The organism is Algoriphagus hitonicola (assembly GCF_900113375.1).
Taxonomy (GTDB): Bacteria; Bacteroidota; Bacteroidia; order Cytophagales; family Cyclobacteriaceae; genus Algoriphagus; species Algoriphagus hitonicola.
On record NZ_FOPC01000004.1, the window covers coordinates 115,343 to 341,846 of the forward strand.

Annotated in this window: 208 protein-coding genes, 2 tRNA genes and 2 pseudogenes (1 of these 212 only partly in view); 94 read left to right on the forward strand and 118 right to left on the reverse strand. The window is 42.5% G+C overall.

Features of this window, described 5'->3' with window-relative positions; all coding sequences use genetic code 11:
- Both wecB and BM043_RS06830 read left to right on the forward strand, forming a co-directional pair.
- Positions 1–359: the 3' end of a non-hydrolyzing UDP-N-acetylglucosamine 2-epimerase gene (gene wecB, locus BM043_RS06825; protein ID WP_092790113.1), read on the forward strand. 739 nt of this gene lie to the left of the window's left edge; only the last 359 of its 1,098 coding nucleotides appear in the window; its start codon lies beyond the left edge, outside the window; it ends in the stop codon at positions 357–359.
- Complete coding sequence (locus BM043_RS06830) at positions 356–844, forward strand: cupin domain-containing protein (protein WP_092790115.1); 489 nt, start codon at positions 356–358, stop codon at positions 842–844. The genes wecB and BM043_RS06830 overlap by 4 nt, the downstream gene beginning before the upstream one ends.
- A gap of 626 nt (positions 845–1,470) precedes the next feature.
- Here the strand turns inward: BM043_RS06830 and BM043_RS06835 are convergent.
- The 6 genes from BM043_RS06835 to BM043_RS06855 all read right to left on the reverse strand — a co-directional run bounded on the left by BM043_RS06835 (position 1,471) and on the right by BM043_RS06855 (position 9,816).
- Positions 1,471–4,350: a TonB-dependent receptor gene (locus tag BM043_RS06835; RefSeq protein WP_092790489.1), complete on the reverse strand. Its 2,880-nt coding sequence runs from the start codon at positions 4,348–4,350 to the stop codon at positions 1,471–1,473.
- 112 nt (positions 4,351–4,462) lie between these two features.
- Entirely contained in the window at positions 4,463–5,962 is a 1,500-nt protein-coding gene (locus tag BM043_RS06840) for a hypothetical protein (RefSeq protein WP_092790117.1), read from the reverse strand.
- A gap of 185 nt (positions 5,963–6,147) precedes the next feature.
- On the reverse strand, positions 6,148–7,119 hold the full coding sequence (locus BM043_RS06845) for an AAA family ATPase (RefSeq protein WP_092790119.1): 972 nt from the start codon (positions 7,117–7,119) through the stop codon (positions 6,148–6,150).
- A gap of 389 nt (positions 7,120–7,508) precedes the next feature.
- Positions 7,509–8,105 (reverse strand): pseudouridine synthase, encoded by a 597-nt coding sequence (locus tag BM043_RS06850; RefSeq protein ID WP_092790121.1) that lies wholly within the window; start codon positions 8,103–8,105, stop codon positions 7,509–7,511.
- An 8-nt stretch (positions 8,106–8,113) separates the two neighbouring features.
- Complete coding sequence (locus BM043_RS19480) at positions 8,114–8,290, reverse strand: hypothetical protein (protein WP_177188432.1); 177 nt, start codon at positions 8,288–8,290, stop codon at positions 8,114–8,116.
- Between the two features lie 620 nt (positions 8,291–8,910).
- On the reverse strand, positions 8,911–9,816 hold the full coding sequence (locus BM043_RS06855) for a nucleotidyltransferase family protein (RefSeq protein ID WP_092790123.1): 906 nt from the start codon (positions 9,814–9,816) through the stop codon (positions 8,911–8,913).
- A gap of 280 nt (positions 9,817–10,096) precedes the next feature.
- On the opposite strand from BM043_RS06855, the gene BM043_RS06860 reads away from it, so the two are divergent.
- The 4 genes from BM043_RS06860 to BM043_RS06875 all read left to right on the forward strand — a co-directional run bounded on the left by BM043_RS06860 (position 10,097) and on the right by BM043_RS06875 (position 14,000).
- The gene (locus BM043_RS06860; RefSeq protein ID WP_092790491.1) at positions 10,097–10,435 is read left to right on the forward strand and encodes a P-II family nitrogen regulator; all 339 of its coding nucleotides are present in this window, start codon (positions 10,097–10,099) and stop codon (positions 10,433–10,435) included.
- A gap of 30 nt (positions 10,436–10,465) precedes the next feature.
- Complete coding sequence (locus BM043_RS06865; RefSeq protein WP_092790124.1) at positions 10,466–11,695, forward strand: ammonium transporter; 1,230 nt, start codon at positions 10,466–10,468, stop codon at positions 11,693–11,695.
- A gap of 323 nt (positions 11,696–12,018) precedes the next feature.
- Positions 12,019–12,939 carry a mechanosensitive ion channel family protein gene (locus BM043_RS06870; RefSeq protein WP_092790126.1) on the forward strand — a complete coding sequence of 307 codons (921 nt, stop codon included), beginning with the start codon at positions 12,019–12,021 and terminating at the stop codon, positions 12,937–12,939.
- On the forward strand, positions 12,936–14,000 hold the full coding sequence (locus BM043_RS06875; RefSeq protein WP_092790127.1) for a porin: 1,065 nt from the start codon (positions 12,936–12,938) through the stop codon (positions 13,998–14,000). Before BM043_RS06870 ends, BM043_RS06875 begins: the two co-directional genes overlap by 4 nt.
- On the opposite strand, the gene BM043_RS06880 is transcribed toward BM043_RS06875, so the two are convergent.
- The 5 genes from BM043_RS06880 to lysA form a co-directional block, all read right to left on the reverse strand.
- Positions 13,997–15,526 (reverse strand): cryptochrome/photolyase family protein, encoded by a 1,530-nt coding sequence (locus BM043_RS06880; protein ID WP_092790493.1) that lies wholly within the window; start codon positions 15,524–15,526, stop codon positions 13,997–13,999. The genes BM043_RS06875 and BM043_RS06880 overlap by 4 nt on opposite strands.
- 55 nt (positions 15,527–15,581) lie before the next feature.
- A complete protein-coding gene (locus BM043_RS06885; RefSeq protein ID WP_092790129.1) occupies positions 15,582–16,607 on the reverse strand; it encodes a PorP/SprF family type IX secretion system membrane protein in 1,026 nt (341 codons plus the stop codon).
- Positions 16,608–17,259: 652 nt separating this feature from the next.
- A complete protein-coding gene (locus BM043_RS06890; protein WP_092790131.1) occupies positions 17,260–19,548 on the reverse strand; it encodes a T9SS type B sorting domain-containing protein in 2,289 nt (762 codons plus the stop codon).
- A gap of 323 nt (positions 19,549–19,871) precedes the next feature.
- Complete coding sequence (locus tag BM043_RS06895; RefSeq protein ID WP_092790133.1) at positions 19,872–20,906, reverse strand: PorP/SprF family type IX secretion system membrane protein; 1,035 nt, start codon at positions 20,904–20,906, stop codon at positions 19,872–19,874.
- Positions 20,907–21,127: 221 nt separating this feature from the next.
- Positions 21,128–22,360 carry a diaminopimelate decarboxylase gene (gene lysA, locus BM043_RS06900; RefSeq protein ID WP_092790135.1) on the reverse strand — a complete coding sequence of 411 codons (1,233 nt, stop codon included), beginning with the start codon at positions 22,358–22,360 and terminating at the stop codon, positions 21,128–21,130.
- 196 nt (positions 22,361–22,556) lie between these two features.
- Between lysA and BM043_RS06905 the strand changes: the two genes are divergently transcribed.
- Complete coding sequence (locus BM043_RS06905) at positions 22,557–24,272, forward strand: sensor histidine kinase (RefSeq protein ID WP_092790137.1); 1,716 nt, start codon at positions 22,557–22,559, stop codon at positions 24,270–24,272.
- Positions 24,269–24,964 carry a response regulator transcription factor gene (locus BM043_RS06910; RefSeq protein ID WP_092790139.1) on the forward strand — a complete coding sequence of 232 codons (696 nt, stop codon included), beginning with the start codon at positions 24,269–24,271 and terminating at the stop codon, positions 24,962–24,964. Before BM043_RS06905 ends, BM043_RS06910 begins: the two co-directional genes overlap by 4 nt.
- Before the next feature lie 270 nt (positions 24,965–25,234).
- On the opposite strand, the gene BM043_RS06915 is transcribed toward BM043_RS06910, so the two are convergent.
- Positions 25,235–26,251 carry a dipeptide epimerase gene (locus tag BM043_RS06915; protein ID WP_092790141.1) on the reverse strand — a complete coding sequence of 339 codons (1,017 nt, stop codon included), beginning with the start codon at positions 26,249–26,251 and terminating at the stop codon, positions 25,235–25,237.
- A 91-nt stretch (positions 26,252–26,342) separates the two neighbouring features.
- Here BM043_RS06915 and BM043_RS06920 point away from each other — a divergent pair, with 91 nt between their 5' ends.
- Positions 26,343–27,824 carry a M14 family zinc carboxypeptidase gene (locus tag BM043_RS06920; RefSeq protein WP_092790142.1) on the forward strand — a complete coding sequence of 494 codons (1,482 nt, stop codon included), beginning with the start codon at positions 26,343–26,345 and terminating at the stop codon, positions 27,822–27,824.
- A 92-nt stretch (positions 27,825–27,916) separates the two neighbouring features.
- Positions 27,917–28,642 carry an SIMPL domain-containing protein gene (locus BM043_RS06925; RefSeq protein WP_092790144.1) on the forward strand — a complete coding sequence of 242 codons (726 nt, stop codon included), beginning with the start codon at positions 27,917–27,919 and terminating at the stop codon, positions 28,640–28,642.
- A 6-nt stretch (positions 28,643–28,648) separates the two neighbouring features.
- On the opposite strand, the gene BM043_RS06930 is transcribed toward BM043_RS06925, so the two are convergent.
- The 7 genes from BM043_RS06930 to pdhA all read right to left on the reverse strand — a co-directional run bounded on the left by BM043_RS06930 (position 28,649) and on the right by pdhA (position 33,709).
- Positions 28,649–28,954 carry a hypothetical protein gene (locus BM043_RS06930; RefSeq protein WP_092790146.1) on the reverse strand — a complete coding sequence of 102 codons (306 nt, stop codon included), beginning with the start codon at positions 28,952–28,954 and terminating at the stop codon, positions 28,649–28,651.
- A 115-nt stretch (positions 28,955–29,069) separates the two neighbouring features.
- Positions 29,070–29,480 (reverse strand): OsmC family protein, encoded by a 411-nt coding sequence (locus BM043_RS06935; protein WP_092790148.1) that lies wholly within the window; start codon positions 29,478–29,480, stop codon positions 29,070–29,072.
- A gap of 72 nt (positions 29,481–29,552) precedes the next feature.
- Positions 29,553–29,876, reverse strand: a complete 324-nt coding sequence (locus BM043_RS06940; RefSeq protein WP_092790150.1) for a DUF6787 family protein — start codon at positions 29,874–29,876, stop codon at positions 29,553–29,555.
- 42 nt (positions 29,877–29,918) lie between these two features.
- Entirely contained in the window at positions 29,919–31,238 is a 1,320-nt protein-coding gene (locus BM043_RS06945) for an aspartate kinase (protein ID WP_092790152.1), read from the reverse strand.
- Between the two features lie 62 nt (positions 31,239–31,300).
- Entirely contained in the window at positions 31,301–31,777 is a 477-nt protein-coding gene (ribH, locus tag BM043_RS06950) for a 6,7-dimethyl-8-ribityllumazine synthase (protein ID WP_092790154.1), read from the reverse strand.
- Positions 31,778–31,863: 86 nt separating this feature from the next.
- Complete coding sequence (locus tag BM043_RS06955; RefSeq protein WP_092790156.1) at positions 31,864–32,574, reverse strand: tetratricopeptide repeat protein; 711 nt, start codon at positions 32,572–32,574, stop codon at positions 31,864–31,866.
- Positions 32,575–32,689: 115 nt separating this feature from the next.
- Positions 32,690–33,709, reverse strand: coding sequence for a pyruvate dehydrogenase (acetyl-transferring) E1 component subunit alpha (gene pdhA, locus BM043_RS06960; RefSeq protein ID WP_092790157.1), 1,020 nt, complete (start codon positions 33,707–33,709; stop codon positions 32,690–32,692).
- Positions 33,710–33,800: 91 nt separating this feature from the next.
- Here pdhA and recF point away from each other — a divergent pair, with 91 nt between their 5' ends.
- Both recF and BM043_RS06970 read left to right on the forward strand, forming a co-directional pair.
- Entirely contained in the window at positions 33,801–34,907 is a 1,107-nt protein-coding gene (recF, locus tag BM043_RS06965; protein ID WP_092790159.1) for a DNA replication/repair protein RecF, read from the forward strand.
- A gap of 40 nt (positions 34,908–34,947) precedes the next feature.
- Positions 34,948–36,066: an amidohydrolase gene (locus tag BM043_RS06970; RefSeq protein ID WP_092790161.1), complete on the forward strand. Its 1,119-nt coding sequence runs from the start codon at positions 34,948–34,950 to the stop codon at positions 36,064–36,066.
- On the opposite strand, the gene BM043_RS06975 is transcribed toward BM043_RS06970, so the two are convergent.
- The 16 genes from BM043_RS06975 to BM043_RS07045 form a co-directional block, all read right to left on the reverse strand.
- Entirely contained in the window at positions 36,052–36,900 is an 849-nt protein-coding gene (locus BM043_RS06975) for a protein kinase domain-containing protein (protein WP_177188433.1), read from the reverse strand. The genes BM043_RS06970 and BM043_RS06975 overlap by 15 nt on opposite strands.
- 4 nt (positions 36,901–36,904) lie before the next feature.
- Positions 36,905–37,195, reverse strand: coding sequence for an energy transducer TonB (locus BM043_RS06980; RefSeq protein ID WP_218144131.1), 291 nt, complete (start codon positions 37,193–37,195; stop codon positions 36,905–36,907).
- Positions 37,196–37,310: 115 nt separating this feature from the next.
- Positions 37,311–37,703, reverse strand: a complete 393-nt coding sequence (locus tag BM043_RS06985) for a hypothetical protein (protein ID WP_143189489.1) — start codon at positions 37,701–37,703, stop codon at positions 37,311–37,313.
- 52 nt (positions 37,704–37,755) lie between these two features.
- Positions 37,756–38,928, reverse strand: coding sequence for a DUF4221 family protein (locus BM043_RS06990; protein ID WP_092790167.1), 1,173 nt, complete (start codon positions 38,926–38,928; stop codon positions 37,756–37,758).
- 78 nt (positions 38,929–39,006) lie between these two features.
- Complete coding sequence (locus tag BM043_RS19610) at positions 39,007–39,168, reverse strand: hypothetical protein (protein WP_218144132.1); 162 nt, start codon at positions 39,166–39,168, stop codon at positions 39,007–39,009.
- Between the two features lie 417 nt (positions 39,169–39,585).
- Positions 39,586–40,128, reverse strand: a complete 543-nt coding sequence (locus BM043_RS06995; protein ID WP_092790168.1) for a hypothetical protein — start codon at positions 40,126–40,128, stop codon at positions 39,586–39,588.
- 130 nt (positions 40,129–40,258) lie between these two features.
- Complete coding sequence (locus BM043_RS07000; protein ID WP_092790170.1) at positions 40,259–40,735, reverse strand: hypothetical protein; 477 nt, start codon at positions 40,733–40,735, stop codon at positions 40,259–40,261.
- 478 nt (positions 40,736–41,213) lie between these two features.
- The gene (locus BM043_RS07005) at positions 41,214–41,702 is read right to left on the reverse strand and encodes a hypothetical protein (RefSeq protein ID WP_092790172.1); all 489 of its coding nucleotides are present in this window, start codon (positions 41,700–41,702) and stop codon (positions 41,214–41,216) included.
- A gap of 57 nt (positions 41,703–41,759) precedes the next feature.
- Complete coding sequence (locus tag BM043_RS07010) at positions 41,760–42,479, reverse strand: hypothetical protein (protein ID WP_092790174.1); 720 nt, start codon at positions 42,477–42,479, stop codon at positions 41,760–41,762.
- Positions 42,480–42,814: 335 nt separating this feature from the next.
- Positions 42,815–43,486, reverse strand: coding sequence for a hypothetical protein (locus BM043_RS07015; protein WP_092790176.1), 672 nt, complete (start codon positions 43,484–43,486; stop codon positions 42,815–42,817).
- Between the two features lie 261 nt (positions 43,487–43,747).
- Positions 43,748–44,236 (reverse strand): hypothetical protein, encoded by a 489-nt coding sequence (locus BM043_RS07020; protein WP_092790178.1) that lies wholly within the window; start codon positions 44,234–44,236, stop codon positions 43,748–43,750.
- A gap of 59 nt (positions 44,237–44,295) precedes the next feature.
- A complete protein-coding gene (locus BM043_RS07025) occupies positions 44,296–45,015 on the reverse strand; it encodes a hypothetical protein (protein ID WP_092790181.1) in 720 nt (239 codons plus the stop codon).
- Entirely contained in the window at positions 45,012–46,634 is a 1,623-nt protein-coding gene (locus BM043_RS07030; RefSeq protein WP_143189492.1) for an AHH domain-containing protein, read from the reverse strand. The genes BM043_RS07025 and BM043_RS07030 overlap by 4 nt, the downstream gene beginning before the upstream one ends.
- A 431-nt stretch (positions 46,635–47,065) precedes the next feature.
- On the reverse strand, positions 47,066–48,172 hold the full coding sequence (locus BM043_RS07035; RefSeq protein ID WP_092790184.1) for a Fic family protein: 1,107 nt from the start codon (positions 48,170–48,172) through the stop codon (positions 47,066–47,068).
- 590 nt (positions 48,173–48,762) lie between these two features.
- On the reverse strand, positions 48,763–51,099 hold the full coding sequence (locus tag BM043_RS07040; RefSeq protein ID WP_092790186.1) for a M1 family metallopeptidase: 2,337 nt from the start codon (positions 51,097–51,099) through the stop codon (positions 48,763–48,765).
- 13 nt (positions 51,100–51,112) lie between these two features.
- A complete protein-coding gene (locus BM043_RS07045) occupies positions 51,113–51,694 on the reverse strand; it encodes a HupE/UreJ family protein (RefSeq protein WP_092790188.1) in 582 nt (193 codons plus the stop codon).
- 85 nt (positions 51,695–51,779) lie between these two features.
- On the opposite strand from BM043_RS07045, the gene BM043_RS07050 reads away from it, so the two are divergent.
- Positions 51,780–52,274: a DUF6702 family protein gene (locus tag BM043_RS07050; RefSeq protein ID WP_092790190.1), complete on the forward strand. Its 495-nt coding sequence runs from the start codon at positions 51,780–51,782 to the stop codon at positions 52,272–52,274.
- Positions 52,275–52,276: 2 nt separating this feature from the next.
- Here the strand turns inward: BM043_RS07050 and BM043_RS07055 are convergent, their stop codons facing one another.
- Positions 52,277–52,936 (reverse strand): hypothetical protein, encoded by a 660-nt coding sequence (locus BM043_RS07055; RefSeq protein WP_092790192.1) that lies wholly within the window; start codon positions 52,934–52,936, stop codon positions 52,277–52,279.
- A gap of 75 nt (positions 52,937–53,011) precedes the next feature.
- The gene (locus BM043_RS07060) at positions 53,012–53,590 is read right to left on the reverse strand and encodes a Crp/Fnr family transcriptional regulator (protein WP_092790194.1); all 579 of its coding nucleotides are present in this window, start codon (positions 53,588–53,590) and stop codon (positions 53,012–53,014) included.
- A 107-nt stretch (positions 53,591–53,697) separates the two neighbouring features.
- On the opposite strand from BM043_RS07060, the gene BM043_RS07065 reads away from it, so the two are divergent.
- A complete protein-coding gene (locus tag BM043_RS07065; RefSeq protein ID WP_092790196.1) occupies positions 53,698–54,120 on the forward strand; it encodes a MarR family winged helix-turn-helix transcriptional regulator in 423 nt (140 codons plus the stop codon).
- 6 nt (positions 54,121–54,126) lie between these two features.
- A complete protein-coding gene (locus BM043_RS07070) occupies positions 54,127–54,549 on the forward strand; it encodes an organic hydroperoxide resistance protein (protein WP_092790198.1) in 423 nt (140 codons plus the stop codon).
- Between the two features lie 50 nt (positions 54,550–54,599).
- Here BM043_RS07070 and BM043_RS07075 read toward each other — a convergent pair whose 3' ends face one another.
- Positions 54,600–55,577: an NADPH:quinone oxidoreductase family protein gene (locus BM043_RS07075; protein WP_092790201.1), complete on the reverse strand. Its 978-nt coding sequence runs from the start codon at positions 55,575–55,577 to the stop codon at positions 54,600–54,602.
- Between the two features lie 99 nt (positions 55,578–55,676).
- Between BM043_RS07075 and BM043_RS07080 the strand changes: the two genes are divergently transcribed.
- Together BM043_RS07080 and BM043_RS07085 are read left to right on the forward strand one after the other, a co-directional pair.
- Positions 55,677–57,065, forward strand: coding sequence for a dipeptidase (locus BM043_RS07080; RefSeq protein ID WP_092790203.1), 1,389 nt, complete (start codon positions 55,677–55,679; stop codon positions 57,063–57,065).
- 54 nt (positions 57,066–57,119) lie between these two features.
- Positions 57,120–59,219 (forward strand): protein-disulfide reductase DsbD family protein, encoded by a 2,100-nt coding sequence (locus BM043_RS07085; RefSeq protein ID WP_092790205.1) that lies wholly within the window; start codon positions 57,120–57,122, stop codon positions 59,217–59,219.
- Between the two features lie 39 nt (positions 59,220–59,258).
- On the opposite strand, the gene BM043_RS07090 is transcribed toward BM043_RS07085, so the two are convergent.
- Positions 59,259–59,447 carry a hypothetical protein gene (locus BM043_RS07090; RefSeq protein ID WP_092790207.1) on the reverse strand — a complete coding sequence of 63 codons (189 nt, stop codon included), beginning with the start codon at positions 59,445–59,447 and terminating at the stop codon, positions 59,259–59,261.
- Between the two features lie 114 nt (positions 59,448–59,561).
- On the opposite strand from BM043_RS07090, the gene BM043_RS07095 reads away from it, so the two are divergent.
- The 13 genes from BM043_RS07095 to BM043_RS07155 all read left to right on the forward strand — a co-directional run bounded on the left by BM043_RS07095 (position 59,562) and on the right by BM043_RS07155 (position 71,760).
- Positions 59,562–61,007, forward strand: a complete 1,446-nt coding sequence (locus tag BM043_RS07095) for a BatD family protein (RefSeq protein ID WP_092790209.1) — start codon at positions 59,562–59,564, stop codon at positions 61,005–61,007.
- Positions 61,007–62,092, forward strand: coding sequence for a chorismate synthase (aroC, locus tag BM043_RS07100; RefSeq protein ID WP_092790211.1), 1,086 nt, complete (start codon positions 61,007–61,009; stop codon positions 62,090–62,092). The genes BM043_RS07095 and aroC overlap by 1 nt, the downstream gene beginning before the upstream one ends.
- An 11-nt stretch (positions 62,093–62,103) precedes the next feature.
- On the forward strand, positions 62,104–63,432 hold the full coding sequence (locus tag BM043_RS07105) for a dicarboxylate/amino acid:cation symporter (protein WP_092790213.1): 1,329 nt from the start codon (positions 62,104–62,106) through the stop codon (positions 63,430–63,432).
- A 98-nt stretch (positions 63,433–63,530) separates the two neighbouring features.
- Positions 63,531–64,232 carry a cytochrome c biogenesis protein gene (locus tag BM043_RS07110; RefSeq protein ID WP_262481161.1) on the forward strand — a complete coding sequence of 234 codons (702 nt, stop codon included), beginning with the start codon at positions 63,531–63,533 and terminating at the stop codon, positions 64,230–64,232.
- 2 nt (positions 64,233–64,234) lie between these two features.
- Complete coding sequence (locus BM043_RS07115; protein WP_092790217.1) at positions 64,235–64,480, forward strand: CcmD family protein; 246 nt, start codon at positions 64,235–64,237, stop codon at positions 64,478–64,480.
- Between the two features lie 101 nt (positions 64,481–64,581).
- The gene (locus BM043_RS07120) at positions 64,582–64,998 is read left to right on the forward strand and encodes a cytochrome c maturation protein CcmE domain-containing protein (RefSeq protein WP_092790219.1); all 417 of its coding nucleotides are present in this window, start codon (positions 64,582–64,584) and stop codon (positions 64,996–64,998) included.
- Positions 64,999–65,021: 23 nt separating this feature from the next.
- Entirely contained in the window at positions 65,022–67,541 is a 2,520-nt protein-coding gene (ccsA, locus tag BM043_RS07125) for a cytochrome c biogenesis protein CcsA (RefSeq protein WP_092790221.1), read from the forward strand.
- 142 nt (positions 67,542–67,683) lie between these two features.
- Positions 67,684–68,052 carry a molecular chaperone DnaK gene (locus tag BM043_RS07130; protein WP_092790223.1) on the forward strand — a complete coding sequence of 123 codons (369 nt, stop codon included), beginning with the start codon at positions 67,684–67,686 and terminating at the stop codon, positions 68,050–68,052.
- Positions 68,053–68,065: 13 nt separating this feature from the next.
- The gene (locus BM043_RS07135) at positions 68,066–68,827 is read left to right on the forward strand and encodes a hypothetical protein (protein ID WP_092790225.1); all 762 of its coding nucleotides are present in this window, start codon (positions 68,066–68,068) and stop codon (positions 68,825–68,827) included.
- Positions 68,820–69,575 carry a sensor histidine kinase gene (locus tag BM043_RS07140; protein WP_092790227.1) on the forward strand — a complete coding sequence of 252 codons (756 nt, stop codon included), beginning with the start codon at positions 68,820–68,822 and terminating at the stop codon, positions 69,573–69,575. The genes BM043_RS07135 and BM043_RS07140 overlap by 8 nt, the downstream gene beginning before the upstream one ends.
- 36 nt (positions 69,576–69,611) lie before the next feature.
- On the forward strand, positions 69,612–70,238 hold the full coding sequence (locus BM043_RS07145) for a response regulator (RefSeq protein ID WP_092790229.1): 627 nt from the start codon (positions 69,612–69,614) through the stop codon (positions 70,236–70,238).
- Positions 70,238–71,290 (forward strand): Gfo/Idh/MocA family oxidoreductase, encoded by a 1,053-nt coding sequence (locus tag BM043_RS07150; RefSeq protein ID WP_092790231.1) that lies wholly within the window; start codon positions 70,238–70,240, stop codon positions 71,288–71,290. The genes BM043_RS07145 and BM043_RS07150 overlap by 1 nt, the downstream gene beginning before the upstream one ends.
- 47 nt (positions 71,291–71,337) lie before the next feature.
- Positions 71,338–71,760, forward strand: coding sequence for an outer membrane insertion C- signal (locus BM043_RS07155; RefSeq protein ID WP_092790233.1), 423 nt, complete (start codon positions 71,338–71,340; stop codon positions 71,758–71,760).
- Position 71,761: 1 nt separating this feature from the next.
- Here BM043_RS07155 and BM043_RS07160 read toward each other — a convergent pair whose 3' ends face one another.
- On the reverse strand, positions 71,762–72,715 hold the full coding sequence (locus BM043_RS07160; protein ID WP_092790235.1) for a pyridoxal-phosphate dependent enzyme: 954 nt from the start codon (positions 72,713–72,715) through the stop codon (positions 71,762–71,764).
- A 95-nt stretch (positions 72,716–72,810) separates the two neighbouring features.
- Between BM043_RS07160 and BM043_RS07165 the strand changes: the two genes are divergently transcribed.
- Entirely contained in the window at positions 72,811–73,476 is a 666-nt protein-coding gene (locus BM043_RS07165) for a peptidoglycan DD-metalloendopeptidase family protein (RefSeq protein ID WP_092790237.1), read from the forward strand.
- On the opposite strand, the gene BM043_RS07170 is transcribed toward BM043_RS07165, so the two are convergent.
- Positions 73,473–74,249 carry a type III pantothenate kinase gene (locus BM043_RS07170; RefSeq protein WP_092790239.1) on the reverse strand — a complete coding sequence of 259 codons (777 nt, stop codon included), beginning with the start codon at positions 74,247–74,249 and terminating at the stop codon, positions 73,473–73,475. The genes BM043_RS07165 and BM043_RS07170 overlap by 4 nt on opposite strands.
- Positions 74,250–74,317: 68 nt before the next feature.
- Between BM043_RS07170 and BM043_RS07175 the strand changes: the two genes are divergently transcribed.
- The 3 genes from BM043_RS07175 (at position 74,318) to BM043_RS07185 (ending at position 75,785) form a co-directional block, all read left to right on the forward strand.
- Complete coding sequence (locus tag BM043_RS07175; protein WP_092790240.1) at positions 74,318–74,797, forward strand: GNAT family N-acetyltransferase; 480 nt, start codon at positions 74,318–74,320, stop codon at positions 74,795–74,797.
- 55 nt (positions 74,798–74,852) lie between these two features.
- On the forward strand, positions 74,853–75,320 hold the full coding sequence (locus BM043_RS07180) for an antitoxin Xre/MbcA/ParS toxin-binding domain-containing protein (protein ID WP_092790242.1): 468 nt from the start codon (positions 74,853–74,855) through the stop codon (positions 75,318–75,320).
- Between the two features lie 102 nt (positions 75,321–75,422).
- Positions 75,423–75,785, forward strand: coding sequence for an RES family NAD+ phosphorylase (locus tag BM043_RS07185; RefSeq protein WP_394332994.1), 363 nt, complete (start codon positions 75,423–75,425; stop codon positions 75,783–75,785).
- Between the two features lie 51 nt (positions 75,786–75,836).
- Here BM043_RS07185 and BM043_RS07190 read toward each other — a convergent pair whose 3' ends face one another.
- Positions 75,837–76,367 (reverse strand): DinB family protein, encoded by a 531-nt coding sequence (locus tag BM043_RS07190; protein ID WP_092790495.1) that lies wholly within the window; start codon positions 76,365–76,367, stop codon positions 75,837–75,839.
- 76 nt (positions 76,368–76,443) lie between these two features.
- On the opposite strand from BM043_RS07190, the gene gldD reads away from it, so the two are divergent.
- Positions 76,444–77,022 (forward strand): gliding motility lipoprotein GldD, encoded by a 579-nt coding sequence (gldD, locus tag BM043_RS07195; RefSeq protein WP_092790244.1) that lies wholly within the window; start codon positions 76,444–76,446, stop codon positions 77,020–77,022.
- Here gldD and BM043_RS07200 read toward each other — a convergent pair.
- Positions 77,019–78,794 carry a sodium:solute symporter family protein gene (locus tag BM043_RS07200; RefSeq protein ID WP_092790246.1) on the reverse strand — a complete coding sequence of 592 codons (1,776 nt, stop codon included), beginning with the start codon at positions 78,792–78,794 and terminating at the stop codon, positions 77,019–77,021. The two genes, gldD and BM043_RS07200, sit on opposite strands and share 4 nt — an antisense overlap.
- A 166-nt stretch (positions 78,795–78,960) precedes the next feature.
- Between BM043_RS07200 and BM043_RS07205 the strand changes: the two genes are divergently transcribed.
- Positions 78,961–80,022 (forward strand): phosphotransferase enzyme family protein, encoded by a 1,062-nt coding sequence (locus BM043_RS07205; protein WP_177188434.1) that lies wholly within the window; start codon positions 78,961–78,963, stop codon positions 80,020–80,022.
- 64 nt (positions 80,023–80,086) lie between these two features.
- Positions 80,087–82,180 (forward strand): ATP-dependent DNA helicase RecG, encoded by a 2,094-nt coding sequence (recG, locus tag BM043_RS07210; RefSeq protein WP_092790249.1) that lies wholly within the window; start codon positions 80,087–80,089, stop codon positions 82,178–82,180.
- A 169-nt stretch (positions 82,181–82,349) separates the two neighbouring features.
- Here the strand turns inward: recG and BM043_RS07215 are convergent, their stop codons facing one another.
- The 3 genes from BM043_RS07215 to BM043_RS07225 are packed head-to-tail and all read right to left on the reverse strand — an operon-like array spanning position 82,350 to position 85,728.
- Positions 82,350–83,474 (reverse strand): DUF1972 domain-containing protein, encoded by a 1,125-nt coding sequence (locus BM043_RS07215; RefSeq protein WP_092790251.1) that lies wholly within the window; start codon positions 83,472–83,474, stop codon positions 82,350–82,352.
- Positions 83,450–84,598 carry a glycosyltransferase family 4 protein gene (locus BM043_RS07220; RefSeq protein WP_092790253.1) on the reverse strand — a complete coding sequence of 383 codons (1,149 nt, stop codon included), beginning with the start codon at positions 84,596–84,598 and terminating at the stop codon, positions 83,450–83,452. The genes BM043_RS07215 and BM043_RS07220 overlap by 25 nt, the downstream gene beginning before the upstream one ends.
- Positions 84,595–85,728: a glycosyltransferase family 4 protein gene (locus tag BM043_RS07225; RefSeq protein ID WP_092790255.1), complete on the reverse strand. Its 1,134-nt coding sequence runs from the start codon at positions 85,726–85,728 to the stop codon at positions 84,595–84,597. Before BM043_RS07225 ends, BM043_RS07220 begins: the two co-directional genes overlap by 4 nt.
- Before the next feature lie 275 nt (positions 85,729–86,003).
- Here BM043_RS07225 and BM043_RS07230 point away from each other — a divergent pair, with 275 nt between their 5' ends.
- Entirely contained in the window at positions 86,004–86,231 is a 228-nt protein-coding gene (locus tag BM043_RS07230) for a hypothetical protein (RefSeq protein WP_092790257.1), read from the forward strand.
- Between the two features lie 70 nt (positions 86,232–86,301).
- Positions 86,302–86,517 (forward strand): annotated as a pseudogene (locus tag BM043_RS19855) (type II toxin-antitoxin system RelE/ParE family toxin); the annotation flags it as partial.
- A gap of 8 nt (positions 86,518–86,525) precedes the next feature.
- On the opposite strand, the gene BM043_RS07240 reads toward BM043_RS19855, so the two are convergent.
- Positions 86,526–86,720 carry a hypothetical protein gene (locus tag BM043_RS07240; RefSeq protein WP_092790262.1) on the reverse strand — a complete coding sequence of 65 codons (195 nt, stop codon included), beginning with the start codon at positions 86,718–86,720 and terminating at the stop codon, positions 86,526–86,528.
- 34 nt (positions 86,721–86,754) lie between these two features.
- Positions 86,755–87,303 carry a class I SAM-dependent methyltransferase gene (locus BM043_RS07245; RefSeq protein WP_092790264.1) on the reverse strand — a complete coding sequence of 183 codons (549 nt, stop codon included), beginning with the start codon at positions 87,301–87,303 and terminating at the stop codon, positions 86,755–86,757.
- 53 nt (positions 87,304–87,356) lie between these two features.
- Between BM043_RS07245 and BM043_RS07250 the strand changes: the two genes are divergently transcribed.
- The gene (locus BM043_RS07250) at positions 87,357–87,599 is read left to right on the forward strand and encodes a hypothetical protein (protein WP_092790266.1); all 243 of its coding nucleotides are present in this window, start codon (positions 87,357–87,359) and stop codon (positions 87,597–87,599) included.
- Between the two features lie 23 nt (positions 87,600–87,622).
- Positions 87,623–87,907: a type II toxin-antitoxin system RelE/ParE family toxin gene (locus tag BM043_RS07255; protein ID WP_262481163.1), complete on the forward strand. Its 285-nt coding sequence runs from the start codon at positions 87,623–87,625 to the stop codon at positions 87,905–87,907.
- Positions 87,908–87,916: 9 nt separating this feature from the next.
- On the opposite strand, the gene BM043_RS07260 is transcribed toward BM043_RS07255, so the two are convergent.
- From BM043_RS07260 to BM043_RS07290, 7 genes are all read right to left on the reverse strand, one after another.
- Complete coding sequence (locus BM043_RS07260) at positions 87,917–88,819, reverse strand: class I SAM-dependent methyltransferase (protein ID WP_092790268.1); 903 nt, start codon at positions 88,817–88,819, stop codon at positions 87,917–87,919.
- Between the two features lie 77 nt (positions 88,820–88,896).
- Entirely contained in the window at positions 88,897–90,288 is a 1,392-nt protein-coding gene (locus tag BM043_RS07265; RefSeq protein WP_092790271.1) for an O-antigen ligase family protein, read from the reverse strand.
- Positions 90,279–91,208 (reverse strand): glycosyltransferase family 2 protein, encoded by a 930-nt coding sequence (locus BM043_RS07270; RefSeq protein WP_092790273.1) that lies wholly within the window; start codon positions 91,206–91,208, stop codon positions 90,279–90,281. The genes BM043_RS07265 and BM043_RS07270 overlap by 10 nt, the downstream gene beginning before the upstream one ends.
- Positions 91,192–92,484 carry an oligosaccharide flippase family protein gene (locus tag BM043_RS07275; RefSeq protein WP_092790275.1) on the reverse strand — a complete coding sequence of 431 codons (1,293 nt, stop codon included), beginning with the start codon at positions 92,482–92,484 and terminating at the stop codon, positions 91,192–91,194. The genes BM043_RS07270 and BM043_RS07275 overlap by 17 nt, the downstream gene beginning before the upstream one ends.
- 13 nt (positions 92,485–92,497) lie before the next feature.
- Positions 92,498–93,565: a GumC domain-containing protein gene (locus BM043_RS07280; protein WP_092790277.1), complete on the reverse strand. Its 1,068-nt coding sequence runs from the start codon at positions 93,563–93,565 to the stop codon at positions 92,498–92,500.
- The gene (locus tag BM043_RS07285; RefSeq protein ID WP_092790279.1) at positions 93,562–96,153 is read right to left on the reverse strand and encodes an SLBB domain-containing protein; all 2,592 of its coding nucleotides are present in this window, start codon (positions 96,151–96,153) and stop codon (positions 93,562–93,564) included. The genes BM043_RS07280 and BM043_RS07285 overlap by 4 nt, the downstream gene beginning before the upstream one ends.
- A gap of 161 nt (positions 96,154–96,314) precedes the next feature.
- A complete protein-coding gene (locus BM043_RS07290) occupies positions 96,315–97,280 on the reverse strand; it encodes a radical SAM/SPASM domain-containing protein (protein WP_092790497.1) in 966 nt (321 codons plus the stop codon).
- A gap of 159 nt (positions 97,281–97,439) precedes the next feature.
- On the opposite strand from BM043_RS07290, the gene gldB reads away from it, so the two are divergent.
- The gene (gene gldB, locus BM043_RS07295; RefSeq protein WP_092790281.1) at positions 97,440–98,444 is read left to right on the forward strand and encodes a gliding motility lipoprotein GldB; all 1,005 of its coding nucleotides are present in this window, start codon (positions 97,440–97,442) and stop codon (positions 98,442–98,444) included.
- On the opposite strand, the gene BM043_RS07300 is transcribed toward gldB, so the two are convergent.
- The 3 genes from BM043_RS07300 to nth are packed head-to-tail and all read right to left on the reverse strand — an operon-like array spanning position 98,407 to position 102,072.
- A complete protein-coding gene (locus BM043_RS07300; protein ID WP_092790499.1) occupies positions 98,407–99,630 on the reverse strand; it encodes a glycosyltransferase family 4 protein in 1,224 nt (407 codons plus the stop codon). The genes gldB and BM043_RS07300 overlap by 38 nt on opposite strands.
- Complete coding sequence (asnB, locus tag BM043_RS07305) at positions 99,627–101,402, reverse strand: asparagine synthase (glutamine-hydrolyzing) (protein WP_092790283.1); 1,776 nt, start codon at positions 101,400–101,402, stop codon at positions 99,627–99,629. Before asnB ends, BM043_RS07300 begins: the two co-directional genes overlap by 4 nt.
- A gap of 1 nt (position 101,403) precedes the next feature.
- The gene (gene nth / locus BM043_RS07310) at positions 101,404–102,072 is read right to left on the reverse strand and encodes an endonuclease III (protein ID WP_092790285.1); all 669 of its coding nucleotides are present in this window, start codon (positions 102,070–102,072) and stop codon (positions 101,404–101,406) included.
- 99 nt (positions 102,073–102,171) lie between these two features.
- On the opposite strand from nth, the gene BM043_RS07315 reads away from it, so the two are divergent.
- From BM043_RS07315 to BM043_RS07335, 5 genes are all read left to right on the forward strand, one after another.
- On the forward strand, positions 102,172–103,302 hold the full coding sequence (locus tag BM043_RS07315) for a DmpA family aminopeptidase (RefSeq protein WP_092790501.1): 1,131 nt from the start codon (positions 102,172–102,174) through the stop codon (positions 103,300–103,302).
- Positions 103,303–103,454: 152 nt separating this feature from the next.
- Positions 103,455–105,242: a patatin-like phospholipase family protein gene (locus tag BM043_RS07320; RefSeq protein WP_092790287.1), complete on the forward strand. Its 1,788-nt coding sequence runs from the start codon at positions 103,455–103,457 to the stop codon at positions 105,240–105,242.
- Between the two features lie 61 nt (positions 105,243–105,303).
- Complete coding sequence (locus tag BM043_RS07325) at positions 105,304–106,815, forward strand: amidase family protein (protein WP_092790289.1); 1,512 nt, start codon at positions 105,304–105,306, stop codon at positions 106,813–106,815.
- A gap of 23 nt (positions 106,816–106,838) precedes the next feature.
- A complete protein-coding gene (locus BM043_RS07330) occupies positions 106,839–107,504 on the forward strand; it encodes a heme exporter protein CcmB (protein WP_092790291.1) in 666 nt (221 codons plus the stop codon).
- 123 nt (positions 107,505–107,627) lie between these two features.
- On the forward strand, positions 107,628–108,992 hold the full coding sequence (locus BM043_RS07335) for a M28 family peptidase (protein WP_092790293.1): 1,365 nt from the start codon (positions 107,628–107,630) through the stop codon (positions 108,990–108,992).
- A 60-nt stretch (positions 108,993–109,052) separates the two neighbouring features.
- Here BM043_RS07335 and BM043_RS07340 read toward each other — a convergent pair whose 3' ends face one another.
- The 10 genes from BM043_RS07340 to BM043_RS07390 form a co-directional block, all read right to left on the reverse strand.
- Positions 109,053–109,196, reverse strand: coding sequence for a hypothetical protein (locus tag BM043_RS07340; protein WP_218144133.1), 144 nt, complete (start codon positions 109,194–109,196; stop codon positions 109,053–109,055).
- A 63-nt stretch (positions 109,197–109,259) separates the two neighbouring features.
- On the reverse strand, positions 109,260–109,412 hold the full coding sequence (locus tag BM043_RS19485) for a hypothetical protein (protein ID WP_177188435.1): 153 nt from the start codon (positions 109,410–109,412) through the stop codon (positions 109,260–109,262).
- Between the two features lie 125 nt (positions 109,413–109,537).
- On the reverse strand, positions 109,538–112,747 hold the full coding sequence (locus tag BM043_RS07350) for a type I restriction endonuclease subunit R (protein WP_092790297.1): 3,210 nt from the start codon (positions 112,745–112,747) through the stop codon (positions 109,538–109,540).
- 11 nt (positions 112,748–112,758) lie between these two features.
- The gene (locus tag BM043_RS07355) at positions 112,759–114,015 is read right to left on the reverse strand and encodes an McrC family protein (RefSeq protein WP_092790299.1); all 1,257 of its coding nucleotides are present in this window, start codon (positions 114,013–114,015) and stop codon (positions 112,759–112,761) included.
- Position 114,016: 1 nt separating this feature from the next.
- On the reverse strand, positions 114,017–116,611 hold the full coding sequence (locus BM043_RS19695) for an McrB family protein (protein ID WP_245752982.1): 2,595 nt from the start codon (positions 116,609–116,611) through the stop codon (positions 114,017–114,019).
- On the reverse strand, positions 116,608–117,885 hold the full coding sequence (locus BM043_RS07365) for a restriction endonuclease subunit S (RefSeq protein ID WP_092790301.1): 1,278 nt from the start codon (positions 117,883–117,885) through the stop codon (positions 116,608–116,610). The genes BM043_RS19695 and BM043_RS07365 overlap by 4 nt, the downstream gene beginning before the upstream one ends.
- Positions 117,882–119,852 (reverse strand): type I restriction-modification system subunit M, encoded by a 1,971-nt coding sequence (locus BM043_RS07370; protein ID WP_092790303.1) that lies wholly within the window; start codon positions 119,850–119,852, stop codon positions 117,882–117,884. Before BM043_RS07370 ends, BM043_RS07365 begins: the two co-directional genes overlap by 4 nt.
- A gap of 10 nt (positions 119,853–119,862) precedes the next feature.
- The gene (locus BM043_RS07375; protein ID WP_092790305.1) at positions 119,863–122,271 is read right to left on the reverse strand and encodes an AAA family ATPase; all 2,409 of its coding nucleotides are present in this window, start codon (positions 122,269–122,271) and stop codon (positions 119,863–119,865) included.
- 616 nt (positions 122,272–122,887) lie between these two features.
- Positions 122,888–124,288, reverse strand: coding sequence for a class II fumarate hydratase (gene fumC, locus BM043_RS07385; RefSeq protein ID WP_092790309.1), 1,401 nt, complete (start codon positions 124,286–124,288; stop codon positions 122,888–122,890).
- Positions 124,289–124,365: 77 nt separating this feature from the next.
- The gene (locus tag BM043_RS07390; RefSeq protein WP_092790312.1) at positions 124,366–124,851 is read right to left on the reverse strand and encodes a hypothetical protein; all 486 of its coding nucleotides are present in this window, start codon (positions 124,849–124,851) and stop codon (positions 124,366–124,368) included.
- Between the two features lie 90 nt (positions 124,852–124,941).
- On the opposite strand from BM043_RS07390, the gene BM043_RS07395 reads away from it, so the two are divergent.
- A complete protein-coding gene (locus tag BM043_RS07395) occupies positions 124,942–125,361 on the forward strand; it encodes a DUF2867 domain-containing protein (protein WP_092790314.1) in 420 nt (139 codons plus the stop codon).
- A 13-nt stretch (positions 125,362–125,374) separates the two neighbouring features.
- Here the strand turns inward: BM043_RS07395 and BM043_RS07400 are convergent, their stop codons facing one another.
- A complete protein-coding gene (locus BM043_RS07400; RefSeq protein ID WP_092790316.1) occupies positions 125,375–125,755 on the reverse strand; it encodes a RidA family protein in 381 nt (126 codons plus the stop codon).
- Between the two features lie 150 nt (positions 125,756–125,905).
- Complete coding sequence (gene mazG / locus BM043_RS07405) at positions 125,906–126,706, reverse strand: nucleoside triphosphate pyrophosphohydrolase (RefSeq protein ID WP_092790318.1); 801 nt, start codon at positions 126,704–126,706, stop codon at positions 125,906–125,908.
- Between the two features lie 71 nt (positions 126,707–126,777).
- Here mazG and BM043_RS07410 point away from each other — a divergent pair, with 71 nt between their 5' ends.
- The 3 genes from BM043_RS07410 to BM043_RS07420 are packed head-to-tail and all read left to right on the forward strand — an operon-like array spanning position 126,778 to position 129,630.
- A complete protein-coding gene (locus BM043_RS07410) occupies positions 126,778–127,008 on the forward strand; it encodes a hypothetical protein (RefSeq protein WP_092790320.1) in 231 nt (76 codons plus the stop codon).
- Between the two features lie 60 nt (positions 127,009–127,068).
- On the forward strand, positions 127,069–128,463 hold the full coding sequence (gene glmM / locus BM043_RS07415) for a phosphoglucosamine mutase (RefSeq protein ID WP_092790504.1): 1,395 nt from the start codon (positions 127,069–127,071) through the stop codon (positions 128,461–128,463).
- Positions 128,464–128,487: 24 nt separating this feature from the next.
- The gene (locus BM043_RS07420) at positions 128,488–129,630 is read left to right on the forward strand and encodes a cysteine desulfurase family protein (protein WP_092790322.1); all 1,143 of its coding nucleotides are present in this window, start codon (positions 128,488–128,490) and stop codon (positions 129,628–129,630) included.
- A gap of 334 nt (positions 129,631–129,964) precedes the next feature.
- On the opposite strand, the gene BM043_RS07425 is transcribed toward BM043_RS07420, so the two are convergent.
- Complete coding sequence (locus tag BM043_RS07425; RefSeq protein ID WP_092790324.1) at positions 129,965–130,714, reverse strand: hypothetical protein; 750 nt, start codon at positions 130,712–130,714, stop codon at positions 129,965–129,967.
- A 102-nt stretch (positions 130,715–130,816) separates the two neighbouring features.
- On the opposite strand from BM043_RS07425, the gene BM043_RS07430 reads away from it, so the two are divergent.
- A complete protein-coding gene (locus BM043_RS07430) occupies positions 130,817–131,140 on the forward strand; it encodes a Rieske (2Fe-2S) protein (protein ID WP_092790326.1) in 324 nt (107 codons plus the stop codon).
- Here the strand turns inward: BM043_RS07430 and BM043_RS07435 are convergent.
- The gene (locus BM043_RS07435) at positions 131,134–133,371 is read right to left on the reverse strand and encodes a TonB-dependent receptor family protein (RefSeq protein WP_092790328.1); all 2,238 of its coding nucleotides are present in this window, start codon (positions 133,369–133,371) and stop codon (positions 131,134–131,136) included. The genes BM043_RS07430 and BM043_RS07435 overlap by 7 nt on opposite strands.
- Before the next feature lie 134 nt (positions 133,372–133,505).
- Here BM043_RS07435 and BM043_RS07440 point away from each other — a divergent pair, with 134 nt between their 5' ends.
- The 3 genes from BM043_RS07440 to BM043_RS07450 all read left to right on the forward strand — a co-directional run bounded on the left by BM043_RS07440 (position 133,506) and on the right by BM043_RS07450 (position 137,929).
- The gene (locus BM043_RS07440) at positions 133,506–135,536 is read left to right on the forward strand and encodes an alpha-L-fucosidase (RefSeq protein ID WP_092790506.1); all 2,031 of its coding nucleotides are present in this window, start codon (positions 133,506–133,508) and stop codon (positions 135,534–135,536) included.
- A gap of 130 nt (positions 135,537–135,666) precedes the next feature.
- Positions 135,667–136,227: a gluconate 2-dehydrogenase subunit 3 family protein gene (locus tag BM043_RS07445; RefSeq protein ID WP_092790330.1), complete on the forward strand. Its 561-nt coding sequence runs from the start codon at positions 135,667–135,669 to the stop codon at positions 136,225–136,227.
- Positions 136,220–137,929, forward strand: coding sequence for a GMC oxidoreductase (locus BM043_RS07450; protein WP_092790332.1), 1,710 nt, complete (start codon positions 136,220–136,222; stop codon positions 137,927–137,929). Before BM043_RS07445 ends, BM043_RS07450 begins: the two co-directional genes overlap by 8 nt.
- A 190-nt stretch (positions 137,930–138,119) precedes the next feature.
- Here BM043_RS07450 and BM043_RS07455 read toward each other — a convergent pair whose 3' ends face one another.
- Positions 138,120–138,563, reverse strand: a complete 444-nt coding sequence (locus BM043_RS07455; RefSeq protein WP_092790334.1) for a DoxX family protein — start codon at positions 138,561–138,563, stop codon at positions 138,120–138,122.
- A 219-nt stretch (positions 138,564–138,782) separates the two neighbouring features.
- Between BM043_RS07455 and BM043_RS07460 the strand changes: the two genes are divergently transcribed.
- Positions 138,783–140,249: a glycine--tRNA ligase gene (locus BM043_RS07460; protein ID WP_092790336.1), complete on the forward strand. Its 1,467-nt coding sequence runs from the start codon at positions 138,783–138,785 to the stop codon at positions 140,247–140,249.
- Between the two features lie 306 nt (positions 140,250–140,555).
- Here BM043_RS07460 and BM043_RS07470 read toward each other — a convergent pair.
- Together BM043_RS07470 and BM043_RS07475 are read right to left on the reverse strand one after the other, a co-directional pair.
- Positions 140,556–141,575, reverse strand: a pseudogene (locus BM043_RS07470) (glycoside hydrolase family 43 protein).
- A 187-nt stretch (positions 141,576–141,762) separates the two neighbouring features.
- Positions 141,763–142,695: a hypothetical protein gene (locus tag BM043_RS07475; RefSeq protein WP_092790340.1), complete on the reverse strand. Its 933-nt coding sequence runs from the start codon at positions 142,693–142,695 to the stop codon at positions 141,763–141,765.
- Positions 142,696–142,826: 131 nt separating this feature from the next.
- On the opposite strand from BM043_RS07475, the gene crtD reads away from it, so the two are divergent.
- The 3 genes from crtD to BM043_RS07490 are packed head-to-tail and all read left to right on the forward strand — an operon-like array spanning position 142,827 to position 144,913.
- Positions 142,827–144,296 carry a 1-hydroxycarotenoid 3,4-desaturase CrtD gene (gene crtD / locus BM043_RS07480; protein WP_092790342.1) on the forward strand — a complete coding sequence of 490 codons (1,470 nt, stop codon included), beginning with the start codon at positions 142,827–142,829 and terminating at the stop codon, positions 144,294–144,296.
- A gap of 57 nt (positions 144,297–144,353) precedes the next feature.
- The gene (locus BM043_RS07485) at positions 144,354–144,575 is read left to right on the forward strand and encodes a DUF433 domain-containing protein (RefSeq protein WP_092790344.1); all 222 of its coding nucleotides are present in this window, start codon (positions 144,354–144,356) and stop codon (positions 144,573–144,575) included.
- Positions 144,572–144,913: a DUF5615 family PIN-like protein gene (locus BM043_RS07490; protein WP_092790346.1), complete on the forward strand. Its 342-nt coding sequence runs from the start codon at positions 144,572–144,574 to the stop codon at positions 144,911–144,913. Before BM043_RS07485 ends, BM043_RS07490 begins: the two co-directional genes overlap by 4 nt.
- A 22-nt stretch (positions 144,914–144,935) precedes the next feature.
- Here BM043_RS07490 and BM043_RS07495 read toward each other — a convergent pair whose 3' ends face one another.
- On the reverse strand, positions 144,936–145,439 hold the full coding sequence (locus tag BM043_RS07495) for a regulatory protein RecX (RefSeq protein ID WP_092790348.1): 504 nt from the start codon (positions 145,437–145,439) through the stop codon (positions 144,936–144,938).
- Positions 145,440–145,505: 66 nt separating this feature from the next.
- Here BM043_RS07495 and tpiA point away from each other — a divergent pair, with 66 nt between their 5' ends.
- From tpiA to BM043_RS07525, 6 genes are all read left to right on the forward strand, one after another.
- Positions 145,506–146,267: a triose-phosphate isomerase gene (gene tpiA, locus BM043_RS07500; protein WP_092790350.1), complete on the forward strand. Its 762-nt coding sequence runs from the start codon at positions 145,506–145,508 to the stop codon at positions 146,265–146,267.
- A 9-nt stretch (positions 146,268–146,276) separates the two neighbouring features.
- Positions 146,277–147,104 carry a 50S ribosomal protein L11 methyltransferase gene (gene prmA / locus BM043_RS07505; protein WP_092790353.1) on the forward strand — a complete coding sequence of 276 codons (828 nt, stop codon included), beginning with the start codon at positions 146,277–146,279 and terminating at the stop codon, positions 147,102–147,104.
- Between the two features lie 2 nt (positions 147,105–147,106).
- On the forward strand, positions 147,107–147,295 hold the full coding sequence (locus BM043_RS07510) for a hypothetical protein (protein ID WP_092790355.1): 189 nt from the start codon (positions 147,107–147,109) through the stop codon (positions 147,293–147,295).
- A 103-nt stretch (positions 147,296–147,398) separates the two neighbouring features.
- The gene (gene recJ / locus BM043_RS07515; RefSeq protein ID WP_092790357.1) at positions 147,399–149,123 is read left to right on the forward strand and encodes a single-stranded-DNA-specific exonuclease RecJ; all 1,725 of its coding nucleotides are present in this window, start codon (positions 147,399–147,401) and stop codon (positions 149,121–149,123) included.
- A 106-nt stretch (positions 149,124–149,229) separates the two neighbouring features.
- Positions 149,230–149,967 carry an LPS export ABC transporter ATP-binding protein gene (lptB, locus tag BM043_RS07520; protein WP_092790359.1) on the forward strand — a complete coding sequence of 246 codons (738 nt, stop codon included), beginning with the start codon at positions 149,230–149,232 and terminating at the stop codon, positions 149,965–149,967.
- The gene (locus tag BM043_RS07525; RefSeq protein WP_092790361.1) at positions 149,967–151,496 is read left to right on the forward strand and encodes a GH3 auxin-responsive promoter family protein; all 1,530 of its coding nucleotides are present in this window, start codon (positions 149,967–149,969) and stop codon (positions 151,494–151,496) included. Before lptB ends, BM043_RS07525 begins: the two co-directional genes overlap by 1 nt.
- A 21-nt stretch (positions 151,497–151,517) precedes the next feature.
- On the opposite strand, the gene BM043_RS07530 is transcribed toward BM043_RS07525, so the two are convergent.
- The gene (locus tag BM043_RS07530; protein ID WP_092790363.1) at positions 151,518–151,856 is read right to left on the reverse strand and encodes a tRNA-binding protein; all 339 of its coding nucleotides are present in this window, start codon (positions 151,854–151,856) and stop codon (positions 151,518–151,520) included.
- Positions 151,857–151,930: 74 nt separating this feature from the next.
- Here BM043_RS07530 and BM043_RS07535 point away from each other — a divergent pair, with 74 nt between their 5' ends.
- Positions 151,931–152,284, forward strand: coding sequence for a hypothetical protein (locus BM043_RS07535; protein ID WP_092790365.1), 354 nt, complete (start codon positions 151,931–151,933; stop codon positions 152,282–152,284).
- A gap of 49 nt (positions 152,285–152,333) precedes the next feature.
- On the opposite strand, the gene BM043_RS07540 is transcribed toward BM043_RS07535, so the two are convergent.
- From BM043_RS07540 to BM043_RS07580, 9 genes are all read right to left on the reverse strand, one after another.
- A complete protein-coding gene (locus BM043_RS07540; protein ID WP_092790367.1) occupies positions 152,334–153,068 on the reverse strand; it encodes a 1-(5-phosphoribosyl)-5-[(5-phosphoribosylamino)methylideneamino]imidazole-4-carboxamide isomerase in 735 nt (244 codons plus the stop codon).
- A gap of 163 nt (positions 153,069–153,231) precedes the next feature.
- The gene (locus tag BM043_RS07545; RefSeq protein ID WP_092790369.1) at positions 153,232–154,269 is read right to left on the reverse strand and encodes a WD40/YVTN/BNR-like repeat-containing protein; all 1,038 of its coding nucleotides are present in this window, start codon (positions 154,267–154,269) and stop codon (positions 153,232–153,234) included.
- 9 nt (positions 154,270–154,278) lie between these two features.
- Positions 154,279–155,190: a hydroxypyruvate isomerase family protein gene (locus BM043_RS07550; protein WP_092790371.1), complete on the reverse strand. Its 912-nt coding sequence runs from the start codon at positions 155,188–155,190 to the stop codon at positions 154,279–154,281.
- 3 nt (positions 155,191–155,193) lie between these two features.
- Complete coding sequence (locus tag BM043_RS07555; RefSeq protein ID WP_092790373.1) at positions 155,194–156,507, reverse strand: Gfo/Idh/MocA family oxidoreductase; 1,314 nt, start codon at positions 156,505–156,507, stop codon at positions 155,194–155,196.
- Positions 156,508–156,525: 18 nt separating this feature from the next.
- Entirely contained in the window at positions 156,526–157,482 is a 957-nt protein-coding gene (locus BM043_RS07560) for a formylglycine-generating enzyme family protein (protein WP_092790375.1), read from the reverse strand.
- 9 nt (positions 157,483–157,491) lie between these two features.
- A complete protein-coding gene (locus BM043_RS07565; protein ID WP_092790377.1) occupies positions 157,492–160,830 on the reverse strand; it encodes a VCBS repeat-containing protein in 3,339 nt (1,112 codons plus the stop codon).
- Between the two features lie 69 nt (positions 160,831–160,899).
- Complete coding sequence (locus BM043_RS07570; RefSeq protein WP_092790379.1) at positions 160,900–162,753, reverse strand: RagB/SusD family nutrient uptake outer membrane protein; 1,854 nt, start codon at positions 162,751–162,753, stop codon at positions 160,900–160,902.
- Between the two features lie 12 nt (positions 162,754–162,765).
- A complete protein-coding gene (locus BM043_RS07575) occupies positions 162,766–165,918 on the reverse strand; it encodes a SusC/RagA family TonB-linked outer membrane protein (protein ID WP_245752983.1) in 3,153 nt (1,050 codons plus the stop codon).
- A 256-nt stretch (positions 165,919–166,174) separates the two neighbouring features.
- Entirely contained in the window at positions 166,175–166,828 is a 654-nt protein-coding gene (locus BM043_RS07580) for a Tll0287-like domain-containing protein (protein WP_092790381.1), read from the reverse strand.
- Between the two features lie 150 nt (positions 166,829–166,978).
- Between BM043_RS07580 and BM043_RS07585 the strand changes: the two genes are divergently transcribed.
- Complete coding sequence (locus BM043_RS07585) at positions 166,979–169,795, forward strand: YCF48-related protein (RefSeq protein WP_092790383.1); 2,817 nt, start codon at positions 166,979–166,981, stop codon at positions 169,793–169,795.
- A 7-nt stretch (positions 169,796–169,802) separates the two neighbouring features.
- On the opposite strand, the gene BM043_RS07590 is transcribed toward BM043_RS07585, so the two are convergent.
- A complete protein-coding gene (locus tag BM043_RS07590) occupies positions 169,803–170,327 on the reverse strand; it encodes a GNAT family N-acetyltransferase (protein WP_092790385.1) in 525 nt (174 codons plus the stop codon).
- Between the two features lie 84 nt (positions 170,328–170,411).
- Complete coding sequence (gene prfA, locus BM043_RS07595; RefSeq protein ID WP_092790387.1) at positions 170,412–171,488, reverse strand: peptide chain release factor 1; 1,077 nt, start codon at positions 171,486–171,488, stop codon at positions 170,412–170,414.
- A 150-nt stretch (positions 171,489–171,638) separates the two neighbouring features.
- Here prfA and BM043_RS07600 point away from each other — a divergent pair, with 150 nt between their 5' ends.
- Positions 171,639–171,875 (forward strand): Kazal-type serine protease inhibitor family protein, encoded by a 237-nt coding sequence (locus BM043_RS07600; protein WP_092790389.1) that lies wholly within the window; start codon positions 171,639–171,641, stop codon positions 171,873–171,875.
- A gap of 28 nt (positions 171,876–171,903) precedes the next feature.
- Here BM043_RS07600 and glmS read toward each other — a convergent pair whose 3' ends face one another.
- From glmS to BM043_RS07615, 3 genes are all read right to left on the reverse strand, one after another.
- Positions 171,904–173,745, reverse strand: a complete 1,842-nt coding sequence (gene glmS, locus BM043_RS07605; RefSeq protein ID WP_092790391.1) for a glutamine--fructose-6-phosphate transaminase (isomerizing) — start codon at positions 173,743–173,745, stop codon at positions 171,904–171,906.
- A gap of 120 nt (positions 173,746–173,865) precedes the next feature.
- A complete protein-coding gene (locus BM043_RS07610) occupies positions 173,866–175,227 on the reverse strand; it encodes a DUF4270 family protein (RefSeq protein WP_092790393.1) in 1,362 nt (453 codons plus the stop codon).
- Positions 175,187–175,999, reverse strand: coding sequence for a glycogen/starch synthase (locus BM043_RS07615; protein ID WP_092790395.1), 813 nt, complete (start codon positions 175,997–175,999; stop codon positions 175,187–175,189). Before BM043_RS07615 ends, BM043_RS07610 begins: the two co-directional genes overlap by 41 nt.
- A 126-nt stretch (positions 176,000–176,125) precedes the next feature.
- On the opposite strand from BM043_RS07615, the gene panC reads away from it, so the two are divergent.
- The 6 genes from panC to BM043_RS07645 all read left to right on the forward strand — a co-directional run bounded on the left by panC (position 176,126) and on the right by BM043_RS07645 (position 181,368).
- Complete coding sequence (panC, locus tag BM043_RS07620) at positions 176,126–176,974, forward strand: pantoate--beta-alanine ligase (RefSeq protein WP_092790397.1); 849 nt, start codon at positions 176,126–176,128, stop codon at positions 176,972–176,974.
- A gap of 25 nt (positions 176,975–176,999) precedes the next feature.
- Positions 177,000–177,347, forward strand: coding sequence for an aspartate 1-decarboxylase (panD, locus tag BM043_RS07625; RefSeq protein ID WP_092790399.1), 348 nt, complete (start codon positions 177,000–177,002; stop codon positions 177,345–177,347).
- A gap of 2 nt (positions 177,348–177,349) precedes the next feature.
- Positions 177,350–178,351, forward strand: coding sequence for a lysylphosphatidylglycerol synthase transmembrane domain-containing protein (locus BM043_RS07630; protein ID WP_092790401.1), 1,002 nt, complete (start codon positions 177,350–177,352; stop codon positions 178,349–178,351).
- Between the two features lie 31 nt (positions 178,352–178,382).
- Positions 178,383–179,069, forward strand: coding sequence for a zinc metallopeptidase (locus BM043_RS07635; protein WP_092790402.1), 687 nt, complete (start codon positions 178,383–178,385; stop codon positions 179,067–179,069).
- A gap of 95 nt (positions 179,070–179,164) precedes the next feature.
- Positions 179,165–180,304, forward strand: a complete 1,140-nt coding sequence (locus BM043_RS07640) for an acyl-CoA dehydrogenase (protein ID WP_092790404.1) — start codon at positions 179,165–179,167, stop codon at positions 180,302–180,304.
- Between the two features lie 137 nt (positions 180,305–180,441).
- Positions 180,442–181,368: a helix-turn-helix domain-containing protein gene (locus BM043_RS07645; protein WP_092790405.1), complete on the forward strand. Its 927-nt coding sequence runs from the start codon at positions 180,442–180,444 to the stop codon at positions 181,366–181,368.
- Here the strand turns inward: BM043_RS07645 and BM043_RS07650 are convergent.
- From BM043_RS07650 to BM043_RS07665, 4 genes are all read right to left on the reverse strand, one after another.
- Positions 181,365–182,147 carry a geranylgeranylglyceryl/heptaprenylglyceryl phosphate synthase gene (locus tag BM043_RS07650; RefSeq protein WP_092790407.1) on the reverse strand — a complete coding sequence of 261 codons (783 nt, stop codon included), beginning with the start codon at positions 182,145–182,147 and terminating at the stop codon, positions 181,365–181,367. The two genes, BM043_RS07645 and BM043_RS07650, sit on opposite strands and share 4 nt — an antisense overlap.
- Entirely contained in the window at positions 182,119–182,502 is a 384-nt protein-coding gene (locus BM043_RS07655) for a hypothetical protein (RefSeq protein ID WP_092790409.1), read from the reverse strand. The genes BM043_RS07650 and BM043_RS07655 overlap by 29 nt, the downstream gene beginning before the upstream one ends.
- Positions 182,492–182,854, reverse strand: a complete 363-nt coding sequence (locus BM043_RS07660; RefSeq protein ID WP_092790411.1) for a phage holin family protein — start codon at positions 182,852–182,854, stop codon at positions 182,492–182,494. The genes BM043_RS07655 and BM043_RS07660 overlap by 11 nt, the downstream gene beginning before the upstream one ends.
- 66 nt (positions 182,855–182,920) lie before the next feature.
- A complete protein-coding gene (locus tag BM043_RS07665; protein WP_092790413.1) occupies positions 182,921–183,520 on the reverse strand; it encodes a YkgJ family cysteine cluster protein in 600 nt (199 codons plus the stop codon).
- Positions 183,521–183,692: 172 nt separating this feature from the next.
- Between BM043_RS07665 and BM043_RS07670 the strand changes: the two genes are divergently transcribed.
- The 3 genes from BM043_RS07670 (at position 183,693) to guaB (ending at position 187,022) form a co-directional block, all read left to right on the forward strand.
- Positions 183,693–184,415 (forward strand): LOG family protein, encoded by a 723-nt coding sequence (locus BM043_RS07670; RefSeq protein ID WP_092790415.1) that lies wholly within the window; start codon positions 183,693–183,695, stop codon positions 184,413–184,415.
- Positions 184,415–185,350 (forward strand): lytic transglycosylase domain-containing protein, encoded by a 936-nt coding sequence (locus BM043_RS07675; protein ID WP_092790417.1) that lies wholly within the window; start codon positions 184,415–184,417, stop codon positions 185,348–185,350. Before BM043_RS07670 ends, BM043_RS07675 begins: the two co-directional genes overlap by 1 nt.
- 193 nt (positions 185,351–185,543) lie before the next feature.
- Positions 185,544–187,022: an IMP dehydrogenase gene (gene guaB, locus BM043_RS07680; protein ID WP_092790419.1), complete on the forward strand. Its 1,479-nt coding sequence runs from the start codon at positions 185,544–185,546 to the stop codon at positions 187,020–187,022.
- Between the two features lie 36 nt (positions 187,023–187,058).
- Here guaB and BM043_RS07685 read toward each other — a convergent pair whose 3' ends face one another.
- Genes BM043_RS07685 through BM043_RS07700 form a run of 4 tightly spaced genes read right to left on the reverse strand, consistent with a single transcriptional unit; the run spans position 187,059 to position 190,887 of the window.
- Positions 187,059–187,667 carry a nitroreductase family protein gene (locus tag BM043_RS07685; protein ID WP_092790420.1) on the reverse strand — a complete coding sequence of 203 codons (609 nt, stop codon included), beginning with the start codon at positions 187,665–187,667 and terminating at the stop codon, positions 187,059–187,061.
- Between the two features lie 14 nt (positions 187,668–187,681).
- Positions 187,682–189,034 carry an FAD-dependent oxidoreductase gene (locus BM043_RS07690; RefSeq protein ID WP_092790509.1) on the reverse strand — a complete coding sequence of 451 codons (1,353 nt, stop codon included), beginning with the start codon at positions 189,032–189,034 and terminating at the stop codon, positions 187,682–187,684.
- Positions 189,035–189,059: 25 nt separating this feature from the next.
- Positions 189,060–190,346: a kynureninase gene (gene kynU / locus BM043_RS07695; protein ID WP_092790422.1), complete on the reverse strand. Its 1,287-nt coding sequence runs from the start codon at positions 190,344–190,346 to the stop codon at positions 189,060–189,062.
- A 28-nt stretch (positions 190,347–190,374) separates the two neighbouring features.
- Positions 190,375–190,887, reverse strand: a complete 513-nt coding sequence (locus tag BM043_RS07700; RefSeq protein WP_092790423.1) for a 3-hydroxyanthranilate 3,4-dioxygenase — start codon at positions 190,885–190,887, stop codon at positions 190,375–190,377.
- A 109-nt stretch (positions 190,888–190,996) separates the two neighbouring features.
- Here BM043_RS07700 and BM043_RS07705 point away from each other — a divergent pair, with 109 nt between their 5' ends.
- Complete coding sequence (locus tag BM043_RS07705; RefSeq protein WP_092790425.1) at positions 190,997–191,977, forward strand: dipeptidase; 981 nt, start codon at positions 190,997–190,999, stop codon at positions 191,975–191,977.
- The gene (locus BM043_RS07710) at positions 191,977–192,585 is read left to right on the forward strand and encodes a thiamine pyrophosphokinase (RefSeq protein WP_092790427.1); all 609 of its coding nucleotides are present in this window, start codon (positions 191,977–191,979) and stop codon (positions 192,583–192,585) included. Before BM043_RS07705 ends, BM043_RS07710 begins: the two co-directional genes overlap by 1 nt.
- Here BM043_RS07710 and BM043_RS07715 read toward each other — a convergent pair.
- The 4 genes from BM043_RS07715 to BM043_RS07730 form a co-directional block, all read right to left on the reverse strand.
- Complete coding sequence (locus BM043_RS07715; protein ID WP_092790429.1) at positions 192,582–193,064, reverse strand: GAF domain-containing protein; 483 nt, start codon at positions 193,062–193,064, stop codon at positions 192,582–192,584. The genes BM043_RS07710 and BM043_RS07715 overlap by 4 nt on opposite strands.
- Positions 193,057–194,082: a bifunctional diaminohydroxyphosphoribosylaminopyrimidine deaminase/5-amino-6-(5-phosphoribosylamino)uracil reductase RibD gene (ribD, locus tag BM043_RS07720; protein WP_092790511.1), complete on the reverse strand. Its 1,026-nt coding sequence runs from the start codon at positions 194,080–194,082 to the stop codon at positions 193,057–193,059. The genes BM043_RS07715 and ribD overlap by 8 nt, the downstream gene beginning before the upstream one ends.
- Complete coding sequence (locus BM043_RS07725) at positions 194,075–194,887, reverse strand: DUF4382 domain-containing protein (RefSeq protein WP_177188436.1); 813 nt, start codon at positions 194,885–194,887, stop codon at positions 194,075–194,077. The genes ribD and BM043_RS07725 overlap by 8 nt, the downstream gene beginning before the upstream one ends.
- 81 nt (positions 194,888–194,968) lie before the next feature.
- Positions 194,969–195,796, reverse strand: a complete 828-nt coding sequence (locus BM043_RS07730; protein WP_092790432.1) for a DUF4382 domain-containing protein — start codon at positions 195,794–195,796, stop codon at positions 194,969–194,971.
- A 103-nt stretch (positions 195,797–195,899) separates the two neighbouring features.
- Between BM043_RS07730 and dgt the strand changes: the two genes are divergently transcribed.
- Together dgt and BM043_RS07740 are read left to right on the forward strand one after the other, a co-directional pair.
- Positions 195,900–197,243: a dGTP triphosphohydrolase gene (gene dgt / locus BM043_RS07735; RefSeq protein ID WP_092790513.1), complete on the forward strand. Its 1,344-nt coding sequence runs from the start codon at positions 195,900–195,902 to the stop codon at positions 197,241–197,243.
- Between the two features lie 81 nt (positions 197,244–197,324).
- Positions 197,325–200,318, forward strand: coding sequence for an AsmA-like C-terminal region-containing protein (locus BM043_RS07740; protein WP_092790434.1), 2,994 nt, complete (start codon positions 197,325–197,327; stop codon positions 200,316–200,318).
- 232 nt (positions 200,319–200,550) lie between these two features.
- Here BM043_RS07740 and BM043_RS07745 read toward each other — a convergent pair whose 3' ends face one another.
- The 14 genes from BM043_RS07745 to BM043_RS07815 all read right to left on the reverse strand — a co-directional run bounded on the left by BM043_RS07745 (position 200,551) and on the right by BM043_RS07815 (position 216,284).
- On the reverse strand, positions 200,551–202,344 hold the full coding sequence (locus tag BM043_RS07745; RefSeq protein ID WP_092790436.1) for an acyl-CoA dehydrogenase family protein: 1,794 nt from the start codon (positions 202,342–202,344) through the stop codon (positions 200,551–200,553).
- Between the two features lie 35 nt (positions 202,345–202,379).
- Positions 202,380–203,555 carry a thiolase family protein gene (locus BM043_RS07750; protein ID WP_092790438.1) on the reverse strand — a complete coding sequence of 392 codons (1,176 nt, stop codon included), beginning with the start codon at positions 203,553–203,555 and terminating at the stop codon, positions 202,380–202,382.
- A 70-nt stretch (positions 203,556–203,625) separates the two neighbouring features.
- Positions 203,626–203,997, reverse strand: a complete 372-nt coding sequence (locus BM043_RS07755) for a four helix bundle protein (RefSeq protein ID WP_092790440.1) — start codon at positions 203,995–203,997, stop codon at positions 203,626–203,628.
- A gap of 50 nt (positions 203,998–204,047) precedes the next feature.
- Entirely contained in the window at positions 204,048–206,453 is a 2,406-nt protein-coding gene (locus BM043_RS07760; protein ID WP_092790442.1) for a 3-hydroxyacyl-CoA dehydrogenase NAD-binding domain-containing protein, read from the reverse strand.
- 44 nt (positions 206,454–206,497) lie between these two features.
- Positions 206,498–206,959: a MarR family winged helix-turn-helix transcriptional regulator gene (locus tag BM043_RS07765; protein ID WP_092790444.1), complete on the reverse strand. Its 462-nt coding sequence runs from the start codon at positions 206,957–206,959 to the stop codon at positions 206,498–206,500.
- Between the two features lie 260 nt (positions 206,960–207,219).
- Entirely contained in the window at positions 207,220–208,971 is a 1,752-nt protein-coding gene (locus BM043_RS07770; protein WP_092790446.1) for an AMP-dependent synthetase/ligase, read from the reverse strand.
- A gap of 426 nt (positions 208,972–209,397) precedes the next feature.
- Positions 209,398–211,107: an Ig-like domain-containing domain gene (locus tag BM043_RS07780; RefSeq protein ID WP_262481162.1), complete on the reverse strand. Its 1,710-nt coding sequence runs from the start codon at positions 211,105–211,107 to the stop codon at positions 209,398–209,400.
- Entirely contained in the window at positions 211,104–211,997 is an 894-nt protein-coding gene (locus BM043_RS07785; protein WP_092790449.1) for a class I SAM-dependent methyltransferase, read from the reverse strand. The genes BM043_RS07780 and BM043_RS07785 overlap by 4 nt, the downstream gene beginning before the upstream one ends.
- Before the next feature lies 1 nt (position 211,998).
- The gene (gene mnmG / locus BM043_RS07790; RefSeq protein WP_092790451.1) at positions 211,999–213,864 is read right to left on the reverse strand and encodes a tRNA uridine-5-carboxymethylaminomethyl(34) synthesis enzyme MnmG; all 1,866 of its coding nucleotides are present in this window, start codon (positions 213,862–213,864) and stop codon (positions 211,999–212,001) included.
- A 77-nt stretch (positions 213,865–213,941) separates the two neighbouring features.
- Positions 213,942–214,367 carry an rRNA maturation RNase YbeY gene (gene ybeY, locus BM043_RS07795; protein ID WP_092790452.1) on the reverse strand — a complete coding sequence of 142 codons (426 nt, stop codon included), beginning with the start codon at positions 214,365–214,367 and terminating at the stop codon, positions 213,942–213,944.
- 2 nt (positions 214,368–214,369) lie between these two features.
- Positions 214,370–214,771, reverse strand: coding sequence for an ATP-binding protein (locus BM043_RS07800; RefSeq protein WP_092790455.1), 402 nt, complete (start codon positions 214,769–214,771; stop codon positions 214,370–214,372).
- A gap of 35 nt (positions 214,772–214,806) precedes the next feature.
- Positions 214,807–215,574, reverse strand: coding sequence for an exodeoxyribonuclease III (locus BM043_RS07805; protein WP_092790456.1), 768 nt, complete (start codon positions 215,572–215,574; stop codon positions 214,807–214,809).
- Positions 215,574–215,936, reverse strand: coding sequence for a hypothetical protein (locus tag BM043_RS07810; protein ID WP_092790458.1), 363 nt, complete (start codon positions 215,934–215,936; stop codon positions 215,574–215,576). Before BM043_RS07810 ends, BM043_RS07805 begins: the two co-directional genes overlap by 1 nt.
- A gap of 6 nt (positions 215,937–215,942) precedes the next feature.
- Complete coding sequence (locus BM043_RS07815; protein WP_092790460.1) at positions 215,943–216,284, reverse strand: carboxymuconolactone decarboxylase family protein; 342 nt, start codon at positions 216,282–216,284, stop codon at positions 215,943–215,945.
- A gap of 78 nt (positions 216,285–216,362) precedes the next feature.
- Here BM043_RS07815 and BM043_RS07820 point away from each other — a divergent pair, with 78 nt between their 5' ends.
- Genes BM043_RS07820 through BM043_RS07850 form a run of 7 tightly spaced genes read left to right on the forward strand, consistent with a single transcriptional unit; the run spans position 216,363 to position 221,295 of the window.
- Positions 216,363–217,061, forward strand: a complete 699-nt coding sequence (locus BM043_RS07820; RefSeq protein ID WP_092790462.1) for a ComF family protein — start codon at positions 216,363–216,365, stop codon at positions 217,059–217,061.
- Positions 217,062–217,068: 7 nt separating this feature from the next.
- Positions 217,069–217,611: a YfiT family bacillithiol transferase gene (locus BM043_RS07825; protein ID WP_092790517.1), complete on the forward strand. Its 543-nt coding sequence runs from the start codon at positions 217,069–217,071 to the stop codon at positions 217,609–217,611.
- 12 nt (positions 217,612–217,623) lie between these two features.
- On the forward strand, positions 217,624–218,382 hold the full coding sequence (locus BM043_RS07830; protein ID WP_092790464.1) for an SDR family NAD(P)-dependent oxidoreductase: 759 nt from the start codon (positions 217,624–217,626) through the stop codon (positions 218,380–218,382).
- A 1-nt stretch (position 218,383) separates the two neighbouring features.
- Positions 218,384–219,814 carry a pyridoxal phosphate-dependent decarboxylase family protein gene (locus tag BM043_RS07835; protein ID WP_092790466.1) on the forward strand — a complete coding sequence of 477 codons (1,431 nt, stop codon included), beginning with the start codon at positions 218,384–218,386 and terminating at the stop codon, positions 219,812–219,814.
- Positions 219,815–219,816: 2 nt separating this feature from the next.
- On the forward strand, positions 219,817–220,392 hold the full coding sequence (locus tag BM043_RS07840; RefSeq protein WP_092790468.1) for a hypothetical protein: 576 nt from the start codon (positions 219,817–219,819) through the stop codon (positions 220,390–220,392).
- An 11-nt stretch (positions 220,393–220,403) separates the two neighbouring features.
- Complete coding sequence (locus BM043_RS07845; protein ID WP_092790469.1) at positions 220,404–220,853, forward strand: PaaI family thioesterase; 450 nt, start codon at positions 220,404–220,406, stop codon at positions 220,851–220,853.
- Between the two features lie 28 nt (positions 220,854–220,881).
- Positions 220,882–221,295, forward strand: coding sequence for a hypothetical protein (locus BM043_RS07850; protein ID WP_092790471.1), 414 nt, complete (start codon positions 220,882–220,884; stop codon positions 221,293–221,295).
- Between the two features lie 6 nt (positions 221,296–221,301).
- Here BM043_RS07850 and BM043_RS07855 read toward each other — a convergent pair whose 3' ends face one another.
- A complete protein-coding gene (locus tag BM043_RS07855) occupies positions 221,302–221,835 on the reverse strand; it encodes an RNA methyltransferase (protein ID WP_092790473.1) in 534 nt (177 codons plus the stop codon).
- Between the two features lie 80 nt (positions 221,836–221,915).
- Here BM043_RS07855 and mutS point away from each other — a divergent pair, with 80 nt between their 5' ends.
- From mutS to BM043_RS07885, 6 genes are all read left to right on the forward strand, one after another.
- A complete protein-coding gene (gene mutS, locus BM043_RS07860; RefSeq protein WP_092790474.1) occupies positions 221,916–224,519 on the forward strand; it encodes a DNA mismatch repair protein MutS in 2,604 nt (867 codons plus the stop codon).
- Between the two features lie 150 nt (positions 224,520–224,669).
- Complete coding sequence (locus BM043_RS07865; protein ID WP_092790476.1) at positions 224,670–225,467, forward strand: helix-turn-helix domain-containing protein; 798 nt, start codon at positions 224,670–224,672, stop codon at positions 225,465–225,467.
- A gap of 139 nt (positions 225,468–225,606) precedes the next feature.
- Positions 225,607–225,682: transfer RNA gene (locus tag BM043_RS07870), tRNA-Gly, on the forward strand.
- Positions 225,683–225,741: 59 nt separating this feature from the next.
- Positions 225,742–225,825: transfer RNA gene (locus BM043_RS07875), tRNA-Leu, on the forward strand.
- Between the two features lie 179 nt (positions 225,826–226,004).
- Complete coding sequence (locus BM043_RS07880) at positions 226,005–226,232, forward strand: GIY-YIG nuclease family protein (RefSeq protein WP_092790478.1); 228 nt, start codon at positions 226,005–226,007, stop codon at positions 226,230–226,232.
- 19 nt (positions 226,233–226,251) lie between these two features.
- Positions 226,252–226,504: transposase (locus tag BM043_RS07885; RefSeq protein ID WP_143189494.1), on the forward strand; the 253-nt coding region annotated here is incomplete at its 3' end.

Genomic DNA, 226,504 nt, shown 5'->3' on the forward strand with positions numbered 1-226,504 from the left:
AAAACCTGCAAGCCATCGGTATTCAAGATGACCGGCTTCACATGTGCGAACCCTTGGGCTATCTGGAATTCAACTACCTGGTCAAAAATGCCAAAGCCGTGATTACAGATTCGGGGGGAATTACCGAAGAAGCCTCCGTCTTGAACGTCCCCTGCATCACGCTTCGGGACAATACTGAGCGGGCCGAAACCATCCATCTCGGCACCAATGAATTGGTTGGGACGGATCCTGCCAAACTCAAGCCCTACTTGGAAAAAATCATGGCCGGAGAATGGAAACAATACCAGGGCATTCCGCTTTGGGATGGGAAAACCGCCGAGCGAATAGTTTCAATTTTAAAAAAGGCCTATTCTGCATGAATACCCAAGTCCGCATCGCTCAGCTCGTAGAAGAATTAAAGATGAAGCCGCATCCCGAAGGTGGATTTTATGCAGAAACCTATCGATCCGAAGAGATGATAATGATCGCAAATGGAGAGCGAAGCTTGATGACAGTGATTTACTTTTTGCTACGATCAGAGGATGTTTCCCATTTTCATCGGATCCAAAGTGATGAGCATTGGTTTTGGCATGAGGGTAGTTCGCTGACGGTGCATTTGCTGGGTGAAAAAGGGCATGAACAGCTCCAGCTCGGGCCGATCGGAATAAATAATTGCAAACCCCAACAGCTAGTTCCTGCCAAAGTGATTTTTGGCAGTACGGTAGATGAAGCAAACAGCTATGCTTTAGTCTCCTGTGTGGTGGCGCCGGGATTTGACTTTCAGGATTTTGAATTATTAGGAAGAAAAGACTTGCTCGCTCAGTTTCCGGAGAATGAGGAGATCATTTTGAGGTTGAGCAAATAAAAGGTCGTAAGCCACGAATGCACGAATCAGATAATTCGCCGTGGTCTGTGTTTCACTTGCCATTTTTTTCCTTCTGCCCTGGTGAACACGCAATAAGATTTTTCCTGTTCGTGAGGACACGAACAGAGGCGAAAGCTAAGAAATAAGAGCCGAGAGATTAGAAATGAGAAGGAAGACCGGAGACCGGAGACCGAAGGAGAAGGGAAGGCGGGAGACCGGAGACGGGAGAAAATGAAACTTGGTTTCTTGCCGATTCCACGGAAAGCCATTCGCGAATTAGTGGCTTCTTTTTTTGCCACGAATGCACGAATTGAATTTTTATGCTTGAATAGAAATGGTGCCTTAGCCCAAATTTTTTAACAACTCTCGCCGTGGTCAGTGTCTACAGACCACTTTATCACCAAACTGAGAGCTTCTCTTACTGGCAATGGCAGGCCTACACTCATTTTCATGCCGAAGTGAGTGTCATCACTCACTTCTTTCCACAAATCGATTTATTCCGATTCGTGAGGAACCAAACCGGGGCCGGACAGAACAAAAATAATTCGTGAATTAGTGGCTTTTCAAACCATAAAAAAAGCCCCCAAATTGACATTTGGAGGCTTTGAAATATGTTTTCTCTTTCTTTAGAATGAAAAGGTAAAGCCGAATTTCACTCGGGTACCCGGAGCCAATCGGGTGAAGATTTGGTCTTGAGCTTCATAGCTGCTGAAGACCACTTCCCGCTTGTCATTCAATAAGTTTTCAACACCCAGATTTGCCTGAATTCGCTCATCAGCTCCAAACGACTTGTTGATGTTCAAGTTTAAGCTGTGGAAAGGTACGGTATAGGTATCGGTTCTGTTTCCAAATCCAACAAAGTTCAAAGTTGGCCCCTGTACATTGTAGAATACACCTGCCTCAAATCCAGTGAGATAATTAAGGTAAGACAATCCGGTGTTGATAATGTAAGGTGCTTGACCAGCCATATCCCGTGTATCGGATACGGTTTCGCCTTCACGAGCCGTCAAAGATCTGGATCTAAATTCTGATTCAGACATTTTGATTTGAGATTCGGTTACGGTCAAATTGGTATTCCACATGAAGTTCTCCAATGCTGGAGCGAGGAAAGCCAAGGATTTTCTCAACTCAAGCTCTAGGCCCATCACGGTACCACGACCTACGTTACGAGGCTGGAAAGATCCAGGATCGGAAAGGAATTGAACGATTTCGATAGGTTTATCAAAGGATTTGTAGAATGCACTGACAGAAACCATCTGTGCTCTCTCTTGGAAAGATTCCCATCTCAAGTCAAAGTTGTTGATTCGAGTGGCAGTCAGATTACCATCCCAAAGGACTTCAGTTCCGCCATTAGTGGTTTCAGGGAATAATCCTCCGATGAAAGTTCTGCCCGTAATCGGGTCCAAAATCTCAGCATAGGATAGCTCCTTAAATGAAGGTCTGGCTATCGTACGGGTGGCGGAAAGTCGAAGGTTTTGATTTTCTTTCAATCCATAAACCAAATTCAGGGTAGGGAAGAAGTCCAAATCATCCAATACCTTCTCGTTGTCAAAAACGATCGTCGCTCCTTGGTTGGTACCGGTGTAGAACTGCGTATACTTTTCTACCCGAACTCCGGCGATAGCTTTTAGTCGATCGATTGGATTCAATTCAGTCGAAACATAACCGGCTACATTGGTCAAGTCAGACTGGTATTCATTCGGGTTGATTGGGATAAAGTCCGGGTTGTAGCGCACGCCGTTTCTATTATCCTCGGAGAAAAGATTCTCAGGGTTCAAAATCGCATTGGGATCACCAGCAGAAAGATCAGTATTTCCCGTAGCAAACTGGAAGGTCTGAATATTGAAATCCCGATCTTTCATGACGTAGCTACCTCCGAATCGAAGTTTCCCTTCGGACTGGAATGCCGTGATTCGACGCGTCAAGTCTACTTTATTCACCAAATTCATTTCCTCCAATTCTCTCCAGATTCTGGTCGGCAAGCCTACCTCGGTAGAAATGGTGTTGTTTGGCAAACGGAATCGAGTAAATCGAATATCCGGATCATCCATAGTTGATAAAGTAGGAGCAATTTTCCAGTCGATTTCCCACTGATTTCCACCCAAGAAGTGTGAACCTCCCAGCAAAATGCTTCTCAGTGATCGCTCACTGTACTCGATGTTGTACTGCTTGGCTTCAAAATTGGCTCCCAAGTTGGTATTGACAAAATCAAACTCACCCGCTTTGGACTCTCCATTTTGCAAGTGGAGATAGGTTAATCTAAACTTAGATGCATCGGTTTTCATGGCGATTCCGGCCATTCCGCCTAGCATCACATTGTTTACTCCATAGTCACCCATTTGTCTTTCGAGTGGCTCTAGCTCCCGATCGGTAGATTCACGAGGCTTGGCATAGAGATTAAATTCCGCATCCTGATAAAACTCGGTGTCGTTTTTATAAGTCAGCGCAAAATTATATCCCCAGGTCACTTTCTCTCTTGCCAGCTGATCTCCGAGGGAAAAGCTCACCCCCAAATCCATCAAGCTATTGGTGCGATATCCGGCTAGGGTTTTATTGAAAGACCCAAGAATTGATTGATATTCTGCTCCAGCAGCGTTATTGGGATTTCCGACGACATCCCCATAAGAAGGGATATCTGTTCTTCCTCCTGTCGGAATAGCTCGAGATCCATCATCAAATCCTAGCCAATCATTTTTACCACCATCGTATTTGATATAATTGCTATTGAAGTGCATCGAAGGATTAATACCTCCAGAAACCCCCAATTTCATGGTTCGCTCCTCAGGAAAATCCTTGGTAGCAATATCTACTACACCCCCTGTAAAATCAGCAGGAAGATCAGCAGAGAATGACTTGGAGACGATAATATTATCGATCACATTAGTTGGAAAAATATCCATCTGAATGGTGTTTCTGTCCGGATCAAGTCCAGGTACATCCACGCCATTCAAGACAGTTTTGGTGTATCGGTCACCAAGGCCACGAACATAGACATACTTTCCGCCTTCGATGGATACTCCGGTTACTCTTTTTACTGCGCCGGCTGCATCACCGTCTCCGATTTGTCTGAATGTACTGGCCGAAATCCCGTCCATCAGATTTGGAGCATTTCGCTTAACAGACATCAGTGCATTTTCGGTCGTACGAATTGCCGCTGCTGCGATGGTCACTGTTTCCAGTTCGGAGGCTTCCTCCGCCATCAAAATATCATTTAATACCGTTACCTCACTTCCTTTGATCTCTACTGCGGTCAATTCAACCGTAGAATATGAGATGTAGGAAATTTGTAAGGTATAGGTTCCCGGATCAGCCTGGATTTCAAATTTTCCATCAAAATCAGTAACTGCTCCGATTCCAAGTTCTTTGACTAATACGGAGACACCGAATAGTGGCTCTCCGGTAGCTTCTTCATAGATAGCTCCTCGAAGGGTTCCTTTCTGGGCAAAGGAATAGCCTGCCATTAATTGGGTGATTAGAAGCAGGCTAAAGATGAATATTCGTTTCATGAACGAATGGGTTTTTTGATTTTTCATACAGCAAATGAATGATTCAATTTTATAAGAAAAGGAAGGAAGTTCCTTGCAAGACCTTCCTTCCTTTTATAAGGTTAAATCGATATTAGAAATCAGCCAATTCTCCAGCTACATCGGCCCAAGACCAACCTGCGAAAGGTGCTTTGTCAGCCCCTACAGTGTTTGATCCAGCTTCTACTGCAGTAGCTTCAGCATCTGTTCCGTTTCTAAATACATCAGTTAAAGAAGCTCCTTCAGCTAGTGCAACTTCAAGGTTTGCGAAGTTCAAAACACCACCTTGGAAGTTAGCAAGCGATGCATCTCCACTGATGGATAGATCACCACGGCCGTCGGTATCAGCAGGATTAGCAAATCCGAAGAAGTAAATATTAGAGAATGTTCCTCTCGCTCCATCTCTGAAGTCACCGAACTCAGAAACATCGTTTCCTTTTACTGATCCGTTTGTCACAGTGTGAGCAGCGTTGAAAGAACCTTCAGGTCCGTCGATTTCCATCGCGTGGTCAGTTTCATCTCCACAGATTAGGATAAAGTTATCCATAGTTCCAGCCCAAGCTTGGTCAGTGTCAAGCGCATCGTCACCAGAATTCCAAACGACTGCGTTGGTTACGTTTACTGTTCCACCAAACCACTCGATCCCATCATCTTGATTACCGATTACTTCTACGTTTTCGATGGTTGTTCCAGATCCTACTCCACCAAGGGTCAAGCCATTGATTTCGTTTCCTTCACCAATATTGGCACCACCGTGTCGGATGGAGATGTAAGTGATAGATCCAGAGTTGTCATCAGCCGCATCACCGCCGTAAAGACCGTTGGTATCAGATGCAGGAATTCCTTCGATTTGGATTTCAGAAACGTCACCTGCAAAAGAAGAAGGCGCATTACCCAAAATCAACAAACCACCCCAAAGACCGGAAAGATCTGGATCAAGGTTTGGAGAAGCGATTTCTCCTGGCTGAATTTCATCAGCGATAGAAGTAAAGATGATAGGAGCGTCAGCCGTTCCGTTTGCATTTAAAGTACCACCTCGAGCGATCAAAAGAGCCGTAGCGTTAGCGCCAGTTCCTACTTCACCTTTTACCACTACACCCTCTTCGATAGTTAAGGTAGCCCCTGCTTCTACAGCGATTCTTCCACCAAGGATGTAAGTGTTTCCAGTTTCCCAAGTCTGATCTTCGGTAATGTTAGACTCGATTCTGAATTCAGTCTGATCTACACCTACGTTCAACACGTGAGTCGCAGTAGCTTCGTCTCCATCCACATCAGACACAGTGAATTCGAACACGATGCTTTTTCCGGCATCCGCTTCTTCAGCTGTGTACTCAAATTCCTGAGAAGCGGATGTCCCTGATAAAGGAACAGTAGCGAAATTTGCTCCGTCTTTGGTAATAACCAATTCGGCCAATCCATCAGGTGCGGTAGCGGTAGCCGTTACCGGACCAAGTGTACCTCCAGCTTCAATTGAAGCAGTAGCAGGAATTCCAGAAATAGTAACCCCGTTGTCTGGCTCGGGATCGTCTTCACAGCTCGTAAAGCCAATGGTGATGGCTGCGAAAAGTAGAAAGAGATAGTTGAACTTTTTCATTGTTATTAATTAAGTTATGGTTTTGCCTTAGATGACGGTACAAAACTGACTCAATTTTTCGCGGCAAGAGAATTATTCGAATTATGCTTTTTTTAAAAATCGATTCAGAATTTAATACTGAATTAACAGAATCGACAAAAAAAAAGGCTTCCCTGTCAGAAAGCCCCATTTAAACCATTTTTGTGTTATTTCAATGTTACCGACTTGTTAATCGGAACTTTTTCCAAGAGAATTTTTACCAGATTACGCGTATTGATATTATCGGCCTCTGCTTCATAATTCAAAATAATCCGGTGATTGAGCACATCCTCGGCGATCTCTTTGATATCCTCAGGAAGCACATAATCTCTGCCGTCAAGGTAGGCTACTGCTTTGGAAGCGAGATTCAAATTGATACTGGCCCGTGGTGAAACTCCAAACTGAATGTATTTGGCTTCGTTCTTCAATCCGTATTGTTCTGGGAATCGTGTGGCAAAAACCAATTCAATGATATATTCCTCAAGTGGTTCTGCTATTTTGATCTCGTTGATTTGATTCCGAATGTCAAAAATGTCCTGCTTAGATAGAATCGCATTGACTTCCGAGCTAAAAGACATATTGGCCATCCGACGCATGACTTCCATTTCGTCAGCTTTGCTCGGATATTCAATGTGTACTTTCATCATAAATCGATCGACCTGCGCTTCAGGCAAAGGATAGGTTCCCTCTTGATCCACCGGGTTTTGTGTAGCTAAAACCAAAAATGGCCTATCGAGTGGAAATGTAGTCTCCCCGATTGTGACCTGCTTCTCCTGCATGGCTTCCAAAAGGGCCGACTGTACCTTAGCCGGAGATCGGTTGACCTCATCCGCCAAAATCAAATTGGCGAAAATCGGTCCTTTCTTCACTTCAAAATCTCCATTCTGCTGATTGTAAATCATCGTACCGATCAGATCTGATGGCAACAAATCCGGGGTAAACTGGATTCGGTTGAAATCCAAATGAAGCACTTTGGCCAGCGTATTTACCGTCAAGGTCTTTGCCAATCCTGGTACACCCTCCAATAATATATGTCCATTAGTGAAAAGTCCGATCAACAAGCGGTTGACCATTCGTTCTTGTCCTACGACTACTTTTCTGACCTCTTCTACTACGGCTGCGATTTTTTCCTGATGCATGGAGCTTTCTTTTAGCTTTTAATTCGACTAAAATAGGATATTTTATCCCGATCACAATCTTAATTCTTAACAGCGGTTTTGACCGAATGTCAGGTGGTTTTTTAGGAATTTTTAAGAAGGATCGCAATGCGGATAATCTCCCGCAAAGACGCGAGGGAGCAAAGATTCTTGAAAGTTATTGTATTTGACTTATCCTGTTTTCCGAAAGCAGGATTAAAACTGCCTCCGAATTAGTCCAGCTTCTGGAGAAGCAGGACAACGGAATTGAAAGGATAGAACCCTCCGAGGGGTTTTTTAAATATTTATCCTGCTCTTTTGGTTCAAGGTCCTCAGACCTGGCTGCCACTGGTAGCATTGGACCAGCTTGGCCCCCCAAAAAACGCTTAACTTTACTTCCTCCGAAAACCACTCAAACCCAATAATTTATAAATTTCCTCCTGGGCCATCTCTCTTACTTCTCCTACCCGAAAACCCTCAATCGTCAATCGCGCAATCGACCATCGAACTAACCGTAAGGTTGGATGTCCCACCGCCGCAGTCATTTTACGAACTTGCCGGTTTTTCCCCTCAATCAAGGTCAGACTGATCCAAGTATCAGGCACGTTTTTGCGATAGCGAATCGGAGGATCGCGATCGGGCAACCCAGGAATGGCTGCAGGAATCTTAGCAATCGCAGGTTTGGTCATGTACAATTTTCCATCCACATTGATTTCCACACCTTTTTGAAGACGGCGCAATCCTTCCTGATCGGGAACTCCCTCCACCTGTGCGAGATAGGTTCGCTCATGTCCAAACCTTGGATTCAAAAGTTGGTTGTTGAGCCATTTATCGTCAGTAATAATCAGAAGACCCTCACTATCCTTGTCGAGTCGTCCGACGGGATAGACGGTTTTGGGAAAATGAAAAAGAGAGGCAAGTGTCTGCCCCTCTCCGCTGAATTGGCTCAAGACCCCGTAGGGTTTGTAAATAATAAAGTACTGTGCCAAAACCTAAATTAACTTCCGCAGCCCACACAATCAATGCTGGAATCCATCGGCTTAACGCCCTTGAGTTTCATTTCAAGATTGTGGATTTGATCGCGTACATCCATGTCCTGAAACATGTCGCCTGTCAATTTGCCTTTGAGTTCGGCAATCTGTGATTCGAGTTCCTTCAGTTGTACTTCGCTCATAAAAAGGTGGTTTAAGGGTTAAAACCTGAAATATGCACTTGAAAATCTACTCAGTCATAAAAATGCTTCAAAATCAGTTGTTTCACTTCCCTTTTCGATTTCATCGTAGCGATGCCACGCCTCGATCTCCAAAGTGACTGATTTTATTACATTTTAATGCCTCGCTACGATTTCAAAAACATAATCCAGGTTAAAGTGATTGGTCATTCAAAATAGGAAGAAAGGAAAAGAAGTTCCTCTTTTTCTGATAAAAAATTCGACAAAAATGATTCCAATTCCAAACCCTTTGGAAACCAAGCAAATTATTTAAGCCAATAAAAAAGTGGCTGTCTCATAAATCGCTAAAATGTCAGCCTGAGTCTTAAATATTCTTCGAACATACAAAAAGGAGATGACGAAAATTATGGTTTGAATCAAATTTTTGGTCAGGCTGAGCGGAGTCGAAGCGTCCTCGACTCCGCTCGGACTGACCCCAATTTTGTGATATTAAGCATCTCTGTCTTTTGGTAGCTGAGTCGAAGGCCATTTCTATCATTCTAGCCCACATTTCGACTTCCTGCCTTTGCCGGCGAGGCAGGCGCTCAATGTGACAAACTTCAAATTTGAGACAGCCTCCTTAATCAATTCCAGAGCTTTTTGGGATATTCTCCGGATGCATGCATTTCTTTCAATGAGTCGATTACAACCGGCTTATCCTCGGTATAGGTCACTCCAAACCAGGTTTTCCCACCCGGTAAGATTTCAAAAGCTGCTTTATGCTCTTGAATGAGATTATTAGCCACTGTAGGAATATAAAATTCGGACTTGAGGTTTTCCAGATTGGCAGGGAGAAATTCCTTCCACATGGCTTCGATGTCCGAAAAGACGGCTGGATGAAAGCCCCAGAAATTCATGGAAACCGGCGTGTTTTCAGCAATCTCAATAACCTCTCCTTCACCTCGGCTGATGATTCTATCCCCTTCACGGGCGATGGAAGTACGCTCTATCATTCCAATCAGCTGTCCTTTTTCGTTGGTTGTGCAGACTCCACGGCTTACTGTTCCGTTTTCAGAAAGGACATTTTGAATCGCATACCCGACCATGGAATGCAGCTCCGGCTTTACTTCATGGGTCAGAAATTTTGCCTGTACTTCAAATGCTTCCTTACCATAAAAATCATCGGCATTAATCACCGCAAAAGGCTCTTTCACCGCGTCTTTGGCACAAAGCACTGCATGTGCGGTACCAAAGGGTTTCACTCGGTCTGACTGCTTTAAGTCTTCCGGCACAAAACTATCCAAAGACTGAATGACCCAATCTACTTCGATTTTCCCCTCGAGCTTGGGTAGAAACTTTTCCTTGGCCACTTCCAATATCTCCTCACGAACTATAAAAACCACCTTGCCAAAGCCCGCCCGGATTGCATCATAAATCGAATATTCTAAGATCGTTTCCCCATTTGGGCCAAAGCCGTCAATTTGCTTGTTTCCGCCATATCGGCTTCCCATTCCGGCAGCTAAAACGAGTAATGTTGGTTTTTGAGTCATGAAATTATTTTTTGAAAACGAAGCAAAATTAATCGAAATGATTCGGGGTACAAGGCAAGACTAATTTCAAACCGGATCTCTTCACTTTTTATTTTACCCCATTTTTTCAATTTTTAAGTAAAATAAGGCAAAACTAAGTTTAGAAAAACACCCTGTTTCCTACTTTTTGATTCCAAATATCGCTAATCAGGATATTTTTTTATCCTCATTTTGACTTTTATTCATTTTTTGAATTACTTTCATGTTAAATTTCCAACAAATCTCAAACCTGATTGAAAAAATGAAAAAAATTGAAGCGATTATCAGAACATCGCGCTTTGACCAAATCCATGCTTGCATTTCTGGATTAGGGGTCAAATTCCTCTCCTTTTATGAGATAAAGGGGATGGGTTTTGAGCATGCGCGACAGGAAATGTATCGTGGGGTATCCTATGAACCGGCTTACATTCCTCGAACCAAACTGGAAATCGTAGTGCCGGATGAACTCAAAGACGAAGTCATCCGGTGCATCCTCAAAGAAGGAAAAACAGGTGAAATCGGAGATGGGAAAATCTTTGTTTTCGATGTCCTTGACGCCTATCGGATCCGAAACAATGACACTGGGGAAAACGCCCTTTAATCGCTCAAACCACCGAACCTATTCATACCCATGCAAGAACTATTTACTGTCAATAATCTATGGATGATGATGGCCACGATTTTGGTCTTCATTATGCATTTGGGCTTCGCCAGTCTGGAAGCCGGTCTCACCCGTGCCAAAAATACGGTCAACATTCTCTTTAAAAATACTATAATCCCCGCCATCGGCATTTTGACCTATGCGCTTGTGGGATTTAATCTCATGTACCCGGGATCTGGATTTGAGGGATCTTTTGTGGGCTTTGCCGGATTTGGCTTAAGTCTTCCCGAGGGCTGGGATTCATCCAACTACAATGCGGGATATACCTACTTCACCGACTTTATTTTTCAGGCCATGTTTGCAGCTACCGCTGCGACGATCGTTTCAGGAGCTGTAGCCGAGCGAATCAAATTAGGCCCATTTATCTTTTTTTCCATTCTCTATGTGTCCATTTGCTATCCTATCGTCGGCATGTGGAAGTGGGGCGGAGGGTTTTTGAATACGCTGGATACTCCGTTTTATGATTTTGCGGGATCTACCATCGTTCACTCTGTGGGTGGATGGGGTGCCCTAGTCGGGGCATTTCTACTGGGACCTCGGATTGGGAAATATACCGAACGCGGTATGAATGCTATTCCCGGGCATAATTTACCACTAGCCACCTTTGGCGTATTCCTACTCTGGTTTGGCTGGTTTGGTTTCAATGGCGGTTCTGTACTCAGCGCTAATCCCGGTGCAGTCTCGCGGGTATTTGTGACGACCTCCATCGCAGCTTCTGCAGGAGCATTTGGGGCCTTGATCGTTTCCTATTTGAAATTCAAATCCTATGACATCACCATGGTACTCAATGGAATTCTAGCGGGATTAGTAGGAATTACGGCTGGGGCTGATCAGATGGGCGTGGGTGAATCGGCCATTATCGGATTCATCGGTGGGGGGTTAATCGTATTTGGAGTAGTCTTATTTGACAAAATCAAAATCGATGATCCGGTAGGTGCCATATCGGTTCACCTAATCGGTGGAATATGGGGAACGCTCGCAGTAGGAATTTTCGGAGAACTGGCTGGCTGGAATCAGTTTATTTCCCAATTAATCGGCGTTGGTGCCGTAGGGTTTTTCTGCTTTCTATTTGCTGGAATCATTCTTTTTACGCTCAAAAAATCCATTGGAATCCGAGTGGACCAAAAAGAAGAAATAGAGGGGCTCGATATTAACGAACACGGGATGCGTGCCTATCCAGATTTTGCCACCAAGGACTAAACCGAAGGAAAACTCCTTAATTTATTTACCACCAACCGAAAAAGAGGCTGTCTCAGAAGAGAAGTTTGTCACATTGAGCACTGGAGAGACGAGAGTCTCGAAATCGAAGGGTCAGGCTTATATTAAAGCTATTTATGAGACAGCCTCCTATTATAAATACGGATATTTTTGACCCAATCTAAAGTTCAAAAATCCGATTTTATCCAAACGAAGGCATGATTAAGGGTATACCTTTTGTAAAAAGACTAACGTCAAGATCTACCTGTTTTTTTGTTTAAATTCATTCCTTTGTTAACTTAAGCCACTACCAACCCATTTTTTCTATGAAAATTTATCGGCGATTGATCATTCCGCTCTTAGTGACCATTTGTTTGGTGATCGCCAAGCTTTATTTCAAGGAAGAATCTTCCTCTTGGGAGGGCATCTGGTCTTGGCTTCCTCATATGAATACCATCCTGATCATTTCTGGTTTTGCTTGGTGTTTGTTGGCGTTTACTGGGATACTTAAGATCATTTTTCTCAAACAATACGACATCAGCAAGGAAGATAACCTACGGGCCAGAAAAATCTACACACAACTCAATATCCTACAGAAAATCGCCAATTTTATCATTATTATCCTGGGAATTGGATTGATCTTGATCTCTTTTGAGCCTATCCGGAAAATCGGAGTTGGCGTATTTGCTTCAGCTGGGGTGGCTGGGATTATCATTGGTTTTTCCGCCCAAAAAGCAATTGGAGCACTGATTGCCGGAATTCAGATTGCCTTTGCCCAGCCCTTTAGACTGGATGATGCCGTGGTGGTAGAGGGCGAATGGGGCTGGATCGAAGAGATCAATCTGACCTATGTGGTGGTTCGGATTTGGGATCAGCGTAGACTTGTACTGCCGACAACTTATTTTCTGGAAAATCCCTTTCAAAACTGGACTCGCACTTCTGCTGATATCATTGGATCGGTTTTTTTGTATACGGATTACATCGTGCCATTTGATGAGCTTCGCAAAGAGCTAGATCGGATTTTGGAAAACACCTCACTTTGGGATAAGAAAACAAAAATACTTCAAGTCACCGATGCTAAGGAGGGAACGGTAGAAAGTCGGATTTTGGTCTCGGCCAGAAACTCCCCGACCGCATGGGACCTTCGGGTGCATGTCCGGGAAAAAATGATTGAGTTCTTACAGAAAAATTATCCTCAGTCACTTCCTCGAACGCGGATTATACTGGAAGGGGAAGTAAAATCATGAGAAAAGTACTCTGCATTTTTATCGTTTTTTGGGCAGCTCAATCTTTTGGACAAGAAAAAGAGAAAACCTTGGAATTGGATTTTTCGGGATTCTTGGATTTGTATTACGGGCATGACTTTGTGGACCCAATGGGAATCGAAAGAAGACTTCCTTTTCTTTACAATCACACCAAACAAAATCGTCTTGGAGTTAATCTGGCACTCTTCACGATGAGCGTGAAATCAGACTTTTTCCGGGCAAATCTGGGAATCCATCAGGGCACCTACGTTCGGGACAATTACGCCAATGAACCGGAGCTATTTAAGTGGATTCATCAAGCCAATGTAGGGGTGGCCATTGATCGTGAAAAAAGACTCTGGTTGGATGCTGGGGTTTTGCCTTCACATATTGGATTTGAATCTGCCGTTTCTATCGAAAACCCCAGCCTTTCCCGATCCATTATAGCCGAAAACAGTCCTTATTTTGAGACCGGCGTACGCTTGAGTTGGCAGATGGACGAGCGCTGGTATTTGGCCTTTTTTTACCTGAATGGCTGGCAACGAATCCGGGCTATTCCCGGAAGAAACCGTCCCTCCTTTGGAACTCAGGCCACTTTTTCTCCCTCTGAAAACACGCGGATCAACTGGAGTACATTCCTCGGCACTGATCAACCGCTGGAGGCAGAGACCATGATTTATTTTACCAATTTCATTGGTGATTTTAGGTTTGAAAAAGGGTGGCGATTGGTAGCAAGGCTGGATGGAGGAAGACGGACCTTACCTTTTGATTTTGACCGGAATTGGTGGGGAATGTCTGCCATTTTGCAAAAGCGCTTTTCCGAAAAATTTGCCTCTGCTTTTCGGGTAGAGCATTATAATGACCCTTTTCAGGCCATCTCTATTAGCCTGGTGGATCAAGGAATCAAAACCAGTGGACTTTCTCTCAATGCGGATTGGAAGCTCTTCGAGGCAGCGACTTTTCGACTGGAGGGACGCTGGTTGACCGGTCCGGAATTAGGTACGGGAGGCGGAAATTCAGAAAATTACTTTTTGCTCGGTTCCCTAGCTTTTGCGATTGATTAAAGCGAATCAATGTTATTAAGATACTTCTCTGCCTGATCGAGAATTTCTTGCTTGTTTTTCATTTTGTCCCAGGTACGATAAGCCATCCCGATTCGGGGGTTTTTCTCCAATTTGTCCCGATTTCGATCGTAAAAGTGCCAATAGAAACTATTGAACGGACAGGCTTTTTCCCCCACTTTTTCCTTATGGCTGTAGGCACAGTGATCACAGTAATTACCCTGCTTTTTGATATAATTTGCCGAAGAGACATAGGGTTTGGTACCGACTATTCCCCCATCAGCAAATTGAGACATGCCACGGGTATTGGTGATTTCTACCCATTCGATGGCATCGATATAGATACCCAAATACCATTGATCCAATTCATCAGGATGTATGCCTGCGAGCAAAGCAAAATTTCCCGTTACCATCAGTCGCTGAATATGGTGGGCATAAGCCAAGTCCAGCGATTGACCGATGGATTCCGATAGGCATTTCATCTTAGTTTTTCCGGTCCAAAACCACTTTGGAAGGGTTCGCTCGTGTCCGAAAAAATTCATCTCCGCATAGTCGGGCATTTTGGCCCAATAGACGCCACGCATATATTCCCGCCATCCGATGATCTGCCGGATAAAACCTTCTACCTGGGAAATAGATATTTCATCCCGATGGCCCTCCCAGTATTTTTCCACGGTTTGTACCACTTCCAGCGGAGACAGCATTTTGCTATTCATCGCAAAACTCAGACGGGAATGGAAAAGAAAGGGATCCCAGGTAGTCAAAGCATCTTGATAATCTCCAAAATGGACCAAAAGCCTTTCGCAGAAATAATCTAAAATCTCCAGGCACTCTTCCCGGCTAGTCGGCCAAGTAAACTTTTCGGGATCTACGTTTCCGATTGTTTCTATTTGCGCATCTTTGATGGTCTGGAGTAGTTTTTTGACTGATTTGGGATGAGTTTTGGGCTTTCGCAAAAGCTGCTTATCCTTCAGGGCAGATCGGTTTTCTTGATCAAAATTCCACTTGCCATCCACGGGTTCTTTTCCGTCCATAAGGATATCGAATTTCCGTCGCATTTCCCGATAAAAAGATTCCATCAGGTAGGTCTTTTTCCTTTTGAAAAAATCAGCTAAATATTCCCGCTCGGTAAGAAAATGCTCCGTGTCGTTGGCTTTTGATTTGATTTTCAACTGAGAGCAAATTTCCTTTAATTGCTGGTCCAGTCGGTATTCGTCGGGAAGTTGATACTCAAAGACCTCTATTTCAAACTCATCGATACAGCTTTGGACCAGCTTCTCCAGATTTTGCGGATTGCTTTTTTCGTCGATTTCAAAGTATTTGACCTGATGGCCTTCACGATCTAAATACTCTGCAAAATTTCTCATGGATATGAAAAAAGCGAGCACCTTTTGGATATGGTGAATAACGTAATCTGTTTCCTGACGCATTTCTGCCATCAGATAGATTACATCCTCATTTTTATCCTGAAACCAAGAATGATTTCTGTTGAGCTGATCGCCCAGAATTAAGCGTAAAATTTTGGCCATAAAAAAAAAGACTTTAAATGATAAAGCCCTTTTCGAATCCATTGTTTATGAGAAATTAATATTTGAAGCAAGGCATGGAGGATTTTCTTCCAGCACCGTCGGAATCTCCCGCTAAAAAGCTAAAACGAATACTGATTTCATGGGCTCCGCTTACATTGGCAGAGGCAAGAGAAGAAACCACATAATCGTAACTGTAGCCGACACTCAATCCTCCACCCAATGAAATCCCAACCAGGGAAACCAAAGATTCATGATTGGTGCCCATCTCATCCGAAATCGGCAATCCACGGTACCAAAGGCCTAACACCAAAGGCTGAATATTCAACTGAGCACCCAAATCCAACTGCTGGAACGGTCCTTGATTTTTATAATTGAATGCCAAAGCGAGTTCCTTAACTCCGGAGGTTTGATTGTAATAAGACTTGAACGCTCCGCCAGATAGATCAAATTTCACGCCGCCATGAGCGGAAAGCTTCATCGGCAATTTACTGAAATCTCCTTCCAAAAAGGAAATATTTGGTTGGGTAATGTGATGTGCCGAAACACCAAACCAAGCGTGTTCATTATTATAAAGCACTCCGAAACTATAATCGGCAAACTGATGACGCAGATCCTGGGCAAGGTTCTCTCCACTAAAATCCCCTATAGTTCCGCTTTGATCATCGATCTGACTGCCAAAAACCATATTACCGAAGTAAGCATCACGATCCATATAACTTACTTGACCGCCAAATCTCAAAAAAGAACGAAATCCCAACCGGGCTCGATAGGAATAAGATAATCCGACTTCGGAAACACTGAGGCTCGCCATACTCTGCTCAGAGCGGTTTACAATCAGTCCAATTCCACTGTTAGCACCAAAAATATAATGATCGGCATATGCAGAGTAGGAAGTTATGGATTGATCCAAGCCCGGCCACTGATTTCTAAAGTTTACACCGATCTGAGTCATCTCAGTAGAACCAGTCATCGCTGGATTGAGATAAATCGGAGCTGCATAAAACTGCGAATATTGGGCGTCCTGACTGTACCCTTGGGATCCCAAGAGGACTAAAATCAATATGACGACGACCTTTTTCATAATTTATTTTTTGTTGATTTTAGAATCTATTTATGACTCATAAATCTGATCTTTATATGTTTAATTTTGCTTTTTGTGTTTTGGAATATAATTTTATGCAACACGACATCAGCAAAATGATCTTCTCATTAACTCAAGTGACAATGTTAAATAGCAACTATTATTTGGATTTGCAAATGATAAAAATCAGTCAGTAACCTGCTGAAAATGAGTAATCTGATTAAAAAAATATACTTTTGGGAGATCCCACAAAAAATAAATCAGGAGTTGCATATTTGGTATTATAAAAATCAATCTATCCAAATAATTTATTTTAAAAAAAATTATAATTTTTAAAATTTTTTTTTGAGCGGTATACTAAATTAAACGTCTGCCATTTTGTAAAAAAATAGGGCTATATATAAAATATATAATAAGTTATTTAAAAAGCGTTTTTTTCGCTATGTAAAATTTCTCATTTAAGTCTATAATCATTGCCTATCCATTATCGAAAAGCCGTAATAAAGATGAGGCTGAGCCCCTTCAAGCCCAAATTCTATTAACTATGGACAGAATGGAGAAAATGCTAATGGGTTATTATCCTTAATCGAATTAGTTAAGGCCAAAAAAAGCTGCCTCTCAGCAGCTTGATTAAGGGTAATCGAACTAGTTTTTATCGGACCAAGGTCACTCCTCCTGATAGCGTAAACTCTTCTCCTTTAAGATCTGAATAATGGATTCGATAGACATAATTTCCCGGCTGTACGAGATTTCCCTGATAGGAACCATCCCAGCCCTTGCTTTCAATATCAGTAGTGATGAATAGCTTTTCACCCCAAATATTAAAGACCTCTAAACTAAAGGTATTGACACTTCTCATTTTTGGAATGAACGTATCGTTCAATCCATCACCATTAGGAGTGAATGCATTGGGCACGACCATCATAGCCTCTTCATTGGTAACAAGAACTGCATTAACTTCAGTCACCGGACAGCCCAAAGGATCGAAAGCAGTCAAAGTAACCTGAAATTCTCCCTCTTGGTCAAACACGTGAACCGGATTGCGTTCATTGGATACAATGCCATCCCCAAAATCCCAAGTCCAATCTCTCAGGTCTTCGGAAATTTCTGAAATAAACTCCAGTTCCTCTCCGACCAATACCTCCGGCTCATTGGAGAATTCTACTTTTCGGTATTCAAAATCCAAAACTCTTGCTCGGTTTGCGCTCTGTGCAGGCATATCCAAATCAATGGAAGATTCTGCTTGGCAGCCAACATTATCAGTGATAGTCACTTGCAAAATTCCTGATTGGTAAACCGGTATTTCTCTCAAATCTTTGTCTCCGGTATTCCAGTTAATTTTATAAGGCTCTTTTCCTCCTGTGATCGTCAATACCGCTTTGCCTTTTACTATTCCGAGTTCACAATCGGTTTCAAATACGGTACTGATCCGAGCCTGAATCGGTTCGGGATCTGTGATACTTAGCGATTGATTGAGGGTACAGCTATTTTCATCCAATATCTGAATGGAATAAGTCCCTGCTTTTAGGTCGGTTCGCTTGAGTGGTCCCTCAACACCATCTGACCAGATAACTTTAATTTCCCCTACTGCTCCGCTCACTTCCAGTTCTGCCTGACCATCCGCAGCCCCAAAGCAAGAGGGATTTTGCTGGCTGAGGACAGTACCATGCAAGCTGGTTTTCGCAGCTACAGTAAATGATTTGACTTGTTGACATCCGTTGGCATCCTGCACAGTCACCTCGTAGTCACCGGGTTCAAGTTCGGTCAAACTGGAATCGGAAGGACCATGCGACCAAGCGAAAGTATAAGGTGTAGCACCGCCACTTACCGATAGCGCTATTGTGCCATCAGGATTTCCTTGGCAACTCGCGTCTTTTACCTGTGCCTCTACTTCGAGATCGGAAGAATCCCAGAGTGAATATGAACTATTAATCGAGCAACCATTGGCATCCGTCACCACCACAGAATAAGTTCCTGCAGCTAGGTTTTCCAACACTGAAGAAGTCGCGCCGGTATTCCAATCATAGGTAAATGGAGCGGTTCCTCCAGAAACCGATAAGCTGATGCTTCCGTCGGCAGAATTGCAAAGCGGCGGTACGGTACTGCTGTTAATTTCCAGTGGGCTTGCAGCTGTCACGGCATAAGAACCAAAGAACGAACAGCCGTTGGAGTCAGTAATGGTTACCTCATAATTCCCAGCACTTAAGTTAGAGATATCTTTATTGGTGGCTCCTGTATTCCACTTGTACGTGTAAGGAGCTACTCCTCCGGCAACAGCCAAATTGATGCTTCCGTCATTTTCTCCCGAACAGGAAATCCCTCCAATATTTTCTGAGACGTTAATGCCACCTTCCGGTGATTTGATTTCGAAGGATACGGATACATCACAATTGTACATGTCATAAACCACTGCAGTGTAAGTGCCAGCGCTCAAGTCCGAAAGCTCCCATACGTCCTTTGGTCCATGACTCCAAACCACCTTATATGGTTCGCCTCTCCCAACTTTCACCCCAATTTTGGCGTAGCCGTCCTTAGCTGAGCCACAGGAGGCATCGTGAGTTTCTACAGGATCCAAAATCAAGGGAAAAGGGGGTTGAACTATGATCCGTTCGATATGAACCAGACCATTAGAATCTTTGATTTCTACGGTGTAGGTTCCCGCGTTTAGATTGTCGCGATTCTGCGTGGTTTCATTGGTATTCCATTTAAATGTATAAGGAGCTTTTCCCCCTGAAACATCAAGAATGATAAACCCTTTTTCAGAATGAGAACATAGCGCTAGCTTTCCGCTAACCTCCACCCGAATGCCATCATAATTTCCATCACGGTGGTTGGCACTACCGGTAGTTTCTGATTTTTGGGAAAAGGCATCAAAAGACCACATTGCTAAAAACAGCAAAGCAATCACTTGAAATTTTCTGATGTAATCCCGTTTTTTCATCTTTCCAGTCGCTAAAACATCTTCTTTTTGTCCTATTAATACTGCATTTGAAATACATCATAATGTACCGTCAAAACAGAATATTAATTGTTAAAATTAGATATTCGCATTATTTGATAGCGAAATAACAGTAATTAATTTGAATTAGCAAAATATTATACTGTGATAAAAGTCATGTCAGAAGATGACGAAACGGGCTTTTGATCAAGAAATAAACCATTTTCAAAATGCTGTTTTGAATCGGCTTTTTTATAGGGACAAAATGATTTTAAACTATTTGTTTGTGAATTGATGCTCCAAAAAAAATTTTGCCAGGCGGCAAATTAATAACGGAAACAAGGGATAACCCGGGCTTTTCGGTTACGTTTATTGGGATCTCCACCCCATAAAAATGAGTAGGTTACCGAAATTTCATGGGCCCCTCCTGAATTTCGCTGATTGAGCTTGGAAACTGTCACGTCATAGGAGTAACCGATATCCAATCCGGTAGGCAAAGAAACTCCGACAAGACCGATAACTGATTCATTATTTGGCAGTTCGTTTTTGGTCGGAAGACCCCGATACCAAAGACCAAGGACTAGTGGATCTAAGTAAATCTGTGTCCCAATATCAAGCTGATTGAAGGGGTCCTGCTGCTTGTAATTGAAAGCAAAAGAAATCGCTCTCTCCTGATAAGCATGAGTAAAATAATCCCTCCTTCCTCCGGTCAGATCAAATTTAATACCCCCTTGCATAGAAAGCTTCATGGGCAATTTTGAAATCTGACCTTCCACAAAAGACACGTTCGGCTCGGTCAAGTGATGTGCAGACGCACCTAGCCAGACATTCTTGGTATAAAACATCCCACCAAAGGCAAAGTCAACGAAATTGTATCGGCTATCAATGGGAATTCCATCCAATTCGTCCGTAATCCCACCGATACCTCCACTCACAATGTCGATCTGAGTCCCAAAAACCAAATCAGAGAAAAAAGCATCTCGCTGCATATAACTGACCTGACCGCCTAATCTAAAATACGTTTCTTCGGAAATCTGAAGCTGATAGGCATAATTTAACCCGATTTCATTGGTAGACAAATTAGCCAACCCTTCCCGGTTGCCATTAAAAATCAAGCCGATGCCGGAATTATAATCAAAAATATAGTGATCGATGTATGCAGAATAGGAATTGAAACTATAGTCCAAGCCCGGCCATTGATTTCGGTAATTTACTCCTATACGGGTGAGTTCGGAAGCTCCTGTAAGCGCGGGATTGAGGTACAAAGGAGCCGCATAGAATTGCGAGTACTGCACATCCTGTGCCTTAGACTGCAATCCAATGCCCAATATCAGTAGTATACCGAGTATTTTCCTCAACATAGCTTTTCCCCTCTTCCTCTGGCGAAGGTATAATTTTTATCCCTTTTAGAGGAAATTAAACATGAATTTAAGGTTTTGAAACTACTAGGGCTTAGGATTGGGAAGACAATCGGATCGGTTTCATACCTAGCGAAAAGCCTGCATTTTTAACGCAGGCTTTACCGCTTTGGCTAGGAAATCAATAACTATACCAAAGGCTACAAAAAAGAGTCATAATCCACTTATAAATCGATTATTACTTGATTTTTTATCAAGTCCTCGAAAATCTCCCGCTTTCGGATCAGATGGACTTCCCCATCCAAAACCAAAACCTCAGCAGGTCTCAACCTTGAGTTATAATTAGAAGCCATGCTATATCCGTAAGCGCCGGCATTCTTTATCACCAAAAGATCCCCCTGATTTACCTCTGCTAACGATCGATTGGCAGCAATCGTATCTGTTTCGCAGATATATCCTACTACAGAATAGGTGTTTTCTTTACCTTCGGGGTTACTTAGATTGTACACATCGTGGTAGGCATCGTATAGCATGGGACGAAGGAGGTGATTAAGCCCCGAATCCACACCCACAAAAGTCACCGTGGGCGCTTCTTTGACCACATTGGACTGAACGATCAAGAAGCCACTTTCACTTACGATAAACTTTCCCGGCTCCAACCAAAGCTCCAATTCCCTCCCGTAACTTTTACAGAAATCTTTAAAAGCACTGGAGACTTTCTCTCCGACTTCCTTGATATCAGTTTCCGGGTCTCCTTCCTTGTAAGCGACCTTAAATCCACCTCCACAGTCGATGAAGCGTAGATCTGGGAAATTTTTAGCGGCATCAAAAAGTACATTTGCTCCCTTCAAAAAGACCTCAGCATCCAATATATCAGATCCGGTATGGACATGAAGTCCTACAATCCGGACATTGTATTCCTTGACCGCATCCAAAATCTCCGGCAGTAATTCGATGGATATCCCAAACTTACTGGCTTTGTGGCCCACGGAAATTTTGATGTTGCCACCAGCCATGATATGAGGATTGATTCGAATACAAGCTGGTACGGTATCCCCATATTTCTCTCCAAACTGTCGAATTAGTGGAATACTATCCAAGTTAATCATAACTCCCAGATTGACCGCTTCCCTGATTTCATCAAACCCAACTCCACTTGGCGTGTACATGATTTCACTGGGTGAAAATCCAGCCATCATTCCCAATCGGACTTCTTCGATGGAAACCGCATCCACTCCCGCCCCGGCTTTTTTGATTAGTTTTAGAATGCTAATATTCGAAAGCGCTTTGGTGGCATATTTGATTTTAAGAGGAATTCCATCAAAGGCTTCTTGTAGAGACTTCACCTGATCTACGATCTTCTGCCCATCATAAACATAAAGTGGGGTACCGAATTCACGGGCGATATTTTCTAAAGGAATGCCTTGGATAGAGGCAGGTCTTGATCGATCTGACATGGTCTAAATTTTGCTCACAAAGATAGAAAAATAGCCCCGAAAGGAATAAAAAGGCTGGTTTTTCTGGCCAAACACATTTAGGATTTCTGGAGAAAAAGGCCTTATTCGCCCCCTAATCCAGCAATGCCCTTGAGATCAGCCCGTTAAATATTGTTAACCCCCCATGCCTAGCCCCCAAAGGCTGTAAATTTGTATCATGTCGAGAAATAAAATCACCTTAATCGTCGTCCTGATGTCCATCGCTAGCTTTGGCCTGATGGGATTTCAGTACTATTGGGTGAAAAATGCCATTCGAATCAATCAGGAACGATTTGATCAGGATGTATATCAAGCACTTGCCAGCACCGTGGACCAGTTGGAAAAAGGAGAAACTAGTGACGTCATCCTAAGCCAATTGATGCGGGATCCGATATTACAGGAGTCGCTATTTGAAAAAATCGACCCGATAGACTTTGAAGTGCGTCAGCGTCCCAAATACCGCTCAGGCCCATCCATCGTGGACACTTTGAATATAACTCAGGTCCCTGAAGTGAGCAATACGTTTAGGAGAATACTCGAATCCCGCGGAATAGATTTGTCCATTTTGGGCGAACTGGAAACTTTTTTTGCCCGGATGACTCCGGAGGTAGCTTCCACGATTTTCACCCCAGACGAGATGGCCGTGCTTTTGGAAGAAAAAGAGCGTCAATTGCAGTTTCTCAGTCAAGTTGAAAGTCTTCAGTTTAATAGTTCGCCTTCTTTGATTCCAGAATCAGAGTTTGAAAATGAAATCAAAATCTCTGATGATGCCCTGGAAAAAATTCGTCGGGCAAACATGAAAATTGATCTAATCAACAAATCTTGGGAGGAAATAGCCGCAGGACAAATGGCGATTTTGGATCGACTGGATACGGCTCAAGTGCGAAAACTCGTGAAAAATTACCTGCTTGAGCGGGGGATTTTGGAGGAATTTGAATTGGGAATTCTCAAGGATGATGGACTCTTGATGGCTGTTGGAGATGTCAGCGAGCCCTTCCGGTTGGTGCAATACGGTGTACAGGCCAAGCTTTTTCCCAATGATGTATTTGGAAAGGAAAACTACCTTTATATATTCTTTCCCGAAAAAGCCAACCATGTCATTCGGCAGGTTTGGCTTCCGATTTCTTCTTCCTTGATTTTTATCGGGGTGATTATTTGGTGTTTCATCTATGCCATTCGGGTGATTTTAAGACAAAAAGCCCTCTCAGACACCAAAAATGATTTCATCAACAATATGACTCACGAGTTCAAGACTCCACTGGCTACCGTGAGCTTAGCCGTTGAAGCGCTTCAGGATCCAGAGCTTTCGTCTCAGGAGCGATTCCGGGATCGTTATTTGGGCATCATCAAGGATGAAAACAAGCGGCTGGTATCCCAAGTAGAAAACGTATTGCAGGCAGCTGCGTTAGATAAGAAGGATTTTAAGCTGAAAATAGAAAAAATCAATCTATCCGATCTTTTGGAGGATACACTTAGTCATATCAGTTTGCAAATTGAAAAACGGAATGGTCGCATTTCTTTCGAAAATGATATTCAAGGCAAAATCATCGAAGGTGACAGGTTTCATTTGACTCATATTTTCAATAATCTGTTGGACAATGCCAACAAATATTCGCGTGAAAATCCGGAGATTGAGATTAAGGCCTGGGAAGAAAATGATCAGGTTTTTGTCAGTATCCAAGACCAAGGTATCGGCATGAGCAAAGAAGCTCAGCGAAAAATATTTGATAAATTTTACCGGGTTCCTACTGGAAATCTCCACGATGTCAAGGGTTTTGGCTTAGGACTTTCCTATGTTAAAACGATGCTGGAGGCACATAAAGGAAATATTAATGTACAAAGTGATTCCGGAAAAGGAAGTAAATTCACCATTCAACTACCCAAAACACAATGAGCAAAGCCAAATTACTAGTAGTGGAAGACGACCCAAACTTGGGTGATATCCTCAAAGAATACCTCGAAATGAAAGGGTACGAGCCCACGCTCTGTCGGGATGGAGAAGAAGGCTGGAACAAATTCAAAAAAGATAAATTTGACCTTTGTCTTTTGGATATTATGATGCCAAAAAAGGACGGGTTTACCCTAGCCAAAGAAATCAAAAAAGTACAGGATGACTTACCCATCCTCTTTTTGACGGCCAAGAACCAAAAAGACGATATCATCGAAGGGTTGAAAATTGGTGCCGACGACTACCTCACCAAGCCGTTCAGCATGGAAGAATTACTGCTACGCGTGAATGCCATTCTTCGTCGTACCCAAAAATCAACGGAGATCAATCAGTTGAAGACTTATGAATTTGGCGGATTCAAACTGCATTATGATGAGCAAATTCTAGAAGGTCCCAAAGGAAAAAACAAATTGACCTCCAAGGAAAATGAACTCCTCCGAATCTTGGCAGCCGAAATGAACAAACTGGTCAACCGAAGCCATGCCCTGAAGCAAATCTGGGGAGATGACAGCTACTTCAATGCTAGAAGCATGGATGTGTACCTAAGCAAAATCCGAAAACTACTCAAGGACGACCCCACGGTACAGATCATCACGGTTCATGGTGAAGGGTTTAAATTGATTGTAAGTGATAATTGAAACATAAGAAGCTGCCTCAAAAGTGAAGTTTGCCACATTGAGCATTTGAGGGACGAGTGTCTCAAATGCTCAATGTGGGCCAGAACGATAGAAATGGCCTTCGACTCCAGTCACCCTGAGTCTTAAATATTCTTCGAACATACAAAAAGGAGATGACGAAAATTATGGTTTGAATTAAATTTTCGGTCACGCTGAGCACTTGAGAGACGAGAGTCTCGAAATCGAAGGGTCAGGCTGAAATTAGAGTGATTTATGAGACAAGCCTCTTTTTTATTCTTCGACCAACTCAGCGCCGATACCGGGTCCTGCAGCAAAGGTCACTTTTTCCGGAGTAATCTGGACACCTCTTGCAGGATCTTTGGAAAGCAGCATCGCACCATCCATATCCACATAATCCAACAGCGGAGCAATGTGGGCAATTGCTGAAATCCCCACGGAAGATTCGGTCATACAGCCTACCATGGTCTTCATGCCCAAGGATTTTGCTTCATGAATCATTCGAAGCGCGGGAGTAATTCCCCCGGCTTTGACCAGCTTGACATTGATCGCATGAAAATACCCTTGACATTTTTTGACGTCGCTTTCTACGATGCAGCTTTCATCTGCCATCACCGGAAGCTTGGAGTGCTGATAAACTTCCTTCATGCCCTCCCAATCATCCTTTGCCAAAGGCTGCTCCATAAATTCCACTCCGAGCTGAACCAAAACCTCCGAATTACGAATCGCTTGCTCTGCCGTCCAAGCACAATTGGCATCAATCCGGAAAATCGCATCAGAATGCTTTCGAAGTTCGCGGACAATCTCCAAATCATTGGCCGTCCCAAGCTTGATTTTATAGATCGGCCAGTCTACTTCCTTCATTTTGGATACCATTTTGTCCAAACTATCAATCCCAATCGTGAAATTGGTCAGCGGAATATTTTTGGGATCTAAATCCAGGTATTCATAGAGTTTTTTACCCTGCTTCTTGGTAAAAATATCCCAAGCCGCCATATCCAAGGCACATTGGGCAAAAGGGTTTTGGACAAAAATTTCCCGCGTCATTTCCCAAAGCTGCTCCGGATGATTCCATCCGCCGTTTTCTATCAAAAGTCTGGCAGACTCCAAACGATCCGTCATATTCTCGATCGTCATGCCATAGAACGGATTGGTGGTAGATTCTCCCAAACCGTAAAAACCTGCATCTTCCAGCTTGACAATCAGGGTATCTTGCACATCCCGGCTTTGATGAGCGATGGTGAAGGTATGCTTCAGCGGAAGATCAACTACTTGATATGAAAGCCACATGGATAGATTTTTTTTGGAATCATGGAAATTGAAGCATTTTAGCCCAAAGATGCTTAGCTTTACTTAGTTCTTCTAGCCAAAATACCAAAGCATGAAATTAATCAACAGAAATCAATTTAGCCTGTTTTTGCTGTTTTTGTTTTTATTAGTTGGGTGTAAAACCGCAAACGAACCAGAAAGTTCCTCTCTTCCGGTGAGTATGCTGGAGAATGCACATCAGCAATTCTTAGAGCCTGCGATTACCCACAGGAGATTTAAACACGCTGATTTACAGCCTCTGATTGAAAAACACCAGCAAAATTTTGAGCTGAAAGAACTTGGCCACTCGATCGAAGGAAGAAGCATCACCGCCATGTATTGGGGAGAGGGAGAAACCAAAGTCATGCTTTGGTCACAAATGCACGGCAATGAAAGTACTGCTACGATGGCGCTTTTTGATCTTTTCAACTTTTTGGAAGGCCGTGGTGATGAGTACGATGAGATAAGAAACACATTAAAAAATCAGCTTCGGATTAAATTTATTCCGATGATTAATCCTGACGGAGCGGAGGCCTTTAAGCGCAGAAATGCACTGGACATCGATCTCAATCGGGATGCTATTTCTCAAATTTCGCCGGAGGCGGTCATCTTAAAAGATGCCCGGGATGAATTTGAACCGGACTTTGGATTTAATCTCCACGATCAGCAGATTTATTACAATGTGGTCAATACGCCAAAACAAGCGACGATTTCGGTATTGGCGCCGGGATATAATTATGAACGGGATATCAACGATGTGCGGGAGCGAGCCATGCAGACTATCGTGGGAATGAACGAAATCCTACAGCAGGTTATCCCTGGACAAGTGGGAAAATATGACGATGGATTTGAGCCGAGAGCCTTTGGTGATAATATCCAAAAATGGGGAACAAGTACGATTTTGATCGAATCAGGCGGCTATGTCGGTGATCCGGAAAAGCAATTTATCCGAAAGCTCAATTTCATGATTATTCTCGATGCTCTGAACCAAATCGCCACTAAAGGCTATGAAAAATATACCTCTCAGCAGTATTTTGAGATCCCCGACAATGGGTTTCAACTCATGGATTTGATCCTAAAAGAAGTAGAAGTCGAAGTGGAAGGAAATCAGTATCCGGTTGATATTGCCATCCGCAGACGGGAGGCCAATGCCGAAGATTCCTATTTTGTCAATGGATCAATCGAAGATTTAGGTGATATGCAGGTCTATTTTGGTTTTGATGAACTCGAAGCTACCGGTCACCGATGGGCGGAAGGGAAAGTTTTCGAGGAGGAGTTTGAAAACCTTGCTTCGATTGACCAAGGGGAAGCTATGGAGCTTTTAAAGCAAGGATATTTAGCAGTCAAGGTGAAAAATGCCGAAAAAAATGAATTGCATAATTTGCCCATTTTGGTGCTGAAGACGAGGGAGGATTTTCCCTCAGGATGGATGATTGGAAATGCTCCCAATTTCTTTTTAGAAAAAGAAGGAGAATTGACTCATGCCATCGTCAATGGCTACCTAATCGATCTAAAAAACCCAAAGGATCAGGAATTTAAACAACGGGTGTATTGATAATTCTTTTCAAAAAAATCTCCCAAACCTGCTGATTGGCAGGTTTTTTTATGGATAAAATTCGATAAATTGAAACTTCCAATACTATTCTTATGAAGACGAACGCGATCATTTTTGCCCTGGCCATTGTAGTTTCCTCCATTATTTTTGGCTATGCCGTCATTAACCGAAATAATCCTCAAGGCACCATCAATGTCACTGGACTGGGAGAACAAAATTTCACCTCAGACCTCATTGTTTGGGAGGGAAATTTTACTAGAGAAAGCTCAAATATCCAGAGCGCCTACGCCAATCTGGAAAAAGACCGATTGTCAGTCACAGAATATTTGGTTTCAAAAGGAATTCCTGAAGAACAACTCGTCTTCAATGCTGTCACCACCAATCCTCAATATCAACAAAATTACTCCAAAGATGGCCGGTTTATGGGACAGACCTTTACTGGCTATCAACTCAATCAATCCCTTGTGATCGAGTCCAACGAAGTCGAAAAAGTAGAGAAAATCAGCCGTGAAATTACCGAGCTGCTCAATCAAGGAATTGCTTTTTATTCCCAACAGCCCCGCTATTATTATACTGAATTGGAATCGCTCAAACTGGAAATGATCGCCAAAGCGACCGAAGATGCCCGAATCCGAGCGGAACGCATCGCGCAAAACTCCAATGCGAGTTTGGGAAATCTGATTTCAGCCAATATGGGGGTATTTCAGATCACTGGCCAAAACTCAGGCGAGGATTATTCTTGGGGTGGTGCATTCAATACGAGCGCAAAAAATAAGACCGCATCAATTACGATGAAACTGGTCTTTGAAGTGAACTAAAAGCTATTAAGCTAAAGAAAGGGAAAGAGGAATCAATATGGCGTAGGCAAGCAGACCAATGGTCCAGCCTAGTACTTTTTTCACACCATAAGATTGGCGAAGTCCTACCGTGTTTTTGAAAATAATACCTGATATTCCCGCGGCAACAGGTGTAAAGGTGAAATAAATGGCAAGCGCTTTCATGTTTTGGGACGTAAACATTCCCTCCAAATTAAACACCACCAATAAAATCAACGCCGCGAAAAGTGCGTTTTTTGCAAAAATCATGCGATTGGAATCAAAGGTCAATCGCCCTTCGGAAATGGTATTCATAAATCGGAAAATAGTTGGTTTTGTACTCGTAGCAGATTCCTAACGGATTTAGATTCAATTAGGTTCTAAAAAAAAGATCCCGAAGGATCTTTAATTGTGTTAAAATTTTTTCTTGTTAATTCAGCGTGTATTCTACCGAGATTTCCATGTTTAGCGCCTTGGAAATCGGGCAGTTTTTTTCGGCATCCTTGACCAGTTCTGCAAATTTTTCTTCACTTATTCCATCTACTTTTGCCTTCAGAACCAAGTGAGATTTGGTCAAAGTACCATCTTCCAAGGTCACATTTCCCGTTACCTCAAGTTCTTCGGGAACGTAATTTTCACCACTAAGATTGAAACTCAATTTCATGGCAAAACATCCCGCATGTGCTGCGGCGATCAGTTCTTCAGGATTGGTTCCAACCCCGTCTTCAAATCGGGATTTGTAAGAATATTGGACTTTGTCTAAAACGGTACTTTGCGTACTGAGATGTCCATTACCGTCTTTTCCGCTTCCTTTCCATACGGCGGTTGCTTTTCTAATCATGGTTTAAAGATTTATATGTTAAAAATTGATTTCACTACTAGAAGGAATTTGAAAGGGCTTTGGTTCTTTAAATCAGGATTTTTTCTTCGAAAAAACCCCAGCAATTCGTCTCATGATTTGCTTTTCCTTTTCCCAAAAAAAACGAAACTGCCCAAAAATAAAACCGTAAATCAGGAGAAATATCTGATAGAGCGGCAAGACCAAAAGCAAATAAAGAACCGTATTGACAAAACCGCCTTTTTCCACACCAAAGAAATCCAAGACCGGATTTTTGATAAATAAAATCGTAAATCCCGTGCAAGCGAAAACGATAAGCACCATGATCACCTGAAATAGGCTTTCGAGTTTCCATTTGACCTGAAGTCGTTTGAGGAATCCATGTTTTTTTTCCGTCATAGTTTTCTTTTGGTGTTGAAAGAATTTGCTTTCGCTAATAATTTACCACGCAAAAACCCCATCATTCAATTTCTGAAGGGCTTCGTTTTTATATTTCGAATCGATCAGCAGGGATACGTTATGCCGGCTACCCCCGTAGGAAACCATCCGGATCGGAATATCCACCAAACTATCCATGACGGATTTGACCGCCCCGCGGGTTTCTGAAACCATATTGCCTACGATGCAGACAATGCTTTGATTTTGATCCACTTCTACCAAACCCAGGGTTTCCAGTTCTTTTCGGATCGCTTCTAAATGACTGACATCGTCAATGGTCACCGAAACCGCTACCTCCGAGGTGGTGATCATATCAATTGGGGTTTTGTATTTTTCGAAAATCTCAAAAACCCGTCTTAAAAATCCATAGGCCAACAACATTCTGCTGGATTTGATCTTCACGGCTGTAATTCCATCTTTTGCCGCAATAGCCTTCACTCCTTTGGTCTCTACATTCGCTTTGATCAGCGTACCCTGAGCTTTGGGATCCATGGTGTTGAGCAATCTGACCGGAACATTGTAAAGCTGGGCCGGCCAAATGGATGCCGGGTGGAGAATCTTGGCCCCGAAGTATGCTAACTCGGCCGCCTCATCAAAGGATAATTCGGCAATTGGCCGAGTTCGATTGACGATTCGCGGATCATTATTATGCATCCCATCGATGTCTGTCCAGATTTCACAAACTGAGGCATTGATGGCCGCAGCGATCAATGAGGCAGTATAGTCAGATCCTCCTCGCTTAAGATTATCGACCTCATTTCGGTGGTTTTTACAAATGTATCCTTGCGTTACAAAGAGTTTTTGACCTGGATGCTGCGCCAAAATTGCTTTGAGCTTTTCTGAAATTTTACCCAATTCTGGTTCAGAATTCTCATCTATGCTCATAAAATCCAGCGCAACCAGAAAGACAGCCGGAATCTCCAATTCCTCCAAAAGGGCATGAAATAATTTCGTAGAAAGCAACTCCCCCTGAGCCAAAATATCCCGATTGATGGCTTCATTGAAGGAAATTTTCAAGATGATATTCAAAAACTCAAAATGCTCCTTGATGATCCCTTCGGCTTTTTCCCGAGCCTTTTGAGTTTTAAGAAGCTGTGGGTAAAAATCCTGATAATGGGTATGTAATGCATCAATCCGCTCTTTGGCCAGGATGCGGTCGGCATTTGACAAAGCCTCTCCGATACCGACGAGTGCATTGGTGGTGCCGGAAAGGGCGGAAAGTACAACAATAGTCGGTTCGTCATCGGCCGTAACCAGATCTTTGACTTGATGCATTCGCTCGGGTTTGCCGACTGAGGTCCCCCCGAATTTCATTACCTTCATAGAATACGAATAGGTTTGGTTTTTTAATTCTTGTTTCTTAGCTCTTGCTTCTAAATTCTATTTTAGAATCCCAGCATTTTCACGGCAGTGATGGCCGCTTCGTCACCTTTGTTTCCATGTTTTCCCCCCGCACGATCAAGCGCCTGCTGCTGATTATCGGGTGTCAAAACACCAAAAATCACCGGTTTGTTATACTTCAATCCTACATTGGTGATTCCCTGAGCAACGGCATCACAGATAAAATCAAAATGACGGGTTTCTCCCTGAATCACACAGCCCAAGCAAATTACCGCGTCAATATTTTCGTCTTGAGCGCACCATTGAGCGCCCAGTGAAAGCTCAAAAGATCCCGGAACATTTTTGCGGATGATGTTTTCCTTTTTGGCACCATGCTGAATCAAAGTCTGATAAGCGCCGGAATAAAGCGCCTCCGTCACGTCTTCATTCCACTCGGAGACGACGATTGCAAATTTTTTGGAACTGATATCCGCGATATTTTTGGAGCTATATTCGCTCAGGCTTTTATTTGAAGTAGCCATGGATTAATAAATTTGAAATGTGTTAAACGAAAAAAGAGTAAGATCCCATCGACCTTACTCTTCTAAAAGATGCTTATAGCAAAGCACTACTTAGCGGCAAGGCCTTCTAAGCGAGCTTTATGTTTTCGAGCGCCAGTGTATTCAAAGGACTCGTAGTATTTCTCTTCGATCTCGGTGTAGGTGTCAATCGCCTCTTCAATCTGACCATTTTCCTCGTATGCCACCGCCAACTTATACAGGTATTTTGGAGTAAAATATTCATTTGGCTTGTGGTTGGCTGCTTTTTGATAGTTGGAGATTGCATCATCCAAGTTACCTGAGTCTAGATAAGCATCACCTAGTAGAGAATAAGCTTTGGCTTGAACCAAGTAATCGTCAGAGCTGAACTTTTCCAAATAAGAAATCGCGTCACTGAAGTTTTTCTCAGAAAGATAAATGGATCCAATGTAGAAATTAGCCAAATTAGCGGCATCCGTTCTTGGATATTCGTCCACTATCTGTAGAAATCCAGGATTGATCCCATCTCCATTCAAGGCAAAGTCCACACTGTCTTGCTCGTAGAAATAGACCGCTTGGAACATCTCTTCCTGTGCTTTCTCATTCTGATTCTGGGTATTGATCTGGAAAAATAAAATTCCTCCGATCAAAAGGATAGCTGCGATCAGCACCCCTCCCAATATTTTACTATTTTTCTTCAAAAAAGCCTCACCTCGGCCCAGCGATTCTGCTAGAGCTGCCGGGTTTTCCAGCAATTCATTTTGTTCTTGTTGTGCTTTTTTGCTCAGTTTCTTTGCCATGTTACTCGATTTTCAGGCGCAAATATACGTTTTTTATGATTTCCACAAAGCCCAATAAAAAAGCCATGAATCCATCTTGTTTTCATGGCCTTTATAATTCAGGTTTTTGCTTTATTTATTCCATGACAAATGGATAGTCCTCCTGAATGTACACATCCTTGAAGGCATCCTGTCCATCAGGCCATGGGGATTCTTCGGCAAATTTCACTGCATCGGCTACTTGCTTTTTCACTTTAGCGATGATTTTTTCAATTTCTTCCTCACTAAGAATTTTATTGTCTGTGATCGTTTTCAAGACTTGCTCGATCGGGTCTTTCATCTTGTATTCTTCGACCTCTTCCTTGGTGCGGTATTTCTGAGGATCAGACATGGAGTGACCTTTGTATCGGTAAGTTCTGAATTCCAAAAGTGTCGGTCCATCGCCTTTTCTCGCACGCTCAGCTGCTTCAGCTACCGCTTCATGAATGGCTTCTACGTTCATCCCGTCGACTGGGAAAGCCGGCATATCATAGGATTCTCCGATTTGATAGAGTTCGGTTACATTGGAGGTTCGTGCCACCGAAGTACCCATGGCGTATCCGTTATTTTCAATTACGAATATCACCGGAGTTTTGTAAAGCATGGCCAAATTGAAAGCTTCGTGAACCGCACCCTGACGGACTGCTCCATCACCCATGTGGCAAATGCAAAGGTTTTTGGTGCCTTTGTATTTTTCGGCAAATCCGATTCCCAAGCCCATGGGCACCTGAGCACCCACGATCCCGTGACCGCCCATGAAGTTGCGCTCCTTGTCAAAAATGTGCATGGAGCCACCCTTACCTTTGGTCGTGCCGGTAGCTTTGCCATAAAGCTCAGCCATCACAGCTCCCGGATCGGTTCCCAATCCCAGTGGATGTGCGTGATCTCGGTAAGCGGTAATCCATTTATCGTCTTTTTCCAAGGCAGTAATCGCACCTGCAGCACAGGCCTCTTGGCCGATATACAAGTGACAAAAACCTCGTATTTTTTGCTGACCGTAAAGTTGACCGGCTTTTTCCTCGAAGCGTCTCATCAAGAGCATGCTTTCGTACCAAAAAGCGTAGGTTTCTTTCGAATAGTTTACTTTCGACTTGGTCGCTGTTGTCTTCTTTGCCATATCGTAATGATCAAAATATGCTAATTTAGGCCCCAAATATAACCAACCTCTCCTAAAAATCAGGCTGCCGCCCAAATAATTCCCGATTCAGATGTATCTAAAGTCCCTGGAACTCTTACAATTTAAAAACCACGAGAAAACCCGGATGGACTTTTCCCCCCAAATCAACTGTTTTACGGGGCTCAACGGCAGCGGAAAAACCAATATTCTCGATGGAATCCACTACCTCTCCCTGACCAAAAGTGCCGTGCAGTCCAGTGACTCGCTGAATGTGAAGCATGAGCAGGATTTTTTTGCAATCAAGGGGCAATTCGAAATCGAAGATAAGCCACTGGAGGTTCGTTGCACCTTTGAAGCAGGAAAAAAGAAGCAGATCTGGCAAAACGGAAAGTCGTTGGATAAGATTTCGGAGCATGTGGGCTTAATTCCACTCGTGCTGATCGCTCCGGATGACACCGAACTGATCAAAGGAGGAAGCGAGGGACGCAGAAAGTTTTTTGACGGCTTGCTTTCTCAATTGGACCGAAACTACCTGAATCAACTGATCCGCTACCATCATTTTCTCAAGCAACGAAATGCCCTACTCAAGCAATTTGCGGAAACGGGCCGTAGAGATTTAACCCTCTTGGACAGCTATGATCGCGAGATGGTTCAACTCAGCCAAGTCATCGCCCAAAGGCGTTTGGAGCTCATGACCGAGCTCGCCCCTAGGCTCCAGGAGCACTATGCAGAAATTTCCCAAGGGCAAGAAACTGTCACCGTAAACTATGAGACCGAATCCCTGCGCGCTGATTTCGATTCCTATTTTCATTCGCTGCGCAAAAAAGATTTTATCACCAAAAACTCCAATGCCGGAATACACAAAGACGACTTTCAATTTCTCATCGGGGAGCATCCCATCCGAAAAATTGGGAGCCAAGGCCAGCAAAAGTCTTTTATTATCTCGCTGAAACTCGCACAGTTCCAGATTTTTGAGCAGGACAAAGGTGAAAAACCGCTGCTGGTGCTGGATGATATTTTTGATAAGCTGGACGATATCCGCATCGCCCAGCTGATGCAGTTAATTTCCAACCACACCTTTGGGCAGATCTTTCTGACCGATGCCCGTCCGGAGCGATCCCATTCTATTCTTACAAAATTGAATTCGGAAGTGCTTTTCTTTGGGGTGGAAAACGGAGTAGTAACTACCCATTACTAATTCAAATTTTCTTATTTTGAGTTTTAACCTTTCAAATTTTATGAATTCCCTAATCCAACTCCGACATACCCTACACCAACACCCCGAAATAGCTTTGGAAGAAACTGAAACTGCTCGGCGAATTTTGGATTTTTTTAAACCACTACAAGCCGATCAAACCCTTGAAAAGCTCGGTGGAACAGGTTTAGCTTTTGTATTCCAAGGTAAAAAACCCGGCAAACGATTGCTGTTTCGCTGTGAGCTCGATGCGCTTCCCATAGTCGATCTAAAGGAAAGCAACCATCAAAGTCACGTTCCTGGCAAGGGTCACCTATGTGGGCATGACGGGCACATGGCGATCATCTGTGGGGTAGGAGAAAAACTATCCCAGAAGCGGCCGGAAAGTGGAGATGTGGTCCTTCTCTTTCAGCCTGCAGAGGAAACCGGAGAAGGAGCTCAGGCCATTTTAAACGACTCCCGCTTTGAGGAAATCAGGCCCGATTATGCCTTTGCCCTGCACAATTTACCTGGTTTTCCGCTTCATCAGGTGGTGCTGCGAAAAGGAACATTTGCCGCGGGGAGTACCGGAATGCGACTGCATTTCACCGGGAAAACCTCCCACTCCGCCCATCCCGATGCCGGAATCAATCCCGCTCAAGCCCTAGCTCAACTCATGCAGCAGCTTCCCCAATTGCCTAAAGAAATTCCCGGCTTTTCCTTGCTCACGCTTATCCATGCTGAACTGGGAACTTTGGCCTTTGGAACGAGTGCAGGCAAGGGCAGCTTAAGTATGACCCTGAGAGCCTTTGATCAGGAAGATTTGGATTTACTTATTGAAAAGGCACAAGCCTTGGCTCAAAAAATAGTAAACCAGGAGCGTTTGAAATTGGAGGTAGAATTTGTCGAGAAATTTGCCGTGTCGCACAATGACCCGGAATTGTACAGTTTGGTAAAAACTGCTGCTGAAAAGTTGGCGCTTTCTACCGTAGACAAACCCGAACCTTTTACCTGGTCAGAGGACTTTGGACTGTTTAGCCAGCATTGCCCTTCTTTTTTATTTGGTTTGGGAGCAGGAGAAAACTGTCCTCAGCTCCACGAAGGAACCTATGATTTCCCGGATGAATTGATTGAGACGGGGGTGGAGATATTTTGGGATATAATAGGATTAGCCGAAAACTGAATTTAGCCTAGATTTCATATAGTAAATGGGGTCCATTATGAATATCAATTGGCCTAAACTTCCGATTCTATCTTTTGGGTTCTTTTTCAAGCATAGTGAAACTGGAATTCTGAGAGGCATGGGAAGCATTGAAAACTCAAAATCACAGTTTATAACTTCCTTTTTAACCTCTTCGAGAGACAGCTCATTTTTCCTAGTTTGAAAAGGCATTTTCCCTACAAAGAGTAGATAAAGCACCAAACCGATTGCCCAAATCTCCGATTTAACATTATAATCTAAATAGGAATTCACTTCTGGAGCCAAGAACTCCGGAGTAGTCACCAGTATTCGGTTCTCCGGGCCTCCCAAAAAATCCAAGTCAATAATTTTGAAATAATACTCTTCTTTTTCTTGACAAAGAATCAAATTATCTGGCTTTATATCCCTGTGAAGAACTTTATTGGAATGTAAAAACTGAAACCCTTCGAGCAATTTAGTAATCATCCGTTTTAATTGCCCAGAAGACATTCCCGAATTAAATACATCAGAAAAATGGACAGGCTCAACTAATTCCAATACCTCAACCAAATCAAAATCAATTTCAAAGGTTTCAATCTTAAAAATTTCATGATGTTTAAGGATACTAGGATGGGACTTCAATTTCGCTATACCTTGAAAATTTTTTACATACGTATCGATTAAATCAAAATTGATTTTTGAAAACTTCAAGGTAACAGGCAGGTCTCCATGGTGAATAGACCTGCCAGCTAGAATCAGCTTAGAGTCTGATTGATAAATTGGTTTCCCATCTTCAATCTTCAACCCAAAATGACGAAATAGAAAATCTTTGTTCACCAATTTAGAATTTTATAGGTAGCGTTTGGAAGGAAGCTACAGGTTTTCCGTTCATTTGCCCCGGTGCCCAGGCAGGACATTTTTCCAAAATGGATTTTAATTCTTTAGCAGCTCCAGACGGCAAGGGATTTTTAAGTGACACATGCGACACACTACCCTCTTTATCAATTATAAAATCAATAAAAACCTTATCTTCGATCCCATCAAAAGTGCCCTCAGGGGCCTTTTTTACTTCCTCAGATATATAGAGAATGAATTGCTCATAACCGCCTTCAAATTCAGGTTGCTTATCCAACTGATTGAGTAAAAACACCTCTTCCGACCCGGATGAACCTGAATTGGAGCAAGATGTCATCAACCCTGTTAAAAACAGAAGAAGTAAAACATAAGGAAAGAAGCATGTTCTTCTTCTATTCATAGCTCGACAAATACGAAATAACGTCCTGAACCTCATCTGTTTTAAAACAGAAATAAAATACCGTATCAGCTTTGGATAGCAGGAGTGCAGGCCTCTCAAAACAATCACTTGCAACAGAGCGATGTTTGATCTCTGAATTTATTTCAACACTAGGGTTACCTATAAATTCTTCTCCATAATTAAGTCTTAAATCCCTTTCCCAGCTCACACCAATCATGCTAAACTTGGTTTGAATATTTTTTTCCAAATACTTCTCTATGAGCAGATTGATACAGCTACTACACCCTATTTGGGGTACTAAAAGTTCTAAGCTATCCCAATTTGTCAGGTCTGAACTGAAAACTTTTTCAGGACTAATTTTCAGATAGACTGGCTCATTTTTCAAGTTGCTTTTACAAGATTGGATCATACATAAAAGTGGAGCTAGAAGTAAAACGTTAATATTCAACCTCAAAGATTTCAAATATTTTTTTGTCTTCATCGTCAGTATCAATCCAAATTAATAAGCCATCCCGAACAACTTGAATATCATCTATCCAATATTTCTCTTTTTCTAAGAAAACAACACCCAACTCATTAAAATCTGAATCCATCACCTGAATTATTTTTCTAGGTTGCTCTTGTTCTTTTAAGGACCTGTGTGATGAATAAAGCATTTCATCTATTGCCTCCTGAGAATAAGCCTCTTGATAGGTCCTATAGTATAGTTGCCTATATGGATCGTAAATAATTGCCTTATTACTAGGATTAGAATAAGTGTTTGGGTAGAAAACATCTCTTTCCATGTTAAGATCTGGTAGAGAATGAAATTTATCCGAATAGTAGTTCTTGAACAAAGAAGGAGAGTTAATCAGGTTCAAATCAAAGTCAAATACAAAAACACGATCATCAATAGGAAAGGACTGTATAATAACGGAATCTCTATAATTTACAGTGTAGGATGGGGTTTCCAAGAACACCCCCCAAAATCCAGATGAAAAGTATTTGTCTGAAAAACCTAATTTATATTCAAATTCTTTAGATTTTGGATCTAATGCTATAGCAAGATTTTTTTGCTTATAGCCTTGTTTAAATGGATGAGCGTCTGGATAGCTAGGAATAAGTAACATTTCCCCTAAGTCAATAATAGGAGCAAATGTCCAAGGAAAGGGAAGAGTAGAATCCAAAGCCGGCTCATTAGAATCATCAGCCCTTAATCGATATGTATCCTTTACCTTACCAGACGAATCAACTAGATTGAGTTGATACGCGTATCGGTTTAAGACGAAAATACTATCCAAATTCCTGACATAAAAACCATCAAGGTGCCCTATTCCATTTGGACCATTAATTGCTAAAGGTATATTAAAGGATTGAGTGGTATCCCTTATATTAACAAAATGAATAAACCTAGGCTCGGTCTTAAGGAAATCATGAAAAACCAAATACTCCCCATTTTTGTCCTCATATGTTTCAATAAAAGACCAAGATTTAGAGGTTTGTTCATCAATTGGAATTTCAAAAATACCTTTTGAGATTAATTTAATTTCAGTTTGTTTTGACTTCTGATTACAGCCAATGGAAAGAAATAAAAAACATAAAAAAAGAAAGAAAAAACCAGTGGGTTTCATGCCTATTTTACTTAAATTCAAATTATTATTGAAGTCACCGAATTCGATGACTTCAATTTTTTCAAAATACCTCTTTTTTTATTCTTCTATGGTAACAGTTGGAAGACAAGTTCCTCCATCATTAACACACCATGCACTGATTACTTCTCCATTTGCTCGTATTTCAACATAAGTTCTATAAGCAAAAGAGGAGCTTACAGAAAAGACCAGTGCAAAGAACATAAGAATCAACTTTTTCATCTTTATTTGAAATTAGGTAAAAGACCCACTGATTCACAGCTTTTTCTAAGTTGGGGCCAAAAAACCTTAAAAAAAGTGAGCTCAACTTTGGCGCCGGATTTGAACTACACTTTAAATATGCTGTTGCGCCCCCCATATTTCCAAATTATTTGTTGAATTTTTTTCAATTTTTTCCTTAGACCACTTCCACTGGTCAGAGGACATTGGACTGTTTAGCCAGCATTGCCCTTCTTTTTTATTTGGCTTGGGAGCCGGAGAAAGATGCCCTCAGCTCCACGAAGGAACCTACGATTTCCCGGATGAATTGATTGAGACGGGAGTAGGGATTTTTTTGGGTATTCTTGGTAAACTTTCATAAAAAAGGCCAGAACATTCCCGAGTGGGGTATTCTGACCTTTGATCCATTAAACTCCTATTTTAAAGATTCCCTTTTAAGCGATACCCGAAGTTAATCTCAAAATTAAGTGGAAAAACATTCCCAGCTCCTGTCAAATCAAAATAGTAGATCGGGCCCAAACTTCCCAGTAAGGTCCATCGCTCATAATTTTTTTTGAATCCCCAGGTCGGACCTATGGCCATACTGTAATTTTCGTTTGTTCTTACATTTCCGGCAATTCGAGGACCATAGAACAAGTAGCGTAAAGCCAGAAATTTTTTACTTTTCCGCTTCCCGCTTTCCACTCGGTCAAGATTGTAATACCTCCTACCTTGGATATCCACAAATGGCGCAATCTGACCCTGAAATCCCAATTCTCCATACATCGTATTTAAATCTGGATAAGAGTAATTATATCCAATTCCGATATTGTATTCTATCGTTGTTATTTTTCCGATAGGGTTTTCCCAAGCAATCCCAGGATTTATGATATTTAGGCGGAGTTCTTTTTCGGTTTGGGCATTGAGAGGAACGCTGATGATTATCAAGCCCATCGCTATCAATAAATATTTTAATTTAATCATCTTTTTTTGTTGAAAAACTCCTGAATTATGCCCCACCCTTTTTTGAAAACAATCAAAAAAAGAAAGATCAAAAAGAGGAGTATCACACTTACGATCACTAAATAAATCCAAGTTTGCATAATTATTTGATTTAGGGATTTTGATAATACCAAGAGACCTGCCCTGAACAGCCGTCAATCCGAATTAATAGATTGACTCTTTCATAGGTAAGGAATTCAGTCCCGTCAATAAATAAAGAATACGAAACAGTGTATACTGCTTGAAACCCATAGGTATACCCATTACTGGCATTTGGAATGATATCTTGGTTTAAATTTCCCCCTCTGACACCCAAAAAAGGATAAAAACCATACATAGTAAAACTTGAAGCATTTAGTTCCCCATTCGAAATCCCCATTTCAATGTTTACTCCATTAAGTCCTTCATCTAGACCTGGAAATGGCATGTTTGTAATTCTTGCATTTACTAAATGTGCATTTTGAACGCATTGGATTTTAGCACTTTTTTCACCTATTATATTGATTCTAGATTTTTTCTCTTTTTTCCCAACTTTATATTCATTAAAACTATTTCTTTCGAATATTTCAGAAAGTTCGGAGTAGTTCACGCTCTTAGGATCCTTCCTAGCATTTCTAAGATATTGGAAAAATAAATCTACTTCATCTGATTTTAAATGTAGACTTCTTTCATTTGGATTGTTTTTTGAAGTCGTCTCTTTTAACTCAAATCCGTGTTTGCTAGCAATTTTTTCTAGTTGAGAGGTGTCTTTTTGATTAAACCTTTCATTTTCAAGACAGGAAAATAATATTGGAAAAATTCCAAAAATTAACAGTGCCCTTAGGTTAAAATGTTTGCTGTTTGCTGTTTGCTGTTTTCATAAAATTTAAATTTTTAACTCCTTAAACCTAGGGATAAAAAAAGTCCCAAAAAATACCCAGAACTGGGTATTTTTTGGGGGTTTTCTTTCGGTTTTGAAGAAATCCTCAGTCTTTTCTATCGATCTGAATCGTCAGATGGGGAGAAAAGTCCTTATTCCGAATCTTGGGAAACAAGGTCAACTTTTAATAAAATAAGTAGTCTCCCTTTTACTGTAATTGCTCTTTAATAAAATAGGTACAGCCTTTATCTGTCCAGCTTTCCCCAGTTTTAATGGGAATCAACTCTGCTTCAAAGATATCCTGCCCTCGATAACCCAAGCCCTGAAGATCGTCTGCGTCCAGAAAGTCCCCCAACTTTTGAGAAAGGTCTATGATTAGTTTGTGCTTGATCAAATAGGCGGATTGAAGGACCAAATAGCGGGGATCATTGTTTTTCGGTTCCACGAATTTTAATTGTGCAATCAACTCAAACATCGATACCGGCTGATACCAGGAATCCCCGGCATTTTCCCATTCCCGATCTTCTATATCGAGCGGAGTGAGGGGCAGTTGGTAGCGGTCTACCAGATAGCTTAAAGCTTCCCTTGCCTGCTCTTCTGGAGAAAGGTCGGACTCGTAGAGTTCGGTGATTTTTTGCTGGAGACTTTGCTCAGATTCTACCCATTCTTCCAGACTGGGCCACGATTTTGGTTGCATAGTGTAATTTTCTAAGTAAGAAAATCCAGCCTTGAATTTTCAAGACTGGATTTCGATTTATTTATAAAACTGCTTTCTAAGGCCATTTGGACCATACCATTCTTCATCGGGGATCTCAAGGGGTTTGAATTCAATACCTTTGTCCATTTTTTGCTTTTGGAGCTCGATTTTTACTTCTTCAGTAAATATAAGTTGAAAAATCCCAGTTGAAGGAATTGAAAGAATTGAATATGGACAACCTTCCTTGATGAAGATCCTATGAGGATTCAATTCATCCATATACCACATCTCATTCTCTGTAAATTCATTGAGATGATTTAAACTGTTAAAAGAGATAATTTGAATTGTTTTTTCATAACCTTTTTGAGGATCCTTATCCTTGGCGATTAATTTTCTGTTTATATAAACAAAATCTGATCTACTAAAATCCACCCATTGATCATCGAAGATCACTTTATCTGTAATCCAATACCCATTGATTGGTTCCTTTCCTCGCAAAACCGGGCAGGGATAATAACGAATATTATCTTTTCTAAAGGATTCTAAAAGTGATTTTGCTTTTGTGGATACAATGACTCGCATCGATAGATTTGATGAGGGTCTGTAGAAGTCCAAAAGCTTACCCCCAGCTTTAAGTATTTGACTATGGATTTTATAGGTAGACAAATCTTTGACCTCTCGCTCTTGGCTCCCCATTATTAAGTCTTCATCTTTGAAATCAGAATTATATTGGATTTTGCAAACATTGTCCAGTATTTGTACTTCAAAATAGTTCATCGGAAATTAAAAGATTAAAGCGGAGTTCTTTTTCAGTTTGGGCAATAGATAACCTAGAAATTCCCAGCAAAAGGAGGATCAAAAAGACAAGTTTTTTGTTCACAACCGTGCGTGTTTGATATTTCAACATTTAACCAAAAGACCTAGGTCTCTTAAATTTCCTCATTGGCTCGCAGCACTTAAGGAATCGGCTTAAGATTTTTTTCTTCTTCTAATCACTAGATAAATAATTAAACCAATAAACAAAACCCCAAAAATTTGCCAAGCTAGAATCCCTGAATTCGGCATCTCTATATCGTAACTTAAGAATTTGAGCATCTTCATAAATTAAAAATTTAAGGGATAATTTCAGTGTAGGAAACTTGACCAGTACATCCATCAACTCTTATCCGAACATTTCTTATTTCACTTGTCCAAATATCTCCTACTCCTTCAACAAATAGAACATATCGAATTGAGTAGGTGTAAATTCCTGAATATTGATAATTGTTTGAACTTGATGCATATTGTTCATTATTAAAGGTGTTTTTTCCTAAGGCAGTCATAAAAGTTAATCCACCGAGTGTAGCATCAAAGTTTGAAATCAGTCCATCTCCATTTCCTGTTTGAAATGAAATATCAATGTAGGTCTGTGAACTAATGCCAATTCTTCCATAAACATTCCTCCAATTCTCCAAACACCTAATCTTAAATTCTTGGGTTTTTAACCTGTCTTCTATAAAAAAAGAGGCTTCTGAAGACTTGATGATGGGAATAGATTCTAAATTATTTCTATCCAATACATTTCTTAAAACTGTTTCATCCAATATTTTTTCTTTAAGAACTTGGATAACCGACTCTAATTCTGCGAGACTAACTATTTTTATCCCGCTGCTTTCATTGGTTCTGATATCCTCTAATTGGAAATCATACTTTTTTAAAATTTCATTAACTGAACTTTCTGCTATTGATATTTCTTTTATATCATCTTCAATTGGAACACAAGAGGTCAATTTGTAAAAGATCAAAAAAACTGTACAAATTAGAAGAAAATGTTAGCTGTTTGCTGTTTGCTGTTTTCATAAAGTTTAAATTTTTAACTCCTCAAACCTAAGGCTAAAAAAAGTCCCAAAAAATACCTAGAACTGGGTATTTTTTGGAGGTTTTCTTTCAGTTTTGAAGAAATCCTTAGCCTTTCTATCGATCTGAATCGTCAGATGGGGAGAAAAGTCCTTATTCAGCATCTTGGAAAACAAGGTCAACTTTTAATAAAATAAATAGTCTGCCTTTTACTGTAATTGCTCTTTAATAAAATAGGTACAGCCTTTATCTGTCCAGCTTTCCCCAGTTTTAATGGGAATCAACTCTGCTTCAAAGATATCCTGCCCTCGATAACCCAAGCCCTGAAGATCGTCTGCGTCCAGAAAGTCCCCCAACTTTTGAGAAAGGTCTATGATTAGTTTGTGCTTGATCAAATAGGCGGATTGAAGGACCAAATAGCGGGGATCATTGTTTTTCGGTTCCACGAATTTTAATTGTGCAATCAACTCAAACATCGATACCGGCTGATACCAGGAATCCCCGGCATTTTCCCATTCCCGATCTTCTATATCGAGGGGAGTGAGGGGCAGTTGGTAGCGGTCTACCAGATAGCTTAAAGCTTCCCTTGCTTGCTCTTCTGGAGAAAGGTCGGACTCATAGAGTTGGGTGATTTTTTGCTGGAGACTTTGCTCAGATTCTACCCATTCTTCCAGACTGGGCCATGGCTTTCGTTGCAAAAGGGATCTTTTTGTTTGAAGAAAATTCAGCCCAGCATTGCGCCGGGCTGAATTCTGATTTATTTATAGAATTGCTTTCTCAGCCCATTGGGACCGTACCATTCTTCATCGGAGATTTCCAGAGGTTTGAATTCAATACCTTTGTCCATTTTTTGCTTTTGGAGTTCATTCTTCAGCTCCTCTGAAACAATTAGATATCTGGGACCTGTAATATGAATGGATAGAATATGGTATGGGCATCCCTCTTTTATAAATATTTTATAAGGAGATCGTTCATCCATATGCCACATTTCCTTTTCTCGGAAATTGATGAAATCATTCAGATTTTTAAATTGAATAATTTGTTCAGTCACTTCATATCTGGCACGAGGTTGACTTTCCTCACTAATGAGTTTTCTTTTTCTGAAAAAGAATTCAGATTTCCTAAAATCTACCCATTCATCGTCAAAGATTACCTTGTCTGTAATCCAAAATCCTTTCACTGGTTCTTTTCCTCTGATGACCGGGCAAGGATAATACCGGATATTATCTTTTCTAAATGATTCTATAAGCGATTTTGCTTTTGTGGATACAATGACCCGCATAGATAGATTTGATGAGGGTCTATAGAAGTCCAAAAACTTACCCCCAGCTTTAAGTATTTGACTATGGATTTTATAGGTAGACAAATCTTTGACCTCTCGCTCTTGGCTCCCCATTATTAAGTCTTCATCTTTGAAATCAGAATTATATTGGATTTTGCAAACATTACCTATTATATGTACTTCAAAATAGTTCATTTGAAATTAAGATCATTAATTTTTACGTTTGGATTATTTTGGATTAGTTGTGATAGTTGATCCATTTTATTTTGTAAAAATATCATGGCCTGGTCTGGAGTGGCATTTGGAAAATCTTCATTATACAAATCTAAAATTACTTCTATTCTAGAATTATAACTTGGATGGCTGGTGTTCTGCCACATATCTACTGCAATCCCATTATCAATTTCATTAATATGAAATGGGTTATTCTTTGCTTTAGCCGCCTTTTGAATAACCGGATGGTTAACATGTTCCAAAGGTAAAATGTGGTGAGCGTGCTTGCTAGGATCCGTAATACCCATTGCAGTTCTTAACCTAGTGCCACCAAATTTGATCAGCCCACCATCCTTCACCCAAATTTGTGAAATTTTCCTCGATGTCCCGGGAATAATTCCTTTTAATCTTAAAGCTCCTTTTACTGTTGTAGAAAACAAACCAATCACAGGAGTAGCGGCCACCAAACTCAGATTACCATTGACCCGATCTCCTTCCAAGTAATATAACCCCGCATTAAGCAAATCAGCTGGTGTCCCCAATCCTTCAATCAAACCTATTCCATCTAATGCAAGGTGGATAGCTTCCTTTGCCGTTTCATAAAATAATTTCTCTGAAGACCAATTGGGGTTCGCCTGTTTAAGAATTGCATATTTGACTTCAAAATAGGCTTGGAGGAGCCTTATTACTATATCGTTTGAAAAATTGGCTTCTGATTCCACCATTAGTCCATCAATCGCCAAACCAAATGTGGAATTAAACCTTCCAGAAAAAGCTCCATTCATTCCAGCCGTAACTGTAAAAAGAGCGGCATCCACATCCACATTAATTTCCGATTGAAAAACTTGAAGTAATTCATCTGAAAAACTCTGATTCTGGGACTGGCTTAGGTAAGCTAATTCAAAATCACTAAGGATCCCGCCCAGTTCTCGATCGATAGCTGTTGCTGTACGGGTAAGAGTAAATGCCGGACTGCCGAAGTCAGAAACTTCACAATCCATACAGGTCATCAATTCACTATTTTTGATAGCAAGTTTTCTTCTATTTGCCTCATCACACCTAATAGTAATTACCTGACTTTGGTTTCCACAGTTGCAAAGATGTGTATGTGAAGCACCATCACAGCCACAAGGAGTATAACTTATAGTCCAAGAACAAGAAATTGATCCACTACCACTTCCAGGTGTTCCCCCTCCACCTGGAGTAATCCACGCATCTCCTCCTCCTCCAGTAGATCCTCCGGAGCCTGAACCTGAATCAATCGTCACTTGGTCACATACCACCGGGTCTCTGTTTCCATCAAATACTCCCTGACACCTTTCCAAAAAATTAGGATTGGAATCATTGAAAAAGTTGGAAAATGAAAAGCGCTTAATGATTGCCCCTGACTGAAGAAAATCTTTATGGTCTAAAAATGACTGATACTGTATGCTGTCAAATTCGTACTTTAGTACATATTGATCCAGCAGATTATCCAGGCTATCGGTGACCACCACCAAGTTGAAGGTGCTAAACCGATCACCCTTTTCCAGAAAAGGTACCGTGTACGTTTTCCTCAGTGTTGAATCCTGCGTAAGCAGGGACGCATCCAGATCAAACAAAAAATCTGAAATCTCACGATTGCGGGCGGATTGTATAATATCTACCCCAACCCGCTTGCCCATTTTCAATCCTAGATTTTGCAGATCCGCTGGATCGGCAGACTGCACCTTGAATTGACCCTGTTCACTTTCAATAGTATCCTTTTCGAGTGCCGGATCGGTATCGATCTCCTGCTGGCAACCCCAAAAATTTAGTAAAAAGACTACGGCTAAAAGTCCTTTAAAAATCAGTTCTTTTAAAGCCAAAAGTTTGCTGTTTGCTGTTTGCTGTTTTCATAAAGTTTAAATTTTTAACTCCTCAAACCTAAGGCTAAAAAAAGTCTCAAAAAATACCTAGAACTGGGTATTTTTTGGGGGTTTTCTTTCGGTTTGAGAGAAAAAACCAGAATCCTTTCATGATTCCGCGACAAAGTTTAATCCCCTCGCTTTTATTAAGAAATATTCAATTCATACCTTACCGATCGCCCATTCCCAAACTTGGTCAATAGACCGTGCTGTTGAAGGTATTGCAAATCTCTGGTTGCAGTGGCCTTCGAAACCTTGCAGATTGCCATGTATTTCTTTGCACTCATGCCTCCCTGAAATCCTGCTGGTCCTGCATCAAACATTTTTTGAATGACTTTGGCCTGTCGGTCCTCCAGTAAATTTTTATGCCGGTCAAAGAACTTCACTTTTTTCAAAAGAAAGGCTATTGTTGCTTTTGAGTCCCGCTGGGCCATGATGATCACCTTAATGAAATATTCGATCCAATCGGTGATTTCCAACCGGCTTTGTGCGGCTTTTAAGGCCTTGTAATACGCTTGCTTATCGGACTCTATCGTAGTTGAAATACTTAACAAAATGGGTTTGTTGAGCCCTTGAGCTAAGGCTTTTTCGGCAAGTGCTCTTCCTATTCTCCCATTACCATCCTCAAAGGGATGAATGGATTCAAAGTACAAATGTGCGATGGCAGACTTCACCAAGGCAACACCAATGAAATCATCTAAAGGGAGTTTTGACTGATTATACCACTTCACCAACCGGTTCATTTCCTTGTCTACCCGCTGGGAAGGTGGAGCTTCAAAGTGGACCTCCTCCCTACCTATCGAGCCGGAGATTACCTGCATCGGTTCTTTACCTGACCTCCAATCTCCAGCCCGCATATTCTGGGCATGAGCAAATAAGATTTGATGCCAATTCTTAAGCATCGCTACACTAAGCGGATCGCCAAAACTAGTTCTCACTTCCACCATCAATTCAGAAATTCCGGAGGCATAGCGGTCTTTTATTCTAATCGGTGTTTTATTTAGCCCTAATTTATTTTTGATTGAGGACAGCACATCATCACGACTATAAAACTCCCCCTCGATGGCGGAGGATTTGATCGCTTCGGAAACCATGCTATTGAGTAGTGTTTCTTCTTCCAATTCTACCGTGAGCCCTTTTTCCATCCCATTCAACTCAGCCCATTCTAAAGCAAACTCCAAAAACAAAGGCCGTATTCCCTCCAAATCATAATGAAAGTTAGGCCAATGCTGGTGTTGCCAATTGTAAGTCATGAGTAAAAATATTTTACTAATCGACTCAAATATACATTTATTTTGAGCCGAATAAAAAAGTTATTCGGCTCATGCCTGCTATAACTGATCCGAAAATTTTGGAAAAACTGGTTATCAAAAATATCATCGATAGCAGGAAAGATAAGAAAAAACCTCCAAGGAATCCTGATATTTCGGAATCCCTTGGAGGGTGGATATTTTTCTCTGCTATTCGAGATTTGTAATCTCGAAGCACGATCGAAAGATTTGTAATTTTCCAAGTCGAGTCCCTCAGCTCATCCAGTTTCTCAATTTTTATTGCAATTAGTCATCTCAAAGCTATGTGACTATGTGGTTCCCCTTTTTTTCTCAACCACACAGACTTAGGGCACATAGTTTTTTCAATCCTTCTCCAGCTAACTGTCTTCCAGTCTTTACTGGTCAGAAAGTCGAGCGTCTTGAGACGCAGGACAGCGACTTAGCTAGGAAATAGTGAATTAAAAATAAAAACCCTCCAAGGGACTTGAAGCCCTTGGAGGGTGGTGAAAACTGTCGGTTCTTTTTCGCCATGGTGAATGTCTCTCACCACTTGGGGGAATTTGCAGGTCTAATTACTTTTTCTTCTGTGCCCGCTTCATTGGGTTATCCCCAGTAGAAGCTCCTCTTGCGCCACCTCGACCTTTGAAGAGTTCGAAGCGCGTAGGCTGATACTGTCTTGGCCAGTAGTTGCTCGACTCATCGATATCAGCTGTCTCCCGATACGGATCCAAAACAAACTGCACAACTTCTTTTTTCTTAGGGAAAACTTTGGTCACCTGCGTTTCATTCAGCTTCCAGATTTCGGCAGGAATCCGCTCGATCTCCGAGGTACCATCAGCATACTGAAACTCAATGATCAAAGGCATGACCAAGCCGCCTACATTCTCGAAAGTAAGCTCGTAGAAATTTAGATCCGAATTGAGCAACTCTCGCTCTTTATCTGTCAGACTCGCCATAAATCGCTTGTATTCTTCCTCATCCTCGGGAGTAATCGCAAATCGATCGTAGCTATTGTAGAAATCACGCGTTGCAGGATCGGCTTCCAACACGGTCTGTGGCACATCAGCTTTGTTAAACTCCTTACTGATGTAAGTTTCCTCTCGCTCGAATTCAGCCTGATCTGCTGCTTTCTTTTCGGCAGGAGTTCGATTATCCAACTTAAACCATTTTACATCCTGAATGGCAATATCCACCGGTTCGGTCTCATAAAACCATCCTCTCCAGAACCAATCCAGATCGACAGCCGAAGCATCTTCCATCGTACGGAATAAATCCTCTGGGGTCGGATGCTTAAACATCCATCTTCTTGCATATTCTTTAAAGGCAAAGTCAAACAGCTCTCTTCCCATCACCGTCTCCCGTAAAATATTCAAAGCGGTAGCCGGCTTGGCATACGCATTAGGGCCAAACTGAATGATATTTTCCGAATTGGTCATGATCGGCTCCAGGTACTGCTTTTCACTTCTCATGTAAGGCACAATTTTATGGGCCGGACCCCGACGGGAAGGATAATCCCGATCCCATTCCTGCTCAGCCATAAACTGCATAAAGGTATTCAAACCCTCATCCATCCAAGTCCACTGACGCTCATCGGAGTTGACGATCATAGGGAAAAAGTTATGCCCCACTTCATGAATGATCACAGAGATCATTCCGTATTTCACGGCTTCCGAATAGGTGCCGTCTTTGTCGGGACGACCATAGTTGAAGCAAATCATCGGGTATTCCATCCCATTGCTTCCTTCTACTGAGATTGCGGTGGGGTAAGGGTAGTCAAAGGTTTTTTCAGAATAGGATTTAATTGTATGGGCCACTACTCGTGTGGAGTATTGCTCCCAAAGCGGATTGCCTTCTTTGGCATAGTAAGACATGGCCATCACATCCTTTCCGCCCTGCTTTACGGCCATGGCATCCCAGATGAATTTTCTGGAAGAAGTCCAAGCGAAATCACGCACATTTTCAGCTTTGAAAATCCAGGTTTTCTTTTCAGTTGATTTTCCCTTCTCCAGTTTTTCGGCTTCCCCTTGAGTCCGGATAATCACCGGATTGTCATAGGTTTGCTTGGCTTTGTTCCATCGCTCCAGTTCGGTAGCGGAAAGTACTTCTTCTGGATTCTGCAAAACTCCGGTGGCCCCTACCATGTGATCGGCCGGAACGGTAATTCGGACTTCATAATCCCCAAAAGTCAACGCAAACTCTCCTCTTCCAAGGAACTGCTTGTTTTGCCAGCCTTCAAAATCGGAGTAGACTGCCATTCTTGGAAACCACTCGGCCATGGTGTAGAGGTAATTCCCATCTTCTGGAAAATACTCATAGCCTGGACGGCCTGAAATGTAGCTCATCCTGTCTGTGATATTGAAGGACCAGTCTACTTTGAAGGAAAAAGTTTCTCCCGCTTTCAAAGGCTCCGGCAGATCGATTCGCATCATGGTTTTATTTACTGCGACAGAAAGGGCATTCCCATTTTCATCCTTCACATCCAACACCTTGTAGCCAAACTCCTCATTTTCCCAAAGAATGCCTTCCAAAGTTCGCATGGTCATTCGAGAATTGATGGAACTTTCCGCAACTTTCGGTGCCTCAGACTCTGGGCCTCGTTGGTTTTCTTCCAGCTGCACCCAAAGGTAGGTGAGTTGGTCCGGGGAATTGTTGATATAAGTGACTGTCTGGGATCCTTTGATGGATTGATTGTCATCATTGAGCTCCACATCGATCACATAATTGGCCTGCTGCTGCCAATACATGTGTCCTGGAGCACCCGAAGCGGTACGGTACACATTAGGTGAGCGAAGCATCGTTCCGAGTTGCTCAAAACGCTCAGCATGATTTTGCTCCGATCGGCGAGCCTGTGACCAGCCTTCGGTCGAAACCAACGCAAACAAAGCGATAGCGAGTCCAAATTTTCTCATAGAATTATATTTATTACCAGAATTTCGTTTCTAACATTAATACCAAAGCCACTCCCAAAACCATCGAAGACACAACCAAGGCCCAGTCCCGCTTATTTACTCCTGCTATTCCCACCAAAATGGAGGTCAGCAGCAGAAATGCTCCCACAATGACCAATTGCCCCGCTTCCAATCCCAGATTAAAAGCCAATAGCGGTTGCCAAATCGACGCCTCTTTTCCCAAAAGCTCGCGGAGATAATTGGAAAAACCCAATCCATGAATCAATCCAAAAAACAGAGCGAAGAAATAATTGAGTTGGACCCCGCGTCCGGAACTAGGTCGGGGTTTCAATATCGTCATAAATGCGGTAATGGCAATGGTCACCGGAATCAAAAACTCGATCACATCCGAGCGAACATTGACGATTTTAAAGGTAGCCAAAGCCAAGGTCAAGGAGTGCCCAATCGTAAAAGCGGTGACGAGAATCAAGATCTTTTTCCAATCTCTTCCCGTAAATACCGCACAGAGCGCCAACACAAACAGGATATGATCGTAACCCTGAATATCCAATATATGCTGAAGGCCTAATTTAAAATAAAGCTCAAATGTGTTCATGGTCGGTGATTATATACTTCAATAGAAGTAAATTGCGGCAATTATACGGGATTATCCCCACAAAAGACACAGCGAGTACTTCCAAATGCAACAGTTTTACATATTCATAATTAGTCTGGGATGGATGGTCATGGCGCATCCATTTTTCATCAGTTTGACCGAAATCCGACAAAACCCAGAAAGCCAACGATTTGAAATTTCCCAGAAAATCTTTTGGGACGATTTGGAAGTCAGCCTAAGGGAATTTCATCAAGAGGAAATCGACTTTCTTGAACCTGAAGATCCGGACAAACTTCTGGCTCAAGTAGAAACATACTTGTTGGAAAAAAACAAACTGTGGATTGACGGAAAGGCACTTGAGTTACGAGTCTTGGGCTATGAAGTCGAGGAAGACGCCGCTTGGTTTTACTTGGAATCTGAACCTCAAGCCTGGAATTCTAAAATCCGGGTACAGAATAGTATTCTGATTGATGATTTTGAAACCCAGCAAAACATCGTTCACGTGTACAAAGGCACTAGCCGAAGTCCCAGCAGTTTGCTTTTGGGAAAAGGAAATGAAGTGGATGAGTTGGAGTTTTAATTTTAGCGCAATTCCCATCTGACAAATAGCCCAAATGAATCCCTATACTGTTTATCCGGGCCGAATTGATCGAGGTTTGCGCCTATCCCAAAAATCATCGGGCCTTTTTTTAGCCCCGCCCGCAGATAGAGGTAGCTTCGATTGTGATCTCCTTCGCGAATACTTTGATTGTAAATAAACTGCAAACGAGTATAAAGCGTCCATTTTTCAGAAAGAACAGGCTTGTATTCATACAGCCCAAAAAGCTTGAAGTCCTGCTCTTGATTGACATAAAAAGTAGCCACGGTCACAGCTAAAAATTCCTTTGAGGCATAGGTATGGAGCGGCCCGAAAACAGGATAAAAGCCAATCACCGAATTCATTTCACCTCCAGCCATTACTCCAAAGCCTTTTTTCCCAAATTCATATTGAATCTGTGCGGGAATGAGGACAGACGACTTTCTCATATCATTTTGATAATTCGCAGTGAAAGTGGTGACTGTGAAAAAATTGAACTGGCTCGTCGGCGCAAATTGCTTTTTGACAACCATTTGGAAATAAAGTTGATCACTCGAAGGCATTATTTCGATTGGAATCGGGGGTTCGGGTGCTTGTGCAAAAAGCATTTTGATAGGAAATCCAAGAATGAAAACTAGGGAAATCCAAGATTTGAAGTGCTTCATCGTTTTGTGAATTTGTTTATCACAAAAGTGAAGCGGATCATTTTCCAAAATCTTGCGCTAGGGCAAGACTTTATTCTAAAGCTCTGATTTTAGACGACTTAAGGTGAAGGGAGTCACACCGACGTAGCTTGCGATTACCTTGCTGGATAGACGGGCCAAAATTCCCGGCTGATACTTCATCAGCCACTTCAATCGATCGAGGGCACTCTCCCCCTGAAGGTTATAAATCCTTCGCTGGGAAGTAGTATAGGCCATTTCCAAAATACCCCGATAGACCTTATTGACAGCAGGATGACTTTCGACCAAGCTGTAAAAATCCGCCTTGGAAATAATTTTTGCCTCTGTGAACTCCAATGCCTGAATAAATTCAAACGCAGGTTCTCCACTGATCAAACTCGAAAGTGCTGTCCCAAACTTCCCTTCAATCCCAAAATATCGGGTAAACTCTTCCCCTTCCTCAGTAACATTAAACAATCTAATACACCCTGATTCGACGAAAAGCATAAAATTGCAAACTGCACCTGCATGAAGAATGAATTCACCTTTTTTGAATTGTTTACTTAGAAAATAAGGTTCAATCTCCGAAAATTCAGATTCTGAGATAGCTGTATGCTCTATAAAATAAGTTGAAATTGGAATTTTGAGTTGGGTCATGTGAATTGATTTGGATAAAAATATACTCAATATCTTATAAAATCTTGGCTTATCTTTTAATTTAACAAGAATCAAATTAAATTGAGTAAAATCTAAAACGAAGACCTATGAATTCCATATCAAGCTTTTCATTAGCACTTTATAGCAGTTCCCGACTGTTGATTCAGATTTTTCAAGAAAAATTAAAATCTCTTGATTTGACTTACACGCAGTTTTTGACGCTTTCCATACTTTGGGAGGAGGACGGGCTTTTTGTCAACCAAATCGGGGAAAGATTGGAACTCGATTCAGGTACACTGACTCCACTGCTTAAAAAACTGGAGGCACAAAACTATGTGATGCGCATCCGGAGTGAAGCTGATGAGCGAAAAGTCCGGATAGAACTCACTTATCCTGGCAAATCACTCCAAACTAAAACGAATGCCCTTTTATCAGATCTTGAGACGGAGCTGTCATTTTTAGAGCCAGATTTTGTCAAATCCCTAAACCATTCGCTTCAGAGCTTGTTAGAAAAGCTTAAATCACACTAATTACTTATGGAAAAACTGAATATCGATTACACTGCTGTAGCCATCAATACAGGAGGTAGAAAAGGTCATGTCAAAACTGATGATGGCAAATTGGATTTTGAGGTTTCTATGCCAAAGGAGATCGGTGGAGATGGTGAAAAAACCAATCCCGAGCAATTTTTTGCCGCTGCTTACGCTTCCTGCTTTGGAGGAGCTTTGGGTGCAGTGGCAGGCAAAACCAGTCTTCGGGACTCTGAGGTAAAAGCTAAAGTTCATTTGGGAAATTACGGACCTGGAAGTTTTGGACTTGCAGTGGATATTGAGGTAAAAATTCCGCATGCAGAATCTTTAGAACATGCCCAAAAATTAGCCGAAGCCGCTCATGAGGTTTGTCCCTATTCTAAAGCTACGCGCGGTAATATTGAGGTGAAGGTAAAAGCGATCGAATAGGGGGTTGAAACATAAAAAAATAAGGGAGGCGGATTTTACTCTGCCTCTTTTCATTTCACCAAAACCACCCCTTTTCCCAGCATTTTCCGATCCATCATAGTTCGAAGAGCTTCAGGTGCCTCATCGAGAGGATAGCGCTTTCCAATATGCTGTTTGATTTTTCCTTCTCGAATCATTTTCATCAGTTGGAAAATGTTTTCTGTACTTTTTTCTTGTTCCAATTTTGAAAATTGACCCCAAAAAACACCCACGATCGAGGCCCCTTTTAGCAAAGGTAAGTTCAGCGGGATTTTCGGTATTTCCCCGTTTGCAAAGCCCACCACCAAATAGCGCCCTTTCCAGGCTATACTTCGAAATGCAGGCTCCGAATAATGCCCTCCCACAGGATCAAAAATCACATCTGCGCCATTTCCATTCGTCAGTTCTTTGATGCGGGACTTGAGATCTTCGGATTCATAATTGATCGTTGCTGTAGCTCCCTTTTCACGACACAGCTCGAGTTTCTCTTGGGAGGATGCTACGGCTATGACTTTTGCACCCATCAATTTCCCCAACTCCACAGCGGCCAACCCAACTCCTCCGGCTGCTCCGAGGACGAGTAAAGTTTCTCCGGATTTCAATTTACCCCGGTCTTTCAGCGCATGAAAAGAGGTGCCATAAGTGTAAAGTGTCGTCGCGGCGATTTCAGCGGGGATGCCTTTGGGCAACGCAAAAATCCGATTTACATCCACGGCTACTTTTTCTGCAAATCCTCCCCAGCCACAAAGCGCCAAAACCGAGTCGCCGATTTGATAATTTTTTACCTTTTCTCCCAAATCAATCACTTTTCCGGCAACTTCCCCTCCTGGAGAAAAGGGCAAATCGGGTTTAAACTGATATTTTCCCTGAATAATCAGTGTATCGGGAAAATTGACTCCGCAGGCAGCCACCTCGATCAGTACTTGGTTCGAATTGATTTTCGGATCAGGCAAATCACCGAAAATCAAGCTTTCAGGCATTCCAAATTTTTCGCAAATAATCGCTTTCATGGGCTTTTGTAATCGATGTCACAGAGAAAAGATCGGCGGAAAATAGGCATTTCCTTGCGAAAGCGATAATTTTGAACGCTTTAACAAAACAACGATCGAATGTCAGTCAATCAATTTATCCAAGACCATAAAGAACGCTTTTTAAACGAGTTGCTAGACCTGCTCAGAATCCCTTCGGTCAGTGCCGACCCAAAATTCAAAGACGAGGTATTCAGGGCCGCTAATTTTGTCAAAGAAAGCCTGATCAAAGCCGGCGCCGATACCGCAGAGATCTGTGAAACAGCCGGCTATCCGATTGTTTACGGAGAAAAAATCATCGATCCCGATCTTCCTACTGTCTTGGTATATGGACATTATGATGTACAGCCAGCTGACCCTTATGAGCTTTGGGATTCTCCGCCTTTTGAGCCGGTGATCAAGAAAACCAAGACTCACCCTGAGGGTGCCATTTTTGCCCGGGGTTCGGCCGATGATAAAGGACAGTTTTACATGCATGTCAAAGCTTTTGAAGCGATGATGGGAGCAGGAGAATTGCCCTGCAATGTCAAATTTATGATCGAAGGGGAGGAAGAAGTCGGTTCAGACAACCTGGACAAATTCGTCATTGAAAACAAAGAAAAACTCAAATCCGATGTCATTTTGATTTCTGATACCCACATGATTTCCATGCAGGATCCTTCGATCACGGTGGGATTGCGGGGAATGGCCTATATGGAAGTCGAAGTCACCGGCTCCAATCGGGATCTGCACTCGGGAACTTACGGTGGAGCAGTCGCCAATCCGATCAATGTGCTCTGCTCGATGATTGCCTCGATGAAAGACGAAAACGAGCACATCACTATTCCGGGATTTTATGAAAAAGTTCAGGAACTGACTGCCGAGCAAAGAGGCCGCTTAAATGAAGCTCCCTTTGACCTAGAAGAATACAAATCCAAGTTGGACATCAATGAAGTTCACGGTGAAAAAGGCTACACCACCATCGAGCGCGTCGGCATCCGACCTACCTTGGACGTCAACGGCATTTGGGGAGGCTATACGGGCGAGGGAGCGAAGACGGTCCTTCCTTCCAAAGCCTATGCAAAAATCTCCATGCGTCTGGTACCGGATCAAGACTGGAAAGAGATCGCCAAACTTTTTGAGGATCACTTCAAATCCATCGCTCCGGCATCAGTCAAGGTAAAAGTGAAAAGTCATCATGGAGGAGCGCCTGCAGTGGTTTCCGACAGCTCGATCGGCTATCAGGCAGCGGAAGCTGCGATGGAGGAGACCTTTGGCAAAAGACCGATTCCAACGCGGGAAGGGGGATCGATTCCAATTGTGGCCTTATTTCAAAAAGAATTGGGTTCGGATCCGATTTTATTTGGTTTTGGACTGGATACGGATGCGCTACACTCGCCCAATGAGCATTATGGCGTTCAAAACTACTTCATCGGAATTGAGACGATTGCTGCATTCTTCCGTCATTTCAGAAAATTAAGTGAGGCCTAAATAGGAACTAAGCCCATTCAAAAATCCTTTGTCCTAAAAAGCCAAACGCTCGGTATGAAAATTTCTTTCTCTTGGGTCTCCAGCCTGATTCTTGCATCTATCCTACTTTTATCACCCAAGTTGGAGGCGCAAATCATTTCTCCTCCGGAGTGGAAGGTGAGTTTATCACCGGAAAAACCCCGCATCGGAGAAAAGACCACTTTGATTTTTGAGGCTAAAATTCCAGCGAGTTGGTATGTCTATGGGACGGATTTTGATCCGGATTTGGGGCCTTTGATTACGACGTTGATTTTGGAGGAATCGGATTCTTTTTCCTTAGAAGGGACGCTGAAGGAGGTTGACGCAAAGAAAAAATACGACGAAGTCTGGAAAGGAGACATCACTTATTTTACCGAGGAAGGAGTTTTTGAGCAGGAGATTTTGATCAAAAATTCAGGTACAATCACCGGGGTTTTGGAATATCAGATGTGTACCGATCTCACCGGTCAATGCATCAATTACGAAGAGGATATTTCGTTTTCTTTTACTACATCCCCGAGCGAAGAAACTTCAGCGTCGCCCAGTCAGGATGTGGACAGCATTTCGGAGGAACCGACACAGGACGCTATCCCAGATCCCAATGAAGCTACAGAAGCTGAACCTCTTTTTGATGAAACTGAAATCGAAACGGATAAGTTGGCTGCAAGGACTGATTTTGAACCGGATGGAGAAAGTGATGTAAGCCTCTGGGGATTTATGGTGTTGGCTTTTTTGGCAGGATTGGCTGCGCTGCTGACTCCCTGTGTATTTCCGATGATCCCGATGACGGTGAGTTTCTTTACCGGAAGGGCGAAAAGCAAATCATCTGGAATTCGGCAGGCTTTTATTTACGGATTTTCCATTATCGGAATCTACACGATTGCTGGTACTGCAGTGGCAGCGATTCAGGGTCCTGAGTTTGCCAATTGGCTGGCAACACACTGGCTTCCCAATCTCTTCTTCTTTGGAATTTTCATCTTTTTTGCCTTAGCCTTCTTAGGTTTATTCGAAATCACCCTGCCCTCCGGATTGGTTAATAAAGTGGACGCCAAAGCAGAGAAGGGCGGTTTGACCGGAATTTTCTTTATGGCTTTCACCCTGGTATTGGTTTCATTTTCTTGCACAGGACCGATTGTGGGTTCGATTTTGATTTCCTCCGCAGGAGGGGAATTGATCAAGCCTGTTTTGGGCATGTTTTCCTTTTCTTTGGCCTTTGCGATTCCCTTTACGCTTTTTGCCATTTTCCCGGAGTGGATGAACCGATTGCCCAAGTCCGGTGGTTGGCTCAATTCGGTCAAGGTGGTTTTGGGCTTTTTGGAATTGGCTTTGGCCTTCAAATTCCTTTCGATTGCCGATTTGGTTTATCACTGGGGAATTTTGAATCGGGACATATTCCTGATTATCTGGATTGTGATTTTCGGAGCCTTGGGCTTGTATTTATTGGGAAAAATCCGCTTGCCGCACGATTCAAAACTGGAATACATTGGGGTACCACGTCTTCTATTGGCACTGTTTACTTTTATGTTTGTGGTCTATATGATTCCGGGACTTTGGGGCGCTCCTCTCAAATACCTGAGTGGCTATCTTCCTCCGATGAGTACGCAGCAGTTTAAAATGGGAGCGATTTCCACTACAGGGGAAAGTGGCAGCTATATTCTGGATGAACCGGTGAAATACGCCGATATTTTGGAAATCCCTCATGGCATCAAAGGCTACTTTGACTACGAGCAGGCACTACGGGCGGCCAAGGAAGCTGATAAGCCATTGCTTTTGGATTTTACTGGTCACGGTTGTGTCAACTGTAGAAAAATGGAGGAAAATGTCTGGGTGGATCCGGAAGTATTGAGCCGATTGAAAGAAGATTTTGTGATGGTCGCACTTTACATAGATGAGCGACTCGAGCTGCCTGAGGAAGAATGGTACACGTCCGAATATGATGGCAAAGTCAAAAAAACCATGGGCAAGCAAAATGCAGATTTTCAGATCACTCGATTCCAAAATAACGCCCAGCCTTACTATGTGATTTTGGATCATAATGAAGAACTGGTAGCTAAGCCAAGAGCCTATGATACCGATATTCAGGCTTTTGTGGAATACTTGGATGGAGCAAAAGCTGAATTTGAAAAAAGAAATTAAAAAAGCCCTGCTTTTTAAAGGCAGGGCTGAAATTTTAGATCAAATGGCCGGCTGAAAATACCGGTTGAGAATGCTTTGGTGTACTTTACCAAACATCTGGTAACACCAATCTCTAAATTCCTCGACTTCTGTAGGTAAAATAAGTCTTAGGCCTTTTCGCAACTCCCGCTCAAATAAATACTTGGAGAAGCTTACTTTTTGCAAAATGGTCTTTACGTATTCTATCATAGTCTAAAGAGTTTAGGGTTTATTAACTGAATTTAAGTTTCCATACGGAGGCTTTTCCTCCAATGTTACGTAAAATTAGGACTCCCAAATTGGAATTATCCTTAATTTCGCATCATGTGTAAAACGCTACTATCTTCTTTATTGGTATTCGTGCTCTCCTTTTTTTTCGGAGAACTCCTCGCACAGGAGGTGGAAGTAGAATTGGGTCCCGATCAGATCGGATTAAATGAAACTTTCACCATTAAGATAAATGTGGCCAATGAAAAAATCAAGTCCTACGATCAATTTCCGGATATCCCCGGCTTCCAAAAACAAGGAATATCTCAATCCTCATCCATGAATGTAATCAATGGTCAGGTGACGAGTTCCAACAGTATCATTCAATACTACAAACCTAGCCGAAAAGGGGAATTTACCCTTCCGGCTTTTAGTATTGAGATCAATGGGCAAAATTTTGACTTTGATGGTAAAACGATCACCGTAACAGACCCGGTCAGTAGCGGTAGGTCCAGTGGAAATGCAAGAGATCCTTTTTCGGATTTTTTCAACAGAAGTCAGGAAGAACCGGAATACATTGAGTTGGATGATGAGGCATTTTTTTCGGTGACGGTGGACAAAGACACCGTGTATGCCGGAGAGGGCTTTAATATGACCTTGGCCTTTTATATGTCTGAGACCAATCAGGCTCCTTTTAATTTCCACAGGCCGGGAGAGCAGCTTGATGAAGTCCTAAAGCAAATCAAACCTACCAATGCTTGGGAGGAAAATTATAATATCTCCAATATTGACCCTGAGCAAGTCATGATTAATGGCAAGCGATGGGTTCGGTACAAAGTGTATGAGGCCACATTTTATCCTTTTTCGGAGGGCACGATTGATATCCCAAGTATCCCCTGGGAAATGATCAAATATCGGATTGCTAAAAACCCAAGCTTTTTTGGCTCCAACCGGCAGGAAGATTTCAAAACATTCTACTCAGCTCCAAAAACTGTCAGCGTTAAACCGCTGCCTTCTCATCCATTGCGAAATGAAGTCGCCGTGGGCGAATATCAGCTTAGGGAAAATATCACCGAACTCGAAGTAGAGACGGGAGAGGGTTTCAATTACAGTTTTGGAATCTCCGGAGTGGGAAACATCAATGCGATTTCCCCACCAAAACTACTCCCCGGCAGAAACCTGGACACCTTCGATCCCAATGTCAGGCAGCAAATCAATCGCGGATACGGTAGAGTATCTGGAATTAAAGAATTCAATTATTTCATGACGATCAATGAAGCAGGCGAGGTTGATCTGGGAAATACCTTGGAATGGATTTACTTTGATCCGGAAATGGAAGCTTATGATACACTGCGACCTACCGCTATCGTTCAAGCCGTGGGTGAAAGCAAAGTAAATCAGGCGATTTCTAACCGAAGATTGGGAGGAATTTACGATCGCATAGCCAGTGAAGACAACAGGTTTTTAAACGAGCAATATAAATACTATTTTACGGCCGCAATTAACCTGCTTCTCTTGGCCTCGGTGGTCTTTTTGGCAGTGGTAATCATACGAAGAAAATAATGGGGAATACATTTGGGAAGCTTTTTAAAATCACCACGTTTGGGGAATCTCATGGAGTAGCGCTAGGGGTCACGATCGAAGGCTGTCCTGCCGGTCTGGAAATCGACGAGCAGTTTATCCGATCAGAAATGCAGCGGCGCAAGCCTGGACAATCCAAAATCACCACCCAACGCAAGGAAGAGGACGAAATCGAAATTCTTTCCGGTGTTTTTGAAGGAAAAAGTACGGGTACGCCTATCGGAATTATCATCCGAAATGCAGACCAAAAAAGTAAAGACTATTCCCATATTTCGGACAAATTTCGTCCGTCCCATGCAGATTATACCTACTTTGAAAAATATGGAATTCGGGATTATCGAGGTGGTGGACGCAGTTCAGCCCGAGAAACTGCCGCCCGGGTTGCCGGAGGTGCCATAGCGAAAATGCTACTTGCGAAAAAAGGCATTAAGATCACCGCCTTTGTCTCTCAGGTAGGTGAACTTAAGCTTGGTAAAAATTATCAGGAGCTGGATTTTTCGGAGATCGAAAATAATATGGTCAGATGCCCTGACCCGAAGACGGCAGAACAAATGATCGAATTGATCGATTCGGTACGAAAAGATCGCGATACCATTGGTGGAGTGGTCAGCTGTGTAATCGAAAATACACCCGTCGGCCTCGGAGAACCCGTTTTTGACCGTCTTCACGCCGAACTCGGCAAAGCCATGCTCAGCATCAATGCCGTCAAGGGATTTGAATTTGGAAGTGGTTTCGAAGGAGTCAAAATGAGGGGATCCCAGCACAATGATGCATTTGTAAGAGAAGGAGAACAAGTCAAAACCAAAACCAATCATTCCGGCGGAATCCAAGGTGGAATTTCCAATGGAGAAGATATTTACTTTCGCGTAGCATTCAAACCTGTCGCCACCATTATGCAGGATCAGGAATCCCTCAATGAATCCGGCGATACGGTCACGGTCAGCGGAAAAGGCCGACACGATCCCTGCGTAGTACCCCGTGCAGTACCAATCGTGGAAGCAATGGCCGCTTTAGTCATTGCGGATTATCTTTTGTTGGCAAAAAGCAATAAACTTCGAGATATATAAACCCTGGCTTCATGCTGAAGAAAATCCCATTACATACTCAGATCATTGTCGGCCTGATTTTAGGCTTGATCTTCGGGCTAGTCGTCATCAAAACTGACCTGCCCAATTCCTTTACCATCGATTACATCAAACCCATCGGGACGATATTTATCAATGCCCTGAAAATGATCGCTGTGCCATTGGTTCTGGCCTCACTGATCGTGGGTGTTTCCAATCTCGGAGATATCTCCAAACTCAGCCGAATCGGAGGAAAAACCATCAGTGCTTATCTAATTACAACAGTTTTGGCTGTGACGATCGGATTGGTTTTGGTTAATGTCTTTAAGCCGGGAAAAAGTCTACCTACCGAAACTCGCGAAAACTTGATGAGCCTTTATGAAGGAGATGCTGGATCTCGAGTTGGAGAGGCCGCTAAGCTTCAGGAGCAAAGCCCATTGCAGCCCATAGTGGATATCGTGCCTGAAAATGTATTTTTGGCCGCATCCAACAATGGCGCCATGCTTCAGGTAGTCTTTTTTGCAGTTCTTATCGGAATAGCTCTCCTACAAATCCCAAAGCAAAAAGGAGCGCCTGTCATCGCTTTTTTTGACGGGCTAAACGATGTAATTATCCAGATTGTAAATTATATCATGATGATTGCTCCATATGGGGTTTTCGCATTGATGGCCTCATTGATTGTAGAGATTGCAGGTGATAATCCGGATTCGGCGATAGAATTGCTCCTAGCGCTGCTCAAATATAGTTTGGTCGTAGTCGGAGGATTGGGCATCATGGTTTTTCTTGTTTACCCACTGATTCTTAAAGCCTTTACCAAGGTTCCTTACCTGGATTTTTTCAAAGCTATTCGGCCCGCCCAACTTTTGGCCTTTTCGACCAGTTCGAGTTCGGCAACCCTACCGGTAACCATGAAGCAAGTGGAAGAAGAAATCGGAGTTTCGGAGGAGGTTTCCAGTTTTGTGCTTCCTCTGGGAGCGACAGTGAATATGGACGGTACGAGCTTATACCAAGGTGTAGCTGCGGTTTTTATCGCTCAGGCATTGGGAATGGATTTGACATGGACGCAGCAATTGATGATCGTATTGACAGCAACTCTCGCCTCTATCGGATCTGCTGGTGTACCCGGTGCAGGATTGATTATGCTGATTATTGTATTGGAATCCATCGGAGTTCCAGCAGCTGGAATCGCCCTGATTATTGCTCCAGACCGGATTTTAGATATGTTTAGGACGGTGGTGAATGTCACTGGAGACGCTACGGTCTGTACGATTGTGGCGAGTACGGAGGGAGAACTGCCTGACGGGCTGATCAGAAAAAGCAATCCTCTGACGCCAAACGAATAAGCTATTACTTTGACAAGAATCAAAGGCCAGGCTGATCATTGCCTGGCCTTCACCTTTTGTAATAAAAAGCACCATTTTCAGGAACTTATAGCTTATTTTTGCGCTTGAAAAAGCAAAAATTACCTATGCGCCAATCCTGGTGGAAAATCTTAGCTATCGCATTGCTGCTGTACACGATCTTTGCGGGACTGCTTATGGACGCTCCTCGCTTGCCGATTTTGAATGAAACCATTCGGGCTTTACATTTTCATGTGACGATGTGGTTTGGGATGATTTTAATGTTGGTTGTTTCGGTTTATTACAGTATCCGCTATTTGCGAAGCAATGATCTTCAACACGATGATATGGCGATTGAATTTACCAATGCAGCCATTCTTTTCGGTGTTTTGGGAATTGCCACGGGGATGCTTTGGGCCAAATTCACCTGGGGTGATTATTGGAGCGGAGATCCCAAGCAAAACGCATCGGCCATCGGGCTTTTGATGTATTTTGCTTATTTGATTTTAAGAAATTCCCTCACCGATTCCCAGCAGCGCGGGCGGATCGGTGCGATTTACAACATCTTTGCTTTTGCGGCATTTATTCCCCTCATATTCGTTTTGCCTCGATTGACAGATAGCCTTCATCCCGGAAATGGCGGTAATCCCGGCTTCAACGCATACGATCTCGATTCTAAACTCCGAATGGTATTTTATCCCGCCATCATCGGATGGACGCTTTTAGGAGCATGGATAGCAACTGTAAGGGTCAGAATGCGTAGAGTGGAAAGGACGATTGAGGACAAATTGATTAATTCCTAAAAATGAAAAAACTAGTATTATTATTCTTACTCGTCTTTAGTCTTCAGGCTATCGCCCAAGAGAAAATTGAGGTGACCGAATCGGATTATAACAATAATCAAATCGAGATGGCCGACAAAATGCGTGAAGATGGAAAAATCTACGTGTTGGTTGGGATCATCGGGCTTATCTTTATCGGCATCACCGGATACTTGATCTATACTGAGCGTAAAATCAGCAAAATCGAAAAAAGCCTATCGGCTAATTAATACGAAATACCATGAAATCGAGCATGACCCAAGCGACACACATTATATCGAGGAAAAATGCGAAGATTCCATCTGACCACTAAAAAACAAATTATAAACAGATGAAAAAAGGACATCTCATCGGAATAGGAATCATAGCCATCGCCATTGTGATCATCATGACCTCAATCGGTGATGCGAGTAGCTATGAATCCTTCAATACGGCAATGGAAATGAAAAAAGACGGCAATGAAAATGCCATCCATGTCGTGGGTCAATTGAAGAAAGACACAGGCGGAGAGGTCGTAGGCCTCAATGTACGAGAAGATAAAACCTCCTTTACCTTTGTCTTAGTGGATAATGAAGGCACTGAGCAGGAAGTGTTTTACAATGAACCCGTTCCCGCAGATTTTACCCGGTCCGAATCCGTAGTCGTGATCGGCCAATATAAAACAGATGAGATTTTCATCGCAGATAAAATCCTGATGAAGTGTCCCTCTAAGTATCAGGAAACGGACGTGCAGGCGGCGGGAATGTGAAGTAGAAGCTATAACAAACAACCATGATCAATACCTTTATCGGTAATCTAGGCCATGTGATGAGCATTGTGGCCTTTGTCAGTGCTTTGGTGTCGGCTTATGCCTATTACCAATACTACAAAGCAAATGAACTAGAAAAAGCAAGTTGGAGACGCTTTAGCAGAGTCAGTTTCTATATTCACGCTGTTTCCAGTGTGATGATTGCATTTTCATTATTTGAGATTATTTACAATCACCGATTCGAATATTTTTACGCCTATTCTCACTCCAGTAAGGCACTGCCTGTCCACTATATGATTTCCAGTTTCTGGGAAGGTCAAGAAGGAGCATTTATTCTTTGGATATTTTGGAATGTCATTCTAGGAGTAACTCTTATTCACACCAACAAAGCCTGGGAAGCCCCAGTTATGATCGTTTTTGCTCTCGTTCAGGCCTTTTTGGTATCCATGATTATGGGTGTGGTGATTGGTGATTTGAAAATCGGAAGTTCTCCATTTATTCTGCTCCGGGATGCCACACAGGCACCGATATTTCAGATGAACCCAGATTTCATTCCTGAGGATGGGACAGGCTTGAATCCACTCCTTCAAAATATCTGGATGGTCATTCACCCACCAACGCTCTTTTTGGGTTATGCCTCGACATTGGTTCCATTTGCATTTTTGATCGGAGGATTAGCGACAAAGCGCTATTCCGAGTGGGTCAGACCTGCTTTGCCTTGGGCTATATTCTCAGCTATGGTTCTCGGAATGGGTATTTTGATGGGAGCCTATTGGGCCTATGTTACTTTGAATTTTGGAGGGTATTGGAACTGGGATCCTGTCGAAAATGCCGTCTATGTTCCTTGGTTGATTTTGGTGGCTTCTGTGCATACCATGATTACCTATAAGAAGAGTAGCACCGCACTTAAGACTTCCATCGTGTTGGTGATTTTATCCTTCATTTTGGTGCTTTATGCTACTTTCTTGGTCCGATCAGGAGTTTTGGGAGATGCTTCGGTACACTCCTTTACAGATTTGGGGCTTTCGGGGCAGCTCTTGATTTATATGCTTTTTTTCCTTGCCGTTTCGCTGTTTTTTGCCATCCGCTCCTGGAAACACATTCCGAGTTCGGAGCGAGAAGCGTCTGTTTATTCCCGCGAATTTTGGATTTTCATTGGTGCGACTACTTTGGGGCTTATGGGATTTCAGGTGATTTTGCCTACTTCGATTCCCGCTTGGAATGCACTGGTGGAAAGCTTCGGAGGAATCTCCAATATGGCACCGCCAGCAGATCAAGTGGAGTTCTATACCAAATTCCAGCTTTGGTTCGGTGTGGCTCTATCACTATTGACAGCCGTGGGACAGTTTTTTTGGTGGGAAAAAATGGATAAAAAGGCATTGAAGGATGCCCTTTTGACTCCGTATATCATTTCAGTATTGCTCTCGGCAGCCATTATCGTTTTAGCAAAAGTCTATGACTGGCGATACATGATTATTGTGCTGGCAGGTACGTTTACCATCGTAGCCAATGCGGTGATTTTATCCAAACTCTTAAAAAAATCAACTTTCAAGCTAGCCGGTGGGTCTTTGGCGCATATCGGATTGGGAATGGTCCTCATCGGAATCATGTTCAGCTCCGGCTATTCAGATACGATCTCGATCAATATGTCCGGATTGACCTATAGCAATAGCTGGGAGGATGAATTAAATAAGGAACACGTCCTGCTTTGGATCAATAAGCCGACGCAAATGAAAGATTACACCGTGATTTATCGCGGCAGACAAAAGAAAGTGGTGGGTATAAATGAGCTAGTTCCAGCGAAAATTTTAGAATCCACAGACCAGGTCAACGAAGCGATTGCTTTGGAAGACTACAAGGATTATTTCAAAAAAGGCGATAAAGTCAATTTGGTATTGGAAGAAAATGACTACTTCCAGATTGATTATTTTCAAAATGAAGTATTGAAATTTTCGCTGAATCCCATGTCCCAATTTAATGAAGGAATGGGTGGCTTGATTTCCTCTCCGGATTCAAAAATATACCTGAATCGCGACTTGTACACCTATGTTGCGGCCATGAACGATTATGAAGATCCCGAATGGAAAGATGATGAATTCTATGAGGTCTCACCGGGAGAGCAATTCCATGTGGCAGATTTTGTGACGTATTTTGATGGTGCTGAAGTATTGACAGAGATCGATGATTATGTCCTTCAGGAAGGAGATGTGGCAGTCAAAGCCAAACTTCGGATCTTGGATTATGATGTGGAAAAAACCCTCGAACCGACATTCATTATCCGAAATAATCAAGTGGGTAAACTTCCTGTGGTCGATAATGAATTAGGCATCAAAGTGACCTTGGACAATATCATTCCCGAGGAAGACCAGTTTGTTTTCAAAGTCAATCAATACCAAAAAGATTACGTGGTCATGAAGGCTATCGTCAAACCCTACATCAATGTACTTTGGATCGGTTCGATTCTGATGTTGGTTGGATTTACGGTAGCGATCTACCGAAGATTTGATGAATTTAAGAAAATGCGGGACAAAGGGCTGGAATAATTCAGCCGTCCATTTAATCTAAGGAAAAGGAAAGTTTAACGCTTTCCTTTTTTCATTTTGATAAAACTATTCATCAAAAAATCCAATTTCTAATCAAAAGAAAGTCTTATATTTTCAATTCGTTTTACCTAACCAATAAGATATGAAAATCTCAAAAGAGGACTTTTTAGAAATGAAGGGCAAGTATGACAAAGAAGTCAAGAAAGGAAAGCCCGGCAAAAACAAAAATGGAAAAATCGATGATCAAACCAATTGGATCTTTTTTACTCGAGAAACCATGGAGCGGGTGCTCGCTCAAGCCGGGAGTGATCCCGAGAAAGGTGGCATTCAATTTTTCATCACAGAATACTCCGAAAAAACTGCAAAAAAATATCATCCCAATAATCCCGATGAATACGAGGGAAGATTGACCATTGTGATGAAGCCGATCAAAGACGCGGGACTGATTGGAGATGATGAGGAAGGTGATTTTGAAAATTCAGGAAAACAATGCCCTCCTGACTGCTTTTAAAAAATAATTGAGAATGGATTTTTTAATAGAATTTATTTTATCCTCAGAATGGTATTTGATAGCGGTAAAAGTGCTCACCGTCCTATCATTTTTTCTTTATTGGACCTTGCCTAAGGAAGAACGGAGGCTCAAATTTTTCAAATACCCTCTTGGGATAATGATATTGGTATTTTTTTATGAGCATTTGGGCAGCTTGACCAATACTAATCGAGAGTGGAATGGATTTATTTATGACTATTTCTATCCAAACTATCCTCGAAAACTCTATAATGTTTGGGTTTATACTATTTTCAGCAATCAACTTGGGAGTATTTTATTCCTGCTTTTGATTAGAAACTTAATTCAAAATCCCCTGCTAAAAAGAATTATAGCCGGATTGATAATATCCATCACTGGAGTCGCTCTCATTTTAGAGCTGTCTGGAGTTTTACCCATTATCAATAGTCAGCCCATGATCTTTTTTTTGTTTTACGGGGGTATCATTATTTCATGCGGATTATTTTTTATGGATTTATTGACCAATCCCAAGCTAATGGATATGGATTTACTTCGGGAGTTTTCATTCTGGCAAGTCACCTTTATTTTGTTTTATTATTCGATGGTATTTTTGATTCAAATCGCCTTTAACTACCTCTGGGCAACCCAACCTGAGTTATTGAGTGCCTTGTATACTATTCTTCGTTTTATGTTTACGCTGATCATGATCACTTTTACACTGACCATGGGACATTCGCTAATTTTCAAAAAACCATCATACACCATCTCCTATGACTGAGCAGGAAAGCCAAATACTACTGATCATTTTTGGAGGGATTTTTCTTGGCGCAATCATGAGTTCATTTGTCGTGGCCATGGTCGTGCTGCACCGGCAGCGCCAAGTCCAAAACAAACAAAAAATCAATCAGCTTCAGACTGAATTTGAAAAAACCCTACTTAACGTAGAAAATGAAATCCAACAGGAAACCCTCACCCATATCGGCCGAGAGCTGCATGATAATATCGGTCAATTGCTTTCTCTTTCGAAGCTCTATTTAGGCTCATCAAAACCCGAAAAACAAGCTGAGGGAAGAAATCTCATTACCAAAATCATCACCGAGGTCAGGGGTCTTTCCAAAACTCTAAATCTGGATTGGGTGGAATCCATGTCTCTTCAGGATTTTATTTCCCAGCAACTTCAAAAAATACAGGAAACCGGTTTTTGCGAGACCTCACTTCATACTAACGGAAAGGAGCCCTCCTTTCCCAAAGACAAAAAACTAGTCCTGATACGTGTAATTCAAGAGTGCCTGAATAATGCCATAAAACATGCCTCTCCCAGCAAAATCGAGGTAAATATCCCACAAAATCCAGGGGAATACCAGATCCATATTTCGGATAATGGAAAGGGCTTTGATACCTCCGTCAAATCAGAAGGCAGCGGGATGTACAATCTTAAAAAACGGATGGAAACTATCGGCGGGAAATTTCTGGTGACTTCTACCCCAGGAAAAGGCACCGAAATCAAACTCTTTTTGCCAAATTAAAAATATAAGGCTAATTTCAGGCTCACCCTTATACTTATGATCCGGATCGCGATAGCCGACGACCACACCCTCTTTGCAAAAGGAATAGAAGGTCTTTTGGAAGAACACCCTGAGTTTGAAATTCGTGGCGTCTTTGCCAATGGGCAGGAGTTGGTAGATTTTACCCAAGACCATGAAGTAGATGTAGTTTTGACTGATCTCAATATGCCAGTTTTGGATGGTTTTGGCGTCTTGGATCATATCAGAAAAGAACATCCCGAAACAAAAGTAATCGTACTATCCATGTACGATGAGGAAAAAATCTTTAAAGAATCCATAGACAAAGGGGCTGACGGATTTATCCTCAAAGATGCCGATCCAGACGAGTTGGTTTTTACGATTCATGAGGTATATGAAGGCCGCCACGTGATCAACTTTGATCGGATTATCGAGCAGGCCAGACCCAACGCTTTTTATGATTCTTTTCGCGACAAATACAAACTTTCCAGAAGGGAAGTTCAGATCATTACGCTGGTCAAAGATGGCTTTACCAATAAAGAAATCGCAAAAAAACTGGGACTAAGCCAAAATACTATAGAAACTCACCGGAAAAATATCCACCATAAACTCGGTGTAAATTCCCGGGTAGAGTTAGTCAACAAAGCCTACGAAATGAACCTGTGATGAAACTCTTTTCCCCAATACGTACAGCAATTGTTGGTTTTGGCGCTGTAGCAGAAAAAATGCACGCACCACTGATTGAGGTTTGCCCGGAATTGGAACTTACCGCTGTGGTCGAACGAAACTCCAATAACTGCGAAAAAAAATATCCGAAGGTCCAAACCTACCGAAGTTTAGAATCCCTAATAGAGCAGGATGGTGCAGATCTTATTGTGATCACCACGCCCAATGAGTTTCATTTCCCAATGGCAAAAATGGCCTTGGAGGCAGGAAAACACGTAGTGGTGGACAAGCCAATTACCATTTTTTCGAAAGAGGCTGAGGAGCTATTTGATTTGGCTGAGAAAAAGAATTTACTCTGTTCGGTATTTCAAAACCGACGGTTTGATGGGGATTTTAAGACCCTACAACAAATCATTCAACAAGATCTTCTCGGAAGAATCGTTTACCTAGAGTCACATTTTGATCGGTTTAGACCGCAAATCAGCGAAAACTGGCGGGAAAAAAATGTCCCGGGAAACGGGATTACCTACGATCTCGGAACTCACCTGATCGATCAGATGGTCCTGGCATTTGGAAGTCCAATATCTGTATCTGCGGATATTCGCATGCAGCGTAGCCAAGCTTTAGCTGACGATTATTTCGACATCATGCTGGATTATGGACATCTCAAGGTGAGAGCTACCGCTGGAGTGATGGTCAATGCCCCCACACCGAAGTTTTTGCTATTGGGAGAAAAAGGCTCATATCAGAAATTTGGGCTTGATGTGCAGGAAGCTGCTTTCAAAGCTGGCGAAAAACCCGAAGGAGAGCATTGGGGAGTCGAACCTTCGCAAAAATGGGGGATCCTTTATCTCGAAAATGAAACCATCGCTTATCCGACTTTAAATGGAGATTATAGGGTATATTATCAGAATATAGCAGATCAAATTCTCCGAGGCGAAAAACCATTGGTAAAGCTCTCCGAAGCCATCAGCATACTCAAGATCATTGAGGCAGCTTTTCAAAGTGCCCACGAAGGAAGAAAAATTTTAAGAGAAGAGGGTGCCTGGTAAGATTTTGGTTCTGTTTTTGGGAAAAAAATTCCAAAACTTAACCAACAATGAAAAAGCTAGCAGTTCTTTTATTCGCTTTTACGTTCACTTCACTTTTGGCTGAGGCTCAAATCAGTGCGGGAGTCAATATGTTCAGCTCAAATACCTTTGTTACGATCGGCTCTAATCCGGATAAACCCTTGTTTGGGGAAGGGCGAATCAGCACCGGAGGAGACATTGATTTAGAACTGATGGGTGGGTATAATTTGGTTCAAAAAGAAGATGTCAATTTTTACCTAGGAATGGCTCTGGGAATCTGGGATAATCGCCGGGATAATGATTTTTATGTCGGCATTCCTTTCGGACTCCTTGTTAAACCTTTCGGAGGAAGTAAGAACTTGGGATTGGTTTTGGAAGCTACTCCGGTCTTTCCCAGTGACTATAGCAGTTACTTCAGAGCAGGTTTTGGGTTTAAATACACCTTCCGTTAATCTAAAAGGGAAGCTTCTCCAAATCCACATTTCCTCCGGAAAGAATAATCCCCACCTTTTTCCCTGCAAACCTGTCCTTATTTGCCAATAGTGCCGCTAAAGGTACCGCACAGGAAGGTTCGATGACTATTTTCATCCGCTCATAAATCAAGCGCATAGCTTCGATAATCTGGGGATCGGTGGCCAAAAGAATATCATCAACATAGCGCTGGATGAGTTCAAAATTTAACTTGCCCAATGAAGTCAACAAGCCATCAGCTATGGTTTTTGGATTGGTCTGTGGGATGATTTTCCCAGCATGAAAAGAGCGGTAAGCATCGTCTGCCCCAGCCGGTTCACCTGCGATAATCTCGATATCCTCATCCCAATAATGACTTAACAAAGCAGTTCCTCCTAACAAGCCCCCCCCTCCAACAGGTGCCATCAATATATCCAAGTCAGGTTGATCCTCCAGAAACTCCAGCGCACAAGTAGCTTGCCCTTCGATAACGTCCAAGTGGTCATAGGGGGGAATAAAAGTGGCTCCGGTTTTTTTCACCACCTGATCTAGAGTGGTCTCCCTAGCTTCAAGCGTGGGTTCACACTCGATGATTTCCCCTCCATAGCCTTTGACGGCTTTCTTTTTGATCGCCGGGGCGTTGGAGGGCATCACGATATAAGCTGGAATTCCTGCTACTTTTGCCGCACGGGCCAAAGCAGCGGCATGATTTCCGCTGCTGTGGGTCGCTACTCCTTTTTCTTTTTGTTCATCAGTTAGTTTCATCACTGCGTTTGCGGCCCCTCGGGCCTTAAATGCCCCTACTTTTTGGAAATTCTCACACTTAAAAAGAATCTTGCAGCCTGCAATTTGATTAATCGCATCACTCTTCAAAATCGGTGTGCGATGAGTAAATGGCTTAATTCTTACTGCGGCAAAGCGAATATCATTCAGCGATGGAAATGTAACTTGATTCATAGAGGAAAAATAGGCAGGAATAGGAAAAAGTCCTCTAAAAACCCATTTATTTTTTCAAGTCTTTCTACTCCAAATAAAAACTGTTTTATTCGAATATGAATTGGAAATCATTCGATTTTTATCCTGTGATGGGAGAAAAACTCACGGCTAAAAACACCCTTAAATTGGATTTTAGCCCACAAAATGAAGCCTTGGAAAAAGTCGATCTAAGCCATACGGCGAGCTTTACAGAATTTGTCTTTTCCCAGCTTCAGTCAGCACAAAAAAAATTTGGTTTTGGTGGATACTTGGAGCAAAGAGCAATTTATCGGCGATCTGAGGTTTTTGCGACCGCGATTGCGGATTTTAGAAATATCCATTTAGGAATCGACATTTGGTGTGACGCGGGTACGCCGGTCTTTTGTCCTTGGGACGGAGTGATTCACAGTTTTCAGGACAATGCGGGTTTTGGAAACTATGGGCCTACTATTATTGTCCAACATGATTTAGGAGAAAGGACACTTTTTAGCCTCTATGGACACCTTTTTCGGAAAGATCTTGATTCAATTAAAGAGGGCCAACATATAAGAAAAGGCGAAATTCTTTGCCATGTGGGTCCATATCCAGAAAATGGCGATTGGCCTCCACATTTGCACTTTCAGCTGATGTGGGATATGATGGGTAATTGGGGGGATTTCCCGGGAGTGGCTTCGCAAAAAGATCTGGAAACCTACGCTGAACTCTGTCCTGATCCTAACCTAATTCTAGGATTTGACAGTTAGCGAATCTGATTTTTCAGGGTAATCAATCGTAGTCCTTCTAAGGTTAAATTCTTATCGACTTGATCAAAATCAGATTCCAGCGTAGTCAAAATAGCGGATAAACCACCTGTGGCCACCACCTTAAAATCAGATTTCAATTCATCCCTGATGGTTTGCAGCATGCCTTTTACCAAGCTGGTATATCCGTACAAAACTCCTGCTTGGATGGCATGAATGGTGTTTTTCCCGATAGCCGATTCGGGTAGTTTGAGTTCTACCTCAGGCAGTTTGGCGGTGTTAATAAACAAGGATTTGATCGCGGTTTTCAAGCCAGGCACGATATTCACCCCGAGAATAATTCCCTCCTCATCCACCACCGTAAAGGTAAGAGCAGTCCCAAAATCAACAATAATCACCGGGCTTTGGTAGCGATCCCAAGCCGCCATGACATTACACATCAGATCCGCTCCGATTTCTTGGGGACGAAGACTTTTGATAGGAAGATTTTGATAGCTCTTTTCCGTAATTTGAAATGGTTCCCTGCCAAAATAACTTTTACAAAAGTCAATCAAAATTGAATTGATCTCTGGAACTACAGAGCTCATTCCGATACTGACGATGTCTGCGGGAGTTAGCGAATGCTCCAAAAAATAAACCGGGACTTTCTTACTGAGCTGAGAGATTAGCTTGTTTGTTTTGGTTTCCAGACGAAACTGATTGGTCCATTTACCGGACTTTTCATCAAAAAGGGCAAAAACAACATTGGAATTTCCGGCATCGATGGCTAAAAACATGCTTTCTCTGAGTTTTGACTAATTTAGGCTTTCTAAAAAAGAATTTCCAAATAAACTTAATTTATCAAATGAAGTACACGATCAGAGAAGGAAAAATTGAGGATCTTCCACGCGTATTGGAACTCATCAAAGAACTCGCCCTCTACGAAAAAGCTCCCGAGCAGGTAACCAATACCTTAGAAATGATGGAAAAAGACGGTTTTGGAGCAAATCCGGTTTTTGGACTTTTTGTTTGTGAGAAGAATGAAAATCAGGAAATCATCGGAATTGCTATCTATTACTATCGTTACAGCACCTGGAAAGGAAAACGCATGTACTTAGAGGACATTGTTATGACCGAATCCGAAAGGGGTAATGGAGCGGGAAAATTGCTTTTTGACCGGGTGATGGCAAAATCACTGGAAGAAAACTGCACGGGGATGATGTGGCAAGTCTTGGACTGGAATGAACCCGCGATCAACTTTTACAAAAAATATGACGCCACTCTAGAGGCCGGCTGGCTCAATGCCCATTTGCAGGATTACGAAATCAAAAAGCTATTACAGTGATTGCAAATGTCCGAATTGAAAATTGAAAATAAGAAATAATTGATTATTTTTCTTTATGTCAAAGGCATGGACTATAGCGTTTTCAGACGGTAAAAAAGAAGAGATCAGCTTTCAGTCAAAGCCCTATTATTTCTTTCAGGAGTCGATTTCCAGCTTTGAGGAGCCGGCCGCTGTGTATCAATTTGCTATTAATTTTCATCAGACCAAATCAATTTTTGATTATTTGGGATTTACTCAGCAGGATATTTCTGAGATGATGGAGGTCGATCCCAGTACTTTATTTCGCTGGCGCAAAGAAGACAGAAAGCTAAGCAAAGCCACTACCAAAAGTTTATTTGATATGGATCAGATTATAGCGTTGGGGGTTCGGATTTTTGGTTCGGAGGAGTTGTTTTCAGAATGGCTCCGTTCCAAAAATTCCTCCTTGGGAGACCGGCGACCCGTAGACCTCCTCAAAAATCCTTACGGGATTGAGCAGGTGGAGAGCGTGCTGGAAGGGCTTTCCTGGGGCGCAGTCCAGTAAGATTGGATGAGGTATTTTAGACTGATCGAAAAACTCCCCGGCAGAAGCCCTTTGGGATTTGGTATCGGTGCGGGACGGTGGAATCACTAGGGCACACCGATAATTTATGCTTGCTGTGTGAGTTCGCTCAATTTTTTAGAGCTACTCAGTATCAAAGGTAGCGTAGTGACTAAAAGTGCTTGGAAATTGGTCGAATTGGAAATTGAGGGAAAAATCCCTGTTTTGGAAGTCGATCACCTTCCTGAAAATTGGAAAAGCCGACCCTACCCATCAGAAACACAGGAGTTTGGAACAATTTGGTCAAAACGACTGATCTCCCCGGTTTTAAAAATCCCTTCATGCCGGATTCAACTGAGTAGTTATCCCGAGGATCACAATCTTTTGATCAATCCACTTCATTCGGAATTCTCACAGCGAATAAAAACTTTGAACATTTTTGACGTGAGTTTTGAAGTCAATCAATAAAATAAGGCCAGTGAAAATCGCTGGCCTTATTTTATGAAAATATCCATGAAATTAAAACCCGACAAACGCTGGTGGCTCCACTCCATTGGCTCGGAGATAAGCAATCGCCGCTCCCCGATGATGGGTTGTATGGTCCATCAAAAGCGCCATTACTTGTCTTCTGCTCACTTGATTTCCAAAAACCTCGATAACTTCTCCTGCTTTATCTGCTGGAAGTGCTTTCATCGTTGCGGCTGCATAATCAAAGCATTTGCCTACATATTCCGCCAATTCTGCCTTAGTCGCAGTGGCTAGTTCGATGCTAAACTCGGGATTTTCTCCCATCAAATAGCCTTGGGAAATCCCCGCGACCGCCGAACCGATGTGATGGATTTGCTCTTTGAAGCTCATGGCTTCCGGATCAGTTTTATAATCCATGCCTGAATCCGGCATTTTGTCCAACACGTCAAGGGTGAACTGCTTGCTATTCTCCCATTTGGACATAAACTCTTCCATAGTAGTCTGTGCCGAAACCGAAGTAAAGGCAACCAACATCAAGCCCGAAAGCAGGGTTTTAAGTAGGGTATTGGATACTGTTTTCATATCAATATTTTTTGGTTTGTTGTTTAAATTTCGACCTTTCAATCGTCATATCAAATACGAATCGTAATTTTACCCAATGAAGTACTTACTAAGAATTTCTTTTGTTCTGTTGATTTTTTGCTGGGGATGCGAAAACTCCTATTTGCCTAAACCAAAGGGATATAATCGAATCGATCTTCCTGAGCATCAGTTCCAGAAGCTATCAAAAGATTTTCCATATACATTTGAATTTTCCGAACACAGCCTCATCGAGCAAGACTCCTTTAATCCAGAAGAAGAATATTGGATCAATCTCAACTATCAGGATTTTGGGGCCAAAGTTCATTTGACCTATAAGGCAATTGATGGAGATAAAGTCGATTTCAAAACGCTAGCTACTGATGCTTTTAAGCTGACTTCCCAGCATCAGGTAAAAGCCTATGGAATCGAAGAAGCCGTTATGGCTACGCCAAATGGCTACACCGGAGTGGTAGCTGAGCTCACAGGAGAGGTTCCGACTCAGTTTCAGTTTTTTGTAACTGATTCCACACATCATTTTCTACGTGGTGCGCTGTATTTTAATACGGCGATGAAAAATGACTCCCTCGCGCCAGTGATCGAATACATCAAGGTGGACATGGCCCACCTGATGAACTCGGTCAAATTTGAAAATTAACGGATATTTTTCCAGGATTTTATGATAATTACTCCACCCACAAGAGCGACAAGAGTGGAGATTATTCCGCCGAGAACTTCTCCGTAAATCCAAAATCCCGTAGCAAATAAAGCCGCATAAACCATAATCGATCCCACCAGCATCAATCCGATTTCTTTTGGGAGTCGGCCAATAGTTTGTTTTTCTTCTGGGTAGCGATCGAGGACTTTTTTCCAGCCATAGGCTGCAGGATAGACTTTTCGGTAGAAGCTCAAGAGCACTTCATCTTTTTCGGGCTGAGTCAAAAAGGTAACCAAAAGCCATCCTACAGTAGTAATGGAAACTGAATAAACCAGCTTCAAATATGCTTGATTTTCCGGGATAAGAATCCAGTTGACTTTGGGATTGATTACCTCAAAGAAAATCGCGACCACAAAGGAAATCGCCATCGCGGAGATTTCGGTATAGGCATTGATCCTCCACCAAAACCAACGAAGGATGAAAATCAACCCGGTTCCAGCACCGATTTGGAGCAAAATATTAAAGGCATCCAAAGCAGATGAAAGGGCCAAGGCCAAAATAGCCGAAAGCACCATCAGTCCCACGGTGGAGATTCTACCGACAGCGACCAATTCTTTGTCGCTTGCCTCAGGCTTGACAAAGCGCAGGTAAAAATCATTGACAATGTAAGAGGAACCCCAGTTTAAATGCGTCGAAAGCGTGGACATCACTGCGGCAATCAAAGAGGCCAAAACAATTCCAATCAATCCTGTCGGCAAGTAGGTCAGCATCGCAGAGTAAGCCAAATCATCTCCTAATTTATCTAGTGGGATCTGTGGGAAAGCCGCCTGCATATCCGAGATATTGGGGAAAACGACCAAGGAAGCCAAAGCAATCAAAATCCACGGCCAAGGTCGCAAAGCATAATGCGCAATGTTGAAAAACAAGGTAGCACCCACGGCATTTCGCTCATCCTTCGCAGAAAGCATTCGCTGTGCTATGTATCCCCCACCACCTGGCTCAGCGCCGGGATACCAAGTGGCCCACCATTGGATGGCTATGGGAAGAATAAATAAAGGCACGTAAACATTTGGGTCTTGAAAATCCGGAACAAAATCCAGTTTGTCTACCACATTAGCATGCGTGAGAAGATTGTTTAATGATCCGATTTCAGGTAGATCCAGAATAAAATAGGCGGCTCCAAAAGAACCAATCATCGCAATAAAAAACTGAAAGAAATCAGTCAATAAAACGCCTTTTAATCCACCCAAAGAGCTATAAACAACCGTGACTACCGAAGCAATCAAAAGCGTCTCAACGGGACTTAGCCCGAGCATTACCCCTCCGATTTTGATCGCGGCGAGTGATACGGTCGCCATGATGACCACGTTGAAAAACACACCTAAATAAATGGCTCTAAAACCCCGTAAAAAAGCAGCTCCCTTTCCTGAGTAGCGCAATTCATAAAACTCCAAATCCGTCGTCACTTCGGATCTTCTCCAGAGTTTGGCATAAACAAAAACCGTAAGCATCCCCGTCAACAAAAATGCCCACCAAGCCCAGTTTCCAGCTACGCCGTTTTTCCGAACAATATCAGTTACCAAGTTGGGTGTATCAGCAGAAAACGTCGTCGCAACCATAGAAACTCCCAAAAGCCACCAAGGCATATTTCTTCCTGAAAGAAAAAATTCCTTGGCCGATGAGCCGGCTTTTTTAGAGGAGAATAATCCAATCAATAAAGAGATGACAAAAAAGGCAGCAATTATCGCCCAATCAATGGCAGTGACATTCATAGGTTTTGGGTTAATTTGAAGCCGCCAATTAACAAAATTTTGGCTAAATGTCTTTTAACTTTTATAATAATTTTCAAAAACAGTTTCCGGTTTCGGTTTCTTCTTTCATTTTTGTCTGCAAATGGATTTTTCAATCCCCTTTTCGAATCGATTTCTAATTTTGCATATGGATCAGTCTCTTCAGCGCCTAGTTTCCTATTCCTACGATTTGGGTTCATTTACCTTTGAACCACTTGGAGAGGGATTGATTCATGACACGTTTCTTCTCAATTCCCCCAAAGGAAAATTTGTCCTTCAGGGCTTCAATACTTCTGTTTTTAGATTTCCTGACAGAATTGCTTCCAATCTTTCCCATTTAAAATCAGATCTCGACGGAAAAGCCTTGCCTTTTATTCTTCCCCTTCCAAAAAGCACACAGGAAGGCAATGAAATTTTAAGGTTTGAGGATAAACTTTATCGGCTTTTTGATTTTGTGGAAGGAGTGACCGTTCAAGAAACGAGTGATCCAACTTTAGCATTTATTGCCGCTGAAGCCTATGGAGCTTTTGCGCAAGCTACCGCCGAAAATGATCTAAGCCACTATCAAGAAACCATACCGGATTTTCACCGACTGGATTGTCGATTTGAGCAGCTTCAACAGGCTGCTGAATCCAAAGAAAGCTGGACTGAGGAAGAAGAAAACATCTTGCGGTTTTACCTCAGTCAGGAGCCTTTGATCGAAAAATACAAACAAGAAACGCAATCGTTTCCCCTTAGAGTCACCCATAATGACACCAAAATCAACAATTTGATTTTTTCTGAAAAGCTGCATCAGGTGGCCGCGCTCATTGATTTGGATACCGTGATGGCGGGATACCTCATGTATGATTTTGGGGATTTGGTGCGTACGGTGGCCTGTAGTCGCTCGGAAACCCAAACCGATTGGGAAAACCTCCAGTTAAATTCTGAGATTTTTGAAGCGCTATTAAAAGGCTATATCAGCGGTTTAGGTCAAGAAGTCAATGCTGAAGAACTCGAGTCTTTACTTTTCGGAGGTGAGGTGATGACGGCTCTGATGGGGCTTCGATTTTTTACGGATCATGTTTTGGGAAATATTTACTATCGAGTTCACTATCCGGAGCAAAATCTCCATCGCGCAAAAAATCAGATGATTCTGCTTCGCGATCAGCAACAAAAACGCAATCAACTTCGAGATATCTGGGAAAAAATAGTTCCTACCCGACAATAAGTGTCCAAAGTCTAGTAAGTTTTTGCCTCCTGAAGTAAATTGCCTGTTGCAAACCTGAATCACCTTGCCCGGATTTTTCGACACTAGAATAGAATTTCTTAAAGGAGTAGGACCACAAAAAGCGGATCTGCTCAACAAAGAACTGTCCATTTTTACCTACGGTGATTTGCTTCAGCATTATCCCTTTCGCTACGAAGACCGGAGCAAATTTTACAAAATCAGGCAACTTCACTCCGAGCTCGAAAATGTACAAGTCATCGCCCGAATTCAGAAAGTAGAACTGATCGGAATGGGGAATAAAAAACGATTGGTCGCCCACGTAGCCGATGAAACAGGGGAGATGGAAATGACCTGGTTCAAAGGAATTCAGTGGGTTCAGAAGAAATTACCGACAGGAGCAGTCTATATTTTTCTTGGAAAACCTGCCCTTTTTGGAAGAAAATGGAGCATTGCCCATCCGGAAATGGAGCCCTTGACGCAGTCTTCAGAAAAACGAAACAGTTTTCAGCCAGTCTATTCGACGACCGAAAAACTCCGAGCGCGCTTTTTGGATTCTAAGGGCATCTCCAAGATTATGGAGCAGCTTGTTCAGGTGAGTTATACCCAGATTCAGGAGTCGCTTCCCGAGGAAATTTTAGCAGCCTATCAGCTCATCGGAAAGCGGGAGGCAGTAAGGCAAATTCACTTTCCAACCGAACCTGCCTTGCTTCAAAATGCCCGAAAACGGCTCAAATTCGAAGAATTTTTCTTTCTACAATTACGATTGCTCATGATGAAAGTCGCCCGTATCGACAAGTATCGGGGACAAGTTTTGGACAATACGCAGCTGCTGACGGATTTTTATCAAAACCACATCCCATTCGAACTCACGGGGGCACAAAAACGGGTCATTCGAGAAGCCTATCAGGATATGAAATCCGGTAAGCAGATGAACCGATTGATCCAAGGCGATGTGGGGAGCGGAAAGACGATGGTAGCCTTTATCTGCACATTAATCGCCATCAGTTCCGGGGCACAAGCCTGTTTGATGGCTCCAACGGAAATTTTGGCGAACCAACATTATGAGGGATTAAAAGAATATGCTGATCTGATGGGGCTGAAAATAGCCTTGTTGACAGGGTCGGTAAAGAAGTCCAGCAGAAAAATTATCCATGAGGAATTGCTTTCCGGCGAACTCAAAATTTTGATCGGAACGCATGCCCTTTTGGAAGATGTGGTGCAGTTCAAGAATCTAGGATTGGCCATTGTGGACGAGCAGCATCGTTTTGGAGTGGCTCAGCGGGCAAAGCTTTGGGCAAAAAATGAAGAGTTTTATCCTCATGTATTGGTGATGACGGCTACGCCGATTCCACGGACTTTGGCAATGACGCTTTACGGAGATTTGGATGTATCGGTCATCGATGAATTGCCCGCAGGAAGAAAACCCATTCAAACAGTCCATCGCTATGACAAGGATCGGCTTAAGGTTTTTGGCTTTTTGAAAAAAGAAATAGAAAAAGGCCGGCAAGTCTATGTGGTGTATCCGCTGATCGAAGAGTCCGAAACGCTAGACTTGAAAAATGTCATGGATGGATATGAAAGTATCACACGGGCTTTTCCGGAATATCCGATCAGTATTGTTTACGGTTCGCAAAAATCCCAGGACAAGGACTTTGAAATGCAACGCTTTGTAAAGGGTGAAACCAAAATCATGGTAGCCACGACAGTCATTGAAGTAGGTGTGAATGTCCCCAATGCCTCCGTGATGGTGATCGAAAACGCAGAGCGGTTTGGGCTGTCTCAGTTACATCAGCTGCGGGGTCGAGTGGGTCGGGGAGCAGAGCAAAGCTATTGTATTCTGATGAGCAAATACGAGCTTTCGAAGGATTCCAGGGTTCGATTGGAGACCATGGTCCGAACCAATGATGGATTTGAGATTGCCGATGTGGATCTCCGGCTAAGAGGACCGGGCGATCTGATGGGAACACAGCAAAGCGGAATTACTGATTTGCTGATCGCGGATCTGAGCAAGGATGCTCCGATTTTGACCTTGGCAAGAGATGCCGCCCAGCAGGTTTTGGCTGAGGATTCTACTTTGAGCTTACCCAAAAATCAACCCATTCTTCGTCAAGTCAAAAGCCAAAAGAAAACCGCGGTGAATTGGAGTCGGATTTCGTGAGGGTTTGAGGAGGTTTAAAAAAGGAAGGTGGTATTTCTATGGTCCAAGTCTGAAGAACCAATTCTCCCGGGGGCAATGGTATTTCCATGGTCCAAGTCGGGAGACTTGAACCAAACCAATTCTCACGTTGGCGTCGAGATAGGTTTCTTATCCTCCTGTGGTGAAAAAACTATTTCTTCGCAAGATTCCGAAAAACCTCCAAATACTGCTCGGTCACATAATCCCAGTTGTACTTTTGAGTGAGCCCTGAACGCGCGGTTTTTCTGAGTTGATCTAAGGCTTCTGGCTTTGCTTCTGCTTTTTCGACGAGGAGTTTCACCGCATCGGTGTTTTTTTCGAAATACCAGCCGTGCTTTCCGCTTTGTAGCATTTCCTGGTTGAAAGGCGTGTCCAAAGCCAAAATCGCACAGCCGTAGCCCAGCGCTTTCAGCATGGCGGGATTGGTTCCCCCAAACTCATGTCCATGAAAATAGCCGTAACAGTGCGAATACAAAGCCGCCAACTCATTCGGGTCGGTCACATATCCGGTAAACAATAAACGGGGATCTTGAATTTTTTTCAGGGAATTGGCCCAGGGATCCGAAAATGGCACATCTCCAACCACAACTAGTGTCTTTTCTGAATTGGTTTTTAAAAATCCCTCGATAATCAAATCGGCATTATTATCCGGAACTAGTCGCCCCACAATCAAATAATACCCTCTGCTCTTCAGGTTCCATTTTTTCAGCAGTTCGGGTCCCACATTTTCTTTAGGATTGGCACCATAGGCGATCACTTTAGAATCTTTATTGAAAAGATCCAGATATACCCTTCGCATTTCATCCGAATCATTGATGATTTGATCATAGAATTTGGTAGCCATTTTAGAAGCCCAGAAGAAATACTTTGCTCCCAAACCTTTCCATTTAGGCCGAAGCCATTCCAATCCGTCCACATTGATGGCGGTGGGTTTTCTGAAGATTTTCGAAATCAAACCAAAAGGTCCGTTTCCGGAATTGACTACAAAAATCACGTCAACATCCGACAAACAGGCATGAATCATGGAGAAAAACGTGTGCGTCAGTTGAGTCAGACTTTTGGACTCGATCGCCGGGGTATAAATGCATTCGATACCATTGACAAAGCGGGGTTTATCTGAAAAAAGCGCCCGATGATTGTACACCCGTACCTGAACTCCATGTTGGACCAAGCGCTCCCCGAGTTCTTTGATCATGGTATCATACCCCCCGTACACGTAGGGATAGCCTTTGGCACCCATGATGGCTACTTTCAGTTTTTTCTCAGTTGCTGCCATAGGTGATTTTGTATTTTTTCTTTGAATGCTTCCAAGCTAAATTCCGCTAACACACGATTTCTGCCCTTTTCACCCATACTCTCCCGAAGCTGTTCATCAAGGATCAATTTTTCTAACCCATTCACTCCGGATTCCACATCTCCGATAGGGATCAAAAAACCGGTTTCGCCAGAAATTACCATTTCGGAAGCACCTCCGGATTGAGTGGCCACGATGGGTTTTCCCGCTGCCATTGCCTCTAAAATCACGGTAGGAAATGAGTCAGGCAAAATGGACGGAAGCACAAAAATATCCAATGAAGCCATCACTTCCGGAATATCCCTTCGGAATCCCAAATAACTTATTCTCGCCTCTAATTTATTGTTTCTTATCTCTTTCCTTATTTTTTCCAAAATCGACTCGTAACCGGGATAGGGATCTCCAACCAATACAAAATGAAGGTTTTGATGCGCCGAAAGTAATTTTTCGGCTAGTTGTAAGAAAAAGACTTGACCTTTACCAGGGTTGATTCGGCCGATCATGCCGATCAACAAGGTCTTTTCTGCCAAATTTAATTCCATTTTCAGGGGTGCTTTGGCACTTAAAAAGGTATCGTAAGCTAGCCCGTTATGGATGACCTTTACTTGGGATATTTTTAGCCGTCTTTGCCAATGATTCGCTACCGCTTGAGAAACTGCAATGGGCTGAGGCGTGCTTTGATCCAGCAAATAAACCAGAAATCGAAGGAGAATTTTAGGTCCAGGAATAATCTCGTGGATATGCCAGCTGTGGGGAATTTGATTTCTTTTGGCCCAAAAAGCCCCAACCGTCACCGCAAGTGTATTCGAATACACTACATCGAACTGATGCCTTTGATGCAGTCGGTCAAAAAAACGATATGCCTGTAAAATTCTCTTGAGTCGGTTGAAAAGCCCGAGAGAGGTAAAATATTTTCTTCGGAGAATTCCGAGATTTTTGATCTGAACTTCCACACCCAATTCCTCCAGTTTTTTTACCAAAGGCCCAGAATGAGGAAGGATTACAAGAATTTCTATCCTTTGCTGACGAAAGACACTTAGGGTCTCCAAAAAAATTCGGGAGCTTCCATAAAGGTCGGCACCGGAGTGTAAAGCCAGAATTTTCACTTCTCCGCAGTCTTTGGGTTTAGGATCAACTGATAAAAGCCATCAATAAATTTCTTGGCCGAAAAGTCCTCCGAGCGTTCCTTTCCTTTTTGGATTAGATTTTTTCTGAGCTTCTCATCCTGATCCAACAAGATCAGTTTTTGGGTCAAATCTTCCAGACTGCCTGTCTGAAAGGGAAGACCGGCCTCGCCAGCCACTTCTAGAAGCGCAGGTTGATTGGAGTGAATTACCGGCACCCCAAAACCCATCGATTCTAAAATCGGGATACCGAATCCTTCATTCTCAGAGGGGAAAACATAGGCAAAAGCCTTTTCATAAAGTGCCTTGACTTCCGCGTCCTTGAGATAGCCGGTCACCAGGACTTTCCCTTGCAGGCCGAGTTTTTCTACCAGTTTAAGTACACTGGGAAAGTCATTCATCTGCTTGCTTTGGCCCGGACCTCCGGCAAGAACCAGCTTTTTATTGGATTGGGTTCGCTGTAAATAACCCCAAAATGCCTGAACCAAAAGCGGGATATTTTTCCGTCGGTCAAAGGTCCCAATGTGGATAAAGTATTCGGAAGGCTGCAGCTCGAGTTTCTTCAAAAATTGAGGATCTGCTGCATTTTTCAATCCTTTTGGGGCTTGATAAATCGCCGTAATCGGCCATTCTGTGCTTAAATACTTCAAAAGTGAATTTTTGGAATACTCGGTGGTAGTGATGATATGGGTTTTTTCCTTCAATCCCTTTTTAATAAGATTGATGAAATATTTTCGCCACCAAGCCGGATAGTTTTGAGGGATCTGCCAGAAAAATGCATCATGAATGACTGTCAGCCTACGACAAGTCAAGGAAGCGGCAGGAGAGACAAAATCCGGGCAAATGAGCACATCCACGCCGTGTTTTTTGACCAAATCCGGAAGCTGGAATTCTTTCCATCGAAAATAATCCATATGGTAATTAAGCCGCTGCAGTTTGGATTGGGGCTGCTTGAATTTTTCATCCTTGACCTGCTCCTCAGGTTCGTGGGTAAAAATCCAATGAACCTCCGGATGGGGATATTTTCGGGCAGCTTTGGCGAGCTCGACCATGTAAGTTTTGATCCCGGTAGTGGCGACATTGAGGTATTGCAGATCGAGGAGAACTTTCAAAAGATTGTTGTTTTGGGGAAGAGTGCTAACTAACCGTGGTTAAAATTGTGCCAAAATGCCTTTTCAGAGAATTGATATCCAATTTGGCGGTTTGGAGTGGGAGTACCAAATTTAGCAGAATCAACTATTTGATAGTTTCTGATTAGTTAGTAGGCAAAAGGATTGAACTTTGTGGCATTTAGGCTGATTTGAGCAAAGTAACATCCACGAACTTTTGGATTAAGGGAAATATAGAATGGGAGAAAATTTGTAATTTTAAGCAAATCACAAAGAAAATGGGGACTTTAGAATTAAACTCTGACTTATATAAAATTCTGGATAGAATTGAAAATGAAGAGCTACTCCAGGCTGTTTATGATTTTCTTAAATTAAAAGAAAATGCTCCCAAAGGCCTGATTTGGAAAACCTTATCTGAGGAAGAAAAGAAAGAGGTTTATTTGTCTTTGGAGGAATCTGAAGATGATCAGAACTTAATCGACTGGGAATCCATAAAGAAAAAATAATGAACCGAATTTTCTTAACTCCAAGAGCAAGAAGGAATTTTGAAAATATCGTAGAGTTTATCAAAAAAAATGGGGAGACGGCGTAGCCCAAACGTTTATAGTCAAGGTAGATGACATCTTTAATCTCCTCAAAAACTTTCCTCAACTGGGGCAAGTGGAAGAAAAGGAAATTAGAGGTTTCCAAATTACGCCGCAGACACGAATTCTTTATCGGTTAAAAGGCGATAAAATTATTATCCTTTCATTTTTCGATGTGAGACAAAGTCCCAAGAAAAAGGGCATTTAATTTTATTTTTACTGATTATCCGCAATTATACCAGTAGACATATTTTCTTTGCTTAAGCGGCTGGATGCTTCGACTTTGCTCAGCACAGGAGACCGATGACCGATGACCCAGCCTCGGCTGGCAGGCGAAGTTTGCTTAAATTGAACTTCAACCCTCATTTTGGTCCGTGCACAATTCTTACTCGTAAGAAAGCGGATATACATATTATTTTTTGAGGTTTTTATAATTTCAAAATGTTCAGTACCTCTTAAAATAAAACCCCGCCTGATCGCCCTTTTTTAACTGATTCAGCTGTTCTGCCTTTTTTTCAAAATCGTCCAGTTCCAGCTTCGAAAAGTGTTTTTCTGGATTGGAATTTAAAGAAAGTCCTTTTTTATAGCCTTCAGTAGCCCAAAACTGACTCCCTGTACTGTCAAAAACCACTTTTTCCAGTTTCAATCCATGACGGGTTCCCAAGATTTTCATTCCCTTGACACTGGGAATAAACAGGTGCCTAGGTGCATCCAATTGAAACCAAAATTCCCGCTCCATTTTCCAAACAACTCCATCTGTCACCGGAAGCCGGATCAGGAGTTTCCCATCAGGATTTAAAAGCTTCACTAACTGCTCAATCGCTGCATTTGGATCAGCAAGGTGCTCAAAACTATGATGAAGCATCACTACATCAAAGGTCCCTTCAATTTGCTCCAGCGCTTTTTTGGAAATTGTTAAGCCACGCCGCTGAGTTTCCTGTTGAATGTAGGGATCAAAACCATGGAGATTTTTAAATCCTGAGTAAGCCAACATAGTAAAAAGCTTGCTGAAGGATTATTTGTATATTTGACAAAAAGTTGAAGACAATGGACTTACAAACTAGAAAACTGAAACTAATTCAAAGATTTTTAAAAATTGATAGTGAGGATATTCTTATTCAGCTGGAAGAAATTCTGAAAATAAGGAAGAAAAGTCAAGACACAAAAGCAATTGATCCAATGTCAATCGAAGAATTCAATTCGCGAATTGATCGATCGATGGAGGATTCTAAAAATGGTAGATTAGTCGAAGACAGCGAGTTAAAATCAAACATAGAAAAATGGAATTAAGTATTTTTTGAACTGATTTTGCCATTACTCAACTTGAAACAATTTTTCAATATTATAAAGAAAAAGCAAATCCCCGGATTGCTAAAAAGCTGGTAAATGGAATTATTCGTGAATGCCAAATGCTTAAAAAAAACCCAAAAATAGGTCGAATTGAAGAATTATTGAAAGAACGAAAAGAACGCTTTAGATTCTTGATCTACAAAAATTATAAATTGATCTATTGGATAAATAAGAAAGAAAATAGGATTGAAATAGTGGATGTTTTTGATACTAGACAAAACCCAATAAAAATTTCACGCGGAAAATAATCAAGGACTTTATTTCCTAAAATAAAACCCCGCCTGATCGCCCTTTTGTAACTGATTCAGCTGTTCTGCCTTTTTTTTGAAATCGCTCAGTTCTTGCTTCGAAAAGTGTTTTTCCGGGTCGGTATTTAGCGGAAGACCCAGTTTATAAAGTTCGGTAGCCCAAAACTGACTTGCAGTACTATCGAAGATTACTTTTTCCAGTTTCAGCCCATGCCGGTGACCCAAGATTTCCATTCCTTTGACACTGGGGATAAACAGGTGCCTAGGTGCATCCAATTGAAACCAAAATTCCCGCTCCATTTTCCAAACCACACCATCTGTCACCGGAAGCCGGATCAGGAGTTTCCCATCAGGATTTAAAAGCTTCACTAACTGTTCAATCGCTGCATTTGGATCAGCAAGGTGCTCAAAACTATGGTGAAGCATCACTACATCAAAGGTCCCTTCAATTTGCTCCAGGGGTTTTTTAGAAATTGTTAATCCTCGCCGCTGAGTTTCATGTTGAATGTAAGGATCAAAACCATAAAGATTTTTAAATCCTGAGTAAGCCAATTGATGTAAAACAATTCCAGCCCCACAGCCAATATCTGCAATGCGCTCGTTTTCCCAAAGACCCAAGTTTTTGATCCAGTCAAAATATTCAGGACCGCTTTGAATCAATCTTTTTTTAAACAGTCGATAACGCAGTCTTTTCAGCAATTTCTTAAAGGCGGAATCTTCGTGAATTTCCTGAAAGGCATAGTAATCCTGAGGGTAAAATCGTCCCAAATCTGCAGGTATTTCTGCAATCCAAACCGATTGGCACTTTTGACATTCATAATAGTCAAATTGCTCACCCAAACCATACATCCGCTCTGTCCCGATAAAGGATTTTTTTTGATCAGAAATGCAGGCTGGACAAGAGGAGGGCATAAAAGAGGGTGATTTTTAAAATTCAGAATTGCAAATCATAGTCCAAAGGTATTTGTTCACTATGAAAAATTTTATCATTACGATTTTTGAATTTTAATTTTAGAAAATTCATTCACACTAAAGCCTACCATCCACCAAGTCACCCAGGAAACATAGGTATAAATCTCCACATTGGCGGTAAACAGTGGAAGTAGTAGCCCAAATTTGACGGTTCCGGCCACAAAGGCCAAGCGAGCCACAGCAGTATTTTGACTCGATTTGAATACCCGGATGGATAAGAGTATACCCGAAAATAAAGTGGCTATATAGAGCATCATTCCCAACCAACCCAGCTGCACGCCATAGATCAGGAACTGATTTTCGCCACCAACCCGCAGGTCTTCACTGACACTACCAAAATTACCACTCATCGCCAGCCCGATTCCCTGTGGATTGGCAATCATCGAATCCAAAGCCAAAAACCACTCCACCACATGCCCCACGCTGGACGTATCGGCCAGGGTAATCGTGTCTATCACAAAATAATAGAAATCCTCCGATGCGAAATAAACCAGGTAAAACACAAATGCGAGGAAAGCGGCGATTCCTACTCCGATCAAGCGATAAAGCCCAAATACCAAGGCAATAAAGAATAGCATTACAAAAAAGGCCGCGAAAGAGGCTCGCGAAGAGGCAAAGATCAAACTGCCCATACAGCAAAGCATAACCAACAAATAGGACCAGGATGTTTCCTTCCGCTGAGTTAGAAACCAGATCAATCCTGCTGAGAAACCCATCAAGACCGAACTCGCCAGCTCCAGCGGATCAGAAAAAAAACTTCCTAATCGCTTCATGGCATTGGTGGACTCGAAGGTCCAAGTCAGTCCATAATTCCCCTCCGGCTCGATATCATTCACGTGGAGATTGAACAAGGCATAACCGGTAAACTGCTGTAGATGGGCATTTAGAATAAAATGCTCAATCAGATTAACCAAAAATGCTCCGATCGCCACGATAAAAATGATCTTAAATAACCGCTGGATTTCTTCCGAATCAAAACTCGTGTTTCTTCCCAGAAAATAGACCAATCCGGGCATGAGCATGCTTTTATAGTACAGCGCCTTATTGAGAAAGGAAGCTTGACCGATCGGTAAAATCAAAAAGAGAAAAGCCAGACTCAAAAAGGCCAACAAAAAGTAATCGGTGCTTTGAAGCCGAAAAGGATAGTCAAAAGGCTTTCGCTGAAAGATCAGCCATGAAATTAAAGCCAGGAGAATGATGATTTCCTTGCTGGATTGAAATATGCCGACCACTAAGCCGGATTGCGTGCCCTGATAAACCAAGCTCAAACTTGTGATATAAACAGGAAGAAAAGCCGCCAAAAAGTAAATAAAATACGCCCAGTTTCCTTTGAAAATCAGCTGCTGAACTGTCCAAAGAAATCCGGCTCCTACTGCCAACGCAACCAATATAAAAGCAATCAAGGCCATTTTGGACTGGGGTTAAGTTCAGTATTGAGCCCATCTTTGATTCCTTTTGCCACAGCTTTCAGTTTTTGAAACCGGCCTCGAATCAAAAAATAAATCATCCAAAATGAAAAACGACCCAAGTGATATCCAAATGCCGGAAATGGAAACCGATGGGTTGACCTAATCAAGAAAAGCTGATTGCGTACATGGAAATAAAAAACCCGTGGACTCAAGGTGCCTTCAGCATGTTTTTTCTTTGAAGAAGCCCCTGCTTCGTGATAGATTTTGGCCTGACTGGCCAAGTGAATTTCCCAGCTTTTTGCGCGAAAGCGAAGTGACCATTCCACATCTTCAAAATACGCAAAATACTGCTCCTGAAGCAGTCCAGCATCTAGAATCGCTTCTCGCCGGATTAGCATACAGCAGCCAGTTGCCCAGTCTATTTCTTTATCAGAAAGGGAATAGTTTTCAAGTAATTTCCGATCTCCCAGCGTAATGGCACGACTGAGGTGAGGCTCCCATTTGCCTCCGGCACTCCAGATTTTGTTTGGATTTTCCAGAAAGCAAATCACCGGTTGTACCACGCCGATTTGCTCCGATTCCTTCATTTTGAGTACCATTTTTCCCAAAAACTCAGGTTCGACTACCGTGTCATTATTGAGTAGCATGATATGAGAAAACCCCATTTCCAGCGCTTTTCGAATACCTACATTATTTCCACCAGAAAATCCCAAGTTTTCCTGGTTTTGTATGAGGATAATCTCTGGAAAATCAACTTTTAAATTTTCACCTTCGTTTTCCTCTGAGGCATTATCAACTACGATCACCCGAAAACTTGGAAAATCCACTTTCTGCAGCGATTGGAGACAAGCACGCGTAAACTTGAGCCCGTTCCAATTGACCAGAATAATGGCGACCGATATGTCAGGAGTAAAAGCCACGGAGTAAATCTCTTTTGCGTGTATATAATAAAATCAGGCAAATCAAAAATACCATCAATTCGGTCGAAAGAATACCGATACAAAGCCCAACTCCCCCCAAAGATGCGGTCAGAAAAGTAGATGCGATAATCATGTAAGCACACATCATCCAGCTGGCCCGAAACAGGAGCTGCTTGAGATCAGCTACCAATAGTAAGGTGACATTTCCCACATTGAGACAAGCTAAGAAAGGAACCACTGACAAAAGCTGTAAGAACAAGACAGATTCTTCCAATTCACTACGCGAAAGCACCCGAATGATCCAAGGTGCAAGCAAAAAGGTTGAGCCAGAAATCAGGGCACCTACCAAAAGCACCCGACGATAGACTCGTTTCAAAAAGAGGAAAAATGACACCCGGTCATCATGATAAAGTTTGGCCGAATTTGGAAAAATAGCCTGTATAATCAAGGCAGGAAAGAGACGAATGACCATGACAATCCGCTCGGCAAGACTGTACATTCCGAGGATTTCTCCCGAATAGAAAAAACTCAAAATAATCAAGCCCCCGTTGATCGAAATATGGCTAGCCAGATTACTGAAAAAGAGCAAGACATTATTTTTGATACTTAGCCAAATCGCCGAAAACTCAGGTCGATAAAATCGGATCTCCAGAAAAGAATGAATATATCCCAGTAAGAGCAGATTAATCCCCAAACCGAAAAAACCCATCATAAAATTGACCCATTTGCTTTCTTCCGGACTGTGGATAAATAACACGATTCCCATCAGGAAAAGCAGTTTGGAAAAGATATTGGCGATGGAGATCAGCTTCATTTTTTCCATTCCTTGAAAAAACCAGAGCGGCAAAGTGGCTTCCGAAAAGAGCAAAAGCACAGAAAACACCAAGATCATCTGGTATTCTTTGAATAGATCAAAGCCAAAAACTCCGACCAAAACCAATATGCTGGCAAGCAGAGCTAGCAGCATTTTTCCAGAGAAGACATTGGATACCAAATGGGAAAGTGCATCCTTGTCCTCTTGATTGACCGCCACTTCACGCGGCGCACTCAGGTTGTATCCAAATCCTACTAAAATATTGAGCAAAACAATCACCGACAGCGCCAAATTGACCAAACCAAACTGATCCACTCCGATGTTCTGAATGAGCAAAGGCATGGAGATGATCGAAATCAGCACATTGGAAGACTGAATCACAGCCAGAAATAAAAAATTCTGGATGGACTTGTTTCGGATGTAATTTCCGAAGGGTAGCAGCTGATTGAGTTTTTCAAACATGGCAGCTTATGGTTTAGCTTTCCTGCACATGTTTTCGGTACAATCGGCGGAAATAAAGATAGAAAATGACAAAAATCAGGGTAATAAATGCTCCCAAAACCATGCCTTTGACCAGTCGGATTTCGGTACGCTTGAGTGGATATCTCGGGGAATCGATGATTTGAATTAGGGGGGAATTATTGCGGTGATTCACTTTGGCAATTTCCAGGTTTTTGACGACTTCTTCATATACTGCTCCTGTCGCTTGGACATCGATTTGCCGTTTTCGGCTTTCGATCGTCGCCCGCGTTCGCAATGGGTTGGCATTGGGAACCTGATCCGTAGCCGCGGCATATTCCCCTATACTTTCATCCAGAATTTTGCGCACGGAATCAGCCTGAGATTGGAGAATAGATAGGTTTTCTCCCGTTTTTTTGGTTTTTGTTTCGTAGTAAAAGGTGTTAACTTTTCCGACCAGTGTTTCATTAAACACTTTGGCAAATTTTTCGTCTTTGGAAGAAATACTCACTTGAATAATGCTGAGTTTTCGGTCGGGTTTGCTGACGGATAATTGTTTTTCCCGAATGAGCTTGGCGACTTCTTTGACTACTGAATCTTGGGCAACGGAAAAAGTCTCCCTCGGAATGGAAAAATCCATGGCTGGAATGTCCACTTTGGAAGCCCATTTTTTATCCAACTTTTCGAAGCTCACAAAGCGATCAATCAACAGGGCATTATCATCAAATGAACTTAACAAGGTCTCCCCGAGCATTCGATCCGACTTATACAGCTCCATAATATTATCTCCCTGAAACAGGCCACTCGTACTCCCAAGTGAACCGATATTGACGCCAACCAGCGAAGCAAGTCCTGACATTTGCCCGATGCTGCTTCCGTCTCCTTCTTCCAAAACAAATGATGTTTCGGCATGAAAAACCGGTTTTTTGAAAATCGAAACCAAAGCACCGAGTACAATCCCCAAGGCAAGGGAAATCAACAAAATTTTCCATTTCAGGCGGAAATATCCTTCCCATTCTTTCACGTTGAGAATGACTTCACGCAGGGTCCATTGATTTTCCGAAAAGTGCTGCTTTCCCGTCATGGTTGGTTCCAGTTGATTTGCGATAGCACCAAGGCTAAAGTAGCCAATCCCGTACTCACACCGACCACATCACCGAGGCGAAGCGGGATTTTGGGTCCCTTGGTCGGGACAATAACCTCCGCTCCGGGCTCTACGGGAGGATAATTTCTGATTCCCAAAAATCCAGTAGTTCGCTTGACTGCCCCATTGGCGTAAACCACATAAGTTTGTTTTCGGTTGGCTCTCCGCTCAAAACCACCCGCACGATTAATGTAATGTTTGAGGGATCTGCCACTTTCGTGTCTTAAAGTCGTCGGATAGACTACATCTCCCCGCATTCGGATCGTTTGTAGAAGTTTGGGTACGGATAGGATATCACCTTCTTCGAGAAGAAGGTCATTTTCCGAACCGGGATTTTTGAGAATTTCTTCCAAATCAATGGCTACTGCCTCAGTTTCTCTGATTTTCACTGCAAAGCCGGGCGTTTCGGCAGCAATTTGATCCAAGGATTCTTTTTTGGTCTGCGAAAGCTGATAGGCAGAATCGGAGACATCTTCGGGTAAATCCTTAAATAAACGCTGTAATAGTTCCTCTTGAGCTTCAGAATTATTGGGATCAGCCAAAAGCTGAAGGCGAAGTGCTTCCAGATTTCGTTGACGTCGAATCTCCTCTGATTCGGTATTGTAAAATTCCGTTCTTCGAATCAAAGTCGCTCCTTTTGCATAGGCAAATCGATTGAGTCCTCCGGCTCGATTAACCAGATCTGAGATTCGTTCGGAAGCGGATTCGATGGAAAAAATCCCCGGCGAATTTACCTGACCTTCGACAGAAACGAGTTTTTGCATGGTAAAGCTCGCCCGCTTTCGCACGATCACCTGATCAAACGGCAGGATAATTTCTGAATTTTCAGAAGGTGCCAGATTTGAATTAACTTGAACAGGAATGATATCCGAAAGCGTACCCAGCTCCACATCTTCTACTCTTCGGGCGATTTCGATATCATTGGGATTGGCGGATTCCTGCAAACCTCCCGCAGAAATCAGTAGGTCCTCCACCGTCATGGATTCTGAGTAGGGATAAACGCCTGGCCGCTTTACCTCACCCAACACCTGAACGTAGCGCTCATTTTGGATATCATAAATGCTGGAAATCCGAATCACATCTTCGCGCTGAAGCGGAATGTCCTGGGCCGTACCGGCCAAAATTTCTTTTAGATTGACCTGAATGAATTCTGTACTCAGGTCGGTTTTTGTTCTCAAAATACTCGCTTGCTCAGTGTAAGCATCTCCTCGAAGACCCTCGGCATTTTCGATCAATTTCCCCAAAGTCAGTCCTTCGCTGAGCGCAAAAGTCCCTTCCCGGTAAACGGCCCCTTTGATTTGTACCCGGTTGCTGAAGCGATCCAAAATTTTACCCACGGTGATTTCGTCTCCCCCCTTGAGGATAAACATTCCAAACTGATTTTTGTACACATCAGAAACGGATCGCTGATTACCGGTCACTCTCGAGATAGCTACCCGATCCTGAAAAGCCAAGTCGGTAAATCCACCGGCGTAGTCCAACAGATTTTCGAAAGTATCTTCCTCATTAATCTCAAAGGTAAGCGGTCGCTTGACTTCGCCTTTCACCTTAACCCGAGAAATAAAAGGACTGACCAAAACCACATCTTGGTCCTGAAGCTGAATATCTAAGTTGGCTTGACCATTGATCAGCAGATTGTACACATCGACGGTAGCGATCTGTTTATTGTCCCGCATGATTTTGATTTCCCGCATGGTTCCATTTTCATTGGGTCCGCCTGCGGCGTAAAGTGCATTGAAAACGGTCGAAAAAGCACTCAAGGTAAATGTACCCGGCAGTCGGACTTCCCCGAGAATATGAACTTTAATGGTACGGACGTTTCCCAGAGTTACTTGAAGAAAAGTCGAAGGATTGCTACCCGATAAACCGGGGTAATATTGAGCCACACGATTTCTAATGATTCCTGTAGCTTCTTCGATGGTTTTTCCTGAAACTGAAATGGGACCGATATTATCCAAAAGAACAAAGCCATCCGGATTCACGGCAGCCTCATAATACTGCTCGGATTGGCCATAAATATCCACGTAGACGACATCGCCGGGCCCGAGGACATAATTTTTTGGTGTGGCTTGATTGAGACTGGGCTCGAAACTCAGCCGACGGTTTCTTTGATAAAAAAGATTAGAGCCAAAGATCTCACTATCGGTAGCCTCATCCATGGATTCCTGAGGCTGAATCAGGCCGCGGGTAATCTCATTGATATCCATTTGTTGTCGGGGATCTCTGCGGGAAGCATTGGTGGATCGGGTACTTGCTCCACTTCCATCGAGTTCCTGAAGGCGATCCCGTAGTTTTTCGACCTCAACAGCAGGCATGCCGCGGAGTTGGGCCATTTGGAGAAATTCTGACGTGCTGAGTCCTGCTTCATTGGCGCGGCTGACCAACTCCTCGATCTGATCATCGCTCAGTTCATCCACTTTGATGGTGGTGATATCGATATTTTGTTGTGCTTGGGAGATGACAGGAATTCCCATCAAAAGAATCAAAAGCAGGGGCAAAAAATACCAAAGTCGTTTTTGTAAAGTCATAAGCGAAAGCTATCCCGGGTGAATTTCCAACAAATATGCGATTTAACCCGCAATATGCATTAGACAAGCTAATACATATTGTGGGTTTAAAAATCCGTCAATTTCTGAATTTAACCAAAAATAGTTCCAAAAAGCTAAATTTTGAATGGGCAAAAGGCCCCTCACTCCGTACAATTCCTGCAGATTTCGATTTGATTCCGGTCTGAAAGCAACTGTTTTCTAAAAATTGAATACGGTGTCGATTTCCAGATTTGAGGTAGTTTTTGGGAATTGAAATCACCCATGACATATTTCGCGTCTTTGTCAAAGCAGCAGGGAACTACCTTGCCGTCCCAGGTGACCACCGCGCCTTGCCACATCCTCCAGCACTTATTTTCTATTTTTTTCTTGAGTTTCCACTTTCCATTTCCATCAGGAATATAGCGGGAGTAGCCCAAATCAGATGGAATCAACTCGGAGCCATTTTGGTAATCATAAATTTGGATGCTTTTCAGCTGAAGTTCATCTACTCCGATTTCCTTTGCCCATCGCTTCAAGGCTGGAATTTCGTGTTCGTTTTGGCCGGTAACCAGAAACTGAACGATAATTCGCGGAAATACTTCTCCTTTTTCTTTTCGCAAATCCAATAATTCCCGCAACCCATTTTGGACTTTTTCCAAGTGACCCCCGATCCTGTATTTTTCATAGGATTCTTGAGTGACCCCATCCATGGAGACGATGAGTTGCTTCAAACCTGAATCCAAAATTCGCGAATTCGTCTTTGCGTTTAGATAATGTGCATTGGTCGAGGTAGAGGTGAAAATATTCCGAGAATTGGCATAATGAACCAATTCCAAAAACCCGGGATTTAAAAAGGGCTCACCTTGAAAATAGAGATGCAGCCAAGTCAGGGAATTTTTACTTTGATCGATGATTTTTCGGTACAGTTCCTCCTGCAGCATACCCGTAGGTCTGGTGAAGGCACGTAAACCAGAAGGACATTCGGGACATCGCAGGTTGCAACTTGTCGTAGGTTCTATACTTAGAGTGGTGGGTTTTCCCCAGAGGATTACCTGCCCCAATTCCTGACTTAGCCAAAAAGATACGCGAAGGAGCATAAGGTTGAGGATCTTTTGGATCGTCAACATCCTGACAAAAGCCCAGCCGAGAATGAATTGGTTTTTCACTCTGGAAAGTAAGACATTCGTCCCCACTTCGACAAAATTTTATACCCAAAAACCCAGCTTTATCGTTTTTATCCCAATTACAAAGGAATCTGTACTTTTGATTATTCAATCACCAAGCTCATGAATAAATATCGTTCCGTATTTTCAGTAATTCTATTGATGGTTTTATTTGCCTGCGGCAAAAAGGAAGATTCCTGCGAACTGGATGATGAAATTTTAAGCCAGGACTTGACCGTGGAAGTGGTGCGCTTGGAAGATGAGTTTTTTAATGCCGACAACTCTGAAGAATTTTTATATCTCCTGGAAAAACATCCTGAGTTCACTTCCGAATATCTTCAAGCGGACTTATACCCTGATTTAAACAGTCTTTCAGAGGATTTGGTCCAGGTACATCAGGACTCAGCGCTGCGGGTACTGTATGACTCCGTTCAGGCGGAGTTTTCTGATTTTTCAGATGTAGAAAAAGAATTGGAGCAAGCATTCAAATACATCAAACATTATTTCCCTGAATTTCAGGTTCCTAAAGTGTACACCTTCGTTTCGGGTTTTAATTCAGACCTGATCGTGACCGAAGAGCTCATCGTGATCGGCTTGGACTATTACCTTCCGATTGATCATACTTTTCAGCCGGATCTGGCCCGATACATGGCTGAGCGCTATGACAGACCCTACATCGTGCCCATGATCGTGACGGCGATTTCCTCATTTTTCAATGAAACCAACCCTCAGGACAATACGCTCTTGGCAGAAATGATCTACTACGGAAAAGCTTACCATTTCACCAAATCCATCATGCCCTGCACTTCCGATCAATATATCATCGGGTACACTCCGGAAGTCATCGCAGAGACTTTTTCCAATGAGGAGTTTATCTGGTCTCACTTTGTAGAAAATGAATTACTCTATGAAACCAACCCTTTCGAGATTCGAAAATACATCGGCGAAGCTCCATTTACCGATGCGATAAGCACCAAGGCGCCGGGCAGATTGGGACGCTGGCTGGGATGGAATATTGTGGATGATTTTCGCTTCAATCAAGAAGTGAGCCTAGACGAATTGATGGCCAATCCAGATGCAGAGCAGATTTTTAGGCAGTCAGGATATAGGCCTCGTCCCCCGCAATAGGGGGATTGTGACTGGGATCCAACAGTTGGGCGAGTCTTCTTTGAGCCTGTTCTTTGGAAAAATTTTGTTCGGCAAGCCTTCTTGCGTTTTTCTGCATTTGCTGAATTTGCTCAGGATGCATTTCCAGCTCTTCCAGCATTTCAAAACATTGCTGCATTTTGCCGGGAAGACAGGATATCCCCAAGTCAAATTCTTGGACCAGCTGATAAACCCAGCCTTTGTGATTGACAATGATGGCTTTTCCAGAACTAATGGCATCAAAAAATTTATTGGGGCTGTTGGTTTTCAAAACAGGAAGATGCGCAAAGGAAACCCAGGCAAAATCCGCCAAACAAAGCACCTCATGGACTCTGCCCCGGGATCCAAAAGGAATAAAGGAGACATTCTGAAGTTTGAGATTTTTTACCGATTGAATGATTTCTTCTTTTTTACTCCCATTTCCCATGATTAGAAATTGCCAGGCTTTTTCATTTTCCTGAGCAAGTTGCGCTAAGGAAATAAGCTCATCCACAGCATTTACCTCACCGATCGCTCCAGTATATACAATGGTAAGATCATCAGTCAGGCCATATTTTTTGAGTGAAGCAGGAGATTTTTCCTGTGGAAAAAACCGCTCCAAATCCGCAAAGTTTGGGATGATCGAAACCGGAATTTTAGGATCTATATTTCGGATATAGCTAGCGATTCCGGGAGAAAGCGCGACGATTTTCAATGCTTCATGATAAATTTTAGACTCTAGCTTGTACAAGGTTTTTTTGAGAAATGCATTTTGGATTACTCCTACTTGGATAGGCGCTTCCGGCCAAAGGTCCCGTACCTCAAAAACGTAAGGCAAAGCCAGCTTCTTTTTGGCCCAAAGGCCAATCAGTCCCGTAGTCAAAGGAGTCGAGCTGATATACAGGAGATCAGGTCGTTTGAGTTTTTTGATCAGGGTTTTGCTTTGTCTGAAAAATCGCCAAAATGCGATGACCCGTTTTAAAAACCCAAAAGATTGATCGTATGGAATAGGCAAGTAATGAACTTTGATCCCATTGATCCATTGCTGATCATAGGAGGGCTGATTACCGGCTGTGATCATTTCCACCTCCATACCAGCCCTGATCATGCCCATAGCAAGGTGAAATGAGCGCACAGCTCCACCTTCTTCGGGAGTACGGAAATACTGATGAACGTAAATGATCTTCATAGCTTTTGTAATTTCAGCCATTCTCCGAGAACAAATAAGTTATAGAGTGTCAAAAATTGGCTACTGGCGTACTTCTTTGGATTCGCAAGGATAGCTTTTGCCTCCAAATTGAGCATCGACCCATAATTCTGGTCCAAGTCCCTCAATCCTTCAAACACCCGCTTAGAAAACGGGCCGTTTTCAGTGAGCCATTCTTGCAGCGGCAATCCAAACCCAAATTTAGAACGCTTAGCAATCCAAGAAAGGTCCAATTCCTCCAAAAGTTCTTTGATCCACACTTTGCCCTTCAGCAGTGACTCATCGCTGATCGATCGCCAAAATTGAATCAGATTATCATCCAAATAAGGAGACCTTCCCTCGATTCCATGGGCCATGAGGGCATTATCATATATTTTCAATACATCCTGAACCAAATATACCTGCCGGTCAAAGTCCAGCATTTGGGTATAAAGCGGAAGTTTTTTGTCAAAAACCCGCTCATAATCGGTAAATAAATCAGAAGGAATAGGTTGTAAAGCCGAAAAATTGAGGAAAGTCCGATTGGGGTCAGGATCGATTGCCGAAAAGAATTTTTCCCATTTACGCCCCAAAGGAAGATTTTTTGCCCAGGGATTGACGGCTAGGAGCAGCTTTTTATTTTGAAGGTACCGATCAAAGGCTTGATGCCGTTGATATCCTCCCCATAGTTCATCCGCCCCAGCACCGGAAATGAGCACTTTTACCTCCTTTTTTGCTTCATGCCCAATCAACCAAGTCAAGAAACTCGCCGAATCGCCGACGGGATAATCCAAGGAATGCATGTATTCCTCAAAATGCTCCAAAAAAACTTGCTGATCTACTTTGACCAAATGATGCTCCATGGGAAACTGCTGGGAGAATTTGGCAGAAAAAGTCCCGTCAGCATATTTGGAAGCATATTTTTTCTCTGTTTGGATGGTATAGCCGGGAAGCGGAACTCCCGTTTTCCGATACCAAAGCGCATATAGCAAACTACTGTCTGCTCCTCCGCTGAGCATCATGCCGACAGGTACATCCGCATGAAATTGTTTAAGAATAGCATCCTGAAGAAGGCTTTTGAAACTTTCTGCAGTGGTCGATATTTCCTTTTTTGGCAAGGATGGAATATTGTCCCAGCGAAAAGCCGAATATTGTTTGATTTCACTAAATCGAGAAGGTTTCCACTCCTTGACTCCTTTGAAAAAGGTTCGACCAGGTTGGGGAGTACGGAGGTAAAAAAAGTAATCCAACTGATATCGATCCAGTTTCTTCTCGCTAAGTTTGGCGATACCCCGGCTCTCCGAGGAGACGATCAGGCTGTCTTGATTTTGTAAAAAATAAAGCGGTTTTTCCCCGTTTTTATCTCGTGCTACAAGGACCTGCTGCCCACTCAAATCCACAAAAATCAGCGCAAACATGCCTTGGATTTTTTCCAGGCCTTTTGCTCCGAATATCCGCAACCAATGAAGCAGCACTTCGGTGTCCGATTGGGTAAAAAACTCGACTCCCATGCGATGGAGTAGATTTCTCAGCTCTTGGTAATTGTAAAGTTCTCCATTCCAAATCAAAAAAGACCTGCCATCTGGACTCCAAAAAGGCTGATCCGCTTCGGGTCCTGGATGAATGATTTTGAGTCGATTTACCCCCACCCACATCCCCGGCCAAGGACTAAAAGAGGCAGATTGATCAGGGCCACGGTGTCTCGCACTTTCCATCAAGAGCTTAATGGATTCCTCATTTGCACCTTTTCCCCAAATCAGATGAATGCCACACATATTAGGAGGCTGATTTCTTTACCATTTTTCCCTGTGTTTTTTCGAAATAGCGACAAAAATGAGTAATACTACATTCTTCGCACTTGGGTTTTCGGGCGAGGCAAGTATATCGGCCGTGTAAAATCAGCCAATGGTGTGCTTTGTGAACATATTGTTTGGGTATGTGACGAATCAGTTGCCGCTCGACTTCCAGTGGAGTCTTAGCAGTCATCGGTACGAGACCCAGTCTCCTCGACACCCGAAACACATGGGTATCCACTGCCATATTGGGTTGATTCCAGACAACTGAGGTGATGACATTGGCGGTTTTTCGACCCACCCCGGGAAGCTTGATCAATTCATTGACAGTTTCGGGCACTTCCCCTCCAAAGTCCTCCACGAGCATTTTTCCCAAACCGAGTAAATGCTTGGTCTTATTGTTGGGATACGAGACTGATTTGATGTAAGGAAAAAGCTCGTCAAAATGAGAAGCTGCCAAATGAGCCGGAGTGGGAAAATCACGGAAAAGTGACGGAGTCACCATATTGATCCGTTTATCGGTGCACTGGGCCGAGAGAACTACCGCCACAAGCAACTGGAAAGGATCTTCGTACTGCAGCTCCGTTTCTGCTATAGGCATATTTTCAGAAAAATGATCAATAAAAGCCTGATATCGCTCTTTTTTAAGCATGAAGTTTAATTCTTGGATGAAGTCCTCAAGTTAGGTATAATTACAGGATTGAATAAGTTGAAAATTGAAAAAATAATCGCCACACAGCAAATTCAAACCATGAAATTGAATCCATTTCCCCTGATAATTTTTATTCTTTTGGGCGTATCCCAATTAGTTTTTGCTCAGAAAAGACCCCGAGAGCTGGGAATACCCTTTGGGATACTACCTGCGGGACCTTTGAATGCGATCACAGATGTGGCTGGGATAAAAATAGGTCAACTGACCAAGGTAGAAGGAGCCCATATTCGTACGGGAGTCACGGCGATTTTGCCACATGGAGGAAATCTGTTTCAAGAAAAAGTACCCGCGGCCATATTCGTGGGAAATGGTTTTGGAAAACTAGCCGGAGTCACTCAAGTACAGGAACTCGGAACTATTGAATCCCCGATCGTCCTCACCAATACGCTCAGCGTAGCCGCAGGAATCGAAGGTGCCGTGCGCTACTCACTCAATCAGCCCGGCAACGAATCTGTCCAATCGGTCAACGCGATTGTAGGGGAAACCAACGATGGCTACCTAAACGATATCAGGGGCATGCATGTGAGTTCGCAGGATGTCATCCAAGCAATCCAATCGGCTGAGGAAGGTCCGGTAGAGGAAGGAAATGTCGGCGCCGGGACCGGAACGGTTTGTTTTGGGTGGAAAGGGGGAATCGGCACAGCCTCTCGAAAGCTTCCCGAATCCCTGGGCGGTTACACGGTTGGAGTACTTGTTCAGACCAATTTTGGGGGGAATCTGCAAATTGCAGGAGTTCCCGTAGGGGAAAAACTGGGAAAATATCCCTTCAAAGACGCCTTGGAAAAATCCGACGGCAGCTGCATGATCGTGGTGGCCACAGACGCGCCGGTTTTGGACCGGAATCTAGAACGAATCGCAAAACGTGCCATGATGGGATTGGCCAAAACGGGAGGAATTGCATCCAATGGATCGGGAGATTATGTCATTGCTTTTTCTACTGCCGAAGGATTGAGAATAGCCTACCGATCGGAAAGCGGTACACTTGAAAATACAGCCTCCCTTAGAAATGATGACATAACCGGATTGTTTATGGCTACTATTGAAGCCACCGAAGAGGCTATCATTAATTCGCTTTTCGCCGCAGAGACGATGGTGGGAAGAGACGGACATCAAGTAGAGGCTTTGCCGAAAGAACAGGTTTTGGAATGGATCAAGCAGGCAAATAATTAATCGGAGGATAAAGACAGAAAAATGAGCCACCAATACAGAAAATCCCTTGTTATTCTACTTAACTTTTAATAGTTTTTGCCTGAATATTTAGTCTTCTTTGGGAGGTACTATAAACTCCCGGAAATACGACCGATAAACCCAAAATTTTAACCATGCAAAATTTCAATTCGCATTACCATCAGCTTTTCAGTAAACTTTTTGGTGGGGTGAGTGAAGAGACCTTGGACCAAATCTTTGAAATAGGTCAGAAAAAAGAATTAACTACCGGGGAGTATTTATTTCATCAGGGAGCAAACGAGGACGTACTGTATATCGTCTTGACCGGGAGGCTCAGAGCCATTTCCGAGGGGCCAAAAGGTGTCCGCATTTTGGGAGATATTGGTGAAGGAGAGCCGGTGGGTGAGTTTGCCTTGTTTACCAATGAACCTCGAATGGCTTCGGTTTTGGCGATACGAAAATCCATCGTCTTGGAGTTTACCCGAGAGGAATACCATAGCTTGGTTGCCAAAGATCCCTCGCTGGCTACTTCTTTGACCCAATTTGTGATCAATCGGCTGAGAAGAAATACCTTTCAGCAAAACCGATCTACTCCGCCAAAAAACATAGCCTTAATCAACCTTCAGGCAGATCATGACCTCAGTCCCTGGACCGATGACATGATGGCTTATTTTATTGATCGGGAAACTCCCGTACAGGTCTATGATTTTGAATCCCAAAAAGACCATGTGGATGAGACATTTTTTGATTCACTGGAGCAGCATGAAGGACTCAATATTCTGGTCTGTGATGCTTCAGAAAAGACCTGGTCCCACCAGTGTTTGGTCTATGCGGATTTGGTGATTTTGGTAACGGATTTTCAAGCAGACAAATCGATTTATCCCATTGAGCGGGAGCTGGATCTTTATTCCAAAAGCATTCTCAACAAAAAAGTCTACATGCTTCTCTTACATGGACCCGATGATTCCATGCCAACGCATACTTCGGCTTGGCTGGACAGCCGGCAGATCGATCTGCATATTCATATCAGACAGGGAAATCAGCGGGATATTCGCCGATTTTGTAGGATCATCACCAATCAGGCCATTGGTTTGGTTTTGGGAGGTGGAGGAACCAAAGGCTATGCCCATATCGGAGTAGTCAAAGCACTTCAGGAAAGAGGTGTGGAAATTGATTTTTTGGGAGGTACAAGCGCCGGAGCGATTTACGGAGTCACGATGAGTTTCTTTGATTTTAACTTTCAGAAAATTGAACAAACCAGCTCTCATTCTGCCAAATCCAAATTAACCTCAAAGGATATGGCTTTACCCATGGTTTCTTTTTTGACAGGAAGGAAAATGAAGCGATTTGTGAAGGGCCTTTTTAAGGACTATTTCATGGAGGACATTTGGGTCAATTCGTATTGCGTCTCCACCAATTTCTCCAAAGCCAGCCCCCGAATTCATGATCGTGGGCTACTCTGGAAAAAGATTTTGGCCAGTATTGCCATTCCGGGCGTTTTTCCTCCCGTTGTGATTGATAATTATCTCCATGTGGACGGAGCGGTCATGGATAATCTGCCGATAGAACCCATGTATCGCTTTCCGGTATCAAAAATCATTGCAGTGTCCTTATCGGGATTGCCGGATCGAAAAGTATCCTATCTGGAAGCCCCTTCAGGTTGGACCCTTTTTTGGGACAAAATGCGGGGTAAAAAACGCTTTAAAATCCCCGGAATCGCCTCATTGATTATCAACTCCTTGACTTTAAACAGTCTCCAAAAGCAGGAAGTGACCAAATCCAAGGTTTCGCATTATTTCGAGTTGAATCTCAAGGGAATCGGATTTATGGATGACAAAAAATGGAAACAAATCCAGCAGCGGGGCTATGAACAGACCGTCAGTTATCTGGAAAACCTACCAGAAAAAGAACGATTCTGGGAGGAGAATCGACTTTCTGTTTGAAAATAATTTCCTATTCTCCGATGGGAGCGAAAATTGTCATGATTTCTTTTTTAATTCAGGCATGAAAAATTTCTGCTATCTCGCTTTCGCTTGCTTGATTTTAATGGCCTGCACACCCGAAAAACCTCCCTTATCTGTGGAAGAGCTCGGTGTTTCGGAAATTCATCAAGGGTTTCTTTCCAAAGAATTTACTGTAGAGGAATTGGTCAAAGCTTACATTTCGCGAATTGAGAAATCGGATTCTTTGATCAATGCCATTTCTATCATCAATCCATCGGCGATTATTCGCGCTCGGCAACTGGATCAAGAATTTGTCAAAACCGGGAAACTTCGCCCGCTTCATGGCATCCCAATTCTGGTCAAAGACAATATCAACACCCTCGGACTGCCCACCACGGCAGGAGCTTTGGCATTGGCGGATTTTATTCCGGAATCAGACGCATTCATTATCCAAAAATTAGAAGAAGCAGGAGCGATTGTCCTCGCAAAAACGAATATGGCCGAATGGGCATTTAGCCCTATGCATTCGGAAAGTTCTACTCAGGGAATTACTAGAAACCCCTATAATCTTGACCACGTGCCTGCAGGATCTAGTGGAGGCACGGGTGCTGGAATTGCGGCAAACTTTGGCACGATTGGACTGGGAACGGATACGGGAAATTCGATTCGTGGACCATCTTCACACAATGCTTTGGTTGGATTTAGAACCACACTGGGCTTAGTCAGCCGGGAAGGAATTGTGCCGCTTTATCTCAGAAACGACGTCGTTGGGCCGATGACTCGGACCGTGGAGGATGCTGTGCGGATGCTGGATGTTATTGCCGGCTACGATGAAAAAGACCCGATCACGAAAAATTCAAATGGAAAAATCCCGGAAAGCTATCAGGCTTTTTTGGACAAAAATGGCTTGAAAGGAGCTCGAATTGGGGTATTCCGGACTTTAAGCGAAAATGATCCCAATCCAGAGATTTCCGCTCTATTTAATCAGGCCCTTTTGGATATGGAAAATTTGGGTGCTGTCATCCTGGACTCCGTAAATGTGGATAATTTTCAAGAGCTGAGACAAAATCAATGGTGCGATCAATTTCAGCTGGACTTGGAGGATTTTTTACAGACTTATGTGAAGCGAGACACCATGGCTACCCTGGAAGATGTGATTCGAGTAGGAACCTCCTCGGATTTTGTCAGAGCCAGAATGCCATCATCCAATGAGAAAAATGAAACTCTTGATGAGCGACCCTGCGGAGATGCCTTTACCGATCCTCGGAGAATTGCTTTTCGAGAAGCGATCGAAAAAGCCATGGATTCTTTGAATTTGGACGCTCTGGTTTACCCGAGTTGGAATCATCCTGCGGCACAGATTGATCGGTTTCAAGAGGAATATCGGGGTGATAATTCACAGATTATTGCTCCTCATACGGGACAGCCAGCTTTTACGGTTCCTATGGGATTTGTCTCTGGAAATTTACCGGCCGGTCTGCAGTTTTTGGGTCGAATGTTTGATGAAGGGACGCTGATTCGCTTGACCTATTCCTATGAACAGGGGACGAATCATCGAAAAGCACCAAATTAATCGGGAAGTCCTATCTTTGGGCCATGCTAAAGGAAATCGGCATTCTGATTGGAAAAGAAATCACCCTCGAGTGGAGGCAAAAATATGCCCTGAATGGGATTTTGCTTTATGTCGTTTCGGCAGTTTTTATCACCTATCTGAGCGTGGGTGCCAAAATGGGGAATCTGGCCATCCCAACTTGGAATGCGCTCTATTGGATCATCATTCTGTTTTCGGCGGTCAATGCCGTGGCAAAGAGTTTTGTGCAGGAGCATACCGGCAGGCAGCTATATTATTACATGATTGCTTCGCCCGAGGCGATAATTTTGTCCAAAATGATCTATAATACCGGATTGACGCTGATTTTGGCCCTACTGGGTTACGGTGTTTTTTCGGTGATTTTGGGTAATCCAGTAGAAGATCAAGGGTTATTTCTTTTGAATTTGGTCTTGGGAGCAATGGGTTTTTCGGCGAGTTTGACCATGGTTTCGGGGATTGCTGCCAAAGCTGGAAATAATGCGACCTTGATGGCGATTTTGAGTTTTCCGGTGATTATCCCGATTTTGCTGATGGCGATTCGGATTTCCAAAAATGCCCTGGACGGATTGGATTGGTCTGTGAGCACAGATAAATTACTCAGTCTTTTGGCGATCAATGCGATTGTCGCGGCAGCGGGTTATATTCTGTTTCCGTATTTGTGGAGGAGTTGAGGGTTGCTAACTCAGCTTATTGAGGATTCCGGTTCATAGGAAATCCATTTTTTCCGCTTGTATATATTTCTTTTTATCGGTACTGCTCTTTTACTGATATTTCCATTCTAAAATCACCTATTCATGAGACCATTCAGATTTCTAATATCCGTATTGTTTTTTGTTTTTACCGGCATCAGCCATGCTCAGGAAGTACCTTCTCAGCTAGATACTCGCATTTATGAGATTATCGAAAACACCTCCGCTGAGCGAATAGAAAAGGATATCAGGACCTTGGCAGGATTTGGGACGAGAAATACTTTCTCCGATACCGTATCGACTACCCGGGGTATAGGCGCAGCAAGAAGATGGATCAAGGCGGAATTTGAAAAGATATCTGAAGAATGCGGGGGATGTTTGGAAGTCTTCTACCAAAGAGATTTGGTCACCAAAGAAGGAAATGGCCGAGTTCCAAAAGATGCTTATGTGGTGAATGTGGTGGCAATTTTACGAGGCACCGATTACCCGAATTCTCATGTGATCATGTCCGGAGATATTGACTCAAGAGCTTCCAACACAATGGATTTTGAGATCGATGCCCCTGGTGCAAATGACAATGCCTCTGGAATGGCGGGTACGATAGAAGCGGCTCGGGTTCTCTCAAAATATAAATTTAAGCATAGTATTGCTTTTGTAGGCTTATCAGGTGAAGAGCAAGGTTTATTTGGCGGAGCTGGCCTCGCAAGATATGCCCAAGAAAACGAATGGGAAATCGTCGGAATACTGAATAACGACATGATCGGAAATATCGAAGGCGTGGATGGAGTAATTGACAATCGAACCTTCCGGATTTTCTCCGAACCCACTCCCGCCAATGAAACCGAACAGGAGAGAAGATCAAGACGCTTTACAGGCGGAGAAGTGGATGGAATTTCTAGACAATTGGCCAGATATATCCACAAGCAGGTCAAAACTTACATGCCAGAAATGAACCCCATGATGATTTATCGATTGGATCGATTTGGTCGGGGCGGACATCATCGACCCTTCAACGACCTGGGTTTTGCCGGCGTAAGAATCATGGAAGCTCATGAAAATTACAATCGACAGCATCAGGATATCCGGGTGGAAGATGGAATAGAATATGGCGATGTGATCGAGGGAGTGAATTTTGACTATGCCGAAAAACTCACTTCCGTTAACGCGATTTCGCTTGCAGGTTTGGCCTGGGCTCCCCCGGCACCAAAAAACGTCCGAATCGGCGGTGCAGTTCGCCCTTCGACCACCTTGGCCTGGGAGGAAAGCAATGATCCAAATGTCGCGGGATACAAGATTTATTTCCGACTGACCACTTCCCCTACCTGGGATAGTTTTGTCTATGTCTCAGGGGTAAATGAGCATACGCTGGAGGGAATCGTTATCGACAATTACTACTTTGGCGTGGCTGCCGTGGGCAAGGACGGCAATGAATCTGCCGTAGTGTTTCCTTTTCGTCAAATAAGGAGGTAATTTGATTTAGTTTTTAGCTTTGAAATAAACACGTGAGTGGAGAAACTCACGTGTATCAGTTTATTTATTAGCATGAATTTCACTTATTTGATTCATTATTCCTGCTACTGATTTGGCATCCATTTTTGAAAAAGCAAACCACTTTTTACCCAAATCTTTTAATGAAGCACCCAAGTGGTAAACTTCTTTGCCATCGATAATCAAAAATCGGTCGTGACTTAGCGTAAAGGCTTTTATCTCAAAATTTCCGTATTGTTCGGGATTCAGCTATACGTAGGCAGGGATTTTAACCACTGAACTTCCTACGAAGAACTGAACTTTAAATTTATCACTTTCCTGTCCTACGAAGCACGAAACCCCTGCTTGCGTATAGGTGATGTTATCGCTTCGGTGTTCTTTTTCGTCCGTTATTCTTTTCAATTTTTGATGCATTGTTTGTCTGTCCGTGCGGTGGAAAACAGATAAGCTCTTTTGCAATTTTGGGGTTGCGGGCTGGCTTGAGCGAATTGCAAATGTGCTTGGCTGTGTGGGTTGGATTTTCATTTCTATGCAACTTTTGTATTATAAACACTTTGTCCGCCTCCAGGATAATTGGTGAATATGTGCTGATAAATTACGTTTGTTTTTTCATTTACTTCATCTTCTGAATAGGGCTCCTGAGGTAGCCATAAAAGAGTGTCATAAATGGTTGTTTTAACTTGAGCCCTCAACTGTGTGCTCTCTCTCCAACGTTCAATTTTTAATTTTTCAGCTTTTAAGCTGTCTAAGGTCTGCTTCGCCACCTTTTTAACCTCATCAATCTCTTTGTCTTTTAAATTATCTTTCTTCAATAAGTCGAAAATGGCAAGCGTTTCTTCATCGAGGCCTTCTCTAATAGCTCTCGAATCTTCTTCTGAAAGTGTTTTAAGGAAGTCTGATAAGTCGTCAAATGCTTTTTTGGTTGCATTGATGTCTTTCCCGTTGTTATATTCTTCAATAATCTCCTTGTACTTTTCGTAAAACTCCAAACGCAAAGGATTTTCCTTTACCATTTGTTTTAACTTTTTTTCGATCGCCTGCTGTAGATCAAATACCATGGTATTCTTCCTATTTACCTTGGCAAAAGCAGCTTTCAACTTGTCAAAATCCAAGTTACTTAAATCAATATAATCAGGTTCAGGTTCTGATACTTCATTGATGAAGACACTCTCATTTACAACAGTTTGCAGCTGCAACATAATTTCAATGATATCCGCAGTTTTTACTTTCTGATTTAGCTGATCATAAATAGCTTCTATTGCGTTGAATTGCTTAATGAAAGGTTTAATTTGTTCCTCTGGATACAAGGCTTTGTATTTCCTGAAAACATCTCTTGCCATTATTTCAAATTTTGCACGAGTGGTTTCATTTAAACAAACAGCATCAGTTGCTTGATTAATTTTTGCCAATTTTTCCATTGGCTTGGCATTCATTAAATCAGACAGATTAAAGCCAAGTTCTTTTAAATAGCCTTTTGTCGCACGTATTGATTCTTGTAATTCTTCTGCAAGTTTTTCTAGCAATTCAACTGGTCTTTGAGGTTCACTTTCTCCACCTGTGCCGGAACCACCTTTATCGCCTCCTTCACCATAAACTGAATATGCTTTTTCTAATTGCTTGTAAACATTACCGTAATCGACAATCAATCCATTTTCTTTTTCATCATCATAAACCCGATTTGCACGAGCAATGGTTTGCATCAATGTGTGTCCTTTAATTGGCTTGTCGAGATAAACAGTTGAAACACATGGTGCGTCAAAACCAGTAATCCACATGGCACAAACAATTGCCAGTCGAAATGGATTTTCTTCGTCTTTGAATTCTTTTTCTAAATCTCGCTCAACTATTTTTTTCCTATGTGGGGCAATTTCCAATTTCATTTTTCGGAATTTATCCACTTCGTTTTGCTCGCTACTCACAACCACACAAACTTCGGTTTCCTCAACCTTTTTGAGTTTGCGTTTTAGCTGCAATTCTTCTTGTTGGTCTTCCGCATTTTCAATTCTCTTCTTTAAGTCAGCAACATAATCAGGCCAGTATTTCATTACTAAATCGTACATCCTGACAGCTGTTGGTTTATCGAGAGCAACAAACATGGCTTTACCCTGATAACCTCTTTCATTGAAATGCCAAACCAAGTCTTTAGCAATAGCATCTAAGCGTTTTTCAGAAGTTAAAACGGGATAATCCCTCTTAAATTCACGTTCTAATTTTCTTCTTTGATCTTCATCTAAATCCTCATTTTCGATGAGTTCAGCCATTTTTTCATCTAACTGTGGATTCTCAATCCCGAGTTTTTCTCCTCTGTTTAAATAACGAAGGGGTAAAGTAGCACCGTCATCAATAGCTCGTTTGAAATCGTAAACTGAAACGTATTCACCGAAAATATTTTTGGTAAGCTCGAGTTCTTCTTTGATAATTGGTGTACCTGTAAAACCAAGATAGGAAGCGTTCGGGATGCCATGAAAACGCATGTTACGGGCAAATGTGCCTGCTTGTGTCCTGTGTGCTTCGTCTGAAATTACGATTATGTTTGATCGGTCAGTGATTAAGGGGTATTCTGTCTCTACTTTTGGATCAATGGAAAATTTGTGAATTAATGAAAAGACATACCTGTGATTTTCAGAAAGCAATTCACGCAAATGTTCTCTGCCCGAAATTCCTTTTTTGCTGCCTGCAATAACATTTTTCTCAGTTACAGCACCTACTCCGGTAAATGTATCGTACAACTGCCGTTCTAATTCCGTTCTGTCAGTTACCAATAAAAAGGTGTAACTACCTCCAAATTTTCTGTGAATTTTTTGAGCTATAAAAACCATTGAATAGGATTTACCACTTCCTTGAGTGTGCCAGAAAACCCCGAGCTTACCTTTTAATTCTTCAATATTCTTGGCTTTATTCAGAACCTTGTTTACCCCAATGAACTGGTGATTTTTTGCAATGATTTTAATCAAGTCGCCATCCGAATCATCAAACAGAATGAAGTTCTCGAATAAATCCATTAAACGGTTTCTATCGCAAGTTCCCCTGAGTATGGTATCTAAGCTTACAATTCCCTCTTCATCTTCTTCAATCCGTTTCCATTCATTGAAGAATTTATAGGGGCTAGTAACTGATCCAATTTTAGCATCTGTTCCGTTGCTTAAAATGATAAAAGCATTAGAATGAAAAACATGTGGTATGGTGTCTTTATAGTCGGTTAAATTATCGGTGTATGCATTTCGTAAATCAGTATGATGTGCTTTGAGTTCAAAAAATACCAGTGGAATACCATTTACAAAACCGATAACATCAGGTCTGCGATTGTATAATTCCCCGACAACTTCAAGTTGACGAACAGCAAGAAAATCGTTTTCAGTTGAGTTTTCAAAATCAAAAACTTGTAGTTTTTTCTTTACCAGTTCTCCTTTTTCATTGGTAAAGCTTACATCAACACCTTTAGTAAGTAATGTATATTTTTCCTTGTTAAGTTGAACCAGTGTTTTGTCGGCAGCTTTCTGTGTTATTTGGTCAATGGCGTGTTGATAAGCTACGTTAGGCAGACCTGGATTGAATTTAATTAATGCTTTTAATAAGTATCTTTTGAGGATTACTTCAGATTTGTCGTCACGACCTAATAAACTATTTTCGCCAAATGTTTCTTTTTGCCAAGCATACTTTACCGTCCAGCCTAAATCCTCTAAGGCTTGCTGTGCGGAAGCTTCTACTAAATTATCTTCTGAATATTCGTTGCTCATTTAATCCTATATTACTTGTTAATCCAAAGTTGTATTTCTTCCCCAATTTGTTTCTGCCAGTTTTTTACCGAACCACTGTATTCGGTAAATAAGAGCCCGCACTCCATGTCAGAAAGTTGTTTTTGCTTTTTGACCTCCACAAATTTTCCGGTAACGTAATCCGAATCACCGGGATATAAGAGAGCAACTTTCTTTGCCTCAAAATAGTGGTGATAGGCATACATTTGCCTTATATCTTCAATGGAGGGCTTACTGTCTACTAACTTCCATTTCGTATCTAGCACATAGTTGTTTTCATTTGTTGAAACAGTTATGTCGGGTTTGATACTTCTTCTTTTGCCACCATCGGGTTTCCAAAAATATTTGGATGCTTGACCTCTAACTTTAAGTTCTTGACTTTTCTTCAAACTCACCAAAACAAACTGCTCCCATAGTGCATTCATGTCAAACATCAAGGCCAAAACATCATCTCTACCTTTGCTTAAATCAGGGTGATAATGAAGAAGAATCAAACGGGCAATTTCAATGGCTTTTTTGTAGCTGATGGTTTTACGGTTGAATACCAACTTATCAAAGTCAGATTCAGTAATTTTCTGATTGGGTATTTCGGGGAAATTGAGCAAAAGCGCATTGATTCTTCCAATTAATGCCGAACTGGTATTAATTCGCTTGAGTACAATTAGTGTTTTGTAAAGAATGATGTGGAGTAAATGCTCTTTATCGTAGATGCTATGCTTGGTAAAAAAACGCTCTTTGTGTACTAGATTTTTACTCACCTGCTTATTAAACTGTAAGCTTCCTTTTAGGGTGTTTAAATTCCCTTCCGTTTTACGATACTTTTTAACCAATCCACGGTGTAAAAGGTATTCTGTTTCTGTAATAAACAGTTCAAAATATAAATCCAGAACTGAGTTGTTCCGTATTTTTAGCTGAGACGAACTTGGTGCTTTAACATTAAAACCATGAACAGCACGGAGCATGTCAATTAGTACCTGATTCCATTTTTTCTTTTCTGCCTCATCTTCTTTTTTTCTTTTATCTGCTTTGGGTAGGACACTGATGAGGGTATTTCCAACCTGAATAGCTCCAACATATTCATTAAACTGTATTCCATTTCGGATCAAACTATAATAGGGCACTCCTTTTCCAAAAAAACGCACAAAGGCATCTAATTTGAGTTGGTCAAATACAACATCATCCTCAAACTTTTGATTGAGTAAAACAGTCTGGTGTTCAAAAACACATATATGTTGTCTTTTATCTTTCAAGTTAATCTGTCAAGGTCTGGTTCATTAATAAACGGATTGCCATTTCAAAACTCATCTCAGTTTGTATGTATTGATTGCCGGGTTGTTCCGACCGATAATCAATTATTTGAAAAATATCTTTCTCCGCAAAATCTTCATTTTCATACCCCGTAGCAAAGTCCGCCTGATCGTTTTCATTTTCCATATAAACGAATCCATTGCCTAAAACTGCCCCGATTTTAGCATAATCGCCAAAGAAATATTCTTGGAGTAGAGGAATGATATTGCGGTAGAAAGAATCCAAAAGTTTGGGCTCGGGATTCTTTTTCTCTTCTTCGTTTAATAGAAAGTAAGAGTGTCCAATAAGGTGATCTCTGTCCAAAAGCTTTTCAATACGCCTGTTGATTTTTCTCAGAATTTCAAAGCCTTTTACTCCTGCAAACTCATAATCAAGACCCGATAAATCATAGCGTGGGGGCATCTCTGTGAAGCTAAATCTTCTTCTCAAGGCAGTATCCAAAGCTTCTACACTACGGTCTGCTGTATTCATTGTGCCGATGATGTAAAGGTTCGGTGGCACACCGAATTTTTCTTTACTATATGGGAGGCTTACCTCCAACGCTTCATCTTTACCAAGTCGTTTGTCTGCTTCAATCAACGTTATCAACTCTCCGAAGATTTGTGATACATTACCACGATTAATTTCATCAATGATAAGGACGTAGTTTTTGCCTTTAACAGTGATGAAATCTTCTTTGGTCATTTTTTTAACTACCTCAACTTTGTCGCTGTATGTATATGCCTTTTCTTCTACTTTACCGTTTACCCTTTTCGTTATTTCTTTTATGGCATTTAAAACAGACCAATAGGCGGATGAATTACTTCCTCCAATTACCTCTCTAAATTCATCGTTTATATTACTTACGCTATCTAGGCTTTCAATGGCAGCCTGTAATTTTGCTAACCTTGCCTTAGAAACCGTATAAGATCGGGTACCATTATGGTGCTTGATGATTATATTTCCTTGCTGTGAAATACTGTCAATCAATACTGTGCCGCCTGATTTTGTCTTTAACTCAACTTCTTCATCATTGATTAACTTTTCTTGTACTTCTTCAATGAACATGTCGTAAAGGTTAGAAAAGTCCAAGGCTTCAGCGGTTTCTTTTGACTTTCTAAACTTGGCGATATCAAAGGCGGCTTCAATGCTTAGCTTTTTAAAAATACCAGGCTCAACTCTATAAATAATTTCCTCTCCCTCTTTTTCGGGTTCAATCGGCTTTATCCCCTCAATAAACTCTTCATAACTCATACTTTGATGAAATGTAGAAAAGACAATTTGCCCTTCTTTTAACTTTTTATCAAATTCATGTTTGATTTGAGCACGAGATAAGCCAGAAAAGTCCAAACCAATTATTTGAAGAGCTTCATTAACGGTATGGTATGTTTTACCAGTTCCCGGTGGGCCAAAAAGTATTTGGTTCAAGGGCTTATTAGAGTATTTTTTTGTCATTGTTAATTCAGTTTTTATTACGACCTCATCGTTTTCAATTTCTTTGATAGGTGAAAGGTTGTCTTGTGTCGGCTTTGAAAACTTGCCGAAAAATTTGAAATCTGTTATTGGCTTTGGTGAAATTTTCTCAATAGATTCTGCTAGAAAAATAATGTAGGCCTTTTTCTTATCATCTTTATAATCTTCAAATTTGGAATGAAAGTGCTTAACACTTTTGGTCTCCCAATTCTTTTCGGATAATTCTTTTTGACTAATGGCAAAATCAATAATGTTTGCCTTGTAATCTACTTGACCCTTACTGCTGTAGTATAGTGGAAAAGATTGTCCCTCCTTTATTTTATCCTTTAAAAAATTCAGTGTTTTTTGACCACCGCTTGGTTTTTTACTGTTCCAAAGGATTAAACCCTCAAATGATGGTTCTAAATAGGTTGCATCTTCTTGCCAACCTGTTCCATCAGATGCCATTAATCCTATAACTTCTTCAACCCACTCTTGTCTAAAGGAATACACAAGAGAAGAAATCAAATATGTGTAATTATCCGGATTGAGCGGCTTTAATTCATATTTGCTAAAAAATGATTTAAGTTCATTTATGAAGGTACTTGCTGAATATTCCTGCTTTAATAAATTTACGCTCACCATTTGGCGGTGATTCTCACTTAAAATTGTGCAATTGTCCTGAGGGCTTAAAAGATAGCTGAACGCGTTAATTATTGATTTCCCTGTTATCTCAGCATGTTTAAATTTGAATTTAACCAAGCCCTCTACCCAATTACCCATGCGAACACTCGCATCAGCTAATATTCTATCATCATCGTATTGATTGTATTTTGATTTGTCCTTGGCTCGATTGTCACAATAGGCAATGATTTCAAAAAGCAAATCCTTTATTTTATCAATTTCAGGGTTGATTTCTGTAATTTCGAGAAACTGGTTGTAATCCGAAGAAAGGCGAATCAAATCTTCCCTCATTTGATCAGATACTTCCAGCTCCAACCACTTATTGAGTGCTTGTTGACCTTTTAAGAAGTAAAAATCCGCTTCCTGAATTATTTTCTGAAAGTGTGGTTGCTGGATGATATGTTCTATTTCTTGCTGATTCATATATTTTCCACTTTTCCATATTCAACCCCATCCTCAGCTGCCATCGATAACTCAGTATTGATTTCGCTCACATCTATCATTCCAGTCATTAGCCTTGGCAATAGAATATCTCGGGCTTCTTTTAGATATTGATTTTGATTTCCTAAGATGTATATCTGCTTGTAGATGGGTTCAACTATGGCGTTGAATTTTTCTAAAACATCATCGCTTGGTTTTTTAACTTTTTGAAATTTCAAAAATGCTGTCCAGTTGTAGTTTACAATATTGCTGGCACTTCTAATTTCAAAGACTTCCGTTCCTCTGATGTTTCGGAGAAAGCGTAGGAACAGAAATAAAAAGCTTGAATATTCTCTTTTACCCGGGCGAGCCAATTTGCAGAAACTGGCAGGCATTACAGCATTGTCAAATTGCTTTAGAAGTTCTTCTGTAACCAAGAGCGTTTTCGCAACGCCTTCGTAGCTGCTCCCTCCAGAAACTTCAAAAATGATATCTCCATCTTGCAATTTGCGCGATGCCAGATTGGATTTCTTATGATAGCGGAAAGGCACTTTTTCAAGCTTACCATTCGGCAACTCATCAATATCGGTTCCTCTGATTACATAAGCAGGTTTATTAAATTCGTCTGTTAATTCATCATTGCCCCAACCACCACCAATTTCGTGACCGATTAACGAACCCAAATTAACTTCTTCAAATTCTTTGTTGGCAGAATACATTTCATTGAAGGTATTCTGAGCCAATTCATCCAACAGCTTAATGCGTTGTAAATTAGTTTCAATCAGATCATCGTAGGAAGAAAGGATTTTGGCGATTTTTTGTTGGATGTGGAGTGGGGGAACCTTTAGAATCGTTTTACCTACAAATTTCGCATCTGCTCTTTGTCTACCAGAAGCTCCAACAAAGCTATTGATTGCGTTTTGTCTGAACCAATCTGTCTTGGATAAGTAATAGATAAAATCACAATCACTTACGTTTTTTTTACCTCTAAAAACAAAAAATTCCGTTGAACCAAAAGCAGGTCTATCAATATCCTTTATTTGTGCAATCTTCCCATTTTCTAGACTAGGCGTAATACGGGCAAATAAAGTATCGCCATTTTCAAATTTAGCACCGCTTCCATCGTAGATTTTAGTAAATGAAGCCCTTACATATTTAAATCCAGCATCAACTTCATCCATCAAAACAAACGGGTATTCTTTTCCCTTTTCCATCTTAATTTTAGGGGGAAAATCAGCTATTTCACTAAACTTATGCTCTTTCCAATCTTCCATCATAGTTCTAAGATTTGAATTTGATTCATCAAATCGGAAGCTTTGTTATTTAAATTATTTAGTTCAGATTGAATTTCAGTCATCCTAGTTTTGTAATCAAAATCTTCATCAATGATTATGCTATAACCAACATAGCGACCAGGCGTAAGTGAATAATCGTTCTCTTCAATTTCTTCTGAATCAACAATTTTACAAAGACCTTCGACATCTACATATTTGTTTTCGGGGAAATATTCTAAAAGCTTTTTCCAATCGCCTATACGTTGTTTGAGTTCTTTTAAAAATTCGGCAACAACTGTTTGATAAGCTTTCAAAGGTTTATTGACTTTGTTCAATTGGTCTTTGAATGGCTTCATTTTGGCAGTAGCCGTTTTCTTGTCAATTTCTTCACGCTCAACTTGTGCCGTGATTTTTGTGATCTCTTTCTCTAATGAAGCAATTAATTCAGAAACCTTGGGAGCAGGTTTCTCGAAGGATTTAAAAACCTCTTTTGCTACTTGTGGGTTATCACTGATGCTATAATCAATCTTTTCAGGAATGATGATGTCCTCATTTTTCAAATCAATCGAAAGCTGCTTCAATTCTTTTGCAAGCACAACATAATGCCCGTTTACAATTTCAAATTGCTCTTTTAATGCTTGCTTATGCGCTTGTTCGGCTTGTGAAATAGCTTCCGTATTTCCTCTATACAATTGAACTATGGTTGTGAGGTTCAGCAATTGTCCATCAGAAAAGTCGTTAATTGTTGAACTAACAACACGATACGTGTTTCTAGCATCAAGCATCAGGATTTTATCTTTGTTTTCCACTGGTTTCCCTTTATCAAAAAACCATAAGTGGCACGGTAAGGAGCGGGTGTAAAAGAAGTTATTACCCACTGAAACAATGACATCCACAGTTTTAGTGGCAATCAGTTTCTCACGAATTAACTTTTCTGAGTTTCCGGCATCAGTGGCAGAACTTGCCATAACAAATCCGGCACGTCCTTTTTCATTTAGATACGAATTAAAGTACTGAATCCACATGTAGTTTCCATTGTCGGCATTGGGCACTCCAAAGGGTAAACGTGGATCTGTTTTTACATAGTCTTTATTTTTGTCAATCTTCTTCACATTGAATGGCGGATTAGCCATTACAAAATCACATTTGCCTGTTAGGTCGTGAGGGTTACTATAAAAACTATTGTTCTCAATTATTTTACCTTCAATCCCATGAATAGCAAGGTTCATTTTTGCCAAGCGAACGTTATTCGATTTTAATTCCGTACCGTAAACTGTAATGGCTTCGTTTACCTGTTTGTTGGTGTTGTTTTTTATAAAATGTCCAGTTTGCACAAACATACCACCCGAACCACAAGCAGGGTCATGAATAATTCCATGGTCGGGTTCAATAAAGTTTACAATTAGTTGCACCAATGAAGGTGGAGTAAAGAATTCGCCTCCTTCCTGCGCACCTGCACCGCTCATTGAGAATTTCATCAGGAAGAACTCGTAAATCCTCCCGAATACATCGCCTGTAATATTTTTTACGGCATCTTTATTAAAAACACGAATCAGTGAACGCAATAAGTCAGCATCAAATTCCTGATAGTTTTTAGGCAAAATGCCTTGCAAATCTTTGTAATCCGCTTCTATCAATTGCATGGCATTGTTTACCGCCTCTGCGATATCTGCACTTTCAGGCAAGTTTGCTAAATGTTCGTATTGTGATTCAGCTTGCAAATACATAGCACCTGCACCAATTAAATCATCTTTTGTTAGGTCTCTTTTCTTACCAGTCCTTGGATTTATAGCCAAGGTTTCTTCAATCTGCTCTTTAGCTTCTTCAAACTTATTTTGCGCATAACGCAATAGAATCAAACCCAGAACAGGATCTTTATATTCGGCTGCTGTCAATTTAGAATTGGCACGCAATTCATCGGCAGCCCCCCACAATTCAGTTTCTAATTTTTTTATCTCTTCGTTTGTCATCTTCAATATTTTAAGCTGTTGCTTCTGCTTCCGCAGGATTTATAAGTTCATTAATGCCGTTTAAATGCAAGCCATCAAAGAAATTGATAATATCTAAGGTATCCTTGGCAATTTCTTTTAAAGTTTCGTCTGGTATAAAATTGCATTCATCAAGCTGCTGCATGTTACCATGGGAGAAATTGTCGCAAACCTTGTTAATGCTTGCTAGTTTGTTTTTAAGTGTAGTTTTTGAGATTGAGCCAATCGTTTTATCATCCAAAGAATCGTAATCAATTACAGAATCAATAAAATCGGGCAAACCAGGTGTTTGCCCACGATTATTCGCAAGTTGAGCATACTTAAAACTGAAAAATGTTTCTAAAACTCTACGAACAAAATTGGGTAAGTACTTTCTAGCATCTTCATAGTCCGGTTCAGCTTTATCTCTAAAATTGATAATGTTCTCAAGCATATAGAAATATGGGCTCTGAAAGTTTTCCATTGATGCTGGCAAGTCGTCAATTTCCCCTTTACTTATTAGAAAAGTTGCCTTTTCATTTTTTGATTTGAAAAATGGATTTAGGTATTTTAAAAACAGCATGTTGTGGCTTAGCACAAAGAGCTGCTTGTAATCTTTGAATTCTTCATGAATTAAAAAAGCAGTGCTATAAAGTCTGTTGTCGTCTAAGCTAGAAATCGGGTCGTCAATTACAATAATAGTTTGCCCTTTATTTGTTACCTCTGTGGTTACCTTGCTCATAAAGTAGGCAAAAGCCAAAGCAGTTTTTTCACCTTCGCTTAGTGTGTTTCTAAGTCTCTTTTTTGTCTCATCAAAACCTTTGTATTTAATCAGGATGTTGTTTTGTTCTTCTCCTTCTCTTAAGTCAATCGTAAAGTGGGTTATTCCAAGTTTTTCAAGGTACTCACCAACCTTTTTAGCCTCCATTTTCAGTTCCTTCAACCGTTGTATTTTCTGATCGGTTAATTCGCTAATGGAAGTTGCAATGTCTGAAATTGCAGAAGTGGCAGTATGAAAGTTTTCAATTCTGTTTTCCTCTGCTGTGCCGTTAAGTTCTTTGTAAATAAGTTGGGTATAAAGAGCTCGTATTTCTCCGTCAATTTTGGTCGGGTCAATTTTCTGGTTTCGCAAATCCGTTACTGCATTGTTCTTAAAGCTGTTTAGCTTATCAATGTTTTGATTGTAAGTATCAATTAGCTTTTGGATTGGCTCAACTTTAATAATTATTTTTTTACTCGAATTGCTTTGTTTTTCTATAATGCTGGTAAGCAACTCCTTTAAATCAGTTTCTATTTCAACTTTATCGAGTTCAGGAAATTTTATTTCTATGAATTTGTTGTATTTAATACCATAGGCTTGTATAGCAGCAGAATTTGTTTGTGTGGTCTTTAGCGATAAAATAGTGGAATCAATACGCTCTTTCTGAATCTTTATTTTTTCAATAAAATCCAAATAACTTTTATCAAAGTAATCGGCAAATTCATCTACCAATGAATCAATTGTGTTAGACAGGTCGGTTTTACACAAAGGGCAAATACTTTGGTCTTTCTCTTTGGATATAGTAAGTAATGATTCGCCAAGTTTAAACCAAGGCTCAATTTTATTGCTATTTACTTCACCTATTTCCTCTTGGTAGAGCTGTATTTTGTCCTTGAGTTTGTCGGTCGCATTCTCTTTTGCTGACTGTTCTAACAAGCTAGAGAGTTCTACAAGGTCAATTTCGATTTTTTTAAATTCTAATTTCGAAATTTCCGAAATGTCACTTTCCAGCTCTGCCTGCTTTTCGCTTAGTTTATACTCTGCAATTTTCTGAGCAATTGAGCTTTCAATTTCCTCTTTTGTATTGGAGGTCAATTCTGTAATTGCCGGAATTGTATTACCGGATCGTAATTGTCGGTTTGGAAAATGCTCTCTGTAAACTAAATTGTAAGCTGTTTTTAGTTCCTTGAATTTGTCTTCAATTTCTTTATTGTCGGCCTCTTTGCTTTCCTTTTCCTTGGTTTTTGTATCAATATCTGCATTTATTTGCTTTATGGTAGGGTCTTCAAGAATAGTTTCAGCAACATTGAATTTCGTCATTTTTCCCACCGTGCCATCATAAACATGACTTGCAATAAAATTTGAATTGAAAACATATACCCTTAAATTTTCCTGATTAGGTCTTACAGGATAGGTCAGGTCATCTTTGAACTTAACTGATGAATCATTGTCAGAAGTTTTGAGGTCTTTGAATAACTCGTCTTTCTGTTCTTGTGTAAATATTTTATTGCTTGCAACGAGATTAAATAAGTTTGATAAAGTGGATTTCCCGCTTCCGTTGAATCCAAAACAAATATTGTGTCTATTGAACTCTTTGGAACATTTCCACTGATAGGAATCATAAATACCCAGTTTCTTAATTTCTTTAATCTTTTTAATCATTGTCTGTCTGGTTCAGTGCGTTGGCAAAAAATGGCTCTTTTGGTTTTGCGAAGCGTTGGCTTTTGTGTCGGGCAAAACCAAATGTGCCATTTGTGCGGTGGCATTTTCTTTATTGTCTTTATGCAGCAAAAATTTCATTGTCATATTGTTGTTTGTCTGTCTTTTTACACTGAGCGATAACTTTCTTTTTAACGCACTTTTTTGGCACTTATCCAACCAAATACGGGGGATAAACGCACCTTTCTTACCTTTTATTAATTTTCTCTAGTCCAGAGAAAATCTCCAATCTTTCATCGAGATATTCTCGCGTTCCTTCTTTTGATTGTCAATTAAAGCATTTCAAACTAAAAAACTATAAACCAAATGGAAAATCTACTATTTTTCAGACTTTTGCTGTCGTTTGATGGTTTTCTACATTTTGCGGATAGGACTACCCTCATTGCCTCTTTTCTGATAGGCTTGAAGTAAAGGATGTTAGCCGTGGGGTTTTCGATCCAACATGTCCATCCTTTTGAACAAAAAAAGCCCTCCCATTGCTGGAAAGGCTTTTCAGGTTCGTCCCCGAACTCAAGTCGTCAAAGTCTAAGGGAAAAATCATTAAATACAGATGCTTCTCTTACTTCAAACCCCCGATCATATCCTCAGGCTTGACCCACTCGTCAAACTGCTCTGAGGTCAACAATCCCAACCCAATCGCTGCTTCCCGTAAGCTAGAACCTTCCTTATGGGCTTTCTTGGCAATCGCAGCGGCATTTTCATAGCCGATATGCGGATTCAAAGCCGTCACGAGCATCAATGAATTTTCCAAATGTCGTTGAATCATCGGGGTATTCGGCTCGATGCCGATCGCACAGTTGTCATTGAAGGACACGCAGGCATCTCCAATCAATCGGGCAGATTGTAGGAAGTTGGCTGCGATCATCGGTTTGAAGACATTGAGTTCAAAATGTCCGTTGGATCCGCCGATGGAGATGGCTACGTCATTCCCCATCACTTGAGCTGAGACCATGGTTATCGCTTCCACCTGCGTTGGGTTGACTTTGCCGGGCATAATCGAGGAGCCGGGCTCATTTTCGGGAATTAAGATCTCTCCGATTCCAGAGCGCGGACCGGAAGAAAGCATCCGAATATCATTGGCGATTTTCATCAGGGAAACAGCAACTTGTTTCAAGGCTCCATGTGCTTCGACCATGCCGTCATGTGCGGCCAAGGCTTCGAATTTGTTTGGCGCCGTGACAAAAGGTTGCCCGGAGAATTCGGCGATTTTCTTAGCCACCAATTCCGAATAGCCCTTTGGCGTATTTAGTCCAGTACCAACTGCCGTTCCGCCGAGTGCAAGTTCAGAAAGGTGAGTTAGCGTATTTTTGATCGCTCTCAAGCCATGGTCAAGTTGGGCCACGTAGCCGCTAAATTCCTGACCCAATGTCAATGGCGTCGCATCCATAAAGTGGGTTCGACCGATTTTGACGACATCTTTGAAGGCTTTTGCCTTGGCATCCAGTGTGTCCCGTAGTTTTTGGATTCCCGGAATCGTCGTCTCCACTACCATTTTGTAAGCCGCGATGTGCATGGCTGTGGGATAGGTATCGTTGGAGGATTGGGATTTATTGACGTCGTCGTTGGGATGGATTTTTTTCTTTTCATCCTCCAGCGAACCTCCCATCAACACGTGAGCGCGATAGGCGATGACTTCGTTGGAGTTCATGTTGGATTGGGTACCCGAACCGGTCTGCCAAACGACCAGCGGAAATTGATCATCGTGTTTTCCCTCTAAGATTTCATCACAAACCGTAGAAATGATATCCGCTTTTTCCTGCGAAAGCACCCCCAGCTCCGCATTGGTTTGGGCGGCGGCTTTTTTTAGAATGGCAAATGCCCTAATAATCTCGATAGGCATGCGGTTTTTTTCGCCGCCGATTTTAAAATTATTGATGGATCGCTGCGTTTGAGCGCCCCAGTATTTGTCAGCAGGAACCTCCACCGGTCCCATGGTGTCTTTTTCGATGCGTATATTCATGGTATTGGATTTTATTGTTTGATTTTTGCGAGCGCTAAATTAATCCCAAAAGGTATTTTTCCCTAAAAAGGAATGACTTAATCCTTCATTTGGAGATTGATCAATTCGTGAAATTTGGCCCGGGAGGATTTGACCTGCCTTTGAAAAAAAAATAAGGCCAAGGCATAGTTGACTACGGCCAATCCGGCACATATTCCGCCATACAGTGGATTTTTGACCAAAAGAAAATAAAACAAGGAAAAGCCAAGTAAGACAATGGACCAAAACAGAATGAAAAACAAGGCCCCGGGAAACAAGCGATAGGTTAGAAATAAGATCGAACCCCGGGCGGTATCCTCCACTTTGCCCAAAATCAAGGGAAGAAAGGTGTCACTTTTTGGGATGACTTTGGAGATACGGAAACTGCTTTTGCCCACATAGCCGTTGAAAATCAGTGAATCTTCGAGGTGACTTCGCTTATCGAGAAAATTCACCTCCCGGGTTTTTCTGGACAGCTGGTCCAATACCTCTGTTTTGGATAAGGCACTGACCAGCGTTTCGCTATAGAATGGCAAAAGATTCACGGATTAGTAACTATTGGGATCAAGGTCTGTTTGAATAGGGTAACGAAATTAACTCCTTTTCCCTTGAATACTAGGCCGATCATAGAAGAAATGCTTTTTCCAATCGAGAACGCTGCTCAAGTTCAAAATCGAATTTTGGAGATCGGCGGAAGAAATGGCTGGTATGCGGCTACCTGGCTTTGGAAAATTCGAGGCAGGCTGGACAAGCTTTTGGGTGGAGTGGGTTTTCGGAAAGGAGAAAAAACGCTTGGAGAGCTAAAGCCGGGAGAAGCACTGGATTTTTGGAGGTTAAAAGAAAGAAAAAAGCAGCCTTTTTACGTTCAACTTGAAGCTGAAATGAAATTGCCTGGCAAAGTGTTTTTAGAATGGAGAATCGAAGGAAACCAGCTGATCCAACGAATTCAATTTTATCCAGCAGGAAACTGGGGAAAAGTATATTGGTATGGAATGCAGCCTGCCCATCGCCTGATTTTTTGGCACTTGGGCCAAACTATCGCCAAAGGCAAATGAGCAGGCTGAAAAATTATTTTACAGCAATGCAGGAGATTTCCACATTGACATCTTTGGGCAATCGGCTGACCTCGACGGTCTCCCGGGCTGGGGGATTGCTTTTGAAATACTGTCCATAGGCCTCGTTGATGGTGCCGAACTGGTTCATGGATTTGATGAAAATGGTGCATTTGACCACATCAGAAAACTGGAATCCTGCTTTGCGAAGGACGGCTTCGAGATTTTTCATCACCGCGTGGGTTTCCTCTGTAATGTTTTCATTGATCAGTTCACCTGTATCGGGATCCAAAGGAATCTGACCGGAAACATAAAGGGTATTTCCCGCCAAAACCGCTTGGGAATACGGCCCGATCGGAGCAGGAGCTTCTGAGGTATAAATAATAGAATTAGCCATTGATGTTGATAATTTTTAGAGATACAAAGGTAACTGATGAGATGGAGGAATTTACCAATTCAGATTTTCGATTTATTGGCGGCAAAAGGTCTTTTGAATTCGAACTCAATCATTTTATAGGCATTAACAAACTGCCACTGCCTACTGTATTTACTGCTTCTTCGCTTCATTCCAAAAAAAATCCATCTCAGCCAAAGACATATCGCTGAGATTTTTGCCTGCTTCTTTGGCAGCATTCTCTAAATATTGGAATCGCTTGATAAATTTCAGGTTGGTTCGCTCCAGCGCTTCTTCCGGATTGATATCAATAAATCGCGCATAATTAATCAGGGAAAATAGCACATCTCCAAATTCGGCAGTGGCTTTTTCCCTGTCAATTTGGGATTCCTCCGCCGCATTAAATTCATTTTTGAATTCCTGCATTTCCTCCTCTACTTTTTCCCAAACCTGTTGCTTTTCTTCCCAGTCAAAGCCCACTCCTCGGGCTTTCTCCTGGATCCGCATCGCCTTGATCAAAGCCGGAAGGGACTTGGGTACTCCACCCAGAACCGACTGATTTCCTTTCTCTTTGAGTTTGATTTTTTCCCAGTTTTGGCTGACCGTTTCAGCATCATTGGCCTCAGTGTCCCCATAAATGTGCGGATGACGACGGATCAGCTTTTCACAAAGGGAATGAGTCAGCGAAGCCATGTCAAAATTACCCTCTTCGGATCCGATTTTGGCATAAAATACGATATGCAGCAAAATGTCTCCCAGTTCCTTTTTGATCTCTTCGGGATTCCCTTCCAAAATTGCGTCTGAGAGTTCAAAAGTTTCTTCAATAGTCAGGTGCCGAAGACTCTCTGTGGTTTGTTTTTTGTCCCAGGGACATTGGGCACGCAGCTCATCCATGATGGTCAAGAGCCGATCAAAAGCCGCCAATTGATCCGCCCGGTTACTCAAATTAGACATGTTTTGGGAAACTAAGTTTGAATTGTGGTCGTTTCGAAGTAAAGCTTTAAATTTGCGCAAATTTATCCGTTATGACAACTGTATTAATTACATTGGGCTTTGTGGCATTATTCTTCGTTTTGATGTCCGTCAGGCTCTTATTCTTAAAAAACGGGGAATTCAAGGGCACTTGTGCCTCTCAAAATCCATATTTAAACAAGGAAGGGGGAACCTGCGGCTATTGCGGGAAAACCGTGGATGCGAACAGCAGCTGCGGCAATCCGGACAATGAAGTCGATAAAGTTCTCGCCAAATTCAAATAATATTAATCCTGCCAAATGGCGGGATTTTTTGCGGTTTTTCACCTTAAAATTTATCTGTACGTGTCATTAATCAAATCAATTTCCGGGATCCGGGGAACCATTGGAGGGAAAGCTGGAGAGGGTCTCACTCCAATTGATGTGGTCAAATTTACCGCCGCTTACGGCGCTTGGGTACTGGAAAAAACCGGGAATGCCAAGGTAGTCATCGGCCGAGATGCACGATTGTCTGGAGATATGGTTTCCAGGCTGGTTTCTGCCACCTTGCAGGGCTTGGGTATTCATGTCATTGACCTCGGACTCAGCACGACTCCTACGGTGGAGTTTGCAGTTCCCTTGGAAAAAGCTGGAGGAGGAATCATCCTCACTGCCAGCCATAATCCCATTCAGTGGAATGCATTGAAGCTACTCAATAGTAAAGGAGAATTTATTTCTGATGCTGAAGGAAAAGACATCCTCGAAAAAGCAGAGCAGGAAGATTTTACCTTTGCAGAGGTCAAAAAACTGGGCGCCTACACCCCGATCGATGATTACATGGATCGACATATTCAGCATGTGCTGGAGTTGGAGCTGGTCGATGTAGAAGCGATCAAAGCTCGTAATTTTAAGATCGTGGTCGATGCAGTTAATTCCACCGGCGGAATTGTAGTTCCCAAACTACTCAGAGCCCTCGGAGTGGAAGTCATCGAGGAGATGTACTGTACTCCTGATGGTCATTTCCCGCACAATCCAGAGCCACTTCCTGAAAACCTTAGGGATATTTGCCAAAAACTGGAGAAAGGAAATTTTGATCTGGGAATCGTCGTAGATCCGGATGTGGATCGCTTGGCTTTTATCAATGAGGATGGTTCTGCTTTCGGAGAGGAATATACCTTAGTGGCAGTAGCCGATTATGTGCTGTCGAAGACACCCGGTAATACCGTTTCTAACCTTTCCTCCACGCGAGCACTTCGTGACGTGACTGACAAAAGAGGGGGAACCTACACCGCAGCAGCCGTAGGAGAAGTCAATGTCGTCAATCAGATGAAAGCGGTAGATGCCGTGATCGGTGGGGAAGGCAATGGCGGAATTATTTATCCGACCTCACATTATGGCCGGGATGCTTTAGTGGGCATCGGTTTGTTTTTGACCCATTTGGCTAATTTTGGAAAGACCATTTCCCGATTGAGGGCCTCCTATCCGAATTATTATATTTCGAAGAATAAAATCGAACTCACTCCTGAGATCAACGTGGATAAAATCCTGGAAACCATTCAGGAGAAATACAAAAAGCATCCCATCAATACCATTGATGGAGTGAAAATCGAGTTTGAAAAAGAGTGGGTTCACTTGAGAAAGTCAAACACCGAACCCATCATCCGAATCTATTCGGAGTCCGAATCAGAGGCCACCGCGGAGCACTTGGCCAAAAAAATCATGCAAGACATCAAAGAGGTGGTGAGTGCCTCGCTGATCTGATTAAAACCCAAGCCTGAAGAAAAGATGAAAGTTTACTTTGACAATGCTGCCACCACGGCCATGGATGATCGAGTGATCGAAGCCATGCTGCCTTTTATGAAAAACCATTACGGAAACCCCTCTTCGGTGCACAGTCACGGAAGGGAAGTTCGTACTGCGATCGAACGATCCCGTAAAAAAGTGGCCGAATTGCTCAATGCGACTCCCTCTGAAATTTTCTTTACTTCAGGCGGAACGGAAGCGGATAATACCGCTTTGGTCTGCGGGATCGAGACGCACGGGATTAACCATGCCATCACTTCACCGATCGAGCATCACGCAGTTTTGCATACGTTGGAAATTTGTGAACAAAAAGGCCACATTCAATTGAGTATGCTGGATGTGAATGAAAAAGGTGAAGTCGATTTGGGTCAATTGGAAAACTTGTTGAAGAAATATCCAAATAGCCTGATTTCTCTCATGCATGCCAATAATGAGATTGGAAATCTCAATGACCTGAATCGAATTGGTACTTTGGCTAGAGAATATGGGGCTTTTTTCCATTCGGATACCGTACAGACGATGGGACATTATGTGCATGATTTGAAAAATTTGCCCGTGGATGCCATTGTTGCAGGTGGTCATAAATTTCATGGCCCCAAAGGTTCAGGATTTCTTTACGTGCGAAAAGACAAAAAAATCCATCCCTTTATTCACGGAGGAGCGCAGGAGCGAAATATGCGCGGAGGTACAGAAAATGTAATCGGAATTATTGGAATAGCGAAGGCATTGGAAATCGCCTATGAAGATATGAGTTCGCATGAAGTCCATGTCAGAGCTTTGAAAAGGCATTTTATCGAAAAATTGAAAACTGATATTCCTGGCGTGGAATTTAATGGACTTTCTGAAGATCTAGAGCGGTCGCTTTACACCGTTTTGAATGTAAGTCTTCCTCCTTCTGAAGCAAACGCGGGCATGTTGTTGTTCAATTTGGATTTGGAGGGGATTTCTGCTTCAGGAGGATCCGCTTGCAGTTCTGGTGCTACTGTGGGCTCACATGTATTGCGCGCCCTAAATCATCAGCCCGAGCGGGATTCTGTCCGTTTTTCCTTCAGTCGGTTCAATACGATTGAAGAGGTGGATTACACCGTCGGAAAGCTGAAGGAGCTGTATGCGGTGGAAGCATAAGTAAGATAGGAAGTTGTCCCTAAGCCTTGTCAGGGTCATACTAAGCACCTAGCTGGGAATCTCCAAATCGAGTTGATATGTTTCGAAGTTTATGAAGGTAGTGCTTCGACTCCGCTCAGCTTGCCTGCAACCCAAATCAATCAATTTGTAAAGCTACCTGTCCGAAAGAAAGTCAAAGTCCATTTTTTGAAAATGAAGATCGACTCTCACTTACATCCTTTTGAATATTAGTTTTTTTCCGGCCAAGTCAATTATTGTAACAGCCGTTACAGTAATTTCTATTTCAGAAAAAAAGAGCGAATATTCCGCTCTTTTTTATCGAATATCATCTCGTTTATTTTTTTGCTCCAGGATATCCAATAGCATACGGAGTCCAAATTTCGTAGATGGGATTTCCGGTGGAACTCATCCCGCTGTGATGCCATTCCCCATCGATCACTTCATAATCGAAATTTAAGCTTGCCCCGACTCGGGAATCATCCCGGGAGAAAAAGGTAATATTTTCCACGTATTTGCCGTCTTTGGCGGTGTAGGTTCCTCCACCCGTTCCGGAGAATTCTGCTGTTTCGGAGTTGAATGCTACCCATTGGAATCGGCCTCCGGATAAAATTTTGATAGTCCGCCGCGCACCGGGTGTACTTCTTGCCACTTCTTCGCCTCGTTTTCTCCCGGTGATGACCCAGTTGCGGGTGAGATCATCGGTATCGGAAGAAATCCGCTCCCAGATTTCGATGATGGAACTGCCATTAGCTTCAGTGGAAATGACGATTTTATCCTCAGATGCCCAGTCCAAATTAAATTCGGCGGTATTCCCCACCCATTCAGGATTCATTGTATAAAAATCCAGAGTTTCAGAGTAATTGCCATCCGAATAGCTAAATGGGCCTCCGCCAGCACCTAGAAAGTGATTATCGGAGACTTGCTTGGCACCAAAGGAAAAGTAATCATCCTGATAAATTTTAATGTACTCCGCATCGGTGACTTCTTCTCCGTTTTGATGAGTCAGTTTCCAAGCACCTTCCAGAGATTGTGCGTTTGCCCAGCAGAGGAGCAGAGAAAGAGGAATAAAGAGATATTTTTTCATAGGATTAATTGCTGTTTTCAGAAAATTACCAAAACAATTTTGGCTTTGCCAGTCTTTTCTTTCGAATGGTCAAGTTTTGATCGGATTTAACCTCTCCCCACGATGAAGCAATTCTTATTTGGAAATTCCCCAGATTCAGTAAATGATTTATTTCCCGATCGGGTCATCAAACGTCTGCTGTTGGATGAGGAGGAAATTGGCATTTTGAGAATTGGAGATGCTTTTTTTGCTTTTCAAAGTACTTGTCCCCACCGGGGAGCTTCTTTGATTCAAGCTAATATCAATGGCCAAGGCGAAATTATCTGTCCTCTGCATCAATATCGATTTGACCTGAAAACAGGAATGCTCAAAATGGGGTTTTGTGGAGATTTGAAGGTTTTTCAAACTCAACTAACTGAGGAAGGGCTTCTGGTTTTCACTCAATAACGGAGATTTACTTTCATCCCAAAGTAGAAATTGCGGGTGGGTGCCGGCTGATAATATCGCCCTCCAAATGGATTAAGATCGTTTCCTAAAGAATAACTTTCATTCAGCAAATTATCCACGCCAGCATAGATTTCTAAATCCGTCCTCTTTCCAGCTTGCTGAATAAACCCGAGCCGAATCCCAATCAAATTATAGGCATCCTGATAGACCGTATTGGCATCATTGAGAGGGATTTCGTCGGTAAATTGATGGGTAAGATTGAGGTAAGTGGATCCGGAAAATCGGGCATCTAGGGTACTTACCAGCGTATTTGGCGAAACACCTGTGAGATCATTTCCCGAGAAATCATTTTCCCGCTGTCGATAATCTTTGAACGTGAAATAATGTCCGGTAAAGGCTGATCCCATTTTCAGATTTCGTACAAAACCCGCTGAGTTTTGGATAAACGTATAATCCACCGCTGCCTCGATCCCCTTCTGATCCGTGGAGCCCGCATTGCGGAAAAGCACTACCCCCTGCTCATTAGTGAAGGTGGTAATGGTTTCGCTTAGTCGAAAGTAAAATGCAGTCAAATCCAGGTTAAACCGATTTTTGCCCAATCGGTATCCCAGTTCGTAATTGGTCCCTCGCTCAGCTTCTAGGTCAAAATTCAAACTTCCTTCATTGGTCCGTACTTCATCAATGGTCGGCGGAGAAAAGCCACTACTCACGGAAGCGCGCAATGCTGAAAACTCATTCAAACTGTAATTCACCGCAAATCTTGGGATCAACAGCGGATCAAATTTTCTGGTTTGCACTCCCGTTGCTCCTCCGTTGGCATCGATTTGTCGGTCGATTTCGAAGGAAGAAAAGTTTTGGCTTAACCCGAGCGTAAGCAAGAACTGATTCGTGAGTTCCCATTCAGCTTGTTGGAATAAAAAGCCTTGAGTGGCTTTTAATTTATCCGCAAACCGAACCGTATCGGCCACTCCATCTCGGTTGCCAAAATTCTGCGCATCGGTCAAGCTTTGCTGATATTCTCCCCCGGCAATCAGACGAAATGGTCTTCCGGCCAAATTCCAATCAAAGGTGAAGCGCGACCTACCTCCGTAACCAAAGCCCAGTTCCTTTTTATAATCCAGAATAAAGGGATTTTCAAAGTCATTGGTGTTCAGATACAGCGTCGTATTATTTTCAATATTGTCTGAAATCCGATACAAATGCCCAAAAGTGGCCAAAATAGACTGCTGAGAAATGGAGCTGTTTTGATTGACTGAACCGGGTCGCGCCTGTCTGGGATCTTCTTCCAACTGATCTGCAGTGAGCGATCCTGGAATCTGATAATCCAAGTCAGAAACCAAAATTTGCGTGCGGACTTCCTGCTTTTCGCTTACCGGGAAGAATCCTCCCAACTGAAACACCCTTCGCTTCATTGCTGAATGCTCCCGATAGCCATCACTTTCCTGGGTTACCAAAGCCGCTTCAAGTCCTCCTTTTCCGATAGGCTGGGAGATCGCTAATCTCCCCCGGCTGAGTCCAAATGAACCCGAAGCAAACTCAGAAGTAGCAGTTCCTACGCTGGGATTAGCCGCATTTTTAAGATTGATTACGCCTCCGTTTCCAGCACCATAGATACTTCCTGATGGACCTTTGATGACTTCAGCAGTCCGGATATTGCTTAAGTCCAACAGGTTTAAAGCCGTCGTGCCATCCGGGGCGGTAATGGGCACCTCATTCCAATACACTTTGACATTTCTAACCCCAAAAGGAGCCCGAAGTGAACTCCCCCTGATAGAAACCCGATAACTTGCCGGTGCTCGTTCTTCAATGCGAATGCCCGGTTTGGTATTGAAAGAGCTGACGATGGAAGTTTCATTAAATCGATTAAAATCCTGTTCTCCAATCAAACTGATGGAGGCAGATTGCTGAAGTAGAGGACGATCTGTTTCAAAGGCATTGACAGTAACGCCGGAGAGCGAAACACTTAGCGGAAAAAGATAAATCTCAGCGCTTTTGCTTTGGATTTCTTGTTCTACAGAAGCATATCCTTCCTTAAAAAAAACCGCATCAAAATTGCCATCAATAGGAATGGTAGCCAGCCCATTTTGGTCAGAAAAATACTCCTGATCACCGACTCGGACCACTACTTCCGAAAGGGGTTTCAAGCTGATTCCATCCTGAATGAGAATTTTACGTTGAGAGAAGACTTCTAGACTGGACAATAAGGTCAAAAGCAGCAATAATTTTTTCATACCCCGAAAATACATGCTTTCTGCTGTTTTGTTTTGAACTCTTTGATTGATGGGAAATATTATCCCTGAGCGCTGTCATTTTTTCCTTTTCAAAATCAGTCATTTTTCATAGAATGCAGCTTCAAAACCCAGCTATGAAAAATCTCTTCCCCCTTTCTTTTTTGCTTTTGTTTTCCTTTTGCCAAGAAAAACCCGCCCCGCCCGAGCCGGTTTTTCCTATTCCGCATGAGCGGCAGATTGCCTGGCAGGAGCTCGAGTTTTACGGCTTTGTCCATTTCAATATGAACACCTTTTCGGACAGGGAATGGGGTTTTGGGGATGAAAAGCCTGAGCAATTTAATCCAACCGAATTGGATGCCCGGCAATGGGCACGCATTGCTAAAGAAGCTGGGATGAAGGGGCTTATTATCACTGCCAAGCATCATGACGGCTTTGTGCTTTGGCCCTCAGAATACACCGAACACTCGGTCAAGAACAGTCCTTGGCGGGATGGAAAAGGGGATTTGATTCAGGAATTTGTGGATGCCTGCCGAGAATATGGATTGAAAGTTGGGATTTATTACTCCCCATGGGACAGGAATCATCCGGACTATGGAAAGCCCGAATACATCACCTACATGCGGAATCAGTTGACCGAATTACTGAGCAATTATGGGGAAATATTCGAAGTTTGGTTTGATGGTGCCAATGGAGGAGACGGCTGGTACGGCGGTGCCAATGAAGAACGAAAAGTGGACAAACTGACCTACTACGATTGGGAAAATACCCATGATTTGGTCAGAGAGCTTCAACCCAATGCTATGCTATTTTCGGATGCAGGCCCGGATGTGCGCTGGGTGGGCAATGAACATGGCTTTGCTTACGAAACCACTTGGTCTAATCTGATGCGGGATTCGGTTTATGCCGGTATGCCGGAGTTTTCTGAAAAATGGGCCACCGGTCAGGAAAATGGAACGCACTGGGTGCCGGCAGAATCCGATGTAAGTATTCGTCCGGGCTGGTATTATCATCGCTATGAGGATCACAAGGTGAAAAGCCTTCCCGAACTGATGGAAATCTACTACAAAAGCATCGGGAGAAATTCTTCGTTGTTGATCAATTTTCCAGTGGATACCCGAGGACTAATCCATGAAAATGACGAAAAAGCCATCTTGAAAATGGCCGAAAAGATCCGGGAAGATTTTGCTGATAATTTTGTCAAAAGTGCTAAGATTTCTGCAAATACCGAACGAGGAACCGGATATGAAGCGGAGCTGGCGGCAGATGGGGATTATGAAACTTATTGGACTGTTCCGGATGGAGAAAAGGAGGCATTTTTGGTGATCGATTTTGGGAAAGAAGTCAGCTTCAACCGACTGCTATTGCAGGAATATACGCCTTTGGGTCAGCGGGTGAAGGCATTTACTTTGGAGAAGCAAGTAAATGGAAGTTGGGAAAAAATAGCTGCGGGAACTACCATAGGCTATAAGCGAATTCTGCGTTTTGCGGATCAGACAGCACAAAAAATCAGGATTATGTTTGAAGACGTAAAAGCGATTCCGGTAATTTCTGAAATTGGGGTTTTCAATGCTCCAAAATTGCTTTTGGCTCCAGAGATTTCCCGAGATAAATCGGGTAGGGTAACCCTAACTGCTCCGGATGATGGACTTGAAATCTGGTACGGCTTGGACGAAGCTAAGCCCTCAAAGCGCTATTCAGAGCCCTTTCTAGTCGAAAAAGCGAGTACACTGGTAGTTATTTCCAAAGATCCCAAAACCGGAAATCAAAGTAATGTGTTGCGAAAGGAGTTAGTGCTGGCAAAAGAGAAGTGGAGAAGTGAAGCAGAGCGGGCCATCGATGAAAATCCGGGCACTTTTTTTACGGCCCAAAACAATGAACTAGTGGTGGATTTGGGCGAAAAAATTCAGCTGACAGGATTTACTTATTTTCCGATGCAGGCCCGATATCCAAGTGGGCATATCACTCGATATTCATTTGCAATCAGTCAAGACGGCAAGAATTGGGAGCCCATTTCTGAGGGTGAATTTTCCAATGTGGTTAATAGCCCGATCGAACAGTTTGTTCGCCTTGAAGCTGTGGAAGCGCGATGGATCAAATTAAAAGCCCTACAAACCGCAGATGGAAATGCTGCCACTGTCGGAGAGTTGGGAGTTCTGACCAAATAATCCTTGGTTTGAATCAACGCCTCAATCCTACGCCGATTAAAATGGATTCTTTCCGATCGGCTTGTTGAGCTGGGATTTTGAATAAAAAATCCCTACTTTTTGAATCAATTGCTTTAAAACCCAATAAGCCATGAATAGAAGACACGCACTTAGGCATATCGCCCTGATTTCAGGGGGACTTGCTTTGATTCCCTCCTGCGATTTCAGTTCGGATGATATCCTCGCCGCTTACAAAAAATTGAAGGTAACGACCTCAGAAAAGGACCTTTTGGGAGTAGTCTCTGATACCATTATTCCTTCGGGAGAGATTAAAGGAGCGTTGGATATTGCTGTCCCTGATTTCATTCTCGTAATGGTCAATGACTGCATGGAAGAGTCCACTCAAGCTAGATTTATGGATGGATTGCGGGCATTTCCGGATTTTGCCGGAAAGAACTTCTCCAAGCTTTCCACCAAGGAAAGAGAAGAAAAAGTACTGGGGGGATTACGCTTGGAAGGTGAAAATGCTCCGGAAGATCAAAAACTGAAGGATGTGAATTTTTTCCTCGCCACAACCAAACGACTCACGATCCAAGGCTATATGGCATCGGAATACATCCAAACCGAAGTGATTCCTTATTCCCTGATCCCCGGTGCCTACCAAGGCAAAGTATTAATCGCAGACATTCAAAAACCACGTATCAATGGCTAATCTGAATCTCAAAAGTAAAGAAGAACGAACCTATCAAGCCATTGTCATCGGTTCAGGTATCAGTGGGGCTTGGGCCGCCAAGGAATTTTGTGACCTAGGCGTCAAAACCCTGATGCTGGAGCGCGGTCGAAACGTGGAGCATATCAAAGATTACCCAACGACCAATATGCTTCCCCATGAATTTGAGCATCGAGGGCAGGTACCACATGAAATCCAAAAGGAAAATCCAGTGATCAGCCGCTGTTATGCGTTTCGGGAGGATGCCATGCATTTTTTTGTAAAAGACACGGAGCATCCTTATGTGCAGGAAAAGCCATTTGACTGGATTCGAGGCTATCAGGTGGGAGGAAAATCACTGCTTTGGGCCAGACAGGTGCAGCGCTGGTCGGACTTTGACTTTGAAGGGCCCGCTCGCGATGGCTTTGCAGTAGACTGGCCGATTCGCTACAAGGATCTGGAAAAATGGTATAGCCATGTAGAAAAATTTGCCGGGGTCTCTGGAAATAGAGATGGTTTGGCTACGCTTCCAGATGGGGAATTTTTACCCGGATATGAATTGAATGTGGTCGAAAAGTACTTTGCCGAGCAACTCAAAAAGAATTACGGTGGGGAGCGGCACATGATTTCAGCCCGTTGCGCTCATATCAACGGAAATTTGGATTTTTTTGCACAGCAAGGCCGGGCTCAATGTCAAAATCGAAACCTCTGTCAGCGGGGCTGTCCTTTTGGAGGATATTTTTCTTCCAATTCATCAACTATTCCCTGGGCCTTGAAGACAGGAAACCTCACCCTCAGACCGGATGCGGTCGTGCATTCCATCATTTATGATGAGGAAAAGGGCAAAGCTACCGGCGTGAGAATCATCGATCGCTTGACTAAAGAAATGGAGGAATTTTATGCCGATGTGATCTTTGTGAATGCTGCAGCTTTGAATACCAATGCGATTTTGCTGAATTCTACTTCCAGCCGATTCCCGAATGGACTTGGCAATGACAGCGGCCTACTTGGAAAATATGTAGCCTTTCATAATTACCGAGCACGTGTTTCTGGAGAATACGAGGGTTTTGAAGAATACACTACCGCCGGAGGGCGCCCGACGAGCGGTTATTTCCCCAGATTCCGAAACGTGTACAAGCAAGAGACGGACTTTCTTCGGGGCTATGCCGCCGGCTTCTCGGCTGGAAGAGGTGTTCGCACCAACACAGAAGGAGTCGGAATGGAACTAAAAAACAATTTGCTTAACCCAGACCAATACGGCCCATGGTATGTGGGTTCGCATATGATGGGAGAGACGATTCCAAAAGAAAGCAACTACGTCGCCCTTGATCCCAATCTCAAAGATGAGTGGGGCATGCCGCAGCTTAAAATATCCATAGATTACGATGATAATGATGAAAAAATGGTCAAGGATTACATCGAGCAAATGACGGAGATGTTTACCAAAGCCGGCTTTACCAATATCCGATCCAGTGACAGCAAGCAGGCTCCAGGTTTGGATATTCATGAGATGGGCGGGGTACGAATGGGCAATGACCCCAAAACTTCGCTCCTCAATGCCCATCATCAGCTCCATGCCGTGCCCAATGTCTATGTGACCGACGGCGCATCAATGACTTCCACTTCCACTCAAAATCCCTCGCTAACCTACATGGCTTTTGCAGCTAGAGCTGCGCATCATGCGGTGGCGGAGAGTAAGAAATAAAGGAAGAAGTCTAAAATCAGAAGTCTGAAAAAAAGGCTTGTCTCATAAATTGCTTTAATGTCAGGCTGAGCGGAGTCGAAGGCCATTTCTATCGTTTTGGTAAACATTTCGACTTCCTGCCTTTGCCGGCGAGGCAGGCGCTCAATGTGACAAACTTGACTTTAGAGACAACCTCTTTTATTTTTTCCTCCTATTCATTAGGATGATTTTTCATCCATTGGTCCACGGACCATTTTCCTGATCCTAAAATCAAGAAAACAACTAACAAGATCAATACGATCAATGATAGCCAAAATTCCAGATTATTGGCTACCGAAAGAAAGCCCTGCTGGACATTGACAAAGAAGACGGCAATGAAGAGAATGGGAAGCTGAAAAATAATTGCAAAGCGGGTAACCAACCCAATGGCGATTAAAAACCCTCCTACCAAATGAGCAAAGGCTACATAATGAGCAATGCCCAAATTGAAAAATTGAAGCTCTGAATCCTGCATGAGGCGGAGTAGCGCGTCCGTGTTTGAGATAAATAATATTCCTTTGTATAAAATAACAAGACCTAATGCAATCCGGAGAATATCAATCCACTTTGGGTGGTGAGTATCTCCCCAATGTTCGATTTTTGTGATAATATTCATGGCATATGGGTTTATTTACCAATAAGTTACGAATTTTTATAGAAAAATGGTGAATAAAACAACAGTATATCGAACTGGGAAAAGTTCAGAGAAAAAAATCTAAACCAACCTCACAAAAAAGGGATTAGAATAATTTTTTGGGAAATCCGGTCATTTCCGTTGTAATCAAATCTTTTCCTATTTCCTCCAAATCAATTTGTTTCCTTAATTTTACGACCTATGGCAAAGACAGCAACACCGGCGGAAAACGCCCAATTAAAAGATATAATCGGCCATGCCAAAGAGTATGGCTTTGTGTACCCGAGTTCGGAAATCTACGACGGCCTGCAGGCAGTTTATGACTATGGCGCCTACGGAGTCGAATTGAAAAATAACCTCAAGCGACTTTGGTGGGAAACGATGACCCGCGTTCATGAGAATATTGTGGGAATCGATGCATCCATTTTTATGCACCCGACGACTTGGAAAGCTTCCGGTCACGTGGATTCCTTCAATGACCCCATGATTGATAACAAGGACAGCAAAAAACGCTATCGTGCCGACGTGCTGGTCGAGGAACATGCCGCCAAATTGGAAAAGGAGGGAAAAGCAGAAGAAGCCAAGCAACTCACTGCAGCGTTGGCGCGATTGCTGGAAGCGGAAGACTTGGCTGGCGTTCGTGATTTGATCGTGAATACTGGTATCTCTTGTCCCATCAGCGGCACAACCAACTGGACCGATGTACGTCAGTTCAACTTGATGTTTTCTACTCAAGTAGGGTCTGTTGCGGAAGATTCTTCTACGATTTATTTGAGACCTGAAACTGCTCAGGGGATTTTTGTGAACTTTCTCAATGTGCAGAAAACTGCCCGGATGAAGGTTCCTTTTGGCATCGCCCAAATCGGGAAAGCTTTCCGAAATGAAATCGTAGCCCGTCAGTTTATTTTTCGTATGCGGGAATTTGAACAGATGGAGATGCAGTTTTTCGTGCGTCCTGGTACGGAGTTGGATTGGTACAAGCAATGGTCAGAAACCCGAATGAACTGGCATTTGGCCTTGGGTACGCCTGCGGAAAAACTAAGAAAGCATGACCATGAGAAATTGGCGCACTATGCGAATGCCGCGATGGATATTGAATATGAATTCCCCTTTGGATTTAAGGAAGTGGAAGGAATTCACTCTAGAACAGACTTTGACCTGAAGTCCCATCAGGAATTTTCTAAAAAGAAGCAGCAATACTTCGATCCTGAGGTCAATCAAAATTACATTCCTTATGTCATCGAGACTTCGATCGGAGCGGATCGCTTATTTTTGTTGACGCTTTGCAATGCCTACACGGAAGAAAAATCAGAGGAGAAAAGCAGAACCTATTTGAAATTCCACCCAGCCATTGCTCCGGTTAAGGCTGCGATTTTGCCTTTGACCAAAAAGGATGGTTTACCTGAAAAGGCCAAGGAAATCGTGGATTTGCTCAAATACGATTTCAACATTATTTATGAGGATGCAGCCTCTATCGGAAAGCGCTATGCGAGACAAGATTTGATCGGAACGCCATTCTGTATCGCTGTGGATCATCAGACTTTGGAAGACAATACTGTCACCATTCGTCATCGGGATACCACGGAGCAGGAGCGTGTGGCGATTGCCGATTTGCATGGCAGAATCGCGGAGGCGACGAGCTTTAGACGAATTTTTGAGAAGATTTGATAGCTGCGTTAGCTGTTAGTGAAGATAGCGGCAGTGGGTCTTTTAAAAGGTTTGATTTTTTGTGAGTGTGGACACTCACAAAGGCAGGGAGCGGCGGAGATGACCGATGAAAAAAGCCTTGAGATTTAATTTCTCAGGGCTTTTTGGTTTTTTATGCCTCCGTGAGTGTCTCACCCACGGAAACGTACTCTGAAGGCTTGAGTTATTTTTCGGATTGCTCCCGATGGCTATCGAGGATCCAACGAAAGGACCTCGGAATTGCAAATTCCGAGGAGCTGGAGGAACTGGAATTTTATAATTCTGAATTTATTCGATCGGATTAGCAGCGACACCCTCAAAAGTCATTTGAATAGGCTTGATCGTTCCATTTTCGTTGAACTCCATCACATCTATGCAAGTCACCCGATGATCCCGGTCTTCATTGGGAATGGGTCGGCGATGATAGACCATGTACCAATCATCCGAACCGGGCTTCTGAATGGCGGAATTGTGCCCCGCCCCTGTTGCGATGCTGTCTTTTTCTAAGATCGTTCCGATCCGCTCAAAGGGCCCAGTCGGTTTATCAGCCATTGCGTAGGCCACTTTGTAGCTCTCATTGGTCCAGCCACCTTCGGACCACATCAGGTAGTAAATCCCCTTTCTTAAAAACATAAAAGGACCTTCCACATAGCCTTCGGGGGTGATTTCGTGAAACAGCTACCCATCTTCCCAAGGCTCAAACCCGGTAAAATCCGCATTGAGTTTTCCCAGATTACAGTGTCCCCAACCTCCGTAGAAGAAATAATGGGTGCCATCCACATCTTTGAATACAAACTGATCTATTGGCTGCGCTCCATGATAAAAGTCCGATAACAGCGGTTCGCCCAAGTAATCCTGGAATGGACCGCCGGGATTGTCCGCTACAGCAATTCCGATTCCTCCAAAGTGATTGATGTCATTATTGGGATCGTAGCCAGGCCGCTCGGGGGTTTGGATATCATTTGCGGAGAAAAAAAGAAAGTATTTTCCATCCTTTTCGATAGCCGCCGGTGCCCACATCGCTTGTCGGGCCCATTTGATAGCAGCGGTATCAAGAATTCGTTCGTGCTTTTCCCATGTCACTAAGTCTTTGGAGGAGAAAGCATCAAAATGGAGCTGATCTTCATATCGGGCTGAAAAAGTGGGGTAAATCCAGTACTCATCCCCAAAAACCACTCCCTCCGGATCAGCATACCAACCTTCGAAAATCGGGTTTCCGGAGAGTTGGGGAGGAGAATTCTGAGTTTCCGATTTGGGGGAGCAAGCCAGCGTGAGAATTAAGAAAAAGGCGAACAGATTTGATTTCATAGCAGAATAGGTTGGATGCCTAAAAATAAGAGAAATCAATGGAGAAAAGTAATTCTTTGCTGTTGGAGATTTGATCATTCTTCAAATTCAAAAGCTATAGTTTTTTTCGGGTTGCAAATTCCAAGGAGCCTAGGCAAAAAAATCCCCCTTCGGTGAGGAAGAGGGATTTGAATATAATTAGGTGAGATTATTCTTCGCTAGAACAGGCCCAAACGATATTTGGAGTATCATCATTTTTCTTTGACATGTCATTTACCTTGAAATCAGTCAAAACATTGACATCAGACTGGCCATCACCTGTACATCTTAAACCTATTATTTTAGTTTCAAAGACGTAAGTTACACAAGCTTCCAAGTCCATGGTAGCCTGCATAGTAGCTCCTGAAGGACTAAACTCATCAATCAAAACTTCTTCAGCCTGAGCAAAAGTGAAAACCAATTCCGCATCTTCCATAGACTCCTCAGGGGTATAAAAGAACGTGATGGTTCCATCTACTTCATTAGCTTCATACGTGAATGATTCTTCGCAGTCTGAGCAAACAGGAACTAAGTCATAAGATGTTTCGAATGTTTGTTGGATTCCTGCACCATTACCATTAGGATTCGCACTTCTCCGAACAGAAATAATAGCGGATTCATTTTCACATCCAAACCAATCATTGTCAAACTCACCAATTTCTACAGGATAAACAAAAGGCTGAACAGCTGGATCCCCAGCGTTTTGTCCAGTGCCTGTTTCGTCGTAAAGTGTCTCGCCTTTAAACTCAATTTTATAAATATCCTCCGTACTACTAATGGAATAATAAATCATAGTTGGAGAATTATAAATGTCAATTGTTACAGACTTACCATCTTCCTCATCATAAAATTGGGTGTAACTTTTCACATACCAAGTATCCTCATCATCTGTAATACAACTTGAGTTGCAAATATCATCAACATATTCCCTAAAATTCTCTCCACCACCCAAAGGCGTCAATACAAACCCGCCGTCATTATCGACTTTGGCTTGTTCCAATTGCAAATCTTCATTTTCATAGCTAGCCATTTGGCTACATGCGCTGAGTAAAAGCCCTGAGATCACTAACCCCAAAAAGCTTCTGGTAAAAATAGTTTTCATGTTATTTGATTTGGTTTACACAATTATAAAAGATTTTTATATATAAAAAAATGTATTTCACGGAATTTTTGGGTAAAATTACTTAATTGGTATCCGAAACCTTCAAATACGGATTTCTGTTACTTTTACCTATGCCAAAAAAAGCACTTGTTATCGGCTCGGGAATCGCAGGAATAGCCTCCTCTATCCGCTTAGCCCATGCGGGGTTTTCCGTCGAAGTCTTCGAAGCCAATTCCTATCCGGGTGGAAAACTTTCTGAAATTCAAATTAAGGGCTACCGATTTGACGCCGGACCTTCACTTTTCACGCTTCCCGAGCAAATGGAGGAACTTTTTCAACTAGCCGGAAAAGACCCCAAAGCCCACTTTGACTATGAAAAACTGGAAGTGGCATGCCACTATTTTTGGGAAGATGGCAAGCAGGTCAAAGCTTGGGCGGATATCAATCGCTTTGCCGAGGAGGTGGAAACTAAACTGGGCGAATCGGCTCAACATGTCAGAGAAGCCTTAAAGAGCTCCGCATACATCTATGATCATCTAGCGCCGCTTTTTATGCATCGCTCACTTCATCAAATCAGCACCTGGACCAACGCACAAGCGCTAAAATCCTACCTGAAGATGGGGAAATTGGGCATTTTCTCCACGATGCATGAAGCGAATGCACAGCGTTTTTCCAACCCAAAATTGGTGCAGCTATTCAACCGATATGCCACGTACAATGGGTCGGATCCTTATCAGACACCAGCCACACTGAATATCATTCCGCATCTGGAGTTTAATATCGGTGCCTATTTTCCCAAAAAAGGTATGCACGATATCACGCAGAGCCTTTACAAGTTGGCAAAAGACCTTGGCGTAAAATTTCATTTTAATGCAAAAGTGGATGAAATCCTGGTGGAAAGAGGCAAGGCGATTGGCATCAAAGTAAAGGGAGAAACCAGGTTAGCAGGTGTCCTCGTCAATAACATGGACATGGTCAATGCCTACAAAACCATTTTGCGCAAGCAAAAGCAACCCACAAAACTCTTAAATCAACCTAAATCGAGTTCGGCACTGATTTTTTACTGGGGGATTAAAAAGAATTTTTCAGAATTGGGGCTTCACAACATTCTCTTTTCGGAAGATTATAAAAGGGAATTTGAGCATATTTTTAAGAAAGGAAGCATTTACGAAGACCCTACCGTTTACATCAACATCACCTCCACGCATAAACCCGATGATGCGCCAGCGGGCGGTATGAATTGGTTTACGATGATCAATGTGCCAAACAATCAGGGGCAAGATTGGGATCAGCTAATCGCGGAAGCAAGAAAAAATATCATCGAAAAGGTCAATCGGGTCTTGAAAACCGATCTGGAACCTTTGATCGAGGTGGAGGAAATTCTCGAACCCCGGACCATCGAATCCAAGACCTCCAGTTCAAATGGCGCCCTGTATGGCAATAGCTCCAACAATCGCTTTGCGGCTTTTCTCCGTCATGCCAATTACTCCTCCGATATCAAAAACCTCTACTTCTGCGGCGGCTCCGTTCATCCGGGTGGAGGCATTCCGCTATCCTTGCTCTCTGCAAAGATTATGATGGGGTTTGTTTTAGGAAAGTAAAGCAAAAAAGGATCGCATTTCTTCGATCTTATCTGAAAGTTTTTCGTATTTTCATTTATGGACTTTAAAAAATATTTAGAAATTCGACCTGACAAACGATTTGGAAAGCCTTGTCTGAAAGGCACTAGAATTTCGGTATATGATGTTTTGAATTGGATGGCAAATGGAATGAGTCGTGAAGAAATCAAGTCTGATTTTGAAGAGTTGACCGATGAAATGATTGATGCTTGCCTTGCTTTTGCTGCCGATAAAGAGCGGAGGTTGATTTCAGCGATATGAGCTTACTTTTTGATCAGAACATTTCACCGAAAATTTTAAAAATCCTTCCTCTGCAATTTTCTGGAAGTTCGCAAGTAAGATTTGAAGGCCTCGAAAACTCTTCAGACTTGGAGATTTTTCACTATGCAAAGAAAAAACACTTTACCATTGTTTCTTTTGACTCTGATTTTATTGATCTAAATGGGATTTACGGGACTCCTCCCAAAATTATTTATCTCAATACTGGAAATTTGATCACAAAAAACATTTCTGATTTATTGATTAAAAACAGTTTGAGAATATCACATTATATCGATTCAGATTCAGATGAGATTTTAGAGTTAATTCAAGCTCGGTAATACTAAAATCAGTTTTTAAAATCTAATTATTTAAACTTTCTAGAGCCTCTTGCACCAAATCCTGCTCAAATCCCCGCTGCATCATGTATCCTGTGACTTTAAAGCGTTTCTTGTACAAATCTGCTTCTGAAGTTTTCTGCCATTTCTTTTCAGTCTCCGTCAGCAAGGTGTCATAGTATTCCTCCGGATCGATCTCATTCAGTGCTTTGCGGATTAGGGGTTCCGAAATTTGCCGCATTTTCAATTCTTGCCGAATCCGGTTTCTCCCCCACTTTTTCAACCGAAATTTACCTCTTGCAAAAGCAGGTGCAAAACGCTCCTCATCCAAGAATTTTTCGGAAATCAAAAAATCGATCAATTCGTCTTTATCTCCTTCTTTGACTCCTTTCTCATACATTTTCCGCCTGACTTCCCAGATACAGCGCTCTTGATAGGCGCAGAAAGCCTGAAGTTTTTCCTTGGCCTCCTCAAAGGACCAAGGCTTTTTTTGTTGCTCATGTGGGTATTTTTTTCCCCAACCAGACATTTTGCGTAATTTTATTGAAAATTATACCTTTTAGTTTTCTCAAACCTAACAAAATTTTAAAAGCAAATGCGCAAGAAAATCATAGCCGGCAACTGGAAAATGAACATGACTTTTGATGAAGGACAAAAGCTGACCTCCGAAATCGTCAACATGTTTAAAGACGAGAATATTTCTGACGTACAACTTGTCCTCAATCCACCTTTTCCTCACCTCCATCCGGTTAAAAAATTAATAGGCGACACGCCAAACGTATTTTTGGGTTCGCAAAACTGCTCCAATATGGAGTCAGGAGCATTTACCGGTGAGGTTTCAGCAAAAATTTTGGCTTCATTTGGGGTGACTCATGTGATTTTAGGTCATTCAGAGCGACGGGAGTATTTCAAAGAGGATAATGCGCTGCTTACCGAAAAGGTAAAACAAGCCTTGGTAAATGGATTAACACCAATTTTTTGCTGCGGTGAATCTTTGGAAATCAGAGAAGCAGGTACTCACGAATCCAATGTCAAATTTCAGTTGACCGATAGTCTTTTTGGTCTGTCAGCTGAGGAAATGTCCAAAGTCGTGATTGCCTACGAACCGATTTGGGCGATCGGGACCGGAAAAACCGCAAGCTCAGACGAAGCTCAGCAGATGCATGAAACCCTACGGAAGCACATCGCCTCCAAATATGGTCAGGATCTGGCAGATTCGATTTCTATCCTCTATGGTGGCAGCATGAATGCCGGGAATGCCGCAGATCTACTTTCCAAGCCTGATGTGGACGGTGGCCTGATCGGTGGAGCCTCTTTGAAATCCAGAGACTTCATCACCATCGCCAAATCATACTAATTGAATTCAATGGATTACCTGGAATTTAAAATCACCTGCCGGGAGGAATTCCGGGAGATCCTTATAGCCGAGCTTTCTGAGGTCGGCTATGATTCTTTTTTGGAGACAGAAGAAGGCTTTGATACCTACACCGAAATTGATCAATTTGATCGGGAAGCATTTGACGAAATCATCGATCGCTATCAGGAAGCCGCTCAAATTCGGGTAACTGAAATGACCGTAAAAAAGACTAACTGGAATGAGGAGTGGGAAAAAAACTACGACCCCATCGCCGTGGATGATTTGGTGTATGTCAGAGCTTCCTTTCATCCAGCTCAAAATGGATTTCGCCATGAGATTGTAATCAATCCCAAAATGTCCTTTGGCACAGGGCATCATGCGACGACTTTTCAAATGCTCCGACTTCAGGGCCGAGTCGACCATCAAGGCAAGCGCGTACTGGATGTCGGATCGGGAACGGGTATTTTGGCAATTATGGCCCACTTGCTGGGAGCGGAAGAAGTTCAGGCTTTCGATATTGACGATTGGTGCGTAGACAATGGGAATGAAAACTTTGCCCTGAATGGATTGCAAATCGAAATGGGTCTTGGGACTATCCGTTCGGTAAATCCGAAAGGACCTTTCGATATTATTTTGGCCAATATCAATAAAAATGTTTTGCTCGATGAATTGGAGGTTTATACAAGTTTGCTCAAGCAAAATGGTTTTTTACTTCTGAGCGGGTTTTACACCGAGGATGTTCAGGATTTGATCACACACTGTAAACCGCTAGGCTTGGACCTTCTTTCTCAGGAAAGTAAGGATAACTGGGCGGCTTTGGTGATGAAAAAAAGCTAATCATGCAGGAACTTCTTATTTATGCAATCCTATTTTTACTTTTAATCGGGCATACGCTTCTGGCAGGAAAAATGTACCGTAAAGTCCATGAGGATGAGCGACTTTCTTTCCATGAAAAAAATGACTGGAAACTAAAGGCGCTGATTTTCCCTGCATTTTTCTGGTTTCAATACAAAAAGCTAAATCGGTGAGCACAAAGCTTTCACCGAAATAGGTTTTTAAAGTTTATTAATTCTTTCTTTTGGGAAATATCTGGCCAAGACTTCATCTCAAATACTTTCGTAATTTAGCCAAATGGAGTACGTCTGGAAACAAAAGCCCAAAGCCCCTCAACCCATCGTCGAAAAACTGGGAAAAGAAATCAATGTCAATCCCACTTTGGCGAATATGTTGATCAATCGTGGGGTTGAGAATTTTGAGCAGGCCAAGGATTACTTTCGCCCTAGTTTGAGTCAGCTTCATGATCCATTTTTGATGAAGGATATGCGTGCCGCCGTAGATCGAATCGAAGAGGCGATTACTCAAAATCAAAAAATCCTCATTTATGGGGATTATGATGTAGATGGCACCACCGCAGTTGCTTTGGTCTATAGTTTTTTGATCGGCTTTTATCCCCATATCGAATTTTATATTCCTGATCGGTACAAGGAAGGCTATGGGATATCGGAGCGGGGAGTTCGCTATGCTGCAGAGCAGGATTTTTCCTTGGTGATCGCATTGGATTGCGGCATCAAAGCGATAGACAAGGTAGACTTGGCTCAAAAACTAGGGGTGGATTTTATCATCTGTGACCACCATACTCCGGGAGAGCAATTACCAGCCGCAGTCGCCGTACTCGATTCCAAAAGAAGCGACTGTGAGTATCCATACAAAGAACTCAGTGGCTGTGGAGTTGGTTTTAAGCTGATTCAGGCCTTTGCCAAGCATCGAAACATGGACGAATCCGTGCTGTACAGCTATTTGGATTTGTTGGTGGTAAGTATTGCTGCGGATATCGTCCCGATCACAGGAGAAAATAGAATTTTGGCCTATTATGGGCTAGATCGGATCAATAATACCCCTAGACCAGGATTCAAGGCCTTGATTTTTCGAAGCAAAATTGAAAAGGATATCGGGATCTCAGACATCGTTTTCAAAATCGGTCCCCGAATCAATGCTTCCGGAAGACTCGAGCATGCCAAAGCCTCCGTAGAGCTGTTGATCTCCTCAGATCTGGAATCGGCCATGGAGCGCGCCAAAGTAGTGGATGAGGTCAATGCCACGCGACGCAATTTTGACGAAAATATTACCAAAGAGGCCTTTGAAATGATCGCCTCACGGGAGACTGAAAGGGAGTGGAGTTCGACCGTGCTTTTCAAAGAAGACTGGCACAAAGGCGTCATCGGGATTGTAGCTAGCCGATGTATCGAAAAATATTATCGCCCAACGATCATCCTGACAGAATCCAATTCCAAAGCTACTGGAAGCGCCCGTTCTGTTGTTGATTTCAACATTTATGAAGCCATAGCAGAATGTAGTGACCTTTTGGATCAGTTTGGCGGACATAAATACGCGGCGGGTCTGACGCTTTCGGTGGATAATGTCCCGGCTTTTCAGGCTAAATTTGAATCTGTCGTCAAAAGTCGAATCGAAGAAATTCATCGCAAACCGGTAATCGAAATCGATGACGAATTGCTGCTGGATCAGATCAACTATAAATTTTATAATATTTTAAAGCAAATGGCCCCCTTTGGTCCGGGAAATCCCGAGCCGGTTTTTAGGATTTCCAATGTTTACGCTGAGGATGTCGCTGTACTGAAAGAAAAACATCTGCGCTTTAAAATCGTACAGGACGGTCAGGTTACGACTCCGGTTTGTTTGGCTTTTGGCATGGCTGACCGGACCAAAGACCCAGATCTGACCACCGTAAATATGCTAAGAGGAAGAATGCGATTTGATATTGTAGCTGAGATGAGGGAAAATTTTTTTAGAGATAAAAGTAGTTTGCAATTGTATGTAAAAGACATCAAATTTGATTGAAGATGGCATGTTCACCAAAAAAGCTTTTTAAACCGAATTTTTCCAATCACTTGACCGAGCAAATTGTAGCGTCAGGTAATACCACCATTAAAATAAATGTACTCCTATGAAACTTCGCGCTGAGCATTTAGTCAAAATTTATAAAAGCCGACGGGTCGTCAATGATATTTCTGTCGAGGTCGAGCAGGGCGAAATCGTGGGATTGTTGGGACCGAATGGAGCTGGAAAAACCACCTCGTTTTATATGATCGTGGGTTTGGTAAAGCCCAACGAAGGAGATATTTTCTTGGAGGAGGAGAATATTACCGGTCTTCCGATGTACAAACGTGCCAAGCTGGGAATCGGATATCTGGCACAAGAGGCCTCTGTTTTCAGAAAACTCAGTGTAGAAGAAAACCTGATGGCGGTTTTGGAAATGACCAAGCTTTCGAAACAAGATCAAAAAGAAAAAGTAGAAAGTCTCCTGGAGGAATTTAGTCTGACTCACGTCCGCAAAAATCTCGGAATGGTGCTTTCGGGAGGAGAGCGACGACGGACGGAAATTGCACGCGCACTTGCTGTAGATCCTAAATTTGTACTGTTAGATGAGCCATTTGCCGGGGTGGATCCCATCGCTGTCGAAGAAATCCAAACCATCGTAGCCAAGCTAAAAACCAAAAATATTGGCATTTTGATTACCGATCACAATGTCAACGAAACGCTCTCGATTACTGACAGGGCTTATTTGATGTTTGAGGGAAAACTATTGAAGGCCGGTACTGCCGAAGAACTCGCCGCGGACGAACAGGTCAGAAAAGTATATCTGGGAAGTCAATTTGAGCTTAAGCGCAAAATTTTTAACTAATGGAAGTACTAAACAGTTTCATGACCTGGGTTTTCAAAACCCGGCTGGGACAAATCGAAAACTTTAAGAAAAACCCCATCCAAACTCAAAGGACGGTTCTTTTTGAATTAATAGACGCTGGGCGAAAAACTGAGTTTGGTCGAAAATACAATTTCTCTGAAATTAAAAATTACCGGGATTTTGCAGATCAGCTTCCACTTTTTGATTATGATAGTTTTAAACCCTACATCGACCGGACGATGGAAGGCAAACAAGGAGTGATTTGGAATTCGAAAATCGAGTGGTTTTCCAAATCTTCCGGGACGACTTCAAGCCGAAGCAAATACATTCCCGTCACCGAAGAAAGCCTCGAAGAATGTCACTACAAAGGGGGCAAGGATATGCTTTCGCTTTATTTGTCCAATTATCCCAATTCCAAACTATTCTCTGGAAAGAACCTGACGATCGGTGGGACGCTTGAAAAAAACCCGCTAAATCCTCAAGGAACCGCCAAAGCGGGAGATATCTCTGCGGTAATCATGAAAAACCTGCCCATTTGGGCACAGATTGTCCGCACACCCAATCTCGAAACCGCCTTGATGGGTGAGTGGGAGGCCAAAATCGAAAAAATGGCCAGAGAAACCATGAATGAAAACGTCGTGAGTATAGCCGGTGTGCCTACATGGACAGTGGTCTTACTCCGAAGGATTTTGGAGCTAAAAGGAGCTAAACATATTTTGGAGGTTTGGCCAAATCTTGAAGTTTTCTTTCACGGAGCAGTGGCTTTTGGGCCCTATCGCAGTCTGTTTAAGGAATTGATTCCTTCCGAAAAAATGCGCTATATGGAGACCTATAATGCCTCCGAAGGCTTTTTTGGGATACAAGATCAGCCTGATTCGGACGAACTGTTGCTTTTGCTGGATTATGGAATTTTTTATGAGTTTATCCCAATGGAAGAATGGGATAGCGAAAATCCCAAAGCGATCCCGCTGCAGGAGGTTGAAATCGGGAAAAATTATGCGGTGGTCATATCTACCAATGGAGGACTGTGGCGATATAAAATTGGCGATACCATCCGGTTTACCTCGACAGCACCTTATCGATTTAAAATTTCTGGACGAACCAAACACTTCATCAATGCCTTTGGCGAAGAAGTGATCGTAGAAAATGCAGAAAGTGCAATCTCCTTCGCAGCTGAAAAAACCAGCTCGACTATCTTAAATTTTACAGCAGCTCCAGTGTATTTTAGTTCCGATGAAAATCAAGGTGCACATGAATGGATCATCGAATTCAAAAATCCTCCTGAAAACAAGGATCAGTTTATTCACTTACTGGATAATCATCTTCGGGAGATCAACTCGGATTATGACGCCAAGCGATATAAAGATCTGGCGTTGAAGGCCCCACTCGTTCACTTTGCTTCGCCGGGACTTTTTGAAAAATGGCTGGGCAAAAAAGGAAAATTAGGCGGACAACATAAAGTGCCAAGACTGTCCAATGATCGGGGATATCTGGAGGAACTTTTGGAACTGCTAAAGGAGGAAATTTAGCGGCAACCTTAAAAGTTGGATTTAATGAAGTTTTGCCCCGTTGGGAACCTGTCGTTCGGTACTGCTGAGCACGATATTTCCATCTGGATCCGAAAATCCCGTAATCAATACTTCCGACATAAAATCCGCGATTTGTCGGGGTTTGAAATTAACCACACAGATGACTTGCCGACCCATCAGCTCTTCTTTTGAGTACAAAGCGGTCACTTGTGCCGAGGATTTTTTAATCCCAAAATCAGACCCAAAGTCCACCCAAATTTTATAAGCGGGTTTTCGGGCTTTTTCAAAATTTTCGACCTGTACAATCGTACCCACTCTTAAATCAATTTTGTCGAAATCTTCGAAGTCAATCGTTTGCATAGAAGAAATTTTTCTTATTTTTAGAAACCTTTTGCAAATCCTGCAAGTTAACCATTGGTAAGCTTATACTAACTATGTTCAATTCTACAATATTTCCTTTCAAAAAAGTGAGTTTGCTCGCAACAATTTTGTTGGGAATTTGTGTGTTTGCCGAAGAGGCTTCTGCTCAAAATGAACAAGAAAAGGTAGAAATAGAGCCTTTAAAGCAGCTCGATAGGCCGATTACCGAGGATCATACTACTTCTCAGGAAGTTGTCATTCCCAAGGTGATGGTTACACCTAAGACAAAGAACCTACCCACTCAAAATACCCCGATCCGTCGGGAAGTAATTTTAGGCGAAGAAGGTAAAAAGACTCCAGAACCCGTTTCATCCACTTTATCATTCAATATATTTTTATACGTGGTGGATAAATTCAAAGCAGACTAATTTGTGTTTTCTTAATAACTAAAAAGAGACCCGTTTGAGTCTCTTTTTTTTATGATTCAGATATAAATTTTTCGAGATCCTTTAGGGTGATTTTCCCTTCGAAATACGCTCTTCCAAAAACTGAGGACTTTACTCCGATATCCCTGAGTGCTTTAAAATCATCGATTCCACGCACACCACCACTTGCAGCTAAATGAATATTGGGAAATCGATCGATGACATTTTTATACAGCTCCAAATTTGGCCCCTCCATCACGCCATCCCGGCTGACGTCTGAGCATTTGAGGTATTTCAGACCACGATCATAAAAGAACTCAATGTGGTCGTAAAGATCTATACTGGTTTTTTTTAACCAACCCCGGATTTTTATTTTGTTATCCACAGGATTACAGTCGGCTGCTAGGTTGATTTTTTCCCTACCATAGGATAGAATAAACTGTCCGAAGCGCTCTGGGTGATTGGCAGCTGCAGAGGATATGGTCACGGTTTTGGCACCAAATTCAAAACATTTAATTACATCTCCATCTGTGGTGATACCTCCGGTGAAATCAATTAATAAATCGGTGTAGCCCGCAATCGCCTCAAGAATATGATAGTTTTTGGGTTCCCCTCTTCGAGCCCCATCTAAATCAACCAAGTGAAGTCGTTTTAGGCCGATAGACTCAAACTCCTGAGCGATTCCCAGGGGATTGGAGGAAATCACTTCTTCGGTCGTGAAATCTCCTCGTTTGAGGCGAACGCACTTCCCATTAATGAGCCAAATAGATGGAATTATTTCAAACATGTTAGTAAATTATTCGAAAGATTGAACTGGGCGGTTTTAAAAACTTTACCCTAAATATAATACTTAAGGGGTTTTGGCACAGTGAATAGATAGATTTCTTTACAAATAGTCAAATTTTAGCTGGTTTTGAAAGGCTCAATGCAAAAAACCCCCAGATTTATTTTCAATACTTTAATCGCCCTATTTTGCCATCAGCTCCGGAAGCCCAAATGGCTCCTCCCGAATGTGCCCGGCTCACCGCATGATATCCTTCTGAGCTAAACAATGTCCAGTTTTTTCCTCCATCTGTTGAAAAATCACTTCCGGAAGGTCCTGTCGCAATCACCCAATGGTAATGGGAAAAATAAGCAACTGCAGATCGGTATCCGGCAGGTGGACTGGTAGGCTGTAACCACTCTTGGTCGGGAATAAGAAACAACCCGGCATTGCCGGTGATTTCTTTCTCTTGGGTATAATCTCCTCCTACTGCAATGATTTCTCCATTTCCGACATGAGTAATGGAAAAAATCCCCCGTGAGGGATTGCCCTGTGCCAAATTGCTTTTCCATTTTTCCCAGGTTTTGCCTCGGTTTGGAGAATAATAAAGATTGGACACCGTTCCCCCGCTTCCCAGCCAGAGTTCATCGTCCAGTGCTAAAAGTGATGATGCGCTAGCTGCAAATCCCGCTTCCCCCGATTCGGCCAAAGGAAGTGAATCAATTAGACTCCAGTTTTCCCCCTGATCTTTGGTCTCCAAAATCGTCCACCTACCCTCAACCGGATCACCAAAGACATAGCCTCGATCTTCATCAGCAAAACTGATACCGTCCAAAAATGCATCCGCTGGTTCTTGGTGTTTTTTGGTCCATGTTTGACCTCCATCTTCGGTTTTGTATATGACTGCGGGTTGACCAGCAGATACCACGATGGCTTGCTCTGCGTCAAAGGCATAGATCGATCTAAAATCCACGCTGTCCAAGGAGTCCACGATCCCATGAGTCCAAGTTTGTCCTCCATCCAGCGACTTGAGCCAGGTTCCTCCACTTCCACTTGACCATATAATGTCTTCGGTCACCGGAGAAAGTCCCCTCAAGGATGCTTTTACCGGGGTATTCATCATCTCCCAACCAACTGGTTCCTTTACTGTCCCTTCTCCTGAATTCTTTTGGCAGGAAAAAAGCGCTGTTGAAATCAACAGCGCTCCGATACTTTTTTTCAACATTTTTGCTTGCTATGAAATATCCACTTTTCGATACGCTTCAATCAGGGCCAACTCCCCTTCTTTACCCGGAGAGGCATTGCCATGCTCCATTCCAAGGATTCCATTGAATCCTTTTTCATGAATGAATTTGAAGACATTTCCATAATGGATTTCTCCGGTTCCTGGTTCCTTTCTGCCTGGATTATCTCCGATTTGAATGTAAGCAATCTCATCCCAAGTTTTTTCCATGGTAGCAATGATATTTCCTTCGTTTCGCTGCATGTGATAGACATCATACAGGATTTTGCAGGCAGGACTATCTACTGCCTTGCATATCATGAAGGTTTGATCGGCATGGCGAAGAAATAGATCCGGATTATCACTCAAGGGCTCCAAAACCATCGTCAATCCATGAGGTTCTAGGATTTCTGCACCTCTTTTAAGTGCTTCGATGACATTGGCGGTTTGGATTCCCATGGGGAGATTTCGCTCAAAATACCCCGGAACTACCGTCATCCATGTGGCATTGACTCGCTTGGCTGCTTCGACGGATTTTCGACAGGTTGCTAAAAATGTATCCAAAAATTCCTGTTTCCCGGTAGCTAGTGACACTTTCCAATTGTCTCCGCCATCGATGACAAACACCCCCATCCTCATATTTAGATCTGAGAGCAGTTTTCCCATCAATTCCTGATCTGCTACCGACCTTCCAAGAAGACCATTGTCCTCAAGTGAACGAAAGCCCTGATCCGCCATGAATCTTAATTCATCCTCAATACCTCCTGGGGCAGAATTTCGAAACATTCCAAAATGTGGGGCAAAGTCCATATTGAATGTAGGAGCCCTCTGATCTTCAGCAAAAGCCCCCAAACTCAATCCTCCTGAAAGGCTCAAAGCAGTACTCCCCAGGCCCATTTTTTTGATAAATCCTCGTCTTTCCATGGCTTATATCACTTTGGTTTTACCTGGTACAGCATGAGGATAGAAGCCGTCATCGCCAGGGAGAATTTTTGGCATGGCGTCCCATGAAAGTTCCTCAGGGAATAAATCCACCGTTCCATTCAATGCCTCATCCCAGGTCAATACCTTACCGGAATAGGTTGCATACCTTCCCATGATGGAGGTCATCGTACTTTTAGCGGCATTTTCTGCATCTTCAAATTTATATTCACCCTTTACAATTGCAGCCCAAAGCTCATCATGCTCCTGCTGATAGGGGTTTGGATTATTTTCTCGATCGTGTGTATAAATCGAATTTCCTTTCCAGTCGGTCAATACTCCGTGATTTCCCGCACTGAGATATACTTTTCCTTTTGTTCCTTGGAAAGATTCATCCACGCGGTTGGCGGCTCCGGGAAAATGTCGACATTCACTGTGAATCACTGATCCATCTTCATAAGTAAAGGTAAGCACGTGGTGGTCAAATATTTCACCATGGTCTTTTCCCGTCCTAACGGCCCGGCCTCCGGTGCCTTCCGCTTTGACAGGGTAAGACTGCTTGACCCAGTTGGCAATATCAATATTGTGGACATGCTGCTCGGTAATATGATCTCCGCAGAGCCAGTTGAAATAATACCAATTTCGCATTTGATATTCCATTTCGGTCTGTCCGGGTTGACGCTCACGTACCCAGACGCCACCGTCGTTCCAATACACCTGACCTCCTACAATATCTCCCACGGCACCATCATGGATTCGCTTGATGGTTTCACGGTAGTTGTTTTGGTAGTGTCGCTGTAGGCCGACGACTACATTGAGTTTTTTAGCTTTGGCTTCTTCAGCCGCAGCCAATACTTTTCGAATGCCTGCCGCATCGGTAGCCACAGGTTTTTCCATAAAGATCTGTTTGCCCTGCTTGACCGCCTCTTCAAAATGGGAAGGTCTAAATCCCGGAGGAGAGGCTAAAATCACTACATCCGCCTCTGCGATTGCATGTTTGTAGGCATCGAAACCCACAAATTTTCTTTCCTCGGGGACATCAATTTTTTCTGTCCCGTACTTGTCAAGCATGGGCTTTAGACTATTGTCCAGTCGATCGCGAAAAGCATCCGCCATCGCGACAAGTTTGATGGGATGACCAGTTTCTAAGGCTTGGAATACCGCCCCAGTTCCTCTGCCACCACAACCAATGACCGCAAGTTTGAGATGGTTTTCGGTAGCGGCATAGGCGCCGGGAAGGACAAAGGGGGAAGTAAGCATTCCGCCTGTGACCAATGCGGAGGTTTTGATGAAATCTCTCCTGGAGTTTTGATTTTTCATGGCTTGGTTAATTTAGGGTTAATAATCGGCAATAGGAGCCTGAGTGTAATAGGCTTTAATTTCTTCGGGACTCGGAGGCATCAGCGGTCTTACTACGCGCAATCCCAAAAAGGGTGCCTCCGGAAACCACCACTGACTTTTTGGAATCTGCGGATCAATCTGTTTCCATTTTGGATCACTAATATATCTTTTGGTGGAACTGATCTCCTCAGCACTATGCTTAAAACTTCCTCCACGTATGACTCTAGGATAAAGCTCCAAGGCTGGATTTTTTGGGTTTTCATTTGATGATTTTTGATAAAAATCCGGGTCATATTGATCTGAGGTCCACTCCATAACATTGCCGTAGATGTCATAAAGCCCCCAGGGGTTGGGTTTTTTCTGACCAATCTTTTGAGTGGACTCTTCCGAATTTTCCGCTGTCCAAGCATATTCTGCAAGTAACTCGGGGTCATCACCAAAAAAATAAGTGGATTGGGTGCCTGCTTTTGCTGCATATTCCCATTCTGCCTCAGTTGGGAGCCGGTAAAAAATCCCTGTTTTCAAATACAACCAATGACAAAACTGGATCGCTCCATATTGGGTCATTCCTATGGCAGGTTTTCCTTCCTTTCCCATCCCAAAAGTCATATCCAAATAGGGTATGCTCGGTCGAGTCAAACCATCCACCAATTCAGTAATCGGTTCCTCGGTCATGGCTAGCTCGTAATTCTTGTCGAGGAAAAGCTCAAAAATATCCCATGTGATCTCATGCGTCCCCATCCAAAAAGCATCGATTTGTACGGTATGGGCCGGTTTTTCATCCGGAAAAGGACTTGTCTCCGAACCCATTCGATAACTTCCTTCAGGGATAGGAACCAAGTCAAATTGAGCTTCGGTACCGGGAATTTTTTGGGTATAGGGCTCAAAATTGGAATAGTCCGAAAACATCCCATAGAACGTAAAAACTAAAAGAAATAGCGCTTTTTTAATCATTTCAATTTATCAATTGGGTGCTTGGTTTTTATTGTAAATATGGACCGCTTTGCTTTTTTCGATCCATATCAGGTAATCTTCGACAGTCGTGATCCCCCTGGTATCTCCAAGGATTGAAACTCCCGATTCGTCCGGACTGAGTGGCTGAAATTCTCCGGCGCCATCACCGAGTAAAATCAATCCCCTAGAAGCATCATATTTTCCGATGCTTATTTTACCAAAATCCATATTTCCTCCGAGAATCAGGTCAAGTTTTCCATCATCATTAATATCAGTAGCATGGGAGGCAAAGACCGGACTGTATTGGACTTCCTGTGGCAGCGGCTTTTGCTCAAATTTCCCTAAACTGTTGATTTTCAAATACACCGTTTCCAGTTCATTGATTTGGATTAATTCTGCATCTGAGCGTTCAGATGGAGAAAAAAGGTCTTCAAATTTTAAAGAGGCGTAGCTTTTAAAATCCAAGTAGCGCTTTTTAAGCAAGGGCATTTGCGCAAGCAACTCTCCCCGACTGACAAGAGGGTAAACTTCGCCCTGAATAGGATATCCATATATCGCATCCATAGATCCATTTCCATCAAAATCCCTGAAAAGAAGCTCCATTGGCTTTTCTAAGGATGCTCGGAGTTGGGTGTTTTTCCCAATATTTCCGACGATCAATTCCACGTTTCCGTTTTGGTCCCAGTCTGCCGATTGGATGTGATTCCAAAAACCAATCAGTGGAGTTTCAAAATATCGCTCAGTAGCTTTTTCCCACTGTTTTCCGTTGATTTCAAAAATAGAAATGGGCATTGCCTCCCCGACAAGAATCAATTCATCTGAACCATCCTGGTCCAAATCCACAAAAACCCCATCGGTGATCATCCCCAATTCAAAAAGTTCTGGGGCGTATTTTTGGGTTTCTTCGGTAAATTTTCCCTTTCCGTCGCTGATCCAGATCTGTGCTCCCGGAGATAAAGGATATTGATCAGGAGTGAGTCGGGAAGCCAACAGGACATCTTCAGCACCATCACCGTTAAAATCATGGACTAAAATTTTGCTTACTGGGCTAGAAAAACCATCGAATGCATTTTCCGATCGAGTAAATCGTTTATTTCCTTGATTGAGGTAAAGTCGTGGTTCCCACTCTTTATCTCCAGACTGAAACTGATGAAGGCCTCCACCCGCTACCAAAAGATCTGTTTTTCCATCTCCATTGGCATCAAATGCCACCGCATCGCTGTCCTCCGCAGGGGAGTCTCCTTTGAATGAAGAAGTGTCCGGGGTTTTGGGTTGGGGACTGGTCAAGTGATATAAAATCCCACCCGAAACGCCTCGCTCTCCTCCTACAAATAAATCGGGATGCCCGTCTTGGTCAAAATCGGCGACAGTCCAAGCTTGTTGCTGATTGGAAATGGGATGCAAAAGCATCGGCTGTCTTTTGAAATCATTGGACTGGACTCCCTTTTTCAAACCGACTTCAAAAGTCTTGGATAAAATCGGGGTATTTTCCTTTGCTTTCCCTTGATAATCATCTCCCGTATTTGAATCGATTTCCAAGGTCTGATTGGCAGAAACTGATCGAAGGATTTTTTCGCTACCATCAGGCCAAGAAATCACCAACGAATCTATGGACCTCCCTTCTCCCAGACCCAGATGTAAAACGGGGCTTACCGAAGACTGAAATCCCCGATAAGGATTTTGCTCCAGGTATTGGATAGCGTTTCCAGAATATGCGCTGACTTGAGTACCTATGGCAAACGGATTTTTCTTTTCTCCTGTAAGTTTGATTTTGAGGTAGTTTTGGGCTTGGAGCTCGTTGCTTTTATTTTCAAAAATAGACGCTGGAGAATTGATGTTATTTACAATCAAGTCCAAGTCACCGTCATTGTCCAAGTCCGCATACGCCGAGCCATTGCTGGTGAGCGGAATATCGAGCCCCCAATCCTGCGTTTTATTTTCAAATTGAAGATTTTGATTGTTTCGAAAGACATAATTGGAAATTCCGGTCGAGGGCATCGTTTTTACCAAGTCCAATAAATCCTCGCGCTTGAGATTTCCTCCGGATGTCTGCACGTAATTTTCCATGTACATCAAAAAATCCTGATTATTATAATCTCTCAGATATCCGTTGCTGACAAAGAGATCCTTCCAACCATCATTGTCGAAATCAGCAAATAAGGCCGACCAACTCCAATCGGTATTGGATATTCCAGAAAACTGACCGACCTCTTGAAATTTCCCCGTACCATCATTGACATGCAGCATGTTTCTCATGTACTGATGATGCCAGCCTTTGTCCAGATTCAGCTGAAAGACCTCATAATTGTCCGGTGCCATGAGGAGCTTTTGACGGTAATTGTCCTCTGGAAGCATATCTAAGGTAAAAATATCCGGCAACCCGTCATTATTGACATCGGCGATGTCATTTCCCATAGAAAAATTGGAAATATGCCCCAGGCGCTGGCCAATCTCATCCTTGAAAGTCCCGTCTTTTTGATTGATGTAGAGGTAATCCGGCATGGCGTAATCATTTCCGATATAGATATCAGGCCATCCATCCATATTGACGTCCACGGTCGAAATGCCGAGTCCATAGGAAAAAACGGAGCTTGAAATACCTGCCTCTGAGGTTACTTCTACAAAAACTCCATTTCTGTTCTCAAAAAGCTGCGAACCAGCTTCATTCTTTTCTTTTAAGAGCTTTATCGTTCGGGAAACATCCTGATTTTGGATGGAGCGCGTGTTATGATTAAGTAAAAAAAGATCCAAATCTCCGTCCCGATCAAAATCAAAAAAGCTTGCCGAAGTGCTGGGAGAGCTGGAGTCTATTCCAAATTCAGCCCCTTTTTCTTCGAAAATCGGAATGCCGCTTTCATCCGGTCCTTGATTTATAAAAAGTAGATTTTTTCGTTTTTCAGGTGGCAACGCACCGGAGCGACATTGATAAATATCCAAGAGCCCATCTCCATTGACATCTGCAAAAACTACCCCGGTATTCCATGGTCCAGGAATTCCTTGAACATTTGCGGTCTCGGTGATGTCCTTAAATTTTAAATTCCCTTGATTAAGATAAAGCTTCGGACCACTGACATTGGCCGAAAAATAAAGATCGTCCAACCCGTCCCCATTAAGATCTCCCACAGCCACTCCTGCCCCATTATAGAGGTATTCATACATCAGGACATTGAGGTTTAAGGATTCCTCGATACGATTGATAAACGTCACTCCGGAAACTTTAGGCTCGACGAGTTGAAAAAGCGCATTTGAGCTAGTTTCTGGTCTGCTTTTTTTTTCAGGAGCACTTTTTTGGCAGGAGATTAAAAGCACAATCAGGACGCAATAAAAAGATGTGGTAATTCTACGCATTTGGAAATTAAGAAACTCAGCCACTTCACAGTGAAATGGCTGAGTCTAATTTAAACAGAATTTATTCGATTAGTAACCCGGGTTTTGGATCAGGTTTTCATTTCTGTTGATTTCATCCCGATGAATGGGTAAGTAATACATCTTATCCAACCAGGTTCGGTTTTCTTTTCCGGGATCCATATCGATGACCTCATAAACATAGTCATAGGACTCAGGGTCATAGCGGTAGACCGAAACGGTTTTTCCAGGTTTCAGTGTCCCTGTGATGTTAATTCCATCAGCCTGTCTTCCGAGTGTCTCGGGAGCTATCATCCATCGTCTTACGTCGTGAAAACGCTGTTCTTCATAGGCCATTTCCACTCTTCTTTCGTTTCGATATCGATCTCTAAGCGCATCTCCCGAATCCGTGATTGCTGGCATGCCTATTCTGAATCGGATTTGGTTTAGCCAGTTTCTGGCTTCTTCTTCTTGTCCCAGTTCGATGGAAGCCTCCACATAATTCAATACCGCTTCGGTATATCTCAAGATCGGCCAAGGGATCTCCTGCCAGGTGTTTTGATCGACAATCGCTGGATCCGGATCGATAAACTTACGGATGTAATATCCGGTATAACTACCATTCCAGTCTTCGATCGGAGAGTTTCTCGTATCCAATCCAAAGTGGGTTGCAACCTCTCCAGAGGAATTTGTCACTTCGTATGTTCCTGTCTGAATCTGACCAAGTGGGTCTCTAGGCTGATTGGCAGAGGAACGTGGTTTCCACTGTGCCCCATCGTATAAGATGGAAGCGTAAAATCTCGGATCACGATTGTCGTATGGATTGCTAGCTTGCTCTTCATCTTCCCAGGAAAACTCCGTACCATCCATCATTTCATAGTCATCCACCAACAGCTGAACCGGCGTATTTCCCGCCCAGTTATTATAGCCATTTGGACCGTTAAAAAGCCCCTGACGCCCACCGTTTTCTTGTTTGGCATTGATAAAATACCGACCCAGGATGATTTCATTTTCTCCGCCATTTCGAGCCAAGGAATTATTCATATAATTTTGAATTCCTTCCTCATGAGACACCGGCTCGGTTAATCCCATCATGTTCCCAGTCGTCAAGTCCAAGACCGCTTTTGCAGCAGCTTGAGCTCGCTGCCAGCGCTCCGCTCGACTTCCAGAGGTATAGGCCAATAATTCAATATTACCGTATGCTGCCATATCAGAAGATTTTGCTTTTGCAGTAGGTGCATCATGTAAATCACTCGCTGCATAGAGTAATACTCGCGACTTCAACGCCAAAGCGGCTACTTGAGAAGCCCGACCATTCGCCATAGATCTTCCTGCAAGCAAAGTAGCCGAATCGTTTAAATCTGAGACAATGAAATCCACCACTTCCTCAAAGGTATTTCGAGGAGCAGAATAAGTTTCTTCACCCAATTCATAGGGACGATCCACAATCGGCACACCTCCATAATAGCGCATCAGCTGATGGTAATAATAGGCACGAAGGAATTTAGCTTCGCCCATTAATCGATCTGCAGCGTCTTGATCGGTAAATTCCGGTTCGCTCAATTTGGCGATAGCAATATTGGCTGCCCTGATTCGGCTGTACATATTTCCCCACCAAATCGTGTTGTTTACCCAGCCGATATCGGCAGGATTGGACCGGGATTCGGTGATGGTGTTGATTCCCCGACCAGGATGGGTGAAGATCGCTTCATCCGTGAGTGAAGCCAGCATTTGCTCGTCAAAGCCTCCATTTCCAAATCCCTGGTAAATGCCCGTTACAAAAGCATCCGCTAGCGCAGGATCAGCCCAGACTGAAGATTCGGACACCTCTCCGAGAGGCCGCGTATCCAGAAAGTCATGATTACAAGAAACCGAAATCAGTCCTGCAATAAATATAAATAAGAACGTTTTATTAATTAGTTTCATGATTCGCTTAGATTAGAAAGTGACAGAAAGACCGGTGCTAATAATTCTAGCTTGTGGATAGTACTGACCGGTGGAATTGTTGGATTCCGGATCATACACTTTTAGCTTGTCCCAAGTAAATAGATTGAGACCATTTAGATAGACCCTCAGATTGCCTACTCCGATACGATCTGCCATTGCTTGAGGCAGATTGTAGCCGATTTCGACATTTTTCAGTCTCAGGTAATCTGTGCTTCTAAACCAGTAGGTGTTACCACCGGAGTAATACTGATCACTTCGGTTGGCGATTCTTGGATGCTCGCTGCTTGGATTATCAATGGTCCAACGGTTTTCATAGAGATCCAAAAGGAAGTTTCCGATATTTCCGGATTCACCTGCACTCACATACTGTCTAGCTCCGAATGCTCCCTGAAAGAGAATAGCGATATCCAAATTCTTCCAACTGGCGTTGATATTGGCTCCACCTTGGAAAAGTGGAATATCATTATTGTCCATCCGAACACGATCATCCGGCGTAATTTTGCCATCTCCATCGTAATCGACATATCTCATGTCACCAGGTCGTAGATTATTGGTCAGCGCCGAGTAATCCAAGGTTTCGGAGTCGATTTCTTCCTGGTTTCTGAAGACGCCATCAAATTGGTAAACCAAAAAGGTATTCATCGGCTTTCCGGTAGATTGTTGCCACTCTGGAGCTCCAGGGGCCTCATCCCAAAACAGAATTTTGTTTTTGGCATAGCCACCATTGATACTGAATGAGTATTGGAATTCTCCGATATTTCCGCGAGTTCCCATGTTCAGGTCAAATCCTTTGTTCTCCACTTCACCGATATTTTCCTGAGGCAAATTGATCCCGGTACTTTGCGGAATCGAAGCATTTTTTTGCCAAAGGATATTAGTTCGCTTGTTGTAAAAAAGGTCAAATTCAAAGAAAACTTTTCCCTGAAGCAACTGCCCTTCAAATCCTAAATTGGAGTTGTTGGCGATTTCCCAAGTAATGCCACGGTTTGGCACTCGAGTTTCAAATAGGGTTTTGGTTTCGACACCTCCTATAATGTATGAATTGAATCCATAGGTGGACAGAAACTGATAAGCTCCAACTTGGTCATTCCCCATTTGTCCCCAAGAACCCCGGATTTTGAAGAAGTCAAACTTCTCTCCTACGGCAGTTTTCCAGAAATTCTCTTCTGAAACTACCCAGCCCAGCATGATGCCTGGGAAAAAGCCAAATCGCGTGTCTTTCGGGAAAATAAAAGACCCGTCATATCTCCAAAGGAATTCGGCTAGGTATTTTTCATCGTAATTATATGCCGCACGACCGAAATAGTTCATCCGCGCCTGCTCAAATGCTCCGCCGCCGTTGTTTTTCTCCAAGTCACCACCGGCAAACATCTGATCAATCGCAGTGGAAATAAAGTACCTTCTAAAGGCATTGAAGTTATTTCCCTCGACAGTTTCTTTATTGAATCCTGCCAAAACATTGATCGAATGCTTGTCCGCTATCACCTTATCATACGTAGCGGTAGTACCGACGAGGATGTTTAACTGATTGATGTTTTCCTGACGAAGTCTAGGCTCTGCCGGTCCGCGCTGACTGGGCACCAAGACTGGCGTGACGCCATCGTCCTCAAATCCACTTCCCATTTCATAAAGAGTCCACGGAATCTCCCATCTCTTCAGGTTTCGCATGGTCTTATCCACAGACGCCGTTCCGGTGATTTTTAGGCCTTCGACTCCTGGAATTTTAAACACAATCGAACCGTTGGACTGGAAGTAATCTCGTGTATCGTGATCGTATCCGGTTTGGTTGGTCGTGATAACCACTGGGTTTTCACCATTTTCGATATCCGGGCCAGGTAGGCCATTTGGCCAATAGGCGGGCTGATTGGGTTTTCCCCGCATTTGCATTCGGAAGATTGATCCAGCTCCGCGAGTAGGGAAAAATCTAAATTCTTCTCTTCCTAGCACGCCTAGGGTTACATTGATATATTCGTTGATTTTCGCATCCAGATTCACTCGGAAGTCATATTGCTTATATCCGGTTGCGGAGTTTTTATAGTAAGCATCCTGATTTTGATAGCCCAATGAAGTCAGGTATTTTACATTTTCACTCCCACCGACGAGTTGGAGATTGTAGCGAGATTGAGGTGACCAGGTTTTGAGCGTTTCTCCATACCAATCCGTGTCAGGATGACCCCAAGGATCAGTTCCATTTCTATAGAGCTCCAAGTCCTCCGGAGTATAGGGAGCATTTCTCACTTGACCATTTGGCCGGGTATATTCTCCAGAAGTTTGATAGGCTTGATTGGCCGCATCCCACTCGCTTACCGGCAATCCGTAAATGTCCAAATCATTGAGCATCTCTGCGTATTGGGCCGCATTTGCCAATTCGGGGATTACCGTAGGCTGAGCAAATCCTTGATTAACCTGAAAGGTCAATTCTGGTTTGCCATCAAGACCTCTTTTTGTTGTCACCAAGATTACTCCATTAGCCGCACGTGCTCCGTAAATAGCTGCCGAAGCATCTTTCAGAACTGAAATACTCTCAATGTCATTTGGATTGATTCGGTCAAGCCCTCCCGATCGTGCGGGAATCCCATCGATCACGATCAGTGCATTATTATTTCCTAGCGTATTGGAACCTCGGATTCGGATTCCAGATCCATCGTATCCCGGCTCACCACTTCTATTGACGGCGACTACACCGGCCATTCGCCCTGCTAGGGAGTTGGTCAGATTGAGCGTAGGAGATTTGGCCAGTTCACCCCCTTTGACACTGGCGACAGAACCGGTGATGGTCTCCTTTTTTTGCTCCCCATAACCTACGATGATGACTTCCTCTAGTGACTGAGTGTCGGGATTGAGAGTGATTTCAATGTTATTTTGATTTCCTACCGGTATTTCTACTGTCGTAAATCCAATAAATGAAAATACCAAAACCGCATCATCACTGCTGACTGGCACGGTATATTTACCGTCTATGTCCGTGACCGTACCAGACGAAGTACCTTTTACCAGAACAGAAACTCCCGGCAAAGGGAGATTATCCTCTCCTGACAAAACTGTTCCAGACACCTCCCGGGTCTGTGCTATGGCCGAGGTGGTTAAACCTAGAACCATCAATAAGCTTAAATAAAAAAGCTTAACAGAGTTAAATTTCTTCATATAATGAAATTTTGGGTTAATGAAAATTGTAAAATAAAGTTCAACTATAACCCAATCATTTTCTTACTGAATTCATTTAAATCCTGACTGTTTTATGACATATATAAAGAATTTTTAACTTAAAAAATTAGAATACCCGGAATAAAAGGGTATTGTTTTTACAGCAAAAACAAATTTTTCACTTTTTTATAGGACAAAAAAAACCGATGAAATCAATCATCGGTCACCTTTTCCAGATTAATTTACTTTCCTATAATCACATGCGTTTGACTACCTCACTTTTTTGAATTTTAACAGACCACATTCCCCTTAAATCCCCAATTTTATGCCCTGTGGCTTTGTCTTGAGGATAAAGCGAATTGATCTTTTCGAGTGTCTCTTCACTGATGTCTTTTTGGGGATCGCCATGGCAATTCAAACAAAGCCCACCGGGAATCACAATCGCCTTGGAATATAAATACGCCTCCCCATCATCAATTTTCTGCAGATTGGGAGTGGATTCCAATTCATTTTCAACATTATATTCATAGGTTTCCAAAATCCGCTGCTCCATTTCTGAAGGTTGATCGACAGGATTTCTATATCGGTTAGAAACCCGCCTGACTTCTACTTCATATTTTTGACTGACCTCTTCCAAAATGGGCAAAGCTTGAACATTGCAAAACTCAATCGCTCCCGGCACTCCTTTTTCGGCAATGGCATTTTGTAGCTGACCGATCAGTTGCTTCTGCGCCTCGGTGCTGATCGAATCTCCCCAAATCATTGCCGCTTCATAAATCTCGGCCTCATTCAATTTTTTGACCTCCATGGCTTCATTGACATCATCAAAAACATCCTTGGAAACCCGCTCTCCAGAGCCACAGGAGGACATCAGGAATAAAATTAAAACAGGAAGAATTACGTATTTCATATTGATTAACTTTTGGATACTTAAATCTAAAAACTTCAATCCATTATAGGATTGTTTTGACAAATTTATTAGCCTTATTCGATTCAATTGTGCCGATAGCTTTGAGAAGCGAGTAAATAACTTATTTTTGTTTTGATCTTGAGGTTTTCGATGAAAAAACTTTTCTTTCTTATCCCTTTTGTTTGCCTCATCTCCGTGGCAGAAAACCAAGCACAAACCTGGACCAGGCTTCAGGGTTGGGGCTTGGACTTGGAGTCCATTTTTTGGGTCAATGATTCTGTCGCCTTTTCTGGAGGTGAAAATCTACTGATCCGCACTCAAAACCGCGCACAATCCTGGCAGGAATTACCCTATACATTCGAAGGGAAAGTTTTGTCGATTGCCTTTGCAAATGAGGAGATCGGATTGGCCGTCGGAGAAAATGGACTGCTCCTAAAAACCGAAGATTCTGGTCAGACCTGGAATGAAATCTCACTGGGAGAAGAGGCCGACTTGAACCAAATCATCCAAATTTCTGAATTGAATTGGCTAATTGTGGCCGAATCAGGGAGAATATTCAAAAGTGAAGACCAAGGGGAATCCTGGAGTTTGATTTCGTCAGGACAAACTGAGTCACTTAACGATATATTCCAATTAAATTCAGACACCCTATATGTGGCTGGAGATGCAGGTACGCTTCTTCGCTCCGAAAATGGAGGAAACACCTGGAAAAAATTGGACCTTGGCCAAACAACCAATTTCACCGGACTGGCATTTTCCTCCTCCTTGATCGGATATTTGGTTGGGGACTCAGGAACGATACTTAAAACCGAAGATGCCGGCGCCAGCTGGTCAGCGCTTAATTCTGGCGTAACTTCCAATTTGAGCAAAATTGCCATCAGCTCGCTCGATAGCAGAATAATCAGCATCGTGGGAGAAAATGCCACGGCGCTGCGATCCTCTGATTCAGGGGCAAGTTTTGCCAAAGCCAATCTCGGGGAGACAAATACCCGAGCTTTTCATGACCTGCATTTCGTCCCCGGTACCAATACATTATATGCTGTCGGGCAGGATGGTTATCTGATTTCATCTACCAATGCCGGATCCAGCTACACACAGCGGATGGCAGGAGTTCGGAATGATTTTAAAGCTGTAGATTTTAAAACTGATCGATACGGGTTTATAGGAGGAGAAAATGGCGCATTCTTCGTCACTTCAAATGCAGGCCAAAGTATCATCAGCCGACCTTTACCGGAAAATTCGGATGTGGTCGGAATGAACTTTTGGAATAACAGTTATGGCTTTTTGACCACGGCAAGCGGAAAACTCCTACGCACCTCAAATGCCGGTTCGGCTTGGATAGACCTGACGCCGACTTTCCCAGAATCAATCAACGGGTTTTATCTTTTCGCCACTTCAGTGATTTATGCCTCTGGGAATGAAGGAAGAGTGACCTCTTCCTTTAATTCAGGCGGAGCTTGGAATACTGAAATTCAATCGGATACCCAGAATGATCTAAAAGAAATCATGTTTTTTGACTTTCAGTTTGGAATAGCGGTTGGCGAAAATGGACAGATTTCCTATTCTGACGGAGGGGCGACTTGGACTACGCTTCCTTCTCTGACCGAAAAAAACTTTAATGGTCTCGCCAAGCTGGACGAAATGACGGCTATCGTGGTCGGAGACGATGGGTCCATTTTCAAAACTACAGACAAAGCCCTTACCTGGCGACAAATTGAAATTCAAACTGATGAAGACCTTTTGGATGTAGATTTTTTTGGTAGTGAAGTAGGATTTATCTCTGGAAAAAATGGATTGACCATGCAAACTGGCGATGGCGGGGAAACTTGGGTAATCATTCCCTCGGGTACCAGTCGGGATTTGACAGGAATCAGTGCCGGAAATCCACTCATTGCCTTCGCCGTCGGAGATGACGGAACTTTCCTCAGCTATTCTTGCGTACCTCCTACAGGAGGCTTGAGCGAAATCACAGGAGTGGGAACCTCCTGTCTGAATGTAGAGCGATATTCCATTACAGATCCAGTTCTCGAAGGATCCGAAATCCTTTGGAGAGTGGATGGGGGTAAAATACTTTCCGGCCAAGGCACCAATGAAGTGGAAATAGAATGGACCGATGCCGGAAGAAACGGGGTTTTTGTCAGCCGACAAAATTTCTGTGGTACTGGCGAAACTTCTTATTTGGAGGTAATTGTCAATGATATTCCCGGAGTTTCAGAGCAAATAGGCGGAGAGGGATCCGTTTGTATTGAGGAGGAATACACCTACACCGTCAGCAATCAATCCGGCGTGGATTACGATTGGACAGTTAGTGGCGGAGAGATTGTCAATGGTCAAGGCACGGCTTCAGTTTTGGTGATTTGGGGTGAAACAGGAGACCATTCGATTTCAGTGGTCCCGAGCAATTCCTGTGGGGAAGGATCAAATCTATCCAAACCAATCCTCGTCAAGCCTCAAGCCGAAACACCAGGAGAAATCAGCGGTGAAGGAATAACCGCGCCCGGCGAGCAGATTTATGAGGTAATTCCCGTCGGAGAAAACAGTTATCAGTGGACGATCGATGGGGAAGGAGCTTCTATTGTAGAGGGACAGGGAACCGCATCCGTTCGGGTGATTTGGGAACGAGAGGGAGAATATACACTTAGTGTCCGTGCGCAGAATTCCTGTGGATTTAGCGAGGCCAGTAGATTGCCGGTGACAGTAAGCTTTATTACTTCCCTGGAACCTGAAGGAGATTTTCCTCTTTTAGTATATCCCAATCCTAGTTCAGGACAGCTCTTTTTGGAATCAGAAAGCCTGTCTAAATGGAATTCCGTAGAAATAGTCAACCAACTAGGCCAGTCTATTGTGAGCGCACCGATATCATCAGGACAGACCCTGGCTGTTTTTCAAGATTTGCCAAAAGGAATTCTTCTAGTTCGTTTAAAAGGCCGGACTGGAGTTTTGATCAAAAAGATTGTGGTAGAATAGGAGTGTATTACTCTTCGTCTCGGATTTTCACATACTGAAAAAGGTCACCGATTACTCCTCTCTTAATAAAAGCCTTTTTCAAAATAGCTTCTGGAACATACCCTGCTTTTTCCAAAACATTCATCGATTCGACATTGAAGTCATAGATCTGGGCAAAAACCCGCTGCACGTCAAATTTTTCGAAAAGATAGGCTGTAAAAAGTTTAACCGCCTCGGTAGCGATGCCTTTTCCCCAATAGGATTCCCCTACCCAAAACCCAATTTCCATATTGGTTCGGAGTTCGTCTTTTCCCCGCTCTGAACCAATGGCCCCGGCTAGCTTCCCTTCAAACTCGATGGCAAAGTTTTGAGGAGGATTAAACTTTTGATTGTGCTCTATCCAATGCCTGGCATCGTGGATGGTGTAGGGTTGGGGATAACTATCCCTCAGATTCATTGCGATTTTGGGATTATTGGCAAGGGGATAAAGCTGATGGAAGTGGGCTTCATTCCAAGTGACAAGGCTAATGGATCGTTCTCCGGCAATGATCATAAAGGGTTGATGGTTAATTATTCAAGATAATAGGCTTCATCTACAAACACCAATGATGCCGAAAAATTTATTCTAAAGGTTTTTTTATTCCTCCAATCCAGAAGTATTCATTTTCTCGAGATTTTCGGCAAATCGAAGTGCAGAAATGAATTCCTCGATGTTGCCTTCCATCACATCCGGCAAGTTATAAACTGTTTTATTGATTCGATGATCGGTGACCCGGGATTGGGGATAATTGTACGTTCGGATTTTATCAGACCGATCACCACTTCCTACCATTGATTTTCGTTGGGCTCCCACGGTTTCATTATGCTTGGCCAGCTCGATTTCGTAGAGGCGGGAACGAAGCACCTTAAGCGCCTTTTCAAAGTTTTTGATCTGGGATTTTTCATCTTGACAAGTCACGACCAGTCCCGTAGGATTGTGGGTTAATCGCACAGCGGAATAGGTCGTGTTAACAGACTGTCCTCCTGGCCCAGAGGAGCAATAGGTATCCTTTCGAATATCATTCATATCGAGATGCACCTCCACTTCGTCCATTTCGGGCAAAACCGCCACGGAAGCCGCAGAGGTGTGCACACGGCCCTGGGATTCTGTAGCGGGCACGCGTTGTACCCGATGAACTCCTGATTCGTACTTGAGCATTCCATATACATCCGCTCCCGATACCGTCGCAATGATTTCTTTATAGCCTCCTGCAGATCCAAAAGTCAAATCCAACACGGTCAACTTCCAGCCTTTCATTTCACAAAATCGCTCGTACATCCGGAACAGGTCTCCGGCAAATATCGCGGCTTCATCGCCTCCTGTACCTCCTCTGATTTCCAAGATACAATCCTTCGAATCATTTGGGTCTTTGGGAATGAGAAGCTGCTTGAGCTCTTCTTCCAGTTGGATTTTTCGCTCCTTCAAATCATCGAGCTCAGCCTTGGCCATTTCCCGAAAATCAGGATCTTTCTCTTTGTCCAATATTTGCTTTGAGCTATCGATATTTTCCAAAATGAGCTTATACTCATCATAGGCTTCGACCACTTTTTCCAGATCCTTGTATTCCTTGGACAGTTTGGCATATTTGCTCATGTCTGACATGGACTCCGGTAGAATAATCAACTGCCCTACTTCTTCAAATCGATCTTTAAGTGCTTGTAATTTGTCCAGCATGGTTTTTCTTTCGCCTTGCAAAAGTAAGGATTAATTTGCAGTGATAATACCGGTCTTCTAAGGCCGGGAAATTAAATTCAAAATCTGAAAACAGTCCTGATTTGTAGCGTATTGGGTTTATTTATCGTTTAAAGGTTAAAAGCGGAAAAAATGAAGGCATTCAAAATCACCTTTCTTAGTTTAGCTTCATTGCTTTGGATCCAGTGTGCGGAAGAGCAAAAGCTTCATGACTGCATCGATGAATCCAAAATCAATGAAACTGCAGCCTGCTATGAAATCTACGCTCCGGTATGTGGCTGTGACGGCAAGACTTATTCCAATGATTGCTATGCTCAAAATGCAGGAGTAACCTCTTATACGGTTGGCGCTTGCAGCGAAAAAAATTAAGGCCCCGATCTGAGGCCTTAATTAATGATTATTCAACGGTTACTGATTTTGCCAAATTCCTAGGTTGGTCCACGTTACATCCCCGCATTACGGCAATATGATAGGAGAGCAACTGCAAAGGTACTACCGCCACTAATGGAGCAAAAGCTTCATGGGTTTCGGGAATTTCAATGACGTGATCGGCCATTCGTCTAACCTGAGTATCTCCTTCGGTCACTACTGCAATTACTTTTCCTTTTCTTGCTTTTACTTCTTGAATATTGCTGACTACTTTTTCATAAGAACTGTCCTGAGTCGCGATAAATATCACCGGCATTTCTTCGTCGATTAGCGCGATTGGTCCATGTTTCATTTCTGCAGCAGGATATCCTTCGGCATGGATATAGGAAATTTCTTTCAATTTTAATGCTCCTTCCAGCGCTACCGGGAAATTATATCCTCTTCCTAAGTAAAGTGCGTTTCTGACATCTTTGTATTCCCCAGCAATGTATTTAATCACCTCATTGCTTTTGAGCGCTTTTTCCACCTTTGATGGAATCGCCTCTAGCTCATGAAGAAGCTGAATGTATCTGCTTTCAGGCAGGGTACCCCGCTGATAGCCGAGTTTCAATGCCATCATGGCCAAAACGGAAATTTGAGCAGTAAATGCTTTGGTCGAGGCGACGCCGATCTCAGGTCCGGCATGGGTATAGGAACCTGCATGGGTCATCCTAGGAATCGAGGATCCTACGACGTTACAAACGCCAAAGATCGTAGCCCCTTTGGATTTTGCGAGTTCGATGGCGGCTAGCGTATCGGCCGTTTCTCCGGATTGTGATATTGCTATGACGAAATCCTTGTCGCTGATCACCGGATTTCGGTATCGAAATTCGGATGCATATTCTACTTCTACAGGGACTCTGGCAAACTCCTCAAACAGGTATTCGGCGACCAAACCTGCATGCCAGGAAGTTCCGCAAGCAGTGATGATAATTCGCTCGGCATTTTGGAATTTATTCATGTAATCCCGAAGTCCACCCAAAACTAATCGGCCCGATTTGGCATCCAGCCTACCTCTTAGGCAGTCTGCGATTGACTTAGGCTGTTCGTAAATCTCTTTTAACATGAAATGCTCAAAACCTCCTTTTTCGATCGCTTCCAACTCCATTTCAAGCTGATTGATATAGGGATTGGTTTCGACGTTTTCGATGGTTTTGACCTGGAGACGATTGTTACGAATTACAGCAATTTCATAATCATCGAGATAGACGACCTTATTGGTATATTCGATGATCGGAGTGGCATCGGAAGCTAAAAAGTATTCATCTTCACCCACACCTATGACAAGTGGAGAACCTTTTCTCGCCGCAATAAGGGTGTCAGGTTCTTCCTTGTTGATCAATACGATGGCGTAAGCTCCAACCACTTTATGAAGAGCAAGCCGGAGAGCTTCTTCCAACGAGCATTGATTATGCAGCTGAATATCCTCGATAAACTTGATAAAAACTTCCGTATCGGTATCCGATTGAAATTTGTATCCTTTCTGGAGCAGGTCCTTTTTTAAAACCTCATAATTTTCAATAATCCCGTTATGGATCATTGCGAGCTTTTCGGAGGATGAGTAATGCGGGTGAGCATTCGTATCGTTCGGTTCGCCGTGGGTGGCCCATCGGGTATGACCGATTCCTATTTTTGAGCGGATTTCGCCATTGGATTGTAGGTGTTTTTCCAATTCGGAAACTTTCCCTTTTTTCTTGTAAATACTCAATCCTTTGGCATCCAAGAGGGCGACACCCGCTGAGTCATATCCTCTGTACTCTAATCTGCGAAGGCCTTTGATAATAATGGGCAGCGCTTCTTGCTGTCCGACGTATGCTACAATTCCACACATATTGAAAAATTCTTTTAGGTAGTTAGAACTTCCACAAAGAAACAGCTTTCGTGCCAAAAAGAAGAATCCACTTTCTTAAAATTTGAAAGTGGATTCTGAAAGATTTTTAAAATGGTGATTCTACCGGGTCTTGGAGTATATCGCCTTAACTTTAATATTATTCTGATTGACTTTAAACTGTCTAAAAGAACGTTTAAAGTCGTCTCCTTGGGTGTCTGGAGAATTTGCGTAAAGTAACCAATCTTTTCTTTCCAACTGACCTCTGAAAAGTGCATTAGTATAAGATGTGACGGATACAATATACTTTTCATCTTCTGAAGAGTATGTAGCAATTGCAGGCGCCTGATAGGCAGGTTCTTCGTCACCATTTTCATCTAGAGTAACTTGTGGTTGACCATCTCTTTGAACCGTAAGAGGTTGCCGATCACTTGGTCTATTCAGAATCTCATTGGAACTATCAGTGAAATAAGAAACCAAAAAAGATGGGGGGTTTTGACCATCTGGGACTTCATTGATTTCTCCAATTTCAAAAGTCACCTGATTAAAGGTAACACCCGACAATGTGTCTAAAAACTCATCAAACGGCGATGTGTCCAATTTAATCGTTAATCCTAGATTAGATTTCAAACCAACAGTTTGACCTACATCGTAATTTTCTCCCCGTTCAGAAATTTGTTCAATGGGCGTTCCACTTCGGTCATTTTTAACCCCGTTGAAACTCCTGGAAGAAAGCGTGCTAATTCGGTAACTTTCAGCAATTGTATCTCCCGGATAATGGAAATAAGCCACGATTGCTGTATTGGAGCCCAAATTGATACCGGAAGTCGTATTATCTCCTTCTCGTGCTTTTACGGCCACGCCAGGAAAATAATCCCGGAAAGAAAATAGGTTTTCAAACTCAGGACCCCGCTTCATCTTCCCAAAAATCTCCTCTGCAAACTCTTCCTCTACTTGTAGGTTTACGACGGTGTCTTTGGTTTCCCCATAAATGAATTCTTCAAATGCGATGGGATTTTCCTCGAAAGCCAAAGAATTAAAATTATAGTATAGAGTGTCCAAAATAGGCTCCGTCAATCGATGAACGCTGTAATATTTGGGTTCATCCAGATTTTGCCCATTGACACTGACTACGTCTAGGGTAAAAAAGATAGAATCCAAAATCGCTTCCGTCTCGGGTCTGTCCTCCGTAGAATTGATGTACATCCGCGTAAATCCTGTGCCGGATGTTTTACCAAAAAAATCATCCTCTTCTTCTCCTACCACCAAAACACTCTGATTGGTGGTGTTAAATGAATCCAAAAGAACCATCTCAGCAGGGAGTTCGAATTCGGCGAAATAAACCCCGACTTGATTATTGCCGGGGGCCAATTCAATTCCTACCGTAGCAGGATCAGAACAAGATGTGAATAAAATTAATGATATAAGGGCCGAAAGGGCCCACTTAACCGGCGAGATTAGTGTAAATGCCGTAAAGCTCTTCATGAGCCTGCTCCTCTTCTTCAATGCTGATGTCAAACTTCTTGTCTTTAGAGAAATCCTCAATTAGTTGGTTTAATTCGGCAGAAACTTCGCTGCCTTTCACGACCAAATCGGCATATTCCATGCCCATTCGGATAAAGCCCGTGAAGTCTTTGCTTTTCAAAGGTGCTAAAATAGCGTCATCAATGTCCACCATCTTAACCTTGTTTAACAAATCATCCCCAAATGTATGGGAAAATCCATTGTTATAGATCGCAAAAACTGATTTCGTATCTTTAAAAAGAGGCTCGTTTTTGTAGGTAGTCTTCAAATACATCGGGATCAGGGAAGTCATCCAGTCATTGCAATGCACAATATCAGGGGCCCAGCCGAGTTTTTTTACCGTCTCGATGACGCCTTTGCAGAAAAAGATCGCTCGCTCGTCATTGTCTTCGTAAAACTTCTGTTGCTTATCATGAAATACGCTCTTCCGCTGAAAATAGTCTTCATTATCAATGAAGTACACCTGCAGCTTGGCGTTGGGAATAGACGCTACTTTAATTACCAATGGCTTTTCTTCTTCACCTACGGCAATGTTGATTCCAGACAGTCGCACCACTTCATGCAGTCGGTTCTTTCGCTCGTTGATCAATCCAAACCGAGGTACCAAAATACGGATCTCCATACCACGCTCTTGCATAGCTTGCGGAAGGGATCTTAGGAAATTGGCGACTTCAGAAGTTTGGAGAAAAGGGTTGATTTCACTGGCAACGTAGAGGATACGTAATTTAGACATGCTATTAAATTTTAATGTAAAGTGATAAACAACGGCACAAAGATAATAAAAAAACCCTGAAATGCGTTGTTTTTCTGGATATTAATCTAGTTTTGCCTCTATTTACCCAAAAGTACCCCCAAATCTGTGCTAGTAATCCATACGCCCGCCCAGTGGCAAACTATCCGCCTCCAGTTAATTCATTCCCATAAAACCCTCGGTTTGGTACCTACGATGGGAGCTTTGCATCAGGGCCACTTGGACCTGGTTAGCAGGTCATTGGAAAAATGCGATTATACCATCGTCTCCATATTTGTTAATCCGACCCAATTCAACAATCCGGAGGACTTTGACAAATACCCGCAAAGCTTGGAGCAGGATTTAGAATTGTTGGAGCAGGCTGGTGTGGATGCGGTATTTGTGCCGACAGTCGAGACCATGTATCCCAAAAAACCTGAAATTACCCTGGATTTTGGTTCTTTGGAGCGGGTTTTAGAGGGCGCTTTTCGTCCCGGTCATTTCAATGGGGTGGGGCTCGTGGTTTCCAAGCTTTTTCATATGATCCAACCGGATATTGCTTTTTTTGGACAAAAGGATTTGCAGCAAGTAGCAATCATCCATCGATTGGTCAGCGAGTTTTGCTTTCCTGTAAAATTGGATGTGGTACCCACCAAAAGGGAAGCTGATGGTCTAGCCATGTCTTCAAGAAATAGAAGGCTCGGCGATTCTCAACGAAAACTCGCCCTAATCTTATTTCAAAGTCTCTCGGATGCCAAAAAACTCCTGCTGAAAGGCCATGCCTGGGATGCGATCAAAAAATCCGTAGAAACCCTTTTTGAAAAAGAGGAGGGTGTAAAACTGGACTATTTTTCCTTAGTCGAGCGGGAAAAATTTGAACTTTTGGATAGCTATGATCCCGCTGTAAAATCTTCGATCTGTGTGGCAGCTTTTGTTGGAGAAATCCGTTTGATCGATAACATGCCAATAAATGCTTAATTTTGCGGCCTGAAAAACTAAGCCAATGCAAATTCAACTCATGAAGTCGAAAATCCACCGGGTGAAAGTCACTCAGGCGGAGCTTCACTATGTCGGATCCATCACGATCGATGAGGACTTGATGGATGCGGCTCATTTGATCGAAAATGAGAAAGTCCAGATCGTTAACGTAAATAATGGCGAACGCCTCGAAACCTACGTAATCAAAGGGGAGCGGGGAAGTGGACAGATCTGCCTCAATGGCCCTGCTGCCAGAAAAGTGGCGGTGGGTGATATCGTGATTATCATTTCTTACGCAGGAATGGAGCTCGAAGAGGCAAAAGAATTTAAACCGGTAGTCATTTTTCCGGATGATCAGAATAAATTGATTTGATCATGAACAAAAGGCTAAAGCAAATCATACAAGTGAGTGTTTCCTTAGCTTTAGCAGGCTGGATATTCTGGTTTTTATATAAAGACATCGCGCTCGAAGAACTCCTTGTCCAGATTCGAAGCAGTAATTGGTTTTGGATCGGGTTTTCGCTGGCAATTTCATTGTTGGGCTTCTGGATACGGGGCTGGAGATGGACGCTGTTGATTCGGGAAGACGAAGGAAAAAAAGTCAGTTCTGGAGATGCCTATCATGCGGTGATGGCTGGATACTTGGCCAATCTGGTCGTCCCGAGAGCAGGTGAGGTGGCCCGATGTGGTGTTTTGGTAAGGACCAACGGCGTATCCATGGGTCACTTGATCGGTACTGTTATTTTGGAGCGTTCCATAGATTTACTTTTTTTGGTAGGCACGATATTCCTGGCTTTTGTGGTGGAGCGAGAACTTTTTCTTAATCTAGCCGGACAGTTGGTGGACTTGGATTCCTTGGGAGCAAAGTTGATCGATAACTTACCGCTTTTCCTAACTATTGCCCTAATCCTAGTTGTGTTTTTTTGGATTGTTTTTAGACGATTTAGACAACATAGCTTAATCCAAAAAATTCAGCAATTCACCCGGGAGCTTATCGGAGGAATCAAACGAATCGGAGAGCTAGATAATCCTGCCGGGTTTTGGTTGAGCTCGGTGTTCATCTGGATTATTTATTTTCTCACCATGTATACTGTATCCTTGGGAATCCAAAGTACTGCCAATTTGTCTCTAGGCGAAGTACTATTGGTCATGGTTATGGGAAGTATTGGCATGGTAGCACCCGTTCAAGGTGGCATTGGGACCTTTCATGCTTTAGTGGCCTTTATTTTGATACAGTTTGGAGTAGCGGAAGAGGACGGGAAAATATTCGCAGCGATAATTCATGGCACCCAAGTCTTACTGATTCTAGTAGGCGGATTAGTGAGTTGGGCAATCGTCATGAAAAAAGCAGCTTGGATAAAACCCGCCAAACCCTAACTTCGTATTCAATCCTGCAAACAATTAAACAATGATCATATTAATAGTAGTCGTATTTGCAATTCTCGGTTTTGTAGTCAGCAGCCGCTTGAAAAGTAAATTCAAAAAATACTCGCAAACTGCCCTGGAAGCCAACCTTTCCGGTGCGGAGATTGCCAAACTGATGCTGGCTGACCATAATATCCACGATGTGCAGGTTCTCTCTGTAGAGGGGCAACTGACGGATCACTACAATCCCATGAACAAAACTGTGAACCTCAGTCCGGATGTGTATTATGGACGAAATGCCGCTGCGGCTGCAGTTTCTGCACACGAGTGCGGCCACGCCGTTCAGCACGCCAAAAATTACGCTTGGTTAAACCTTCGGTCGACCTTGGTACCCATTCAGAATGTTTCCGGGAAAATACTAAACGTCGTGTTAATCGCTTCCCTATTTGGAGGATTTGCGCTCGGTTTACCTGTGCCGATTATCGGGTATATCGTCGTCGGTTCTTATTCTGTGATGACCTTGTTTACTTTGGTCACTTTGCCTGTCGAATTTGACGCATCCAACCGTGCACTCGCCTGGGTGAAAACCAGAAATATTGTGACGACATCAGAATATGCGATGTCAAAAGACGCCCTAAAATGGGCTGCCATGACCTATGTAGTTGCTGCGCTTGCATCACTTGCTACTTTAGCATATTACATATTTGTTTTCTTTGGGAATCGAGATTGATTCAAATCAAAATAAAATTCGGAAAGGGGCAACATTTTGCCCCTTTTCTTTTTTTACTATAAATTCCCAACGTTTAAATAAACCCGAACTGAGAAATGAATTTTCAATTGACAGAAGAGCATTTGGCTGTACAGGAAGCCGCTAGAGAATTTGCGCAGAAAGAGTTGTTGCCAGAAGTGATTGATCGGGATATCGAAGCGAGATTTCCAGCAGAACAGGTACAAAAAATGGCCGAGTTGGGATTTCTCGGCATGATGGTCGATCCAAAGTACCATGGCGGTGGAATGGACACACTTTCCTACGTGATTGCCATGGAGGAATTGTCCAAAATCGATGCCTCTGCTTCTGTCGCTATGTCGGTCAACAATTCTTTGGTTTGTTGGGGTTTGGAGAAATACGGAACGGAAGAACAAAAAGAAAAATACCTGAAACCGCTTGCCTCGGGAGAAATCCTGGGGGCATTTTGTCTCTCTGAACCGGAGGCAGGCTCAGACGCCACCTCTCAGCGGACAGAAGCTGTACGAGAAGGAGATTTCTATATCCTAAACGGGACCAAAAACTGGATTACCAACGGTTCTTCGGCCTCAGTTTATTTGGTCATCGCACAGACTGACCATAGTAAAGGTCATAAGGGAATCTCGGCCCTAATTGTGGAAAAGGATTGGGATGGATTTGTAATTGGAAAAAAAGAAGATAAAATGGGTATTCGAGGCTCGGATACGCATTCCTTGATGTTCACCGATGTCAAAGTACCCGTAGAAAACCGAATTGGTGAGGAAGGGTTTGGCTTTAATTTTGCCATGGAAACCCTCAATGGGGGTAGAATTGGTATCGCAGCCCAAGCATTGGGAATTGCTGCCGGAGCCTACGAATTTTCGCTGGCTTATTCCAAAGAGCGAAAGGCTTTTGGAAAACCCATCAGCCAACATCAGGCGATACAGTTTAAACTCGCCGATATGGCGACCCAGATTGAAGCGGCGCGCATGTTAGTATATAAAGCTGCCGTGCTGAAAGATCAAGGAGAAGATTACGCCTACGCATCGGCCATGGCTAAGCTGTATGCCTCAGAAGTCGCTATGAATGTGACCACCGAAGCGGTCCAAATCCATGGGGGCTATGGCTATGTCAGAGAATATCACGTCGAGCGACTTATGCGAGATGCCAAAATCACTCAGATCTATGAGGGGACCTCGGAAATTCAAAAAATAGTCATATCAAGAAGCCTTTTGAGATAGAAAAATCATGAATTTGAAGGGCCTAATTACAAAAAATTATGCCCTTCTTAACTTTTATTAATTTTTTATTCCCTTTTTTACTGTTCTGAAATTGGAAAAGTTATATTTTTGAACATTCAGATTTATCCAAAAATTTAATGGAATATTACAACAAGGTAATTGAATCGGTAAATATCCGATTTTTACGCGGTTTTAATTATCAAATTGAAAAGCCGGTGACCGTCACGGATCACAAGGAATTTGATAATATGTTGATCTTGCTCCATCATGGTAGCCTGAAATTCGGAGATGATCAGGAGATACTCAATGAAGGTGAAATTTTGTTTTTGCCCGGTGAGAAAAAGACGTCTTTGACTTTCGGAAGCAGTTCCAAACTCTCTGAACTCGAAATGGAGTCATTTCGCGACAATAAGCGTAAATATCTGCAGACTATAAGTTTTCGGGATATTAAAAACTCCGAAGATGACTGTATCTCTGTCATAAGTTTTGAATCAAAAGTTTTTGATGTAGTCAATTTCTTCAATTCCCTGGACATTCCTCCTTTTATCATTCGATTCAATGATCGCCTTGCGATGCTCGTCGAGGATCTGATGAAAGAACAAGAGGTGAGTTCTGTCGGAAAAGAGCGCTCACTTCGTGCGCTAACCGAACTTCTGGTTATTGAATTGTTGCGGCATATTTTGAAAAATCGCCTATTCGTAGAGGAGATTTCTACCAATGTCACCTACTTCAAAGATCCGAGATTGATCGAGCTATTTAAATTTATCAAGACCAATCTCAACGGTGATCTTTCTAACAAAGTCTTGGCAAAAATCGCCAATGTGTCAGAAGACTATGTAGGACAGTATTTCAAGATGCTGACTGGAATCAATCCTCAAGATTATATCGAATATCAACGCATGGAAGCAGCGGTGGAGCTTTTGAGAACAACCAAAAAATCCATTCGGGATATCGGCAAAGAAGTCGGATATAAAGATACTGCTTACTTCTGCAGAAGATTTAAGATGATGTACGGCGTTCCTGCCGGAAAAATGCGCAGAAGAGAATCGCTCATTAATCCTTAATTGATTATTAGGCTGTGATTAAGCCAATTGCGATAGCTTAAAACCTCGGTGAGAAAACCGGGGTTTTTTTCTACGCCATTACCAATCACTACCAAATCCGCACCTGCAGAAAACGACTGATGCACTTTTTGAAGACTATCGATTCCTCCACCGATCATCAGTGGGGTAGCTCCGATTTGCTTCTTGACCAATTCGATAATATCAGGTGCCACTGATCCCAAGGCTCCACTTCCCGCATCCAAGAAAATATATTTCATTCCCAAAAGTTTCCCTGCTAACGCGGTTTGAAGGATTTTTTGCTTTTCGGTATTTAAGAGTGGAAGGGTTTGACTTCTTTGGTGCACACTCAAAACCTCCCCATTGTTGACCAAAATATAACCGGTAGGCAGTACTTCCAGTCCGGACTGAGAGATCGAAAGTGCCGCTTGGACTTGCTGATCGATCAAAAACTCCGGATTGCGGCCTGAGATCAGGGATAAGAATAAAATGGCGTCGGCTTCCTCGGAAAACTGAAACCGGGAACCCGGAAATAGAACTAGGGGAACAGCCTGACATCGATTCTTGATTTCTGTAACCAAATCATTCAATCCGCTTCCGCTATAGGTACTTCCTCCCAAAAAAATCAAATCTGGGACTGAGCGCTCATTATCAAATCCTGAAAAATGAGTCCACGTCTCCGAGGTAACTTTCTCGGGGTCGATCAACCAAGCCACTCCTTTTTTCTGATTTTTGGCGAATTGCTTTAGCGTCTTAGCGACCTTCTTTGGGTTTCTGCTCATGATCGCTATCGGGGTTGAATAAATCTTTAAAAAATTTTTCTTTGGCAAGTGCCAAGCCCAATATCAAGAGTCGCTGACTCATGCTCGGCCAAAAAGTAGATTTTTTTGGTTTGGTGATTTTATTGCGAAGATCGTCGTCGAGCAAGCCTTCTCGCTCCAATACGTCAATGGCGCGTTGGGTTTTATTGCTTTTTTTTCGTTTGCTGGCTTTTACGATAGTATAGGCTAAAAGCCCTCCGACGAGGACTGCTCCACCGACTTTGAGCCAATCTTCAGAATCTTTTTTTAGTAAGTCCAGCTGTTTTTGAAGGGTTTGCTCCAGTTCTTCAGCCTTATTTTCAAGTTCATTTTTCATCAGAATCCTCTTCCTTGAGTTTGTCAAAAATAAAACTCTTTATTCCATCTTGTACTTTTTTCTGAATTCCTTGATTGTACCGACTGAGGTATAAAATCAATAAAATCAGCATATACAACAAACTAACCAGCAAAAACCCCATAAAAGGGGATTCGACGAGACTACTGAGATAAAAAGCCAAAGAAAGACTCAGAAATAAAAAGACCAAAAGTACCAATATCACCATCGCCATCAGGAGAATAACCCGGCTTACCATCGCCATGATTTCATCCTGAATCTCGGATTTGACGAGGTTCACACGGGTCTCTATGAGACTCTTGACAGTTTGTATAATTTCGCTGACATTAAGCATACTTCAAAAAACAGGTGAAAGATGAATAGAGTTCGTAATATACTTTAAATGGCTTGAGCAAAAAAATTATACACTGGAGGCATCCTCTTCCTGCCGATAATATTGAAATCGCATTACCGCCTCTATTGCTTTACGAATAGCGACATTGATCGGATAGGATTCAGAAAGATACTGATCCAGATCATTGAGCTGACTGTAATACTCGGTAGCCATAGGAATGGACTTTCCTTGATTGATTTGTACACTTAGCTCTTCAAAGGCTTCTTTTTTACTTTCTTTTAGAATTTTGCAGGTGATCAGTTCCTTGACTCCATTTTTATTTCGCCGGGCAGCACTCCCAAAAATCCTACAGATCATCCCTCGATTGGCATAATTGGAGCAAAAACCAAAACTCCCGTCCTCAGAAGTCTTTCGATAAATCATGCACTGACCGGATTCGGGTAAATTTTCTAAGCTCTCCAAGGCCTGATTAGCCGTGCCTTTTTCATAAAAATCAAAAGCCAAGGGCAAAAACTCCAATGGCGAGGCAGTGACCTTGGGGCTGGAGCAGCAGCGCCCACAACCTGAAATACACGCTAGGCCTCCTTGATCAGCCAGTTCCTTGGTCTCTAGATCCAGCTGACCAAATAATTCCAGTACAGCTTGAGATTTCTCGAATAGATTCATTAATTATGTCAAATGCAGTACAAAAGTACATGAAGTAAGAGTGAATGGTTCAGTATTGCCAAATAATTTTTTAATTGAAAATCAACTAGTTAATAAGCCTTCTTTTTGGAATTAGTCAGAAGTGTGGACGATTTGGCTAGGGAATCGTTTTCTTAGAGATAAATGAAAAATTATGAGTAATTCAGACGAAAAAAAACAAGAAGAAAAAATCCGTAGAGCGTTTAAAGAACGCGACTGGAGCGAGATCAAGAGTGCTGATTCCTGGGCTATTTTTAAAGTCATGTCCGAATTTGTAGAGGGATTTGAAAAACTTGCCAAAATCGGTCCTTGCGTTTCTATTTTTGGCTCTGCCAGGACACCTAGAGATCATGCGCATTATAAAACCGCCGAAGAAATCGCCGCCAAGCTGGTTCGTCATGGCTATGGAGTGATCACCGGCGGTGGTCCGGGTATCATGGAAGCCGGTAATAAAGGGGCTCATTCTGAAGGAGGAAAATCTGTTGGACTAAACATAGTATTGCCTTTTGAGCAGTTTAATAATATTTACATCGATCGAGACAAGCTGATAACGTTTGACTACTTTTTTGTTCGCAAAGTCATGTTTGTCCGATATTCTCAGGGTTTTGTGGTTTTGCCCGGAGGGTTTGGGACGATGGACGAACTCTTTGAAGCGCTTACCTTGATTCAGACCAATAAGATTGGAAGATTCCCCATTGTTTTGGTGGGGAAGGATTATTGGTCGGGTCTCGTGGACTGGATCAAAAAAACCATTCTTTTGCACAAAAACATCAATGAAGAGGATTTGGAGCTCTTTTCTGTTGTGGAAGATGCTACCGAAGCCGTACAAGTCATCGATGATTTCTACAGCAAATATTTACTCAGTCCCAATTTCTAATGAACCGAATCCACCTTTTACCCTTATATGTGCTGAGCCTTTTGGCCTTGATTTTAAGCTTGGTTCTTTGGAAATCTATCTCAGAGAAACAAACTTCTAATGTATTGCCTAGTCCTGAAAATGGTGCGGAATTGGATATGGGGGTGGATTCGATCCGGATTTTTCCTGTTCCAGAGCAACTGGATTTTGCGGGGGAAAAAGTGCCATTGGACGATCGAGAGATTTTTGAGCGATTGGAGCGGGAGATTTACGTCAATGCCTATTGGCAGTCCAATATGATTTTGTTGATGAAGCGTTCGGGGAAATATTTGGAAGAAATGTCGGAAATTTTGAAAGCCAATGGAATCCCGGATGATTTTAAATACGTGGCCATCGCAGAATCGGCTTTGATGAATGTCACTTCCCCTGCCGGAGCCAAAGGTTTTTGGCAGTTTATGCCTGCCACCGCCAAAGAATATGGACTTGAAGTAAGTCGGGATGTGGATGAACGCTATCATTGGCAAAAAGCTACACAGGCTGCCACAGCTTATCTGAACAAATCCTTTCAGCGTTTTGGATCCTGGACTGCCGTGGCAGCGAGTTATAATATGGGACAAAGTGGATTTTCCAGAAGGCAGCGTGAGCAGCTTCAGGAAGATTATTATGACCTATTGCTAAACGATGAAACCAGCCGTTATCTTTTTCGGGTATTGGCCTTCAAGGTGATTTTTGAAAATCCAGAAAAATACGGATTTAACTTAGCTGCCGGTGATTTTTACGAAAATCCCCCACTAAAATCCGTCATGATCAGCGAAAATATCAAAGATTTGGCTCGCTGGGCAAAGGATCACGGGTATTCATACAAAGAACTGAAAATCTATAATCCTTGGCTTCGTCAGCGAAACATCAGAATTCCCCGGGGAAAAAGTTACGAGGTACTCCTTCCAGAAAGGTAAACGCGATCTCTATCCGAATCGCTTTGGAGGCCAAATCATTTATTCAAAAAACAGCGGTAAATGAGAATCTTATTCTAAAGAGGAAAAGATTCTATGGGCAATTCAATAGATTTTTTTACAAGTTGTGGTTTTGCATTAGTTTTTGTTTGTAACTTTGACGGGCAAATAGGGTTACCTATAACCAATATTTGCTATGAATCGAAACTCAGATAAGTTCCTCTTTGAAGCACTCACCTACGACGATGTGCTTCTTGTTCCGGGTTATTCCGAAGTGCTCCCACGCGAGACTAATACTTCAACCCAACTCACCAAAAAAATCAGACTGAATATTCCCTTGGTTTCTGCTGCAATGGATACTGTGACAGAGGCCGAATTGGCTATTGCTATTGCATTGGAAGGTGGTCTTGGATTTATTCACAAAAACATGTCCATCGAAAAGCAAGCTGCCCAAGTACGGAAAGTAAAGCGCTCGCAAGCTGGGATGATTTTGGATCCGATTACCCTGCATATCGATGCCAAGGTAAAAGATGCTGAGAATATCATGCGCGATTTTCATATTGGTGGTATCCCCGTGGTAGACGAGAACCGAGTCCTCAAAGGAATCATCACCAATCGTGATCTTCGGTTTATCAAAGAGCCTAGTCGTCCGATCAAAGAAATCATGACGATTGAAAATCTAATCACTGCCAAAGCAGGGGTTTCTTTGGAGCAGGCAGAGGAAATCCTCCAAGAGTATAAAATCGAAAAGCTGCCGATAGTCGACGATGAAAACAAGCTAACTGGACTAATTACCTACAAAGATATCCTGAAGCGAAAAGACAAGCCTCACGCTTGTAAAGATGAATATGGACGGCTTCGTGTCGGAGCCGCGGTAGGAGTCACGGCAGACATTGTAGAGCGTGTCGAAGCGCTCAAAAATGCAGGTGTAGATGTAGTATCCATTGATACTGCACACGGTCACTCTAAGGGGGTAATCGAAACCTGTAAAAAAATCAAAGCGGCTTTTCCTGATTTGGAAGTAATCGTGGGAAATATTGCTACTCCTGAAGCAGCTATCGCTCTAGCCGAAGCAGGGGCGGATGCAGTCAAGGTAGGAGTAGGGCCTGGATCAATTTGTACTACTCGAATCATCGCCGGTGTCGGAGTTCCTCAGCTTTCAGCCGTATTTGAATGTGCTGAAGCACTCAAAGGAAAGGATGTTCCTGTTATTGCTGACGGAGGAATCAGATATTCCGGAGATCTAGTCAAAGCCGTGGCAGCAGGTGCCAGTTCGATTATGATTGGATCCTTATTAGCCGGTACCGAGGAAGCACCCGGGGAAATGATTATTTTCGAAGGAAGAAAATTCAAATCCTATCGAGGAATGGGTTCTCTCGAAGCCATGGAATCCGGATCAAAAGACCGGTATTTCCAAGACGCAGAGGATAACATCAAAAAATTGGTTCCTGAGGGAATCGTCGGTAGAGTTCCTTATAAAGGATTGGTTGCCGAAGTCCTATATCAGTTAGTCGGAGGACTTCAAGCGGGTATGGGTTATTGCGGAACGAAAACAATCGATGATTTACAAACCAACGGAAAGTTTGTAAAAATCACAGCGGCAGGCGTGAAAGAATCCCATCCACATGACGTCAGCGTGACGAGGGAAGCGCCAAACTATAGCCTCAAATCATAAAAAAAGGCTAGTCGAAAATTTTCGACTAGCCTTTTTTTATTCTCTTATCCAGCCGACTTTCTCGGCCATAGGTTCTCTTTTTCCGGCTGGCCATCGATCACTTGCAGGCTTTGCCACATAGAAAAATCCCATCAACATATCCTCACCTTCCAATCCGAAATCCTCTCTGGCCTCCGGCCAAAAAGTAGGCCCGCCAGTACCCCAATAAGCGGCTAATCCGTGTGCTGATGCGGTCAAATACATATTTTGAACAGCCATAGAAACAGCCGCAATTTCCTCCATCACAGGAATTCCCGAGCCTTCTGTCCGCTTCATCAAAATCGCAATGACATGAGAGGCCTTCAGCGGGTTTTCTTTGAATTTCTGATAAGTCGCCTCTAGAAATTGTGTTCCGTTTTTTTCGGCCCGTGTTTTATATAACTCAGCTTGATAGTCCGCAAATTTCTTTAGGCCATCACCCGTGTACACGATAAACCGCCATGGTTGGGTCAACTTATGAGTCGGGGCCCAATTGGCATTTTCGAGCATTTCTTCGATGATAGAATCATCCACGGGGTCATTTTCCTTAAACTGCGCCACAAACATCGATCGGCGTCCACGGATTATTTTATTGACTTCTGCAATATTGAAATCAGGTTTTTCCATTAAATTTATTGTTTTTAAACAGCCTTGGCTGTTTCCAATTTGTCTATGATGTCTAAATAATCCAGCTTATCCCAGTTTTCGGTTATTAATGGATCAGCCATAACTTTATTCATGATGGCTTCTTGTAATTTCCCCTGAGCGTAAGCCTCCGCATAGCCCATATCTGTAAAAGTAACCATGGAATACAGCGGAATCCATTCCTTGGGATAAAGCTCATGAAGTTTTGCTTCGATTTTTTTCCTGATAATAAATTTCGGATCAGCTACAGAATCTCTCATTTCGATAAAATTCTCCATCGCTAGCTGACAGATCGCATCGGTATCGGGCTTTCTCTTTTTTTGAAATTTTTCGAAAACCAAATCCCAAGAATTGACCCCATATTTTTCGATCAATTGATTGAGAATATAACAGTCCTCAAACCCACAATTCATCCCCTGTCCATAAAAAGGAACCATGGCGTGCGAAGCATCTCCGAGGAGTACACTGTGTCCTTTGACCCAAGGATAGCACTCGACATTAATCAAGGCTGAGGTTGGATTTCGAAAATATTCCGTCTTCAAATCCGGCATGAGGTGATAGGCATCATCAAAATAGGATCGAAAAACCTGATCCAAATCCGCTTCATCGTTGATTTTTTCAAAGCAAACTTTCGCTCCTTCAAAAGGAAGAAATAAGGTACAAGTAAATGATTTATCCGGATTAGGTAAAGCAATCAACATAAATTTCCCTCTCGGCCAGATGTGCAGCGCATTAGGATCCATGGCAAATTCCCCTTCAGCTGTGGGAGGAATAGTCAATTCCTTATATCCGTGGGAAATGTATTCTTGTCGGTAATTAAAGCGGATTTGCTTTTGCATAGCCGTTCTGAGAGCAGAATAAGCTCCGTCAGCCCCGATGATCACCGGAGCAATCTGTTTTTGTTTTCCTTCCTTCGTTTCAAAGGTGATTTCTTGATTCTCGAAATTCACATCCAAAAATTTGTGCTCAAAACGAATCTCAGCCCCTAAACGCTCAGCTTCTTCGGCCAGCAGTTGATTGAATTTTCCTCTGGAAATAGAATAGATCGCCTGATCTTCTTTTCCGTAGGAAATAAAAGTAGTCCCGCCATGCTCGTCATGGACTTTTCGTCCATACATCGGAATAGCCAAGGGTAGGACCTTGTCTTTGAGGCCTACCTGCCCGAGGCTTTTCCATCCACGGTGACTGAGCGCCATGTTTATGGATCTACCACCTTCGTCATAAGGGGTTTTACGTTTATCGGGCCGCTTGTCGTAAACGGTCACGTCAAGGCCTTGTTTTCTAAGATATATTGCCATTAGAGTGCCGATCAAGCCAGCCCCTAATACAGTAATTTCGTTTTTTTCCATGAGGAGGTTTTTTCCCACGCTTTAATTAAGCGAATTTTTTAAGGGATTGTTCCAGAATCTTGCCAAAGCGAAACACATCCATGAAACTGTTGTAAAGTGGTGTAGGTGCTAAGCGAATGACATTGGGATTTCTCCAGTCGCCTAGGACTCCCTGCTGATACCATTCATCGAAAACGGCCTTTCCGCCACGATGAATGAGCAAAGATAACTGACAGCCTCTTTCGCTTTGATTTTCAGGGGTAATTATTTCCAAAATCCCAGACTCACCACTGATTTTTTTTATTAAAAACTCCAAATACCCAGTTAATTGTTCACTTTTTTGACGCAAATTTTGAATTCCTGCTTCCTGAAAAATATCCAAGGAAGCCTGATGCGCGGCTAGGGCCAAAACGTTTGAATTGGCGAGCTGCCAACCATCCGCTCCATACATGGGCAAAAACCCCTTTTCCATCTGAAACCGCTGTCCCTCATCATGTCCCCACCATCCTGCAAACCGCGGCAAATCCGGCCGCTCCGCAAATCGCTCATGTACATACACTCCGGAAATATTTCCCGGGCCGGAATTCAAATATTTATAACTGCACCAGGTTGCAAAATCCACATTCCAATCATGCAAGTACAAAGGGACGTTGCCCGCCGCATGTGCCAAATCAAATCCAGCCAAAGCTCCGACCTCATGTGCCGCCGCGGTGATGGCTTTCATATCAAAAACCTGTCCCGTATAATATTGCAGTCCTGCCATATTGACCAAAGTAAGCTGATCACCTTGATTCCGGATTTCAGCTAAAATGTCTTCCGTTCGCAGAGTATATTCTCCAGTTCTCGGACTCAACTCGACGATTACATCATCGGGATTCAAGCCATGAAATTTGACCTGACTTTCCAGCATGTATTGGTCAGAGGGAAAAGCGCCTTTCTCGATGATGATTTTATATCGCTCAGGAGTTGGCCGATAAAAAGAAACCATCAGCAGGTGTAAATTGACGCTGAGATTATTCATCGCGACCAACTCATGCTCATGAGCCCCAAAAATCTCTGAAAGTGCAGGCTTTGATTTTTTCCGAACGTGATACCAAGCATCTTCTCCGTGGAAATGTCCGTCAACAGCCAGATCGGCCCAGTTTTTAAGCTCCCGATCGAGATAGGATTTGACACTTTTAGGTTGGAGACCGAGGGAGTTTCCACAAAAATAAATCGCTGGATTTCCATTGACCTTTGGAAAATGAAACCGATCTCTAAAAGTAGAAAGTGGATCCTCTCGGTCCATTTTTAAAGCAAATTCCTCCGAAAAGTCAAATTCTAGTGCGCTCATAAGCTGATATCTAAGGTGCTAAACCGGATTATTTTTCCATGGCCGTCCCGCAGTTTTTGCAGGTTCGGTGCTCAATATTATTCCAAAAGCGCTCCATGATCGGAGGGAGCTGATTGACAATGTCGGTGAGCTCTACATATTCTTCATACAGCAGATTGCCGCAGTTTTCACAATGCCAAATAAAGCCATCCTTTTCACCGGCCCTTCGGTACCGCTCGACCACCAAACCTACTGTGTTTTCCGGTCTCCGGGGAGAGTGGGGAACTTTTGGAGGTAAGAGAAATATTTCCCCTTCTTTAATTTCAATGTCTTTTGGCTTGCCATCTTCGATGACTTTCAGCACGATATCGCCTTCGAGTTGATAGAAAAATTCTTCTCCCTCATCGTAGTGATAATCTTTCCGTGAATTTGGTCCACCGACCACCATGATAATAAAATCATCATTTCCTTTAAATACTTGCTGATTTCCAACAGGAGGCTTCAGGAGATGTCTGTTTTCATCGATCCATTTTTTGAAATTAAAAGGTGGTGATAAGGGCATGCTGATTAATTTTGGTGACAAAACGCTTTATGGACTAAACCAAATTTCGACCTAAAAGTATTAAAAAACACCCGTTTTTTTGGTTTACTTTGTCTAAAAGCCCTCATCCATGACTTTTCCTGTTTTTGATCTCCACTGCGATTTGCTTTCCTATCTGATCAAGTATCCAAAAGCTGATCCGTTTAATACCGAAAAAATCGCCTGTGCTGTTCCCTTTCTCCAGCAAGGAAATGTAAAAGTACAAGTCTGTGCCATCTATACGGATGTGCGATCTGAATCCATGCAGCTCGGTCTGGGTCAAGCTGAATTATTTAGTGACTTGGTCCGGAAATATCCAGAAACGTTCTATTCTTATCAGCCTGATTCTGATTTAAAAGAGCCGAAAATTGGGATTTTTGCGGCGATCGAAAATGCAGCCGGAATCGGAAATGAAGAAGCAAAATGGTCTGAAATCTACCGCCAATTTGATTTGATCTTGGAAAAAGTCGGTCAACTCGCTTACATCAGCCTGACGCATCATACAGAGAATCGATTCGGAGGAGGAAATTACACGGAAGGGATTGGATTGAAAGACGACGGGAAAAAACTTTTGGAATATATGTCCGGGAAAAAAATTCCCATTGACCTTTCTCATACTTCGGACCTCTTGGCTGAGGGAATTTTTAATCATATCAGCTCCCAAAATTTAAAAATCCCGGTAATTGCCAGTCATTCAAACTACCGAGCCATTTGGAATCATAAGCGAAACCTAAGTGATGAATTTGCCCAAGAAATCGTCAGGCAGGAAGGAATTATCGGAGTGAATTTCTTACGGGCATTTTTGGATAATGATGTTCCAGAAAGGCTATTTGAACATATTCTTCACGGTTTTGAAATCGGAGGGGAAAAAGCGCAGTGTTTTGGTGCGGATTTCTTTTTTACCAAGGACTTTCCAGACAAAAACAGGCATCCCTTTTATTTTCCTTTGACAGAAAACGCCAGCAAGTACCCTTCAATTTTGGAAGAATTGAATAAAAATCTTACAGAATATCAACTTCAGAACTTAGCATCAGAAAATGCTTTTCATTTTTACCATAAACTACACCGCTAATGTCATCGCATCACTTTGTCAAAGAGCAACAAGAGCCTGCGGTTTTTTTATTGAATACTCAGCAGGTAAAGTATGATCAGGTAGCTTCCCTATTGGAGTGGGTTCCGACGGTTTTGGTATGGGAGGAGTGCTTGGAAGAGGTGATGAGTTGGGGGGTGAAAATTGATGTTATTCTAGCTACGGAAGAGTTTCAATTAAAAAACATGCATCTTTTGGAAGAACAGTATCCGGTGCGATTTCTGAGATCCAGCGATACCTCTGTTTTGGAAAACGGGCTTCATTACTTGCATGCTTCACAGCATTCTGGAGCCTATCTTGTGGGGTTTTCTCACACTAAAGTTTCTGAGCTTGATCCGTTTATGCAATGGATGGATTTGACGGTCTTCGAAGATCGTTGGCGCTTTTATCCTATAAAATCCATGCATTTCAAAAAATGGCTTCCCAAAAATACCATTGAAATCTATGGAGAAGAAGGCATGCCTGTGGAAATCTCCAATTCAAATGGTCTGATTATTCTCCCCCTTCATCATGCTACCCAAGTTGATGTACCTGAAGGAATTACAGAGATCAAAGCATCGAAGATTTTTTGGATCGGGGAGCGGGTTTAAATTTTATGGGCTAAAACTCCCATAAGCCTCTCCAAGTAGGTTTGATCAGTTTCATCAAAATCATTCAGCTGATCACTGTCCACATCAAGCACCATGACGACCTGACCTTCTTTCACCACTGGTACCACGATTTCCGATTTGCTTGCTGCACTACAGGCAATATGGCCGGGAAAGGCGTCCACATCAGGCACAAGCTGGGTTTTGGCTTCTGACCAAGCTGTCCCGCAAACGCCTTTTCCCATAGAGATCCGGGTGCAGGCAATCGGTCCCTGAAATGGTCCCAAAACCAATTGATTTTCTTTAACCAGATAAAATCCCACCCAGAAAAAATCAAATGCCTGCTTCAAGGCCGCAGAGATATTGGATAGGTTGGCATACAGATCGGGCTCCCCACTAATCAATGCCTCAATCTGAGGAATCAATGCTTCGTATTTTTTGGATTTAGTGGCGGATTCTGGAATATATAAATTTTCAGACATAGTAATAAATGGCTAACTGATCGCTTTCAATGGTAAACTGTTCATCGGGAGAGTCGTTTAGAGATGGCGCTTTGATTCCCTCGACAAACTTATTTTGGCTAATAAACACACGAGCCTCGTCCCAAAGTTCGGCATCCAAAAACTGATTCAAAACAAAAGGGCCTCCTTCTACGATCAAACTTTGAATTTTTCTATCCTGGAGATCTGCTAAAATTTCTGGGACAATCGACTGAAAAGGGAGCTTTTTATATTCCAAATTGGCTTTTATCTCGTTCAGTTTTTGATTGAAGCAAATGGTTGGTACCGCCTGATCAAATAATTTCAACTCTTTTGGCAAAATCAACTGTCGATCTATGACCAAACGAAGAGGATTTTTTCCAACCCAATCTCTCACATTCAAGGTTGGATTATCATAAAAGGCCGTGTTCTTACCGACAAGAATCGCGTCTTCCTCTGCTCGCCACTTGTGAACGAGTTGGCGGCTTTGGGAATTAGAAATCCATTTAGAAGAAAAATCATTCCGGGCCACAAATCCATCTTGGGTTTGAGCCCATTTGAGGATGATGTAGGGGCGTTTCTTTTCGATTTGAGTGAAAAACCGGCGATTCTGCCACCGAGCCGCTTTTTCCAAAACTCCTGTTTGTACTTCTATGCCGGCATTTCTCAGAATTTCTATGCCTTTTCCTCCCACCAAAGGATTGGAATCTGTCGCAGCGATCACCACTCTTCTTACCTTTTTTTCCACTAATAAATTGGCACAAGGTGGAGTTTTCCCGTGATGCGCACATGGTTCCAAAGTGACATAAACGGTAGCTTCTGTGAGTAATTCCTGATTTTCAACAGAAGCAATCGCGTTGACTTCGGCATGGGATTCTCCATATCTCTGATGATGCCCTTCTCCGATGATTTTATCCTGATGAACTATGACACAGCCCACCAGAGGATTGGGACTGACGCAGCCTCTTCCCCATTCGGCAAGCTCCAAGGCGCGCTGCATATACTGCTCATCTTTATTCATCATCGATGGGAATTGGGCTTAGCGTGATTCGGTCCAAGGAAAGGGATTCACCGAGTGTCACCTCCACATTTTGGAGGGTATCGGGCAAAAAACCCCCGTCTTTGGGGTCAAAAAAGATGTCGTATCGGCCGGGAGGAAGCCTCAAAAGAAAGCTTCCCGTATTATTGGTGTGGGTGCTAACTGTATCGGAATCACTCGCAGCGATAATGGCTGGACGCAGGGTACTGGGAGCGAGACTGCCGGAAATTTCGCCAAATGTGCCTGGGATCAATGCGGTCAACCTAGGCGTAAGAACCAAATCGAGCGGATCGGACTGGATTGTTTGAATGGATTTTTCTAAATCAAAATCCAAAATCACATCATAAGAAAGTCCAGCCTCCAGATCTAAATTAATTGGAATGGGTATATCATCAGAAAAACCCTCAAATAGCGAAATTTCAAAGCGATCCTCATCTTGCCACAAAAAATATCTGTCTCCTAAAATTAAATTCATTCCAACCAATCGGCCTGGAGGCAAGGCCATTCTTCCCAAAAGCAATACTTCTCCTGCCACCAAATCCGAAACTTTGATTTCCTTATCTCCCAAATCGTATGGGATAAATATAGTTTGCGAATCGGTATCTCTTCCGGCTACATTCACCGTCACATCGACTCCGAGGATTTCGACAAAAACCGAGTCGTAGGCAGGTGGCGCATCCACCAAAACTATATTGAGTAAGGATTGAGGACCGGATTCGGTAGGTGAACAAGCTCCCAAAAAAGTGAGCGAAAAAACCGAAAGAAGCAAGATTTGGAGAAATTTCACGATGTAAATTTAGTCCAATTTTGAGAAAGGATTAATCCATTGGGCATAAAAAAAGCCGGCGAACCGGCTTTTAAAGTTTCATTATTGCTGTTCCTCAAGGGTGACAGCATCCACTTGGGTGATTTCTCCCTCTTCGACTACGACTCCGTCAATGGTCACCGGGACATATCCTTCTTCTGGCGTAATGAGTAGTGAATACGTTCCTGGCTCTAGTCCTTGGATTTTGAAGTTTCCGTCCGTATCCGTAAAAGTGGTAACTACTTCTCCATCAACTGTGGTAGAAACTGAAATAGGTTGCGCTTCTAAAGGCAAAACTTGCCCCATGATTCCGGCTGTCTCTTGCATGTATGCTCTAAGAACGGGTTTCAAAATAACATTTCCAGAATTTCCGGCAACTACAATGGACTTAGCGACATCAAAATCAATCACCAAATCATAGGAATTACCTGCTTCAATTTCTTCATATAGTTTAATTTTTAGACCGCTTTGCTGGGCGCTTGGCGTTTTCAGAGGGAATTCCTCACCATCTTTGACCACATAATTGTTTTCTCCGAGGATCAATCTCAATTGCTGAATAGAACCTGCTTCCAGGTTCGCATCCCCGAGCAATTGAGAATTGTTTCCCGTCAGATCCAGCAGGTTGATCATCTGACTTCCATTTTCATAAGGAATTTCTTCCCAAGCGGACTCATCATCCCCGTCTTCCTCATCGGCTAGGTCAATTTCTCCGGCTTTGACTCGTAGGGCGAGAACCTCGACCCAAACTTCATCAAAATCGCCCGGAGCATCGACTAGGTAAAAATTCACACGGGCTTGACCTTCCTCCAGGCTGGGCGAATCATTGAAATCACAGGAAAAAGAAACGGCCGCAATCAGGGCAGTCATCAAATAAGAAATGTACTTCTTCATAACAGTTTTGGTTTAGTGCGGAGATTACATTTTCAAGCACCGTGCCAGAATCTTATTCGCACATTCAAGGCTTTGTATAAATCCCTTCTTATTTTTGGGCATGATGAAATGGGACAGACTCCTCGCCAGAGGAAGATTTGGAGATACTCCGGGATTTATAGCCACGCAAGCGGCACGCAGTGAATTTGAAGTCGATTACGATCGAATCATCTTTTCGGCTCCATTTCGTAACCTTCAAGATAAGACACAAGTATTTCCTCTCCCGGAGCAGGCTTTTGTTCACACTCGTTTGACGCATAGTCTGGAGGTTTCTTCAGTGGGTCGCTCGCTCGGAAAAGCTGCGGGTACTTTCTTATTGGAAAAATATCCCAATCTGGAAAAAACCGGAATTTCTTCTTCTGAAATCGGAAGTATTGTAGCCGCAGCTGCTTTGACTCACGACATCGGAAATCCTCCCTTTGGACATGCCGGAGAAGAGGCGATCTCAGATTTTTTTAAATTCCACCCTTCGGGAAAAGTCTGGGAATCTCATGTACGGCCCGAGCAATGGATCGACCTTTGCAACTTTGAAGGAAATGCTCAGGGTTTCCGAATGTTGGTTTCCAAGCAATTTGGGCTCAAATTGACTTATGCTACGCTTGCGGCTTTCACCAAATATCCACGACCCAGCATGATCAGTCATCGGGATGTCGCTCGGAGAAGTCAGAAAAAGTTTGGTTTTTTTATCAATCAACTTGCGGATTTTGAGCAACTCTGTTCTTTTTTGGGAATCGACCAATCCAGTGAGGAATGCTGGTACCGTCATCCGCTGGCTTTTTTAGTCGAGGCTGCTGATGACATCTGCTACAGCATTATTGATTTGGAAGACGGCTGCACCATGGGATTGGTAGATTTTGATACGACCGTGAAGCTTTTGGCTCCGATACTCAAGGAAAAATTTGATCCCGAAAAGCTCAAAAACAGAAGTCAAGCCCAAAACTTGGGTGCTTTGCGCGCTTTGGCGATTGGGGAACTGATCGAGGAAACGGTAGAGGCCTTTATCCAATATGAGGAAAGTATGTGTAAGGGTAATTTTGACAAAGCCCTGACTGATATCATTCCTTCGGCGAAAGCCCTTCAGCTAATCAGTGAGATTTCGGTCCAAAAAATCTACCGCTCCAAAATCGTATTGGAAAAAGAAGCCGCTGGTTTTCAAGTTCTCGAGGGATTGTTTTCGGTATTTGGCCAGGCACTTTATCATCAATTTTACCAAACCGAGCAATTTTCCGGACAGGATAAAAGTATCCTTCGATTGCTTCCTGAGGATTTTCCGCTCAAAGGCTGGGGGGCAGAAGTCAATCCCTATCCCCTGCTTCGATCGCTGATTGATTTTATTTCGGGAATGACCGATAAATATGCGTTGAATCTCTACCGAAGAGTCAAAGGAATTTCATTCCCTGGGGTTTAATGTGCCCTGATGATGACCTGAAAGAAGGAATGAATCAATTCCGAACCTCATTCGTTTTGGTGATATAAACAACCCATCAAAATGAAAAAGACTTTAATTATCATTGCGAGTATTTTTGTTTTTTTAATCGGTGCTGCTTTGGCGATACCCTATCTTTTCAAAGATCAAATCGTCGCACGAATTCAGCAGGAAATGGACGAGCAACTTGATGCAAAAGTCTATTTTGATGCCGACAAAATTTCGCTCAGTTTATTTCGCCATTTTCCCTCGGTCAGTGCGGGAATTGCTGATTTTGGAATAGTAGGAGTAGTGGAATTTGAAGGCGATACGCTGATGCAAGTCGATCAGCTGGATCTGGACTTCAGCCTAAAATCTGTCATTTTTGATGAATATCCGTCCCTCACAGGTTTGCATATCAACGGCGGGGATGTCTTGATCAGTGTGTTGGAAGACGGCACTGCCAACTACGATATCCTAAAGGAAAGCGAGGAAGAACCTACCGAAGAAGAAAGCAATTTCAAGTTGGGCATAGAGGAAATCACCGCTGAGGGTGTCAACCTGATATACGATGATCGATCCTTGGATTTTACGCTGGCTTTGGCAAATATCTCAGCCAGCGGAAGTGGTGAATTTACCTCGGACATATATGATTTGCCTTTGGAAGCTGAGGCTTTAATCGCGGAAATGATTTACGAGGAGGTCCATTACCTGAGCAATAAAAGCTTCAAGGGACAGACCATTCTTCAAGTAGATTTGGAGCAGATGAATTTTGTGCTTTCGGAAAGCAATTTTACGCTAAACGAATTCTTGTTTGATGTGAACGGCTTGATTGGGTTACCTGAAGAAGGCATAAATTATGACTTGACTTTTGGCAGTGCCCAAACCGAGTTTAAAAACCTGCTATCGCTGGTTCCCGGCATGTATTCTGATCAGTTTTCTGAGATTCGTGCGGATGGGGAATTGGCTTTTGGAGGATTTGTCAAGGGACTTTATTCAGATGATCAGTATCCAAGCTTTGACGTCAGTTTAAAAGTCTCCGATGGCGAGTTTCAGTATCCCGATCTTCCTACACCGATCAAGTCCATCAATTTGGATATTAATGCAAAAAATGAAACCTCCATCTTAGAAAATACCCAAGTTTCCATTCCTGATTTTTCTCTTTTGGTCGGTAGCAATCCAATTTCCGGTAATTTCCGGCTGGAGAATCTAAGGGATTATCTGATGGAAGGAACGCTACGTGGAAAATTAGACTTGGCCGAACTTACCTCCATTTTTCCCATCGAAGGAACTGAGCTGGCCGGAAATCTGAACTTTGATGCAAGCGCAAAAGGGACTTATGACTCCACGCTAAATACCTTTCCTGTGATTCAGTCTACATTTGATTTTCAAAATGGCAGGGTCCGAAACGAGGAATTTCCCAGCGCATTGGAAGAGATCCATGCCCAGGCGAACCTAAGTAATACTCAAGGAACCATGCGGGATTTTCTGGTCGATGTGAAGACTTTTGGGTTTGAGCTGGAAGAGGAACGAATTGAAGGAAAATTCCAGATCCAGGATTTTGAAAAACTAAACTGGGAAGGCAGCTTGATCGGTGCCGTAGATTTGGAAAAATTGACCCAAATCATTCCGATAGAAGACACCGAATTACGAGGAAAAATCCAAGCTGATTTGAGTAGTTCCGGATCATACGAAGCCGTGGAAAATAAAAACTATTCTGCTATTCAGGCTGCTGGAACTATCAATGTATCCGATTTTTATTTTGTCTCGAATGAATATCCACAAGGCGTAGAAATCAAAAAAAGCACCTTGGATTTCAATCCACGACAGGCAAATCTGACCGAGTTTGATGCCGTTTTAGGCACGAGTCCGCTTCAGGCTTCTGGTAGCTTAAGTAACTATATGGAGTATTTGCTATCCGAATCCGGTATCCTCAAGGGGCAGTTGAGTTTACGCAGCTCGAGATTTAATGTCAACGAATGGCTGACCGAAAATCCAGCCGACACGGTAGAATCTGCGCTTGAAGTAGTTCCATTGCCTGAAAACGTGAATTTCGCAATGGATTTTGAAGCAGACGAAGTATTATATGACAATTTAACCCTCTCTAAAGCTCAAGGAAAAATGATGCTGAGTGAGGGTATATTGCGTTTTTCTGATGCAGGAATGGAATCTTTGGGTGGGCAAATTCGCATGAACGGATCCTATGATCCGAGGGATTTGAGCGCTCCAAGATTCGATTTTGCACTTTCCATGGTGGAATTGAGTATAGCAGAGGCATTTCAAAAATTCAGCAGTGTCAAAGCTTTTGCTCCTGTAGCTCAGGATATTACCGGTCGCTTTAATTCCAATTTTTCATTTTCCGGATTATTGGGACAGGATATGATGCCCCTACTTTCTTCCATTGACGTAGAAGGAATTTTAAATATTGCTGAAGCGGCCCTTCGGGAAAGTAAAATTCTAGAAGGAATCACGAGCTTGACCAAGCTGAAGGATGCGAGTACCCTTCAGCTTAAAGACCTCTCAATTCCTATCCAAATTGAAGATGGCCGAATGGATGTGAGTCCATTCAATTTGAGGCTTTGGGACTACGAAACGACTATTCAGGGTACCGCGGGATTTGACGGATCGATCAATTATTTACTGAATATGCAAGTGCCTGCAGGAGAATTTGGCGCACAGGCCAATTCAATTTTGGCTACCATCTCCGGTTCTGAAGCGGATGAGTCCACCCTAATCCCTCTTGCCTTGAACCTTTCTGGGACATATAATCAACCCAAGGTTAGTCTTGCTGGAGGAAATAGTATCGAAACGCTACTTGCTAATGCACTTAAATCCCGACTGCAGGGAGAAAAAGAAAACCTGCAGGAGAAAGCCACGGCAGAATTCCAAGCAGCTCAGGACAGTATCAAGCAAGAGTTAAAACTCAAATCAGAATCTGCTCAGGATAGCTTAAAAAAAGCCTTGGAGAAAAAAACCGAAGGGGCAAAAACCGAAGTAGTCAACGAAGCCAAAACTATGCTTCGGAATCTGTTGAAACCGAAGAAAACTGATCCCGATACAAGCAAAAAAGAAAATTAACAGTTTTCAAATAAAACAAAAAAGTGGCTGTCTCATAAATCGCTAAAATGTCAGCCTGACCCTTCGATTTCGAGACTCTCGTCTCTCAAGTGCTCAGGATGACTGGAGTCGAAGGCCATTTCTATCATTCTAGCCCACATTTCGACTTCCTGCCTTTTCCGGCGAGGCAGGCGCTTAATGTGACAAACTTCACTTTTGAGACAGCCTCTTTTTGATTAGTATCCTATTGTCATTAAAAAGGGTATTTACCCGCTTCGATCATGTAGTCAGCAATTTGGCGACGGAGTTCTTTCGTATTGATCAAGTCCATCTTGGTATAGCGCTTCAATCCCATCAACATGACTTTCTGCTCGTCACCTTTAGTAAAGGAGGCGATTGCTTCTTTGGCAGCGGCATTAATTTTATCCACGGCCTCGGTCAAGTAAACTTGGGACATCGCAATCTGCTGCTTACAAGCTTCTTCTCCCTGAATTCCCACGAGTTTTTCTGTTCTTAAAATCGCGGATTCGATAGCATAAATCTCAATCATCACATCTGCGAGATTCATCATTACTTCCTGCTCCTCTTCGATGCGGTCCTGGAGAGCCATCGCTGCTTTTCCACCGACCATCAAGAAAACTTTCTTGAGCTTTTTAATCACTTCTTTTTCAGCAGCAAAAAGCTCCGAAGTATCCATCGTGTCGAAAGAAGGAACTGACGTCAATTCGTTGGAAACTGCCATGGCCGGCTCAAACAAGTTGATTTCCCCTTTCATTGCGCGCTTGAGCAACATGCCAACCATCAGCATGCGATTGATCTCATTGGTCCCTTCATAAATTCGGGAAATTCGGGCATCTCGATAAGCTCGCTCCATTGGCGCATCAGCAGAATAACCCATTCCCCCGTAAACCTGAACACCCTGATCCACTACAAAATCCAAGACTTCCGATCCGTGAACTTTGGCGATAGCCGCCTCTATTGCAAATTGCTCCAAGGCTTTCAATTTAGCCTCCGCATCGGGCATTCCCTCTGCCGCTAAGGCATCCATCCTGTCCTCGATGTCCTGACCTGCCCGATAGCAAAGCGACTCGGATACATAGGTTCGGGTAGCCATCTCAGCCAACATTCGCTTCACTGCCCCGAAGGAATTGATACTTACCCCAAATTGTTTTCGTTCGGTTGAATATTTTACCGCAAGCGAGGTAACCGTTCGAACTCCGCCCAAAACTCCCGCTCCTAATTTCACACGACCGATATTGAGAATATTCACGGCGATTTTGAATCCGTTCTGACGTTCTGAAAGCATGTTTTCCACCGGAACCTTGCAGTCATTAAAAAAAACCTGACGGGTAGAAGAACCTTTGATTCCCATTTTTTTCTCCTCTTCATTCATCGTGATCCCACCAAAGGTTTTCTCTACGATAAAGGCGGTCAGATTTTTATCATTTTCGATTTTGGCAAAAACAATAAACAAGTCAGCAAATCCCGCATTGGAAATCCACATCTTCTGTCCGTTGATCAGGTAATGTTTTCCATCTTCGGATAGCGTGGCTTTGGTTTTGCCGCTATTGGCATCAGACCCAGCATCCGGCTCAGTTAAACAATAGCAGGCCGCCCATTCGCCGGTTGCGAGTTTGGGTAGGTATTTTTGCTTTTGGTCTTCGGTGCCGTAGTAGAGAATCGGCAAGGTTCCGATCCCGGTATGTGCTCCATAAGTAGTAGAAAAAGAACCGGCCGCACCGATAATATCCGCAATCAGCATAGAGGTATTGAAACTCATTCCCATTCCACCATATTGTTCAGGAACCGAAATTCCCAACAGACCCAATTCCCCGGCTTTTTTGAAAATGAAGGGAACCAAATCGGGATTCTTCATGCTGTCAATCTCCTCAATATTTGGAGTGATTTCAGTATCGATAAAATCCTGACAAGCTTGAGCCATCATTTTTTGCTCTTCGCTAAACTGCTCGGGAATGAAGACATCCTGTGCCTCAGTTTCCCGAATGAGGAATTCTCCTCCTTGGATTGATTTTGACAATGTGGTCATGATATTTTTAGACTTAAGATTTCAGACTTTAATAATTATTTGAGCAATTCGTAAATTCCTGCTACACCCTGACCACCTCCGACACAGGCGGTAACCATGCCGTATTTTTGCTTTCTGCGTCGCATTTCATTGAAAAGTTGCACAGAAAGTTTTGCTCCCGTACAGCCTAATGGGTGACCCAAGGCAACCGCTCCACCATTGACATTGACGATTTCTTCATCCATTTCTAAGGCTCGAATTACGGCCAGAGCTTGTGCTGCAAAGGCCTCATTCAATTCAATCAAACCAATGTCACTCAAGGAAAGACCTGCCTGCTTGAGGGCTTTTGGAACAGCTTCTTTAGGACCGATTCCCATGATTCTTGGATCCACTCCTGCGACCGAATATGACATCATCCGGGCAATTGGATCCAATCCCAAGGATTTCATCAAGCGCTCAGACATCACCACGACAAATGCAGCTCCGTCTGAAGTTTGAGAGGAATTTCCGGCTGTGACTTGGCCTCCATTTTTGAAAGCAGGCTTTAGATTGGAAAGTACCTCCATGGTCGTACCCGGACGCGGACCTTCGTCTGTGTACACGGTAAATTTTCGGGTTTTCCGTTTTCCCTTTTCGTCCAGATAGGTTTCTTCAATCTCAACAGGGACAATCTCGTCTTTGAATTTGCCCTCAGAAATAGCCGCAAGAGCTCTTTCATGAGATCGTACAGAAAAAGCATCTGAATCCTCTCGGCTGATGTTGTAATCTTTGGCAAGCTCCTCGGCGGTCAGGCCCATACTCAAATAATAGGAGGGCGTTTCAGTGGCTATTTTATAGTTAAGGGCGGTTTTGTAGCCCATCATAGGCACCAAAGACATAGATTCGGTGCCGCCTGCGATGATACAGTCAGCCATTCCTGCTTTTACTTTGCCTACGGCCAAAGCGATGGCTTCGATCCCAGAACCACAGTAGCGGTTCATCACGAAACCCGGATTGTCGATTCCCAAGGCTAAAAGTGAAATCATCCGGCCCATCTGCATGCCTTGTTCGGCCTCCGGAACGGCGTTTCCGACGATCAAATCATCCACCATTTTGGCTTCCAGTCCTGGGGTGTCGGCTACCAAATGCTTAATTACATCAGCAGCAAGATCATCCGGCCGATAAAACCGAAATCCTCCCTTTTTAGCTTTGCCTACCGCTGATCTATATCCGTTTATTATGTATGCGTCCATTTGTATGAGTTTATTGTTGAATGTGTAATGAAATAAAGAAGCAAGAATTGAGATCTTAGAAATAAGACATTTAACTGGGAGTGGACTCAAGAGATGACTGAAAACCAATAATCATCTTTTGCACTTCAGATAAATCTCGACTTAGGGTTTCAAAATCTTCTTCTTCCAAAATGCCCGCCCTTTGTGAAATTATGGCTTGTGTTTCTAGTTCAAAGCTTTCACCCAAACTAATATCCAAGCAATTTGAAAATGCCTTGGTAGAGTTCCTTGCAGAACCTTCCGCAATATTTGAAGGGACTCCCACAGAAGATCTTCTCATTTGGGATGTAATTCCAAATTTTTCCTCCGCAAGAAAAGATTTGGTGATCTCATAGACTTTCACTGCAAGATCAACTGACTTTTGCCAAATTTTAAGATTTTTGAAGTTATGTCTTAGTTTCATCGTCTTTCTTATTTTCCTAATTCTTTTCTCTTGATTCTTATTTCTCTTGTCTAGTTTCTAAGCGGTTTGCCTTTAAACAAAATGCTGTGAATTCGCTCAAGAGTCTTTTTTTCTCCAGTTAAGCTCAAGAAAGCTTCGCGCTCCAGATCAAGTAGATACTGCTCTGAAACCTCCGTTGGTGAGGATAGATCTCCTCCAGACATCACCCAAGCGAGTTTTCGGGCGATTTTGGCATCGTGTTCTGAAATGTAGGCACCGTACTGCATGCCCGTAATTCCTGCTTCGAAAAGCGCAAGTGATGTTTTACCAAGAACTTTGATATTGGTCTGCTGAAGTGGTTGGGTATAGCCTGCTGCCTGTAGTTCGAGAACCTTGGCTTTTGCTTCGGCCAATTGCCGTTTTCGATTTAAGGTAATTCCATCCTGAGCTCTCAAGTAACCAAGATTTCGAGCTTCTACAGCTGAAGTAGAGACTTTGGCCATGGCGATATTCATGAAGTATTCTTGTAACTGATTCAGCTCCACGTCTCCATCCAGGACTGAATTGGCAAATCGACGGGTCATTTCTTTGGTGCCTCCTCCTGCAGGAATCAATCCCACGCCGACTTCCACCAAACCCATGTACAATTCGGCATGTGCTTGAATGTGGTCAGCATGAAGTGATAATTCACAACCCCCACCCAAAGCCATATTATGAGGAGCTACCACCACCGGAATGGAAGAGTATCGTGCCCGCATCATGGTATTTTGGAATTGAGCGATCATCAGATTGATCTCATCAAAATCCTGATCTCCGGCAAACATAAACAACATGGAAAGATTTGCGCCAGCAGAAAAGTTGGCTCCATCATTGCCAATAACCAATCCTTTGTGAGATTTTTCAGCCATACCGATAGCAGTATTGATGCCTTCGATAACCTCCTGTCCCATCGAATTCATCTTGGTATGAAACTCTAATCCAATGACATCGTCTCCGAGATCATAAACCGTAGAACCGAGATTGCCCCAGAGTTTATTGTCGGCTGCTTTTAGCGTGTCCAAAATGATAAATTCCTCGATCCCGGGAATTTCTTTGTAGGACTTGGAAGGAATATCATAATAGGTTTTCTTTCCATTTTCTACCTTATAAAAAGAATCATTTCCGGCGTCGAGCATTTCAAAAACCCAGTCGGCAGGCTTTTCTCCGGCTGCTACCATGTTTTTGACTGTTTCTCTCACTCCCAGAATATCCCAGTTTTCGAAGGGTCCGTATTCCCATCCAAAACCCGCACATACAGCTTGATCGATTCGATAGAGTTCATCAGAAATTTCCGGAATTCGGAACGAACAATAGCGGAACAAATCGTAAAAAGTAGCGCGGTAAAATTCCCCTGCCTGATCATCAAAATTGACCAAATGTTTGATCCGCTTTTTCAGGTCTTCAACATCCTTGGCTGATTCAATCGCTTTGAATTTTGGCTTTTCGACATCCTTGTATTCAAAAGTTTTAAAATCAATTTCTTTGAGTTCCTTTCGTCCATCCTTATGGCGGATCATTTTGAAATAGCCCTGACCCGTCTTATCCCCAAACCATTTATTTTCATAAAGAACTTCTACGATTTTGGGCAATCTGAATTTTTCTCTTGACTCGTCATCCGGAAGGGCTTTGTATAAATTATTAGCCACATTTACTGTGGTATCCAGGCCCACTACGTCCATGGTTCGGAAAGTGGCTGATTTGGCTCGCCCAATGACAGTTCCGGTCAATTTATCCACTTCAGAAACGCCCAAACCCATTTTTTCGATGGTGTGCATTCCAGAGATAATGGCATAAACTCCAATTCTGTTAGCAATAAATGCTGGGGTATCTTTGCAAAGGACCGTTTCTTTACCCAAAAACCGATCTCCATAATCCATCAGAAAATCAATGATTTCTGGGTTAGTTTTCGGACCGGGAATGATTTCCAACAATCTCAAATACCTTGGAGGATTGAAAAAGTGTGTTCCTGCAAAATTTTCCTGAAAATCCTCACTCCTGCCATCACACATCATGTGCATTGGGATTCCAGAGGTATTGGATGTAATCAAGGTGCCGGGTTTTCGGTGCTTTTCAACTTTTTCGAAGAGCTGCTGTTTGATATCCAGTCGCTCCACGATGACTTCAATGATCCAATCGACATCTTTAATTTTTGGTAAATCGTCATCAAAGTTCCCTGTAGTGATTCGGGATGCATATTCCTTATCATAGATTGCTGAAGGATTGGATTTAAGTGTGCTTTGCAAGGCTTGGTTCACCACTCGATTTCTGACAATGAAATCTTCCTTGCTCAGTCCTTTTTTCTTTTCTTCGTCCGTCAGTTCGAATGGGACAATATCCAATAAAAGTACCTGCACGCCGATATTGGCAAAATGGCAGGCAATCCGGGATCCCATTACTCCTGAACCTAAAACGGCTACTTTTTTTATGGTTTTATTCATTTTTTTGGGTTTTTAGTAGGTTAATGTCTACTCAGACCTTGTGTTTATAGTTCGAAAATTGGCTTATTCGCTTCTGCACCACTGAACTGGTCAATGACCATTTGTACTTTTTCGAATACAGCAAAAAAGGTATTCAAATCTTCCTCATCGATCACCTCTCTGATTTGCTCGTTAAATTCCTTGATGGTTCGCACAGATACTTCTTTTTTCTGTTTGCCTTCTTCGGTAAGAAAAATCCGAACCGAACGCCTGTCTTGTGGATCCGGCTTTTTGAAAATCAATCCCTTTTCCTCCATGGTTTTCAGCATTCGAGTCAAGCTTCTTGTCTCCAAACCGATCATGGGAGCAATTTTAGTGGCAGGCGTTCCCTCTTTTGAATTAATATTGATTAGGACAAAACCTATGGCTGTGGTGAAGCCCTCCTGCGCTGCATGCTGATTGTACATGCGGGAAATGGCATGCCAGGCACTTTTGATGTGGTAATCAACCGTCTCTTCTCGCTTCATTCGTCAGTACTATTGAATTTGGAGAAATAAGGTACAAAAAAAATGGTAGGCATGCATACTATTTTCTAAAATAAGTTATGCATGCATCACAAATTATTATTGGTAAAAAAGTTAAATTCAATAGATTATACCTATAAATTAAGAAAACAAGCATTTTATAGAATATAATAAAGGAAAAAGTCTATTTTCCGAATTTTGTTCGGATTGTGATTTTTATGTTAATAAATCTCGAAATGGATACTTTTTGATTCAAGTCAAAGCTACTTTGCCTGATAAATTTCTTCTATTTTTTGGGCATATTTTTCGTGAATTACCTTCCGCTTCAGCTTCATAGTCGGAGTGAGTTCTCCCGATTCGATTCCCCAGGGTTGTTCGAGTAATTTAAACCGTTTGATTTGTTCCCATTTTCCAAAATACTTATTCAGTGAATCCACTTCCTGTTGGTATTTATCCAGAATATCCGGACGCTGAATCATTTCCTCATCACTGGTGTAAGGGATATCCTTTCGCTTGCAGTATTCTCTCAGACTTTCAAAACTGGGAACAATTAAAGCTGCCGGATAATTTTTTCCATCACCGACAACAATCAATTGCTCAATCAATGGAGATTCTTTAAACTTATTTTCCATTGCCTGCGGGGCGATGTATTTTCCCCCGGAAGTTTTAAACATTTCTTTTTTACGGTCAGTGATACGGAGGTATTGTCCATCAAGCTCACCGATATCTCCGGTATGAAACCAGCCATTTTTAAGCACCTCTGCGGTCATATCAGGTTGCTTGTAGTAACCCTGCATCACATTGGGTCCTTTGACGAGAATCTCGCCATCTTCAGCGATTTTTACTTCTACATCCTTTACGATTTTCCCTACCCAGCCAATTCGGATTTCCTCATGATTACTCATCGATGCGGTGACGACCGGTGAGGTTTCTGTCAATCCATAGCCTTCACAGACTTTAATTCCAGCTGCCCAAAATACTCGGGCCAACCTGGGTTGCAGAGCAGAAGCTCCTGAATTAATCTGCATGATATTTCCACCCAAGGCTTCTCTCCATTTTGAGAAAATTATCTTGTTTGCCAATTTCAGCTGAAAATCATACCAAGCACCCATTTCTACCGAAGGATCATATTTCAAACCCAGATTAAGCGCCCAAAAAAACAATTGCTTTTTTACTCCGGTCAACTCGTACCCTTTAGCCACGATTTTATCATACACTTTTTCCAAAAGTCTAGGAACTGTATTAAATACATGCGGCTGTACTTCTTTTAGATTTTCGCCAATCGTTTCCAGGTTTTCTGCATAGTACACGGAATAACCCAAATACAAAAAACAAAAGGAAGCAGTCCGTTCATAAATATGGCAAAGCGGCAAAAAGCTTAACACCTTGGATTCTCCTTCCGGAGGACTCATGATGCGGGAAACAGAAAGCACATTCGAAAGTACATTGTGATGGGAAAGCATCACCCCTTTAGGTCTTCCAGTAGTTCCAGAGGTATAAATAATGGTGAATAAATTATCCGGTTTTACTTTCTCCTTGGAAGCTTCAAGAACAGCCAAATCCCCATTTGCCCCTTGCTCCAAAAGAGAAGTCCAGTGTTCTACGCCCTCAAGTTGATCAAAACTGTAAATTTTGCGATCCCCTGCAACATCAGCTGCTTTTTCATAGATTGTCTGATCGCCCACAAAAATCATTTTCACCTCAGCATGATCAAAAATATATGCGTAATCATCACTGGTAATGGTCGGATACATGGGAACAGAAATCGCCCCAATTTGCTGCAATGCGATATCCACAAAATTCCATTCAGGCCGATTTTCCGAAATAATGGCAACTTTTTCCCAAGGTAAAATCCCCTGAGCTAGAAAAGCCAAACTTAAATTATCAACAATTTCTTTGAATTGGCGGCTTGAATAACTTTTCCACTCGCCAGCTTCTTTCCTAGAAAGAGCGACCGATTTATCAAACTTGCTGAGTTGATACGGAATTAAATCAAAAAGGCGGTTGATATTCATTTCGGGTTTTGTGATTTGACTGCATCTAATATAGTCAAATTTTAAACTGAATGACAAGTCGCTATTCACATGATCAACAGCTCTATATTTATATTATATTATTTAAATAAAAGAAACTGTTATGGTTATTAAGGCTGTGGATATGTGGATAAAAAGTCTTTTTCTGCTCGTCCACAAGTTTGATCAGTTTTGTTATCTCTTATTTACTGCTTATCCATATCTTATACACATTAGAAAGGTTGAATTTCAATTACTTAATGAATTTAGTTCTTTTTTGTGGATTAAGCCTGTTCGTTTCTTCGTGTGAAAGTTTCCTGTGGATTACTGTGTTTGCGGGTGTGTAGATCTTCGCACTTTTCCCCAATTACTTTTGGTTTAGGATCGGATTGGTTTGAGCTGGTTTATAAGTCTAGATTGTTAACGATTTTATTCTTGATTATCCACTTCTATTTCGCTGTTATCCACAGCAATTTTTTCCGGAAATCCGGTAGATTTTGTAGGTTCAATGATTAGATCTTCTGTGGTCCAACCGCTTTTGATAATAATTTCGTTGCTTTGGTTTTCTAGATTTTGGTAATAATAGACTTTTTCAGCAGGCTTATTTTCATAGTAGTTTGAAGGATCCCATCTTCGATTTCCGTTTTTATCCTCGATTACCTGAATGGTGTAGGTGCCTGCTTCGATTTTATCAAAGGAAAATTCCGTGTTATCTTGTAAATAAATTTCCCGGTATAACTCTTCTTTTGAATCCATTAAACGCAGGATAAAGGGTCCGTTTTGAGAATTAATCTCTCCTGAAATTTCGTCACCTAGTGTTTGAGGATCAATTTTTCGGTAATTTGCTACTAAACCTTCTAGATTATATTGGTCTTGGATATCTTGAAATGTAGAATCAGCTAGTGTAAGCGGATAGATTTGAAGTTCTAAAGTATCGGGAATGGGTATTTTGAATAGAATGGTGTTTCTTCTCAACGAATCCTTGAATGAGACCATTTCTGGCTTTATCTGAATGATTAGTGCACTATCAATAGGAATGTATAGGGAATCGTAATTGATTTCAGTGATCGGTTTGTTGAATTTTATTTCTGCTTCTAGGGTATTTAAAAATGATTTTCCGGAGTTTGCAGAAAATGTTAACTCTTCTGGCTGCCTTTCCATTTCCGGGAATTTGGCCCAAATACTACTATCTATTTTAAAACCTACAGAATCTGCCAGCTGTAAGTTTATAGCGATACTGTCTGATCTGCTTTCTGTTGAGAATATTTTGATTTCCTTGTCTTCCGTAGTGTAGAATAGGCTTTTTCCAATTTCTTGATGATCTAATTCAATCTCTAACGGGTTTTTATTGAAGATTAGATCATAACTTCCATTTGTAAATGAAGATCGTTGTAAATTGAAATCTGTGATATCCGATGCTGAAAGATTAAATCTTAGGTCTGTTAAATTTTCTACGATTGATAAAGTGTCGGTGATAAAGTCATATTCCTCTGATTTAAACTCTGCTTTCAAAGTGTTATTTTCATCTCTCCAAGCAAAGGCCCTATAGTCTCCTTTTTTGATATTATTGATGGTATAATTTCCTAGGCTATCTGTCTGAGTAATGTAGTAGGGTGGTCCTGTAAATAGGTCTGTGGTATCGCCAATGGGATAGAGACCAATTAGAATATCATCAAAGTCAGGTTGTCCTTCAGGATAGTAATTATTTACATTTCCGGAAAGGGAAAGGCTGTCAATTTGATCGCCTGTGGAGAATACTAGCTTTAGATTTTCTGCTGGATTTCCTTCGGATAGATCCTGAATGGACTTTTGAAAATTGAATACGTAAGTGGTATTTTCTTCAAGTTCTTGGTTGAGTTCTAGTGTGACTTCGTTTTTGAGTGCTTCAACAACAAGCTCGTCTTTATTGATTCGTGGGGTAATCAAGATATTTTTATTTGGGTTGTCCAGTTTGATGTATTCATCGAATTCCAAGATAATTTGCTCCGGTTTGGTATTTAAACTTTGGTTTTCTGGATTCATCAATAAAAGTTGAGGAGGATCTTCATCTCGGGGTCCACCTGTAGGCGCACTCTGTTTTGCGCATGAAATCAAACTGATTAAAGAGCTGAAAAACAATATTTTATCTAAATTTTTCACTTCTTTTTTAGAATGTATAAGAGACTTGAAAATTCATTTGTTGCTTTTGCTTTTTGGTTAGATTTCCATCCTGTTTTAAGCGCTTTTGCGTAGTTGGCGATGATGTTTCCATTGGGGTTTTTATACTTTTCTGAAAGTAAGGAGACATAATAGCTATCAAAAATCATGGGTTTTACTTGCAGAATGGTAAAGTTGAATTCATCTGCTAACTTTTCCATGGATTCCTGGGAAAAATGATACAAATGTCGTGGCACATCCCAACCTGCCCAATAGCCTTGATATTTCTTTGCTTCATAACTTTGATGATTAGGTACGGCAAAAAGAAGGTATCCGTTTTTGTTTAAAGATTTTTTTAGGTTTTTTATGGTCTTACGTAGTTCATGTACATGTTCTAAAACATGAAATAAGGTAATGATATCAACCTTGGAATTTAATTCTAAATCATCGAGTGTTTTAACAATTTTTTCTTGAGTAATTTCTGAAGCTTTTTTCCTGGCTTTTTTATTAAGTTCAATGCCGTTGATTGACCAGCCCTTAGTTTTAAGAGCTGCTAAAAGTGTTCCTGTTCCGCATCCAAAATCCAGGATTGAACCTTTTGGGATCAAAGACTCAATAAGTTTGATTTTCTTTTGGATATTGATATTGCGGACTTGATTATAAATTTTTTCTGTAAGGGTAGAATTTGAATCCTGATGGGAATAGTATTCAGGAAATTCATAGTATGGTGCGATTTCGTCCTGATTGGGTCTAGGATTTGTAAATAGTAGTTGGCATTGGCTACACTTGCATAATACAAATGTTTCCTTGCTGACAGCGAGGTCGATGATTTCTCGATCATTAAGAAAATGCCCGCTTTTGCAAAGTGGGCATTTGTTAAGTCTTTCAGACATTTTACCTTCCTAAATAAACGGTTAAAATGGACAGATCTGCAGGAGAAACACCACTAATTCTAGAGGCTTGCCCCAGAGTTTCTGGTTGGATTTTATGAAGTTTTTGTTTTCCTTCTGCAGAAAGTGCCGGAATAGCCAAATAATCGAACCGTTGTGGTATTATATAATCTTCCATATTGGATAATTTGTCTACCATTTGTTGCTCTTTTTCGATATAGCTGTCGTATTTGATTTGAATCTCTGCTTGTTCGAGTTGATCTTTTTCAAACTTTTCCAAATATTGATTCAGTTCTGTATCCAGCGTTTTTAGGACCTCTATGGTAATTTGTGGTCTTTTTAAAAGCTTTTCTGCAGTTATTTTTTCTTTGATTGTAGCAGTTTGGATGTTTTCTAGTCCTTGATTTATGATTTCAGGATTCAGCTTTTTCTGCTTTAAATCATTGATGAGTCTTGCAGTTTGCTCTTTTTTATGTAGAACTTTCTCCAATCTAGTGCTATCTGCCAAGCCTATTTTATAACCCAGTTCTGTTAATCTAATATCAGCATTATCCTGTCTGAGCAATAATCTGAATTCTGCACGGGAAGTAAACATGCGATAAGGTTCCTCGGTCCCTTTATTGATCAAATCATCAATCAAAACACCGATATATGCATCGGATCTCTTAAGCAGAAACGGATCTTTTTCTTGGACTTTAAGACTTGCGTTTATTCCAGCAATTAAGCCTTGGGAAGCAGCTTCCTCATAGCCTGTGGTCCCGTTTATTTGACCAGCAAAATAGAGGTTCTCCACCAGCTGGGTTTCTAGGGTTAGCTTGAGTTGTGTTGGGGGAAAATAATCGTATTCGATGGCATAACCCGGTCTAAACATTTTTGCATTTTCAAATCCTGCAATCTTACGAATCGCTTTGTATTGGACATCTTCGGGTAAGGAAGTTGAGAATCCGTTGACATAAATTTCTACTGTATTCCATCCTTCTGGCTCGACGAATATTTGATGTCGTTCGCGTTCAGCAAATCGATTGATTTTATCTTCAATAGATGGACAATATCGTGGGCCTAAGCCTTGAATACGGCCATTAAACATCGGAGAACGGTCAAATCCAGTTTCTAGAGTTTCATGGACTTCTTTATTGGTATAGGTAATCCAGCAGGATTTTTGTTCTTTTAGTGGATGGGTTTCATCAGAAAAGCTAAATTTCTCAGGGTTTTGATCTCCATATTGAACCTCCATTTTGGAGTAATTGAGACTTCTTCCATCTACACGAGGGGGAGTCCCTGTTTTCATTCTGCCGGCCTCGAAACCTGCTCTTACCAATTCCTCGGTTATTCCTTTAGATGCGGATTCACCGGTTCTTCCCCCGCCGAATTGTTTTTCTCCGATATGAATGATGCCGTTTAGGAATGTTCCATTGGTTAAAACCACTGTTTCTGCGGCAATTTCAATTCCTATTCCTGTCTTTACACCTACTACTCGCTTTTCTTTGATGATTAAGCCCGTGACCATTTCTTGCCAAAAATCCACCTGGGGTGTCTCTTCTAGGGCCAAGCGCCACTCCTCTGCAAATCTCATTCTGTCGTTTTGTGATCTTGGAGACCACATAGCGGGACCTTTGGATCGATTTAACATTCGGAATTGTATCATCGATTTATCGGAAATAATTCCAGACATTCCGCCTAATGCGTCAATTTCACGGACGATTTGCCCCTTTGCCACTCCTCCCATTGCAGGATTGCATGACATTTGAGCTATGGTATTCATGTTCATGGTACATAGAAGCACGGATGAACCCATCTTTGCTGCTGCATGAGCAGCTTCACAGCCTGCATGCCCCGCTCCTACTACTATGACATCATATTTTGGAAACATGATCAATTTTATTTAGATGTTTCACGTGAAACAGTTCGTGTTTCTTGATTTCAACGACAAGTGTTTCACGTGGAACATTACATATTTTTATATAACGTAATGGCGAATTGTTCTTTGTTTCGCATGAGTTCAGCCTCACTCTTTTTCTTGTCTTTGTATCCCAAAAGATGAAATAAGCCATGACTTAAAACCCGATTTAATTCTTCTTCTAATGGAAAGTTGAATTGAGTGGCGTTTTCCTTAACACGATCGAAACTGATAAATATATCACCCTCTATTTCTCTTTCTTTTTCTGAATTGTCAAAGGTTATGATATCGGTGTAGGTTTTGTGTTGCAGGTAATTTACATTGATTTGATAGAGATATTCATCCGAGCAAAAGATATAATTCAAGTCTTTAATTTTATATCCTTCAGAATCTGCGATAGAATTTAACCATTTTTTCCGTTTGAGCTTTTGAGGAAGATCAAAGCCGGAATCCTCGTCAAAGAAATGAATTGCCATGATTAATCCATGTAAAATGATAATATGGCCCTTTTTCCATCATTCTCAAATTTTACCTCGTCGGTCAGATGTTTGATTAAGAAAATACCTCTGCCACCTGGATTAGCTATATTTTCAGGGGCTGTTGGGTCTGGCAAACTTTCCATGTCAAAACCCGAACCCTCATCCTCAATCACGAACAGAAGCTGATCATCCTCAGCTTTCAGCTCTAAGTGCACCAATTTTTCTTTATCATTTTTGTTTCCGTGAATTATTGCATTGCTGATGCATTCTGTCACAGAAATCATAATATTCCCATAGATGTCATCGTTGATCTCAAACTTTTCCCGAGCATTGTCGATAAAGCTTTCAATCATTTTAATGTTTTCGATCAAAGATGGTATAGAAATTTTTATAGAATTCATTTCGATTATATTCTATGGGTTAGATACAATTGTCTTTATTCATTGATTTCAAGGGCGATTGGACAATGATCCGAATGAATAACATCCGGCAAAATTAACGCACTTTTCAATTTTTCTTTCATGGTCTCCGTAGCCATGTGATAATCTATTCTCCAGCCTAGATTCTTAGCTCTCGAATTTGCACGATAGCTCCACCAGGAGTATTGATGTGGCACTTCAGGATTAAAATGCCTGAACGTATCGATGAAGCCTGATTCGGTAAACTTGTCCATCCAAGCTCGTTCGTCCGGTAAAAATCCAGATGAATTTTTATTGGATATCGGATTATGGATATCTATTGGCTTGTGACAAATATTATAATCTCCACTAAGGATAAGATTGGGCTGGGTATTTCTCAAATCCTGCATGTAGCCATAAATGTCATCCAAAAACTCATATTTGAAATCTTGTCTAATATCACCTGTGGTTCCAGAAGGAAAATAGGCCGAAAGAAATGAAAAGCCTTCAAAATCAGCCTGAATTATTCGGCCTTCATCATCATACTTATCTAATCCCATTCCTACTTTAATGGATTTAGGTTTGATTTTGGTAAATATCGCCACCCCAGAATATCCCTTTTTTACAGCTGGAAACCAATGCAACTCATAGCCTAGATCTTCGAACACTGATCGATCTATTTGGGAAATATCTGCCTTAAGTTCTTGAATACCAATGATATCGGGGTTTTCTTTTTGAAGCCAATCAATAAAACCCTTATTGATAGCTGCCCGGATACCGTTGACATTGTAGGAAATTATTTTCATCAATTAATCTCTATTTGGTACTCTTTTTCAAAATATTCCAAGACCTGGATTTTCAAGAGCTTTTCCTGCTCCAAGATATCGAAGTGAGGAAGCTCTTTAATCAGTTTCCAATGTGGCCATCCGTCTTGATCGGTATATTCTAGTTCGTAGAAACCTGCATAACTCAATACTTTGCAAATGGCAATATGCATTAAATCTTGCTTTTGTTCCTTTGAAAAGGTTTTTATTCCTTTTCCAAGTTCCTGAACTCCAATAAGAAACAATACGCCATTTAGATCCTTTGGTTTTTTTCCAATGGTTTCTTCCAGACCTTCCATCAACCGGCCCCATCGTTTTTCTAACTCAAGATCTCTTTTAAACATTGTTACTTATTGATTTTCAAGCTCTTCCCAGTATTCTACGGCTCTTCTTAAATGAGGAATTACAATCGATCCACCAATCAGGGTGGCAATAGAAAATACCTCAAAAATTTCGGCTTTGGTTAAACCGACGTCCTGACATTTACCCAAATGATACTTAATACAGTCGTCGCAGCGCAAAACCATCGAACACGCCAGTCCGATCATTTCTTTGCTTTTGACATCGAGTTCACCCTCAGCATAAGCATTGGTGTCCAGGTTGAAAAAACGCTTAATCACCTTATTGTCAGCAGCCATGATCTTTTCGTTCATCTTGGCCCTGTAATCATTGAATTCCTCTATTGGATTCATTAAATTAATGGTTTAGGAAATAGATTTGCAAATATACTGCTTATAAACCAGCAGATTGAATAACCGAGAATTTAGGCTATGCGTTTACTTTTGCTAAAAGATTTTTTGGATCTGATTTTTCCCGTCAATTGTCCGCTTTGTCAGACGGCTCTTTACGATTGGGAGGATAGTTTATGTACGGTTTGTAGAGGAAATCTGCCCATTTCCAGCCATTATCTCCGTCCCGAAGACAATGATTTGACCGCAAAAATTGAGGGTTTGACCCGAGTCACACGGGCCATGGCATTTTTGAAATTTACCAAAGACGGACAGAGTCAACAGCTTCTTCATTTATTGAAATACCGGAATCGACCGGATTTGGGTATCGCCTTGGGGAAATGGTTTGGACAAACCTTGGAGTCTCAAGATTATGTCAAAAAATGGGATATGATCTGTCCTGTTCCCCTTCATCAAATGAAAAAAAAGCGCCGAGGTTACAATCAAAGTGAGGAATTTGCCAAAGGATTGGCTCAAAGCTTGAATTTACCGGTAGAAAATTTACTGATCCGCAAAGTTTTTACCGATACGCAGACTAAAAAATCCCGACTGGAGCGCTTGGAAAATGTATCTCAAGTATTTGATATTCAAACTGGTATAAATATTTCAAACAAGAATATTCTTTTGGTTGACGATGTTATTACCACCGGTGCTACACTTTGCTCCTGTGCGAATATGCTTTTGGCTAATGGTGCAAAAAATGTAGATTTGGCTACCATCGCTGCTGGTGGAAGAATCTAACATCATCATGACCGATATCGAATTTCTAAAATATCCCATTGGAAAGTTTAAGCTCCCCAGCCCTCCTACTGAGGATACGCTCAAAGAAGCTATTGAATCGATCCATAGCTTGCCAAATTTACTAGAGCAAGCAGTGATTTCTTTGGATGATTCGAAGCTGGATACGCCATATCGGCCTGGAGGATGGACGGTTAGACAGGTGGTGCATCATTTGGCAGATAGTCATATGAATGCTTACATCAGATTTAAATTAGCGCTTACAGAAGAAAACCCCACGATCAAACCCTATGATGAATCTGCCTGGGCTGCTTTGCCGGATAGTCAGCTTTCTATATTACCGAGTCTTGAAATTGTAAAATGCACCCATTTCAAATGGTCCTTTCTAATGGAAAATATGAGTAAGCAGGATTTTAATCGGACGTATTTTCATCCCGAAAACAATAATTCTCCAAAACTCTCTGAAGTCACTCACATGTACAGCTGGCATGGGACGCACCATCTGGCACATATTCAGCATCTAGCGCTTCGGAATAATTGGTTAACTCAGTAATTTAATTTTCCCATGAATATTTCTCTTAAAAATCAGCGAATTTTAGTTACTGGGGCATCGCGTGGAATAGGCAAGGCAATCGCCAGACAGCTTTCAGAATCCGGGGCTGAGGTGATTATTCATTATAATTCCAACCGATTCGAAGCCGAAAAACTTCTGGGACAATTGAAAAATCCGGCTTTTATCGAGCCTTGTGATCTTTCTCAGTCCCGGGAGGTCGTTGGCTTTATTCCAAAATTGACTGAAAAATACGGTCCTTTGACCGGATTGGTAAATAATGCTGGGATTTCACCCGCAGCTCCAGATTCTCTTCCCACCTCAGAATGGCTGGATATCTGGGAAAAAACCATGACCGTAAATGCTACTGCGGTGGGAATCCTTTGTAAAGAATTTGTTGATCAGGCCAAAATCCAAAACGAAGGAAGAATCGTAACAATTAGCTCCCGTGCCGCTTTTCGTGGAGATACGACGGATTATTTGGCTTATTCAGCTTCTAAAGGGGCATTGGTCAGTTTGACTCGCTCCATTGCCAGGCATTATGGAAAACAGGGAATCAAAGCTTTTCTGGTTGCTCCGGGCTTTACCCGAACGGATATGGCTACCAAAATCCTAGCTGAATACGGAGAAGAATTTGCACTCAATGATATTGCGCTCAATGAATTGACCACACCCGAGGACATAGCACCCATGGTCACACTACTTTGTTCCGGTCTTGCCGATCATGCCACAGGAACATCAATTGACATCAATGCCGGTTCATACGTAAGATAAAATGACAAAAGAGGAATTTCGTAAGCAGGCCCATCTTCTGGTAGATTGGATGGCGGATTATTTGGAGGAAAAGGAAAACTACCCGGTTACACCCGCCGTCAAACCCAAAGATATTTTTCAGCAAATTCCCCCTATGGCTCCGGAGAAGGCCGAAAGCTTTGAGCGGATCTTTGATGATTTCAAAACGATTATTTTACCGGGGATGACTCATTGGCAGCACCCCTCCTTTTTTGCGTATTTCCCAGCGAATAATTCTGAGCCTTCGATTTTAGCTGAAATGCTGATGTCCACGCTTGGTGCTCAGTGCATGTCTTGGCTGACTTCTCCTGCGGCTACCGAACTCGAAGAGCGGGTATGTGAATGGCTCCGTGATGCAAAGGGAATTGATGCTACTTGGAAAGGCGTCATTCATGATACGGCGAGTACGGCGACGCTCAGTGCGATTTTGACTGCAAGAGAAAAAGCAACCCAATTTCAAATCAATGAAAGAGGTTTTACGAATGAGCAAACGTTCCGGATATATTCCTCTTCACATGTTCATTCCTCTATCGATAAGGCTGTGAAAATTGCTGGAATTGGGGTTCAAAATCTGGTTCGAATTCCAGTAGATGAGGAATTTGAGATGATTCCTGATGAACTCGAAAAAGCGATTTTAGCTGATAAAAAAGCCGGATTTTCGCCGCTATGTGTGGTTTCGGCATTGGGGACGACGAGCTCCACTGCGGTGGATCCAATAGATGAAATTACCCAAATCGCCCAAAAACATGGCCTTTGGCATCATATCGATGCAGCTTTTGCCGGCACCGCTTTGCTTTTGCCCGAATTCCAACATCTAATCAAGGGACATCAAGGAGCGGATTCCTACGTTTTCAATCCGCACAAATGGATGTTTACCAATTTTGACTGCACAGTGTTTTTTGTGCGAGAGCCGCAGTATTTGGTCAATACTTTCTCCTTGACTCCGGAGTATCTCAAGACGAAATTGGACGATCAAGTCAATAATTATCGGGATTGGGGAATTCAGCTGGGTCGTAGGTTCCGGGCGCTAAAGCTTTGGTTTGTCATCCGGACGTATGGATTGGAGGGAATTAGGCAGAAACTTCGACATCACTTGGATTTAGCCCAAAAAGCTAAAAATTGGATCGAAAATGAACCCGGATTGGAGATATTGGCTCCGGTAAATTTCAATACGATTTGCTTTCGGATGAGTGATGACCATCAATCTCTGGATCGTCAAAACCAACTCAATGAATCCTGGATGAATCAAGTCAATGCTACAGGAAAAGTATTTTTTTCCCATACTAAACTAAATGGGAAATTTGTCATTCGCTGGGTTATCGGACAATCAGACGTCGAGGAGAAACATATCCTTGCTGCCTGGAGTTTGCTTCTTGAAGAACGAAAAAAGCTGCTTGCTGAGCAAATTACCTGAAAATGCCTGCCAAAGACCCCGTTTTAACTCCGGAATTGATTAAGATTTTAAAGATCTTTGGTCTGGGTTCGATTCTGCTGGTTATTACACTTTCTTTTTTTGATTCTCATCGGGCTTCCAATTCAGGAGAGGATTTAACTTTTCGGGTTTCAGACTCAGCACGCTTGTATTTTCTAAATCTTAAGGCAATCAATTATGACCGGGAAATCAGAAAGGACGCTGGAATGACTCTCTATCGCCACAATGGTTTTTTGGAAAATGATTCAGTTCCAGGCTTGCATTTGATTATCATCATCAATCCGCTTATCGATGAAGGATATATTTATTTGGAGCCGGTTAATTTGGAGTTTCCTTTTTTCATAAAAAAAGCGGGAAGTGATGCTTCTACGATTGAATTGGTCAATGGAAATAAATTTGATCATCTTAATCAATTAGAAGCGATTTTACCTTGGATAGAAAGTGAGGCAAAACTGGAATTAGTTGTCAAAGATCAAAAAATTCCACTTTGGCAATCCGAATCCGAAAAAGACGCCTTGAAATCCACTTTGGAGGACTATTTTAGACTGCTTCAAGATTAATTATTGTGCAAATGTCAACACCACCATTAGATTTTTTCAAATCCCAAACTGGAAAAATCCTCGACAAAACTCCCTCTGCAGCAGGTAATTGGCTTGCAGGAAAACTAATAGAAATCGAAGTTGGACAGATCAGAGTTCAATACACTGTCAGGCCGGAGATGTGCAATCCTGTCAAAATTCTTCACGGCGGGGTGGCTTCCCTGATGCTGGATGATGTCATTGGGATGGCCAATTTTGTTGCCGGTTCAGAATATCTGATGACGAGTATTAATCTTTCGGTAGATTTTTTGTCTTCAGCCCAAATTGGTGAAGAATTGGAAGTTTCGGCAAAATTAATTCGCTCAGGAGCGAACCTAAACCATTGGGAAGCCGTAATCTCTAAAAAGTCTGGCAAAATCGTTGCAAAAGCCAGCAGCAATATGATCAAAACACACCTTAAATTAAAGGATTTAGGGTTTTAAACCATTTTAAACAATTAAGTTTTATTCTATGAAGAAAGGAATACTTCTCGCTTTTTTTAGCGTCGTTTCGTTTTTAGCTTTTTCCCAAACCACGGTTTCATTTCACCAAAGCAATTTGCCTTTTATTGGCGTCAATACCCAATTGGGTGAGCGCTGGATTCCGGAATTGCGTGTTGGAACGGATAATTTTGTGGAGAATCTCAGTTTGGAACTGGTCGGAAACTACATGGTCAAATCAGACGAGGACAAGCAAATCTACGTAGGCTTGGGAGCCCGGGTCAATTTTCTTGATGGATTGGTGGTCCCTCTTGGAATCAATTACTATCCTTTTGCTAAAAAGGATTTTGGTTTTCATATGGAGGCAGCTCCGATTATTGCAGTCAATGATGGACTGTTACTCCGTGGTTCTTTTGGGATCAGATATCGTTTCCTCAAAGAATAAGTTCGATTAGAATTGCTCCAATTTGACCATTAGATCCCAGACGGCGATCCCCAGTGATACAGAGATGTTGAGCGAGTGCTTGGTCCCAAGCTGTGGGATTTCGAGCACTTGGTCGCATTCCTGCAAAACGGCTTGCTCCACGCCAAAAACTTCATTTCCGAAGACTAAGGCGTACTTATTTTCTTTTTGAGGCGTAAAATCATTTAGCATGATCGATTCATCGACCTGCTCCAGGGCACAAATTTGATAATGATCAGCTTTGAGTTTTTGGACGGCGTCTAAGGTATTCAAGCAATATTCCCAATCCACCGATTCAGTCGCGCCAAGAGCAGTTTTTTGAATATCCCGATGTGGTGGTGTACCGGTGATGCCGCAGAGGTAAATTTTCTCAATCCGAAAGGCATCTCCTGTTCGAAAAGCCGAACCGACATTATTCAGGCTGCGGACATTGTCCAAAACCAACACAATCGGGGATTTTTCTTCTGCTTTAAATTCTTCCACTGAGAGCCTTTCGAGCTCGTCCATGCTTAATTTCTTCATCTTTTTTGATCTACCTTGCTTATGGCTTATTTTCAGACTTTATTCACAGCCCCAAATTTAAAAGAAATATAAGCCGACCTATGAGTAAGTCCAAAGATGGAAAAGAAACTCCACTGATGAAGCAATACAATGCGATCAAGGCAAAGCATCCCGGGGCCTTGCTGTTGTTTCGTGTGGGGGATTTTTATGAGACTTTTGGGGAGGATGCGATCAAGGCTTCAAAAGTACTGGATATAGTCCTGACCAAACGTGCAAACGGGGCCGCTTCCCATATCGAATTAGCTGGTTTTCCCCATCATTCTCTGGACACCTATCTGCCAAAATTGGTACGTGCCGGAAATCGCGTTGCCATTTGTGATCAGCTCGAAGATCCCAAATCGGTCAAAGGAATCGTCAAGCGTGGCGTAACGGAACTGGTCACTCCCGGATTATCCTACAATGATCAGGTGCTCGACACCCGAAAAAATAACTATTTGGCATCGATTCATTTTGGAAAGGAAAAACATGGGATTGCATTTTTGGATGTTTCTACGGGGGAATACATGTGTGCCGAAGGAAGTGCCTCTTATATCGAAAAACTGCTTCAGAGCTTCGCGCCTGCGGAGCTAATTTATTCCAAAGCTGCCAAAAAAACAGCCGCCGAAGTTGTCAAGAGCGATTTTATCACCTTTCACTGTGAAGACTGGGTTTATCAGTTTGATTTTGCCTACGAAAAGCTCAAAAATCACTTCGAAACAGCAAATCTCAAAGGATTTGGAATCGAGGATCTGGAGCTGGGAATCACTGCTGCGGGAGCGATTTTGTATTATCTGGAGGAAACGGAGCATCGGGAGATTCAGCATATTTCGGCGATTTCTAGGATTGCGGAGGAGAAATATGTCTGGCTGGATAAGTTTACCATTCGAAATTTAGAACTGGTTTTTCCCCAGCATGAGGGCGGAGTTCCCTTAATTCAGATTTTGGATCAGACCATCACGCCGATGGGTTCGCGGATGATGAAAAAGTGGATGGTTTTGCCACTCAAGGAGAAATCACAGATCGAGGAACGGCTCAATGTGGTAGAGTTTTTCTACGAAAATCAACTTTTGATCGAAGAAATTATTGCTCAACTCCGTCACATAGGAGATTTGGAGCGATTGATTTCCAAAGTGGTCGTTGGTCGTGCCAATCCCCGCGAAATGAATCAAATCCGTAGAGCGCTGAAGTCGATTTTACCAGTGAAGGAATTGTTGAAAAAGCAGGAAAATGCCACATTGAAAAGGTTGGCTGATCAGATTTATCCCTGTGAGTACTTACTGGGAAAAATTGAGAAAGAGCTTCAGGAAGATGCTCCGATGCTGGTTCATCAGGGAGGAGTGATCAAGGATGGAGTGGATGCGGAACTGGACGAATATCGTGGATTGGCCAATTCCGGAAAGGATTTTCTAGTTCAGATCCAGCAGCGGGAAGTTCAAAACACAGGGATTACCTCCCTCAAAATCGCTTTCAACAAAGTATTTGGCTATTACTTGGAAGTGACTCATGCACATAAAGACAAAGTGCCCCAAGAGTGGATCAGAAAGCAGACCTTGGTCAATGCAGAGCGATACATTACGCCCGAGCTGAAAGATTACGAGGAAAAAATTCTCAATGCAGAGGAACGGATGATTGCTATAGAACAAAAGTTTTTTCAGGACTTGGTTCAGGAGGCGGCGCAATATGTCACGCAGATTCAGCAAAATGCACGGATTATTGGGACTTTGGATGCTTTACTGTCTTTTGCCGAGGTAGCATTGGGCAATAATTACTCACGTCCGAAAGTCTCCGATACCGATACCTTAGAAATCAAAGACGGAAGACACCCGGTTATCGAACAGCAATTGCCGCCGGGAGAGGAATACATTCCCAATGATATCTATCTGAATCACGATAGTCAGCAAATCATGATCATTACCGGTCCGAATATGGCAGGTAAATCGGCGCTTTTGCGACAGACGGCGTTGATCGTACTAATGGCTCAGATGGGAAGTTTTGTTCCAGCTTCTTTTGCAAGGATTGGGATTATTGACAAAGTCTTTACCCGGGTGGGCGCTTCAGATAATCTGTCCCGTGGTGAATCTACTTTTATGGTGGAAATGACGGAGACAGCGAGTATTCTGAACAATCTTTCGGACCGGAGTTTGGTGCTGATGGATGAGATTGGGCGGGGCACATCCACTTATGATGGGATTTCCATTGCTTGGTCGATTGTGGAATTTCTCCACAATCACCCCACTTTTAAAGCAAAAACCCTTTTTGCTACCCATTATCATGAATTGAATCAATTGACACAGGATTTTCCCCGAATCAAAAACTTCAATGTGGCCGTGAAAGAAGTGGGAAATAAGGTGATTTTTATGAGAAAGCTAAAGGAAGGGGGTAGTGAGCACAGTTTTGGAATTCACGTGGCCCAGATGGCCGGAATGCCTAATCCTGTGGTGCTCCGTGCTGCCGAAATCATGTCTCATCTCGAAAAAGACAAAGCTCTCCAGGAGAATAAAGATTCGATCAAATCTATTCCAAAGAATAATTATCAACTCAGTTTGTTTGAAATGGATCCTAATTTCAAAGAAGCTAAGGACTTACTCCAACAAATCGATATCAATTCCATTTCCCCGATCGAAGCGCTATTAAAGCTCCATGAAATCAAAAAGAAACTGGAATGATGAAACCGAGCATGATGGCCATCACACAGTGGAATGCCCTAATCTATCGGGGCAACCATGCGACCTGCCTGCCGCCTTTAAAGAAAAAATTATAGTCACATGAAAATTGGTTTTTATCTGTAAATTATCGTCGATTAACTGATGAGATTAATGGATAAAGTTTTACTGAAGGATCTTCGGAAACAGGACAAATACACCAAATTTTTTAGCGATTGGGCCAAGCAGGAGTTTAAAGCCCACCCTGACGAGAAGAAATTGGTCGAAAATCTCGAAACGCTGAGCCAAAATATCGGGATGAGAGAAGGCTTGATCATATGTTGTTTTGATTACCGAAATTTGGGTTTGGCTTTTTTTACCGGAGAAGTGGAGAATCTGACGGGTTATCCAGAGTCAGTTTTTCGAAAAAAGGGAATGGAGGCTGCCTTCACGATGATTCATGAGGATGATCGAAAGGAACTGTTTAATTTCCAAAAAATCGTATTCGAAGCCTTTCATCATCTCAGTCTTTCTGAGCGGCATACTTTTGAGTTTTCCTACACGACACGCTGGGTGCATCGCACGACACGGGAAGTCATCTGGGTAATGGGAAAAGTAAGACCGTATTTTATAGACGAGAAGGGAAATTTTGCGATGGACCTGCATATAATAGTGCAACTGCTGACTCCGCCCAAAGTCAAAGAATATGACTGGACTTACTCCTATACCAAGGATGAAGGGGGCCGGGTTTTGGTCAGTAAAAACTCACAGGGAAGTCGTGAGATCAATCTCACCAAAAAGGAAAAACAAGTGGTCCAATTGATCTTGGATGGTCATGGGTCCAAAGAAATCAGCGAAAGGCTCAATATTTCGATCAATACGGTTTTGACGCATCGAAAGAATATTTTGAGGAAACTGGGAGCAAAGAGTACCGCAGAAATGGTTAAGATTATTGCCTCGTATGATTTCTAAAGGCGCTTGAAAATCAGGGAACTGGAGAAATCAGGAGATTTTTTATAAAATTTTCCTTAGATAAACATTGTAAAAATCAAAGAGGAACTTACCTTTGCATCCACAAATAACTCAGATGATGATTTGAGTTTTGACATAAGCGAGAGTAGCTCAGTTGGTAGAGCACGACCTTGCCAAGGTCGGGGTCGCGAGTTCGAATCTCGTCTCTCGCTCCAATCAAGCCCTTGCAAAAGGGCTTTGTTGTTTAAGTAGCTCCGGAATATGCCGAAGTGAAGCCGGGATGGTGGAATTGGTAGACACGCAAGACTTAAAATCTTGTGTCCTTTTGGACGTGCGGGTTCAAGTCCCGCTCCTGGTACAGAAGCCTCGCAATTTTGCGGGGCTTTTTGTATTTTTGATCCAATAATCTTGTGTCCTTTTGGACGTGCGGGCCTGCCTGCATGGCGCAGTCAGCAGGTTCAAGTCCTGCTTAGGGTCTCTCCTTAGGAGGTAAATCCAAAACTTAGCAGAAATGCGGGGCTTTTTGTATTTTTAAGCATGTACACTGTCTATGCAATCAAGAGCAAAATCCGGAAATACATTTATATCGGAATGACAAGTGACCTTGAGGAAAGGTTACACCGGCATAATTCAGGGTATGAAAAAACGACCAAGCCTTATCGTTCATTTGAATTAATCTATCGCACTGAAAGAGAAACCAGAGAAGAAGCAAGGCTCGAAGAAAAGCGACTTGGATCTGCTACATTTGATTGGACAGTAAGTTAAGCCCCTTAACTTAGAACCAATGAAAGAAGGAACAAGAAGAAGTTTTGACAAGGAATTCAAGAAGATGGTTGTCCAGCTTCACAAGAGTGGTAAATCATCGAATGAGATTGGCAGAGAATTGGGTATTCCCGGAGACATGGTTCGCCGTTGGAGTAGAGAGTATGAGTCCAGTGGAGATCAGAGTTTTGCAGGTAATGGCAAGCCGATTCTGAGTGCGGAACAGCGGGAAATAGCCGAATTGAAGAAAGCCTTGAAAGAGGCCCAAATCGAAC

Bases quoted from the DNA above. Each gene is read 5' to 3' on its own strand.
- crtD (WP_092790342.1), top strand. From the start codon at position 142,827: ATGCCAAAAAAAGCACTTGTTATCGGCTCGGGAATCGCAGGAATAGCC.
- BM043_RS07070 (WP_092790198.1), top strand. From the start codon at position 54,127: ATGGAAAAACTGAATATCGATTACACTGCTGTAGCCATCAATACAGGA.
- BM043_RS07010 (WP_092790174.1), bottom strand. From the start codon at position 42,479: ATGAACTATTTTGAAGTACAAATACTGGACAATGTTTGCAAAATCCAA.
- BM043_RS07750 (WP_092790438.1), bottom strand. From the start codon at position 203,555: ATGGACGCATACATAATAAACGGATATAGATCAGCGGTAGGCAAAGCT.
- BM043_RS07105 (WP_092790213.1), top strand. From the start codon at position 62,104: ATGCTGAAGAAAATCCCATTACATACTCAGATCATTGTCGGCCTGATT.
- BM043_RS07590 (WP_092790385.1), bottom strand. From the start codon at position 170,327: ATGATCATTGCCGGAGAACGATCCATTAGCCTTGTCACTTGGAATGAA.
- BM043_RS06925 (WP_092790144.1), top strand. From the start codon at position 27,917: ATGAAGACGAACGCGATCATTTTTGCCCTGGCCATTGTAGTTTCCTCC.
- BM043_RS07850 (WP_092790471.1), top strand. From the start codon at position 220,882: ATGAAGAAAGGAATACTTCTCGCTTTTTTTAGCGTCGTTTCGTTTTTA.
- glmS (WP_092790391.1), bottom strand. From the start codon at position 173,745: ATGTGTGGAATTGTAGCATACGTCGGACAGCAAGAAGCGCTGCCCATT.
- BM043_RS07300 (WP_092790499.1), bottom strand. From the start codon at position 99,630: ATGAAGATCATTTACGTTCATCAGTATTTCCGTACTCCCGAAGAAGGT.
- BM043_RS07840 (WP_092790468.1), top strand. From the start codon at position 219,817: ATGCCTGCCAAAGACCCCGTTTTAACTCCGGAATTGATTAAGATTTTA.
- BM043_RS07430 (WP_092790326.1), top strand. From the start codon at position 130,817: ATGAAGCAATTCTTATTTGGAAATTCCCCAGATTCAGTAAATGATTTA.
- BM043_RS07005 (WP_092790172.1), bottom strand. From the start codon at position 41,702: ATGCAACCAAAATCGTGGCCCAGTCTGGAAGAATGGGTAGAATCTGAG.
- BM043_RS07475 (WP_092790340.1), bottom strand. From the start codon at position 142,695: ATGAAAACTATTTTTACCAGAAGCTTTTTGGGGTTAGTGATCTCAGGG.
- BM043_RS07395 (WP_092790314.1), top strand. From the start codon at position 124,942: ATGCTTTTTCCAATCGAGAACGCTGCTCAAGTTCAAAATCGAATTTTG.
- BM043_RS06915 (WP_092790141.1), bottom strand. From the start codon at position 26,251: ATGTGGCTTTCATATCAAGTAGTTGATCTTCCGCTGAAGCATACCTTC.
- BM043_RS07880 (WP_092790478.1), top strand. From the start codon at position 226,005: ATGTACACTGTCTATGCAATCAAGAGCAAAATCCGGAAATACATTTAT.
- ribD (WP_092790511.1), bottom strand. From the start codon at position 194,082: ATGAATAAAGATGAGCAGTATATGCAGCGCGCCTTGGAGCTTGCCGAA.
- BM043_RS07740 (WP_092790434.1), top strand. From the start codon at position 197,325: ATGAAAAAGACTTTAATTATCATTGCGAGTATTTTTGTTTTTTTAATC.
- BM043_RS06880 (WP_092790493.1), bottom strand. From the start codon at position 15,526: ATGGCCAAAATTTTACGCTTAATTCTGGGCGATCAGCTCAACAGAAAT.
- gldD (WP_092790244.1), top strand. From the start codon at position 76,444: ATGAAGTACTTACTAAGAATTTCTTTTGTTCTGTTGATTTTTTGCTGG.
- BM043_RS07265 (WP_092790271.1), bottom strand. From the start codon at position 90,288: ATGGCCTTGATTGCTTTTATATTGGTTGCGTTGGCAGTAGGAGCCGGA.
- BM043_RS07570 (WP_092790379.1), bottom strand. From the start codon at position 162,753: ATGAAACTAATTAATAAAACGTTCTTATTTATATTTATTGCAGGACTG.
- BM043_RS07535 (WP_092790365.1), top strand. From the start codon at position 151,931: ATGTTCAATTCTACAATATTTCCTTTCAAAAAAGTGAGTTTGCTCGCA.
- BM043_RS07050 (WP_092790190.1), top strand. From the start codon at position 51,780: ATGCAACAGTTTTACATATTCATAATTAGTCTGGGATGGATGGTCATG.
- BM043_RS06830 (WP_092790115.1), top strand. From the start codon at position 356: ATGAATACCCAAGTCCGCATCGCTCAGCTCGTAGAAGAATTAAAGATG.
- BM043_RS07710 (WP_092790427.1), top strand. From the start codon at position 191,977: ATGTCATCGCATCACTTTGTCAAAGAGCAACAAGAGCCTGCGGTTTTT.
- BM043_RS06860 (WP_092790491.1), top strand. From the start codon at position 10,097: ATGAAAAAAATTGAAGCGATTATCAGAACATCGCGCTTTGACCAAATC.
- BM043_RS07455 (WP_092790334.1), bottom strand. From the start codon at position 138,563: ATGAATATTATCACAAAAATCGAACATTGGGGAGATACTCACCACCCA.
- BM043_RS07190 (WP_092790495.1), bottom strand. From the start codon at position 76,367: ATGAAAACAGTATCCAATACCCTACTTAAAACCCTGCTTTCGGGCTTG.
- BM043_RS07180 (WP_092790242.1), top strand. From the start codon at position 74,853: ATGTCAAAGGCATGGACTATAGCGTTTTCAGACGGTAAAAAAGAAGAG.
- BM043_RS07525 (WP_092790361.1), top strand. From the start codon at position 149,967: ATGGAAGTACTAAACAGTTTCATGACCTGGGTTTTCAAAACCCGGCTG.
- aroC (WP_092790211.1), top strand. From the start codon at position 61,007: ATGGGGAATACATTTGGGAAGCTTTTTAAAATCACCACGTTTGGGGAA.
- BM043_RS07055 (WP_092790192.1), bottom strand. From the start codon at position 52,936: ATGAAGCACTTCAAATCTTGGATTTCCCTAGTTTTCATTCTTGGATTT.
- BM043_RS06930 (WP_092790146.1), bottom strand. From the start codon at position 28,954: ATGAATACCATTTCCGAAGGGCGATTGACCTTTGATTCCAATCGCATG.
- BM043_RS07365 (WP_092790301.1), bottom strand. From the start codon at position 117,885: ATGATGGAAGATTGGAAAGAGCATAAGTTTAGTGAAATAGCTGATTTT.
- BM043_RS07760 (WP_092790442.1), bottom strand. From the start codon at position 206,453: ATGAATAAAACCATAAAAAAAGTAGCCGTTTTAGGTTCAGGAGTAATG.
- gldB (WP_092790281.1), top strand. From the start codon at position 97,440: ATGAATAAATATCGTTCCGTATTTTCAGTAATTCTATTGATGGTTTTA.
- BM043_RS07675 (WP_092790417.1), top strand. From the start codon at position 184,415: ATGAACCGAATCCACCTTTTACCCTTATATGTGCTGAGCCTTTTGGCC.
- BM043_RS07090 (WP_092790207.1), bottom strand. From the start codon at position 59,447: ATGATAGAATACGTAAAGACCATTTTGCAAAAAGTAAGCTTCTCCAAG.
- BM043_RS06905 (WP_092790137.1), top strand. From the start codon at position 22,557: ATGTCGAGAAATAAAATCACCTTAATCGTCGTCCTGATGTCCATCGCT.
- BM043_RS07150 (WP_092790231.1), top strand. From the start codon at position 70,238: ATGAAACTCTTTTCCCCAATACGTACAGCAATTGTTGGTTTTGGCGCT.
- kynU (WP_092790422.1), bottom strand. From the start codon at position 190,346: ATGAGCGCACTAGAATTTGACTTTTCGGAGGAATTTGCTTTAAAAATG.
- BM043_RS07765 (WP_092790444.1), bottom strand. From the start codon at position 206,959: ATGAAGCGAGAAGAGACGGTTGATTACCACATCAAAAGTGCCTGGCAT.
- BM043_RS07830 (WP_092790464.1), top strand. From the start codon at position 217,624: ATGAATATTTCTCTTAAAAATCAGCGAATTTTAGTTACTGGGGCATCG.
- BM043_RS07435 (WP_092790328.1), bottom strand. From the start codon at position 133,371: ATGAAAAAATTATTGCTGCTTTTGACCTTATTGTCCAGTCTAGAAGTC.
- BM043_RS06910 (WP_092790139.1), top strand. From the start codon at position 24,269: ATGAGCAAAGCCAAATTACTAGTAGTGGAAGACGACCCAAACTTGGGT.
- BM043_RS07510 (WP_092790355.1), top strand. From the start codon at position 147,107: ATGCAGGAACTTCTTATTTATGCAATCCTATTTTTACTTTTAATCGGG.
- BM043_RS07705 (WP_092790425.1), top strand. From the start codon at position 190,997: ATGACTTTTCCTGTTTTTGATCTCCACTGCGATTTGCTTTCCTATCTG.
- BM043_RS07700 (WP_092790423.1), bottom strand. From the start codon at position 190,887: ATGCCCTTATCACCACCTTTTAATTTCAAAAAATGGATCGATGAAAAC.
- BM043_RS07545 (WP_092790369.1), bottom strand. From the start codon at position 154,269: ATGTTGAAAAAAAGTATCGGAGCGCTGTTGATTTCAACAGCGCTTTTT.
- BM043_RS07450 (WP_092790332.1), top strand. From the start codon at position 136,220: ATGGCTAATCTGAATCTCAAAAGTAAAGAAGAACGAACCTATCAAGCC.
- BM043_RS07495 (WP_092790348.1), bottom strand. From the start codon at position 145,439: ATGTCTGGTTGGGGAAAAAAATACCCACATGAGCAACAAAAAAAGCCT.
- BM043_RS07530 (WP_092790363.1), bottom strand. From the start codon at position 151,856: ATGCAAACGATTGACTTCGAAGATTTCGACAAAATTGATTTAAGAGTG.
- BM043_RS07025 (WP_092790181.1), bottom strand. From the start codon at position 45,015: ATGAACTATTTTGAAGTACATATAATAGGTAATGTTTGCAAAATCCAA.
- BM043_RS07845 (WP_092790469.1), top strand. From the start codon at position 220,404: ATGTCAACACCACCATTAGATTTTTTCAAATCCCAAACTGGAAAAATC.
- BM043_RS07285 (WP_092790279.1), bottom strand. From the start codon at position 96,153: ATGACTTTACAAAAACGACTTTGGTATTTTTTGCCCCTGCTTTTGATT.
- BM043_RS07120 (WP_092790219.1), top strand. From the start codon at position 64,582: ATGAAAAAAGGACATCTCATCGGAATAGGAATCATAGCCATCGCCATT.
- BM043_RS07485 (WP_092790344.1), top strand. From the start codon at position 144,354: ATGGACTTTAAAAAATATTTAGAAATTCGACCTGACAAACGATTTGGA.
- BM043_RS07245 (WP_092790264.1), bottom strand. From the start codon at position 87,303: ATGTTGGCTTACTCAGGATTTAAAAATCTCCATGGTTTTGATCCCTAC.
- BM043_RS07425 (WP_092790324.1), bottom strand. From the start codon at position 130,714: ATGAAAAAATATCTCTTTATTCCTCTTTCTCTGCTCCTCTGCTGGGCA.
- BM043_RS07160 (WP_092790235.1), bottom strand. From the start codon at position 72,715: ATGAATCAAGTTACATTTCCATCGCTGAATGATATTCGCTTTGCCGCA.
- BM043_RS07410 (WP_092790320.1), top strand. From the start codon at position 126,778: ATGACAACTGTATTAATTACATTGGGCTTTGTGGCATTATTCTTCGTT.
- BM043_RS07215 (WP_092790251.1), bottom strand. From the start codon at position 83,474: ATGGCAGCAACTGAGAAAAAACTGAAAGTAGCCATCATGGGTGCCAAA.
- BM043_RS06875 (WP_092790127.1), top strand. From the start codon at position 12,936: ATGAGAAAAGTACTCTGCATTTTTATCGTTTTTTGGGCAGCTCAATCT.
- BM043_RS06945 (WP_092790152.1), bottom strand. From the start codon at position 31,238: ATGAAGGTAATGAAATTCGGGGGGACCTCAGTCGGCAAACCCGAGCGA.
- BM043_RS07770 (WP_092790446.1), bottom strand. From the start codon at position 208,971: ATGAATATCAACCGCCTTTTTGATTTAATTCCGTATCAACTCAGCAAG.
- BM043_RS06935 (WP_092790148.1), bottom strand. From the start codon at position 29,480: ATGATTAGAAAAGCAACCGCCGTATGGAAAGGAAGCGGAAAAGACGGT.
- BM043_RS07440 (WP_092790506.1), top strand. From the start codon at position 133,506: ATGAAAAATCTCTTCCCCCTTTCTTTTTTGCTTTTGTTTTCCTTTTGC.
- pdhA (WP_092790157.1), bottom strand. From the start codon at position 33,709: ATGGCAAAGAAGACAACAGCGACCAAGTCGAAAGTAAACTATTCGAAA.
- BM043_RS07370 (WP_092790303.1), bottom strand. From the start codon at position 119,852: ATGACAAACGAAGAGATAAAAAAATTAGAAACTGAATTGTGGGGGGCT.
- BM043_RS07585 (WP_092790383.1), top strand. From the start codon at position 166,979: ATGAAAAAACTTTTCTTTCTTATCCCTTTTGTTTGCCTCATCTCCGTG.
- BM043_RS07095 (WP_092790209.1), top strand. From the start codon at position 59,562: ATGTGTAAAACGCTACTATCTTCTTTATTGGTATTCGTGCTCTCCTTT.
- BM043_RS07040 (WP_092790186.1), bottom strand. From the start codon at position 51,099: ATGAGAAAATTTGGACTCGCTATCGCTTTGTTTGCGTTGGTTTCGACC.
- BM043_RS07080 (WP_092790203.1), top strand. From the start codon at position 55,677: ATGTCAGTCAATCAATTTATCCAAGACCATAAAGAACGCTTTTTAAAC.
- BM043_RS07665 (WP_092790413.1), bottom strand. From the start codon at position 183,520: ATGAATCTATTCGAGAAATCTCAAGCTGTACTGGAATTATTTGGTCAG.
- BM043_RS07135 (WP_092790225.1), top strand. From the start codon at position 68,066: ATGGATTTTTTAATAGAATTTATTTTATCCTCAGAATGGTATTTGATA.
- BM043_RS06840 (WP_092790117.1), bottom strand. From the start codon at position 5,962: ATGAAAAAGTTCAACTATCTCTTTCTACTTTTCGCAGCCATCACCATT.
- BM043_RS07835 (WP_092790466.1), top strand. From the start codon at position 218,384: ATGACAAAAGAGGAATTTCGTAAGCAGGCCCATCTTCTGGTAGATTGG.
- BM043_RS07800 (WP_092790455.1), bottom strand. From the start codon at position 214,771: ATGAATTCTATAAAAATTTCTATACCATCTTTGATCGAAAACATTAAA.
- BM043_RS07630 (WP_092790401.1), top strand. From the start codon at position 177,350: ATGAACAAAAGGCTAAAGCAAATCATACAAGTGAGTGTTTCCTTAGCT.
- BM043_RS07660 (WP_092790411.1), bottom strand. From the start codon at position 182,854: ATGCTTAATGTCAGCGAAATTATACAAACTGTCAAGAGTCTCATAGAG.
- BM043_RS07820 (WP_092790462.1), top strand. From the start codon at position 216,363: ATGCGTTTACTTTTGCTAAAAGATTTTTTGGATCTGATTTTTCCCGTC.
- BM043_RS07655 (WP_092790409.1), bottom strand. From the start codon at position 182,502: ATGAAAAATGAACTTGAAAATAAGGCTGAAGAACTGGAGCAAACCCTT.
- BM043_RS07550 (WP_092790371.1), bottom strand. From the start codon at position 155,190: ATGGAAAGACGAGGATTTATCAAAAAAATGGGCCTGGGGAGTACTGCT.
- BM043_RS07175 (WP_092790240.1), top strand. From the start codon at position 74,318: ATGAAGTACACGATCAGAGAAGGAAAAATTGAGGATCTTCCACGCGTA.
- BM043_RS07315 (WP_092790501.1), top strand. From the start codon at position 102,172: ATGAAATTGAATCCATTTCCCCTGATAATTTTTATTCTTTTGGGCGTA.
- BM043_RS07690 (WP_092790509.1), bottom strand. From the start codon at position 189,034: ATGGAAAAAAACGAAATTACTGTATTAGGGGCTGGCTTGATCGGCACT.
- BM043_RS07580 (WP_092790381.1), bottom strand. From the start codon at position 166,828: ATGAAATACGTAATTCTTCCTGTTTTAATTTTATTCCTGATGTCCTCC.
- recF (WP_092790159.1), top strand. From the start codon at position 33,801: ATGTATCTAAAGTCCCTGGAACTCTTACAATTTAAAAACCACGAGAAA.
- BM043_RS07140 (WP_092790227.1), top strand. From the start codon at position 68,820: ATGACTGAGCAGGAAAGCCAAATACTACTGATCATTTTTGGAGGGATT.
- BM043_RS06940 (WP_092790150.1), bottom strand. From the start codon at position 29,876: ATGACGGAAAAAAAACATGGATTCCTCAAACGACTTCAGGTCAAATGG.
- BM043_RS07640 (WP_092790404.1), top strand. From the start codon at position 179,165: ATGAATTTTCAATTGACAGAAGAGCATTTGGCTGTACAGGAAGCCGCT.
- BM043_RS06990 (WP_092790167.1), bottom strand. From the start codon at position 38,928: ATGAAACCCACTGGTTTTTTCTTTCTTTTTTTATGTTTTTTATTTCTT.
- BM043_RS07335 (WP_092790293.1), top strand. From the start codon at position 107,628: ATGAGACCATTCAGATTTCTAATATCCGTATTGTTTTTTGTTTTTACC.
- mazG (WP_092790318.1), bottom strand. From the start codon at position 126,706: ATGTCTAATTTGAGTAACCGGGCGGATCAATTGGCGGCTTTTGATCGG.
- BM043_RS07115 (WP_092790217.1), top strand. From the start codon at position 64,235: ATGAAAAAACTAGTATTATTATTCTTACTCGTCTTTAGTCTTCAGGCT.
- lptB (WP_092790359.1), top strand. From the start codon at position 149,230: ATGAAACTTCGCGCTGAGCATTTAGTCAAAATTTATAAAAGCCGACGG.
- prfA (WP_092790387.1), bottom strand. From the start codon at position 171,488: ATGCTGGACAAATTACAAGCACTTAAAGATCGATTTGAAGAAGTAGGG.
- BM043_RS07170 (WP_092790239.1), bottom strand. From the start codon at position 74,249: ATGTTTTTAGCCATCGATGCCGGAAATTCCAATGTTGTTTTTGCCCTT.
- BM043_RS06955 (WP_092790156.1), bottom strand. From the start codon at position 32,574: ATGGCAAAGAAACTGAGCAAAAAAGCACAACAAGAACAAAATGAATTG.
- BM043_RS07745 (WP_092790436.1), bottom strand. From the start codon at position 202,344: ATGACCACATTGTCAAAATCAATCCAAGGAGGAGAATTCCTCATTCGG.
- BM043_RS07400 (WP_092790316.1), bottom strand. From the start codon at position 125,755: ATGGCTAATTCTATTATTTATACCTCAGAAGCTCCTGCTCCGATCGGG.
- BM043_RS07555 (WP_092790373.1), bottom strand. From the start codon at position 156,507: ATGAAAAATCAAAACTCCAGGAGAGATTTCATCAAAACCTCCGCATTG.
- BM043_RS07230 (WP_092790257.1), top strand. From the start codon at position 86,004: ATGGGGACTTTAGAATTAAACTCTGACTTATATAAAATTCTGGATAGA.
- BM043_RS07330 (WP_092790291.1), top strand. From the start codon at position 106,839: ATGCTAAAGGAAATCGGCATTCTGATTGGAAAAGAAATCACCCTCGAG.
- BM043_RS07730 (WP_092790432.1), bottom strand. From the start codon at position 195,796: ATGAAGAAGTACATTTCTTATTTGATGACTGCCCTGATTGCGGCCGTT.
- BM043_RS06845 (WP_092790119.1), bottom strand. From the start codon at position 7,119: ATGCATCAGGAAAAAATCGCAGCCGTAGTAGAAGAGGTCAGAAAAGTA.
- BM043_RS19480 (WP_177188432.1), bottom strand. From the start codon at position 8,290: ATGAGCGAAGTACAACTGAAGGAACTCGAATCACAGATTGCCGAACTC.
- BM043_RS07280 (WP_092790277.1), bottom strand. From the start codon at position 93,565: ATGACGGGAAAGCAGCACTTTTCGGAAAATCAATGGACCCTGCGTGAA.
- BM043_RS07130 (WP_092790223.1), top strand. From the start codon at position 67,684: ATGAAAATCTCAAAAGAGGACTTTTTAGAAATGAAGGGCAAGTATGAC.
- BM043_RS06920 (WP_092790142.1), top strand. From the start codon at position 26,343: ATGAAATTAATCAACAGAAATCAATTTAGCCTGTTTTTGCTGTTTTTG.
- BM043_RS07460 (WP_092790336.1), top strand. From the start codon at position 138,783: ATGGCAAAGACAGCAACACCGGCGGAAAACGCCCAATTAAAAGATATA.
- BM043_RS07615 (WP_092790395.1), bottom strand. From the start codon at position 175,999: ATGTCTAAATTACGTATCCTCTACGTTGCCAGTGAAATCAACCCTTTT.
- BM043_RS07145 (WP_092790229.1), top strand. From the start codon at position 69,612: ATGATCCGGATCGCGATAGCCGACGACCACACCCTCTTTGCAAAAGGA.
- BM043_RS19695 (WP_245752982.1), bottom strand. From the start codon at position 116,611: ATGAATCAGCAAGAAATAGAACATATCATCCAGCAACCACACTTTCAG.
- BM043_RS07810 (WP_092790458.1), bottom strand. From the start codon at position 215,936: ATGTTTAAAAGAGATCTTGAGTTAGAAAAACGATGGGGCCGGTTGATG.
- BM043_RS07375 (WP_092790305.1), bottom strand. From the start codon at position 122,271: ATGATTAAAAAGATTAAAGAAATTAAGAAACTGGGTATTTATGATTCC.
- BM043_RS07670 (WP_092790415.1), top strand. From the start codon at position 183,693: ATGAGTAATTCAGACGAAAAAAAACAAGAAGAAAAAATCCGTAGAGCG.
- BM043_RS07250 (WP_092790266.1), top strand. From the start codon at position 87,357: ATGGACTTACAAACTAGAAAACTGAAACTAATTCAAAGATTTTTAAAA.
- BM043_RS07565 (WP_092790377.1), bottom strand. From the start codon at position 160,830: ATGCGTAGAATTACCACATCTTTTTATTGCGTCCTGATTGTGCTTTTA.
- BM043_RS07420 (WP_092790322.1), top strand. From the start codon at position 128,488: ATGAAAGTTTACTTTGACAATGCTGCCACCACGGCCATGGATGATCGA.
- BM043_RS07490 (WP_092790346.1), top strand. From the start codon at position 144,572: ATGAGCTTACTTTTTGATCAGAACATTTCACCGAAAATTTTAAAAATC.
- ribH (WP_092790154.1), bottom strand. From the start codon at position 31,777: ATGGCTACTTCAAATAAAAGCCTGAGCGAATATAGCTCCAAAAATATC.
- BM043_RS07325 (WP_092790289.1), top strand. From the start codon at position 105,304: ATGAAAAATTTCTGCTATCTCGCTTTCGCTTGCTTGATTTTAATGGCC.
- BM043_RS07540 (WP_092790367.1), bottom strand. From the start codon at position 153,068: ATGTTTGAAATAATTCCATCTATTTGGCTCATTAATGGGAAGTGCGTT.
- BM043_RS07320 (WP_092790287.1), top strand. From the start codon at position 103,455: ATGCAAAATTTCAATTCGCATTACCATCAGCTTTTCAGTAAACTTTTT.
- BM043_RS06855 (WP_092790123.1), bottom strand. From the start codon at position 9,816: ATGACTCAAAAACCAACATTACTCGTTTTAGCTGCCGGAATGGGAAGC.
- BM043_RS07755 (WP_092790440.1), bottom strand. From the start codon at position 203,997: ATGAAACTAAGACATAACTTCAAAAATCTTAAAATTTGGCAAAAGTCA.
- BM043_RS07600 (WP_092790389.1), top strand. From the start codon at position 171,639: ATGAAGGCATTCAAAATCACCTTTCTTAGTTTAGCTTCATTGCTTTGG.
- BM043_RS06995 (WP_092790168.1), bottom strand. From the start codon at position 40,128: ATGATTAAATTAAAATATTTATTGATAGCGATGGGCTTGATAATCATC.
- BM043_RS07165 (WP_092790237.1), top strand. From the start codon at position 72,811: ATGAATTGGAAATCATTCGATTTTTATCCTGTGATGGGAGAAAAACTC.
- BM043_RS06895 (WP_092790133.1), bottom strand. From the start codon at position 20,906: ATGTTGAGGAAAATACTCGGTATACTACTGATATTGGGCATTGGATTG.
- BM043_RS07060 (WP_092790194.1), bottom strand. From the start codon at position 53,590: ATGACCCAACTCAAAATTCCAATTTCAACTTATTTTATAGAGCATACA.
- BM043_RS06970 (WP_092790161.1), top strand. From the start codon at position 34,948: ATGAATTCCCTAATCCAACTCCGACATACCCTACACCAACACCCCGAA.
- BM043_RS07035 (WP_092790184.1), bottom strand. From the start codon at position 48,172: ATGACTTACAATTGGCAACACCAGCATTGGCCTAACTTTCATTATGAT.
- BM043_RS07815 (WP_092790460.1), bottom strand. From the start codon at position 216,284: ATGAATCCAATAGAGGAATTCAATGATTACAGGGCCAAGATGAACGAA.
- BM043_RS06885 (WP_092790129.1), bottom strand. From the start codon at position 16,607: ATGAAAAAGGTCGTCGTCATATTGATTTTAGTCCTCTTGGGATCCCAA.
- BM043_RS07075 (WP_092790201.1), bottom strand. From the start codon at position 55,577: ATGAAAGCGATTATTTGCGAAAAATTTGGAATGCCTGAAAGCTTGATT.
- BM043_RS07205 (WP_177188434.1), top strand. From the start codon at position 78,961: ATGGATCAGTCTCTTCAGCGCCTAGTTTCCTATTCCTACGATTTGGGT.
- lysA (WP_092790135.1), bottom strand. From the start codon at position 22,360: ATGTCAGATCGATCAAGACCTGCCTCTATCCAAGGCATTCCTTTAGAA.
- guaB (WP_092790419.1), top strand. From the start codon at position 185,544: ATGAATCGAAACTCAGATAAGTTCCTCTTTGAAGCACTCACCTACGAC.
- BM043_RS07275 (WP_092790275.1), bottom strand. From the start codon at position 92,484: ATGTTTGAAAAACTCAATCAGCTGCTACCCTTCGGAAATTACATCCGA.
- BM043_RS07635 (WP_092790402.1), top strand. From the start codon at position 178,383: ATGATCATATTAATAGTAGTCGTATTTGCAATTCTCGGTTTTGTAGTC.
- BM043_RS07715 (WP_092790429.1), bottom strand. From the start codon at position 193,064: ATGTCTGAAAATTTATATATTCCAGAATCCGCCACTAAATCCAAAAAA.
- BM043_RS07260 (WP_092790268.1), bottom strand. From the start codon at position 88,819: ATGCCCTCCTCTTGTCCAGCCTGCATTTCTGATCAAAAAAAATCCTTT.
- BM043_RS07350 (WP_092790297.1), bottom strand. From the start codon at position 112,747: ATGAGCAACGAATATTCAGAAGATAATTTAGTAGAAGCTTCCGCACAG.
- BM043_RS07290 (WP_092790497.1), bottom strand. From the start codon at position 97,280: ATGTTGACGATCCAAAAGATCCTCAACCTTATGCTCCTTCGCGTATCT.
- tpiA (WP_092790350.1), top strand. From the start codon at position 145,506: ATGCGCAAGAAAATCATAGCCGGCAACTGGAAAATGAACATGACTTTT.
- BM043_RS06865 (WP_092790124.1), top strand. From the start codon at position 10,466: ATGCAAGAACTATTTACTGTCAATAATCTATGGATGATGATGGCCACG.
- BM043_RS07240 (WP_092790262.1), bottom strand. From the start codon at position 86,720: ATGTATATCCGCTTTCTTACGAGTAAGAATTGTGCACGGACCAAAATG.
- asnB (WP_092790283.1), bottom strand. From the start codon at position 101,402: ATGTGTGGCATTCATCTGATTTGGGGAAAAGGTGCAAATGAGGAATCC.
- recJ (WP_092790357.1), top strand. From the start codon at position 147,399: ATGGAGTACGTCTGGAAACAAAAGCCCAAAGCCCCTCAACCCATCGTC.
- BM043_RS07155 (WP_092790233.1), top strand. From the start codon at position 71,338: ATGAAAAAGCTAGCAGTTCTTTTATTCGCTTTTACGTTCACTTCACTT.
- prmA (WP_092790353.1), top strand. From the start codon at position 146,277: ATGGATTACCTGGAATTTAAAATCACCTGCCGGGAGGAATTCCGGGAG.
- mutS (WP_092790474.1), top strand. From the start codon at position 221,916: ATGAGTAAGTCCAAAGATGGAAAAGAAACTCCACTGATGAAGCAATAC.
- ybeY (WP_092790452.1), bottom strand. From the start codon at position 214,367: ATGGCAATTCATTTCTTTGACGAGGATTCCGGCTTTGATCTTCCTCAA.
- BM043_RS07825 (WP_092790517.1), top strand. From the start codon at position 217,069: ATGACCGATATCGAATTTCTAAAATATCCCATTGGAAAGTTTAAGCTC.
- BM043_RS07785 (WP_092790449.1), bottom strand. From the start codon at position 211,997: ATGTCTGAAAGACTTAACAAATGCCCACTTTGCAAAAGCGGGCATTTT.
- BM043_RS06870 (WP_092790126.1), top strand. From the start codon at position 12,019: ATGAAAATTTATCGGCGATTGATCATTCCGCTCTTAGTGACCATTTGT.
- BM043_RS06890 (WP_092790131.1), bottom strand. From the start codon at position 19,548: ATGAAAAAACGGGATTACATCAGAAAATTTCAAGTGATTGCTTTGCTG.
- BM043_RS07575 (WP_245752983.1), bottom strand. From the start codon at position 165,918: ATGAAGAAATTTAACTCTGTTAAGCTTTTTTATTTAAGCTTATTGATG.
- BM043_RS07200 (WP_092790246.1), bottom strand. From the start codon at position 78,794: ATGAATGTCACTGCCATTGATTGGGCGATAATTGCTGCCTTTTTTGTC.
- BM043_RS07560 (WP_092790375.1), bottom strand. From the start codon at position 157,482: ATGATTAAAAAAGCGCTATTTCTTTTAGTTTTTACGTTCTATGGGATG.
- BM043_RS07045 (WP_092790188.1), bottom strand. From the start codon at position 51,694: ATGAACACATTTGAGCTTTATTTTAAATTAGGCCTTCAGCATATATTG.
- panD (WP_092790399.1), top strand. From the start codon at position 177,000: ATGCAAATTCAACTCATGAAGTCGAAAATCCACCGGGTGAAAGTCACT.
- BM043_RS07855 (WP_092790473.1), bottom strand. From the start codon at position 221,835: ATGAAGAAATTAAGCATGGACGAGCTCGAAAGGCTCTCAGTGGAAGAA.
- fumC (WP_092790309.1), bottom strand. From the start codon at position 124,288: ATGAATATACGCATCGAAAAAGACACCATGGGACCGGTGGAGGTTCCT.
- BM043_RS07065 (WP_092790196.1), top strand. From the start codon at position 53,698: ATGAATTCCATATCAAGCTTTTCATTAGCACTTTATAGCAGTTCCCGA.
- BM043_RS07085 (WP_092790205.1), top strand. From the start codon at position 57,120: ATGAAAATTTCTTTCTCTTGGGTCTCCAGCCTGATTCTTGCATCTATC.
- ccsA (WP_092790221.1), top strand. From the start codon at position 65,022: ATGATCAATACCTTTATCGGTAATCTAGGCCATGTGATGAGCATTGTG.
- BM043_RS07645 (WP_092790405.1), top strand. From the start codon at position 180,442: ATGGAATATTACAACAAGGTAATTGAATCGGTAAATATCCGATTTTTA.
- dgt (WP_092790513.1), top strand. From the start codon at position 195,900: ATGAAATGGGACAGACTCCTCGCCAGAGGAAGATTTGGAGATACTCCG.
- mnmG (WP_092790451.1), bottom strand. From the start codon at position 213,864: ATGTTTCCAAAATATGATGTCATAGTAGTAGGAGCGGGGCATGCAGGC.
- BM043_RS07610 (WP_092790393.1), bottom strand. From the start codon at position 175,227: ATGAAGAGCTTTACGGCATTTACACTAATCTCGCCGGTTAAGTGGGCC.
- BM043_RS07445 (WP_092790330.1), top strand. From the start codon at position 135,667: ATGAATAGAAGACACGCACTTAGGCATATCGCCCTGATTTCAGGGGGA.
- BM043_RS07685 (WP_092790420.1), bottom strand. From the start codon at position 187,667: ATGGAAAAACCTGATTTCAATATTGCAGAAGTCAATAAAATAATCCGT.
- BM043_RS06835 (WP_092790489.1), bottom strand. From the start codon at position 4,350: ATGAAACGAATATTCATCTTTAGCCTGCTTCTAATCACCCAATTAATG.
- BM043_RS07650 (WP_092790407.1), bottom strand. From the start codon at position 182,147: ATGAGCAGAAACCCAAAGAAGGTCGCTAAGACGCTAAAGCAATTCGCC.
- BM043_RS19610 (WP_218144132.1), bottom strand. From the start codon at position 39,168: ATGAAAAAGTTGATTCTTATGTTCTTTGCACTGGTCTTTTCTGTAAGC.
- BM043_RS07865 (WP_092790476.1), top strand. From the start codon at position 224,670: ATGGATAAAGTTTTACTGAAGGATCTTCGGAAACAGGACAAATACACC.
- nth (WP_092790285.1), bottom strand. From the start codon at position 102,072: ATGCTTAAAAAAGAGCGATATCAGGCTTTTATTGATCATTTTTCTGAA.
- BM043_RS07805 (WP_092790456.1), bottom strand. From the start codon at position 215,574: ATGAAAATAATTTCCTACAATGTCAACGGTATCCGGGCAGCTATCAAT.